The sequence below is a fragment of the Trichodesmium erythraeum IMS101 genome (assembly GCF_000014265.1).
GTDB lineage: Bacteria > Cyanobacteriota > Cyanobacteriia > Cyanobacteriales > Microcoleaceae > Trichodesmium > Trichodesmium erythraeum.
Genome location: NC_008312.1, coordinates 4,600,001 through 4,830,686 on the forward strand (window position 1 = coordinate 4,600,001; position 230,686 = coordinate 4,830,686).

Annotated in this window: 191 protein-coding genes, 3 tRNA genes, 2 rRNA genes, 22 pseudogenes and 1 riboswitch (2 of these 219 cut by a window edge); of the genes and pseudogenes, 101 read left to right on the plus strand and 117 right to left on the minus strand. The window is 34.5% G+C overall.

Annotation, left to right across the window (positions count from 1 at the left end; all coding sequences use genetic code 11):
* The 5 genes from TERY_RS14205 to TERY_RS36990 all read right to left on the minus strand — a co-directional run.
* Positions 1-1,408 (minus strand): 23S ribosomal RNA (locus TERY_RS14205) (it extends 1,473 nt beyond the left edge of the window).
* A 178-nt stretch (positions 1,409-1,586) separates the two neighbouring features.
* A tRNA-Ala gene (locus tag TERY_RS14210) sits at positions 1,587-1,659 on the minus strand.
* Between the two features lie 14 nt (positions 1,660-1,673).
* A tRNA-Ile gene (locus TERY_RS14215) sits at positions 1,674-1,747 on the minus strand.
* Positions 1,748-1,877: 130 nt separating this feature from the next.
* Positions 1,878-3,365 (minus strand): 16S ribosomal RNA (locus tag TERY_RS14220).
* Together the 16S and 23S rRNA genes with 2 tRNA genes alongside form the textbook arrangement of a ribosomal RNA operon.
* Before the next feature lie 1,495 nt (positions 3,366-4,860).
* Positions 4,861-4,986, minus strand: coding sequence for a hypothetical protein (locus TERY_RS36990; RefSeq protein WP_370495503.1), 126 nt, complete (start codon positions 4,984-4,986; stop codon positions 4,861-4,863).
* 1,051 nt (positions 4,987-6,037) lie between these two features.
* Between TERY_RS36990 and TERY_RS36995 the strand changes: the two genes are divergently transcribed.
* A complete protein-coding gene (locus tag TERY_RS36995; protein ID WP_370495504.1) occupies positions 6,038-6,160 on the plus strand; it encodes a hypothetical protein in 123 nt (40 codons plus the stop codon).
* A 381-nt stretch (positions 6,161-6,541) separates the two neighbouring features.
* Here TERY_RS36995 and TERY_RS14230 read toward each other — a convergent pair whose 3' ends face one another.
* Positions 6,542-7,075: a caspase family protein gene (locus TERY_RS14230; RefSeq protein WP_011612478.1), complete on the minus strand. Its 534-nt coding sequence runs from the start codon at positions 7,073-7,075 to the stop codon at positions 6,542-6,544.
* A 272-nt stretch (positions 7,076-7,347) separates the two neighbouring features.
* Here TERY_RS14230 and TERY_RS37000 point away from each other — a divergent pair, with 272 nt between their 5' ends.
* Both TERY_RS37000 and TERY_RS30735 read left to right on the plus strand, forming a co-directional pair.
* On the plus strand, positions 7,348-7,470 hold the full coding sequence (locus TERY_RS37000; protein WP_370495505.1) for a hypothetical protein: 123 nt from the start codon (positions 7,348-7,350) through the stop codon (positions 7,468-7,470).
* A 299-nt stretch (positions 7,471-7,769) separates the two neighbouring features.
* Positions 7,770-8,460: pseudogene (locus TERY_RS30735) on the plus strand (IS1 family transposase).
* A 1-nt stretch (position 8,461) separates the two neighbouring features.
* On the opposite strand, the gene TERY_RS35140 reads toward TERY_RS30735, so the two are convergent.
* The gene (locus tag TERY_RS35140; RefSeq protein ID WP_196797046.1) at positions 8,462-8,620 is read right to left on the minus strand and encodes a hypothetical protein; all 159 of its coding nucleotides are present in this window, start codon (positions 8,618-8,620) and stop codon (positions 8,462-8,464) included.
* A 1,370-nt stretch (positions 8,621-9,990) separates the two neighbouring features.
* Here TERY_RS35140 and TERY_RS14235 point away from each other — a divergent pair.
* The gene (locus TERY_RS14235; protein ID WP_011612479.1) at positions 9,991-10,869 is read left to right on the plus strand and encodes a fructosamine kinase family protein; all 879 of its coding nucleotides are present in this window, start codon (positions 9,991-9,993) and stop codon (positions 10,867-10,869) included.
* 1,377 nt (positions 10,870-12,246) lie between these two features.
* Here TERY_RS14235 and TERY_RS14240 read toward each other — a convergent pair.
* The 13 genes from TERY_RS14240 to TERY_RS14300 all read right to left on the minus strand — a co-directional run bounded on the left by TERY_RS14240 (position 12,247) and on the right by TERY_RS14300 (position 32,689).
* Complete coding sequence (locus tag TERY_RS14240) at positions 12,247-13,284, minus strand: methyltransferase (protein WP_011612480.1); 1,038 nt, start codon at positions 13,282-13,284, stop codon at positions 12,247-12,249.
* Between the two features lie 583 nt (positions 13,285-13,867).
* Positions 13,868-13,999 (minus strand): hypothetical protein, encoded by a 132-nt coding sequence (locus tag TERY_RS37005; RefSeq protein WP_370495506.1) that lies wholly within the window; start codon positions 13,997-13,999, stop codon positions 13,868-13,870.
* Between the two features lie 194 nt (positions 14,000-14,193).
* Entirely contained in the window at positions 14,194-14,649 is a 456-nt protein-coding gene (locus TERY_RS14250; RefSeq protein WP_011612481.1) for a hypothetical protein, read from the minus strand.
* Between the two features lie 316 nt (positions 14,650-14,965).
* Complete coding sequence (locus tag TERY_RS14255; protein ID WP_011612482.1) at positions 14,966-18,961, minus strand: amino acid adenylation domain-containing protein; 3,996 nt, start codon at positions 18,959-18,961, stop codon at positions 14,966-14,968.
* A 107-nt stretch (positions 18,962-19,068) separates the two neighbouring features.
* A complete protein-coding gene (locus TERY_RS14260) occupies positions 19,069-20,037 on the minus strand; it encodes an NAD(P)-dependent oxidoreductase (protein WP_044136829.1) in 969 nt (322 codons plus the stop codon).
* A gap of 527 nt (positions 20,038-20,564) precedes the next feature.
* Positions 20,565-21,650, minus strand: a complete 1,086-nt coding sequence (locus tag TERY_RS14265) for a D-alanine--D-alanine ligase (RefSeq protein WP_011612484.1) — start codon at positions 21,648-21,650, stop codon at positions 20,565-20,567.
* A 60-nt stretch (positions 21,651-21,710) separates the two neighbouring features.
* The gene (locus TERY_RS14270; RefSeq protein ID WP_011612485.1) at positions 21,711-22,796 is read right to left on the minus strand and encodes a D-alanine--D-alanine ligase; all 1,086 of its coding nucleotides are present in this window, start codon (positions 22,794-22,796) and stop codon (positions 21,711-21,713) included.
* 181 nt (positions 22,797-22,977) lie between these two features.
* Complete coding sequence (locus tag TERY_RS14275; RefSeq protein ID WP_011612486.1) at positions 22,978-24,078, minus strand: TauD/TfdA family dioxygenase; 1,101 nt, start codon at positions 24,076-24,078, stop codon at positions 22,978-22,980.
* Positions 24,079-24,226: 148 nt separating this feature from the next.
* Positions 24,227-25,204 (minus strand): EamA family transporter, encoded by a 978-nt coding sequence (locus TERY_RS14280; protein ID WP_011612487.1) that lies wholly within the window; start codon positions 25,202-25,204, stop codon positions 24,227-24,229.
* A 42-nt stretch (positions 25,205-25,246) separates the two neighbouring features.
* Positions 25,247-26,683 (minus strand): sodium:solute symporter family transporter, encoded by a 1,437-nt coding sequence (locus TERY_RS14285; protein WP_011612488.1) that lies wholly within the window; start codon positions 26,681-26,683, stop codon positions 25,247-25,249.
* A 998-nt stretch (positions 26,684-27,681) separates the two neighbouring features.
* Positions 27,682-29,046: an ATP-grasp domain-containing protein gene (locus TERY_RS14290; protein WP_011612489.1), complete on the minus strand. Its 1,365-nt coding sequence runs from the start codon at positions 29,044-29,046 to the stop codon at positions 27,682-27,684.
* A 787-nt stretch (positions 29,047-29,833) separates the two neighbouring features.
* On the minus strand, positions 29,834-30,664 hold the full coding sequence (locus TERY_RS14295; protein WP_011612490.1) for a class I SAM-dependent methyltransferase: 831 nt from the start codon (positions 30,662-30,664) through the stop codon (positions 29,834-29,836).
* A 675-nt stretch (positions 30,665-31,339) separates the two neighbouring features.
* Positions 31,340-32,689 (minus strand): 3-dehydroquinate synthase family protein, encoded by a 1,350-nt coding sequence (locus tag TERY_RS14300; RefSeq protein WP_011612491.1) that lies wholly within the window; start codon positions 32,687-32,689, stop codon positions 31,340-31,342.
* A 3,608-nt stretch (positions 32,690-36,297) separates the two neighbouring features.
* Here TERY_RS14300 and TERY_RS14310 point away from each other — a divergent pair.
* Positions 36,298-37,155, plus strand: coding sequence for a pentapeptide repeat-containing protein (locus tag TERY_RS14310; RefSeq protein ID WP_011612492.1), 858 nt, complete (start codon positions 36,298-36,300; stop codon positions 37,153-37,155).
* A gap of 369 nt (positions 37,156-37,524) precedes the next feature.
* Positions 37,525-37,650, plus strand: a complete 126-nt coding sequence (locus TERY_RS37010; RefSeq protein WP_370495511.1) for a hypothetical protein — start codon at positions 37,525-37,527, stop codon at positions 37,648-37,650.
* Between the two features lie 23 nt (positions 37,651-37,673).
* On the opposite strand, the gene TERY_RS33190 is transcribed toward TERY_RS37010, so the two are convergent.
* From TERY_RS33190 to rplC, 32 genes are all read right to left on the minus strand, one after another.
* Positions 37,674-37,811: a hypothetical protein gene (locus TERY_RS33190; RefSeq protein WP_155994441.1), complete on the minus strand. Its 138-nt coding sequence runs from the start codon at positions 37,809-37,811 to the stop codon at positions 37,674-37,676.
* A gap of 33 nt (positions 37,812-37,844) precedes the next feature.
* Positions 37,845-38,954 (minus strand): peptide chain release factor 1, encoded by a 1,110-nt coding sequence (gene prfA / locus TERY_RS14315; protein WP_011612493.1) that lies wholly within the window; start codon positions 38,952-38,954, stop codon positions 37,845-37,847.
* Between the two features lie 1,244 nt (positions 38,955-40,198).
* Positions 40,199-40,471, minus strand: a complete 273-nt coding sequence (gene rpmE / locus TERY_RS14320) for a 50S ribosomal protein L31 (RefSeq protein WP_011612494.1) — start codon at positions 40,469-40,471, stop codon at positions 40,199-40,201.
* Between the two features lie 315 nt (positions 40,472-40,786).
* Positions 40,787-41,197, minus strand: coding sequence for a 30S ribosomal protein S9 (rpsI, locus tag TERY_RS14325; protein WP_011612495.1), 411 nt, complete (start codon positions 41,195-41,197; stop codon positions 40,787-40,789).
* Positions 41,197-41,652 (minus strand): 50S ribosomal protein L13, encoded by a 456-nt coding sequence (rplM, locus tag TERY_RS14330; RefSeq protein WP_011612496.1) that lies wholly within the window; start codon positions 41,650-41,652, stop codon positions 41,197-41,199. Before rplM ends, rpsI begins: the two co-directional genes overlap by 1 nt.
* A 606-nt stretch (positions 41,653-42,258) precedes the next feature.
* On the minus strand, positions 42,259-43,077 hold the full coding sequence (truA, locus tag TERY_RS14335) for a tRNA pseudouridine(38-40) synthase TruA (protein WP_011612497.1): 819 nt from the start codon (positions 43,075-43,077) through the stop codon (positions 42,259-42,261).
* A gap of 112 nt (positions 43,078-43,189) precedes the next feature.
* Positions 43,190-43,540 (minus strand): 50S ribosomal protein L17, encoded by a 351-nt coding sequence (gene rplQ / locus TERY_RS14340; RefSeq protein ID WP_011612498.1) that lies wholly within the window; start codon positions 43,538-43,540, stop codon positions 43,190-43,192.
* 150 nt (positions 43,541-43,690) lie between these two features.
* Entirely contained in the window at positions 43,691-44,656 is a 966-nt protein-coding gene (locus TERY_RS14345; protein WP_011612499.1) for a DNA-directed RNA polymerase subunit alpha, read from the minus strand.
* 24 nt (positions 44,657-44,680) lie between these two features.
* A complete protein-coding gene (gene rpsK / locus TERY_RS14350; protein WP_011612500.1) occupies positions 44,681-45,076 on the minus strand; it encodes a 30S ribosomal protein S11 in 396 nt (131 codons plus the stop codon).
* A gap of 760 nt (positions 45,077-45,836) precedes the next feature.
* A complete protein-coding gene (gene rpsM / locus TERY_RS14355) occupies positions 45,837-46,220 on the minus strand; it encodes a 30S ribosomal protein S13 (protein ID WP_011612501.1) in 384 nt (127 codons plus the stop codon).
* A gap of 88 nt (positions 46,221-46,308) precedes the next feature.
* Positions 46,309-46,422 carry a 50S ribosomal protein L36 gene (gene rpmJ, locus TERY_RS28095; protein WP_011612502.1) on the minus strand — a complete coding sequence of 38 codons (114 nt, stop codon included), beginning with the start codon at positions 46,420-46,422 and terminating at the stop codon, positions 46,309-46,311.
* Between the two features lie 110 nt (positions 46,423-46,532).
* A complete protein-coding gene (gene infA / locus TERY_RS14360) occupies positions 46,533-46,757 on the minus strand; it encodes a translation initiation factor IF-1 (protein ID WP_006276978.1) in 225 nt (74 codons plus the stop codon).
* A 227-nt stretch (positions 46,758-46,984) separates the two neighbouring features.
* Positions 46,985-47,560: an adenylate kinase gene (locus TERY_RS14365; protein WP_011612503.1), complete on the minus strand. Its 576-nt coding sequence runs from the start codon at positions 47,558-47,560 to the stop codon at positions 46,985-46,987.
* A complete protein-coding gene (gene secY / locus TERY_RS14370; protein ID WP_011612504.1) occupies positions 47,560-48,900 on the minus strand; it encodes a preprotein translocase subunit SecY in 1,341 nt (446 codons plus the stop codon). Before secY ends, TERY_RS14365 begins: the two co-directional genes overlap by 1 nt.
* A gap of 116 nt (positions 48,901-49,016) precedes the next feature.
* Positions 49,017-49,502: a 50S ribosomal protein L15 gene (gene rplO, locus TERY_RS14375; RefSeq protein ID WP_011612505.1), complete on the minus strand. Its 486-nt coding sequence runs from the start codon at positions 49,500-49,502 to the stop codon at positions 49,017-49,019.
* 255 nt (positions 49,503-49,757) lie between these two features.
* The gene (rpsE, locus tag TERY_RS14380) at positions 49,758-50,291 is read right to left on the minus strand and encodes a 30S ribosomal protein S5 (protein WP_011612506.1); all 534 of its coding nucleotides are present in this window, start codon (positions 50,289-50,291) and stop codon (positions 49,758-49,760) included.
* Between the two features lie 150 nt (positions 50,292-50,441).
* Positions 50,442-50,804 carry a 50S ribosomal protein L18 gene (gene rplR / locus TERY_RS14385; protein ID WP_011612507.1) on the minus strand — a complete coding sequence of 121 codons (363 nt, stop codon included), beginning with the start codon at positions 50,802-50,804 and terminating at the stop codon, positions 50,442-50,444.
* 3 nt (positions 50,805-50,807) lie between these two features.
* Complete coding sequence (gene rplF, locus TERY_RS14390) at positions 50,808-51,347, minus strand: 50S ribosomal protein L6 (RefSeq protein ID WP_011612508.1); 540 nt, start codon at positions 51,345-51,347, stop codon at positions 50,808-50,810.
* Between the two features lie 224 nt (positions 51,348-51,571).
* Positions 51,572-51,973, minus strand: a complete 402-nt coding sequence (gene rpsH / locus TERY_RS14395) for a 30S ribosomal protein S8 (RefSeq protein ID WP_011612509.1) — start codon at positions 51,971-51,973, stop codon at positions 51,572-51,574.
* A 28-nt stretch (positions 51,974-52,001) separates the two neighbouring features.
* Positions 52,002-52,547 (minus strand): 50S ribosomal protein L5, encoded by a 546-nt coding sequence (rplE, locus tag TERY_RS14400; RefSeq protein WP_011612510.1) that lies wholly within the window; start codon positions 52,545-52,547, stop codon positions 52,002-52,004.
* 99 nt (positions 52,548-52,646) lie between these two features.
* Entirely contained in the window at positions 52,647-53,015 is a 369-nt protein-coding gene (gene rplX, locus TERY_RS14405) for a 50S ribosomal protein L24 (protein WP_011612511.1), read from the minus strand.
* Positions 53,015-53,383, minus strand: a complete 369-nt coding sequence (rplN, locus tag TERY_RS14410) for a 50S ribosomal protein L14 (protein WP_011612512.1) — start codon at positions 53,381-53,383, stop codon at positions 53,015-53,017. Before rplN ends, rplX begins: the two co-directional genes overlap by 1 nt.
* Positions 53,384-53,503: 120 nt before the next feature.
* On the minus strand, positions 53,504-53,755 hold the full coding sequence (rpsQ, locus tag TERY_RS14415) for a 30S ribosomal protein S17 (RefSeq protein WP_011612513.1): 252 nt from the start codon (positions 53,753-53,755) through the stop codon (positions 53,504-53,506).
* A gap of 140 nt (positions 53,756-53,895) precedes the next feature.
* Positions 53,896-54,144 (minus strand): 50S ribosomal protein L29, encoded by a 249-nt coding sequence (rpmC, locus tag TERY_RS14420; protein WP_011612514.1) that lies wholly within the window; start codon positions 54,142-54,144, stop codon positions 53,896-53,898.
* 3 nt (positions 54,145-54,147) lie between these two features.
* Positions 54,148-54,561 carry a 50S ribosomal protein L16 gene (gene rplP / locus TERY_RS14425; protein WP_011612515.1) on the minus strand — a complete coding sequence of 138 codons (414 nt, stop codon included), beginning with the start codon at positions 54,559-54,561 and terminating at the stop codon, positions 54,148-54,150.
* 173 nt (positions 54,562-54,734) lie between these two features.
* Entirely contained in the window at positions 54,735-55,463 is a 729-nt protein-coding gene (rpsC, locus tag TERY_RS14430; protein WP_011612516.1) for a 30S ribosomal protein S3, read from the minus strand.
* A gap of 56 nt (positions 55,464-55,519) precedes the next feature.
* Complete coding sequence (gene rplV / locus TERY_RS14435) at positions 55,520-55,879, minus strand: 50S ribosomal protein L22 (protein ID WP_011612517.1); 360 nt, start codon at positions 55,877-55,879, stop codon at positions 55,520-55,522.
* Between the two features lie 138 nt (positions 55,880-56,017).
* A complete protein-coding gene (gene rpsS, locus TERY_RS14440; protein ID WP_011612518.1) occupies positions 56,018-56,293 on the minus strand; it encodes a 30S ribosomal protein S19 in 276 nt (91 codons plus the stop codon).
* 173 nt (positions 56,294-56,466) lie between these two features.
* The gene (rplB, locus tag TERY_RS14445; RefSeq protein WP_011612519.1) at positions 56,467-57,330 is read right to left on the minus strand and encodes a 50S ribosomal protein L2; all 864 of its coding nucleotides are present in this window, start codon (positions 57,328-57,330) and stop codon (positions 56,467-56,469) included.
* A gap of 66 nt (positions 57,331-57,396) precedes the next feature.
* Positions 57,397-57,702, minus strand: coding sequence for a 50S ribosomal protein L23 (locus tag TERY_RS14450; protein ID WP_011612520.1), 306 nt, complete (start codon positions 57,700-57,702; stop codon positions 57,397-57,399).
* On the minus strand, positions 57,692-58,330 hold the full coding sequence (gene rplD, locus TERY_RS14455; protein ID WP_011612521.1) for a 50S ribosomal protein L4: 639 nt from the start codon (positions 58,328-58,330) through the stop codon (positions 57,692-57,694). The genes TERY_RS14450 and rplD overlap by 11 nt, the downstream gene beginning before the upstream one ends.
* Before the next feature lie 22 nt (positions 58,331-58,352).
* Complete coding sequence (gene rplC, locus TERY_RS14460; protein ID WP_011612522.1) at positions 58,353-59,036, minus strand: 50S ribosomal protein L3; 684 nt, start codon at positions 59,034-59,036, stop codon at positions 58,353-58,355.
* Positions 59,037-60,868: 1,832 nt separating this feature from the next.
* On the opposite strand from rplC, the gene TERY_RS14465 reads away from it, so the two are divergent.
* From TERY_RS14465 to TERY_RS14475, 3 genes are all read left to right on the plus strand, one after another.
* The gene (locus tag TERY_RS14465; RefSeq protein WP_011612523.1) at positions 60,869-61,345 is read left to right on the plus strand and encodes an NAD(P)H-quinone oxidoreductase subunit N; all 477 of its coding nucleotides are present in this window, start codon (positions 60,869-60,871) and stop codon (positions 61,343-61,345) included.
* A 294-nt stretch (positions 61,346-61,639) separates the two neighbouring features.
* Positions 61,640-62,857: a circadian clock protein LdpA gene (gene ldpA, locus TERY_RS14470; RefSeq protein WP_011612524.1), complete on the plus strand. Its 1,218-nt coding sequence runs from the start codon at positions 61,640-61,642 to the stop codon at positions 62,855-62,857.
* A 196-nt stretch (positions 62,858-63,053) separates the two neighbouring features.
* Complete coding sequence (locus tag TERY_RS14475) at positions 63,054-64,826, plus strand: R3H domain-containing nucleic acid-binding protein (protein ID WP_011612525.1); 1,773 nt, start codon at positions 63,054-63,056, stop codon at positions 64,824-64,826.
* 475 nt (positions 64,827-65,301) lie between these two features.
* On the opposite strand, the gene mrdA is transcribed toward TERY_RS14475, so the two are convergent.
* Complete coding sequence (mrdA, locus tag TERY_RS14480; protein ID WP_011612526.1) at positions 65,302-67,113, minus strand: penicillin-binding protein 2; 1,812 nt, start codon at positions 67,111-67,113, stop codon at positions 65,302-65,304.
* 844 nt (positions 67,114-67,957) lie between these two features.
* Between mrdA and cysE the strand changes: the two genes are divergently transcribed.
* Positions 67,958-68,866, plus strand: coding sequence for a serine O-acetyltransferase (gene cysE, locus TERY_RS14485; protein WP_011612527.1), 909 nt, complete (start codon positions 67,958-67,960; stop codon positions 68,864-68,866).
* 156 nt (positions 68,867-69,022) lie between these two features.
* On the opposite strand, the gene TERY_RS14490 is transcribed toward cysE, so the two are convergent.
* Both TERY_RS14490 and TERY_RS14495 read right to left on the minus strand, forming a co-directional pair.
* The gene (locus TERY_RS14490) at positions 69,023-69,628 is read right to left on the minus strand and encodes an Npun_F5749 family FMN-dependent PPOX-type flavoprotein (RefSeq protein ID WP_011612528.1); all 606 of its coding nucleotides are present in this window, start codon (positions 69,626-69,628) and stop codon (positions 69,023-69,025) included.
* 768 nt (positions 69,629-70,396) lie between these two features.
* A pseudogene (locus TERY_RS14495) lies at positions 70,397-71,666 on the minus strand (IS701 family transposase).
* A gap of 1,057 nt (positions 71,667-72,723) precedes the next feature.
* Here TERY_RS14495 and TERY_RS14500 point away from each other — a divergent pair.
* The 3 genes from TERY_RS14500 (at position 72,724) to TERY_RS33195 (ending at position 74,597) form a co-directional block, all read left to right on the plus strand.
* Positions 72,724-73,209 (plus strand): tetratricopeptide repeat protein, encoded by a 486-nt coding sequence (locus TERY_RS14500; RefSeq protein WP_011612529.1) that lies wholly within the window; start codon positions 72,724-72,726, stop codon positions 73,207-73,209.
* Between the two features lie 307 nt (positions 73,210-73,516).
* Positions 73,517-74,395: an alpha/beta fold hydrolase gene (locus TERY_RS14505; RefSeq protein ID WP_044137571.1), complete on the plus strand. Its 879-nt coding sequence runs from the start codon at positions 73,517-73,519 to the stop codon at positions 74,393-74,395.
* A 55-nt stretch (positions 74,396-74,450) separates the two neighbouring features.
* Positions 74,451-74,597, plus strand: coding sequence for a hypothetical protein (locus TERY_RS33195; RefSeq protein ID WP_196797050.1), 147 nt, complete (start codon positions 74,451-74,453; stop codon positions 74,595-74,597).
* Between the two features lie 134 nt (positions 74,598-74,731).
* Here the strand turns inward: TERY_RS33195 and TERY_RS14510 are convergent.
* A pseudogene (locus TERY_RS14510) lies at positions 74,732-76,001 on the minus strand (IS701 family transposase).
* A gap of 241 nt (positions 76,002-76,242) precedes the next feature.
* Here TERY_RS14510 and TERY_RS14515 point away from each other — a divergent pair.
* The 4 genes from TERY_RS14515 to TERY_RS30750 all read left to right on the plus strand — a co-directional run bounded on the left by TERY_RS14515 (position 76,243) and on the right by TERY_RS30750 (position 77,429).
* Entirely contained in the window at positions 76,243-76,575 is a 333-nt protein-coding gene (locus TERY_RS14515) for a putative glucosesorbosone dehydrogenase (RefSeq protein WP_011612531.1), read from the plus strand.
* 49 nt (positions 76,576-76,624) lie between these two features.
* Positions 76,625-76,780: a helix-turn-helix domain-containing protein gene (locus TERY_RS35150; protein ID WP_196797052.1), complete on the plus strand. Its 156-nt coding sequence runs from the start codon at positions 76,625-76,627 to the stop codon at positions 76,778-76,780.
* 186 nt (positions 76,781-76,966) lie between these two features.
* Positions 76,967-77,326, plus strand: coding sequence for a transposase (locus TERY_RS30745; RefSeq protein ID WP_011612577.1), 360 nt, complete (start codon positions 76,967-76,969; stop codon positions 77,324-77,326).
* On the plus strand, positions 77,319-77,429 hold the full coding sequence (locus TERY_RS30750; protein ID WP_081432459.1) for a transposase: 111 nt from the start codon (positions 77,319-77,321) through the stop codon (positions 77,427-77,429). The genes TERY_RS30745 and TERY_RS30750 overlap by 8 nt, the downstream gene beginning before the upstream one ends.
* 480 nt (positions 77,430-77,909) lie before the next feature.
* On the opposite strand, the gene TERY_RS14530 is transcribed toward TERY_RS30750, so the two are convergent.
* Both TERY_RS14530 and TERY_RS14535 read right to left on the minus strand, forming a co-directional pair.
* Positions 77,910-78,098 carry a hypothetical protein gene (locus tag TERY_RS14530; protein ID WP_044136837.1) on the minus strand — a complete coding sequence of 63 codons (189 nt, stop codon included), beginning with the start codon at positions 78,096-78,098 and terminating at the stop codon, positions 77,910-77,912.
* A gap of 402 nt (positions 78,099-78,500) precedes the next feature.
* Positions 78,501-78,791 (minus strand): DUF4278 domain-containing protein, encoded by a 291-nt coding sequence (locus TERY_RS14535; protein WP_011612533.1) that lies wholly within the window; start codon positions 78,789-78,791, stop codon positions 78,501-78,503.
* 31 nt (positions 78,792-78,822) lie between these two features.
* Positions 78,823-78,876: riboswitch (Glutamine riboswitch) on the minus strand.
* A gap of 441 nt (positions 78,877-79,317) precedes the next feature.
* Here TERY_RS14535 and TERY_RS14540 point away from each other — a divergent pair.
* The 6 genes from TERY_RS14540 (at position 79,318) to TERY_RS33205 (ending at position 85,561) form a co-directional block, all read left to right on the plus strand.
* Entirely contained in the window at positions 79,318-79,872 is a 555-nt protein-coding gene (locus TERY_RS14540; RefSeq protein WP_011612534.1) for a TRAP transporter small permease subunit, read from the plus strand.
* Positions 79,856-81,199, plus strand: coding sequence for a TRAP transporter large permease subunit (locus tag TERY_RS14545; RefSeq protein WP_011612535.1), 1,344 nt, complete (start codon positions 79,856-79,858; stop codon positions 81,197-81,199). Before TERY_RS14540 ends, TERY_RS14545 begins: the two co-directional genes overlap by 17 nt.
* A 527-nt stretch (positions 81,200-81,726) precedes the next feature.
* The gene (locus TERY_RS33200) at positions 81,727-81,894 is read left to right on the plus strand and encodes a hypothetical protein (protein WP_196797054.1); all 168 of its coding nucleotides are present in this window, start codon (positions 81,727-81,729) and stop codon (positions 81,892-81,894) included.
* A gap of 881 nt (positions 81,895-82,775) precedes the next feature.
* Positions 82,776-83,933: a JmjC domain-containing protein gene (locus TERY_RS14550; protein WP_011612536.1), complete on the plus strand. Its 1,158-nt coding sequence runs from the start codon at positions 82,776-82,778 to the stop codon at positions 83,931-83,933.
* Positions 83,934-84,201: 268 nt separating this feature from the next.
* Entirely contained in the window at positions 84,202-85,209 is a 1,008-nt protein-coding gene (locus TERY_RS14555) for a sucrase ferredoxin (RefSeq protein WP_011612537.1), read from the plus strand.
* A 193-nt stretch (positions 85,210-85,402) separates the two neighbouring features.
* Positions 85,403-85,561: a transposase gene (locus tag TERY_RS33205; protein ID WP_011612538.1), complete on the plus strand. Its 159-nt coding sequence runs from the start codon at positions 85,403-85,405 to the stop codon at positions 85,559-85,561.
* A 331-nt stretch (positions 85,562-85,892) separates the two neighbouring features.
* Here the strand turns inward: TERY_RS33205 and TERY_RS14560 are convergent, their stop codons facing one another.
* The 4 genes from TERY_RS14560 to TERY_RS14575 form a co-directional block, all read right to left on the minus strand.
* Positions 85,893-86,351, minus strand: a complete 459-nt coding sequence (locus TERY_RS14560) for a GNAT family N-acetyltransferase (RefSeq protein ID WP_011612539.1) — start codon at positions 86,349-86,351, stop codon at positions 85,893-85,895.
* Positions 86,352-86,644: 293 nt separating this feature from the next.
* Complete coding sequence (locus TERY_RS14565; RefSeq protein ID WP_011612540.1) at positions 86,645-87,367, minus strand: GUN4 N-terminal ARM-like repeat domain-containing protein; 723 nt, start codon at positions 87,365-87,367, stop codon at positions 86,645-86,647.
* A 612-nt stretch (positions 87,368-87,979) separates the two neighbouring features.
* Positions 87,980-88,210: a hypothetical protein gene (locus TERY_RS25405; RefSeq protein WP_011612541.1), complete on the minus strand. Its 231-nt coding sequence runs from the start codon at positions 88,208-88,210 to the stop codon at positions 87,980-87,982.
* A 652-nt stretch (positions 88,211-88,862) separates the two neighbouring features.
* Positions 88,863-89,375 (minus strand): adenylyltransferase/cytidyltransferase family protein, encoded by a 513-nt coding sequence (locus TERY_RS14575; RefSeq protein WP_011612542.1) that lies wholly within the window; start codon positions 89,373-89,375, stop codon positions 88,863-88,865.
* Between the two features lie 1,784 nt (positions 89,376-91,159).
* On the opposite strand from TERY_RS14575, the gene TERY_RS14580 reads away from it, so the two are divergent.
* Together TERY_RS14580 and TERY_RS14585 are read left to right on the plus strand one after the other, a co-directional pair.
* Positions 91,160-92,008, plus strand: a complete 849-nt coding sequence (locus TERY_RS14580; RefSeq protein WP_044136838.1) for a hormogonium polysaccharide biosynthesis protein HpsJ — start codon at positions 91,160-91,162, stop codon at positions 92,006-92,008.
* A gap of 407 nt (positions 92,009-92,415) precedes the next feature.
* Positions 92,416-93,294: a glycosyltransferase gene (locus TERY_RS14585; protein WP_011612544.1), complete on the plus strand. Its 879-nt coding sequence runs from the start codon at positions 92,416-92,418 to the stop codon at positions 93,292-93,294.
* 459 nt (positions 93,295-93,753) lie between these two features.
* Here the strand turns inward: TERY_RS14585 and TERY_RS37015 are convergent, their stop codons facing one another.
* Positions 93,754-93,855, minus strand: coding sequence for a hypothetical protein (locus TERY_RS37015; RefSeq protein ID WP_370495533.1), 102 nt, complete (start codon positions 93,853-93,855; stop codon positions 93,754-93,756).
* A 573-nt stretch (positions 93,856-94,428) separates the two neighbouring features.
* Here TERY_RS37015 and dxs point away from each other — a divergent pair.
* Complete coding sequence (dxs, locus tag TERY_RS14590; RefSeq protein WP_011612545.1) at positions 94,429-96,336, plus strand: 1-deoxy-D-xylulose-5-phosphate synthase; 1,908 nt, start codon at positions 94,429-94,431, stop codon at positions 96,334-96,336.
* Between the two features lie 94 nt (positions 96,337-96,430).
* Here dxs and TERY_RS30760 read toward each other — a convergent pair.
* Positions 96,431-97,094 (minus strand): annotated as a pseudogene (locus tag TERY_RS30760) (IS1 family transposase).
* A gap of 225 nt (positions 97,095-97,319) precedes the next feature.
* Here TERY_RS30760 and TERY_RS37020 point away from each other — a divergent pair.
* The 7 genes from TERY_RS37020 (at position 97,320) to TERY_RS14625 (ending at position 106,996) form a co-directional block, all read left to right on the plus strand.
* Entirely contained in the window at positions 97,320-97,451 is a 132-nt protein-coding gene (locus tag TERY_RS37020) for a hypothetical protein (RefSeq protein ID WP_370495536.1), read from the plus strand.
* A 492-nt stretch (positions 97,452-97,943) separates the two neighbouring features.
* Positions 97,944-98,138 carry a hypothetical protein gene (locus TERY_RS37025; RefSeq protein WP_044136839.1) on the plus strand — a complete coding sequence of 65 codons (195 nt, stop codon included), beginning with the start codon at positions 97,944-97,946 and terminating at the stop codon, positions 98,136-98,138.
* A gap of 238 nt (positions 98,139-98,376) precedes the next feature.
* Positions 98,377-98,835: a helix-turn-helix domain-containing protein gene (locus TERY_RS14600; RefSeq protein ID WP_011612546.1), complete on the plus strand. Its 459-nt coding sequence runs from the start codon at positions 98,377-98,379 to the stop codon at positions 98,833-98,835.
* 283 nt (positions 98,836-99,118) lie between these two features.
* Positions 99,119-99,859, plus strand: coding sequence for a COP23 domain-containing protein (locus tag TERY_RS25410; RefSeq protein WP_052845802.1), 741 nt, complete (start codon positions 99,119-99,121; stop codon positions 99,857-99,859).
* A gap of 6 nt (positions 99,860-99,865) precedes the next feature.
* Positions 99,866-100,720, plus strand: coding sequence for a trypsin-like peptidase domain-containing protein (locus tag TERY_RS14615; protein ID WP_011612548.1), 855 nt, complete (start codon positions 99,866-99,868; stop codon positions 100,718-100,720).
* Between the two features lie 1,711 nt (positions 100,721-102,431).
* The gene (locus tag TERY_RS14620) at positions 102,432-103,958 is read left to right on the plus strand and encodes a tetratricopeptide repeat protein (RefSeq protein WP_011612549.1); all 1,527 of its coding nucleotides are present in this window, start codon (positions 102,432-102,434) and stop codon (positions 103,956-103,958) included.
* Between the two features lie 836 nt (positions 103,959-104,794).
* Entirely contained in the window at positions 104,795-106,996 is a 2,202-nt protein-coding gene (locus tag TERY_RS14625; protein ID WP_011612550.1) for an SdrD B-like domain-containing protein, read from the plus strand.
* Positions 106,997-107,466: 470 nt separating this feature from the next.
* On the opposite strand, the pseudogene TERY_RS30765 reads toward TERY_RS14625, so the two are convergent.
* Positions 107,467-108,288: pseudogene (locus TERY_RS30765) on the minus strand (IS1 family transposase); the annotation flags it as partial.
* Between the two features lie 171 nt (positions 108,289-108,459).
* Here TERY_RS30765 and TERY_RS37030 point away from each other — a divergent pair.
* Positions 108,460-108,621 (plus strand): VOC family protein, encoded by a 162-nt coding sequence (locus TERY_RS37030; protein ID WP_370497220.1) that lies wholly within the window; start codon positions 108,460-108,462, stop codon positions 108,619-108,621.
* A gap of 101 nt (positions 108,622-108,722) precedes the next feature.
* On the opposite strand, the gene plsY is transcribed toward TERY_RS37030, so the two are convergent.
* The 4 genes from plsY to TERY_RS14650 all read right to left on the minus strand — a co-directional run bounded on the left by plsY (position 108,723) and on the right by TERY_RS14650 (position 113,073).
* Positions 108,723-109,409, minus strand: a complete 687-nt coding sequence (gene plsY / locus TERY_RS14635; RefSeq protein ID WP_011612551.1) for a glycerol-3-phosphate 1-O-acyltransferase PlsY — start codon at positions 109,407-109,409, stop codon at positions 108,723-108,725.
* Positions 109,410-109,745: 336 nt separating this feature from the next.
* Positions 109,746-110,918, minus strand: coding sequence for a DUF3086 domain-containing protein (locus tag TERY_RS14640; protein WP_011612552.1), 1,173 nt, complete (start codon positions 110,916-110,918; stop codon positions 109,746-109,748).
* 244 nt (positions 110,919-111,162) lie between these two features.
* On the minus strand, positions 111,163-111,555 hold the full coding sequence (locus tag TERY_RS14645) for a DUF3119 family protein (protein ID WP_011612553.1): 393 nt from the start codon (positions 111,553-111,555) through the stop codon (positions 111,163-111,165).
* Between the two features lie 720 nt (positions 111,556-112,275).
* Positions 112,276-113,073 (minus strand): MlaE family lipid ABC transporter permease subunit, encoded by a 798-nt coding sequence (locus tag TERY_RS14650; protein ID WP_071820691.1) that lies wholly within the window; start codon positions 113,071-113,073, stop codon positions 112,276-112,278.
* 178 nt (positions 113,074-113,251) lie between these two features.
* On the opposite strand from TERY_RS14650, the gene TERY_RS14655 reads away from it, so the two are divergent.
* Entirely contained in the window at positions 113,252-113,545 is a 294-nt protein-coding gene (locus tag TERY_RS14655) for a hypothetical protein (protein WP_011612555.1), read from the plus strand.
* Between the two features lie 2,206 nt (positions 113,546-115,751).
* Here TERY_RS14655 and TERY_RS30775 read toward each other — a convergent pair.
* Positions 115,752-116,598 (minus strand): IS630-like element ISTer1 family transposase gene (locus TERY_RS30775; protein WP_076611779.1). Its coding sequence is split into 2 segments (ribosomal slippage): positions 115,752-116,291 and positions 116,293-116,598, totalling 846 coding nucleotides; the frame shifts between segments, so codons are not numbered across the junction.
* Between the two features lie 796 nt (positions 116,599-117,394).
* Between TERY_RS30775 and TERY_RS14670 the strand changes: the two genes are divergently transcribed.
* The 9 genes from TERY_RS14670 to TERY_RS14705 all read left to right on the plus strand — a co-directional run bounded on the left by TERY_RS14670 (position 117,395) and on the right by TERY_RS14705 (position 123,204).
* The gene (locus TERY_RS14670; protein WP_044136841.1) at positions 117,395-117,772 is read left to right on the plus strand and encodes a hypothetical protein; all 378 of its coding nucleotides are present in this window, start codon (positions 117,395-117,397) and stop codon (positions 117,770-117,772) included.
* A 915-nt stretch (positions 117,773-118,687) separates the two neighbouring features.
* The gene (locus TERY_RS26345; protein ID WP_052845803.1) at positions 118,688-119,035 is read left to right on the plus strand and encodes a hypothetical protein; all 348 of its coding nucleotides are present in this window, start codon (positions 118,688-118,690) and stop codon (positions 119,033-119,035) included.
* A 330-nt stretch (positions 119,036-119,365) separates the two neighbouring features.
* A complete protein-coding gene (locus TERY_RS26350) occupies positions 119,366-119,713 on the plus strand; it encodes a hypothetical protein (protein ID WP_052845804.1) in 348 nt (115 codons plus the stop codon).
* Positions 119,714-120,044: 331 nt separating this feature from the next.
* Positions 120,045-120,392, plus strand: a complete 348-nt coding sequence (locus TERY_RS26355) for a hypothetical protein (protein WP_011612557.1) — start codon at positions 120,045-120,047, stop codon at positions 120,390-120,392.
* A gap of 39 nt (positions 120,393-120,431) precedes the next feature.
* Positions 120,432-120,536 (plus strand): Hsp20 family protein, encoded by a 105-nt coding sequence (locus tag TERY_RS37035; RefSeq protein ID WP_370497222.1) that lies wholly within the window; start codon positions 120,432-120,434, stop codon positions 120,534-120,536.
* Positions 120,537-120,722: 186 nt separating this feature from the next.
* Positions 120,723-121,199, plus strand: a complete 477-nt coding sequence (locus tag TERY_RS14690; RefSeq protein ID WP_011612556.1) for an Hsp20 family protein — start codon at positions 120,723-120,725, stop codon at positions 121,197-121,199.
* Positions 121,200-121,366: 167 nt separating this feature from the next.
* Positions 121,367-121,714 (plus strand): hypothetical protein, encoded by a 348-nt coding sequence (locus TERY_RS26360; RefSeq protein ID WP_011612557.1) that lies wholly within the window; start codon positions 121,367-121,369, stop codon positions 121,712-121,714.
* A gap of 344 nt (positions 121,715-122,058) precedes the next feature.
* On the plus strand, positions 122,059-122,535 hold the full coding sequence (locus tag TERY_RS14700; RefSeq protein WP_011612558.1) for an Hsp20 family protein: 477 nt from the start codon (positions 122,059-122,061) through the stop codon (positions 122,533-122,535).
* A gap of 168 nt (positions 122,536-122,703) precedes the next feature.
* Positions 122,704-123,204 (plus strand): Hsp20 family protein, encoded by a 501-nt coding sequence (locus tag TERY_RS14705; protein ID WP_011612559.1) that lies wholly within the window; start codon positions 122,704-122,706, stop codon positions 123,202-123,204.
* 438 nt (positions 123,205-123,642) lie between these two features.
* On the opposite strand, the gene TERY_RS14710 is transcribed toward TERY_RS14705, so the two are convergent.
* The 6 genes from TERY_RS14710 to TERY_RS33220 all read right to left on the minus strand — a co-directional run bounded on the left by TERY_RS14710 (position 123,643) and on the right by TERY_RS33220 (position 129,072).
* A complete protein-coding gene (locus TERY_RS14710; protein ID WP_011612560.1) occupies positions 123,643-124,131 on the minus strand; it encodes a transposase in 489 nt (162 codons plus the stop codon).
* Positions 124,132-124,658: 527 nt separating this feature from the next.
* Complete coding sequence (locus TERY_RS35155) at positions 124,659-126,017, minus strand: hypothetical protein (RefSeq protein WP_011612561.1); 1,359 nt, start codon at positions 126,015-126,017, stop codon at positions 124,659-124,661.
* A 144-nt stretch (positions 126,018-126,161) separates the two neighbouring features.
* Positions 126,162-126,524 carry a hypothetical protein gene (locus tag TERY_RS14720; RefSeq protein ID WP_011612562.1) on the minus strand — a complete coding sequence of 121 codons (363 nt, stop codon included), beginning with the start codon at positions 126,522-126,524 and terminating at the stop codon, positions 126,162-126,164.
* A 59-nt stretch (positions 126,525-126,583) separates the two neighbouring features.
* Entirely contained in the window at positions 126,584-126,895 is a 312-nt protein-coding gene (locus TERY_RS14725) for a hypothetical protein (RefSeq protein WP_011612563.1), read from the minus strand.
* A gap of 1,714 nt (positions 126,896-128,609) precedes the next feature.
* Positions 128,610-128,720 carry a transposase gene (locus TERY_RS33215; protein WP_081432459.1) on the minus strand — a complete coding sequence of 37 codons (111 nt, stop codon included), beginning with the start codon at positions 128,718-128,720 and terminating at the stop codon, positions 128,610-128,612.
* Positions 128,713-129,072, minus strand: a complete 360-nt coding sequence (locus TERY_RS33220) for a transposase (RefSeq protein WP_052845805.1) — start codon at positions 129,070-129,072, stop codon at positions 128,713-128,715. Before TERY_RS33220 ends, TERY_RS33215 begins: the two co-directional genes overlap by 8 nt.
* A 205-nt stretch (positions 129,073-129,277) precedes the next feature.
* Here TERY_RS33220 and TERY_RS37040 point away from each other — a divergent pair.
* Positions 129,278-129,536, plus strand: a pseudogene (locus TERY_RS37040) (transposase); the annotation flags it as partial.
* 31 nt (positions 129,537-129,567) lie between these two features.
* Here the strand turns inward: TERY_RS37040 and TERY_RS28130 are convergent.
* A pseudogene (locus TERY_RS28130) lies at positions 129,568-129,699 on the minus strand (IS1 family transposase); the annotation flags it as partial.
* A gap of 88 nt (positions 129,700-129,787) precedes the next feature.
* Between TERY_RS28130 and TERY_RS14735 the strand changes: the two are divergent.
* Positions 129,788-131,057: pseudogene (locus TERY_RS14735) on the plus strand (IS701 family transposase).
* Between the two features lie 91 nt (positions 131,058-131,148).
* On the opposite strand, the gene TERY_RS35160 reads toward TERY_RS14735, so the two are convergent.
* Positions 131,149-131,304 (minus strand): hypothetical protein, encoded by a 156-nt coding sequence (locus TERY_RS35160; protein ID WP_196797056.1) that lies wholly within the window; start codon positions 131,302-131,304, stop codon positions 131,149-131,151.
* Positions 131,305-131,691: 387 nt separating this feature from the next.
* Here TERY_RS35160 and TERY_RS14740 point away from each other — a divergent pair, with 387 nt between their 5' ends.
* From TERY_RS14740 to TERY_RS14755, 4 genes and pseudogenes are all read left to right on the plus strand, one after another.
* Positions 131,692-134,034 carry a TIGR03032 family protein gene (locus tag TERY_RS14740; RefSeq protein WP_011612567.1) on the plus strand — a complete coding sequence of 781 codons (2,343 nt, stop codon included), beginning with the start codon at positions 131,692-131,694 and terminating at the stop codon, positions 134,032-134,034.
* A gap of 1,170 nt (positions 134,035-135,204) precedes the next feature.
* Positions 135,205-136,474 (plus strand): annotated as a pseudogene (locus tag TERY_RS14745) (IS701 family transposase).
* 368 nt (positions 136,475-136,842) lie between these two features.
* On the plus strand, positions 136,843-137,214 hold the full coding sequence (locus TERY_RS14750) for a transposase family protein (protein ID WP_011612568.1): 372 nt from the start codon (positions 136,843-136,845) through the stop codon (positions 137,212-137,214).
* Between the two features lie 124 nt (positions 137,215-137,338).
* Positions 137,339-137,740, plus strand: a pseudogene (locus TERY_RS14755) (transposase family protein); the annotation flags it as partial.
* A 127-nt stretch (positions 137,741-137,867) separates the two neighbouring features.
* On the opposite strand, the gene TERY_RS26370 reads toward TERY_RS14755, so the two are convergent.
* The 3 genes and pseudogenes from TERY_RS26370 to TERY_RS14765 form a co-directional block, all read right to left on the minus strand.
* Positions 137,868-138,251, minus strand: a complete 384-nt coding sequence (locus TERY_RS26370) for a transposase (protein WP_063823344.1) — start codon at positions 138,249-138,251, stop codon at positions 137,868-137,870.
* A pseudogene (locus TERY_RS30780) lies at positions 138,244-138,438 on the minus strand (transposase); the annotation flags it as partial. The pseudogene TERY_RS30780 and the gene TERY_RS26370, both read right to left, overlap by 8 nt.
* Before the next feature lie 35 nt (positions 138,439-138,473).
* Positions 138,474-138,668 carry a transposase gene (locus TERY_RS14765; RefSeq protein WP_052845806.1) on the minus strand — a complete coding sequence of 65 codons (195 nt, stop codon included), beginning with the start codon at positions 138,666-138,668 and terminating at the stop codon, positions 138,474-138,476.
* A 237-nt stretch (positions 138,669-138,905) separates the two neighbouring features.
* Between TERY_RS14765 and TERY_RS14770 the strand changes: the two genes are divergently transcribed.
* Positions 138,906-139,259, plus strand: a complete 354-nt coding sequence (locus TERY_RS14770) for a site-specific integrase (protein ID WP_011612570.1) — start codon at positions 138,906-138,908, stop codon at positions 139,257-139,259.
* Between the two features lie 140 nt (positions 139,260-139,399).
* Here the strand turns inward: TERY_RS14770 and TERY_RS30785 are convergent, their stop codons facing one another.
* The 3 genes from TERY_RS30785 to TERY_RS35165 all read right to left on the minus strand — a co-directional run bounded on the left by TERY_RS30785 (position 139,400) and on the right by TERY_RS35165 (position 140,204).
* Positions 139,400-139,510 carry a transposase gene (locus tag TERY_RS30785; RefSeq protein WP_081432459.1) on the minus strand — a complete coding sequence of 37 codons (111 nt, stop codon included), beginning with the start codon at positions 139,508-139,510 and terminating at the stop codon, positions 139,400-139,402.
* Positions 139,503-139,862, minus strand: a complete 360-nt coding sequence (locus TERY_RS30790; protein ID WP_052845807.1) for a transposase — start codon at positions 139,860-139,862, stop codon at positions 139,503-139,505. Before TERY_RS30790 ends, TERY_RS30785 begins: the two co-directional genes overlap by 8 nt.
* A gap of 186 nt (positions 139,863-140,048) precedes the next feature.
* Positions 140,049-140,204, minus strand: coding sequence for a hypothetical protein (locus TERY_RS35165; protein WP_196797058.1), 156 nt, complete (start codon positions 140,202-140,204; stop codon positions 140,049-140,051).
* Positions 140,205-140,244: 40 nt separating this feature from the next.
* On the opposite strand from TERY_RS35165, the gene TERY_RS14780 reads away from it, so the two are divergent.
* From TERY_RS14780 to TERY_RS14790, 3 genes are all read left to right on the plus strand, one after another.
* Positions 140,245-140,814, plus strand: a complete 570-nt coding sequence (locus TERY_RS14780; protein WP_011612571.1) for a tyrosine-type recombinase/integrase — start codon at positions 140,245-140,247, stop codon at positions 140,812-140,814.
* Positions 140,815-140,937: 123 nt separating this feature from the next.
* Positions 140,938-141,162, plus strand: a complete 225-nt coding sequence (locus TERY_RS14785) for a VOC family protein (RefSeq protein ID WP_370497224.1) — start codon at positions 140,938-140,940, stop codon at positions 141,160-141,162.
* A 383-nt stretch (positions 141,163-141,545) separates the two neighbouring features.
* On the plus strand, positions 141,546-141,773 hold the full coding sequence (locus TERY_RS14790; RefSeq protein WP_011612573.1) for a transposase: 228 nt from the start codon (positions 141,546-141,548) through the stop codon (positions 141,771-141,773).
* 511 nt (positions 141,774-142,284) lie between these two features.
* Here TERY_RS14790 and TERY_RS14800 read toward each other — a convergent pair.
* On the minus strand, positions 142,285-142,812 hold the full coding sequence (locus TERY_RS14800; RefSeq protein ID WP_370495548.1) for a glycerol-3-phosphate acyltransferase: 528 nt from the start codon (positions 142,810-142,812) through the stop codon (positions 142,285-142,287).
* A gap of 185 nt (positions 142,813-142,997) precedes the next feature.
* Between TERY_RS14800 and TERY_RS14805 the strand changes: the two are divergent.
* From TERY_RS14805 to TERY_RS28165, 7 genes and pseudogenes are all read left to right on the plus strand, one after another.
* Positions 142,998-143,952: pseudogene (locus TERY_RS14805) on the plus strand (IS5 family transposase).
* Positions 143,953-144,377: 425 nt separating this feature from the next.
* A complete protein-coding gene (locus TERY_RS30795; protein WP_011610837.1) occupies positions 144,378-144,626 on the plus strand; it encodes a transposase family protein in 249 nt (82 codons plus the stop codon).
* Positions 144,613-144,855 carry a transposase family protein gene (locus TERY_RS30800; RefSeq protein ID WP_052845808.1) on the plus strand — a complete coding sequence of 81 codons (243 nt, stop codon included), beginning with the start codon at positions 144,613-144,615 and terminating at the stop codon, positions 144,853-144,855. The genes TERY_RS30795 and TERY_RS30800 overlap by 14 nt, the downstream gene beginning before the upstream one ends.
* A gap of 194 nt (positions 144,856-145,049) precedes the next feature.
* Positions 145,050-145,205 carry a helix-turn-helix domain-containing protein gene (locus TERY_RS35170; RefSeq protein ID WP_196797060.1) on the plus strand — a complete coding sequence of 52 codons (156 nt, stop codon included), beginning with the start codon at positions 145,050-145,052 and terminating at the stop codon, positions 145,203-145,205.
* A 186-nt stretch (positions 145,206-145,391) separates the two neighbouring features.
* Positions 145,392-145,751, plus strand: a complete 360-nt coding sequence (locus tag TERY_RS30805) for a transposase (RefSeq protein WP_011612577.1) — start codon at positions 145,392-145,394, stop codon at positions 145,749-145,751.
* Positions 145,744-145,854: a transposase gene (locus TERY_RS30810; RefSeq protein WP_081432464.1), complete on the plus strand. Its 111-nt coding sequence runs from the start codon at positions 145,744-145,746 to the stop codon at positions 145,852-145,854. The genes TERY_RS30805 and TERY_RS30810 overlap by 8 nt, the downstream gene beginning before the upstream one ends.
* Before the next feature lie 188 nt (positions 145,855-146,042).
* Complete coding sequence (locus TERY_RS28165) at positions 146,043-146,198, plus strand: hypothetical protein (protein WP_196797062.1); 156 nt, start codon at positions 146,043-146,045, stop codon at positions 146,196-146,198.
* Positions 146,199-146,298: 100 nt separating this feature from the next.
* Here TERY_RS28165 and TERY_RS37045 read toward each other — a convergent pair.
* The 3 genes and pseudogenes from TERY_RS37045 to TERY_RS30820 all read right to left on the minus strand — a co-directional run bounded on the left by TERY_RS37045 (position 146,299) and on the right by TERY_RS30820 (position 149,228).
* A pseudogene (locus TERY_RS37045) lies at positions 146,299-147,160 on the minus strand (IS630 family transposase).
* Positions 147,161-147,352: 192 nt separating this feature from the next.
* Positions 147,353-147,733, minus strand: coding sequence for an IS4/Tn5 family transposase DNA-binding protein (locus TERY_RS14830; protein WP_011612580.1), 381 nt, complete (start codon positions 147,731-147,733; stop codon positions 147,353-147,355).
* A gap of 793 nt (positions 147,734-148,526) precedes the next feature.
* Positions 148,527-149,228: pseudogene (locus TERY_RS30820) on the minus strand (IS1 family transposase).
* Between the two features lie 218 nt (positions 149,229-149,446).
* On the opposite strand from TERY_RS30820, the pseudogene TERY_RS37050 reads away from it, so the two are divergent.
* Both TERY_RS37050 and TERY_RS14840 read left to right on the plus strand, forming a co-directional pair.
* Positions 149,447-149,560 (plus strand): annotated as a pseudogene (locus TERY_RS37050) (IS701 family transposase); the annotation flags it as partial.
* A 95-nt stretch (positions 149,561-149,655) separates the two neighbouring features.
* Positions 149,656-150,912, plus strand: coding sequence for a glycosyltransferase 61 family protein (locus TERY_RS14840; RefSeq protein ID WP_011612582.1), 1,257 nt, complete (start codon positions 149,656-149,658; stop codon positions 150,910-150,912).
* A 171-nt stretch (positions 150,913-151,083) separates the two neighbouring features.
* On the opposite strand, the gene TERY_RS35175 is transcribed toward TERY_RS14840, so the two are convergent.
* Complete coding sequence (locus tag TERY_RS35175; RefSeq protein ID WP_370495552.1) at positions 151,084-151,239, minus strand: hypothetical protein; 156 nt, start codon at positions 151,237-151,239, stop codon at positions 151,084-151,086.
* Between the two features lie 98 nt (positions 151,240-151,337).
* On the opposite strand from TERY_RS35175, the gene TERY_RS35180 reads away from it, so the two are divergent.
* From TERY_RS35180 to TERY_RS33240, 3 genes are all read left to right on the plus strand, one after another.
* Entirely contained in the window at positions 151,338-151,493 is a 156-nt protein-coding gene (locus TERY_RS35180; protein WP_196797064.1) for a hypothetical protein, read from the plus strand.
* Positions 151,494-151,766: 273 nt separating this feature from the next.
* Positions 151,767-152,039, plus strand: coding sequence for a transposase (locus TERY_RS33235; RefSeq protein ID WP_370497226.1), 273 nt, complete (start codon positions 151,767-151,769; stop codon positions 152,037-152,039).
* Complete coding sequence (locus tag TERY_RS33240; RefSeq protein WP_081432464.1) at positions 152,032-152,142, plus strand: transposase; 111 nt, start codon at positions 152,032-152,034, stop codon at positions 152,140-152,142. The genes TERY_RS33235 and TERY_RS33240 overlap by 8 nt, the downstream gene beginning before the upstream one ends.
* A 136-nt stretch (positions 152,143-152,278) precedes the next feature.
* Here the strand turns inward: TERY_RS33240 and TERY_RS14855 are convergent, their stop codons facing one another.
* Positions 152,279-152,569: a transposase family protein gene (locus TERY_RS14855; protein ID WP_081432466.1), complete on the minus strand. Its 291-nt coding sequence runs from the start codon at positions 152,567-152,569 to the stop codon at positions 152,279-152,281.
* A 212-nt stretch (positions 152,570-152,781) separates the two neighbouring features.
* Here TERY_RS14855 and TERY_RS14860 point away from each other — a divergent pair, with 212 nt between their 5' ends.
* The 9 genes from TERY_RS14860 (at position 152,782) to TERY_RS14900 (ending at position 162,408) form a co-directional block, all read left to right on the plus strand.
* Positions 152,782-153,627: a phytanoyl-CoA dioxygenase family protein gene (locus TERY_RS14860; RefSeq protein WP_011612583.1), complete on the plus strand. Its 846-nt coding sequence runs from the start codon at positions 152,782-152,784 to the stop codon at positions 153,625-153,627.
* Complete coding sequence (locus tag TERY_RS14865; protein ID WP_044136845.1) at positions 153,628-155,760, plus strand: ABC transporter ATP-binding protein; 2,133 nt, start codon at positions 153,628-153,630, stop codon at positions 155,758-155,760.
* Positions 155,761-155,890: 130 nt separating this feature from the next.
* Positions 155,891-156,787 (plus strand): hypothetical protein, encoded by an 897-nt coding sequence (locus TERY_RS14870; protein ID WP_011612585.1) that lies wholly within the window; start codon positions 155,891-155,893, stop codon positions 156,785-156,787.
* A gap of 29 nt (positions 156,788-156,816) precedes the next feature.
* Entirely contained in the window at positions 156,817-157,791 is a 975-nt protein-coding gene (locus TERY_RS14875; protein WP_011612586.1) for a KpsF/GutQ family sugar-phosphate isomerase, read from the plus strand.
* 192 nt (positions 157,792-157,983) lie between these two features.
* Positions 157,984-159,504 (plus strand): phosphotransferase, encoded by a 1,521-nt coding sequence (locus TERY_RS14880; RefSeq protein WP_011612587.1) that lies wholly within the window; start codon positions 157,984-157,986, stop codon positions 159,502-159,504.
* On the plus strand, positions 159,480-159,875 hold the full coding sequence (locus TERY_RS14885) for a hypothetical protein (RefSeq protein WP_196797067.1): 396 nt from the start codon (positions 159,480-159,482) through the stop codon (positions 159,873-159,875). Before TERY_RS14880 ends, TERY_RS14885 begins: the two co-directional genes overlap by 25 nt.
* Positions 159,876-160,033: 158 nt before the next feature.
* Positions 160,034-160,792, plus strand: a complete 759-nt coding sequence (locus TERY_RS14890; RefSeq protein ID WP_011612589.1) for a TylF/MycF/NovP-related O-methyltransferase — start codon at positions 160,034-160,036, stop codon at positions 160,790-160,792.
* Positions 160,789-161,421 carry a hypothetical protein gene (locus TERY_RS14895; RefSeq protein ID WP_011612590.1) on the plus strand — a complete coding sequence of 211 codons (633 nt, stop codon included), beginning with the start codon at positions 160,789-160,791 and terminating at the stop codon, positions 161,419-161,421. Before TERY_RS14890 ends, TERY_RS14895 begins: the two co-directional genes overlap by 4 nt.
* 36 nt (positions 161,422-161,457) lie before the next feature.
* Positions 161,458-162,408: a TauD/TfdA family dioxygenase gene (locus TERY_RS14900; RefSeq protein ID WP_011612591.1), complete on the plus strand. Its 951-nt coding sequence runs from the start codon at positions 161,458-161,460 to the stop codon at positions 162,406-162,408.
* Positions 162,409-162,998: 590 nt separating this feature from the next.
* Here TERY_RS14900 and TERY_RS30825 read toward each other — a convergent pair.
* Positions 162,999-163,918 (minus strand): annotated as a pseudogene (locus TERY_RS30825) (IS5 family transposase); the annotation flags it as partial.
* Positions 163,919-164,154: 236 nt separating this feature from the next.
* Between TERY_RS30825 and TERY_RS28195 the strand changes: the two are divergent.
* The 5 genes from TERY_RS28195 (at position 164,155) to TERY_RS14935 (ending at position 174,362) form a co-directional block, all read left to right on the plus strand.
* Positions 164,155-164,337 (plus strand): helix-turn-helix domain-containing protein, encoded by a 183-nt coding sequence (locus TERY_RS28195; protein WP_044136846.1) that lies wholly within the window; start codon positions 164,155-164,157, stop codon positions 164,335-164,337.
* Between the two features lie 116 nt (positions 164,338-164,453).
* Positions 164,454-167,726, plus strand: coding sequence for a DUF499 domain-containing protein (locus TERY_RS14920; protein ID WP_011612596.1), 3,273 nt, complete (start codon positions 164,454-164,456; stop codon positions 167,724-167,726).
* Positions 167,726-168,157 carry a DUF7680 family protein gene (locus TERY_RS14925; protein ID WP_011612597.1) on the plus strand — a complete coding sequence of 144 codons (432 nt, stop codon included), beginning with the start codon at positions 167,726-167,728 and terminating at the stop codon, positions 168,155-168,157. The genes TERY_RS14920 and TERY_RS14925 overlap by 1 nt, the downstream gene beginning before the upstream one ends.
* 64 nt (positions 168,158-168,221) lie before the next feature.
* On the plus strand, positions 168,222-171,032 hold the full coding sequence (locus TERY_RS14930) for a DUF1156 domain-containing protein (RefSeq protein ID WP_011612598.1): 2,811 nt from the start codon (positions 168,222-168,224) through the stop codon (positions 171,030-171,032).
* 132 nt (positions 171,033-171,164) lie between these two features.
* Positions 171,165-174,362, plus strand: a complete 3,198-nt coding sequence (locus tag TERY_RS14935) for a helicase-related protein (protein WP_011612599.1) — start codon at positions 171,165-171,167, stop codon at positions 174,360-174,362.
* Between the two features lie 458 nt (positions 174,363-174,820).
* Here TERY_RS14935 and TERY_RS14940 read toward each other — a convergent pair whose 3' ends face one another.
* From TERY_RS14940 to TERY_RS14975, 7 genes are all read right to left on the minus strand, one after another.
* Complete coding sequence (locus tag TERY_RS14940; protein ID WP_011612600.1) at positions 174,821-176,155, minus strand: cytochrome P450; 1,335 nt, start codon at positions 176,153-176,155, stop codon at positions 174,821-174,823.
* Positions 176,156-176,412: 257 nt separating this feature from the next.
* Positions 176,413-176,607 carry a hypothetical protein gene (locus TERY_RS14945; RefSeq protein WP_196797069.1) on the minus strand — a complete coding sequence of 65 codons (195 nt, stop codon included), beginning with the start codon at positions 176,605-176,607 and terminating at the stop codon, positions 176,413-176,415.
* Between the two features lie 670 nt (positions 176,608-177,277).
* The gene (locus tag TERY_RS14955) at positions 177,278-178,384 is read right to left on the minus strand and encodes a methyltransferase (protein WP_011612601.1); all 1,107 of its coding nucleotides are present in this window, start codon (positions 178,382-178,384) and stop codon (positions 177,278-177,280) included.
* 178 nt (positions 178,385-178,562) lie between these two features.
* Positions 178,563-179,531 carry an EamA family transporter gene (locus TERY_RS14960; protein ID WP_011612602.1) on the minus strand — a complete coding sequence of 323 codons (969 nt, stop codon included), beginning with the start codon at positions 179,529-179,531 and terminating at the stop codon, positions 178,563-178,565.
* 40 nt (positions 179,532-179,571) lie between these two features.
* Positions 179,572-180,357 carry an aspartate/glutamate racemase family protein gene (locus tag TERY_RS14965; protein ID WP_011612603.1) on the minus strand — a complete coding sequence of 262 codons (786 nt, stop codon included), beginning with the start codon at positions 180,355-180,357 and terminating at the stop codon, positions 179,572-179,574.
* Between the two features lie 206 nt (positions 180,358-180,563).
* Complete coding sequence (locus TERY_RS25460) at positions 180,564-181,691, minus strand: TauD/TfdA family dioxygenase (RefSeq protein WP_011612604.1); 1,128 nt, start codon at positions 181,689-181,691, stop codon at positions 180,564-180,566.
* Between the two features lie 23 nt (positions 181,692-181,714).
* Positions 181,715-182,821, minus strand: a complete 1,107-nt coding sequence (locus tag TERY_RS14975) for a TauD/TfdA family dioxygenase (RefSeq protein WP_011612605.1) — start codon at positions 182,819-182,821, stop codon at positions 181,715-181,717.
* Positions 182,822-182,898: 77 nt separating this feature from the next.
* Here TERY_RS14975 and TERY_RS14980 point away from each other — a divergent pair, with 77 nt between their 5' ends.
* The 13 genes and pseudogenes from TERY_RS14980 (at position 182,899) to TERY_RS25475 (ending at position 195,070) form a co-directional block, all read left to right on the plus strand.
* Positions 182,899-183,945: an aldo/keto reductase gene (locus tag TERY_RS14980; RefSeq protein WP_011612606.1), complete on the plus strand. Its 1,047-nt coding sequence runs from the start codon at positions 182,899-182,901 to the stop codon at positions 183,943-183,945.
* A 643-nt stretch (positions 183,946-184,588) separates the two neighbouring features.
* Positions 184,589-184,951: pseudogene (locus TERY_RS37055) on the plus strand (IS1 family transposase); the annotation flags it as partial.
* 156 nt (positions 184,952-185,107) lie between these two features.
* Positions 185,108-185,356, plus strand: a complete 249-nt coding sequence (locus TERY_RS25465) for a transposase family protein (protein ID WP_011610837.1) — start codon at positions 185,108-185,110, stop codon at positions 185,354-185,356.
* Positions 185,343-185,585 carry a transposase family protein gene (locus TERY_RS25470; protein WP_052845812.1) on the plus strand — a complete coding sequence of 81 codons (243 nt, stop codon included), beginning with the start codon at positions 185,343-185,345 and terminating at the stop codon, positions 185,583-185,585. The genes TERY_RS25465 and TERY_RS25470 overlap by 14 nt, the downstream gene beginning before the upstream one ends.
* Positions 185,586-185,776: 191 nt before the next feature.
* Positions 185,777-185,935 (plus strand): annotated as a pseudogene (locus TERY_RS37060) (IS1 family transposase); the annotation flags it as partial.
* A gap of 197 nt (positions 185,936-186,132) precedes the next feature.
* The gene (locus TERY_RS14990; protein ID WP_011612608.1) at positions 186,133-187,272 is read left to right on the plus strand and encodes a glycine amidinotransferase; all 1,140 of its coding nucleotides are present in this window, start codon (positions 186,133-186,135) and stop codon (positions 187,270-187,272) included.
* 571 nt (positions 187,273-187,843) lie between these two features.
* The gene (locus TERY_RS14995; protein ID WP_213960331.1) at positions 187,844-188,803 is read left to right on the plus strand and encodes a sulfotransferase family protein; all 960 of its coding nucleotides are present in this window, start codon (positions 187,844-187,846) and stop codon (positions 188,801-188,803) included.
* Between the two features lie 147 nt (positions 188,804-188,950).
* Complete coding sequence (locus tag TERY_RS15000) at positions 188,951-189,370, plus strand: nuclear transport factor 2 family protein (RefSeq protein ID WP_011612610.1); 420 nt, start codon at positions 188,951-188,953, stop codon at positions 189,368-189,370.
* A 19-nt stretch (positions 189,371-189,389) separates the two neighbouring features.
* Positions 189,390-190,532 carry an alkene reductase gene (locus TERY_RS15005; RefSeq protein WP_370495562.1) on the plus strand — a complete coding sequence of 381 codons (1,143 nt, stop codon included), beginning with the start codon at positions 189,390-189,392 and terminating at the stop codon, positions 190,530-190,532.
* A gap of 383 nt (positions 190,533-190,915) precedes the next feature.
* The gene (locus TERY_RS15010) at positions 190,916-191,674 is read left to right on the plus strand and encodes a sterol desaturase family protein (protein WP_011612612.1); all 759 of its coding nucleotides are present in this window, start codon (positions 190,916-190,918) and stop codon (positions 191,672-191,674) included.
* 20 nt (positions 191,675-191,694) lie between these two features.
* Entirely contained in the window at positions 191,695-192,447 is a 753-nt protein-coding gene (locus tag TERY_RS15015; RefSeq protein ID WP_011612613.1) for a sterol desaturase family protein, read from the plus strand.
* Between the two features lie 159 nt (positions 192,448-192,606).
* The gene (locus TERY_RS15020; RefSeq protein WP_011612614.1) at positions 192,607-193,767 is read left to right on the plus strand and encodes a glycosyltransferase 61 family protein; all 1,161 of its coding nucleotides are present in this window, start codon (positions 192,607-192,609) and stop codon (positions 193,765-193,767) included.
* Between the two features lie 330 nt (positions 193,768-194,097).
* Positions 194,098-195,070, plus strand: a pseudogene (locus tag TERY_RS25475) (IS5 family transposase).
* A 133-nt stretch (positions 195,071-195,203) separates the two neighbouring features.
* Here the strand turns inward: TERY_RS25475 and TERY_RS15035 are convergent.
* From TERY_RS15035 to TERY_RS30840, 3 genes and pseudogenes are all read right to left on the minus strand, one after another.
* Positions 195,204-196,496 carry a sulfotransferase gene (locus TERY_RS15035; RefSeq protein ID WP_011612618.1) on the minus strand — a complete coding sequence of 431 codons (1,293 nt, stop codon included), beginning with the start codon at positions 196,494-196,496 and terminating at the stop codon, positions 195,204-195,206.
* Between the two features lie 701 nt (positions 196,497-197,197).
* Positions 197,198-197,906 (minus strand): annotated as a pseudogene (locus TERY_RS30835) (IS1 family transposase).
* Between the two features lie 144 nt (positions 197,907-198,050).
* Positions 198,051-198,776: pseudogene (locus tag TERY_RS30840) on the minus strand (IS1 family transposase).
* Between the two features lie 1,390 nt (positions 198,777-200,166).
* On the opposite strand from TERY_RS30840, the gene TERY_RS15045 reads away from it, so the two are divergent.
* Positions 200,167-200,823, plus strand: a complete 657-nt coding sequence (locus TERY_RS15045) for a methyltransferase family protein (RefSeq protein WP_044137595.1) — start codon at positions 200,167-200,169, stop codon at positions 200,821-200,823.
* 489 nt (positions 200,824-201,312) lie between these two features.
* The gene (locus TERY_RS15050; protein ID WP_011612621.1) at positions 201,313-201,606 is read left to right on the plus strand and encodes a transposase; all 294 of its coding nucleotides are present in this window, start codon (positions 201,313-201,315) and stop codon (positions 201,604-201,606) included.
* Positions 201,607-202,149: 543 nt separating this feature from the next.
* Here TERY_RS15050 and TERY_RS15055 read toward each other — a convergent pair.
* The 9 genes and pseudogenes from TERY_RS15055 to TERY_RS37065 form a co-directional block, all read right to left on the minus strand.
* Positions 202,150-202,965 (minus strand): protein phosphatase 2C domain-containing protein, encoded by an 816-nt coding sequence (locus TERY_RS15055; RefSeq protein WP_011612622.1) that lies wholly within the window; start codon positions 202,963-202,965, stop codon positions 202,150-202,152.
* Positions 202,958-203,362, minus strand: coding sequence for an FHA domain-containing protein (locus TERY_RS15060; RefSeq protein ID WP_011612623.1), 405 nt, complete (start codon positions 203,360-203,362; stop codon positions 202,958-202,960). Before TERY_RS15060 ends, TERY_RS15055 begins: the two co-directional genes overlap by 8 nt.
* Positions 203,363-203,402: 40 nt before the next feature.
* Entirely contained in the window at positions 203,403-204,665 is a 1,263-nt protein-coding gene (locus TERY_RS15065) for a VWA domain-containing protein (RefSeq protein WP_011612624.1), read from the minus strand.
* A 72-nt stretch (positions 204,666-204,737) separates the two neighbouring features.
* On the minus strand, positions 204,738-206,717 hold the full coding sequence (locus TERY_RS25480; protein ID WP_011612625.1) for a tetratricopeptide repeat protein: 1,980 nt from the start codon (positions 206,715-206,717) through the stop codon (positions 204,738-204,740).
* Positions 206,718-206,788: 71 nt separating this feature from the next.
* Positions 206,789-207,334: a hypothetical protein gene (locus TERY_RS15075; protein WP_155994446.1), complete on the minus strand. Its 546-nt coding sequence runs from the start codon at positions 207,332-207,334 to the stop codon at positions 206,789-206,791.
* Between the two features lie 46 nt (positions 207,335-207,380).
* Positions 207,381-208,442, minus strand: a complete 1,062-nt coding sequence (locus TERY_RS15080) for a protein kinase domain-containing protein (protein ID WP_011612627.1) — start codon at positions 208,440-208,442, stop codon at positions 207,381-207,383.
* Positions 208,443-208,486: 44 nt separating this feature from the next.
* Positions 208,487-210,391 carry an AAA family ATPase gene (locus TERY_RS15085; protein WP_011612628.1) on the minus strand — a complete coding sequence of 635 codons (1,905 nt, stop codon included), beginning with the start codon at positions 210,389-210,391 and terminating at the stop codon, positions 208,487-208,489.
* 313 nt (positions 210,392-210,704) lie between these two features.
* On the minus strand, positions 210,705-211,034 hold the full coding sequence (locus tag TERY_RS15090) for a hypothetical protein (protein ID WP_011612629.1): 330 nt from the start codon (positions 211,032-211,034) through the stop codon (positions 210,705-210,707).
* A 977-nt stretch (positions 211,035-212,011) separates the two neighbouring features.
* Positions 212,012-212,185: pseudogene (locus TERY_RS37065) on the minus strand (IS1 family transposase); the annotation flags it as partial.
* A 337-nt stretch (positions 212,186-212,522) separates the two neighbouring features.
* Here TERY_RS37065 and TERY_RS30845 point away from each other — a divergent pair.
* Both TERY_RS30845 and TERY_RS33250 read left to right on the plus strand, forming a co-directional pair.
* The gene (locus tag TERY_RS30845) at positions 212,523-212,735 is read left to right on the plus strand and encodes a helix-turn-helix domain-containing protein (RefSeq protein ID WP_081432468.1); all 213 of its coding nucleotides are present in this window, start codon (positions 212,523-212,525) and stop codon (positions 212,733-212,735) included.
* A gap of 9 nt (positions 212,736-212,744) precedes the next feature.
* Positions 212,745-212,888: a hypothetical protein gene (locus tag TERY_RS33250; RefSeq protein WP_155994447.1), complete on the plus strand. Its 144-nt coding sequence runs from the start codon at positions 212,745-212,747 to the stop codon at positions 212,886-212,888.
* Between the two features lie 74 nt (positions 212,889-212,962).
* On the opposite strand, the gene TERY_RS15110 is transcribed toward TERY_RS33250, so the two are convergent.
* Both TERY_RS15110 and TERY_RS15115 read right to left on the minus strand, forming a co-directional pair.
* Positions 212,963-213,033, minus strand: a tRNA-Gly gene (locus TERY_RS15110).
* A 72-nt stretch (positions 213,034-213,105) separates the two neighbouring features.
* Positions 213,106-216,624 (minus strand): response regulator, encoded by a 3,519-nt coding sequence (locus tag TERY_RS15115; protein WP_011612630.1) that lies wholly within the window; start codon positions 216,622-216,624, stop codon positions 213,106-213,108.
* A gap of 2,111 nt (positions 216,625-218,735) precedes the next feature.
* Between TERY_RS15115 and TERY_RS15125 the strand changes: the two genes are divergently transcribed.
* The gene (locus TERY_RS15125) at positions 218,736-219,386 is read left to right on the plus strand and encodes a GNAT family N-acetyltransferase (RefSeq protein WP_011612631.1); all 651 of its coding nucleotides are present in this window, start codon (positions 218,736-218,738) and stop codon (positions 219,384-219,386) included.
* 914 nt (positions 219,387-220,300) lie between these two features.
* Here the strand turns inward: TERY_RS15125 and TERY_RS15130 are convergent.
* From TERY_RS15130 to pdxA, 5 genes are all read right to left on the minus strand, one after another.
* Positions 220,301-222,412: a prolyl oligopeptidase family serine peptidase gene (locus tag TERY_RS15130; protein WP_011612632.1), complete on the minus strand. Its 2,112-nt coding sequence runs from the start codon at positions 222,410-222,412 to the stop codon at positions 220,301-220,303.
* 685 nt (positions 222,413-223,097) lie between these two features.
* Positions 223,098-224,900, minus strand: coding sequence for a hypothetical protein (locus TERY_RS15135; protein WP_011612633.1), 1,803 nt, complete (start codon positions 224,898-224,900; stop codon positions 223,098-223,100).
* Between the two features lie 3 nt (positions 224,901-224,903).
* Positions 224,904-225,479: a hypothetical protein gene (locus tag TERY_RS15140; RefSeq protein WP_011612634.1), complete on the minus strand. Its 576-nt coding sequence runs from the start codon at positions 225,477-225,479 to the stop codon at positions 224,904-224,906.
* A gap of 577 nt (positions 225,480-226,056) precedes the next feature.
* On the minus strand, positions 226,057-226,836 hold the full coding sequence (locus TERY_RS15145) for a hypothetical protein (protein ID WP_011612635.1): 780 nt from the start codon (positions 226,834-226,836) through the stop codon (positions 226,057-226,059).
* A gap of 1,015 nt (positions 226,837-227,851) precedes the next feature.
* On the minus strand, positions 227,852-228,892 hold the full coding sequence (gene pdxA, locus TERY_RS15150) for a 4-hydroxythreonine-4-phosphate dehydrogenase PdxA (protein WP_011612636.1): 1,041 nt from the start codon (positions 228,890-228,892) through the stop codon (positions 227,852-227,854).
* Between the two features lie 47 nt (positions 228,893-228,939).
* Between pdxA and petM the strand changes: the two genes are divergently transcribed.
* The 3 genes from petM to TERY_RS15160 all read left to right on the plus strand — a co-directional run.
* Positions 228,940-229,041 carry a cytochrome b6-f complex subunit PetM gene (gene petM / locus TERY_RS26390; protein ID WP_063823346.1) on the plus strand — a complete coding sequence of 34 codons (102 nt, stop codon included), beginning with the start codon at positions 228,940-228,942 and terminating at the stop codon, positions 229,039-229,041.
* A 473-nt stretch (positions 229,042-229,514) separates the two neighbouring features.
* Positions 229,515-230,492, plus strand: a complete 978-nt coding sequence (locus TERY_RS15155) for an NAD(P)H-binding protein (protein WP_011612637.1) — start codon at positions 229,515-229,517, stop codon at positions 230,490-230,492.
* 33 nt (positions 230,493-230,525) lie between these two features.
* On the plus strand, positions 230,526-230,686 hold the start of the coding sequence (locus TERY_RS15160; RefSeq protein WP_011612638.1) for an NAD(+) kinase. 757 nt of this gene lie beyond the right edge of the window; the window shows 161 of its 918 coding nt (coding positions 1-161); its start codon is at positions 230,526-230,528; its stop codon lies off the right edge, out of view.

Genomic DNA, 230,686 nt, shown 5'->3' on the forward strand with positions numbered 1-230,686 from the left:
TTTTACCCGTTGTCCATCGACTACGCCTTTTGGCCTCGCCTTAGGTCCTGACTCACCCTCCGCGGACGAGCCGTCCGGAGGAACCCTTAGGGTTTCGGGGTATGTGATTCTCACACATATTTTCGCTACTCAAGCCGACATTCTCACTTCCGTTTCGTCCACAACTGCTTTCGCTACTGCTTCGTACTAATACGGAACGCTCCCCTACCAATACTTTTAGTATTCCACAGCTTCGGTATATCACTTAGCCCCGTTCATTTTCGGCGCCAGAGTCCTTGACCAGTGAGCTATTACGCACTCTTTTAAGGGTGGCTGCTTCTAAGCCAACCTCCTGGTTGTCTATGCACTCCAACCTCCTTTCTCACTTAGTGATAATTTGGGGACCTTAGCTGGTGGTCTGGGCTGTTTCCCTTTCGACGATGAAGCTTATCCCCCACCGTCTCACTGGTAAGATTTCCATCTGGTATTCTGAGTTTGTCTCGATTTGGTACCGCTCTCGCAGCCCGCACCGAAACAGTGCTTTACCCCCAGACTTTTTCTCTTACCGCTGCGCCTCAACACATTTCGGGGAGAACCAGCTAGCTCCGGGTTCGATTGGCATTTCACCCCTAACCACACCTCATCCGCCGATTTTTCAACATCGGTCGGTTCGGACCTTCACTTGGTGTTACCCAAGCTTCATCCTGGACATGGTTAGATCACCCGGGTTCGGGTCTATAAACTGTGACTTTACGCCCTCTTCAGACTCGCTTTCTCTTTGGCTTCAACCTTTCTGGTCTTAACCAGCCACAGCCTATAACTCGCCGGCTCATGCTTCAACAGGCACACGGTCACTCGTTAAATCGAGCTCCCATTGCTTGTAAGCTGACGGTTTCATATTCTATTTCACTCCCCTTCCGGGGTTCTTTTCACCTTTCCCTCGCGGTACTGGTTCACTATCGGTCACACAGGAGTATTTAGCCTTACGAGGTGGTCCTCGCTGATTCACACGGGATTTCACGTGCCCCATGCTACTCGGGATACAACCGGAATCAAATTTAGTTTTTGACTACAGGACTTTCACCTTCTCTGGTACAGTATTCCGCTGTTTCATCTAACTTTATTCTATTCCTAATGGTTGTCCCACTACCCCACATGTAATTACACATGGTTTAGGCTGTTTCCATTTCGCTCACCGCTACATTGGAAATCGCTTTTGCTTTCTCTTCCTCCAGCTACTAAGATGTTTCAGTTGGCTGGGTTCGCTCGTGCAGGCCTATATATTCAGCCTGTCGTTTTTGGGTTGCCCCATTCGGATATTTCCGGCTCAATGCTTGCTTCCAACTCCCCGGAACTTTTCGTAGGTAACCACGTCCTTCTTCGCCTCTGTGTACCTAGGTATCCACCGTCAGCCCTTTATAACTTGACCACTTTTTTCTTTCTACACCTGAACTAGGTTTTTTTTAAGGTTTTACTTAACCTCTGGTTCAGTTACTTTGACTTTTTTTGACTATGCAGTTTTCAAGGTTCTTACTGGTATTTAAGAATACCAGCAGCATGACTTGCTTTATTCAGGTCTTGTTGCTGATTTCTACCTTTTTTATTCCTGGAGGTAAGCGGACTCGAACCGCTGACTTCTGCCTTGCAAAGGCAGCGCTCTACCAACTGAGCTATACCCCCTTACCCTTCTTAGGTGGGCTATCCTGGACTTGAACCAGGGACCTCACCCTTATCAGGGGTGCGCTCTAACCACCTGAGCTAATAGCCCATTTATCGAACCTTAACTCTAGTTTGAAAGTTTACTTTACTACTTTTTTTATTTATCCTTGCTCGACCAGGGTTTGACCTTCACAACACTATTTTTAATCTTACTGTATTGATCCGGTTGGTCTCCCTTTAAAGGAGGTGATCCAGCCACACCTTCCGGTACGGCTACCTTGTTACGACTTCACCCCAGTCATCAGCCCTACCTTCGGCATCCCCCTCCCTTTCGGGTTAGAGTAATGACTTCGGGCGTGGCCAACTTCCATGGTGTGACGGGCGGTGTGTACAAGGCCCGGGAACGGATTCACCGCAGTATGCTGACCTGCGATTACTAGCGATTCCTCCTTCATGCAGGCGAGTTGCAGCCTGCAATCTGAACTGAGACTGGGTTTTGGGGATTGGCTTCCCCTCTCGGGTTCGCTACCCTCTGTCCCAACCATTGTAGTACGTGTGTAGCCCAGGACGTAAGGGGCATGCTGACTTGACGTCATCCCCACCTTCCTCCGGTTTGTCACCGGCAGTCTCTTCAGAGTGCCCAACTTAATGATGGCAACTAAAGACGAGGGTTGCGCTCGTTGCGGGACTTAACCCAACATCTCACGACACGAGCTGACGACAGCCATGCACCACCTGTGTTCGCGCTCCCGAAGGCACTCTCATGTTTCCATTAGATTCGCGACATGTCAAGTCCTGGTAAGGTTCTTCGCGTTGCATCGAATTAAACCACATACTCCACCGCTTGTGCGGGCCCCCGTCAATTCCTTTGAGTTTCACACTTGCGTGCGTACTCCCCAGGCGGGATACTTAACGCGTTAGCTACGGCACTGCCTGGGTCGATACAGGCAACACCTAGTATCCATCGTTTACGGCTAGGACTACTGGGGTATCTAATCCCATTCGCTCCCCTAGCTTTCGTCCCTCAATGTCAGTTTTGGTCTAGCAAAGCGCTTTCGCCACCGATGTTCTTCCCGATATCTACGCATTTCACCGCTACACCGGGAATTCCCTTTGCCCCTACCAAACTCTAGCTTTGTAGTTTCCACTGCCTGACCAGAGTTGAGCCCTGGGTTTTGACAGCAGACTTACATGGCCATCTACGGACGCTTTACGCCCAATCATTCCGGATAACGCTTGCCTCCTCCGTATTACCGCGGCTGCTGGCACGGAGTTAGCCGAGGCTGATTCCTTTGGTACCGTCAGATCTTCTTCCCAAAGAAAAGGGGTTTACAACCCTAGAGCCTTCCTCCCCCACGCGGTCTTGCTCCGTCAGGCTTTCGCCCATTGCGGAAAATTCCCCACTGCTGCCTCCCGTAGGAGTCTGGGCCGTGTCTCAGTCCCAGTGTGGCTGCTCATCCTCTCAGACCAGCTACTGATCGTTGCCTTGGTATGCTTTTACCACACCAACTAGCTAATCAGACGCGAGCTCATCTCCAGGCAATTTATCTTTTACCCTAAGGCTCATCCGGGATTAGCAGAAGTTTCCTTCTGTTGTCCCAGACCTGAAGGCAGATTCTCACGCGTTACTCACCCGTCCGCCACTAACTCCGAAGAGTCCGTTCGACTTGCATGTGTTAAGCAGACCGCCAGCGTTCATCCTGAGCCAGGATCAAACTCTCCATGATGTTTGGTTTGATTCTCTGTTTTTTCTCTTTGTCTATTGACTAAGAGGTTTTTTTGTATCTTTGAATTCAGAATTTTACTTCTAAACTCTGGTTAATTATTTTTATAACAAGGACTATGAATAATAGTGCTTTTCAACTTTCAAACTATGAAGTTTTCTAGGTTCAGGCGTTGGATTGAGGTTTTTGTCTCTCTCACCTGCGCATTTACTAAGGTAGCAACTCTATCAGGAACTGTCAACCCCTTTTCTCATTTTTTTTCGGGAAACAGGATTTAATTGTTGTACTATAAAGTCTAAACACTTTGAATAGTATTGCTTTTAGCGTTTAGAAAATTATAAAAAAAATTGGCGGCAATAAAAATCATTCGACAAAATGTCCATTTTTTATTTCAACTTTTGGATATATATTATTTTTAGATCCTTAATGTTTTGTAGAACTCATTTGAGATTTTCTTACCTAATTATAACCATCACAGTTTCTTGTTTTAATCCTCCATTGGTACAAAAATCTAGTAATTGGCTATTATATTAGGTCAAATTTATTTGATATACTAGGCCATATTTCAGAAGCTAAGGAATAAGAGTTTTATTATGTACACAAGTTAAATGGCCTAAAATCCACTTGCTCAAAGCTCTTTCAACAAAAAATCTGGGCTTTATTCTACTTTGATTCTTATTGGACTTTATTGAATTCTCATTCCTAATTCAAATTTAATAAATCAAAGTAATATTTTATATATTTTTTTATTATCTAAAAAACAAGATGGGATTCTTTAAGATTCACAAATTAGGTTTTCTACTTGATCTACAATATCTATTTATTAAGCATAACCTTTTTCGAGTCTTAATAATTACTCCATAAAGTTGAGCTATCAACCTAGACATTTTAAATAATACATAAATAAAACAAAATGTAATACTTAAGTCCAGAAAATTTGAGTAATTTAGGAATTAAGTATGGCCATTATCTGTATTCTTTATTTTTGATAATTATTTTATATCTGGACAGTAAAACCTACATTTTGTAGTGCATTAATAAAGGGAAACTTGAGTAAGTATTTAGACTCAAGAAAAAAACCTTAAAGTGTAATTATATCAGGACTTATATAAAGATACTATTTATAAAGTATAGAAAATCTAGCAATGGCTTAAAATTATGGCTATTTCACGGATTTGCTGATTTTAAGCAGTCTCATTACTTACACAAATACACATATAGTGTATAGAAAATTTAGTGTTCGCTATAATTTTTTTCAGCTATCGTTCAGGATTTGTCTATTTAGAAAAACTTAAATAGCTGTCATTTTAATTGCAGGATCTTTAAGTTCAGATACTAGATACTTAGATAATAATTGATGTTTGAGCTGATAAATAGTTTTCCCTAGAATGAATGTAAGCTATTTTTTTCAAATGATTCTAGACCAACATAGTCCAAGCAATATAATTTTTTGGAATTTTTGCCAGATGACATTAAGAGACTATTTGTAAAATAAATCTTAAGAACAATCTGTTTTAGTATCAAGCCTTCGTAACATCAGTGTAATCATCGCAGTGTAAATCAGAGCTTCACTTATCTCTGGTAGTTGTAATCCATAGCTAAACATCAGTTTTGAAATAGCCATGCAAAAGTTCTCTTACCACCCATGGTCTAGTTAAGACTTCAAATTATTGACTATTATCGTTGACTATTTCACTCGTGCTGAAATCAGGTCTGCGATCGCCATAGCAAATTTCGGTCCTCTATAACCAGAATCAAACCAAACTAATTTGTCCTTTTGGAATATTTTCAGCCTGTTCCTAGACATGTGCTTTGGCCCCTAACCGTTATCTCATATTGGAATATTTTCAGTCTGTTCCTAGACATGTGCTTTAGCCCCTAACCGTTATCCCATATTTGCTTCAGTTACTACTACTCCTAGTAATAATCCTTAAGTATCAACCAAGATATGATGTTTACGACCTTTTACTTTTTTACCACCATCATAGCCATATACCTCTCCCTTTTTGCTGTTGTTTTTACTGATTGAGAATCAACAACTACTGCTGTAGGTTATGGATGTCGTGTTTCTTGAACTCTTGTCTCTCGTCGTAGAGTATGGTTGATTTCTTCCCAAACACCATGTTGTTGCCATTTACGAAATTTTGTTGACACAGTTTGCCAAGATAGTAGATTGTGAGGAAAAGAAAGCTAATAACAAGCAGAGTAAAGGATATAAAATATACCATTTACTATTTTTCCCTCGTTTAGGATCTGGTTTAGGGCCTCGTTGAGATAGGTTTCAATAACAGAGGGTCGAGTAGTTCCCATTCCCGATCGCGCTTGATCGCTGGCTAAAGATTTTCACCGACATTTATTTAACGGTGAGCATTGTTTTTTTATTTTCTTACCTTGAATTATTAGAAGCTTTTTGTGTCCAACTTAAGTTGGTAGCGATCGCCACAATGCAAAAATAAGGATTACGGACCATAGGAGGAGGACGAAAAGCCGGATTGTTAGAGCCTCAAGACAAGCTATTTTTCATATTGTTCTACTTTAAATGCTACCCTAACTTTGAGGTGGCCGAATTATTGTTTAACCTAGACCGCAATTGAGCCGAAGGCAGGGCCTTACCAGAACGTAAATTAGAAACCATAGAGGAGTTCATAACTAGATTTCTATCTGTTATGGAAGTAATGATTGATCGGACAGAACGACCCATTCAACTTCCTCAAGACCAACAGAAACAGAAAGGTCATTACTCAGGTAAAAAAAAGCGTCTAATCCGTCAACATCTAATCCTCACAGATCGGGAGTGAAGAGTCCTAGTTCTATCGAATTAGAGAGGATAAGGTTCGTGACAAACGGCAACTGGAGGCAGATAAATTGGTAGATTTTGTCAAGTATAAAGTGACAATTCATATAGATTTAGGGTTTCAAGGACTACAGAAGGAATTTATCAACATAAAAATTCCCAAGAAAAAACTGAAACGAAAAGAGCTGAATATAATTTTCGATCTTTTTCATTTTGCAACCTAGATTTTTTCTTCAGCTTCAACTTTATCTATATAGAAATCTGAGGGTTGTTTAAATTTAAAATTTGAGTATTGTTTATCTGTCTGTAAATTTTTATTAATATATTCAAAAATCTGTTTAATATAAATATGCCCGTAATTTGTACCATTTTCATCCAGACTCGTTTAAATAGGATTACAAAAAAGGTCAGTGAATACACTATAAGATCTATATGATAGTTCATGACTCTTTTGAGCTTTTTGAGACGAAGTGATCATAGCAATTACTTTAGGAATTTTGGAATTTTCCATACTTTCTTTTATATTAGAAATACTATCATTTGAGTTCTTAATTCCTGGAATTATTGCACTATTATGCCAAGTATCGAGAACAAGAATAGCACGTTGAAACTCTTCCGCACTTACGTCATTCATTAAATTATTAAAGGGATACCAATGAGAATCTTTTAATCCTATTTTTAGACAATATAAATGATTTTTCCGAATATCTTCATGTCCTGAAAAGTAAAAAACTAATTGATCCTTAATATCCCAGGCATATAGGACATTACGTAATTTTTCTTCAAAATGTGCCCGTCTATTACACTCGTTTATTAGTGCTGGTCTATCAGTTCTACAACTTCCTTGTTCTAAACGTGTCAGGATAAAGTGAACTGTTGAAAGGTCGAGCTTGACTGCTTTGAGTTCTTGATCAGTCAAAGCGTTAACTGGGCTTTTGGAAAAAAGTAAAGTACATTTACCTTTATTCTTCTCTTAGAGAAAGTTATACTATTTCTCAAAAACAATGCTATACTTTAATGTACATGAAAACAGTAAATAATATAGTGTGTCTTGTTAAGCTAGATATTCTGGAATTGGCCCAATAACTTCAATAAATATTATCCTGACAGACAGCAATTGTTTCTCTCTTCAAAAGTACAGACATTATATTGCCTCTTAATAGGAGCAGAAGATATATTGAATAGATATCAATGTTATTAGGATGTAATCGTACAATTGTATCACGATGGTTTGCTACCTACAGAAAATTGGAAATAGAAGGTTTATTGAACAATAAATTGTTGGTAGACCGAGAAAAATATCACCCATATTAGAAAATAAATTTAGAACTAAACTAGAAGAATTAGAGAGTTTTAATAGTTATAATGAAATACAAAAATGGTTAAAAGCAGTATGTGATATTAATCTACCATACTTAATATGTTTATTATCACTTAAAGGCTAAATTTAAGGTACCTCGTCCAGTAAATATTAAACAAAACCTAACAGATATTGAAGAGTAAAAAAAAATGCCAGAACTGCTAGAAAAAGTTATTAAAAAATTTGGCGTTGGTGAATCAAGATATGAATTAATGTATTATTAAAATAAGTTTTGATTCTATAGTCTCAAATCATGGAATGTCGAGAATGTAAATCTGATCATATCCGCAAAAACGGAATATATTGACAAGGGAAACAAAACTACATCTGTGTTAATTGTTATCGCCAATTCATTGATAATTATCAATTAGAGCAGGGTTATTATGATAAATTTTAACATGAATGTTTAACAATGTATGTTAATGGAATGGGGTAAAGAGCGAGTGCTCTTTGTCAAAAAAAATAGCATGCTACCATAATCAATTGGATTAAATAAGTGGGTGAGTTATTATCTAATAGTTATTCTCCACCTTAGGACTCCACAGGTAGGAGAACTAGATGAACTGGAGACTTTTAAAGAAACAAGATTTGGATATGGAGCGCTGTAAATCATTTTAACAGAGATCTTTTAGAGTGGGTAATTGGAGAGCATAGTACAGAAACCTTTGAACCCTTATGGGCACAGGTAGAAAAGTGGAATTGTGATTTCTATGTGAGCTGATGGATGAAAAGTATATCTACAGTTGATCTCAGATGGAGATCAGATTATTAGTAAAACGTATATGACCAGAGTCGAAGGAGAAAATACAAGAGTTAGGCACTATTTAGCTAGGCTACACGGAAAAAGTTTGTGTAAGTCACAAGTCAGTGGAAATGTTTAAGTATTCTGTCGGTTTACTTATTCATTATCTTTAAAAGATATTCCTATTCCTTATCGTTCATAGCTTAACTCACCAACGCCCTAATTCTTTTAACAAGCATTTGATATACTTGTCCTTTCAAGTGAATTTTACCTTGAAGAGTAATTTCTATAATATGGTCAATAAAATTTAGATAGCGTTGTTGCCAAGAAATAGATTCTGTTACTTTAGTTATCAGTTGCAACCTTAATAGTTATCTTAATTTTTAAACTCACAAGAAAGAAGTAAAGAGGCACTTTATTGAGGAAGATTATACTCTTAGTGAAAAACTAACTATTATTAAGAATATATGTTAATATAGGTGTGAATAAATAAATTCTACAGGTTCAGTCCGAAACAAAAAACGGATACTGATGCTATGTAACCTACTTTAAAGCAAGCTGACCGAGCACTGAGCCTGCGCTAAGTGCAAAATGTAAAACAGTGAGAAATCTCAGATTTAGTAGGAATTAATAAGACTTTAGGCATGGGAGAATGTCCATTTATCTGTCCCATTAAAGTATAAGATACCATCAAAGCAACAGAAAACTCTTAAAGTAGGGTCTTATGGTTAAATTTAATAAGAAAAAAACAGGGGATGCCAATCCCCTGTAGCCAACAGATTTACCAACAAAATGCTTTTGATTTTTCAGTAATATTATATTAATTGTATAGATTATGCATAGCTGATAAATAACGAATTTGTGGTACTAGCAACCTTAATAGCTCTAAGATTAAATGAAGTATTTTAAATCAAGACCTATATTTAAATATTATAATTCATCCTTATAAATTAAAATCATTTTTTTTTAATAAGTTTCACTGTTGCTTAGTTAATTTATATATTAATTTGTATATTAATACTCTTATCCAAAAAAAGCAACCCTTGTTTGAGTAATTTATATTTTTTTTATGAAAAAAATTTGGAGTAGGGAGTAGGATTGAGAAACGATATATCTTGGTAGTCCTGTAGATATAGTGATATTTCTAAGTAAATCCCTTTGACTCTCAGGAGTCTAACTGCAAAAATTACTACTTCTACACCACTACTTATATTTTAGCTGTTTGTAAATGAATAGTAAAAAAAATGATTATTCTGTAAGGGATTTTTTATAGAAAGTCTCACTATTTGTAGTCTACTAATCATGAAAGATACTGTAAATATAAAGGTTTTTGCAAAGGTAAACTACAGAAAGAAAATAAGTATGTTTGAAATTTGATAGGTTATTAAAAATATATTTGTGAGTATATTATTATAATATAAATTTTTTTAAGTATAGCTACACATAATACTAAGGTAATGAAATGATATAAACAAATTAAGTAAAGCCGTGTAAGCTAAGTTAATGAAATTGGTATAAGAAACCATGTTTATGGGAGATACATCTTAGTATAGTAGGGTATTTAATACTTTCCCTAAAATAATATACTTTTTTAGTATTCAATTGTTAATAAAAAATCCTGTGATTATCCGAATATGGTATAATTGTAAGATGTTCTCACCTAAAATAATATTAAATAGACATCTGGTAAAAATCAATCAGTTTTTTTTATCAAAGTTAATACTTATATATTATGTGGAAAAAAATCGCTGAACATATCACGCAAGTAACGGTCGAAAATTTTGAAGTTACTGACCATTGTTTAGTTGGAGGAGGTTGCATCAATACTGCTTATAAACTGACTGATGGCACTCGTAGCTATTTTGTCAAAATTAATCAAGCTTCCCTAGTGGAAATGTTTCGAGCAGAAGCATTAGGGTTAGAGGAAATGTGGGAAACTCAGACTATTCGAGTTCCTAAACCTTTTTGTTATGGAACAGAAGGAAATAATTGTTATATAGTATTGGAATGGTTAGAGTTAGGCGATCGCGGTAACGATAAATCTTGGGAAAATATGGGGCAGAACTTAGCTGCTTTGCACCGTCATCAAGGAAAGAGCGAATTTGGTTGGGCTCATAATAATACTATTGGTTCTACACCTCAGATTAATAGCTGGTGTGGAGACTGGGCAGAATTTTGGGTACAACATCGCATTGGTTATCAGCTTAAGTTAGCAAAGGGTAGGGGTGTTAGTTTTAGTGGTGGTGATCGCCTGCTGAAAATTATTCCAGAATTATTAGCAGGTCATCAACCACAACCTTCTCTAGTTCATGGTGACTTGTGGGGTGGAAATGCTTCATTTACAGTGGATGGGGAACCGATAATTTTTGATCCGGCAACTTATTGGGGCGATCGCGAAGTTGATCTGGCGATGACAGAATTGTTTGGTGGTTTTCCTACTGCTTTTTATCGTGGTTATAATGAAGCTTGGCCTTTAGATAACGGTTACAAACACCGCAAAGCCCTTTATAATCTATATCATATATTGAATCATTTTAATTTATTTGGTGGTGGTTATGCTTCTCAAGCAGAAATAATGATTCAGCAACTTTTAGCAAAAAATTGGGTCTAATATCAAATCCGGTTGAATAGTTATTGTATAGTTAGAGGTGGGGCTAACTACTAAAGCCGAATAATTGGACTAAGTTATCCAATTATTAAGAAATTTTACAAATCTACTGATTATATGCTGTCATATATTTTAATCATCTTTAATAATTATCTAAAGACTTTTTTTTCTATGGCTTACCAGTCAAAATGAAATTAATTAAGACCAAGTTAAAAATTAACAATTACCAAAAAACAATACTTGCCAAATACGCAGGAGTGGTTTGCTGATGAACAGCTTCGCTAACGTCATGCTTATAAGTGGGGATTAAATACTTGTATCAAGGGATATAAATTAATGAAAAAATGACCCAGTGCAATTGAATTACCTTGCATAAATGTTTACTTGCGGTAATGATAGAAAACTATGTCAGGACTTATACAAATACACTATATATAGTGCATGACAATTTTGACGATCTTCACACTTAACTTCATGCGACTCTGGCGGTTCGCCATGGGGAGCCAACTCTTAACTATTTTTATTCAAAAACCTTTTCGGTTTCTATATAAATTGAGAAGATAGAGAGCATCCGAAGGTTTTGTTGGATCACTATAAATAATTCTTCAGACGTGATCTTAGTTCTTCTTTAGCCACCCCTCTTGGGGCTTGCTTGGGGTGGGTGCAGTGACCTGCATGGATCTTTGCGCTAACAAAACGTCAACTCACCGAAGAAGCTCACCCTCCTTAGAAGTCTCCCTGAGCTTAACTGTCTGGGAGGATGTCAAGTTAAGTAGTAGCGGGTGCAACATTTAACTTACTCAAAACTATGTACTTTGTTGAATTTGTATAGCATCACTGATAAAAGTGACGGCTGTTGCGGGTATTGTCTTGCTGTTTGACGACAAGATGCTTTTTGGAGGCTCGAAGCCTGCTTGCTCTCAGCACTGTAAAAACAAAGATGTCCATTTTTTAATGTCGCTTAATTTACGACCAGCTCTTTATTTTGATAGCTTTTAGTTCTTTGTTGGGTAGGAGTATTCCCTTGTTCAAAAATTTACTAACTTTAAAAGTAACATTTTACTTTTTAGCTTTTGTCAAGAATTTGTCAAGTTTTATATGTTAAGTAAAAATATTTATAAAGCATAGCTTTCAAAGAGACAGATCCAAGGGAGAGAAGCTCTCCCCTTTTATGGAAGGAGAAGGGTAGTAGAAAATATCTTAAGGAAAGCCAGCACTAAAATTACTCATAATTTTAGTCTAGACACCCTAGTAGGAATTTATAACAGTCGCTATTATTATCAGTAAATTCTCACCGTTCTCAAATTTAGTCCGCGCTGCAAACTTACCATTACTGTCTACTCGTCCCTACTGACTGCAACTATACCACTGAGTGCTACTTTAACAGGGACTAAACTCCATAACCGTAAGACTGGTACCAGTATAAACCACTTGTTCTAGTTTAAAACCGCTAGCTGCAAACAAATTTTTGTATTCCTCCTCTGTGCGCCAGTATCCCCCTGGGTTAGTAATCATCATTTGCACTGCTGCCAAAGCAGGTATTGTGCCATCGGGATATTCTACAGGCGCTCCCAAAGAAGGAACTAAAGTTTGTAAAAGTATTACCCTACCATCTTGAGGGAGAGCTTCCCGACAGTTAGTCAACACTTTAATTGAATCTTCCTGATTAAATACTGATAAAAAATACTTCATTATAATCGCATCAGCACCCTTTGGTAAAGATTCTAAAGCACTACCACCTATGATTTTTACTGAGTCAAGAACTCCATATTTAGAGATATTATTAGGAGCAGTTTCTACCTCATGGGGTAAATCAAATAAAATTCCTTGACAACCAAACTTTTTAACAATATTAGCGATTAATGTTCCTTGATTTCCTCCTATATCCATCACTGTTTTAAAACGACTAAAATTATAAACTTCAAATAATGGATCGACAGCTTCAGCAGTTAAGAAACTCATAGCATTATTAAACAAATTCTTGCTCTGAGGATTTTCTGTCATATAAGAAGTGTAAAAATCCTGTCCTTTAGCTATTTTAAAAGGTACTTCTCCAGTCTTTAAACCACTTTCTAATTCTCGCCAACTATCCCACATATTGGGCTCTGTAATGTGCATTAAAAAATGACCTATAGATGGGGAATCATCTGTCATTAAAAGTTCTGATAATTCTGTAGCAGCAAAAACACGGCCTGGCTTTTCTACAAATATTCCTAAATGAGCTAAAGCACGCAGTACAACATAAAGTTTTTCTGATTTTGTTCCAGTTTTTTCTGCTATTATTTCAACAGTTTGCGGTCCATAATGTAGTAAATTTGGGATACCTAAATTTGTGGCAGTATAAACGCACTGACTTTGCCAGTAACCGTAGATTATTTGGTAAATTTTTTTCTTAGATTCTGATGCTTTTCCTAACATAATTAACCTCTAAATATTTGAATGTTTTAAACAGCAGCTTAGTCTTTTTTTTTGTAATATTAATCACTATTTTTAGATTGCTAATCCCAAGTAAAAAAAATGAGATAATATTCTATTATTGATTTTTTTTTGTTAAATAACATATTTAATTTATATTATTAAAACCTAAATAACAATCTATTAAGCTATTTAAAACTATTCTATAGTAACTGCTTATGCACAACTAACTACCTAGTTTTCATATATAATATATACCTCTGATATGAAAAGTATGTGTAATTAATTATGCATAACTATTTAATATTATTATAGTAAAGTATGTGCAATTAATTCTACTTAATTACTTAAGTCATTGATATGATTGAATGTACTGAAATTTATACTACTAGACACATGAGTTTGTCGCAATGCGGCAACACACCATAAATCTAATGCTAGTTCCGACAAACTTTGACTATCCTCTGGAACATTGGGGAAATCATGCCTATTTTGCTGAAAAAACTAAGCAAAAGTGTCTTCAACATACATGGCTTATTGTTTTCAGCATGTACTCGAAAATCATACAGGAAGAATTCGCGACAGCCTAAAGATATGTGTGCCCGCTTCCCTGCATCACAGATTTTTCCCTATCTGGTATGATATTAACACGACAGGCAAATTTCACTGCTAGCTTTTCAGGTTCAAGAGTTAAGAACTTTCCTGGTACAATACTCATAATTTAGACTCGGTAGGTTGAGTTTGACTAATTGTTTCTAATTTCATAATTACTAACTAACAAAACTGGTCAATATTCCTCAAATTTTTGGTAAGTTTTCAACAGAATATTCCTGTAAATCTAATACTACTGCTTCACCTTCTAACTCTAAAAATTGCCAAACAGTTCCAGTAGTAATAACTCCATAAATTTTTTCATTCCTCGTTATCTTGACGTTGGTTGAAAATTTGAGCAGCAACCATTTCTGCCATGCATTGAGCCAAACCAGATTTGAGATTATTGTTTTTAGCTTCTACTAAGACAATAACTGGCGATTCTATGAAAAATTGTTGGGTTGAATTGCTAATAATAAAATCGCCAAAACTATTTAATCCAAGTTCTATGTCAACATTAAACTCAATGCCAGAAAATAAACTTATCTGTTTGTTTAAATGTTTTTTAATTGCCACTAAGATTGGTGCAACTATTAATTCAGAACGAGCTTTTTCAGAACCAATTGCCACTGCTAAGGGTAAATATTCATCTAAGGCTTCAAGAATAAATTGACTAGGAGCAACTTCTGGTAAGTTGTTAAATTTTCCTTTGTTGCCTGTCAATATTATATTGAATTTTTGTTGAAGTTCATCTAAGGTGAATTTACTGTCAGGCATAATTTCTTATTCAGTTATCAGTTATCAGTTAAAAGAATGGCAAAAAAACTTCTGCCTTATGCCAACATCCACGAAAATCTAATTATTAAACCGGACATAATTTTACTACTTTAATAAGTCTTCAACTTTTGAAGGTAATAAAATAGTAAGGTTAAAGTCGCGACCAATTTCATTCAGATTTCACTTTTTGGAGACTAATTCCTCCTGGAACTGTGATAATGAATTAAGAACTAATCCCGACCTGGAGGAAGTTCCGACCCAGGAGGCTAGCTGATAGCTGACTACTGTTTGCCAGCATTCCGTAGGAAATGCTTGCCTACTTTAAATGCTCACTCAAACATTCTGCTAATACTTTATTATTTGATTCTTTTATAAATGTAAAATGATTACCAGGAACCATAACTACCTCTATATCAGCTACATCTAAAATAGCATACATTTCTACCCAGACTAATTGGGGATCTATGCCATGGGGATGCTTTTCTTGCGCCCGAAAAACCGTTACTTTTCCTGGATAAGGATGACGTTTATAAGTATAAGTTGCCTTCAAAGTGCCAATTATTACATCAATAAAGCGTCGGTTTTGTTCCCGAGTAGCTTCCTTGGGAAATAACTTTAATTTCTCTGCCTTATCAATTATAAACTCTATTTGTTCTTCTGATTTTAAACCTAATAATTCATCTTCGGTAACTAAATCAGTTATACCAAACATACCTCCAAAGTAGCGACTTAATACACCCTTCATATACAAATTATCAATTTTTTTATTAGGGTCTAATAAAATGGGAACCCAAGGGTCTAACAAAGCCAATAAGCTAACTTCTTTACCTTGCTGAAGTAACTGCTGTCCCATCTCAAAAGCAACAACTCCTCCAAAAGACCAACCGCCAATTTGATAAGGACCATCTGGTTGAAATTCTAGTAGAGTTTGGACATAAAATTCAGCCATATCTTCCACATTTGTGAAGATTTTTTCCCCTTCATTAAATCCCTGTGCTTGTATCCCATAAAATGGTTGATTATTCCCCAAATAATGGGATAAATCATGATAATAAAATACATGACCTCCGGCAGGATGTATGCAAAAAAATGGTTGTTTATTTCCCTGAGTTTGCAGGGGAACTATAGAAGAAGAACTAACTTGACTTTCTCCTCGAATTAAACGGCCTAAATCTTCAATTGTCCGGTTGGTGAATAGAGTAGATAAAGGTAGTTGTTGGCCAAAGCTCTCCTGGATTTTGGCCATTAAATTAATTGCTAAGAGAGAATGGCCTCCTAATTCAAAGAAATTACTTTTAACTCCTACTGGATGAATATTTAGAATTTCTGACCACATTTGTGCTAATTGTTGCTCTATGCGATCGCGCGGAGCCACAAAATTATCGCTCTGACTAAAACTAGAAATATCAGGTGCAGGTAGAGCGCGACGGTTAACTTTCCCACTGGGAGTTAAGGGTAGTTTCGACAACACCACAAAAGCTGAAGGCACCATATATTCCGCCAATTTTTCTTTCAGATATTGTTTTAATTGGGGGACAACATTCTGAGCACCTTCAGTTTCAGGCACAATATACGCGACTAAAAGTTTATTACCAGGTTTATCTTCTCTCAATAATACTACCGTTTCTTTGACTATAGGGTGTTGACTGAGAGTAGTTTCAATTTCTCCAATTTCTATGCGGAAACCCCTAATTTTCACTTGGTTATCAATGCGACCTAAAAACTCGATGTTCCCATCAGATAGATAACGAGCTAAATCTCCAGTTTTATACAACCTGTTCCCTATTCCCTGTTCCTTGTTCCCTTCTATAGTAATAAATTTTTCTACAGTTAAGTCTGGGCGGTTAAGATAACCATTGGCCACACCGACTCCACCAATATACAGTTCTCCAGAAACGCCGATGGGAATTGGCTGTAAATCTGTGTTGAAAATATAAAGTTGATTGTTAGCAATAGGACGACCAATAGGAGGTAGTTTTGGCCAATTCGTAGCAGCGCCCTGTAAAGTGTAAGCAGAAACAACATGGCTTTCTGAGGGTCCATATTGATTTTGGACTTTACAGTTAGGAAGTCGGTTCATTAATGCCACTAGGTCTGGAGTAACCTGCAATTGTTCTCCTGCTGTCACAATTTCACAGAATGGGGGTAAAACTTGACATTGAGGAGCAACTGTAGCTAACTGCTGTAAAGCTACAAAAGGAAGAAATATTCTCTCTATCTGACTCTCAACCATGAATGCCATCAAAGCAAAACTATCACGTCTTACTTCTTGAGAAACTAAAACCAGAGTGCCTCCTGAATACCAGGTTGAAAAAATTTCTTGGAAGGATACGTCAAAACTAATAGGAGTAAACTGTAATGTTTTGGCCCCTTGACCTACAGTTGCTTCTTCTTGCTGCCACATAATCAAGTTAACTAAAGCGCGTTGACTCATGGCAACTCCCTTGGGTTTACCTGTGGAACCCGAGGTATAGATGATGTAACCTAGATTTTCTGGGGTGACTCCACTGCTCAAATTTACGGTAGAAAATTCCTTGATCCCTTTCCAGTCTCTATCTAAACAAACAACTTGTGCTTGATGTTTAGGCAAGGATGTCAATAATGATTCCTGGGTGAGTAACACTGACACTTGTGCATCAGAAATCATATAAGCCAAACGTTCTGAGGGGTAGCTAGAATCTAGGGGGACATAAGCTGCTCCTGCTTTGAGAATTCCTAATATACCGATAACCATTGAGAGAGATCGTTCCACACAAATGCCTAAGTGTGCTTTTGGTTTTACTCCCAATTTTTGTAAATAGTGAGCGAGTTGATTTGCTTTATTATTTAACTCGGAGTAAGTCAGCTTTTCTGACTCAAAAACTACTGCTATTGCATCTGGGGTTTTCTCTACTTGACTCTCAAATAACTGATGAATAGATATGTCTTGAGGATAATCTGTTTTTGTTTCATTCCATGCTATTAATATTTTCTGTTTTTCCCTTTCACTCAGCATTGATAATTTACCCACTGGTGTCTCAGGATTTTCGACAACTGCTGTTAGTAAATTCTGGAAATGTTCGGCAATTTGAGCAACAGTTTGAGCCTCTAATACATCACTATTATATTTAAAGTTAGCTAACAGAGATTCAGGTAATTCTATGATTTCTAAATTTAGTTCAAAGTCTACTTTTTGTTGTGGAAGTTCATAATATTCTAATTCTAGTTCTTTTGCCTCAAATAATTTATGAAATTTATGATAACTAAAAGCAACCTGACAGATTGGATAGTGACTCAAATTAGCAGATTTTAATTGTTTTATAAGCAAAGAATAAGGGTAATTTTGATAATTCTCAACTTCAAATATATTTTTGCTAACTTGATTCAAAAAATCTGTAAACTTAATGTTTCCTGAGATTAAATTTCTGAGAACTGTAATATTAGTAAAATTGCCAACTACTTGTTCAAATAATGGTTGATTTTCTCGGCTTTGTAATAAACCAACCAGAATATCTTCTTCTCCTGTGTAGCGGTAAAGTAGAACTTTAAATACTGCTAATATTATCTCTTCCTTTTTGACTTCTAGTGTTTTTGCGAGTTGTTGAATTTTCTGATTTAATTGGAAGTTTATAGTTGACTTTAGAGCAGTACCATTATAAGTTCTAATACTCGGGCGAGAAAAATTTGTTGGTAATTCTAGGATGGGTAATTCACCCCCTAACTTTTCCTGCCAATAATCACCAATTTGTTTTCCTTCTGAACTATTTATAAATTCTAATTCTTCATTGATATAATTAACATAATTCGTATTTATTGGGATTAAATTTGAGTTAGTATTATTAATTTTTGACTCGTAAATAGTTACAAATTCATCCACTAATATTGATATGGAATAGCGATCGCCTGCTATTTGATGCAGAGTCAACAATAAAATATTTTCTGTTGCCGAAATACAAAATAAACAAGCACGAAATACTCCACCAGTTTCCAGATTAAAAGGAAGCCTCATTCGAGCGGACAATTGTTCATTTAATTCGATATTATTCCAGGAATAAGCATCTATTTTTTCCCAGTCAATCTCCACATTTTCCCGAATCTGGGAAATAATATTTCCATCTTTTTCAGAATATACACTACGGAGAATAGAATGACGTTTCATTAATATTTGTAGTGTATTTTTAACAGTTGGAATATCTACAGAATTTACCATCTGAATTGCTATAGATATTTTATCTGCTAGACCCGTTGGGTTGAACTTATACAGAAACCAATTTGCTTGCTGTATGTGAGAGGTAGAAGGAGATATTAAAGTAGAAATACCTTGATAATTCATCGTTTATATAATAGGGAATAGGGGAGTAAATGAAGAAATATAAACTTGAAAGAGAAAAAAAATTTTATTACAGGTAACTAATTAAGACTTTATCTTAGGAGCGATCGCTAAGTAGTTTTAGCCATTACTCTAGCTTGCTCTTCTTGCAAGCATCGAACTTTAGTAGTAGAATAATCAGAAAACCCCCTGCGCACTGCTTCTTCATAATCTTTTACTGTCAAGCTGAACTGGGGAACAGATATATTTTGCTGACTAGCCATCTCTAGAGCTAGTTGCAAATCTTTATGTAGTAACTTAACAGTAAAGTCAGGATGCTGAGACAAGTCATCACAACGTCGGGAAAACCAATAGTGAGGCAAGCCATGAATATCTCCAGCGTTCTGACCAAAAGCACCGAAGCGTAAAGCATCCCAAATAGTTTCTAGGGGAATTCCCTGAGCTAAACCCAATGTAATTCCTTCTGTAACTGCTTGAACAGCAACTGCGTTTACCGCATTATGGATCAGCTTACATCGAGTCCCATTCCCTAAGGTCCCACAATAGATAACGCGATCTGCCATCAGTTGGAGGATAGGTTCAACTCTCTCAAAAGTTTTCCTAGAACCACTTGCCATAACAGCTAAACCCATACCTCCATCGCTTTTTGCACCTTCAGGGCAATCATTAAAAGGAGCGTCTAACATCTCAACCCCCAGTTCTTCCATAGCTTTGCTGAGTTTGAATATTGTTTCTGGAGAATTAGTGGTTATATCTATATAAATACTTCGCGATCGCAACCCTTGACTCAGGTTGCCGTCACCCTCTAGTACAGCCCTAACAACATCAGCAGGAGTAGGTAGAGAAGTAAAAATTACATCTGAATAGGTAGCAAGTTCAGCACAACTATGGGTAATATGAGCGCCTAAAGACTCTAACTCTGTCATTCTATCTAAATTTATATCGTAGACATAAACTGGGTAACCCTGGGCAATAAAATTAGCTGCTTGTCGCCCTCCAATATTTCCACAACCAATGATACCGAGCGTGGGATAATTAAGTGGGGGGTTTGTTTCTGAAGTATTTTTACTTGGTGACATATTTATATTAAGTCCGGTGTACATAGAAGATTTATTAAAAGAGTAAAACACTTATGCTTTCTGGCAGGAGGCAGAAGGGTTAAAAGGTCAGGAAGCTTTAGGCAAAAGAGTCAGAAGGCTTCGGAAAAACGAGCTTTTTATGAATCTAATTTGGTATTAGTAGTTAGTAGGTGCTAGGTTTTATAGCTAAATTCAGGAGTCAGAAGTTAAATTCGCAGCACGGACTATATTTGATAATTTAGGAATCTAACAGTCATGACAACTGTTATAAGAAAATGGGAAAAACCTATCAACTACCGCAACTTTTGAATTATACCATACGGATTAATTTCCAGTTTCTACCGTATGGTCTACACTATTAACCCAACAACAAGGCAGAAGGAATTTCACCTACAAAGATAGATGTTTTATGTTTCATGTATTGACTGAAAAGGTTTTTCTATCTACTTTAGAGAGTTTTTTCCCAGCCAACAAGTCCCATCTACTCAAGCTGTCTCAAAAATTCATAAAATCCTTGGTATGCTTCTTTAATTCCACTTAAACAAAGAACCACAAGCTACGCGAGTTCTTCCTGCTGCTGCACTCCACAACTCTAGAGCTACATCCTCCAGACTTTCTCCATCTGCTTGAAGCATCCGCGAAATCATAGCAATTTTCCCAAAAGTCCAGAATAAGCCTGCTTCCAGGAAATATGGTTCATTGGTGTTAGTATGTACCCGGAAATCATACAAAGAATAATCGCGACACCCCAATGCAATATGAGCACTTTTAGCTGCATTCGCTAGTTTCTCAAATAACTCTGGAGTAACATTCGCCGGACAAATTGGCTTGGCTATAGGTTTCTCAGGTTGCTTTTCAGGAGTTCCGTCAGATTGAAGTACCAACTTATCATTTACAGTTCTGATAGGATGTTCCTCTGTGACTAAATATTCTATCATAGGTAAAACTTGCAACTCACCCTTGCGCTCTACCACAGCTACACGCAATTCCCTTCCAGGAATATAATCCTCAACCAACAATTTATCCTCTAATTCAAACCCCTTATCCAAGGCTGCTTCTATCTGAGATTCATCCCACACCAATGTTACGCCCAAAGAATTGTCTTCCGAAGTTGGTTTCACAACAAAAGGAGGCTTCATTGTTAAAGTTTCTCCCCGCCGTAGTTGCTGCGCTTTAGCTACTTGTACCCCAGATGCCGAAACAACATTCCGCGTCTGAGCTTTGTTAGTTGCTAGTGCCGTACAATAGGATGGTGACCCCACTAAAGGTAGATTAAGCATATCCTCAAAAAATGCTCGGAAACTGGTCATACCAAGAAAGCAGAACATGTGGGGAACTACAACATCAATTTGAGGTAGTTGCAGAATCATGTCCTGAAGTAACATCTTTTCTGATAATGAATCTAAAGAAGCTCCCAACTGCCAAAGACCATCAGGATGTACTACTGCATAATAACTGCTGACTCCAACTGGTTGCACTACTTCTTTGGCATAGAGTATTGATAGGTTGTAGTAGAATTCGGAAACACGGGAACCTGCCAGGTGCAAGACTTGTAATCTATTCATTGTGGCTAAGGATGAGTGTTGATTTTGATTAATTTCTTCTAATTTCATTACTAATTATTTTTATTTTATATTTTTTGACTAATTAAATACTAACAGTTATCCGCTTTTTTAATTCCACTTAAATAAAGAACCACAAGCCACACGAGTTCTTCCTGCTGCTGCACTCCACAACTCTAGGGATACATCCTCCAAACTTTGCCCATCAGCTTGAAGCATCCGCGAAATCATACTAATTTTCCCAAAACCCCAGAATAAGCCTGCTTCCAGAAAATATGGCTCATTAGTTTCAGCATGTACCCGGAAATCATACAAAGAATAGTCGCGACAACCCAATGCAATATGAGCATTTTTAGCTGCGTTTACTAGTTTTTCAAATAACTCTGGAGTAACATTCGCCGGACAAATTGGTTGAGCTATAGGTTTCTCAGGTTGCTTTCCAGGAGTTCCATCAGATTGAAGTACATATTTATCATGTACAGTTCTAATAGGGTGTTCTTCTGTGACTAAATATTCTATCATCGGCAAGACAGACAACTTACTCTCTCGCTCAACTACAGCTACACGCAATTCCCTTCCAGGAATATAATCTTCAACCAACAATTTATTGTCTAATTCAAACCCCTTATCCAAGGCTGCTTCTATCTGAGATTCATCCCACACCAATGTTAACCCCAAAGAATTATCTTCCGAAGTTGGTTTCACAACAAAAGGAGGTTTCATTGTTAAAGTTTCTCCCCGCCCTAGTTGCTGCGCTTTAGCTACTTGTACCCCAGATGCCAAAACAACATTCCGCGTCTGAGCTTTGTTAGTTGCTAGTGCCGTACAATAGGATGGTGACCCCACTAAAGGTAGATTAAGCATATCCTCAAAAAATGCTCGGAAACTGGTCATACCAAGAAAGCAGAACATGTGGGGAACTACAACATCAATTTGAGGCAGTTGCAGAATCATGTCCTGAAGTAACATCTTTTCTGATAATGAATCTAAAGAAGCTCCCAACTGCCAAAGACCATCAGGATGTACTACTGCATAATAACTGCTGACTCCAACTGGTTGCACTACTTCTTTGGCATAGAGTATTGATAGGTTGTAGTAGAATTCGGAAACACGGGAACCTGCCAGGTGCAAGACTTGTAATCTATTCATTGTGGCTAAGGATGAGTGTTGATTTTGATTGATTTTTTCTAACTTCATAATTATTGTTATTTTAGATTGTTCTATACTAACAGTATTTAGGAATTTTGATACTTCAATTATTAAGTAATTAACATAGGTCGAATAACTTTTTTGATAATTATAAGCTATAAGTGTGTTAATTATTCTTATGTTTACTTCTTATGTAGGGATGTTGCATACAACTTACCTACCTACTCCCTTACTTCTTTTTCATATCGCGAATATTACACATATTTCCGAAAGCGGTGAGAATTTTACGCGGTGGTTGAACATTGAGCCTACCGTGGACAACCTGTAGGTTATCTATTACTAAAATGTCTCCTTGTCTCCAGGGAAACACTGTAGCATTTTTCCATTCAGCTTCCCCTAATTCTTTTGCCTCTGCCTCTGTTATTTTCGTATTGTTTCCTTCTTCATTAACCAAGTACATTTTTGGTTGTGCATTGTCTATCCCTTCCAGATTTCTATACAATTTAGAAGGCAAAAAATTGTAGTATATTATTTCTTTGAATGGATAGCGCTGCGCAATGCTGCGATACCATTCTCTGGCAACAAAAGAATCAAAAGTGCTGAGACAAAAGCACAGTTTGCCCGTTCTTGGGTGATGGAACACGGGAATGTAAGAACATTCAAAATAAAGAGAACCATCAGCTTTCCACTCAAAATAAAATTCCCCGTCTTCAAGCATTTTTGTAATTTCCTCTCGCGAGAGTTCCTCGAAAACTATTCCTAATAAATGATTAGGAACATTTCTCACAAATTTCTGAGGTGTATTAGCGAATTTATGCTGCAAATTAGGAGACAATTCGTTAAAGATTTTTTCTGTATTAATAATAGGAGTTTCGCCATATAAAGTGGGTTCAATTTGACAGAAAAAAGCCAGACACATGGGCCTAACTGGCACCATATTCAGTTCATTATGTGGAGGTATTATCAAATTCCCTGGTGCTTCGGAAGAGGTGAAAACTTTATCAGTTATTCGATTTCTTTGAGAGCTGCCAAAATGATACTTTGATGCCAATTTAACATTCAATAGCTCTAGGATATTTTCAAATTGTGCCGCAGTTTCTATTTCAAATCCCCGGAATAATAGAGCGCCGTAGTTGTCTTGCTGTCTATGAAACCAATCTCTATTTTCCCTGACTAATTCAGCGAGAACTGAGAAGGATTTTTTCTGGACTGGTTCTATGACTAAAGGTAGTTTTTTTTCACCGGTAGTAAAACTTTTTTCCTCATCGCGTAAAAACCGCAATTTAATATTTGATGACAGATAATTTGGTAGTTTTTCAATTGTTAGCATAGCTGAAAAATTGTTACTATTATTAGTTTTTGTTTGTATTTTTTTTGATTATTTTTCAACTTTCACACACTGATGTATTTAAACACGGAACTGTCGGCCAAAAAATACATTAAGAGAAAATTGTGGTAGATGCAATAATTAAACTTAATTAATTAGAAGACTCAACTCCTGTATTAACAGATTTACTTGATATAGCCAAATACATTCCCCATAAAATTATTGAGAAGCTTACCGAACTCCAGAGATTAATATTTTCCGAGAAAATTATCCAACCTTCGATCATACTAAGAGCAGGAGCACATAATGCAACTAAGCTAGTAAACCCAGCAGATAATTTTTTGAGAGAATAAGCCCACAGCCCTATACCTATCATTTGACTACAAAGAGCTTGAATAATGACTGCAAGCCAACCAGTTAATGAACTTGGAAAAAGTTGATCCTCAGTAATTAGAACTACAGGTAAGAGCAATAAGGCACTCGTTGTTGAAGACCAAGTCATAATTGTAACTGGGTTGAATTGAGTGCGAAGTTTCTGAACTATAAGTGGGTGTATACCAAAAAATACTGCTGAGAGTAAAGCTGCTAAGTCTCCTAGTAATTGTTCACTAATTCTAAATGAGAAAATATCATTCACTTCTAACAAGGCAGAACCACATATCGCCACAAACATACCAAGTAGAAATTTATGGTCAAAGGTTTGACTTAAAGCTAACCATGCTCCTAACACAGTAAATATAGGCACTAAACTATGGAGCATAGTAGAGTGAGCAATGCTTGTCATGGTTAAAGACCAAGCCCAAAGTATCAGACCAATAGATAAAAGGATCCCATCTGCTATCAGTAGCATTCCTTTTTTAACTAGTTCTGGTTTATTTAATTCAATTTGAGTTTTATTTTTTTGTTTTCGGTAATTTAAAGTTAATAATCCATTTAGTAACCAAAAGGGAATAGCTGCAATCCAAAAACGATTGAATATTGTAGCATTTGGACCAAGATTATACTCGCTTAAACGGATAAAAATTGGTGAAAAAGATATACAGATTAGACTGCCAATTAATGCAGCTAAACAGTCTATAGGTATTGATGAGAAATGGTTTAATGGTAATAATCTAGCTTGATTGTTCATCTTTTTTCTAATTGCTGAAATTGAAAAAGTAGTAGTATGATTTTATTGTTTACTCAAATCTTTAGGCCAAATTTGCAAATTAGCAATTCCATAAACAATAAAGCCTGCTGCCATACCAGGCAAGACTTCATAAATAGCGCTTGATAGGTTAAAGCCTTTATTCCATATAATCGCAACTACTATACCAGTAATCATCATTGTTATTGCGACTGGAACCCTTACAGGTTTTTGCCACACTCGCAATACTAACAACGGACCTAAAGCGCAGGCTAAAACTGACCAAGAGAAAATGACCAAAGCAAATACACTATTGTTTGTTATGAGAGCGATCGCTAATACAAAAGCAGTAACAGCTAAGGTAGCAATTTTAGCTTTTCGATAAGAGTTAGATCCACTGGGAACTAAATCTTGACTTAGTGCAGCAGAACATGATAATATTTGAGAATCTGCTGTAGAAATAGCTGCAGAAAAAAGTCCTGCTAACATCAACCCTACTAAAACTGCTGGCAATAATTCTATAGATAGATTCGGTAATGCTAACTCTGGGTCACCAGATGTCATTAATTCAGGTAACAAAACTCTGGCAGTTAATCCTATACCAAAAGCTGTAGCCGAATTCATTAGACCGCAGACTAATTTTATGTTACGAGCTAACGCTATATTATCTGCAGAGTCAATTGCCATTGCTCTTACTAATACATGAGGTTGACCGACAACACCCAAGCCTGACACCAACCACCCCAAAAAGTAAGGAAAAAACCCCCAAGGTAAATTAGTAGGCATCCAATTTGTTAGAGTGGGGTCAATGGCATTAAGCTTGACCCAAAGTTCTGTCAACCCTCCACAAGCCAGTAAACTTACTATACACAAAATCAACAGAGATAATATCATTAAAATTCCCTGCACAGAGTCAGTCCATATAGAAGCACGGATACCTCCTGAAAAACAGTAGACAACCACAATTACAGCCCCAGCAATAATACCCAGTTCATAGTTCCAACCAAATATAGCATTCAGTCCTTTGCTTGCTGCTACCAGTTGAGCTGCAGCATAAGTACCCAGAATTCCTATGGTAATTAGTGCTGAAATTATTGTAATCGAGCGCCCTTGATTTTTTGGACTTAGATTTTCTTGACCTAAGAATGAGGAGATTGTATCTGAGTCTGTTTCCTGAGAAACTAACCTCAACCTTTTAAATATTAACAACCAAGCAATATAGTCTCCTATTGTCCAAGCAAGGGGTATCCAAATAGCAGCAAATCCAACTTTATAGATAAAACCTATCGAACCAATAAATAGAAACCCACTCTGACCTGTTGCCATTGCGGATAGTGCTGTCAACCAGGGATTAACATTTCTACTGGCAAGTAAGTAATCAGTTGTTGTATTTTGCTTTTGTGTTGCGGAGTAAATGCCTACTACTGTAAATGATAGCAAAAAGGCTATAAATGTTATCCCAATCCAAATTTGTTTTTCCATTTTTCACTATTAAATTGTAGTATTATTTTATTGTTTACTCAAACTTTTAGGCAAAACCGTAAAATTAGCAATTCCAAAAAAATAAAACCTGCGACGATGCCAGGTAAGACTTCATTAATAGCAATTGATTAGGTTAAGTTCTTTATTCCAGATAATGGCAATAATTATACCTGCAATCATTATCAATCATTGTTATTGCTACTGGAACACTTATAGTTTTTTGCCACACTGGCAATACCAATAACCGACCCAAAGCACAGGCTAAAATTTACCAGGAGAAAATCACCAAAGCAAATATACTATTATTTATTATCAGAGCTATCCCTAACACAACAGCAAAACATAATATAATAATATATCTTATTTTATTCTGCTGTATCTAATGATTTCTCAAGTTGGAGGGAGGCGAGGTTCTACTTCTTTAGAGCTGACAAACTATTTATTAGCTTTTCTGCTAAAAGTTACAAACTTGGGATTAAAATCATGTGGCAATATTTCATAAGTTTTCAGCCATCAAATTTGAGGTAACTTTAAACGACCTACCCCCCTGACTCCCCTACCACTAAGTTGATAGATGTAGGTATGGAACCATTAAGGGTAAAACTATCATTTCTGCCTTTTTTTCTTGAGTTTAGGTTGACCATACACTTTGGTAAATTTTCGTTTCCAAGCAACTGAAACAATACCTCAAAGCATATCAAGGAGGTGTTAAGTGAAACTGCTTAGTACGAATAGTTTTTTTTCGGTTTAACTATTGCTACTAAAAGTTTATGCAGATAAATTGCAGTCGGAAATTTGATGTTACCACCTTGATTACCCATGTTATGATTTAATATATTTTGGGTTATGATATCCAGCTTACTTGCATGAATTGTTATAAACTTACAAGATTATAGCTAACAGCTTATGTAGCCTTGAGTTTTTAGCTGACTTGTAAACGCTGCTTGCAAATAAATAAGTATCTTGTCTAGAAAAGACAAATAGCTAAATAGTGACCTTTAATCCCCTCCCAACTCTACCAGTTTTCCAATATTAAAGTCAATTCTTACCCAACCTTTAAATTTGCGTAAATTATTGAGTAGTAATAAGAAAATTTGCCAGTGGTGAACCATCAAAAATGGTAAGGGGTCATTCACTTGAAAAATAGCATCTTTTCCTTGATTAATTCTTCTAATCCAAGCTTTCAATTGCTCTAATGACCTAACTCCTGTTAGCCTCCATAATTCATGGTAAGTCCAATAAGTAGGTTGACTATTTAGTCCCGGTAATATTGGGTTTTCATTATCATTTTGACTATCTTTTAAATAAGCATCTGCTACCCCTGGATGGTCATGAAAAGTTGTAATTGCTGAATGAGTTCTGGGATTACATTCTATGGGAAAAACTCGACCATCCTCTGTCTGAATAAAATCAAATGAAATTTGACCAGTAATATTTAATTCTCTAACAAATTTTTCTACCCAATCGTAAATTTGTGGATTATCAACATGAGCATAATTGACTTGAAATTCTGATGATTCGCAACAGCAATACAGTCTGATTTTCCCTTTTCTAACAGTGCTATGAGTACAATATTCTTTGCCTTTAACAAACTCTTGCATAATCCATGGTTTCTCTTCACTAATAGGCAAATTTCCAACAAATTGTTCCATTTCTGCCCTTGAATTCATGGGCAATTTTGTCAAGTCTAAACGACGTACTGAATCGTAAGGAATACTTTTAAGAATATATCTACTCCCATCAGCAGCAAAGTCAAAATTGAGAATTTGTTTTGGGTCTGTAATTAAAAAAGATTTTGGTACAGATAAACCAAAACTTTTAGCTTTTTCCATAAATGTGAACTTGTTATCTAACATTTGAGTTACTTCTACGTCAAAGTGCAAAACTTCACAATATTCAGATAAAAGTGGTTTTGCTAAAGATTCATAGTAACTTCCTACTGGGCTAGATACTGGAATAAATACATCTATGTTTTCTTTTTTTACAATCTCTAATAATCCCTGACAATAACCATCCCAATCTTTATTTGGAGCAGGTATTGTATAGAAACCTGTAACGGCATTAGAAAATCTATTTCCTGATAACCAATATTTATTTGTTTCTAATATAAAAGCTTTATGACCTGCTGCATGAAATGAACGGGCAAGTTGCAAGCATTTTGTCATTTTTGCGCCCGTGATTAAGATATTTTTGGGATTATCTGCCACTAATTTTTTGGTAAATGGTAGACTGATTAAATTCCAGAGTAGTAAAGGTATTACCCTTAATAAATTAAATGGTAAAAAAATCAATAATAATGCAATAGTTCCGATATTTTGGAACAATGCATAAGCACGTACTTGAATAAATAATATTAGTCCCATCTTTAGTAGTTTTGTAGAGATAACAATATTTTATGAGTCTTCATTTATGCTTTGGTGAAAAGAAGGTGATCATTAGCCTGAAAGCTTTCCAAGTTCAACTCTAAACTTTGGAGAGTTTCAAGAGACTTTTTCTTTTCTATAGTATTTATTTATGAGACAAGTCGGGTATTCAAACCAATCTTAATTATAGAAATTCCCCGATAGGCGGGCGAAGTTTTCAAAATAATTGTTCAGTAAAAGTACTTTTTATGGGGTTATTTGAGCATAAGCAATAACTATTATCTTGTCATAAATAGCATTAATTTTGGCAACAAAGCCATTGAGACACACAATATAACAAATCAATTCCTCAGGAATAGTGTAGATTTCTAAGGGTTAACCATTGTTAATATTGACTACTGATAATTGAATATTAGCAGTTTTTAGTAGTTCTTCTTCAATAGTAATTAAAATTTCGTAGTATAACTGTGCTTTATTTCCTGTGAGTTGATGTAGTTTATTATTAAAAATAGTTGGAAATGAGAACAAGCCAGAAGCCGGAGAAAGTTAATTACGCTCAATAAATTTCCCAGGCACAAGCTACAAATTTCCAGTATTATTTAATTTACTTCCCTCAGTCGCACTTAATGATAGTTCTGGTATATTCGGTAACATTATAAATGCTACCAAATCTTGAGGAACTTATGCTTCTACGGATCAGGCAAAAGGTAAAAAGTTAAAATGAGCTGACAAAAGGTTGTAAACTTTTACTAATTCCTCATGTCATAATATTTTCCTCAAATCATAACTACTTTCGCCTAATAATAGTTAACCCATCTCGTAAAGGTAGTAAAACTTGTTCTACTCTAGGATCTTCTGCAACAAAGCGATTAAATTGAGCGATCGCTTCTCCATTAAGATTACGTTTTTCTTTCGGTAGATAGGGTTCCCCTTGAAGTAAAGTATTATCGACACAAATAAATCCATTTGTTGCTAACAAACTTGTATCCAAAAGTATTTTGAAGTACTCTATATACTCTTTTTTATCAGCATCAATAAAGACTAAATCAAAAGTTTCTCCTGCATCTGCCAACTTCTTAATGGTTTCTAGAGCAGGTGCAACTTCCACCGAGATTTTGCTTCCATGTGGAGACCCATCAAAACAAGATTTAGCAAAGTTAGATACATATTCATCCACTTCACAAGCAACCATCCGCCCATTTTGTGGTAAAGCTTCCGCCATTGCCAATGCTGAATACCCAGTAAACATCCCTATTTCCAGGATACTTTTAGCCCCAATCATATGAACAAACATTTTTAAGGTTTGTCCCTCAATATGCCCAGATAACATTTCCTGCTCTAATTGACGCACAGTCTCGCTATTGGAAAATCTTGAACTCCATGGTTCTTGACGAGTCTTTTCTGCTAATGCTGTCAAAGCAGGAGATTCTTGAGTGGTATTTTCTTCTAAATAGGGGTCAAGACCTGCCCCTAATTGATACGCTTGCTTAATAGCATTAGATAATTCTGGTGGTATTTCTGCAGTTTCTGCCATCTTGACAATTCTTTCAAGTTGCTCTACCAAAATACCTAATGGTGTAACTGGTCTGGCAGTTTCTGTTTTCACAACGGTTGTCATATTTTTATCCCTTACTACTTAATAACAGCAGAGCAGTAGAGCATCTAGACAAAAATTATAGGTAAAATCTAAGCCTCAAATCACTAAAATTTTCCCTGATAACAGATAGACTCGAAGTGGAAAAATGTTTCTCCCTTCTACTTATAGGAGAGGGTTCAGGGAAGGAACAGTATATTCTCCAACTTACCTACATTTTCAATCTAGACACACTAGTAAGGTGGGCTAATATTGAGTTATCTGTACTCAACTAATCGAAAATTTTCTCATATTTGCCCACTTTAAACGTTTCTCCCAAAAAGGAGAAGAAAAAAAATCTATCGTCAGGACTGAGGCATAAGCTAATAGATATCTCAAGAAAAGATTTTTTAAGCTCTTACCCTGCCGTTCCCAAATCGGCATTTTTGGAGAGGTATAACATATCTAATAGGGATAAACAACCGTTCACCCCTACAGATAGTGCATAATTTTATACGCCCGGAATTTTTCCTAATTATTTTCAGAAATCAGAAAATTGATATAAATGTCACTAATTATGACATTTTAATATTTACTTTCAGCTTCAATTTTTACCTGTCAGCAGCACAACTATGACAATGATAAACATTTAAGCTAACCGCATTTCTCTATCTTGAGAATTGCATATCATAAGGGGTTATTAGCAGACTCCCTATTTTTTTACTCCAAACCTAGGTCGCTTAAATACATTTCTTCACCTTTTCCTTGACTACCAAAAGAAGTAAAAGAAGCACAAAATTTCTTATGTTCCTCAACAGCAGATGTTAATAAATCTGGAGATATTTCCTTCGCAAAACTACAAGAACCAATACCTGTAGGTAGGGGTGCCCACAACCTACGACCGCGCTTACGAGTTATATTTTTCTGAGCTTGAAGCATTAACTCTGTATCTTCGATAATTTCATGGTAAACAGACAAACCCATAGAATGACACAAGTTAACTATTCGATCACGTTCATTTGTTGTTATCCAACCCATCTCTAACGCTAAAGTAGCTCCAAGAGACATACCAATAGTTACAGCATGACCGTGCATTAGTTTGACCACTGGCTCAAAACGGGGACTCCATGTATGACCGTAAGCATGAGGTCGGTCTTGATAGGTTTCAAACATATTTGTTCCTTCATGCTTCATATAAGAATACAAAGCACGATAAATCACCTCATCAGATATTTTTACCAGTTCCTCATCTGCATCAAAATTAGCAAAATGAGTTTCAACTAAACGTCGACCATATTTTTCCAGCAATTCAAATAATGTTTGATCATCAGTAACTGCCATTTTAATAATTTCTGCCATTCCGTTGCGAATATGACCTTTTGCCAAAGTACGGAACAAAGTACGGTCTACTATAGTCATCACAGGGGGATGATATGCTCCAATACCATTTTTAAATAGCTTACTATTTGTGCAGGTACGAGGAGATGGTCCAGCATCAATAGCAGCAACAACTGATGTTCCAATCATTACATAAGGTGTCCGCCGATGTTGTAAACTACAGGCTAAACCAGCAACATCACTGAGTACACCACCTCCAATTATCAAAACAGGTTCGTTACGAGATACATCACAACCATCTTTGCCCAAGAATTGCAATATTTTATGGACCGTATCAGTATTTTTGTCTGACTCCCAAGCACGACAGACAAGAGTTTTCAGAGGAATATCATTCTGCTCAAAATAATTTGTCAATGATTTTCCATAAAGTTCATCTACCATGTGATCGACAACTGCTACGCATCGATTACGACTTTTATAGATATTAGCTAAAATAGGGTTAGATGGATCTAAAACTCCATTTACTAATTTGACTTCTGATTTGAGGGTAAATGTTGCAGAAATCTCGAATGAGCGACCATCATCCACTGCCTTTATTTCTCCACGACCATCATACCACTCTGAAGTACGATATTGTTCTGCATGATCGCGCCGAATACTTGGATCAAATACGAAGTCTGGCTTGTTGACTTTTTCAATTACTGGTACAGAGGTTGATATTGCGTTGCTCATGATTTGTATTTAGGTAATTGTTTGCTTTAGAGGTATTGTCTGATGTTATTGCACAACAAACCAGTCTGCCTACACCTGAAGTCAGTGTAAGAGCTTAAATTAACACCTTATTATTGAGATGAACATAACCCAAAGGATATACCATTTTTTTGAGTGGTTTCTAAGTATTGAATGATAGAGTAATTATTTTGGTAATTCTCTAAATGCAGTAATACTTATAAGTAAACTTCTTTGACTGTAAAGATAAATTAACTACAAGAATCACTACCTATAAACGAATACCATTATTTTTATCTCTATTTTACGCCTAAGTATCGGCATATTAAAGTTTACCATCTCACCTTTTTGTTTGCTTTTATCAAAAAGCATTTTGATTTCTGGAATCTTGGTGGTATGAATCCTGCACAGACTTATGTTACCTCAATTTTATCCACAGTAAACTAGACAATCTTCCTAACATAGAAGATAGTATAATGTAATAACTTTTCCTTGAGAGTATTTGGTTCAGCTTCCTTATTATTGATAGCAAAACTAAACTAATACTTATTAGTCTTCCCTTATTCTTCTAGTTCTCCACAGTTCTATAGTACAAATTTTCTCTTCTTCCTTCTCCTCTAGCTTCCAATTTAGATTATAACGGTGATTCATGTTTTGACCTTGATTTAACAGTTGCCTAATAATTATGGGGTTTAGCATAGTTGTCAAATTCTTGATTCATGACTAATGGAACTTACCACGAGTTTTAATTGTACCAACATCAATTTATTGAATTATTACTTTAGTTAGCTTCTAGATATCTTAAAATCACTTATGCTTGAGGGCATACTACATAAGCATTTTCACATTCTAATACCTAACACTAATAGAGGGGGTCAAAATTTGTCTATTGTTTATAGGAGATAAACTGTTGATTAGACACAGGTTTATCAAGTACCCAATAGAAAAGTTCATCCTGAGCTTACCCGCTAGCAAAGTTTCATTATCTTAATATATTGGCATTGAGGTAAATCGTACCTGTTATGATTAATAAGACCATACTATTAGTGCTAACACTTTTTAACAATAAGCAACAAGACTAACTTACTTTAGGGGATATCTAAGGAATAGGGTAGAAAGCTTTTCTACCAAGCTTTTTATAAAAATCCCACAATCACCATTCTAGTAACGATCAAGGCGAAAATCATCTTGATCAGCAATCACTTTTTTATAACCTAAATTATTTGAGGCTTCTCGAGTCTAACTAACAGTTTTATTAGTATACACTTCTGAAACATCTAAGACAACCTTACTATACTTAGTAGCTTTATGCTTTAAAAAAAGTTCAAATCTATAATGTACCCAGCTCAACATTTGTCTAACTGACTTGCTTATGAGTTTACTATTAGATTTGATTCTAGTTCAAGAAAGTTCAAAAATTAACAGTAAAATTACATCAAAGTTATGAACCAATAACAAAGCTGTCCTTTGATGCAGCTCAGTCATAGGAGAATCCTAATCTTTAACCTCATTCGGTTAGCTGCTTTTTTAATCCTTTACTTTATTAAGTAAAGTATTCTTATTGCTTCTGACTATGGGACCTGATTTGTATCATTGTCTTAACATTATATAACTTATTGTAAACAAATATTAGCAAATCAGCAATGGTTAGTCAATCGTCAAAACAGCTTTATAAATTTCTCCCATTGATTTCTAAAGTTTATCTTTAGTGTCGATTTTTAGTTTAACCCTAATTCCGAATCATTTTACTTAACATCTAGTTTGTATTTGTTAATATTTCTTAATTATATATTAATTTAATAAATGATTAAAATTAAAACAAGCTTAATATGATATAATATTTAGCCTATTGATTTTCAGAACTATCAGCTTAAGTCAAAATTATTAACTGTAAAGGATTTCAATTCTATTAAGTGGTCTTGCAAAATTAATTACACATTTATAGAAGGTGAACTCTTGGCCTTCTAAAAGCACAGATAATTAAAATAGGTAAATAATTTTGAAGAGGTACTTAATGCCCTAATACTAAAGGTTAAAAAAGAATAGGGATTAAATAATACAGCAGATTCTACTTTAGTGAGGTACACCCATAAGAGCGAGATACTGGCATTGCAAAGATTTAATTGTTAATATTTGTACTTCATGTACTTGGAATATACTGTAAGTATGATTAAAAGACTTTATGAATCTATCCCACTAATAGTCAAATGATAATACTATGATAAGCGTTACTCAGTTATGGTAAATTGAAAGAGGATGCCAGGTAAATTTGAAGGACTAAGTGACATAGAATAGAAGTTATTTGAAGATATTTTTCCTATTTCACCACAAAAAAGAGGTAAACGTATGCCTCATACTCCCCGTACGATATGTACAATCATACTCTTCTCTACATATTAATAACAGGTTGTCATTGTTGTGATGTAACAGCTCGAGAGATTTGGGCCTCCAAGAGTTCAGTACACAGATGGCTGAAGCGTTAGGAAGAAGATAGAACTCTCAAATACCTACAAGGACGAATTTTAGGAATTCCAGAAAACTAAGGACTAATCAATTGAAGCTACACAGCCGTGGACGGCTCTTTTTCCCCCGGTCAGGGTAGAGGAGAGGATGGAGCTTATGGCCATAAAAGGAAGGGGATTTTAATTCATACCTTGAGAGAAGGAAATGGATGACCAGTAGCTAACTGTACTACCCCCTCTAATGGCAATGAAAGAGAACAGCTAATTCCCTTAATTGATAGTACTAAGTGTGAAAACTTAAAAACGGGGCCCTCCACGTAAGCAATTCCAAGTTATTACCACTGATAAAGGATATGATTGTCAACGACAAAGACAAGCAAGGTATCAAAGAGGGATTAGACCTCAACTGCCCAAACGACTTTGGAAAGACAAAAAGAAACCAGGACGAGGGATCAAAATTTCTGTACCTCGTTTTCAACAAGAGGGTTGTTTTGCCTGGTATCAAGGTAAATATCGTCGCCTAGTTGTAAGATGGGGGCCTATTTATGCTTGTTTTGGTGCTTTTGTAGCGCTCGCCACTATACTTATGTAGATTAATCCCATTTTATTAGTGGCATAGGTTCATAGAAAATGTCCTTTTGACAAAAAAGATAATTTCCGAACTAAAAAATTATATTGAAGTCATTCCTTCTGACTCCTGATTTCTCATTTTTAGGGGAGTAAGGAGGAGTCTTGATCAATAGTTTATAATTTGTAGCAAATATTGATCACGCTTTGTATAACACTTTTTCGTAGTGCAATTTTTAGTGCTTTTCAGATTTATAAACTACATCTTCACAACAAAAACATCTTAGGGACATTTAATTTAACCTCCCTACTATGGTCTACTAATTATGAAAACTACTGTAAGTCAACAAAGGCTGAAGTTGATCAGAATTTACCAAGGTTAACCTAGAAACTGCATTTTTTGTAGATACATGTTCTTAAAGATAACAATTGCTCCTAAAAGTCAGGTGCGCAAGTGTGTAAGTCCTATTGATATTTTTCTAGAGAATTGAAACTGATTATGGTATTATAAATATTTGTAAGTTATAGCTCTAATTTAATAATAGCCATTGTTATATATTGCCAATAGCTATTAATGAAAATATGGCGAATCAAGAATATCTAGCCTTACTGAATCGTGGTGTAGTGACATGGAATGAATGGAGATATAAAAATCTACATTTACAACCAGACTTTTCTAATGCTAACTTGAGAGGCTTTAATCTAGAAGGTTTTAATTTAAAAGGATTGAATTTAACAGGAGCTAATCTGTCTTTAGCTCGGTTAATTAATGCTAATTGTAGAGATACTATTTTTACTTCAGCTCAACTAATTAATGCCAATCTAACTGCTATTAATTTTCAGGGCGCAAATTTAAAAAATACTAATTTTATTTCTGCTAATCTAAGGCTTGCTAATTTAATCGAAGCTAATTTAGTAGATGCTAATTTAATTGGAACTGATTTACAAAATTCTAACTGTAGGTATGTTGATGGTACTTCAGCAGATCTCAGTAGAAGTAACTTAGCCAAAGCAGATTTAATGGAAGCAAACTTCAGTTATGCTAATTTTAGTTATGCTAATCTTCATCAAGCTGAATTAATTGGAGGTTATTTTTATCAAGCTAATTTTCACCAAGCTAATCTTATTAAAGCTCATCTAACTGGGATTTATTTATTAAATTCTTCTTTGATAGAAGCTAACCTGTCTGGAGCAGATTTGAGATTTGCTAAACTCAAAAAAGTTAACTTTCAAGATGCAAATTTACAGGAAACTTATTGCCGAGGTACTAACCTAAGTGAAGCTATTTTAATCAGAGCAGATTTAAGAGGAGCAAATTTCAGGGGAGCTAACCTAAATAAAGCTAATCTTACTGACGCTTTAATTGACAATATTAACCTAGTAGACGCTAATCTTCAGGAAACAATTATGCCGAATGGCAAAATTAATTACAATTATTAACTTTATATTTATAAGTTTTTCCTCTTTATCTTTCACCAACTCATTCCTAGTTTTCTCTTAATTTTGATACTCTTTATGTCCATGCTTGGCTGCTAGGCTGAAAAGCTAAAAAAAGCGAAGAACTGGGATAATCGAGAATAAAGGAAAGTCAACATGCCCAAAAAGAATGGTAAAATTATAACCCTAGAAGTCCTAACTATAGTAGATAAAGAATGGTAATTTATTGTTAAATAAGCCTTATAAATTTTCTATAAAGGAACCTGTTAACCCTAAAGCTCAGGATTTAGAGCACTCAGAGCTACTAAGAATAAATAAAAGTACGTTTTATTCAAACTTTTTGGCCATAAAGGAAGTCAAAATAAAGAAGTAATGGAACTAGACGTTGAAAAATATTTCTACAGAATTAGCCACAGCTTGATGATGTCAAATATAATTTTCTCCCAACAAATCAAAAAGGGGCTGTGGAAATTTTTAATTCTAGGTTGGTTTGCTTAATTTATAGAACAAGGAACACCCCATTAGGGTGTAGTATTACCACTAGCCAACATAGCATTAAACAGTATGGAGGACATAGACCCTTCGGTAAACTGCCGATCTATTGGTGTTTTTCCTAAATCCAAAACACAACCCTGAGAAGATTTGAGAAAAAGTGCCACAATTCCTCTCATAAAGGGGAATGAACATATTAGCTATACTGAAATAGGAGTAGAACTAGATGCTGCTAACTCTTGTAAACGCTCCTGTTGATCTTGGGTAATACAAGCTTGAATAACATTTTCTATATCTCCCTCCAAAAGAGGTACAAGAGAAAAGTTCTGATTTAAGCGATGATCTGTCACCCGATTATCTTTATAATTATAAGTACGAATTTTTTCAGAACGGGAACCAGTACCTACTTGCGATCGCCTTATAGAACTCACTTCTGCTTGTTGCTCTTGTAACTTAATCTCATAAAGTTTAGCCCGCAAAATCTGCATTGCTCGCTCCCTGTTTTGTAGCTGGCTCCGCTCCTGGGTACAAAAAATTCTAATTCCCGTAGGCTTGTGAAACAAATCTACAGCAGTTTCAACCTTGTTGACATTTTGTCCACCAGCTCCACCAGAACGAGCAGTTGACAATTCAATATCCTTTTGGTCTATTTCAACTTCCACATCATCCACCTCTGGCATTATCGCCACTGTAGCAGTAGAAGTATGTACTCTTCCACCTGCTTCTGTAACTGGCACTCTTTGAACCCGATGAACTCCTGCTTCAAATTTGAGCTTACTATAAACGTGATCCCCTTTAATTTCTAAAATTGCTTCTTTAAAACCGCCCATATCTGCTAAAGATTCACTCAGCAAGCTCACCTTCCAGCTTTGGTTCTCTGAGTAGCGGGAGTACATTCTAACGAGATCTCCTGCCCAAATACTAGCTTCATCTCCTCCTGTACCAGCTCTAATCTCCAACATAATATTCTTATCATCGTTGGGGTCTCGTGGCAGTAGAGCAATTTTCATTTGATTTTCTAGAGATTCTAGTTTGGCTTCCAAATCTTCTACTTCAACTTTGGCCATCTCTTGCATTTCCAAATCGCCAACAGCTTCTTTCAATATTTCCTTAGCATCAGCTAATTCTTCTTGAGCATTTTTCCACTCTACATAACAATTTACAACTTCTTCCAGGGAAGAACGTGCTTTAGCTAATTTTTGGAACTCACTGGGGTCTTTAGCAACATCTGGATCGGCCAAACGCAGAGTTAATTCATTATATGTTTGCTCTACAGATTTTAACTTATCTAATAAATATGTTTCAGCCATTATAAGTTGTCCTTTAAATATGTTTCAGCCATTGTCCGTTGTCCTTTGCAGTAGTGCTAAACAAGTAATGATTGATTATAGCGATGGATAAAATGCAAAATGATACCAATGTTATTTTCAAGCTAATTTGGAGATAGACTGAGTTTTTTTACACCCATACCTAGATACCATTTCTCAAATGATATTATTGAATAGTTCAATTTAATAAATCCCCCCCTATTTCTTTTCAGAGTGCTTTATGTCGTTTACTAATCTCTAATTGCATAAGTTAATATACTCATTGAGCTCCTAAAAAAGCTTTGAACCAAGAGACCAAAAAGAGGCCATACAAAAAATAATATTACTAATTTTTGCGAATAAACATTAAGTAGAGCACAACGTTCTTACACTCCACAAATTAGTTCATGGGATTATGCTACCCATTCTTAAAACAATCACACATTAACGATAAATTTAAGACCAATACTGCTACAAATTTATAGCTACTTCTTAATCCTACAGGCTTATAGTAACAAACAAAATTTCACAACCCTCTACTTCCATTGCTTATTAGCTTTGTTACCCATACTCTTAACATAATTCATCACATTGAATTGGGAGTTTCCTCTCTTTCTTTAGGCTGAACCTTATCGCTTTTAGGTATTTTTGCTTATGTCTGGTTAATATCCTGCTTGTAGCCATTGATCCGTAACTTGGACTACACGAGTAATGCCAGCCATCGAAATCCTGATCTTAAACAGTCGTTCAATCAGCGATGGGAATAGCTTGTTTAATCCAGTTCTAGGTAAAGTTTTTTAGCAATTGTCGTCCACATTCATGACACAAAAACTCATACTTATCTTAATATATAATATGGCCATTTTTGACAGTTTAGTTTTTGAATATTCACACCTGGGAAAAGTAGCCATAGATAGAAAACAATAACTTTTACATCTCTATCATTACATATTGAGCACTACTTCTTTTGCTTTGTTTTAGCCATAGCATTTCCCATGCTAGTGAGGTCCATATTTAAAGCTGAAAAGCTGTGAATTAAAGCTTTTAGTATTCCTCATTTAAGTGGGAACCGCCATTTTCATTATTTAACAACTTTATTTGGGATTTTAATTTTAATTGTTGCCTGTAATGTTTAACCAATAAATAAGTTTTCAAGGGTTTTTATCTTTCCTCCTAATTCAGTAGGAGATACTAATAAATAATAACTGAAATGATATACAACTAATTAAGGACAATTTACGTTGTCACTATTTTTTGCCTTTACCCTTTTTAGATTTAGTAGATTTAGATTTATTAGATTTAGATCCACTACCCTCTTGTTTACTATATTTACGCATAAACCTTTCAACCCTTCCTTCAGTATCAATAATTTTCTGAGTACCGGTAAAATAGGGATGATTTCCCGACCAAACATCAACATGAATTTCAGGTTGTGTAGAACCAACTGTCATTACAACTTCACCATTGCAATAAACTTTAGCTTCTGGATACCATTCAGGATGAATATCAGCTTTAGGCATTTTCTTGACTTTACTTAATTACAAATATTTTCTTTACTCTTAACTGTTTTAACATAATCATATTTAGTAGTTCTTTGAGATAATTTAATTCACCAATAAACTAGATTTTAATGATTAACAGTTAATTTTATTGTATCAAATTATTTGCCAATTTTTACAGGATGAATAGTAAAAATTGGCAAATTAACTTTGTTGTCTCAAATGTATAGAAGTCGCCATTACTGAGGAGGACATTGTCCATCTGCTCAAATATAGTCCATGCTACGAATTTGATTTCTGACTTCTAAAGAACGAACTTCTGATTTCAGCTACATATTATCGTTTGGAATATTGAGATGCTTTACGTGCTTTGCGTAAACCATACTTTTTCCGTTCCTTAGCACGAGGGTCGCGAGTCAAATATCCTTCTATCTTTAGAGGTTTACGATTTTCTGGGTCTAATTGGCACAAGGCTCTAGCTACACCTAATCTAATTGACTCAGCTTGTCCTGTTAACCCGCCTCCTGTTGCTTTAACTAGAATGTCATATTCATTTTCAAAACCTAAAGTGTCTAGTGGAGCTTTTACAGATGATAAATAATTATGATTATATTGCAGGTATATTTCACCTTCTTTGCCATTAATAATCAATTTACCTGTACCTGGAACTAAGCGTACTGATGCGACAGAAGATTTACGACGACCAGTACCCCAGTACATAGCACGGCCACTTTCTTTGTCTTGCATTATCTTTCTCCTCCTGGAATAGTTTGAATAGTTAATTTTTCAGGTTTTTGAGCTTCGTGAGGGTGATTAGAACCAGGATAAACTTTTAATTTGTTGTGAAGCTTTCTGCCTAAAGAATTTTTAGGCAGCATTCCAAAAACTGCCTCCTCAATAATTCTTTGAGGCAAACGAGCTTGTAATTTAGAAAAAACTTCTGTTTTCATACCACCTGGTCTTCCCGAATGGCGACGATAAAGTTTCTGACTACTTTTTTTACCAGTTACAGTTACTTTTTCAGCATTAACTACAATTACAAAGTCTCCTGTATCCATATGAGGAGTATAAGTCGGCTTATTTTTACCCCTAATAATCATGGCTATAGCAGTTGCCAATCTCCCTAGACGCTGACCTTCAGCATCAATAACATACCATTTTTTGCCTTCAATATCCTGTGGTGGCAAGTAAGTTTTGTTCATTATTTTCTGAGTTAGTTATTGTTTTGAATTATTTATATTTGTCTTAATTTTAAAGACTGAAAAACAGTGCTGCAACTGATAATTTTCCTATTGACTAGTTATAAGAATTTATACAACATATTTCGAGCAAATAATGTACAGTGTAAATGGTGAAAATTCTGTAGTAAATACATTTTGAGCGGGTGAGTGTAGCTTACCGGAAACTAAAAGGGCTGTATAAGTTTTGGTGAAAAGCTAGGCTGCTTTTGAAAAAAAAGCATATAGCAAACACTTAAAAAAGTTTACCTGACTTTTTACTCTCCCTTGTTTTATATCTCATTTAAAAACACCACATCAGTTTTTAGCATTTCCTTGCTGGAATGCTTATACCATGTCCGGTTATAGTTATAGTTAAACCTTATAGTAGTGCAAAAGCTCTATGGTAAATATTTCAAAAGCGAAAGCAATACCACAAAGCATAATGCTTTTTTCTCACTAAATTATCCGGACATAATATTACAAAAGATGTATAATTTTTTATAATTATCTTTATCTTGAAATACCCTTCTGCCAAATAAAAAAATGATCGATCTGACTAAATTGTAGAGTACTGACTACTTATTTAAATTAACCAAGGATAAATCTAGGCATATTGTCATACCAAACTTCTTGAGGAAAAGGAAATTCTGGATAACCAACCCGCAATAAACAAAGACCACTAGCTGGAGCTGAGTGCTTCACAATGTCCCTCCTTTGATTAACCCAAATATCCGTAAAACTTTCCAGAGATAGCTCTTCAGTACCCACTTGAATAAGCAACCCTACCAATAATCGCATCATTCCATACAGAAACCCACTTGCTTGAACCTCTATATAGATAAATGGACCTTTCCTTTCACACATTACCTCTTGTACATCTACCCAAGAATGGGGACGACAGGATCCAGCTCTTTGAAAAGCAGCCAAATGATGATGACCAATTAAAGGATTCAAAGCTGCTTGAATCAATTGTGGGTCTAAAGAAGCTTGATAATAATGCCAAACAAAAGGCATCACAAACAAATTTGGTTGTTTATCTGTATAAATAGTATAGCGATAACGTCGCCAAATTGCGGTAAACCGGGAGTGCCAAGCATAATCTATTCTAGCCGAACCTCTAATCAATATATCATTAGCCAGTCGTGAGTTTAGAATAGTAGCCCATTTATGAGCAGGGATAGGACCTGAAACATCAAAGTGAGCAACTTGAGCTGCTGCATGAACTCCAGCATCTGTTCTACCCGCCCCATGTAACGTCACAGGTTCGTTAATGAAAGAAGCAATAGTCTTCTCAATCTCTTCTTGGACAGTTCGTTGATTTGGCTGTCTTTGCCACCCATGAAAATGAGTACCTTGATATTGAATCACAAGGGCAACGCGCTGAACTAAAGTTTGGTTATTAGCCATGAGAATTGTTAGTCTCTAAAGCTTAAAAGTCAATATCTATTAACATTAAGCTCTTACTTTTAAATGGTCAAATTAACCTTTTCTATCTTCCCACTGCCTTTTAGCATCAACCTTAAATCAGTTCAATAATTGCCATTTCTGCATTATCTCCACGACGACGAATAGTTCTCAAAACACGGGTATAACCTCCATTGCGAGAACCATATCTTTCTTGTGCCTCGTTGAATAAAGAATGAACTAGTTTTTTGTCATAGAGATAACCTAAAGCCCGACGACGAGCTGCTAAGGAACCATCCTTTGCCAAAGTAATCATTCTTTCTACTTCTGACTGTACGGCTTTAGCACGAGGTTTTGTTGTTTTAATTTGACCATGACGAATTAACTGAGTTGCCAGAGATCGCAGCAGAGCGCGACGCTGGTCTGTTGGCTTACCTAACTTTGGAACACGACAACTATGACGCATGACTACCTTAAATACTTAGAATATTTGAACTAATGTTTAGGAAATGTTTATAATTAGTTTCTAGTCTACTTTTACTAGCAGTTAAAAGAACTTAATTCTACAAATTTGAATGTAATAACATTTCCGGTTGTTAACCTTTTTTCCTCATTTCTAAGTAGCTTTAGCTACTTTTTCTTGAGGTAAAGTTATTCCCAAGCGCTTTTGTAAAGCTTCTATGACTTCTTCTGCAGACTTTTGACCAAAGTTTTTGATTTCTAACAAATCTTCTTGACTATAATCTAGCAGGTCTGCAACTGAGTTTATTTGAGCCCTTTTTAGACAATTATAAGCCCTAACTGATAACTGTAATTCCTCTATTGGGATCTGACTTGTTGGGTCTGTCGTTTCTCCTGATGGAATATCTGCCATATTGGTAATATCTTTGAGTGGTTCAAACAAACTCATTAAAATACCAGCGGCATTACTCAAGGCATCTTGAGGCGTATAACTGCCATTAGTCCAAATATCCATAATTAGTCGGTCTTGTTCTAAAGAACTACCTATATGGGCATCTTCAATCGTATAGTTAACCTTACGAACTGGCATAAAAATAGCATCTATTTGCAGAAAATCAAGAGTCGCCACATCATCACGAGTACGATCTACTGCTTTATAACCAGTTCCTTTCTCAATTCTAAATTCCATCTCCAGAATGGAGCCTGGGGATAGAGTAGCAATATATTGACTGCGATCTATTACTTCAACCTCTGAAGGCACATCAAATCGATCAGCAGTTACTGTCGCTGGTCCTTCTACCCGCAGCCTGCCAATTTGTGGTTGCTCAGAATAGCTTTTGAGAACAACCTCTTTCATATTCAGTAGGATTTCTAGGACATCTTCTCTTACCCCCTTAATTGTGGCAAACTCATGATTAACACCAGCTATCCTTACTGATGTAATAGCTGTTCCTTCTAAGTTAGATAGCAGAACCCGCCTTAGTGCATTTCCTACTGTTGTACCTTGACCACGAGCTAGTGGTTCTATAATAAATTTTCCGTACTGACTTCGATCTTTGTCAGTTTTAGACTCTACACACTCGTAATGAAATTGCGCCACGGAGTAACCTCCCTTTTCCATTGAACCCCAGAGTTAATAATTTGATTAGACTCTACGCCGTTTTGGTGGACGGCAACCATTATGAGGAATTGGGGTAATATCTCGAATCAAAGTTATTTCTAGACCAGCCCCCTGTAAAGCTCTAATTGCAGTTTCTCTTCCTGCCCCTGGCCCACTTACCATCACTTGAACCTGACGCATTCCTTGATCGTTGGCTCGGCGTGCTGCACTTTCTGCTGCTGTCTGTGCTGCAAAGGGAGTTCCTTTTTTGGCCCCCTTGAAACCACTTGAACCTGCCGAAGCCCAAGAAATTACTTCACCATTTAGGTCAGCAATAGTTACAATCGTATTATTAAAGGTAGACTGGATGTAAGCTACCCCATTGGGCACATTCTTTTTTTGTTTTTTCGGGCCTGTTTTTTTTGTTGGTTGTCGTGCCATATTTCTTTCTATGAGTAGGATATAAGATTAATAATGCATTTTTCTAACAACAAGTATACTTACTTCTAATCTCAGAAGAAGTTTTTTGAGTATTCTAATAACTATACTTCTTAAATCCTTACTGAGTAGAAATAATTTTATTGGTTTTAGATTACATAATCTGTTAGCTATTACCTTGCTTGCCTAGCTATTAAATTTTTAAGACATTAAATCATCTATTATAGTTTTAATACTAGCAGCAGTCCAAAACAGATATACCTAACTTGTTGATTTGATGATTTTTGGATCAGATATAGATTTTTTCTCCCTTCAGTGTAGAAGTATGAGTCTACAATTCCTACAAAAGTAAAAATAGCTAATCTTTAAGTTTTCTCCTTTGGAAATTTTCTTTCCTAAATTCTATAAAATATATCGGAAATATTTTTTTTCTCCTAAATATATAGCCATAACTAGACCAGAATAATTGACTTTTAAAATTTGCAATTTAATCCAATTAATATTTTTAATTAGACTTGTTTATATTACCATAATTAATATCAATTATTCATAATCTCAGCTAGTTTACATGAATTGACAGTCAAATTATCTGTATTTAAGTTAGCTAAATACAATTTATAAATAAGCAAACGATCTCATAAAATAATGCTTATTATTCAAGTTTTAAGTCAATCTAACTCAGATTTTTTTAATTAGAACATTATTAGTGATACTAATCTTTCTTGCCTTAATAGCTGCTCAAAATATATTTACAAGCAGGCTTCTACTTCTTAGCGCTAGCTTTCTTCTTACCAGCTACAGTTCGGCGTACACCTCTGCGAGTTCTGGCATTAGTGCGAGTCCGTTGTCCTCTAACGGGTAAGCCCATTCTATGTCGGCGACCTCTATAAGTACCAATATCCATCAATCGCTTGATACTCATGGCTTCTAGCCTTCTGAGATCTCCTTCTACCTCATAATTATTTTGGACTTCAGAACGAATAGCTGCTACATCCGCATCACTTAAATCCTTCACACGGGTATCAGGATTTACATCTGTTTCAGCTAAAATTTCTTGGGACCGAGATAGTCCTATTCCATATATGTATGTCAGACCAATTTCTATACGCTTATCGCGTGGGAGGTCTACTCCAGCAATTCGTGCCACTTTACTTGTTCTCCCTAAGCTTTAAATAGAACTTACATAAGCTTGATGAGTATGCAACAGATACTCTAATTTACGTGTCTAAGTATGTTTAACCTTGACGTTGTTTGTGTTTGGGGTTAACACATATCACCATTACTCGTCCTCTACGACGAATGACACGACACTTTTCACAAATTTTTTTGACGGATGCTCTAACTTTCATGCCCTTTTTGGCAACACCATAAATTTAATATTATATCATTTAGATATATTTTTAGCAACTAAGCTAAACCTTTAAGAATATGACAAAATCTCTAGTAAGTTTTATAAATCCTACTTTTTCCGAAGTCGATAAGTAATTCGGCCTTTTGTCAAATCATAGGGTGTTAACTCTACCTTGACTCGATCGCCTGGTAGAATTTTGATGTAATTGCGACGGATTTTACCGGAAATATGAGCTAATACATTAAACCCATTATCCAAATCTACCCTGAACATTGCATTAGGTAGGGACTCCGTCACTGTTCCCTCCATTTCTATGAGATCTTGTTTAGACAATTTTTAATAACCTCAACCCTGCAAATAACCGATTTAGTTTAGGAACAGCCTATTATTTTATGCTAATTCTATTAACATATCTTATCAAAAATTTTTGATTTTTAGAGGTTAAGCAGGAGGAATAATATCTCTACAAATATTTATCTGAAATAAGTAGCTTCAATAATTCTAGTTGGAGGTATAAAAAGTTTAATTTTTCCACCTTCAAAATTTTATTCCAAGTTACTTCAGGTAATTTTATCAACCTCTTGTTTTATAGCATTAGTCACAGTTTCAATAGGATTATTTCCATCTATAATAATTAACTGTTCACGTGCTTGATAAAACTCAATCAAAGGTTGCGTTTGTTGATAATAAACTTGTAAACGATTTCTAATAGTTTCTTCCTGATCATCTTCACGTTTTCTTGATAACAAACGAGCTACTAAAACATCATCCGGTACTTGTAAATTAATTACGTGAAAAGAACTACTACTCTTAGCTTCTTCTCCTTCACTCTCATATTTTTTGAAAAACTCTTCTGCCTGAGTTACAGTCCGGGGAAAGCCATCTAGAATCCAACCATTTTGAGCATTAGGGTTTTCCAGTCTTTCCTTAACCATATCAAGAATGAGTTGGTCAGGGACTAAATCTCCCTTATCCATATAGTCTTTGGCTTTAATACCCAAAGGAGATCTTTCTGCTACGTTACTGCGCAGAATATCACCAGTAGAAATATGGGGAACTTTATAAAAATCTGCTATGAGAGATGCTTGTGTTCCTTTCCCCGCTCCTGGTGGACCTAAAAATACCAGTTTTACCACTATTGCTTAACCATTCCTTCGTATCTTTGAGAGATAACATAAGTTTGAATTTGTTTGGCTGTATCTATTGCTACACCTACTAGAATTAATAGAGAAGTAGCTCCTAATCCTCTAAATGTAGGTACACGAGTAGCACTTTCTACTATAGTAGGAACTATAGCTACTAAACCCAGAAAAATAGCTCCTAGGAAAGTCAACCTATTCAAAACTTTCTCTATATAGTCACTGGTCGTTTTACCTGGACGAATACCTGGAATACTTGCCCCCATTTTCTTCAGATTTTGGGACATATCCACTGGGTTCATAATTAGAGAAGCGTAGAAGTAACTGAAGAAAAGGATCAAAACGAAATAAAATAAAGCATATAGCCAGGGTGTAGGACCACTAGGACTTATAGCAGTAGCAATCTGAGATATAATAGGGCTATTCGCAAACTGAGCTAAGGATACAGGTAATATCAGAACTGCTGAGGCAAAAATAATTGGCATTACCCCTCCTTGGTTCAACCGTAAAGGTAGATAGCTTTTTGTTTCCCTATATAATTTTCTACCCACTTGACGACGAGCTGAAAGTATAGGTATCCTGCGACTGCCCTCTTGTACAAATACAATACCTACTATCATTACGAGGAATACCAGCAGCAAAATAATTGCCCGACCAACTATTGCTCGGTCTCCTCCTTCAAAAAGTTTAATAGTGTCACCTAATGACTGAGGCAGTACAGCAACAATATTTACAAAAATAAGTAAGGATGCACCATTTCCAATACCTCTTTCTGTAATTAGTTCTGATATCCACATCACAAACATTGAACCTGCTGTAATTGCCAAAATAGTTTTAGCAATAAATAGAGATCCTGGATTAATTGATACAGTTACCAGTTCTCCATTAATATCTACAGATGAGCTATTAAGATATATAGCTAAACCAAAGCTTTGTAAAACCGACCAACCCAGTGCTACATAGCGAGTAATTTGAGAAATCTTTCGACGTCCTGCCTCACCCTCATTTTTTTGCAAGTTTTCTAAACTTGGTAGCGCTGCCGTCATCAATTGAATAATAATTGATGCGTTAATGTAAGGTATAATCCCTAATGCAAAAATACCTAATGCTGAAAAACCACCACCAGAAAAAAGGTCTAGGAAGCCTGTTAAAGCCTGGTCTCCAATTCTAGCTTGAAAAGCTTCTCTATTTATTCCTGGTACTGGTAGATAAACACCTAAACGCACTAATAGAAGTAAACCTATTGTTACTAGCAGTCGCCCTCGCAATCCTGCTGCTTGGGCCATCTGCAAGAATGTCTCTTGAGCAGTTGGTGCCTTATCTCTACTAATGTCCATATCTATTTGAGATTTGATTTTTTATATTTTTGATTTTAGCAGAGTTGGGCATAATCCTCCGCTTCCAGATATATTGGTTGTTTTATTACTTTGTTGAATTTTTAGCTGAAGTTATCTTACTCCTTTGTTGAATCCTCATTAGAGACAGCTTGAGCAGGGCCAATTTCTTCACAACTACCACCTGCTGCTTCTATTTTGCTCCGAGCTGAAGCTGTAAAAGCTGCTGCATAAACCTTAAGTGGAATGTTTAAGTCTCCATCTCCTAAGATTTTAAGTGGACCATCATCCGTAGTAATAATTCCAACTTTAATCAGGGAAGCAAGAGTTACCTCAGTGTTAGCTGGTAATGATGATAACTTACTAACATTTATAATCGTGTATTTTTTCCGATTTACCATCGGAAAACCTTTTAATTTTGGCAAGCGACGATATAGGGGATTTTGGCCTCCTTCAAAACCTGGTCTAGTACTGCCACCAGAACGAGATTTTTGACCGCGCATCCCTTTACCACAACTTGCACCTTGACCTGCTGAGATTCCCCGGCCAACTCTACGACCGCGCTGTTGGGAACCTTTTTTTGGAATTGCATCTTTTAATCGCATATTTATTTGTCTTGTTACCTATTAATTTACCTGGATTTTATTTTTCTCCCAAAGCTGCGATAAACCAAAACTTTTGATCTCCAACTAACGTTGAGGTCATAAAATTTAGGTTAAGTTGTAGGCATAAACCAGGTTAACCGCAGGAAATTTCGTGATTTTAAAAATAATACTGGGGTAATAAAGCCAGCTTTTTGTTTGAGTATGTAAATTGCTATAGGTGTTAATTCTCGAATTTACAACTAGTCTAATTAGACACTAAACATATAAATTTTCTATGGGTACCTCTCGCTCTTGAGCTACATCTGCTAATGTTCTCAAAGCATCTAAAGCGTTAACAGCAGCTCTCGCATTGTTTAATGGATTATTAGAACCTAACTGTTTTGCTAGTATATTTTGCACACCTGCCAGTTCAAGAACAGTTCTTACAGCTCCTCCCGCAATAACTCCTGTACCTGGTGCCGCAGGTCGCATCATTACTTTAGCTCCACCACCAAAACCATTTACAGGGTGAGGAATAGAGTTAGATTTAGTCAGTGGGACTTCTATGATATGTTTTTTACCATCAGCAACTCCTTTCCTTACAGCTCCTATAACATCTGCTGCCTTACCCACTCCTACACCCACTTGACCCCGCTCATTGCCTATTACGACAATAGCGCGAAAACTGAGGTTTTTACCACCTTTTACAACTTTGGTGACTCGGCGAATTTGGACAACTCTTTCTTGCCATTCAATTTCTTTTTCTTTGGTACGGCTACTTTTTTTCCTACGTTGTTGCTGTTCTGCCATAGTTCTTACCTTTTGTCAACTTCATTATTTTTTTGTGTAATACCATTTCTCAATAGTAATGCTATATTTTATTTTTACCTTTATTACTCTCCATATTTCCAAATTAGGATAAATAGCAAACTTTTTGATATTTGGTATAACTTTTGATAGCTAGAAGTCTAACCCAGCTTCACGAGCTGCCTCAGCTAAGGCTTTGACTCGACCATGATAAAGGTTGCCACCACGGTCAAAAACTACTTTTTCTATTCCTTTTTCTAGCGATCGCTGAGCAATTAATTTACCTATTTGTATAGAAGCATCGCAGTTAGCACCTGATTTAATGGTTGACTTTACTTCTGCTTCTAAAGTTGACGCTGCAACCAAGGTATGCTGTTTAGTATCATCAATCACTTGTGCATAGATATGCATATTTGAGCGAAATACTGATAACCTTGGACGTTCTGACGTCCCAAATACCTTTTTTCGCACTCGGCGATGTCGCTTGATAATTGAGTCTTTACGAGTGTACTTCATTGTTTATTTTTTACCTGACTTACCCGCTTTAAGTTTAATTACTTCTCCAGCATAACGAACACCTTTTCCTTTATATACTTCTGGTGGACGAACGGCGCGGATTTTAGCGGCAGTATTTCCCACCAGTTCTTTATTAATACCATTAACAATTACGTTGGTATTATTTTCTACAGCTATATTTATACCTTCAGGAGCTGGCATTTCCACTGGTTTACTGTAACCCACATTTAATACCAAAGTCTTACCTTGAACTTGGGCACGATAACCTACCCCTTGAATCACCAGTCGTTTTTCATATCCCTTAGATACACCTTCGACCATATTCGCAACAAGAGTGCGACATAAACCATATCGCTGACGTGCCCTACGAGATTGTTCTTGTGGTTTAACAATAATAGTATTTTCTTGTTCTTTCACTGCTATCTCAGGTGGCAAGACCCTAGACAGCTCACCTAATGGGCCTTTTACTGTTACTTTTTGACCCTCAATAGTAATAGTTACTTTTTTAGGTATTGGGATTGGAAGTTTACCAATTCGTGACATAACTTTTTCTTATATTTAGGTTGGTAGCTGTTTTTTTGCTTGATCAATGGCTATTTATTCATTTTGGTTATATAGAACTATGTATTTAGGGCAGGGAAATTATTAAGTCCCGTTTGAGGAACATTTTGGTATCTACAACTCAGTCATTTCAGTTGGTCAGTTATCAGTACCTAATTTTTTTTGTTACAGACTACTTTCAACTTTTGACCTGTGCTTATCGCTATCTACCAAACATAGCAAAGAACTTCCCCTCCAATACCTCTTTTTCTAGCTTCTCGATCAGTCATAATTCCACTAGATGTAGAAATAATAGCTATTCCTATTCCACCTAAAACTCGTGGCAATTCTTTACGATTTTTATAAACCCGGAGCCCTGGTTTACTAACTCGCTTCAAATATCTAATGATGGGTTGGCGATTTTTACCTTTGTATTTTAAAAAAATTACTAAGTATTTTTTAATACCCTCCCCTTCCTGTTCAAACTCACCAATAAAACCTTCATCTTTCAGAACTTTGGCAATACTGCGAGTCATCTTTGTTGCTGGAACTTTTGTTGTTGTATGCTGCGCCATGCAGGAGTTGCGAATTCGCGTCAACATATCTGATATTGTGTCGTTAGCCGCCATTTTTTCCCCTTTTCTTTAACTACTTTAGTTAATTACTCCGGAAGGGCATTCCCATTTCTTTAAGTAGGGCACGGCCTTCTTCATCAGTTTTAGCTGTGGTAATAATTGAAATGTCCATTCCTCGAATTTGATCGATCTTGTCATATTCTATCTCTGGAAAAATTAGTTGTTCTTTGACACCTAGACTATAATTGCCTCGACCGTCAAAGCTTTTAGGATTTATGCCTCGAAAATCTCGAATTCTAGGTAATGCTAAGTTAATTAGTCGCTCTATAAACTCATACATTCTCTGAGAACGAAGAGTCACCATTACTCCTACTGGCATTCCTTGACGGATTTTAAATCCAGCGATCGCTTTTTTTGCTCTAGTTACTACTGGTTTTTGACCTGTAATTGTAGCTATTTCCTTTATAGATGAATCTAAAGCTTTAGCATTTTGAGATGCTTCCCCTAAACCACGATTAATTGTTACTTTTACCAGCTTAGGTACTTGGTGAATATTTTTATACTTAAATTGGTCAATTAGTTTAGGAACAATTTTTTTGTAATAGTATTTCTTGAGTGTATCTGACATATTTTCGGTTATTTATTGAAAAATTTACTGAGAAAATAAATGCACTTTTTTAGTCTTTACTTGAAAATATCGACTATTCTTGATTCATTTTCCCTCTGTTTAATCTATAACCTCTCCTGTTTTTTTTAGCATTCGCACTTTACGTCCATCATCTGTAAATGTATAACAAATGCGACTAGCTACTTTTTGTTTAGTAGAATAAAGCATCACGTTAGAGCTGTGAATAGGAGCTTCTGTAGTAACAATTTTACCTGATTCTCCTTCTTGCTGAGGCTTAACATGCTTTGTTATAATATTAACATCTTTAACTATAACTTTGCTAACCTTCGGTAATACCTTAAGCACTTCACCTACTTTACCTTTATCTTTTCCAGCAATTATTTGAACTGTGTCACCTTTCTTAACGTGAACTTTATAGCGTATAGGTTTTCCTCTGGCACTCATTAAGGGTTTTTTCTTTCTAGACATTACAGTACCTCCGGTGCTAAGGATACAATTTTAGTAAAATTTTTGTCTCGTAATTCACGAGCAACTGGGCCAAAAACACGAGTACCACGTGGGTTTCCATCCTGGTTAATGATCACTGCTGCGTTATCGTCAAATCTAATACTCATACCGCTATCTCGACGTAAACCTTTTTTAGTGCGAACCACAACAGCTCTTACTACATCTGATTTTTTCACAGCCATATTAGGAGATGCATCTTTGACTACAGCTATAATTACATCACCTATGTGAGCATATCGACGATTTCCACCACCCACTACTCGGATACACATTAGTTTTCGGGCACCGCTATTATCAGCTACATTTAGTAAAGATTGTTGTTGAATCATGGTGGTTTTTATTATGTTTATGCAAAACCAAATTTACTTTTGACTAGAGAATAAGATTACAGTACATTAAAAGTACATTCAGTTGTTATATTAAAGTTTTACTCAAACCTTTAAAACCAACTATAAAGTAGCCTTAGAACCGATAATTTCAGAAAGTTCCCAACGTTTAGTACGACTCAGAGGGCGAGTCTCTCTAATCCGAACCCGATCACCTTCATTACATTTATTTTCTTCATCGTGAACTTTATATTTTTTAGTTTTAACTACTATTTTACCATATCTAGGATGAGCAGAGCGGTTTTCTATTGCCACTACTATTGTTTTGTGCATTTTGTTGCTGACAACTACACCTACTCTTTCTTTAGCTGCCATAATCATACCTCCTATTTTATAAGTTAAAAGTGTTCTTTCCTGTTACCCGAAGGATAATTTTTTTATATAGTGTTAGCAATTAATATTTTACTAAAATACTAAAATTCTAGTAACTGAAACACCATCTTAAATTTTAATGCTTACTGAGTATTCTCTACTGTGGAAACAGTAGTAGAAGCTTCTGCATTTTTAGCTAATTCCCGTTCTTTTTCTATTGTTAATAACTGAGCCAGTCGATGGCGGTTATGCTTGAATAGGTGTGTTTTTTCTATTCTTCCTGTAGCTTTAAGGATGCGTAAATCAAACAATTCCCGCTTAACCTTAGCTATTTCATTAGCAATTTCTTCATCACTCAATTCCCTAACTTCTGCTATTTTTGGGAAAGGCATAGACTAATCCTCCTCACGTACAATGAACCTTGTCTTTATTGGCAACTTAAATGATGCCAAACGCATAGCTTCACGAGCTATTTCTTCTACCACTCCGCCCAACTCAAACATAATACGACCTGGCTTGACCACTGCAACCCAGTATTCAGGGGCACCTTTACCAGAACCCATACGAGTTTCTGCGGCTCTCATTGTAACTGGTTTGTCTGGAAAGACGCGAATCCAAATTTTTCCACCCCTACGGATGTAACGAGTCATAGCACGACGAGCAGCTTCTATTTGACGGGAAGTAATCCAAGATGGTTCTAATGCTTGGAGTGCATATTGACCAAAGCTAATTTTATTGCCACTATTTGCATTACCTCTCATCCGTCCACGCTGCTGTTTCCGGAATTTTGTTCTTTTAGGACTTAACATAGTCTAATGTTCTCTTCTTGATTTGCTATTTGGTTATGGCAGTAATCACAAAGGTTAATAATTGAGAAAAATGTTAAGATGTTATACCCTATACATTTTATTTGATTGTCAACCTATTTTTTAAATGAAGTGCTGATCAAGAATTGCTTTTAACTTTATTATTTATGTAAAATTCACCCTTCGTTAGACCTATCATCATATTGTTGACGACGTTTTTGTTGTCTACGTTTTGGTTGATTTACTTTTGCATTGGCAATTTCTTCTTGACCAGGAATTATTTCTCCCTTAAAAACCCAAATTTTAATACCAAGGATACCGTAAATTGTTTTAGCGGTACAGTAGGCATAATCAATATTAGCTCTTAATGTATGCAAAGGTACACTACCTTCTCTGGTAACCTCAGTACGAGCAATTTCTGCTCCATTGACCCTGCCACTAACTTGTATCTTAATGCCTTCTACACCAGCTTTTTGTGCTCTAGTTATAGCTTGACGTACAACCCGACGAAAAGAAACCCTTTTTTCTAGTTGTTGAGCAATATATTCACCAATGAGCATAGCATCAGTATCTACTTTTGTGACTTCAACAACATTGATTCTGATCTGACGGTTACTACCCAAAAGTTTTTGTAACCCTACCCTCAAAGAATCAATTCCTGCACCGCCCCGACCAACTACTACACCTGGTCTAGCTGTTCTAACTTCTAAATCAATCTGCTCTGCTTTTCTCTCAACTCTGATTTGAGAAATTCCTGCATTAGCAAGAGTCGCCTTCACATATTGACGAATTTTGTGATCTTCTTGCAAGGTATCTGGATAGTTCTTAGGGTCAGCATACCAACGAGAACGATGCTCTTGGGTAATACCCAGTCTAAAACCAGTTGGATGTATTTTTTGTCCCATTACTCTTCATATAGTGTTTTAATTTAATCTAGGGAATTTATAACCAAAAAATTTAGTTAATCATCAACTAAAGAAGCAACTGCCACTGTAATGTGACAAGTAGGCTTACGGATTTTGTAAGCACGGCCTTGAGCACGGGGTCGATAACGTGGCAAGCAAGGTCCTTGATCTGCAAAAGCTTTGGATATAACTAAAGTGTCTGGATCTATTCCTTTGTTATTCTCCGCATTTGCTACTGCTGAGCACAGTACTTTTCGGATCGGAACACAAGATCGGTATGGCATAAATTCCAGGATAATTAATGCTTCCCTATAAGAAATGCCACGGATTTGATCAAGCACCCGTCGTACTTTAAACGGAGACATTCGGATATAACGCGCTATTGCTTTGACTTCTGTATTGGTATCTATGGGCATACCCCTCTCCAATTATCAATTTTTTTGTTATTGAGGACTTACGCAGAAATTGGTTCAAAAAATTCCCCATTACTTGGGAACAACAATAAATTGGGTCAATAAACCTGGTTTATTGTTTGGGTGCGTAAGTCCTGTTGTTTATCTTTTTGACTTTTTATCTGAACCGTGACCCCGATATGTTCTAGTCGGTGCAAATTCACCTAATTTATGACCTACCATCTGATCTGATATAAATACAGGAACGTGCTGACGCCCGTTATGTACTGCTATAGTGTGACCGACCATATCAGGAATAATAGTTGAAGATCTTGACCAAGTTTTAATTACCTGTTTTTCATTTTTAGCATTTAAAGCTTCTATTTTTTTTAATAAATGATCTGCAATAAATGGTCCTTTTTTTAATGAACGAGACATAATTGAACTTATGATTGATTTAATTAATACAATATTCGAGAACTTAAGTGGCCATCGTATCTATAGCTTGGGATTCAAAGACCCTATTTAGTAAGATGGGTTGATATACTCTTTTCCTTAGGAAAAAAATTATCTTACTGAATTCTAAGCACTTCTTTAAGCATAAGTAAGTTTTAGCTTTGACGACCACCTTTACCTCTTTTCGAGGATTTACGTCGACGTTGTACAATTAAAGCATCACTCTGTTTTTTCTTCTTGCGAGTTTTCATGCCCAATGCTGGTTTACCCCAAGGAGTAACAGGCCCACTTCTACCAACTGGTGCCCGACCTTCACCACCACCATGAGGGTGATCAACTGGGTTCATTACACTACCTCTAACAGTTGGTCTCTTACCTTTCCAGCGATTACGGCCTGCTTTACCTAGACTAATATTCCTATGCTCTATATTACCTATTTGGCCTAAAGTTGCATAGCAGCTTGCTCTAACTTTACGTCGTTCACCAGAGGGAAGTTTGATTGTTACATACTGATCTTCTTTTGCTACTACTTGAGCTACAGCACCAGCAGAACGCACCATTTGTCCTCCTTTACCAGGAACAAGTTCTACGTTATGAACATCTGTACCCAAAGGAATTTTACTTAGAGGTAAAGCATTACCAATCTCTAGTGGAGCGTTGACCCCAGAGGTGATTAATTGACCAACTTTTAATCCTAAGGGATGGAGGATATAGCGCTTTTCTCCATCTTGATAATGTAGGAGTGCTATTCTGGCATTCCGGTAGGGGTCGTATTCTATTGCTGCTACTTTCGCTGGAATATTATGTTTATTGCGATGGAAGTCTACAACACGATATAGTTTCTTAGTACCTCCGCCTCGATGACGACAGGTAACTACACCCCGGTTGTTGCGACCCTTTTTTCTATGTCTAAATTTTACCAGAGTTTTTTCTGGTCTTGATTTTGTTACCTCCGCAAAGTCTGAAACACTATGTTCTCGGGTACTTGGAGTATAGGGTCGGTAGGAACGAATACCCATAATTTCTTCTCTATCTCAGTTGAATATTTTACAGATTAATTGAAATTGAGTTGAGATATATTTTTTTTAGAGGTCTGGGAATAGAACTTTCCGAATTGGTTCCCCATCTTCTAGAGTAACAATAGCTCTCTTATATCTAGGTTTGAAACCTATATATTTACCCACTCTACGTTTTTTTCTAGGTAAATTTAGGGTATTAATACCTATTACTTTGACCTCAAATATTTGCTCAATTACTTGTTTTATCATTGGCTTTGTTGCCCTTGGATCTACATCAAATGTATATTGATTTAGCTCCATTAACCTAGTAGCTTTTTCTGTAACAACTGGGTTTTTAATGATATCTACTAAGTCTCGTGAATCAAGTTTCATTCCCGTAGACCTCCTGAATTTTAGCAATTGCTGTTACAGTTGCTATGATTTTGTCTGCTGCTAGAATATCGTAAATATTCAAATTGTTGGCTAGGATAATTTTTAGCTTGGCAATGTTACGACCTGATAAATAAACGTTCTCCTGTTTTTCTGGCAAAACTAACACAATTTTAGCTTGTATATCTATTCCCCAGCGAGTGATCGCTTGCACCAATTCTTTAGTTTTTGGTTTAGTAAATTGTTCGCTTAAGTCCTCTATAACTATTAAGTCTTCTGAGCGACTTTGGAAAGCAGTACTAAGTGCTAGACGTTTTTCCTTTCGGTTCATTTTATGGGAATAGTCTCTTGGTTTAGGACCAAAAATTACACCACCACCACGCCATAGGGGAGAACGAATTGAACCTGCTCTTGCTCTACCTGTTCCTTTTTGCCGCCAAGGTTTACGACCACCACCTCTTACTTCGGATCTAGTTTTGGTACTAGCTGTTCCCTGGCGATTATTTGCCATTTGTAGTCTTAGGGATCTGTGAACAATATGTGCGGCACTTTCTTCCTTAGCTACACGTAAGTTGAGAGTTGCTTGCCCAACTTCTTCACCTTGCCAGTTTTTTACTACACAATCAACCATCTTTATTTCTCAAAAATTTTCTCTATTTTTGACCTACTATGTTTGCTGGTGCAATACTTATTAATGTGCCTGATTTTCCAGGAATACTACCTTTGATTAGTAATAGGTTTCGTTCGGGATCTATTCTTACTATTTTCAGTTTTCTAGTAGTGACTCGCACATTTCCTAGATGCCCTGCCATTTTCTTTCCTGGATAAACGCGCCCTGGAGTTGTTCCCGGACCTGTGGAACCTGGTAGACGATGGTTTTTAGAACCATGTGCCATTGGTCCACGTCTAAAGTTATGACGTTTTTGATAGCCAGCAAAGCCTTTTCCAATACTTTTTCCTGTGACATCAACCAGTTGACCTGCTTCAAATAAATCAACTTTTATTTGTTGACCTAATTCAAAGTTACCTGTATTATCTACTCTGTATTCTCGTAGATAACGTAAAGGAGTACCGCCAGATTTAACTAAATGCCCTTCTTGAGCATTAGTCAAATACCTATTAACTTCTTTTGGCTCTTTTGTATTTAGTTGACGAGTCTTATTTTTGGCTTCACCATATCCAATTTGAACTGCAGTGTAACCATCTGTTTGTTCTGTTTTTATCTGGGTAACTACACATGGACCAGCTTCAACTACTGTTACAGGAATTGCTTTTCCAGTTTCAGCTTCAAATACTTGTGTCATGCCTAGTTTTGTGCCAAGGATACCAACTACCACTGTCGCTCTCCTCTATTTATTTATGCACTACAACAACATTTGTTAATTCAATTAACATACTCCCGAAGCTGCTCTACAAAACAGAGCGGGATTTCCTAATATTTAGCTATCTTTAATAAGTTTTCTTGTTCTGCAGTAGAGTAAAAATTAGGTTTTATCCTTTCTCAAGCATCTACTACCTATTTATTATTTTTTTTACAGTTGAGTTATAAATATTACCTTATAGCAATCAAACGAAAGATTAAGACCCTTAACTATTCCTGATTTCTGTAGAAACCTAAATTGATGTCTTAACCTATGCTTAGAATGCTATATGTTTGACATTTTCCATAGCTGTTAGACACTGGGGAGAACTCTTACCTAGGGAAAGCCTAAGAGCAGGTTTACTTTTCACAGGCTAATATATCCATCCTATAAGAGAGGTTAGTTCTACCTACCTGTTGCGTCCATTTTTTATTTCAGACTGCCTAACTATAACTAACTCAATAAAATAACAACATAAAGTATATTAAAAAAATAACTAAAAAGTTCTTTGCCTATAGGCAGAGGCTATAAACCTAATTTTTCTGTAAAAACCGCAATATTGGTTGCCATTCTTATAGGATGCTCGCTTGCTCAGACAGAAGCGCGAGTATTCTTGTCAGATAGTTATCTAGTTTAAATACTCCCCGGCTTTTAGGTATGAAAAGAGCTTTACTGAGCCATAGATAAAATCTGGATTACTTTGGCACTTAGTATGCACTCAGTTATCAATAAACTCTTACTAGCTTGACACTAGTACTATGCTTACCTTAACTTCCGTTTTTTTCTCACACCACACTATAGGTGACTAATGAACCAAAAAGAATAATAACATATATATTCAAAAAAAACTAAGAATTTTACAATGGTACCTAATTTAAACCAATTTTTTTTCAGTCAAACAAGGACAGGTATTATTCTTATTTTAGTAATGTCTTGATTTTTATTACTCCGATCTTCAATTATTTTGCCTATTTTTAATTTAGATAGGTAAAATTTTTAGGCTAAATCTATTAATTGTTATTTTTCAATAGGGAACAGAATCATTAATAACTACAAAAAAATACAGTCAGGATAAGACATTGTATTTTTCCTAGATTGAAGATGTGAGGTATTATCTAAAAATTTTCTCCTAAATATTATATAAAAAAATATTATATCAAAAAAATTATGGAGTTAATACTCAAAAGTCTAGATAGTTATCGTCTGTTAAAAACGATAACTCCTTACTTGCTACACTATTTACTTGAATTTTTGGCTTTTATTTATCTAATTATGACTGTATATTTGCCAAGACTTGAGTAGCTTGCTACTCAGTATCTTTTCCTATTATTTGTTAACTACTAACCTATCAGCTTTTAGCATTTAGCTAATTGCCCCAGTTACTTTAGGATGGGTTTAAATTCCATTCTAAATTTCAAAAACAATGATCTAATTAGCTGAGAGCTGAAAGTTTATTTAACAACTGCTAACAAATAATTCCTATCTCATCCTAATTAAGTATGAAGCTTTTTTAGTCTATAGACTATTGATATTAAACTAGTGGCTCAATATAAATTAACTTTCAAACAAAAAAAATTAATTCTTTCTTCACTTTTTAGAGTATGATAGGTAGCCAATGGCTTTTTGGCTATATTATTAACCTTGTTTTAGGCAATAATATGTCATTGTATAGTATTTACTAGCATTTGTCTATAGATTTGAATAATTTTTTTTGAAGTTGCTAAGAGAGCAAGCATATTTGCTATATGGAACTATAATATATACCAAGTATAATCATCTAGGATCAAAGAATTAGGAATAAAATAAATATGGCACTGATTACAACTGGTCGAGGAATGATTCGGGATTTAGAGAAATCTGGATCTTTGGCGGTTTATCCTCCTTTGGAAGGAGGATTTGAAGGGCGTTATCAACGTCGTTTAAGAGCATCTGGGTATGTAAGTGAGAGTATTACTGCTAGGGGACTAGGGGATTTGGCCATGTATCTCACGGGGGTACATGGGGTTAGACCTCCTCACTTAGGTAAAAAAACTGTGGGTAATGGTCCAGCAGTTGGGTATGTCTACTATGTACCACCTATTGTGAACTATAAGTTGGAACATCTACCACCCAAAGCTAAGGGTTTGGTTCTTTGGATTATGGAGGGTCAAATTCTATCTAGTCAAGAAATTGAGTATTTGACTGTCCTACCTAAGTCAGAACCACGAGTAAAGGTGATAGTGGAAATGGGTGGCGATCGCTTTTTTCGGTGGACACCACTCCAAAATACTTTGGTTCCTGCCTAAGATTTTTTCCAGCTCAAACTTTTGGAGAAGAGAGTTAAAATTAGCCTGCTAATTTTAATATGCACATGCAAAAGAATATTCATATGCCTTGGGAAGCAAGGTTGTTGAATAGGCTGCAATACTATGGATAAAAAAGTTGGAAATTACTACTTAGATTAGATTAAGTCCAATATATAATTTATGTAGTGAGGAATTAGTGGGTGAAACAATAAAATTCAATTATAACACAGCTTTATTGGAGTATCTCACCTTTGTACCTCGAATTTTATAGAGCTAAAAATTACCATATTAAGCTTGAGAGAACGCTACTATCCTTTAAATTCCTTAAAAGAAGGCCACTGGTTTAAATTAATCTGTGGGGCAAGCTTTCAACACCTGCCAACGGTGAGAAATTTAACATTAGCTTATACTTTGGCGGGTGCAGATTGTATTGATGTGGCTGCAGACCCTGCGGCAATTGCTGCGACGAAAGAGGCTGTAGAGGTCGCATCTCAGCTTAAGTCTTGGGCTAAAAATCATAAATTTGGCTACCAAGCAAGGCCATTAATAATGGCCAGCATAAATGATGGAGAAGATCCTCATTTTCGGAAAGCTGAATTTGACTCTACCATTTGTCCTATAGAATGTTGGCGGCCTTGTGAGAAGGTATGTCCTGCAGAAGCTATAGTTTTCTTTGAAAAAGATAATGCTATAAATCTTGGTAATTCAGGAGTTATAGATGAACTTTGCTATGGTTGTGGTAGGTGTTTATCTGTATGTCCGAATCAACTAATACAAGCTCGCTCTTATGTCTCTACTCCTAGTTCTATTGCATCATTAATATTGCAGACTGGTGTAGATGCAATAGAAATTCACACTCAAGTGGGAAGAGAAACTGATTTTCAGCGACTCTGGAAAAGTATAAAGCCTTGGGTCAATCAATTAAAACTAATTGCTATTAGTTGTCAAGACGACGAGGGGTTAATAGAATATTTACAGAGTCTATATAAAATTATTTCTCCTCTTCCTTGTAGCCTAATTTGGCAAACTGATGGTAAGCCCATGAGTGGGGATATTGGTGTAGGTACTACCGCAGCTACAATTAAATTGAGTCAAAAAGTGCTAGACGCAGGATTACCGGGGTATGTACAACTAGCAGGTGGTACAAATAATTCTACCGTAGTCAAATTAATTGCTCTGGGTTTGCTAGCGAATAAGAGTCTGAAACAAGATAAAGATTACATCAATAATTTCAATATTCCCATTTCAGAAAATAAATTTGTTGCTGGTGTAGCTTATGGTAGCTATGCCCGTATTCTATTATCACCAATCTTGGAAAAATTAGAAAAAATGCATAAATCACAACTAGAGGCAATTGAATTTGCTTACGATACAGCTAGTGTCAATACAAAAGATGTTAATCAAAACCAGAGTAAAAAGTCTCAATTAACAAAGCTAGAAACTATACCAGAAATTCTTTGGGAAGCTGTTAGTTTAGCTAATTCTTTGGTTTCCCAAATTAAAAGATTGTAGATAGGCAAGAGTCTAAATTAATTAGCTATCAGCTATTTAAAATTAAGTTAAAATCTCCTTGTCATCCTAAACCAAATGATATTAGGTGATTGCTGATCGCTTCCTTAATGTGAGCTTTAATCAACTGAGGTTTCAGTTTTTGCCTTTCATTGATCTTTTTTATCGCCCATGTAGATAAAGTCACTTTAAATAAAGAATGCACATTACAGACGACCTTTATAGACTATTAGAAATTGTGCCTGATAAAATCAGACGGCCTTTACAGGAGCATCAAGAGCGAAATCATCTGATTGAAATTGTGATGGATTTGGGTCGTCTCCCAGAGGCTCGTTTTCCATCCCATGTAGAATATTTGGCGGAAATTCCTGTCTCAAGAAAAGACTTGAGTTATTCTATGGAACGAATTGGTACTTTTAGCAGCGATAATCGGGCAGGTATTGAACAGACGCTACATCGGATTAGTGCTATGCGCAATCGCACTGGAGAAGTTATTGGTTTAACTTGCCGAGTGGGGCGGGCGGTTTTTGGCACAATTGCTATGATTCGTGAATTAGTGGAAACGGGAAGATCAATTTTAATGCTTGGTCGCCCCGGTGTAGGAAAAACAACGGCGCTACGAGAAATTGCAAGGGTGCTTGCTGATGAATTAGAAAAACGGGTCGTAATTATTGATACTTCTAATGAAATTGCTGGAGATGGAGATGTTCCTCACTCTGCTATTGGTCGAGCCCGTCGGATGCAGGTTGCTAGTCCAGAACAACAGCATCGCGTAATGATTGAGGCGGTGGAAAATCATACACCAGAGGTGATTGTGATTGATGAAATTGGCACAGAATTGGAAGCTCTGGCAGCAAGAACAATTGCAGAACGTGGTGTGCAGTTGGTGGGTACTGCTCATGGAAATCAGATTGAAAATTTGGTAAAAAATCCCACTTTATCTGATTTAATCGGGGGTATTCAAGCTGTAACTTTGGGAGATGATGAGGCTCGACGGCGGAGTTCTCAAAAGACTGTTTTGGAACGTAAAGCACCGCCAACTTTTGAAATTGCTGTGGAGATGTTAGAAAGGCATCGTTGGGTGGTTCACGAGCAGGTAGCTGATACTGTTGATGCTTTGCTGCGTGGGAAAAAACCTAATCCAGAGGTGAGAACTATGGATGATAATGGTGAGGTAAAAATTAAGCGAGAGTTTAATAGTTCCCCTGGATTTGGCTCGGGAGTTAATCGCAATGCAGGGAGATTACTCGAACAGTCGGGTGAGATGTTGATTTCGGGTGGTAGTTTTCGGGACTCTGGTTATATGATGCCGTTATCAAATACGGGTAAAATTAGTCAGCCTTTGGAGTTTTCTGAGGCCAAATCTTTTGAACAGTTGTTGGATGAGTCTTTGTCTGGTAATGGGATGTTTTCTCATGATACTGGAGATCGTTGGGATAATAAAGATGCAGGGCCGAATGGTGAGGATTTACCTTTGCATATCTATCCTTATGCTATTCCACGGCATCAAATGGAGCAGGTGATTACTACTTTAGGTTTACCTGTGGTTTTGACTAAGGATATTGATAGTGCGGATGTGGTTTTGGCTTTGCGATCACATACCCGGAAACAATCTAAGTTACGTCATGCAGCTAAAACTCGTCATGTGCCTATTCATGTGATTAAAAATAGCGGTTTGCCTCAAATTGCTAAGGCGTTGCGACGTTTATTAGATATGGAAGATCCTGCTACTCCTGAGTTTGCTGATTTAAATTTGTTTGCTGCTTCAGCTTCAGAAGATGAGATGGAGGCGTTGGAGGAAACACGATTAGCGGTAGAGCAAATTGTGATTCCTAATGGGCAACCTGTTGAACTTTTGCCTCGGTCTCCGAAAGTGCGTAAAATGCAGCATGAGTTGGTTGAGCATTATCGTTTGAAGTCTGCTAGTTTTGGAGATGAACCTAACCGGCGTTTGCGTATTTATCCAGCTTGAGCAGTCTGGTTGAATGGTTACGCTTTAGTGGAAGGAAAGCAGAGAGCATTAAGGAACTTATGCAGATTTGCCTAGAGCACTTTTCATGATTAGTAGACTATAAAGAGCGGGACGTTGCATGCAATGTCCCAGAAAGGGTTATATCAAGTCTAATTAATTAGATAAATATAAAAGTATTTATAGGTAAAGGTTTTAGCCTTTACATATCTAAAAAAAAATGACTAAAACCCTTCTTAGTTGAGGTTTATAGTGCTTTTTAGGTCTTAAATAATGAAAACCTTATATAGTAAGTTTTTGTTTGATAATTTTAAATTTTCCTACACTAAACAACTGTATTATTAATTCATCATAATATTATTATGTTTAGTTCGCGTAAAAAAATAACTATCTGGAGGAGCGCTTGCTGGCTCCAGTAAAGATAGTTATAGTAAGGGAAGTGAGAGTTTTTGGAGATGTTTATTGCTTTCCCATGAAACTAATTCAGTTTAGCTTGGCTATATTTACTGAAATAAGTTTGAAAAACCTTTTTCGCAACTGGAGCAGCGGAAAAAGAACCATAACCACCATTTTCAACAATCACAGCGATCGCAATTTTTGATTCTTCGGCAGGCCCAAATCCCACATACAATGAATGAGACTTTTGTCCCATTACTTCTGATGTACCTGTTTTTCCTCCTGTGAGTGGAATTGTGCCATCATTAAGTAATTGTGCTGTACCGTATTCAACAACATCAATCATTCCTTTTTTAATCGTATTGACATATTCTGGTTTCAACCCTATGGGAATAGGTTTCATTTCTGGAGAGTTAGTTTCATGTGCAAACAAGTGAGGTGTAACCTGTTTACCACTATTAGCGATCGTTGCTGTTGCTGTTGCTAACTCTAAAGGCGTCACCAAAACCAAACCCTGACCAATTGCCATTGTAATTGTATCACCCAAATACCAGGCATCATTATAAATTCTCCGTTTATCTTCTTCAGTAGGAATGAGACCATTATATGCAGAAGGTATGCCCAGAAGGTTTAATTTTTTGCCCCCTAAACCAAGTTTATATGCCCATTGAGCTATCTGTTCGTGACCAATAGTCATACCAGCATGATAAAAGAAAGTATTACTACTATAAGCTAATGCAGTTCTAAAACCAATAGCACCATATCCCCCACTATGTTCATTGAAAAGAATACCTCCAACATAAATAGAATCAGAAGTTTGAATAATTGAGTAGGGAGAAAACTTGCCAGACCCTAAAGCAGCAGCAGCAGTAACTATTTTAAATGTACTACCTGGAGGGTAACCTTGGAGAGACCGATTTAAAAATGATTGTTCTTCACTGTGAAGACTTCGCCATTTTTCTTCAGGCATAGGCTTTGTAAAGACATTGGGGTTGAATCTGGGATAACTTGCCATTGCTAAAACTTCCCCTGTATTCACATCTAACACAACTACTGCTCCCTTGCGAAAACCCAGAGCTGTTTCTGCTGCTTTTTGAAGGTTTATATCAAGGGTTAACTTGACCGTTTTTCCACTTTTAGCCTCTTTTTCTTCTTCTTCAAAAATTCTTACTTCGCGGTTTTGGGCATTGACTTCTATCAAGTCCTGACCCCATTTTCCTGCTAGTACATCATTAGCACTAGCTTCAACTCCTATTCTACCAACCATCATTCTTAGTTGGTATTCTGGGTTAGCTTCTAGTTCTGCTGGTGTAACTTCACCAAGATATCCTATCACATGGGATGCTAATTGTCCATAAGGATAATAACGAGTTGACTCTGGTCTAACTTCTACACCAGGAAACTCCCCAGTCTTTTCTTGTAAAGTGATAAAAGTATTACGGCTAACTTGATCGCTAAGATGTATATTCCTTTCTCCTGAAGTAATTGCCTGTTCTACTTTTTTAATAATTTTGTCGGCTGGTATATCAATAATGGGGCTGAGTTTAGCTGCAGTAATTTTCCATTGCTGTAATGGTTGTTCTTTTGGCCATAAATATATGGCATGCTTAAGACGGTTAGATGCAAAGGCTTTGCCATTACGGTCTAGAATTAGTCCTCTATTAGAAGGGACTGGAATGGGTCGAATTCGGTTGTTTTCTGCTCGTTCCCTATTTTGTTGACCTTGAATTAATTGTATTTGAGCCAGACGAGTCACTTGTAGACCTATGGTAGTTGTGGTCAATAAAACTATGACTATTGTTCGGAATATTAAAGGTGACTGGCGTTCCTGATCTGGGAGGTTATTCTCTTCTGTTTTCCGAAACCAAGAAGAAAAAGAAAATTCACGTACCATAGGTTTTTAATTTATAAAGTAGGATTTTAAGGTTAATCATTTAATTTTTTTGACCTGAAAAATATCATAGTGATAAGCTACAATTTTTTTGAGGGAGTAGCTGGGGGAGGGTAGATTATTGAGAATAAAATAATATGGATAATAGGGTAAAACAAGGGATAAAAGGGGTAAACTAAATAAGGAAGCATAAAAAAGGCAAATTAAAACTATAGTAATTAAATAAAATAAATATTGAGTTTTAATCTCCTAAACACCAAAAAATAACTACTAAGACTATTGACATACAAAACCATAGGGGAATATGTAGCCATTGTATTAAGTCCATTGGTCTTAAAATCAAGACATTCGTCATTAACCAACTCAATATTAATACTATAGTGATTAGGAATAAAGACATAATAATAGTATTTTTTGGCAAATGTAAATAACTAATTTTATTTCAATTAGAGTATAGTATAAAATAACATTTTCTAAAATAACATTTTCAAGTAGAAAGGGTGAATTTCTCTGCTCAATACCTTATTAGCAAACGGAATCAAAAGATGTTAAGCTTTGTATTTCAAGGAGATCAAAAATTTAACTTTTAACTTCAAGGCCTCTACTTAAGTAGGAGGTACGAATAATTGATAACTGAAATGACTTCCGAATCATCTTTAACATATAGATAATCTTAGTAAAACTAGGTTAAATTAAGATAAATACTATAGCTATCAAGGATAATATACTATAGTAATTATGAATAAAAACACAATATATAGTATTTTTTAAAAAATTTAAATAATTAATTTGATTTAGATTTTAGTATAATGTGAAGTGACTATTCTAACTAAGAAGGTAAATTTCTGTGTTTAATACTCTGTTGGCTGATTTCCGAATTATTTTTGAGAGAGACCCTGCTGCTCGAAACTGGTTGGAGGTTCTCACTTGCTACCCTGGTTTTCAGGCTTTAGTATTTCATCGCATAGCTCATAGTTTGTATTTTCACAAAGTTCCTTTCCTACCTCGTTTAATTTCTCATATAGCCCGGTTTTTAACTGGAATTGAAATTCATCCAGGGGCTGTTATTGGTCAAGGTGTGTTTATTGATCACGGTATGGGTGTTGTAATTGGAGAGACTGCTATTATAGGAGACTCTTGCTTGATTTATCAAGGAGTAACTCTTGGTGGCACTGGTAAAGAAACTGGTAAACGACATCCTACTTTGGGAGAAAATGTAGTTGTTGGCGGAGGAGCAAAGATTCTTGGTAATATTAACATTGGTAGTAATGTTCGTATTGGTGCTAGTTCTGTAGTTTTGAAAGATGTTCCTCCTAATTGTACAGTGGTGGGAATACCAGGTAGAGTTGTAGATCGTTCTGGAGTTAAAGTAAATCCTTTAGAACATGGTAGTTTGCCTGATTCTGAAGCTAAAGTCATGCGTGCATTATTTAATCGAATTAATTCTCTTGAGGAACAAGTGCAGTTGATCAAAATTCTACAATTTCAAGAGCCAGAATTAGAGTCTGTTGTGGCAAAGCCTCACCTCAAATCTTTTGCTAATCATTCTAATTATCGTCTCACAGATTTAGCATTGTTTAATCGAATTAATTATCTTGAGGAACAAGTGAAGTTGATCAAAAGTTTACAGTCTCAATTACTAGAGTTAGACTCTACTGTAGCGAAGCCTCCCCTCAAATCTTCTGCTAATAATTATTCTAATTATGATTTCCAAGATTTAGAAATTCAGGATTTTTTCGATGGCTCAGGAATCTAACCTTATCACCACAATTGTAACCCTCTTTAAGGTAAAGGTAAATGAAAAAAATTGGATATGACATATAGGGATTTTTTATGGGTAAACCTAAGAATTTCCCTACTGTGTTTTTAGTTGTGATGTAAGGCCATGTATCTAAAAAACGCTATGAGGATGTTAAGGATTAATCTCTTGAATAGACCAAGTTCCATGGACATCACTTTGATAGAGGCAGCGATTTTGTGGTTCTTTTCTTAGTTCTAAATGCTCAACTTTTGTTGGCTCGAGCAATAATATATAAAAGTTGAATAAGGGCTTGGTTCTGTCTGGTGGAAGTAATTTAAAAGCACTTGCTTGTACTTTATTTTTTCCTGGATGAGGCCAGGTAAATTGCTGTCTAGCATTGTCTGAAATTTCTTGCCATATAGTAAGTCTTGCTTTAGTAAGTTTGGGGTGGGGGTTATCCGCTTTAACTAGAGTTAGTTTTCCTTTAAGCCGAAATTGTTCTCTGGTTTTGGGAAAGTACCAGCAGGCTTCACCCCAGGCATTTTTATCTATTTCCTCTACTTTTTGACTACGACTATCGGTGATAAATTTTAGCTGATTAGTTTGTTGTAAAAAGCCCCGAAATACGATGGTACGATTAGCAGGTTGACCTTCTGGGGTTACTGTTGCTAGCTGGAGATAACGAGCATAGACAAGGCTTTGGTTTTTATGTATGGCTCTCGCTAGGGGCGATCGCCAAGGTGCTAGTTCTTTTTCCTCTAATGAGTTGAGTTCCATTTTTGAGTTACTTTTGGAAATTTTTTATCTGAAAACAAAAAACACTTTTTATATTTATGCCCGGTAGCATCCCTTGTGTATAAAATTAAGTCACAGTTAGAAGAAACCTTTCTGCTTTCTCTTCTGGCGCCTTTTTTACACTAAAGTCTAACTATTTAGGAGCACACGATATTATACTTCAAAATATTTAGTAAGGTTAGTGTATTTATTGATGCTAGACTTTACTTTTTATTTAATAAATGAAGTATTGAGCAAGTTTTGGCACTATTGTCAGCTATTAGCTAGCTCCCTGGATCTGAACTTCCCTATTAAACTATCAATTTATTGCAGGTCTAGGAGGACTTAGTCTCTAGAAAGTGAAGTCTAAGTAAAATTGGTTACGACCTTAGACTTAGTAGTTAATTGAATATGTTCAAAAGCTGAAGCCTGAATGGTTAATTTTTGGGGCTTGATATAATCTGGTGTTAGATTTAGTAATATCAAGTCTGGTAGTGTACTGAAAAGTATATTCTGTTGGCAAAACTCTTAAATATCCTACTATACTTATTTACCTCTCATAAACTTTGTCTATTATAACACTCAAATCCTCTACTATTTCATTTAATCTGATATTAGCTTTTTCAATTAATATCTTGATTTGAACTTTTCAGAAAAGTAGGTGAGATATCAAAACTCAAAAAAAAAATAATAAATAGATAGCTCAAACTTGCTTCCCAAATTTCCTACTTAGCTACAGAGCGATCGCTAGTATCGGGACTTTAGCAAATTTCAAGCCCAAACAAACCCTAAACTCTCTTTATGAGCGGTAAATACGTCGATGTTTTCATCTAACCACTCAACAAAACGATAAGATATTGCGGTACGAAATGCTTCTAAAGTATCAGTAAACGTATTTAATGGTTTGTTAGCCCAACGCCTTCTTATACCTCCTGTTAACTGATGCCAGATAATAAATGTATAAGCACAAAATACTAAAATAAAATGCCTTTTAAGGCTGATTTTATCTCTGACTTGATATTCTCTTAATCCTAACCATCCTTTGGCTTCCCTGTAGAAAACTTCCACCCAATTTCTTTGAGAATAAGTAGAATATATCCACTCAGGAGTTACATATTTGTCTTCTCTATTAGTGATATAATAGTTAATATCAGTGGCCTCAGAAAAACTTTTAGCATTCATAACGATAGCTATAGTTTTTTGACCTGACATCCTAGATATTTCTACTTCTAATGTAGCTACCCAAACTTCTCTAGCATTTTTTGTACTTAGTTGAACTAAGTTGAAAGCTTTCTGAGGTATACTTTCTGCCAGCTTGTCTAATCTAATTTCCTCTTTAATGTCATCTTGTTTTTTAATGATGACTTTTCGATTTTTAGCTAATCCTCCTATATAAGTTAAACTTCTTTTCTCTAGTTGATTTAAGAATGATGTATTGTTACCATAGCCAAATTTCAATTAACACAATTTCTGGTTGGTGTCCTCTGGACAAACATTGATCTACTAGAGACATTGCACTCGTCTGGTTTCTTGACAAATTCTGGGTCTTTTTTTCCTTTTGGAAAAGAATCAGCTTTCTGATACAAAGCTATGTCTAAAGGTAGACTTTTAACTCCATCATAAAGATGAGTTGTCACCACGACTACACCATTATCTGTTTTTCCTATTTCTCCTATATATTGCCGCCCTACTCCTGCAGTAAAATTACCACTTTTTCTGTGGCCTGAATCGTCTATAATTAAAGCAATAGGATCGAGAAGGTTTTGTTTGGCGACGTTCCCACATTACTTGAAGACGACGCTCATTCACAGCATCTACAGACCAATTTGCTCGAACTAGAAAATGCCGTAATTTGTGGTACGTGTGACCTACAGTGTTGTTGGCAATTTGAGACAAGTTTTTTCGATCGCTTTCTCAAGAGTAATCCTCCTATATATTCCCTAAACCCTGTTTTTTGGGCTTTTGTTTTAAAGACATTGTTAAAGCGATCGCACCATCGATGGAAACAAGAGGGCATGGCCACTGAAGTTGTTTCTTTCATCAAACTTTTCCCAGGCCAGTAATTAACGTAAAATACATATCAGGTATACATTATACCCTTTTTTTTACTATTTTTTCACTAAAGTCCCGGTATGTACGAGCTTATTTACTCAATAAGTTCGTCTATATTTGATTAACTTCAAACATCAGTCAGTATGCTCCATAATAGGTAAATTTTTATCAAGAATTCCTATTCCCAAAAAGTTTGGATGACGACAGAAAATGACTTAGCCTGGAAATAAAATCCGCAAACCTTTAAAGAATAAATTGAGATGAAAAATTAGAGAGCATAAATTTTTTTTGAGATAATTATGTAGGAAAATATTCCAGGGAGTAGCTTCGGAATTAGCCATAGTTAAAATCAATTCACAATAAACAATATTTTGATTTGCTTCGGTTATGAGTTTGAGTTACTATTTATCAGTAATTACCGCTTCAAATAGAGGCTTGAACCATAATTTTTTTTGTAATTAAAAACTTTAATATCCACAACAAATTAACGAACTATAAAAATTGATATTATATATAATTTTTACTTTAAATTGTATAAAAAATATATGAGCAAAAAGAAACATATATAATAATTTCTGTTTTTTTTATAAAACCTAATTTTTTTATAAGCTTTTAGTCTTCTTGTATATAAGACCATTTATAAAAAAACTTTTCTATTTTTCTTAATAGTATGGGATCGAGGATTGATTAGGGAGATTTGAGATAAGTGTGAAGAATGAGGTAGGTGTGTTTTATATAAGATTCCTATAAAAGAAAAATCATTAAGGAGCTAATTGCTAATAATTATCAAAAAAAAATGTTGCATATATTTTCATTAATCAATAATTGAAGTATTACTTAAATATAGTATTAATACATGATAAAATATAATTATATAAGTAAATTTTAGAAAGTTATGTTATAATGTTAAATTAAATTTGTATAGGTACTTATGACAAAAGAATGAGGGTTCAAGTCTCCCCCTTTTAATGAGATGAAAAAAATATTCGATTCAGTATTTTAAGCCAGATTATAAATGTGGTTGGTACTGATAGCTGACAATTGACATGACAACTAAGATAATGAATGAATCATTAATTAAAGCATTACTCAAAGATTTACAAAAATCTGATGAGTTGACTAGAAATCAAGCTACAAGTGAACTGTGGAGAATTTGGTTTGAGGAAAAAGGTGTTGCTGGTTTAGAAGCAATTAGACGCTCAGAATATTGGCTGCAGGTTGGAGAAGTTCAGCAGGGAAAAGAAATTTTAAATCAATTAATTGAGGATATACCAGATTTTGGAGAAGCTTGGAATCGAAGAGCGGTTCTTTATTATACTTTAGGACACTATAGGCAGGCAGTCAAGGATTGTGAAATGGTAGTTAAGTTGAATCCTTTCCATTTTGGTGCTTGGCATGGTTTAGGATTATGTTATTTAGCATTGGAAGAATATCGAGAGGCTATTTTGGCTTTTAAAAAAGCTTTAGAAATTCAGCCTTATTCTATTCAAAATCAGAGGTTTATTTTGGAATGTACGGCGAGGTTGAGCTAGATATATTGAAGGAAGATAAAAGCAAGATAAAGCAATAAAAAAATTAGATGAGGATACGGATAAATACAGTTCAGTTAAGGTTTTTTTGCCTGTTCTGTAGTCTGAAAAACTCATCTAATATTTCGATACAGACTTGAGTTTTGGTATGATCTAAATCTTATTACTGTCTAAGGGGGATTTGGTATCAATACTTATGAAAATAAATTATTTAGAATATGATTATTTAAGTTTTATGGATGGTTTTGTGGATGAGAGATTTTGGGTTAAACTATGATTCAGAATTAATCCAAAATTTTTATTGATGCCAATGTTTCCTGATTTTTTGCCAAAATTAACTGCAAGTCTGACTGAATCTATATCTATTGATTTTGCTCAAAATATTCAGTCTGAATCAATTTTTACTCCTTTGATTTCTCAACCAATTAATACTACTTTTTTATCGAAAGGTCAGGGTGGTACTCCAATTTTATTACTACATGGTTTTGATAGTTCTATTTTGGAATTTCGTCGTATTTTGCCATTACTTGCTATTCAAAATAAAACTTTGGCAGTGGATTTATTAGGGTTTGGTTTTACGGATAGATTGCCTAATTTAAAAGTTAATCCACGAGCGATCGGTACTCATCTTTATTATTTCTGGAAAAGTTTGATTAATCAACCTATAATTTTGGTGGGTGCTTCTATGGGCGGTGCTGTTGCTATTGATTTTACTCTGAATTATCCAGAGGTTGTACAAAAGTTGGTATTAATTGATAGTGCTGGATTAAAAAATAATCCTATTATTAGTAAGTTTATATTTCCTCCACTTGACTATTTAGCTACGGAATTTTTGCGCCGTCCCCAAGTGCGAGATAATATTAGTCGTAGTGCTTATTTTGATAAAAGTTTTGCTAGTTCAGATGCTAATATTTGTGCGAGATTACATCTAGAAATGCCTGGTTGGAATAAAGCTTTAATTTCTTTTACTAAAAGTGGTGGGTATGGTAGTTTTAAACAAAAATTGCATTTAATTCAGCAGCAAACTTTGATTTTGTGGGGAGAAAATGATAATATTTTGGGGGTTGGTGATGCTGATAAATTTGTGAAAGCGATCGCTAATTCTGAACTAATTTGGATTCCTAGTTGTGGTCATGTTCCTCACTTAGAAAAATCAGAAGTTACTGCTAATTATATTCTTGATTTTTAAGCTATCAATACTCAGTTTCATGATCTTTGGCCGACAAGTAAAACTGATCATTTTTTTGCCCCAATATATTTCTCCAGCTCAGGATATTTTGTTTGCTAGTTCTCACTCCCTGCACAGCAAAAAGATATTTCAGTTTGCGATCGCTACTTCCCAACATCCTGAGAGGTTCTTGTCTCCCTCCTTAAAAAAGCCAAAATCTTGATATACTAAGCTTTTCCCCTTTTCAAAGGGGGGAGTGGGGCGATCCAAAACCGTACCTCATAAATTATAGAAAATTAAGAAAATTAGAGAGCTATTTCAAAATATAGCAAAGTTATAGCGGGACTTTAGCAAATTTCAAGCCCAAACAAACCCTAAACTCTCTTTATGAGCGGTAAATACGTCGATGTTTTCATCTAACCACTCAACAAAACGATAAGATATTGCGGTACGAAATGCTTCTAAAGTATCAGTAAACGTATTTAATGGTTTGTTAGCCCAACGCCTTCTTATACCTCCTGTTAACTGATGCCAGATAATAAATGTATAAGCACAAAATACTAAAATAAAATGCCTTTTAAGGCTGATTTTATCTCTGACTTGATATTCTCTTAATCCTAACCATCCTTTGGCTTCCCTGTAGAAAACTTCCACCCAATTTCTTTGAGAATAAGTAGAATATATCCACTCAGGAGTTACATATTTGTCTTCTCTATTAGTGATATAATAGTTAATATCAGTGGCCTCAGAAAAACTTTTAGCATTCATAACGATAGCTATAGTTTTTTGACCTGACATCCTAGATATTTCTACTTCTAATGTAGCTACCCAAACTTCTCTAGCATTTTTTGTACTTAGTTGAACTAAGTTGAAAGCTTTCTGAGGTATACTTTCTGCCAGCTTGTCTAATCTAATTTCCTCTTTAATGTCATCTTGTTTTTTAATGATGACTTTTCGATTTTTAGCTAATCCTCCTATATAAGTTAAACTTCTTTTCTCTAGTTGATTTAAGAATGATGTATTGTTACCATAGCCAAATTTCAATTAACACAATTTCTGGTTGGTGTCCTCTGGACAAACATTGATCTACTAGAGACATTGCACTCGTCTGGTTTCTTGACAAATTCTGGGTCTTTTTTTCCTTTTGGAAAAGAATCAGCTTTCTGATACAAAGCTATGTCTAAAGGTAGACTTTTAACTCCATCATAAAGATGAGTTGTCACCACGACTACACCATTATCTGTTTTTCCTATTTCTCCTATATATTGCCGCCCTACTCCTGCAGTAAAATTACCACTTTTTCTGTGGCCTGAATCGTCTATAATTAAAGCAATAGGATCGAGAAGGTTTTGTTTGGCGACGTTCCCACATTACTTGAAGACGACGCTCATTCACAGCATCTACAGACCAATTTGCTCGAACTAGAAAATGCCGTAATTTGTGGTACGTGTGACCTACAGTGTTGTTGGCAATTTGAGACAAGTTTTTTCGATCGCTTTCTCAAGAGTAATCCTCCTATATATTCCCTAAACCCTGTTTTTTGGGCTTTTGTTTTAAAGACATTGTTAAAGCGATCGCACCATCGATGGAAACAAGAGGGCATGGCCACTGAAGTTGTTTCTTTCATCAAACTTTTCCCAGGCCAGTAATTAACGTAAAATACATATCAGGTATACATTATACCCTTTTTTTTACTATTTTTTCACTAAAGTCCCGATAGTAAGGATAGTTAGAAACAGAAAAGTTAGAGGTAAGTTTTCATTTTGTTACATAGCCACAAGTTCTAACGGCTGTCTACTTAGTTGTCATCAAAAATTTGGCATCAACCTCCAACTTTTGAAAAGCTTTTCATTATTATAGAGGAATTTATGGTTAAGCTAAGTTCTAAAAATTTATCCCAGTTTACTTTTAACGGAGGAGCAAATAGAGTAGGTAAAACTTTATCGTTTGATCCTGACGAAAAACGCGGTAGTGCTTTTTACTTCAAAAAAATTAAGCTTGGTAAAGATACTTCTTTTCAAACTAATTTTCGATATCAACCAGAATGGTCTCCTTCACTAACATTTATGCTACAGAATGACCCAAGGCAAGATAATGCTTTATCAAGTACCGTAGCTAGTGGCAGCTATGGTATTGCATCAAGCATAGGTATAGAATTAGATGGCTACTCCGGCAGGGATGTTACAGCACTTTTCAGGTAATTGAACCACAAAGTGCGGTAAAATGGGTTTGATGTAATTGTTAAATTTAATGCCAGTATCGTATTCGAGTGATTTGCGTCGTCGCGTGATTATAGCTTGGGAAGCAAAAGAAGGCTCTCAACGTCAGTTGGCTGAAAGATTTAAGGTCAGCTTGTCTATGGTACAAAATTTGTTGCGTCATTATCGTCACTCTTGGACAAATTGAGGCCAAACGACGTGGAGGATATCAGCAGCCAATAATTTCCTATGATAATCTCAACATCATCAAATCTCTGGTAGAGGAGAAAAATGACTTATTGCTGAGAGAATTATGCGCTCGCTATCAAGAAACAACAGGAATTAGGGTGAGTATCTCCACAATGCATCGCGCCGTAGAAAAATTAGGCTTACGGTGCAAAAAAAAAGTCTTTATGCCAGTGAGCAAGATACCCCAAGAGTCCAAGAGTTAAGACATGACTATCGACGTTGGTTAGATAAAATTGATGTCAGAAATTTAGTATTTGTTGATGAAGCCCGAATAAATTTGTCAATGTCTCGTTTATTCGCCAGAGCCGTAGATGGGGAACGAGCTGTTGGTAGTATCCCAGGTAGCAAGGGTGGAAATGTTTCTTTGATTGGTGCTTTGAACCTGGATGGACTGATTGCGTCGATGACTGTACCAGGAAGTACAAATACTGAGGTATTTATCACTTTATTAAACCCAGGTCTTACTACCTCAGTTGTGGCAAGGGGCAATCGTGGTAATGGATAATCTCAAGGTTCATCATGCTGAACGTGTCAGAGTTGCCATTGAGTCCGTCGGTGCTCAAGTCAAGTTTTTGCCCCCTTACTCTCCTGATTTATCACAAGTGTGAGCTTTGTTGGTCGAAACTGAAGCAATTTCTCCGTTCTTGTGAGGCACGTACCCATGAATCACTGGAGCAAGCAATGGCTGAAGTTGTAAATTTCATTACTGAAGATGATGCCTTCGGTTGGTTCAACCACTGTGCTCTATTTACCTGAAAATTGCTGTAAACAAAAAACAGGGCTTGAATTTTGCCAATGTCGTCAGGCAAAAATTAAAAAAAATTATATTGCTTGTGCTATGGAGCCTGTGGAATAATTTGAAAAAAATAGCAAATTTTCTAGGAAAAACCATTTATCAACTGAAATATCAATTGTCATCTAAATATCTAGTCTCTGAACTAAAATATCCGACAATTAAAATGACAGTTATTGAAATTTTTATAGACTTTTTAAAACCAGCAAAACTAGGGAATGGCTATAATCTTTTAAGCGATCGCTCTATGAATAGCATACACTATATATAGTGTCCTTGTGTAAGTCATTTATGTTTACCAAGCTGCCCCTAAATAAATTCGGTAATTACTCAAAACCCATTTTTGCAAGCAGTTCATGATCGCAATCACAGCTTGGACAAATTCCCTAGTATCTATGTCAAAGTCGCGGAGAAACCTTTGTAGGCGTTTGTAATTATAACTTACTTGGGCATTAGATGAAAATGCAGCCGCTATTTGTACCAAGTTGATATTTCTCTAAATACAGCCTAGATAAATAAAACGATAAATTTAATTCTGGCTCCATGGCAAGAAAAGTCCTTGTTTAAAGTTTTTTGTAGTCAACTAATATCTCAAATATTCAGGTTTCATAGACATTATGGCTTAACTTCTAAGAAACCTTTTCCTATTCTATAAGTCAAGCTTTTTGTCTGGTACCTAATAAAACCAATCTCATTAGTCATTCCATAAAACAAACATAGGATTTTTTTTTGATAGACTCAGATATAATCTGCTTCTGATAAAATACAGAAGTAATTTTCTTTCACTTTTTTTTACAGTCCAGATACCTCCCATTCCTCAAAAAAAACTAGGAAAATAGGAGGTAATATTTAATCTACAACAGCAGTAACTATAAGCCTAACCTAGCTATTCCAACGCTTTACCAAAAATGAATTGACTAGGTTTCATATCTGTACGTTCATTTTCCATTCCTAATAAACGAGTTTTTTCAGACTCTGAAACATTATCAGTATTGGGTTGAGTATTATATTTGACAACCCGATAGGTAAAATTATAATTTTTTTCCATTACTGATGCCTTTTTCGCATACCGAAATCGAATATCTAGACCAAGATACTTGCCTACAGTTACACTAGTTACTGTTTCTACAACAGGGGAATTATATTCATAACTAATCCCACGATATTTAAGTTTCATAGATCTTACCTCTTAATTGCAGAGTATTTGAGGTAAATTCCTTCAGGATGTTTCCTTACTTCCGTCTTCTGAGAAGATGAACGCTTAAATTTTTTCTATCCAATTATCACTGAGAACTTTTCCAAGCTTTAAAAAATTCTATATTTATTTATCTTTTCTGCTAAAAGCTTTTTGGTCTGGACTTTTACTCCACATTCTGATAAAAGATAAAATTAATCAAAGCTTAAAATGCTTAATCAAATACACATAACTGATTTTAGGCACCCTGTATCTGAAACCCTTGATATTTGGTTCTCAGCTAATCGTTGAAACTATTCAAAGATTCTTTAGCTGCCTAACATCAGATACATAAATAATAGAGTTATTGGAAATTAAGCCCCTAAAATAGCTAACACCCAAAACAAGTCCAAGAGGGCGTACTTTTGAGGATTAAAATTCTGAAAATTTTACAGAGTAATCTTTTGAGCATTTTATTTTTTTTCCAAACAACTCTAATATTAATCTTCAAGCTCTAGGAGGAAGACTATTGCAAATACTTCTACGCCTGTCCCGAATAATTGATGATTTGAATGAGCGAATTGGACGCCTAACTTATGGCTTAGTCATACTAATGGTCTTAGTTGGTTTTTGGAATGTGATTGGACGCTATCTAGGTAGGACTATTGGTCAAAACTTAACTTCTAATGCTTTTATTGAAATCCAGTGGTATATTTTTGACCTGGTTTTTCTTCTGGGTAGTGCTTATTCACTAAAACACAATGAACACGTTCGTGTAGACATTTTTTATACTAAGTGGAGTCCCAAAAGAAAAGCTCTAGCTAACTTAATTGGTACAATATTTTTCTTAATTCCCTTTAGCATTATTATAGTCGTAGTTTCCTGGGGTGCTGTTTTAAATTCCTGGGCTATCTTTGAAACTTCCCCTGACCCTGGTGGGTTACCCCGTTACCCAATTAAAACAATGATTATAGTTAGCTTTATATTATTATTTCTTCAAGGAATTTCTGAAGCAATTAAAAATTTTGCAGTTTTGACAGGTAAATTAGCCCCCCATCAGGAGTCTCATGAGTCTGAGTTTTGAATCTGAATTACTAGGTCCATCAATGTTTGTCGGAGCATTGATTTTGCTTTCCCTCGGTTATCCGGTAGCTTTTTCCCTAGGAGGAGTAGCAATAATCTTTGGTTTAATAGGTATTGGTTTAGGAGTTTTTGACCCTATATTTCTTACCGCAATGCCCCAAAGAATTTTTGGCATTATGGCTAACTATACTTTGTTAGCTATTCCCTACTTTATTTTTATGGGGGGAATGTTAGAAAAATCTGGCATTGCAGAACAACTACTGGAAACAATAGGAATATTGTTTGGTCGAGTTAGAGGTGGTTTAGCTCTGGCAGTTGTTCTTGTCGGCGCTCTTCTAGCTGCTACTACTGGTGTTGTTGCTGCTACGGTAGTCGCAATGGGGTTAATTTCTTTACCTATTATGTTGCGCTATGGGTATAATAAAGAGTTAGCTACAGGTGTAATTGTAGCATCGGGAACTTTAGGCCAGATTATTCCCCCTAGTGTGGTTTTAGTAGTTTTGGCAGACCAACTGGGAATTTCTGTTGGTGATCTATTTATTGGTTCTATTTTGCCTGGTCTAATAATGGCAGGAACTTTTGCTCTTCATGTTTTGATTGTTTCTTTTATACGACCAGATTTAGCACCTGCTTTACCAGCAGAGGTACGAAATATTGGAGGGAAAAATCTCTGGATGAGGGTGCTAACCGTAATGTTTCCACCATTAATCTTAATTTTATTAGTTTTAGGTAGTATATTTTTTGGTATTGCTACACCTACAGAAGCTGGTGCTGTGGGATGTGTGGGAGCGATCGCTCTTGCTATAGCTAAAGGTAAGTTTAGTTGGACCTCTTTAAGAAAAGTATGTGATGTTACCCTCCGCACAACTACTATGGTAATGTTTATACTTTTGGGTTCCACTGCGTTTAGTTTAGTTTTTCGAGGAGTCGAAGGCGATCGCTTTATGTTTGATTTGCTTTTTAATCTTCCTGGTGGTACGACTGGTTTTTTGATTGTCAGTATGGCAATTGTTTTTTTTCTTGGTTTTTTTATTGACTTTTTTGAGATTGCTTTTATTGTTGTACCTTTATTTGTACCTGTTGCACAACAACTTGGTATTGACCTAGTTTGGTATGGTGTGATCTTAGGGGCTAATCTTCAAGCATCTTTTTTAACGCCTCCCTTTGGCTTTGCCCTATTTTACTTACGAGGTGTAGCACCTTCAGAAGTTACTACTGGTCAAATATATAGAGGTGCTATTCAGTTCATCTTACTTCAGTTATTGGTTTTAGTACTGATTATTACTTTTCCTAGTATTGTTAATTTTCTACCCTCATTGAGTGGATAAAGATTTGATACCAAAATTCTCATGGATAATGTATTTAATAAATACATTTTTTTACCAGATTTAATATAAATTTAAGTATAAAGATAAGAAGAATAAATATTTATAACCTTTGGTCATAATTGCTAAATAATGATTACTGCTAAACTTAGTATAAAAAATAAGTAAAACTTTACCTCGTGTATTTTGACTAACTTAAGACTTGAAGCTATTGCTCCCAAATAAATAATTAAAAATTTTTCTTCACTATTGCTTATATCAAGAAGTTTAATATATACTGAACTCTCAGTTTTAATTTTAGTCTTGAGGGTTTACTTCTGATTACTATAAAAGTTAGTATTAAAAATGATTGAAAATTAATTGGGTATTTTTACTAACTCAAGACTTAAAGCTATTGGTAACCCAATAATTAAAAAAATTTCTCAACTATTGCATAGATGAAGAAATTTAATATATACTAACTATCAACTTCAATTAATAGGAAGTTATTAAAAATAAGTCTAGTTCAACTTGGAGATATTAGTATGAGTATGTCAAAAAAAATTGATGTTCAGCCAGTTCGGTCTAGTAAAATTCAGGTAGAGGTAAAAGATATTCTACAAAATTCACTAGGAAAAAACTCACAAACAGGATTAAATTTTGACGCAGATGGTGGCGATCGTCACTTTGACTCAGATGGTGGTGATCGTCATCACTAAGAGTTCAATATTTAAGTATTTGAATGTTTGTTTTAGATGCTTAGGGGGTTAAGAGTTACCTATCATTAGTATCTCTAGCCATGTTAGTCTGAACATGACAAATAAAAAAAATATTATGGTAAAAACTTTCCCCTTTTATATCTAAATATGTATATATCAAATATTTTTGAGCGTTTTTTACATGCAATAATAGATAATTTTATATAATTCAGAGAATAAGCGTTGAAAAAAAACTATTTAACATTTAACTTAAGAGATTAATTAAGATATGTAAATGTAATAGATTGTAAGGAATTTTATTTAAGCACCTAAATAAAAAAAGTAACCTTCCCTAATTTTATGTAAGCCTTACATGAGAAGGAATTCATCTAAAAAAGTGTATGATTAATCTTGTATTCTTACTTGATTTTACCTGTTCCTAATAAAGCTTTGAAATATAAGTGTTTATTCTTTTTAGATAGTATTTATCAAATATATAAAGTGCATAAATATTCTATTTTAGGTAATAGATAACAGGACAAGTAGAGAAGAGTAAAATAATATTATACAGGGGATTCTATCTTTGTGAGGTAAACTCTAGGGCAAGAAATATTTAATTATTAATATATATACTTCATATACTTAGAATATACTGTATCATTAATATCAGAATATCTATATACAAGAAAACTATTATTTAAGATAAGTAAATATTAAGTTTAAAAAATTAAGAATTCCTAAATAAACCCATATATCAATGAATTAAGATTTAGTTGAGTTCAAATGATATGATAGACAAAGTAAAAATCAGCTTTGACTAATCTATGATGTGCTAGTAAAAATCCTTAACTAAACTTAATAAGACCATAAACTTCAAAAATTAATAGAAAAAATTCTTAATTATGTCGTATCTAACACATCTAATACAACCATTAAAGCAAGAAGAATTTTTAGAAAACAACTGGACTAAGAAAGCGATCGCTATCTCCAATAAAGGAGAGAAAGATTTTACAGACCTATTTTCATGGGAAAAACTTAACTACCTACTAAACTTTCATCAAATAAAATATCCCGATGTGCGACTTGCATTTGATGGAAAAGTTCTGGAGGAAAAAGAAAATAGAAATTTTACTCAATGGTGCGAAAAAGGAGCAACCTTAATTCTAGATCAAATTCATAGAAGGATTCCAGAAGTTGCTATATTTACTTCAAAACTCAGCTACGAATTAGGATACCCAACTCAAGTCAATGCTTATTGTTCTTGGTCTAGTAAAAAAGGATTTTCTCCTCACTACGACACTCACGATGTATTTATTTTGCAGGTAGAAGGAAATAAACAATGGTATGTGTATAATGACACCTTCAAATATCCATTGCCAAACCAAAAATCATCTTCTTTTACACCACCTGAAAAAGAAGCATATTTGAGTTGTATTTTACATCCAGGAGATGTACTTTATATACCTCGTGGACACTGGCATTATGCAGTGACAAAAGAGGAACCATCTATTCATCTTACTTTAGGTATTCACTCTTCAACAGGTGTGGATTTATTGGAATGGTTAATTGGTCAATTACAATACAGAGAAGAATGGAGAACAAGTCTAGCGTTAAGAATAGATGATACTTCTTTTAATGTTAGTGTAGAAAATTTAATTAAAGACTTAAAAGAGTATATAAATAATCACAATATTAGCGAAGAATATAATAATTACTTGGATGGTTTAGCAAAACCTTTTGAGCAGTATAATTTACCTTATCAAGCTGGATTTCATATTTTTCATAGGGATATCGATACTAAATTCAAAGTGTCTCAGTTTCAACGTTTAAAAATTTCCAAAATGGCTGATGATGATGGATATAAAATTTTAGTTTCTGGTAAAGAGGTATCTATTCGAGGAGTACCAGAATATTTAGTGAAAAATTTATTTAGCCGAGAAACATTTACTGGAAAAGATATCATAAATTTATTACCTGACTATGACTGGGAAATAGATATTATGCCCATGTTATCAAAGCTAGTTAATGAAAGAGTTATTTTTGTAGAATCAGGGCTGTAAATATGAATATATTTTTTTATTGATGTTGATTAAGGAGTTAAATGTTATGAAAATCAAATTGTAATTAATACTCAATTAGTATGTATCTGAATAGTAAGATAATATATCGTTTAAAACTCATTTATTAGAGAAAAATTGAGAGGTAAATTACTTATGAATTTATTACTTAAACATAACTGATAAATAGATACTATGGCTATATTATCAAAGCCAGTAACTGAAATTAGTGAAAAAGTTATTTTTATATAATTAAAATAGGAGTTTAAAGATGAATAAGTTTTTTTGTTCTAGCGCTTGCCGAGAAGCAGATGAAGACATTATTGGAAGTGGTACGAATTATTCAGTTTATGTATTGATAGAATGTCCTTACCCTTGGAAACATAATGCTTTCGAGTCTCGTTTTTTACCAAAAAACTTAGAGATGTTGATGGCAAAAGTGAAAAGGGATAAATTGTCTCTCAGATTTTTACTGATTACTCAAAATCAAAATTATAGGCAAAATAACAGAAAGATTTTAATTTATGAAAAAAATAAATCTTCATTTATCAATAGTTATAAAAAATATGAGTTTGACGTAGATCATCCTGAAAAAATAGCTCCAATTATTCAAAAATACTTAGCAGGAGATAATTTAGATACTAACACTCAAAATCCTCAAATAAGAGATCTATTAGTTTGTACTCATGGTAGTCACGATAAGTGTTGTGCTAAATATGGTAATCCGTTTTATGCGGAAGCTAAAAAAACTATTTCTGAATTGGGTTTAAAAAATACAAGAATTTGGAAAACAAGTCACTTTGGTGGTCATAGGTTTGCACCTACTATGATTAGCTTTCCTGATGGTAGATATTATGGATTACTTAATCGAGAATCTTTTCAAACAATTTTGCTACAAGCCGGGAATATAAAATTATTAAGCCAAGTTTATCGAGGTTGGAGTATTTTACCAACTTCTATTCAAGTGTTGGAAAGAGAACTTATCTTCCGCCACGGTTGGGAATGGTTTGAGTATAAAATTAATCTTTTACATCTGGATATTAATTTCGATAAAACATTAGTTCAAACTCAATTAGCTGTGCTTAAACCAGATGGTTATCAATATATTTGTCAAGCTAAATTAGTTAAAGATGAAAGTAAAACTATCTATATTAAAGGATCTTGTGATGCATCTCACGAGTCCGAATTTATAAAGTATGCTGTCAGTAATCTTAGCTTCATAATTGAGAAGAAAACTTCTGAAAAAGTGTTAATAAGTTCTCATACAAAGGTTAGTTGAAAACATGAATTGATTTGGTATTTCTCAAAACTAAAATTGCTGACTAGTATCTTTAATACCTATTATTTGATAAATTTATAATCATTCACAAAAGAGACTATTATCAAAAATTTTAGTTACTAATTTTCTCAAGTTTTTTTTGAATAAAAAGCTTTACCTATAAATTCTTAGGATAAAGTAAGTTAAGGAGTATATGATTGAACCTTTAGGAGCTAAAGTCCTCAATCTATCTAAATGCTCTCCTGATTTTAACCCTATTGAATTATGGTGGTTACAACTAAAGTCTTTTATAAGCAGTTTTTATCCCACTACAACAGAAATGGTTGATACGGTCATTTCTGTTGCATTTTAGTTAAGGGTACCTTGTCAAAAAATATGTCAAAAACATCATCAAACTCTTATTTAGTAAAGGTTTTACATGTAATCAACTTGTTCCATGACACATGACATATTCAGCTTTAATCCTTTTTTAGCTATAGCTTTGTATTTCCCTCGCTCCTACTAGCAACTACAGGTATTTTCTCGGTAAAAAATGTCAAAGTACCATTAATATTCTGCATTTAAAAAACTTGTTTATTAAGTGCTGTTATTGTAACTCATAACAATAAGAAGTGGTGTATAAATTTAAAATATATTAGTTGTTTGATTAGGCAAATTGAAGATTTTTTTTATTAAAGATAAATCTATAAATTCTGAACATCAGGTAAATTAAAGAGCATAAATTGGTGCGGTATTCCTAAAAAATTAAGTTGTTGACCAGTGCTTATAAAACCTATTTTTTCATAAAACTTAGATGCACTCAAACGAGACATTACTCTCAAAGATTTTAATTGTTTTTCTTTGGCAATTTCAATGATTTTTTGAATTAAAGCTGTGCCTACTCCCTGAGATTGAAATTTAGGTAAAACAGCAACATATGAAATACTTCCTAGTTCTGTAGATAATTGTCGCAGTCTAGCCGAACCAATAATTTGTTCCTCATAAACAGCAATAAAATGTAGAGAAGAATCATCATCGTCAGACTCATCTTTTTCTGTTCCTCTTTCCATATCTATCGGTTTTCTTAAAACTACCCAACGTTGATAATACATATTTTCTTTTTCTTGTTTGTTTTGAATTCGGCTAATCTTAAACTTTAACATTTTTCAATTTTAATTAATTCAAGGATCTCTATTTGATTTAATCTAGATTTTTATTTATGGGTTGCTAAATACAATTTGATAACTAATAAAGCAATCACTGAAAATACCCATAATGAAATACAATTCAGAATAATGAATCATTAATATCTTATTAATAAAAATAGACCACTTTTATACAATTAAATATAATGTCTATAAATTATAGATGGAATAAAAAGCAGTAAAGTAATATAATTAAATAATTCCATAACTATTAGCTACAATTAACCCCATCTCTGAGTTTTAAGTAGAAACTACTTAGACCAAGCTGGATGAGATAATATAGACGCAAACATTCGTACTCCACGGAGTAAATTAGAAAGAGGTAGATGACCTTTTGGAGCACTTAAATTCCAAGTAAATTCATTAGGGTATCTACTCCAAGTATTGCCATTTTTCCAGCCAATTTTTGGTAGAAACTTATCCCAATTTTTCCCTGATCCCAACCAAATTTCTCTCTGTACGGAATAGCCAAATTTACCTTCTGAATAAATTAACCACATGTTATTAATAGTTTTCATATCTGGAATTGGAATACTATCTACTTCTGAAAAATAAAGCCACTTTCTTTGTATCGCTGCTTCTCCTACTAACTCACACAATTTTTGCATTGTTAATTTATCAGCTTCTAAAAAATCTTGATGGGCTAATTTGACTTGTAAATGACTGTAGTCGATATTAGATGCTGAATTGATTGGTACAACTCCTAAGGGAAAGTTTTTTTGTATAAATTCATCAACTTTAGATGACTTAATTTGACGTAAAACTTGATATATTTTTCCCTTAACTATAGTTGGCGAATCTAATTTTTTCTTCTGCAAAAACTCCATGAGAATTTCTACACCTTCATCTCCTATTTTTGCTAAATTAGGAATTACCTGCAACTGTTTTTTTTCAGAACCAGATTCTAGTTGATACTCTAGTTCAGATATATTAAATGAAGGGTATTTTGTAAAGTTAGTTTGTGATTCTGTCATTTCATTTATTAGTTATTAGTTATTAGTTATTAGTTATTAGTTATCAGTTATTAGTATATCTAGGAGTCATAATTATATTCATAATTCTGTAGAACCTGTCAGTCAATTAATGGGTTTCAGAATTCTACAAAATTTGATTATTTACTAGTATTGAATTAGTAGTCATTCCCCTATCTCCTACTAAGATTAATTCTGACGACTCCTTGTTCAATAATATTTTGACATCCTCCCCGGCTATTAGGCATGGGGTAGGGGGTTATTGTAAACCGAAACTCCAATACAGTTTGACTTTTAATTGACTTCTGCAATTTTTGGTCGTGAGGACGAAACTTGCACTTGCCTTAGACTTACCTCCACGTCCGTTTTTTTCTGGTGACTGCCTGCCTGCGACTAATATATCTACTGCTGCATTTTGATCACGTTCGTGTTTAGCACCACAGTTGAGAGACTCCCATTCACGAATTAATAAATCTAATTTTCCTCCTTTAACATCAAATACAGCTAGAGTAAATTTGAAATGTTAGTTCTCAACGTCGAATTACTCTATGACTGCGGCTATATTTTTTTGCCTTTCCTTCTAACAAGGTTTCGGCATTACTTCATAACCATTCATTAGAGACCCAAACCTCTTGGGGACGGGTTACGCTTTTGACCACTAAAGAAACATATAATACCTCTACAAAAATCAATTGTTTGGTTTTCACTAATTATTTTAGTAGATAATTTATCCATAAAATCTGTTTTTATGTTCTTTTGTTTCCCATGAAATTTAGCAATTTTAACTTGTGCATTTTTATATTGTTTAAAACCCCCTACTTTTTTAGATAAATACTTACCTAACACGTTACACAGATCCTATGAAAGAGGGCACTTACTGATTAATCTTTTTCTTTAAGAGTTTTTGTGCATGAATTTTATTACTTTTACTCAAAGTAGCAAAAGTTTTAATACCTAAATAATTATCTACTTAATCATCAGTTTTAGGAATGTTTTCTAGATTAATTTATCTTACAAAACTTAATAAATATCTATTAGTAGAGTATTTAATAATACTTACTGATGATACTTAATCCTTACAACTTTCTCAACCAAACTACTCTTAATTTCCAAACTTTAAGCTATATTAGGAAATTTATGCTGAATAACTTTCAACCCTGACCGGACCTAACAGTTTGCATATAACTTCAAAGTTTTAAATTTAGGAGATTTAACAGGTTGACTTTTAGTTGATCTAAAAAAGTTTTGATAGACTTGGTTTAAATCATTTACACATTACTGCAATGGTATAGTAGAAACTTATGATAACTATTTTCTATCTTGAGTCTTTTTAGCTTGAGTAATAAACTGTTTTTCTAGTGTAGCGGGGGAGTTAACAGGCTTCTTCTCTCCTAATAATTACTTTTTATAATCATAAAGCTAGACTATCATTCAACACAAAATGGACACAGCTATTATGAGCTTTGCACTATCAGTATTTTCGCTTATGGCCGATGTTTTAAACCGAATTTTTTGGTAAAATACTATTAATAATTCCAGTAGTAGAAGTTGGCACTTCTATTTGAATTATAGATACTTTACCACCATAATTTTTTACTTTTTGAGCTTCTGGTAATGTTTCAACAGAATAATCGCCACCTTTAACATAAATATCAGGTTTAAGTCGTTCTATTATTTTAGTAGCAGTAGTTTCATTAAAAATTACTACTCCATCAACCGGTTTGAGAGCTGCTAAAACTTCAGCCCGTTGGGTTTGTGGTATAATTGGTCGCATTGGGTATCCCTCTTTTTGGGGTTTAAGATTTTGCACTGACCAATCACTATTTAATCCTACTATAAGCGATCGCCCTAGAGACTTAGTTGCCCACAAATAACGAACATGTCCAGCATGAATTAAGTCGAAGCACCCATTTGTAAATACTAAAGGTCGCCAAAAAGTTGCTTGAGAATTAATTAGTTGTTCTAGTTCAGTTAAATTGTATAGGCCAGAAATTAGTTTTTGGGAGTCCATTTTTTCTTATGTCCCTTGATACTTCACCTTAATTTATATCTTCTTCAGTAGGTGTTTGATATTTATGTTCAAAAGCATAATGAACTAAACTGGGAGAGAAAATATTTCAATGAGGGCTTTCTCATGATTTTACTCAAATGAGTTTATACATTTCGAGGACCAAGGATCAAGCGATCGCTAATCTGCTTATTTGTCAAATGTAGAAATAGAGAATACAAGTATAGCAAAGTTGTTGATAATTGGTATAATTCGATAGCAATGGCCTGGAAGTTTAGGAATATATAATCAAAGAGAAAGAAGCATAAAGCTACAATTAAACTCATCCAAAACAAAACAAGTCTAATAATGAGTTAAATTAGAAATAAAAATACTAAATATAATTTAAAGTAAAATGCCAAAAATTTGGTAAATTAATGTTAGTAAATATCCCATAAAAAAGTAATGCATGATGTAAAAAATGATTAAGTAAGGGGATGATAAAAAGCCCTAGTCAATGGTACTATCTGTCCAATATCCGAGAATATAAGCACTCAAAATTCAAGATAAAAAGGATGAATTGATTTAATTTATTTAGATAAAAGTTAGTTTTTTTGAAACATTATTCCTCTTAATAACTACTAGAGATAAGTAGAAGAATAACTTGTAAAAGTTTTAAGATAAAGCAATAAATTTTATGAGATTAATGAATTGCAAATAAGGAATTATCGCACTTCCATAGTCAAGGGAAATCTTAATAGTAAAGTATTGATTAAGCTTTGGAAAAATTTATTCATAAATTTTCTAAAGAAATTTATTTGTTATTAAATAAGGGTCAATTAATACTAATGATAGTATACTGAACAAATTACAATAATGGAAGTAAAAAAACTAAAAATATTTGGGTTGCTTACCTAGTAACAGAAACCAAATATAATATAAATAGGAGATTAATTAAAAATGAATAGGTTAAAGTAGAAGCTTCAACTGGAAAAGCTTACTTAAATCTATTAAAAGAGTTCTTAATAAAAAACAGAATAGAATAAGCATGCAATGAATCTTGCTTATGCACTTACTAAAAAATAGCAGATGAAATTTCTCATTTTTATTCAAAATTTTACTTAATTTATTGAAATATTATTATAAAAAAGTGAGTGATTTAAATTAAAATAAGAAACAATATTAAATAGTATATATACCAAACCCATAAAATCTAAGTTTTAAAGAAAAAGTCTAACTTTGTTCATTAATAATCAATTAAAATTATATAACTGAATAATTATAGTTTACACACAAAAGCTGAATATTGAGATAAGGTTTGGGAAAAATAGACAATTAGTAATAGTTGCAGAATATTAATTTTTATATATTTTTCAGGTAAGGGAAAATTTCAAGTGAGGGAATATGAATTGAAATACCAGTACAATATAATTTACCTATTCTATACCTATTCTAATTATATGGGGTCTTTAGAAGGTAAATAATTCAGCTTGTATAAATGTGTAATTAATTGTGTGTAACTGCTTAGTAATATAGGCACTTTTTTATGGGTAATACCACTTAAACTGATTGATCATCATAATTCTGTATTTATTCAACCAACTATAATTAGGACTTAAAAAAAATCTAGTAAAAATTAGAGATGGAAAAATCTGATGGGCTGTGCTTAAACCCTGTCATAATTGTAAAAACAGAATGCTATTTTGAAATGGGGAAAATATATTTCCACCATCAGTAATAGATTGTATCTTCAACATTCTTGATCTACTATTTCCAGTAAACTATAACTAAGAACTCAGTAAAATCCCATGAAAGCAACAAGTATCCGTCAATATTCCTCAATAGCTGCTAGGACTCTGATAATAGTAGGAGTAATTATGATTTTGTCCTCTATACTTGACTTTATAGTCCTATCAGTTCCTTCTAACATAGAGAACATATACAGCAAAACATGGCAAATAAATTTAGCAACTCAAATAGTCGATCGGGGGATCATTCCTATGATAGGAATGGCCTTATTATTCACAGGTTACTGGGTAAGAAGTAATTCCGGCCTTCAAAATAACTCTACATCTTCAATATTAGATTTAAGATTTTGGGCACTTTTACTAGCTAGCTTATTAGCATTGATATATCTACTACTATTTCCTTTACACTTAAATAATACTCGTTTAGACAAGGCTGAGTTGATTCAACGCATCGAGCAACAAGCAAGCCAAGCTGAAACACAATTAAAAGCTCGTCTAAGTAGTAATGAATTTAAAAATCAGATCCAGGAAAGACGAACTCAATTGAAAAATCAACTGACTACCTTGCTAGAAGATGAAACTAGGTTAAATGAAGCATTAGAAAATGAAGAATTACCAGACCAATTAAAAACTTTATTAAAAACATCAAAAACAAACAACAATTCTCAAGCTATCAATGAATTTATCAATGATCAATTCAAACAATTACCAAATCAACTTACAATGAGAATTCGTGATCGTAAGCAAGAATTAGAAAAACAAGCTAATAGAAATTCTTTTAAATCTAGTCTCAGAACAGGTATAAGCAGTTTACTTTTAGCAGTCGGTTATATTATGATTGGTTGGACAGGATTAAAAAATATGGGAATTATTAAAGGTAAGGGAAGTCGCCAAAATCCCGCTAGGTAATTACAAAGCAGTACATCACAATTACAATAGAAATCAGCAAAAGTAAATTAATAGTACTGAAAGAGAAAGTGTTAACTTAAACTTAATGCCCAATACCTTACCAATTGGATATTTATTTATAGCAGATTTCATCTGAGTAAGCTATAGCTGTTGCGGTCAAGATGCCGATGATAAAAAGGTTTGATTTAAACTCCACCGACCATGGGATGTCTTCTTTAATACTTGTACTTCATACACTTAGAATCTGCTGTAATTTAATTACCTAATTTAATATTTAAGTAAGTACACAAAATTAGTTACACATCTATACAAACTAATTATTTGCGTTTTAAAGATTGCAAAGAACTAGAATAAGTAAATAATTTTGTTTAAGTACTTATAAAAGAGCAATTGCTAAAATTAATAAAATGTTCTCAATTTATATACTGACTTACAATGAGGAAATAGATATTGCTGCTTGTATTAAGTCAGCAATGCTGTCAGATGACATTATAATAGTTGACTCCTTTAGTAGTGATCGGACAATAGAAATAGCTCAATCTTATCCTGTAAGAATAGTCCAAAACAAATTTAAAAGCCATGGACAACAAAGAACATGGATGTTACAGGAAATTAGTGCCAAATATGAGTGGGTCTATATCCTAGAAGCAGATGAACGGATAACCCCAGATCTATTTAATGAATGCCTAAAAGCAGTCCAAAGTGAAAAATATATTGGGTATTACGTCGCAGAACGAGTGATATTTATGGGAACTTGGATTCGCCATAGCACACAATATCCCCGCTATCAGATGCGCCTATTTCGTAAGGATAAAGTCTGGTTTAGTGACTATGGTCACACAGAACGAGAAGTTTGCGACGGTCCCACAAGTTTTTTGCAAGAAACTTACCCCCATTATACCTGTAGTAAAGGTATGTATCGTTGGATAGAAAAGCACAATCGCTATTCTACAGATGAAGCTTCTGAAACAGTTAAACAACTAGAAAAAGGAAGCATATCTTGGAAAAGCCTATTTTTGGGCGGGTCTGAAGTAGAGAGAAGACGTGCTCTAAAAGATTTTTCCCTACGCTTGCCTTTGAGACCAATAGTTCGTTTTATATATATGTATATTTTTCTCAGGGGATTTCTTGATGGCCAAGCTGGATTAGCTTGGTGTACCTTGCAAGCTTTCTATGAATATCTCATAATAATTAAAGTCTGGGAAATGAAAAATATGCCTGCACCATCATTAACTTCAGCTGTCGATACCAATTCGCCAAAATTAGAAATAGAGGCACAAAGGTGAAAGTTAAACTAAGGAATCCCATTTTCAGTTTCCCTTTATAGGGTCTGCTTGTTTTCAGAACTGGAAGTCAAGCTTTTACTTCATCTGGCTTTCTCTGCTAAATGTCCCTTTCCACGGGTATACTCAAAGACCTCCTACCTCAGACCTAATAGGCTTTTCCAAAAATGCCGATTTTGGAACGGCGGAGCAAGGAGTTGATAACCTTGTCTGGAGATGTCTAATAATTCCTAACGGTTAACTGCTTGTATATCCTTGGCAGTTTTCGAGTCATGGGAGTATTGTTGGAGTAACTACTTATTTTTGATTGCGTTACTACCCCACCCTCCGAACTTAGAGTAACGTGGTCAACCTCAATACTTAACCAGGACTTGTAACGCTCTGTCATACATCCCTAGGATGCCTAACGGGCGCTTTTCGTCTTTACCTTAGTTTGATATTGGTGACTCTTTCAGCTCGCCTTTAGGTTTTATATAGATTTACTAATTTTAGTCGCTGCTTAGGTGGGAGACTTTTAATTCCATCTATCCCGGCGGTTTTCTTATCTTGGTTTTCCTGACACACAAGTCTAACAGCTAGGAACAAGGGGTAATAACTTTTGGTCAGAAGTCTTTAGTATTTAGAGTGTAAAGCGGATTTCACTACGGTTGGACGCTCTGTAAATTAACTTTTGCAACTTAAATACCTTCTTCAATAGCCTTTTTCCAGTCTATGTCCTTCCATTTAAGACTAGGATTGACACTTGCCTAAGACGGTAAAATGTTCCGTGTCCCATCATACCCTTAAAAAGGATTTTGATTTTTTCTCTGATATTTAAGGTGAAAAAATCAGAGACTCTGTGAGAAAGTTTAGTAAATTATGGGGAGATATTTTAAGAGCTGTTTAATCTTACTGGGGGGACTCCTCTTAAATATTTCTTTAGAAAAATTACCACTACTTTGACAGAGCAACAATTATACTAAAAAATCTAATGCACTATTTTTAGCTGTTTCAGTCTACTACTGTGCATTATTAACAAATACTTATAGCGGCTGATTCATAGCTGGAAAAAAAGTAAATGTTAAGTTCAAAGTTTATCATTAAAAATACATCCAGTTACAGTCGCAAATCTACACCAGAATCTGAGTAAATTAAACTATGCATCTAAGCGAAATTACTCATCCTAAACAGTTACACAATCTTTCAATTCATCAACTAGAAGAAATTGCTAGACAAATACGAGAGAAACATCTAGAAACAGTTGCCACAAGTGGAGGCCATCTAGGTCCAGGGTTAGGAGTTGTAGAGCTGACATTAGGTCTCTACCAAACTCTCAATCTAGATCGGGACAAAGTTATTTGGGATGTAGGCCATCAAGCTTATCCTCATAAAATTATCACAGGTCGATATCACAATTTCCATACTTTGCGACAAAAAGATGGTATTGCAGGTTATTTAAAACGATGTGAAAGTAAATTCGACCATTTTGGTGCTGGTCATGCCTCTACAAGTATCTCTGCTGGTTTGGGGATGGCCTTAGCCAGAGATATGAAAGGAGATAACTTTAAAGTAGTTTCCATTATTGGGGATGGTGCTTTAACTGGTGGTATGGCTTTAGAAGCCATTAACCATGCAGGTCACTTACCCAAAACTAACATACTAGTTGTGTTAAACGATAACGAGATGTCCATTTCTCCTAACGTAGGTGCAATTTCTCGCTATCTCAACAAAATGCGCTTATCCCCACCGATACAGTTTCTTCAGGATAACTTAGAAGAACAATTCAAACAGATTCCTTTTGTTGGTGAAACCTTTACACCAGAAATGGAAGGCCTCAAAGGAGGAATGAAGCGTTTAGCAGTGTCAAAAGTGGGGGCTGTAATTGAAGAATTGGGCTTTACCTATATGGGTCCTGTTGATGGGCATAATTTAGAAGAATTAATTACAACTTTCAACCAAGCTCATCAAATTCCCGGACCAGTATTAGTTCATGTTGCCACAACTAAGGGTAAAGGATACCCAGTTGCTGAAGAGGATAAAGTTAGTTATCATGCTCAAAATCCCTTTAATTTGGCCACGGGTAAAGCTTTACCAGCAAGTAAGCCAAAGCCTCCTAAATACTCTAAAGTTTTTGCCCATACTTTGGTGAAACTTGCGGAAAATAACCCCAAAATTATTGGTATTACTGCTGCTATGGCAACTGGCACAGGTTTAGATAAACTTCATGGGAAACTGCCAAAACAATATATAGATGTTGGTATTGCAGAACAACATGCTGTGACTTTGGCAGCAGGTTTAGCTTCTGAAGGAATGCGACCAGTGGTTTGTATTTATTCAACTTTCTTGCAACGAGCTTATGACCAAATTATCCATGATGTCTGTATTCAAAAGTTACCTGTATTCTTCTGTTTAGACCGTGCTGGTATTGTAGGTGCAGATGGTCCGACTCACCAGGGAATGTATGATATTGCTTATTTACGTTGTATCCCAAATATGGTAGTTATGGCGCCTAAGGATGAGGGTGAGTTACAACGGATGGTGTTGACTGGTATTAAACATACGGATGGGGCGATCGCTATGCGTTATCCTCGTGGTAATGGTTATGGTGTGCCTCTGATGGAAGAGGGTTGGGAAGCTATTACTATTGGTAAGGGTGAGATTCTGCGGAATGGTGATGATGTGCTGATATTAGGTTATGGGTCTATGGTCTATTCGGCTATGCAAACAGCAGAAATTCTCAGCGAGCATGGTGTTGCTGCTACTGTCGTAAATGCTCGTTTTGTCAAGCCTTTGGATACAGAATTAATTCTACCTTTGGCACAACGCATTGGTCAGGTTGTGACTATGGAGGAAGGTTGTTTGATGGGTGGTTTTGGTTCGGCAGTTACGGAAGCATTGATGGATAATAATGTACTTGTACCTGTTTTACGTTTGGGTGTACCTGATAAGTTGGTGGATCATGCTAAACCTGATGAGTCGAAGGCTGATTTGGGTTTGACTCCTTCTCAAATGGCAGAACGTATTTTGCAGAGTTTTAAGCCTAGGTTATCGACTATTAATGTTTAATAGAGTTGTTGGAAGTCTTAAATAGACTTCTGGTAAAAAGTTAATCTAGGGAGGTTCCATGTTTATTTGGGTATTGGTAAAATGAAGGAATGAATTAAGCTTGAATGGGCACTTCTCCAAATTTGAGAAGCGTGATATCAATAGACCAATAGAATATTTGAGTATATCAATGCATTTTGAATAACACAAGGTTTTGCGATGGAAGCGACCTTGGGGTCGTGTAAGTGGGTGTTTTCCCCTTAGAAGTTGCTCATAGAGGTCCTACTTACAATCTTTTCTCCATTAGGTATCAAGCCTGGATAAACATGAGTGCCATAAGTAACCCAAAAGCAACACTGCCAACAAACGTTAGCAAAGCTTAACCTCATCAATAGCCTGCCATAGCGGTTGAAAAGTATCAGCACTGTGGTGTCCCATTATCCAACTCAGAATTCCTGGACGGAAATGGTTTAGCAAGGTCTAGAACCACACCTTGTTTTTCTTACAACCAACAAAGGTTGCGAGTTCATTAAGTTTTTCCACTTGGGTTAGTTTATCTGGGTCATAGCTATCAGATAAGCGTTCCCCAGTGTGTTTTATCTAATTGATCAGGCGTTAAATTTGTCGTCCCTCTCACTCTGGCAATTTCTCTAATACCCATACCGTTGACATACATTCTCAGATATAGCCACTTGATATCATCGCTGTATCTTCGTGGTTGAACTGGCTTGATGAACTGACGAGTACAAGCGACGCACATAAGGTTCTAGTTGCCCCATTGATAGCCCTTGTTTTCGGATGTGCTGGCTGCTATATTTAGCATATTTATGGGCTTATCTCTCATAATGGTTAGTGACGTTAACTATCATGAAGCAACAATAGATTCATTCTGCTATCTACCAACCTCTCTTATCTGTATTAACTAGTTAAGTAGGAAAAACTAAATTTATGTAAAAGGAGAAATAATGGACAATTAGATACACCGCAACTATCGCTAAATTAAAGTGTATCAGATCACAGGTTCAATTGACGCTGAGAGCCAAGAAGTGAATCTTGCAAAAATTTGGGAAACTGAAGTTGTTGAGGATATTCGCCCTACCTTTCTGGAACACTTAGCAATCTTTTCTATTAATTAATAACTCACACCTCACCAATAGCTTGCCTTTGCCAAGCAGGTTGTTGATATAATGGAATACCAACTGCTTGAATAATTGCCTGAATGTTCGCAGATCACACCGGTGCTAAAGTTGGAGCATGAGCGGGCAAACTTTGGATATCTGGGGTATTCTGATACCATATATCTAGAGTATCCGCCAATGGGGAGTATCCTCTAGGCTGTTAATCAGGGTTAAGATAAAGACACGATATATAGTGCATGGTAATTTAGTAACCTTCACGCTCTGGGAGTCATTAGGCCCGGCGCTCCTATACACTCCATGCGATCGCTGAACTATTTTTATGAGAGTCATCGCGAAATAGAGGAAAAAAATCGCTCCAACCTAGACAAAACAATAATTTAAAGTTTTTTTTGCTTGCCAATAGCCACAATCTTTACACAACAAAGTTTTTGGTAATTTTTTAAGTTATCAAGGGACAAGTATATTATATAAAATCCGGTTATATAGTTAATGTATATAGATTTCGGAACTTCTGGTGGAGATGATTTGATTTATGTTAATGATGATTATTATTGGAAGAATAAAACTAAAAAAACAGATTTAAAAAACAGGATTTGGATATTATTTGGGAGACTTGTTAGAGGTAGGGGAAAGACTAAAGAAAAAACCTATTATATAAGGCCAATACTAAATTTATTGAAGTAACTTACAATATATTATATCACTTTATCACTGATTATCCAAGGGAAGCAAGTAAAATTAATGAACGCTTTATAGAAAATATCCATCAACCCTCTAAAACCAAATTCATAAGAGGATTTAGCTTAATTTTAGATGATACTGGTCATTGCAAAATTTTAAATTCATATCTGAGATTCTATCCGGAAAATAGCACCAATAGCTTGAGACATTAGGAAACTTCCATGATTTCCTAGTAGGAGCTATGCCACCAAAAGCTTATTTGAAACAGTACCTAACTATAGAAGAACTGAAAATTCGCTACCGACAAGCTCCAGACACCATTGAATCCCGTCGGTGGCATCTCCTGCTTCTAATTGCCCAAAAATGGTCTATTAAAAAGGCAGCTCAAGTTGTTGGACTTAATTATGATTATGCTAAAGAAATTTTTGGTCGGTACAACCGAGAAGGACCAGAGTCTGTAAAGAATCGTAGCAAAAATCGTCAACCACCACCTGCTAAATCTTTATTGACTCCTGAGCAACAACAGGAACTATTAGTAGCCTTACAAGGGCCAGCTCCTGATGGCGGGCTATGGTCTGGTCCAAAAGTAGCTCATTGGATAGCAAAGAAAACTGGTCGATCTCACGTTTGGCCTCAACGAGGTTGGGATTATCTTAAAAAGTTGGGTATTGACTGGAAAAAAAAATATCACAATGATTGATAATTCTTGATTAGATTTGGTCTTTAGTCTTTGGGAAACTTATTTTGTACGGAGCCTTCAGATTTCTGTCTGATACCAACTTTTTTTTATATAGACCTGGCCACAGTTATTGGGAAGCAGATCAGGAAGTGTAAGAAAGAAAAAAGGGAAAAAAGATTTAATTGTACTTTGACCAGATATCTGCAATGTTCTAAATACTTTTCCGGAGTCATCGTAAAAATCTTGATAAATTTGAATGAAGGTTGTCAAAACTATCAGTAATGAATAATTATCAATTATTTGTTTGGCAAAATCTGACATAGAAATATACCAAGATTTAGTGGTTATGAAAATTAATACTTCTACAAAAATAATTGTATTATTTGCATTATGTTTGGGAATTAACTTAAGTATCAATAATACCGCTGATGCTAGACCAAAAAATAGGTTAATTTGTCAAATAAGAGCAGAATTATGCTCAAAAAAAGAAAGTAATCTTTTATGTACAAAAGATGACAGTTGTTCTCAGAAAAAAGTAGAAAGTTGTGAGCAAGATAATCAGATATCCTGCGATAAAACACAGTCTACAATTCAGGAATTTAAACCTGTAATTCGACCTAATAAATTTTCTTGTGATGAAGGTGAAAGTGGTATTCCAACTACTTTTGTCAAAACACCACAAGGTGCTTATCCTGTGATTCGCTGGGTTTCTAATTATTTCTTATCTGCTGGATATAGTCCCATGACTCGTTGTCGTCAAGTATCAAACAAATTTCAATTATTTTATGATGATGGCAGACTAGATTATATTACTACTGGCATTGTTAACCGTCAACCTGTTGTCTGTATTTCTAGTCACAAGGGTGGTCCCTGTCAAGGGGTTTTATTTACTCTCAAACCTAATCAAAATGCTAGCAAAACAATTCAAAAATTATTTGATATTCGGGTTGGTGCTACCACAGGTCCACTATATGAAAGTAGTTCCCGTTTCTATTTAAACTTTAATGATTATTTAGAAAGTTTAGCAAACAAGGGTATGGAGTAATATTTTGTGAGTTTGCGATGGTTGATATTAGCAGTTTGTATTGGTAGTGAGTTATTTTATTTTTCAATACAAACGTTACCTAAAAAATTGCCTGACTTGGAAAGTTCAGCAACTCAAATACAAAGTAAAAATTGTACTAACTGTAATAATTTTTGTACCATTAAAGAGCTTAAAAGTTTAGCTAAATCAATCACCGTTAAAATTATTTCGGAAAATGGTTGGGGTTCAGGAATTATATTGAAACGAGAGAAAAAAGTTTATACAATTGTTACTAATCAGCACGTTTTAGATACTAACTATAAATCTTATCTGATTCAGACTCCAGATGGTCTTTTTTATCAAGCAAATCAAATAGAAAATGAAGGCTTTCAAGGAAATGATTTAGCTCTATTAAAGTTTCGTAGTACTAACTCCAACTATACTGTTGCATCTCTCGAAAATTCTGCTACCCTTTCTCCAGGAGATAAAACTTTTGCTGCCGGGTTTTCTGCTTTAGAAAAAACTCAATACATAGAACTTTTATTCACTAGAGGAAAAATTTCAATTTTGTCTGACCGCCCCTTAGAAAAGGGTTATCAAATTGGCTACACTAATTTGATAAAAAAGGGCATGAGTGGGGGTCCTTTACTGAATATTTACGGGCAAGTAGTTGGTATTAATGGAATGCACGCTTATCCTTTATGGGGAGATCCTTATGTATATCGTGATGGTTCCCAACCAACTGAAAGTTTACGTCAACAAATGAGTCATTTAGCATTTGCTATTCCTATTGAAACTGTAGCTAAATTAGCTCCAAATTTGCATCTATACAAATTATTAAGCTCCAGAAAATTTTTACTAGCAAGAAAAAGGCAAAAATAAAGAAGGGAAATAGATAACTCTATATAGTAATTGGCTTATAGTTTGTAATATTTTATAATTACGGAGTTTGTTCCCTTAACCTAAACAAATATAGTATAAAAAGACTAAACCCCTACAGTTTTTTTTATAAATTATTTAATGCTACTTATAGATTAATAAAGTTCACTTAAAGATTTTTTTTTAGGAATTAGTGTCGAAAGAGAATTAAAAAGTTATGTTTGCACATCATGACCTTTGCTCCCCATTCCATATGTTAGGAATGTTTTTGTTAAGAGAGGAAAATGTTAGGAATGTTATGTAATTGCTCATGAGGTAACTTTAGTATTTTATAGATTCAAAAGCTAAGAGCTAACTGCTAATAACTGAATGCTTACACATAATCGTTTCATAAATTATGAGCTTAGGTATTATATCGACCGTATTAATTTGCAGTTTTTTTATATTTATGCTCAAAATTTATCTCTTGTAAAAATATTAAAACACTAGAAATATTTAAGTAATTTTGCAAAATTAATTAAGTATATTTAATAATTAATTTTTAGTATAAAAAAACAAGAAATGTTTATATAATTATGATATTTATTAGAGACTTAATACTATGGAATAGAAAGCTTTTATAAAGTATGATTATCATAGTAATTTTAGTTAATTTAGGGATACAGCTAAATGTATAATATTCAGCAGTTAATAATTTACTATTAAATAATTTAGACAATGTTTAAGTCAGTAATAAATCGTTCTTATTTAATCTTTTCATGTCAATATCTAGCAATATTAGGACTATATCATCAAAGATTAAGATACAAAAAATAAAAATAAAAATCATAAAAAAAATTAAATGTTAGTTTTTTTTTTAATTAAAAGCACTAAATAAAATTAAAATTCAAACAAAAAAAATGGGGATTTAATATTAAAAAATATTCAATAAAATTAATTATAAAAAGTTAATCATGAGATTGAATGTATCAAAATTTAAATAAGTAAAAGCTCTAATAAATCATAGCTATAAGTAAAAAAAATGAGGCTATAAGCACTCCAAATTAAAGATAAAAAAGATAAATTGATTCAATTTAATTTTTTATAGGAAATTAGATTTGCTTTACTATATTTTTCTTATTTATTGCGTAAAAATGTATAAAAAAACTAGTAAAAACCGTAAAATTAAAGTAGTAATTTTTATTGGCAAATTAATTTACAGCTAATTATTTGATGTCTATATTAAATGTCAATATGAAGATTAAAGTAGTGTTATTTATTGAAAAAAACATTCATAAATTGTCTCATTAAGCCGTAGTTATTTTTGAGCAAGCGTCGATTCATACTAATAAAAATTTACTAAATAAATTTGAATAATAAAACTAAAAAAAATATAGAAATATGTGGGTTAACTGCCTATTCACTAAAAGCAAACAGAAGAGAAATATAATATAGAAATATTATGCAAATTTACTAAATCTAAATGGATTAAAGTAGAGTTAATTGATAACTGAAATAGCTTACTTTATAGTCCTGATAGAAGGTATACAAAGAATAAAACACACAGGATAAAAATACTCCCAGTGCTCTTAAGAGCAAATATTAGCGGACAATTCACGACAATTATAATGCACCACTAACCTTACTTCAATATTTCAAAAAAGTGCTTAGTAAAGCACGGAACAAAATATGTAATTAATTTAGCTTATACATTTATATTTATTCAAATAAAAATATGAGATTTCAAAAAAAATTATGGGATTTAATATTTTTTTTATTCCCAATTAAACAATTACTTATTAGTTTTTCCTTATTACTTATTTCTCCTACATTAATATTTTTCAAACAACCTGCTGCTATAGCCTTAATGGCGGATAAAATTAACCAAATCTCTACAGAATTTACAGTATTAATTGATGCTATAAATCCTGCTTCTGGAGTAATTATTTCTAGAAAAAAAGACACTTATTATGTTTTAACTGCGAACCACGTCGTCGAAACTCAAGATGAATATGCAATTTTTACCAAGGATGGAGAAAGATATGAAGTTGATTATCAAAAAATAATTAAATTGCCAGGAGTTGATTTAGCAGTTGTAGAGTTTCGGAGTAGTAAAAATTATCAAGTTGCTACTTTAGCTGATTATAATTATCAAGCAGAATTTCGTCATGTTTTTGTGTCTGGTTGGCCTGATTCAAGATTACCTTTTGATGAAAAAGAACATTTATTTAGTCCGGGATTATTAATTAATAAAGATTATGAATTAGCCTTTATTAAGGATCCTATTTCTAATGGTTATGAACTGTTTTATAATAATATTACTAAGGTAGGTTTGAGTGGTGCACCTGTTTTAGATACTCAAGGAAGAGTGATTGGAATTCATGGTGCCTCTGAAGGTACAAAAATTTATGATGAAGAGTCTAATTCAGTGGAAAGGGTGAGTATTGGTTTTAGCTATGGTATTCCTATTAATATTTTTTTGAAATTGGCAGATAAGTTAAATATGGGATTAAATTTTCAATTGGAATATTCATCGCCACCACCACTAACTCAAAAAGAAGCTTTTTCTATAGAAGCTTATTTAAAAGTTCCAGAAACAAGAGATATTTCTAGTGCAGTAGCATGGGCAAATCATGGGAATTATTTATATCGTTTAGATAAATTTGAAGAAGCATTAGTAGCTTTTGAACGCTCAATAAAAATCAGGAAAAATTTCTATCCAGCTTGGTATGGGAAGGCAAATGTATTGTCTGCTTTAGGTAGGTATGATACAGCAATAGATTGTTATAAAAAGACAGTAAAAATCAAACCAGACTTTTATTTAGCTTGGCGAGATAAAGGAGCTTTATTTGCTTATTTAAATCGACATTATGAGGCATTAATATCTTTTAATCAAGTAATTAGATATAAGCCAAATGATTTTGCTGTTTGGTATCTGAGAGGTAATATTTTAACAACACATTTTCAGGAATATAAAGAAGCGATCGCTGCCTATAACAGGGCAATTGAATTAAAGCCTAATTTTGCTTATGCTTGGATAGGAAAAGGGGAAGCTTTTTATCGTTTAGGAAACTATGAAAAAGCTAGAGAGGTTGCTCAAAAAGCAGTAAAACTTAAGCCTAATGATCCAGAATTTTTGACTTTTTTAAATATTCTGGAGAAACATAGTTTACCATCGGCTCCTATTAAGCCGATACCAAATAAAGGAAAGGTTGAAATAATAAATTATCCTTCTCGTAAACAACCTAACTTATTGTGGTAATTAACATATAAATGAATAGGAAATAGGAAATCACAAATGGTAAGTATTCAATTATTAACATTTTAGTAATGGAGTGACACGTCTAAAAATATAAGGCCTATAAGAAGGAAATAAAATCCAACAATGATAAAAGTAGGTTGGATTTTGTTCTAAGACTCAACAAAGCCTTATTTTACTATTTTAGTTTGTCGCTCCAGTCGTTATATTATTGAACATAAAAAAACATTATACTGTATTTTTTATTAGTTAAAATTAACGGGAACATCTAGACCATAAATGTCGGCATATTCTACAGATTAACCCCACAAAAATCGGGAATGTTATGACAAGTTTTTTGGAGCTCATTTGATTGTTGAATTAAGCATTCAGCTATTGATAGTCAGCTTTCGGCTGTTTAATTAATGGCATTAGTCGTAAAACTGAGTTATCTATCCGGATTTATTAAAATAGTTCAGAATATTAAAGTATAACTAGTAAACAAAATTTTTCTTAACTTGACACAACAAACAAAAATGTTTTCCTCAATATTAAAGATTGTTAACTACACAGCAGAATCAGAGCAGAGAATATTTTTTAACAAAATATTAACCTAGGAATTAATAGGATTAATTTATCTCAATTGCTAAGAGCAAAGGTAAGGTATTTATATCTGTACTTATAAATAAAATAATAGCTATACTTTAGTTAATATTTTAGGGGTATTTTCTGCTAATTAATAATTGTGTTTTCTTGCCATATCTTACTTATTATTTCCCATCTTATTTTTGATATTTTGTAATACATTTAATATCGACAATTCAAAAATATTAGTTTTTATATAGCAAAAGGAGTAATATATGACGATATCCAGATCATCTCAGTTGAATTCTACAAGTAATATTCATAATCTAAGTAACCCTGGTCAAATTAGTGGTGCTAAATTTAATGATATTAATTTCAATGCAATATTAGACCCTGGAGAATTAGGTTTACGAGATATTACTTTATACTTAGACCTGAATCAAAATAAATTTTTAGATGAGGGAGAACCTGCCACTATTACTGGTGTTAATGGTGAATATTCTTTCCGAAATTTACCTCCTAATACTTATATATTGCGAGAAATTTCTCCAATAGGTTTTGCTTCAACTACTCCCGACCCAATTTTAAATGTAATTCCAGGAAGTAATCTAATAGTAAATGTTGGGAATGTAAGCAACCGTGGTCAAATTAGCGGTGCTAAATTTAATGATATTAATTCCAATGGAAAATTTGACTCTGGAGAATTTGGTTTACAAGATATTACTTTATATTTAGACCTAAATCAAAATCAATTCTTAGACAACGGAGAACCTGTCACTATTACTGATGTTAATGGTGAATATTCTTTCCAAAATTTACCTCCTAATACTTATATATTGCGAGAAATTTCTCCAACAGGTTTTACCCCAACTACTCCCGACCCAATTTTAAATTTAACCCCTAACAGTAATCTAATAGCTAATATTGGGAGTGTAAGTAACCGTGGTCAAATTAGTGGTACTAAATTTAATGATATTAATTCCAATGGAAAATTTGACCCTGGAGAATTTGGTTTACAAGATATTACTTTATATTTAGACCTAAATCAAAATGGATTTTTGGATGAGAGAGAACCTGCCACTATTACTGGTGTTAATGGTGAATATTCTTTTCAAGATCTACCGCCTAATACTTATATATTACGAGACATTTCTCCAACAAATTTTATTTCAACTACTCCCAAATCAATTTTAAATGTAACTCCGGGAAGTAATTTAATAGCTAATATTGGGAGTGTAAATAACCAAGGTAGCATTAGTGGCATTAAATTTAATGATACGAATACTAATGGAATATTTGACCCTGGAGAATTAGGTTTACAAAATATTACTCTATATTTAGATCTGAATAAAAATGGATTATTAGATGGGGAAGAACCTTCCACTATGACTAATGTTAATGGTGAATATTCTTTCCAAAATTTACCTGTTAATACCTATATAATTAGGGAAAATCAAGTATCAGATTTTATCCAAACTACTCCCGACCCTATTATTAATGTTACTCCAGGAAGTAACATTAGAAATATCAATATTGGTAATGTAAATAATCGAGGTAAAATTAGTGGTACGAAATTTAATGACACAAATACTAATGGAATGTTTGACCCTGGAGAATTAGGTTTAGCAGATATTGCTTTATATTTAGACCTAAATCAAAATGGATTCTTGGATGAGGAAGAACCTTCTACTATTACTGATGTTAATGGTGAATATTCTTTCCAAGATTTACCTTCTAATACTTATATTTTGAGAGAAATTTCTCCTCCAGGTTTTGCTAAAACTACTCCCGAACCTGTCGTGAATGTCACTCCAGGTAGTAACATTACAAATATTAATATTGGTAATGTAAATAATCGAGGTGAAATTAGTGGTACGAAATTTAATGATACGAATACTAATGGAATATTGGACCCTGGAGAATCAGGTTTAGCCAATATTACTTTATATTTAGACCTGAATAAAAATGAATTATTGGATGAGGGAGAACCTCAGACTATTACTGATGTTAATGGTGAATATTCTTTCCAAGATTTACCGCCAAATACTTATATAATTAGGGACGATCAAGTGATAGATCTTGACCAAACTACTCCCGACCCAATTGTTAATATTACTCCAGGAAGTAACATTAGAAATATCAATATTGGGAATGTAAGTAATCGAGGTGAAATTAATGGCATTAAATTTAATGATAAAAATACAGATGGGATATTAAACCCTGGAGAAAATGGTTTAGGTAACTTTACCTTATATCTAGATTTGAATGACAATAGTCTCTTAGATTTTGGGGAACCTGCAACTATAACTGATGAATTTGGCTTCTATTCATTTAAAGATTTACCTCCCAATGTTTATATAATACGAGAAGTGCAAAAAATTGGTTTCTCTCAAACTACTACTGATCCAGTTGTTAATGTAACTCCTGGCAGTAATATTAATGATATTAATATTGGCAACTTTAATGAATTTATTTAAAATAGTTTGACAACATAAAGTTCGATATAAATCCTAAATAATTTTAGATAAAGTTCTATGATACTGCATTTATATTTAAAATTATTTAGTACTAGTATATGTTATAATAATACCATAGTATTTCTAAAGATTAACTATGGTATTATTGTATTATAATAGTACTATAAAATGAATTAGTATTAGTACTATTCTTTATCTATTTGACGAAATAATATTACTATGAAAGCTTATGTTAATCTAGAGATAGATTTTACAGGAAAAGATTATTTTTTATTTGAAATAACTCGCTAATCTCATAAAAAAAATGTGGTTTATCTGTAGAAATTGAAAAAAACATAGCCTCAATTTAGGGTAAAAGATAGTGGTTTAGTGATAGGTTAAAATATTGTTTCATTAGCTCTAACTGCTATGCAAATTTTTTTGTCTACTTTACAGTTTGGGGAATAAAGTAAAGACAACAAGGTAGTGCCTCAGTAAAGTGTGGGATAAGTAATTAAGTCGTTCCCACTCCAAGGAGCGATCGCGTTCCTCAGCTCTTTGCCTAGCAGTATTTTCTTTGGGACTATGAACCCAAATCAAATAAAGTAGGCCCTCGCCAACCTTACTGTTACCTCAGTTTGTTGCCAGAGCTTGCCAAATTTATTCTCTCGGCGATGCCATCGACCGAGCTGCTGTCTGATAATTCCATTTGTGCCTTCCAATTACAGGGCAATGGTTTTTACCAATAATGTGTTCTATTACAGGGCAATACTCGTTCATACCCTCCAATCATCAGTTAGCCATTTTTTACAGCTAGTTTTCCCTTCTGTGTTGACGACCAATTCCTCAATGAACTGGTCAGTATGTTTACTTACTCTAGCACTCAGAATTAATCTACTGGATGAAGCCTAGGGGCTTGCCAACCCAAGAATTCCCTTCTCTCAATTCCTGATACTGGCACTGTTTTTGTTTTTTTGGATGAGTGACCAAAACTCATCACTGTTGATTTGTGAGGTATTGATATTCTGGAGATGAGCATTATGAATCTATTTGTTCTTTTTCAGAGGGAGCTCTCACCAAACTAACTATCGTATTATCGGCCAAATTCACTGTTCGACTAATCCCTCTTAAACTACTGCCCTCAACGTGAGCCTCTAGAACCATTCGTATTTGTTCAGGTTGAATTGTTCTACAATAGTAGAGAGTGTCAAAAGTATCGGTAAAAGTTTGTAGGCATTCAGGACAATAATATTGTTGACAACATTACTGGTCTTTCCATTTTTATGAGTTTTCTGATGGGGACATAGAGTACATTATAGAAAGTATTTAAGGACAACGATTATATTACCATTCCCAAAATTTCTTGATGCACTAACCGTAATTCTTATAAATTAGATTTGTGTATGGGTAATGGCAATCAGATAGAGTTATTTTCATTTCCTAACTAACCAAGAAGATTGACTCAGCCATAAGCTTGTGGTCTAATAAATTTAGATTTAGAAGTAGATAATATTGATGAGTCTGTTGATTATTTTAAATATCACGGTATAGAAGTAGAAAATATTAGAACTGACGAAATAACTGGCAAATGTTTTACTTTCTTTCTAGATCCAGATAAATTACCCTTAGCAATTTATAAAATTTAATATTTTAATTAGTAGTTTGATGATTATTATTTAAAGTAAAGGTAGTAAATAGGAAGTAGCTAAGACTAAAATTGAGATAGTTTTTTGAGTAGTTTTATTTCCTACTTATTCATCTTTTGTTCTGTCGATAATTTTTGCCCAATTCGAGGTTCTTTACAAGCTAAAAGTCGTTCAATATTGCTAATGTGACGCCAAATCACATATATACCACCAGTAATAGCAAATATCTGATAAGGAAGTGGTTGACCTGTGAAAAACATCAAACCAGAAACAGAAATAGCAGCTATAATAGAACTCAAAGAAACAATACGACTAATAGTAAGAACAACAATAAATACAGAAAGTGTTCCTAAACCAACAACCCAAGAGATTGCTAATAAAATACCCAGACTAGAAGCAACAGACTTGCCTCCTTTAAAACCAATCCAAATAGATTTAGTATGACCTACTATAGCAATTAATCCGGCTATTATAACCATCCATTCTTTTGCTGTATCAATATCAGTTACTCCAGCAATAATAGTTAGGTTTTGAGCAAACACCAGAGAGTAAATATAGCGAACCAAAGCGATCGCTAATGCACCCTTAAAAATATCAATAACCAATACAACTAAAGCAGGCACATTTCCCAAAGTTCTTAATACATTAGTTGCGCCTGTGGAACCAGAACCCTGTTCACGAATGTCAACACCATAAAACCAAGAACCTATCCAATAACCACTAGGAGTAGCACCCAATAGATAGGCAACAATTAATATTACTGCATTTAGTACTAACCAATTAATCATTAACTTATTCCTTTAAAAAATTAGCATGGCGCTACGCACCAGTCAAAAGTCATGTATTCAAAAATAATTAATGAAGTGAGTTTTTCGGACTTTAAATGATCCGGAAATATGATTTATCAATGTCCCTACTCTACATAGGTAGTGCTATAATAGAAGCAATCAATGTTAGATATTTTTGGATAAATCTTTCCTCAATTAATGACATAGTTAAAAAATAAATTATAATTTTTCAATATGCAACACTTTTTGGTGTTAGTAATTTCAAAAATTAACCAGGCATTGGTAATAAAGAGAATAATTTATTTCATGTCTGCCCACTTTTTCCTTTTTTCTTCTTCAATAAAATTTATCGGTTGAGTTTTGAGAATTAAGCTCAGGAGCAAAGGCCAACCATAGAGGAAACTGTAACATAGAAAGACTAATTTTATCTTCCGTATCATCAATCACAATTATTGGTAACTTGCCCTGCCTCACCAACCGATCTGCTTTTTGGGCCAATACTTCCGATTCCTCAAACAAAGCCACACCTCTCTCTGGGCTAAAATCACGGCGGTCAATTCCCAGACAATCTTGTAAACCACGACGCCATTCTCCCAAACGCTCAGGAGAATTAGCAAGTATCAGAGGACGTAGCCTTGTATCATACAAATCTCTGAGTATAGAAACAATTGCCGAAGCCACCAAAATATTTTGTAAGCGACTACCCATAGTTCGGAGGGAACCACGACCACCTTGAGAGAAAAACCAATTTGAGACTCTTTCTGCATGAATAGGCTCAAATGTACGCCGTAATTTCCAAGGGAGACCATAATAATCAGGCATCTTCCTATATTCCTCCATAATCTGGCGAATCTGTCTAGTTTGTTCCTCAAAACCCATTTCAGCAAATTTAGGATTTTCATAATTGTTGACAGATATAGGAACATCTTCCACTATAGGAGTAGGATACTCCTCTTTTTGTGGAGTTAACTCTAACTGTTCGGCAGCAGCAGCCAAATCTTGCAAGCTTCCCACCAAATAATCTTTAAAACCCTTAATTCTAATTGCCAAATCCTGAGAAGTGCCAGCAAAAGTAGTCCGCATCTCCTTTTCAATACGTTCTTTGCGATGCTCTAGTTTTTCTACCTCTATTTGCAAGGTTTGTTTATGTTGCTCCAACTGACTTAAAGCTTCTGGGACTAAACTCCCTATAGCCTTAGTTTGGGCTATCACTTCTTGTTGTAATTTAGCCTTAATTTCTTGTAAAGTAGCTATTTCTTCTTTCAAGTTTTGTTGTTGCTGTAGTCGATCAATAACTACTGTTGTTAATTCTTTTTCATTTTTATCAACTGGCGCGGTTGTAGAGTCCTCAGTCAAACTAGAAGAATCTGTAGAAAGAGTTTCAATCTTGATTTTTTCATCTAAGTCGGTAGCTTCAGGAATTATTTGATTTAAGTTATCTGAATTCACTGAAGTTTTTGTTAATGGTTCTTTTGGTTCTTTTGGTTGTATTTTGTCTGGGTACATCATGAAAAAAAATATAAAAAATTTATACTATTGAAAAAGAAAAAATTCCCATAGCTAGACTAAAAAAGCTGTAGTAATTTATGAAGTGGAAATAACACAGAAAAACTTTTGTTTTTCCAATCTCAAACTTTACATATTCTAGCTAGTGCAGTTTGTGACAAATAAAATAACTGATAAATTACAAAATTATTAAAGTAATACTCATCAACAATACTTTTTAATTTTGATTTCTGGGTAGCGGCATCAGTTAATCCTGATTTAAAGGAAAGTTATTTTCTAGGCAAGTTCGCAACATTTTAGGATCAAAAATAATTGGTAGAAAATGGATACTTTTAATTTCCCTAAAATAGAATAGAATGGGAATAGGAGACCAGAATATTTCCCAGTTGAGCCAATCTTGATAAGGAAAGTTTCGTAAGAGTTTCTCTGAACGGTATACTTCTAAGGCTGTCTCAGTAAATTTCAGACGGATAGTTATTGTTTGAATTAATAGAAAAAGTCCCAATATAGCGATCGCTATACTCACCCATTTTTGTATAAATGCCAAAGGTAATGCAGCAATTATTAGGACTAAAGGAATTTTATAACTAGGGGCAAGTTCAATAGCTTGTTTTGCTTGTGAGGTAGAAATAGTAGTCATAGTTTTATGTTAATTAATTCAATATAATTATCTATTTTTATTTTCTGTTTCTTGTTATCTACAAAAATCAGTCAAACATAATATTTGAGTGATTAGTTATTTCTATTCGGTGCTTCAACTGGAAGTATATGCAATCTTTATTCTACAAGCATACGAGGTCGAACTGAGGTGACATTGCTAAGTTGTTGACTGCATTCAAACCTCATTTCACAACTAAAACTACACTAAAAGTATTTCAGCTAACATAACTTTTTGCTCTTTATTTGGGTGCAATTTATTTTTTAATCCAAGTATTATAAAGCAGATAATTGGTTATTGTTATATTATAGATAATATCAGATTACAGCAAATACTTACAAAGCCTAATTTTTAAAACTTCAAAAACTACAATTGCAATTACTTTTTTGGTAATGAATCTTACCACCCTCTTAAAAAAAGTTTTTTTATCTATGTTTTATCTATTTTTATCTCTTTATTATGCTTTATTTTACCCAAAAACTGTTTCGGCGGTTGGTTTTATTAGTTGAATCTATGCTTTAGCTAATAAATGATAATAAAAAAATGATTATAATTTTTTTTATTCAATCAAAAGTCAATTATGGTCCAATTTTTTTTTTCAGAAGCCCGTAGCAAAAGCACAGAGTATTATATAGTATATTCCAGATTAATATAGTTCAATTGACAGAATAAAATTTTTTTCCTATTCTACCCAACCCTAGTTCAAAGGCCCTGCTTCATGGCCCCACCCATACCTTGGAACATTGCCCAAGATAAAAAGAAATTAAAAATAAAGATAGATATTAAGGATGTCACAACGGCCGTAGTTGTAGATTTTCCCACACCTTTTGCCCCACCAGTAGTAGTTAAACCCCAGCTTGTACCAATTACAGCAATTAAAACACCAAAGACAACTGATTTAGTTAATCCACTGCACAGATCCCAAAGAGTTAAAAAACTCCGGACAGAATCAATATACATGCTTTGGGGAATATCGTATAGATTTACTGCAATTATTAGTCCACCAAATATAGCAGCCACCAAACACAATAAAGTTAAGATTGGCATCATTACACCACAAGCAATAACTCTGGGAATAACTAAATAATCTACTGGATCTGTTTTCAGTATATATAGAGCATCTATTTGCTCTGTCACTTTCATCGTGCCTATTTCTGCCGCAAATGCTGAACCTACTCGCCCCGCAACAACAACTGCTGTTAAAACAGGACCAAGTTCCCTAGATAAAGTTAGAGCCAACATACCTCCAACCATATTAGCTGTACCAAAAGCTACAAGTTCCCTGGCAACCTGAATAGTAAATACCATACCGACAAAACTAGCTGTCAGCAAGACAATTAGTAAAGATTCTGGACCGACGATCGCCATTTGCTCAATGGTATTACGACGATAAATTTTGCCATGGAATAAATGGACAAATACTTGGCCAGCTAAATATGTAGCTGCCAACATTCGTTGTCCCCACAACCCTAAACTAAAGTTAAAAAAAATTTTACTCAATATAAACTAGAATATTTACGAGAAATTTACTAATCTTCAACAAGATTTTTAGATCAAAATTTAAGTTTTCTTACAGATTTACTGATTTTAAGTGATATTTATCTATAATAAGCGAATTAGCTTATGTAGTTAACTTGCTACTGAAGTTGAATTACATCTGAACTTGTGGTTAATTATTATGACTATTTTAACTAATTTCCTACGTTCTTTACTATTAACAACTATTTTTAGCTTTATCACTCCCATTATTTTAATTGGGGTTAGCTGGGTTAGCTTTACTTTAATTAGTCGTCTTCCTAGTTTACAGGGAATTGGTCAATCTGGTATTGACCAAATGTGGGAATTATTAGCAACTTTCGGCAGTGGCCATCCTTGGCAAGGATGTTTAGTAATTGCTATTACCTGTAGTTTAGTAGGAGCTATGTTTGATACTTATGTGTTTTATCAAAATTCACCGAAAAAATGGGTCTAAAGTCTCTATCTTTTAGTTTGACCTTTTATGGATTAAAGTAGTAATGAATATATTATCATATGATTAATTTAGATAATAATTATGAAAGCTTAATTTAAGTTTAGTATTTATCCGAATCTTGTACAAAGACATCGACGTTGCAAAGCTATTTGTTGGTGTACTTGTTATTTGGAATGATACTCTGGCTTGCTGCCAATAAAATTATCAAATAGGAGCAAATAAACCATTATTATCTAAGCTACTCAACTATTTTCTTTAAGTGCCTAAATAAAGTTAATTACATATTTTAGGTTGAAATTATTAAGCACTTTTTTGAAATAATTAAGTAAACTTAGCTGATTCTCACTCATTTAAGCATCAAACTAAATCAATGCATATTTAATAAATTTCCTGAGAATCTCAATTAAGTTTTGTTTAAGTTAAGTAAGTAGATAACCCAAAAATATAGAAATTTATTGACTCCCATTACTATAGCTTTTTAATTAAATTATCATACTTTAGAATTGAGCCTTAAAACATAATTGCTACTGTAGGTTTAGACAAATTGTCACTAAATTAATCTCAAAATTTCCTGACTATTTTACTGTTGATAATTCCGTAGTTAATTTCATAATATAATTTATTTGTAGGATTCATTAACCCCAAACAAGATATTAATTCTTTGAATTTGACAGCTTTTCGTTGTTATTTTTACCTTTTTTTTCGGCAAAGCGAACATAAGGTCTAAAATCAAATCCACTATTTTCTAAATATCTCAAGTCAATTTCTCCCTTTTCTTTGGTAGGGAATTTTTTTTATTTCTAATAATTTAGGTTTTTTTACTTCTACTTCCCAGGAATCAGGAGTTTTATTAATTTATATTTTTTGATAATTTTTTTGATCGTTTCTTTCCTAACATCTATTCCCCATCATTGAGAAATTTTTATTCCAACCTATCTTAAGTTTTTTAAGCTTTCTTTGACCCACTGTTTGACTATATCTTTTTTGTTCCTTACTATATTTAACTTCCTATTTTTGCTTCTTCCTTTGTGATTATATAATTTTAATTCGCTATTTGTTTGCTATTAGTTTGTGATATGTTCGCTATTAATTCATTATTAATTCGCTATTAGTTCACTATATTTAGAAATTATGAATAATCTTTGGGCTATAAGAGACGATTACTAAAAGGCTAATAGTTGAAATTATCCCACTTTATTTTAAGATTTTATTCTATCTGAAGCTTTCTCGCTTCTCGTATAATGCTTAGATAATTCCAATAATTAGGAATATTTTTCTTTCACGGAGCCTTGCAGAGTTTGCTTTAGTCGCGATCGCTATTCCTTTCTTGAACAAATATGTGGGAAAATAGAAAAAACTTGACAACTTCTCCAACAAAAACCTACAGGAACTTTAATAAGCTCAAAAACTATTTTGAACTGAAATAACATGACAGAACAAAAGATGCACGGTAATTACGATCACATTTAAGGGAGGAACCGAATTCGATAATTCTTTCTCCTAAGTTACAATTAAGATAATTTGAAAAAAATTTAATTTAGTTCCTAAGACTTATAGTGTGTTTCATCATCAGTGATGTATGTCTGTGACTGGCAAGAGGCTCGCACTGTAAATACTTGATCATTAATGTTTATAGCTTATATACTCAATGTGATCCAAAATACTTTTTGGTGTACAAACTGGGAATTTTTTGAATATTATCCTAATCACAAAAACTTGAGTACGGCAACTGCGATCATATCTTTACCATTTTCCTCACTTACTGAAGACAAAATCTACTATAAAATAGAAATAGAAACAAAGAATTAAATGACACATAAAATATAAATTGAGGAGGTAATAAATATAGCTATTGTTGATTTTTATATTGCCCATGAAATTGATTCCTAACAAAAATAAATAAATGATTTAATTTGCTAAATTATAGCCTTGTATAAAGATGTGATTACATTAAAAAAAAAGAGTACGGCAACTGCGATCGCATCTTTAACGTTTTCCTCACTTACTGAAAACAAAATCTACTATAAAATAGAAATAGAAACAACAAATTAAATTATACATAAAACAGACATTGAGGAGGTAATAACTATAGATATTGTTAATTTTTTTATGTTGCTCATGATTTCGATTCCTTTAATTAGCTAAATATTAGATGTGATTATATAGCAATCGAAGCAAAGGTTAGGACGTTAACTTAACAGCATAATCAACTCTCAATGCGAAAATTTTCTATTGTTCCTTCTGACTTTCTGACTCGATTTTTAATTGGAAACCAATAATGTTCTATTTCATTTAAGTCAGGAGAATATGGTGGTAAATATTCAAGCTCACAATTCACTGATTCTATTAATTCTCTAACTTTTTGGGATTTATGAAAACTTGCATTGTCTAATATTACTAATTGTCCTGTTTTTAATTGTGGCAACAATTTTTCTCTCAACCATTTTTCAAAAACTACACGGTTACAAGAGCCTTCAAATGTTAATGGAGCAACTAATTTTCCTTCACACAAACCACTTACAATACTTACCCTTAGACTTCTTTTTCCTGACTTTAAATCGTAATATCTTTTTCCCAATTCATTCCATCCATAACCATAATCTTCTCTATTATCCATACCTGATTCATCTATATACACTAGCTGTTCCGGCCTTTTATCGCGAATTTTGGCCAGAAATTTCTTTCTTTTGTCTTCATCTCTTTCTCTGTAACCGTAAGTTTTTTTTTCTTGTATAACCAATTTTTTTTAAGGCTTTACTTATAGTGCGATCGCTTACCTTATCTGGCCATTCATCAGCCATTTCTTTTTGAGTTTTACTGCCATTAATCTGGGCAAATTTTCTGAATTGTTCTAAGTCTGGTATTTTGGGATTATATCCTTTTTGATAACCTGTTTTTGCTTTTATATCCCCAGTTTCTCTTCTTCTATGTAACCAAGTATTGATGGTATTACGACTAATCTTAAATATAGAACTTACTTGAGTTTTACTCATCCCACCATCAATGGCCTTAATAACTTTTTGTCTTAAGTCATAGCTATAAGGAGAAGGCATAATCTTTCCTAGATAATTTTTCGAGCATTATGTCCTAATCTTTGCTTCGACTGCTATACTCAAGAAATAATACGGCAGTTATGATCGCATCTTTTCTTTTTTTATTACTTGTTGAAGAAAAAAAGTCTACTAACTTAAGTAGAAACATCAAAAATAAATAAAATCACATCTAAAACATAAATTTAGGAGATTATAAATATGACTCTTGTTAATATTTATATTGCACCTAAAATAAATTCCTAGCCGAAAGAAATAAATAATTTATTTGAGTTTTTTGCTCCTAGTATAAATCGTGAATTCAAAGGAATAGCATTTACACCAGAAGTTGAAATTTATGAAAAAAACAATGGAATTAATTTAAAACTGGAAATAACCGGTTTGGATAGTAAAGATTTAGATATACAAGCTACTGCTAAAGCAGTTAATTGAAATAAGAGTCAAATCAGACAACCGATAGGGTCACCTGATCAGAGTGAAAGTAGTGACCACTAGGATTAAAACTATAGGCATGAGAGTTATTAGCATTATCAGAAAATAAATAGGGCTAGTAACTTTATAGCAAATGAATCTATTGAACAAAATAAAAGGAATGACTACTTCTGTAACATTATAAGATTGCCTATCAAAATTTTACTGCAAGTATATGCTGCAATGATCTAGTAATTATAATCTTGCGCTGGGAAGGGAGTAATTATTTATTATGGCAGAAAACAGGATTAATTTTGCTAATGTTTTTCTCTGGACTTCTGTTCAGAAAAATCTTCTAAATATTCACAAAATAACTAATTGATTAATTATGCACCAAAATATCTCTTCACTAAGCCATAAAAATTTACCAAGACCTAAGGGTATACCTGGCAACAATTCTGATGCACATATGTATTTATCAATGTATCAAACTATTGCAAAAAAAGAGCATGTAGAAAAGGAACTACGAGATCTAGAGAGGCGAACTAAAAAGGCTAAACAAAAATTGGCTATGCTTGAGGAACAAATAAGCAAATATCCTGCACTATCGCCCGAACTAAAAAATCCAACTCAGTCACAAACGAAACAACACACTAGTATGTTAAAAAAACACAAAACCTTGAACGTATTCGATAAAACCAGCACAACTGGGAGGGGTAGTACTCAGAATGAAACGAAATTTACAACAATTACTATGGGATATTAGTAATTCGTAATTATCTCTCGTTTTGTTGCTCCTTTATGTTTGGAAGTACAGGTTAAGTTTTGGATGAGGTTTATCTCATTGAGTATTGATCCCTCACGGGCTGATAATTAGTGAAAGTTATTGTTAAATAAGGGTTTTAAGGATACATTAAAGGGTTCAAATTGGCGATGACAACACAAAAATATAATTATTATTAGCAAGGGTGTCGGTGAGGGAAGTTCGCCGACACCCGCAGCTAAATTGGATGTATTTTTCAAGTTTGAGACGACAAACACATATTGTGAATAAACTAGGGGTAATTTAATTTTAAAGACATTATATATAGAGATCAGTAAATTAGATGTATTTGCCCTAATGGCTGCCCGAAAAGTTGAAATAAAAATCAACTAAAATTGGGGGGAGAAGGGGTTGGTTCTCGAAGCTAACTAACTTCTTTTCTAGAAATGACGATGATTATTACTAACCGAAAAATCAATATTTTCTAAAAAAGTAGAATTATTTAAATCTTTGTCCGACAATAGTTTGGAGTATATTGTTGCCCTGTTATGAATTGAGCATATCATAGCATTTCAAAAAAGAATTTTATAAATAAGTTAAGTATTATAATCATGTCATAGTAGGCATTTTGAAAGTTAGTATTAGCAGGTAGTAAATAGCTACTGTGAATTTTTATGTTGTGCGTGAAGTTGATCCCGGCAAAAAAATCAATCAATTATTGGCTGGATATTTGCGCTGCTAATTAGCTAAATATTAGTCATTGAGAAAGATGGAATGAACTGAAAAAAAAAAGAGTAGGGAAAGTACCTGAGTTTGTTTCTCGTTTCCCTCACTTACTCAACACATAATTTACTCTAAAGTAGAAAAAGAAATAAGAAATTAATCGTACATAAAACATAAATTTCGGAGGTAATAAAGATGGCTATTGCAAATTTTTCTGTTCTCGGCAATATAGGTTCTTGGATGGGTTTTCCCGTTGTGGATCAAGTTGTGGATCAAATCAATTCCTTGAAAAAAGAAGTAAATTGTTTATCTGAGGTTTCCACTTCTACTATCAATGGTAAAGTTACTTCTACTATAAATGGTAAAGTACAAGAAATAGAGTTTACACCAGAGGTTGAAATCCACGAAAACAATAATGGTATTGATTTAAGACTGGAAATACCAGGTTTAGAATTTCAAGGTTTAGGTCTACAAGTGAATGCTGAAAGAGTAGAAATTAAAGGAAAAAATCGCCAAGACACTGAAGTAGAAGAACAAGATTAAGTTCGTTATGAATTTCATTATGGTGCTTTCCAACGCAGAATTTCTCTACCAGTTAGGGTTCAAAATAACCTGGTAAAGGCTGACTATAAAGATAGTTTTTGCACATACATTTACCTAAAAGTGAAGCTGATAAAAATCAAGTTGTGAAGGTAAATGTTGGCTAAATATTAGTCATTGAGAATGATGGAATGAACTGAAAAAAAAGAGTAGGGAAAGTACCTGAGTTTGTTTCTCGTTTCCCTCACTTACTCAACACATAATTTACTCTAAAGTAGAAAAAGAAATAAGAAATTAATCGTACATAAAACATAAATTTCGGAGGTAATAAAGATGGCTATTGCAAATTTTTCTGTTCTCGGCAATATAGGTTCTTTGATGGGTTTTCCTATTGTGGATCAAGTTGTGGATCAAATCAATTCCTTGAAAAAAGAAGTAAATTGTTTATCTGAGGTTTCCACTTCTACTATCAATGGTAAAGTTACTTCTACTATAAATGGTAAAGTACAAGAAATAGAGTTTACACCAGAGGTTGAAATCCACGAAAACAATAATGGTATTGATTTAAGACTGGAAATACCAGGTTTAGAATTTCAAGGTTTAGGTCTACAAGTGAATGCTGAAAGAGTAGAAATTAAAGGAAAAAATCGCCAAGACACTGAAGTAGAAGAACAAGATTAAGTTCGTTATGAATTTCATTATGGTGCTTTCTAACAAAGAATTTCTCTACCAGTTAGAGCTCAAAATGACCAGATAAAGGCTGACTATAAAGATGGTTTTTGCACATACATTTACCTAAAAGTGAAGCTGATAAAAATCAAGTTGTGAAGGTAAATGTTGGCTAAATATTAGTCATTGAGAATGATGGAATGAACTGAAAAAAAAGAGTAGGGAAAGTACCTGAGTTTGTTTCTCGTTTCCCTCACTTACTCAACACATAATTTACTCTAAAGTAGAAAAAGAAATAAGAAATTAATCGTACATAAAACATAAATTTCGGAGGTAATTAAAGATGGCTATTGCAAATTTATCTGTTCTCGGCAATATAGGTTCTTGGATGGGTTTTCCTATTGTGGATCAAGTTGTGGATCAAATCAATTCCTTGAAAAAAGAAGTAAATTGTTTATCTGAGGTTTCCACTTCTACTATCAATGGTAAAGTTACTTCTACTATAAATGGTAAAGTACAAGAAATAGAGTTTACACCAGAGGTTGAAATCCACGAAAACAATAATGGTATTGATTTAAGACTGGAAATACCAGGTTTAGACTTTCAAGGTTTAGGTCTACAAGTGAATGCTGAAAGAGTAGAAATTAAAGGAAAAAATCGCCAAGACACTGAAGTAGAAGAACAAGATTAAGTTCGTTATGAATTTCATTATGGTGCTTTCTAACAAAGAATTTCTCTACCAGTTAGAGCTCAAAATGACCAGGTAAAGGCTGACTATAAAGATGGTATTTTGCATATATATTTACCTAAAAGTAAAGCTGATAAAATCAAGTGATGAAAGTCAATGTTGGCTAAATATTAGTCATTGAGAAAGATGGAATGAACTGAAAAAAAAGAGTAGGGAAACTACCTGAGTTTGTTTCTCGTTTCCCTCACTTACTCAACACATAATTTACTCTAAAGTAAAAAGAGAAAGAAGAAATTAATCATACATAGAACAAAATTTTCGGAGGTAATAAATATGGCTATTGTTAGTTTTCCTATGGTGGGGGATATAGATTCTTTTATGACTTTTCCTCTTGTGCGTAGAAACAATTCCTTGAAAAAAGAAATGAATTGTTTATCTGAGGTTTTCACTTCTGCTATAAATGGTAAAGCTAAAGAAATAGTATTTACACCAGCGGTGGAAATCTACGAAAATAATGATGCTATTGATTTAAGGCTGGAAATACCAGGTTTAGAAGTTAAAGATTTAGATGTACAAGTGACTGCTGAAGCAGTAGAAATTAAAGGAAAACGTCGTCAAGAAACTGAAACGGAAGAACAAGACTTGGTTCGTTCTGAATTTCATTATGGTGCTTTCCAACGCAGAATTTCTCTACCAGTTAGAGTTCAAAATAACCTGGTAAAGGCTGACTATAAAGATGGTATTTTGCATATACATTTACCTAAAAGTGAAGCTGATAAAAATCAAGTTGTGAAGGTCAATGTTGGCTAAATATTAGTCATTGAGAATGATGGAATGAACTGAAAAAAAAGAGTAGGGAAACTACCTGAGTTTGTTTCTCGTTTCCCTCACTTACTCAACACATAATCTACTCTAAAGTAGAAAAAGAAATAAGAAATTAATCGTACATAAAACATAAATTTCGGAGGTAATTAAAAATGGCTATTGCAAATTTGTCTGTTCTCGGCAATATAGGTTCTTGGATGGGTTTTCCTATTGTGGATCAAGTTGTGGATCAAATCAATTCCTTGAAAAAAGAAGTAAATTGTTTATCTGAGGTTTCCACTTCTACTATCAATGGTAAAGTTACTTCTACTATAAATGGTAAAGTACAAGAAATAGAGTTTACACCAGAGGTTGAAATCCACGAAAACAATAATGGTATTGATTTAAGACTGGAAATACCAGGTTTAGACTTTCAAGGTTTAGGTCTACAAGTGAATGCTGAAAGAGTAGAAATTAAAGGAAAAAATCGCCAAGATACTGAAGTAGAAGAACAAGATTAAGTTCGTTATGAATTTCATTATGGTGTTTTCTAACAAAGAATTTCTCTACCAGTTAGAGCTCAAAATGACCAGGTAAAAGCTGACTATAAAGATGGTATTTAAAGATGGTATTTTGCATATATATTTACCTAAAAGTGAAGCTGATAAAATCAAGTGATGAAAGTCAATGTTGGCTAAATATTAGTCATTGAGAATGATGGAATGAACTGAAAAAAAAAGAGTAGGGAAACTACCTGAGTTTGTTTCTCGTTTCCCTCACTTACTCAACACATAATTTACTCTAAAGTAAAAAGAGAAAGAAGAAATTAATCATACATATAACAAAATTTTCGGAGGTAATAAATATGGCTATTGTTAGTTTTCCTATGGTGGGCGATATAGACTCTTTTATGACTTTTCCTCTTGTGCGTAGAAACAATTCCTTGAAAAAAGAAATGAATTGTTTATCTGAGGTTTTCACTTCTGCTATAAATGGTAAAGCTAAAGAAATAGTATTTACACCAGCGGTGGAAATCTACGAAAATAATGATGCTATTGATTTAAGGCTGGAAATACCAGGTTTAGAAGTTAAAGATTTAGATGTACAAGTGACTGCTGAAGCATTAGAAATTAAAGGAAAACGTCGTCAAGAAACTGAAACACAAGAACAAAATTTGGTTCGTTCTGAATTTCATTATGGTGCTTTCCAACGCAGAATTTCTCTACCAGTTAGAGTTCAAAATAACCTGGTAAAGGCTGACTATAAAGATGGTATTTTGCATATACATTTACCTAAAAGTGAAGCTGATAAAAATCAAGTTGTGAAGGTCAATGTTGGCTAAATATTAGTCATTGAGAATGATGGAATGAACTGAAAAAAAAAGAGTAGGGAAACTACCTGAGTTTGTTTCTCGTTTCCCTCACTTACTCAACACATAATCTACTCTAAAGTAGAAAAAGAAATAAGAAATTAATCGTACATAAAACATAAATTTCGGAGGTAATTAAAAATGGCTATTGCAAATTTGTCTGTTCTCGGCGATCTAGATTCTTGGATGGGTTTTCCTACTGTGGAGCAAATCAATTCCTTGAAAAAAGAAATCAACTATTTATCTGAGGTTTCCACTTCTACTGTAAATGGTAAAGTTACTTCTATTATAAATGGTAAAGTCAAAGAAATAATGTTTACTCCAGCAGTCGAAATCCACGAAAATAATGATGCTATTGATTTAAGGCTAGAAATACCAGGTTTAGAAGTTAAAGATTTAGATGTACAAGTGACTGCTGAAGCAGTAGAAATTAAAGGAAAACGTCGTCAAGAAACTGAAACACAAGAACAAAATTTGGTTCGTTCTGAATTTCATTATGGTGCTTTCCAACGCAGAATTTCTCTACCAGTTAGAGTTCAAAATAACCTGGTAAAGGCTGACTATAAAGATGGTATTTTGCATATACATTTACCTAAAAGTGAAGCTGATAAAAATCAAGTTGTGAAGGTCAATGTTGGCTAAATATTAGTCATTGAGAATGATGGAATGAACTGAAAAAAAAAGAGTAGGGAAACTACCTGAGTTTGTTTCTCGTTTCCCTCTCTTACTCAATACTAAATCTAGTCTAAAGTAGAAGGAGAAAACTCATCTGGGGTTTTCACTTCTACTATTTTTGGTAAAATCAAAGAAATAGCTTTGATACCAGGAAGTGTTGATACCACTAAAGGTGAATTAAGATCTTTTTATGATTATTTTCTAGAGCACCGGAACTCTCGCCTATTCGGTTAAAATAAAATCTGATGGGTTAATTTCCGGGGCATCTTCTAAGGTAGCTATTTTGCCACCACCGCCAAAACCCGGTAGCCGACCTTGGCATTGTAATATAAGTCTCCGGTGGCGCGATCGTAAACGATGTCTGCTACAGATCTCGAAACGGCTTTTTTGTTTTTACAGCAATTTTCAGGTAAATAGACCACAGTGGTTGAACCAACCGAAGGCATCATCTTCAGTAATGAAATTTACAACTTCAGCCATTGCTTGCTCCAGTGATTCATGGGTACGTGCCTCACAAGAACGGAGAAATTGCTTCAGTTTCGACCAACAAAGCTCAATAGGTGATAAATCAGTAGTAAGACCTGGGTTTAATAAAGTGATAAATACCTCAGTATTTGTACTTCCTGGTACAGTCATCGACGCAATCAGTCCATCCAGGTTCAAAGCACCAATCAAAGAAACATTTCCACCCTTGCTACCTGGGATACTACCAACAGCTCGTTCCCCATCTACGGCTCTGGCGAATAAACGAGACATTGACAAATTTATTCGGGCTTCATCAACAAATACTAAATTTCTGACATCAATTTTATCTAACCAACGTCGATAGTCATGTCTTAACTCTTGGACTCTTGGGGTATCTTGCTCACTGGCATAAAGACTTTTTTTTTGCACCGTAAGCCTAATTTTTCTACGGCGCGATGCATTGTGGAGATACTCACCCTAATTCCTGTTGTTTCTTGATAGCGAGCGCATAATTCTCTCAGCAATAAGTCATTTTTCTCCTCTACCAGAGATTTGATGATGTTGAGATTATCATAGGAAATTATTGGCTGCTGATATCCTCCACGTCGTTTGGCCTCAATTTGTCCAAGAGTGACGATAATGACGCAACAAATTTTCGTACCATAGACAAGCTGACCTTAAATCTTTCAGCCAACTGACGTTGAGAGCCTTCTTTTGCTTCCCAAGCTATAATCACGCGACGACGCAAATCACTCGAATACGATACTGGCATTAAATTTAACAATTACATCAAACCCATTTTACCGCACTTTGTGGTTCAATTACCTGAAAAGTGCTGTAATGTCGCTTGTTCCAGATGCTTTACAAATTACAATGATTATTTTTGGAATTAATATTTTAGACATTTTTGCCCAAGGTCAAATAACCTTAAACAGTCAATTGCAAGATAAAGAATTTTAAGAAATAATAGACTTTGTGCTGCTTACCTTTCTGTCTGTATTTTTTTGATAATCCCAAATCTGTTTCCCAATAAGACCAATACCTGCAATAGCAACAACTGCACCACCTGTAGAAATAGCAGAAACAATAGCAGCTCCAGCAACTACTCCACCACCACCTGCAGCTAATGTGCCACCTCCTAACCAAGCTAACGCAGCATTTGTAGCTGCTGCTCCACTTAAAGAACCAATCGCCGTCCCTGTGGAAGCTGCTGCCCCTAAAGTAGATGCAACAGTAACTACTGTACCTGCTGAAGCTCCTGCACAAACCATTGCACCTCCGGTAACCATTGCTGCTGTTGGTATTGCTTTTTGAATAATAAATTTTTGCCATTCTGGGGAAATTTCCACCCAAACTGCTTGAATAACTGAAGCACTTAATAAAACTGCTCCTAATGGTGGATATATAATTACAACAGTTGTGATTATACCTGAAGTGAATGCTTTTAGTCCTACCTGATTAATCGCTTCTTCAAGAGTCATTTTATCCTGTAAAACTTGAATCAGAACAGGAATAACTGATTCTGCCAACGTAAAGCCCAAAGCTGCAAAAGCATTTCCTCCCATTAACCTTTGAATAACTTTGATAGCAGTACCTCGAATAAAACCACTTTTTAAACCATTTATAGCTACTTCAAGGAATTTTTCCAGTTCAGCTTTATCAAGCGCTTGCTCTCCTCTACAATAAGCTGCAATAGTTTTGATAGACCGGAGCAAAATATTAATAGTAGTGTTAATTGACGCACCTGTAATGCCAGCTCCTCCTACTTCTCCTACTAGTGCAGCACCTTCCATTAAGTTAGCAGCTAAATATGGATTTTCAGCAACCCAAACAGCAAAGCCTTTACTAATAGGAAAACTTTTTATCCCATCTACGTTAATTATAGTTTTTGTTCCATATAAACTAGGATTTTCTGAATTAGTAAGTATATCACTTTTGTAGTGTCCAGAATTAACTTGTTTTTCTACATATTCAGAGGTACCTACTTTAGCTTGAATTTCTTCTATAACCTTTCCTACTTTTTCAACATAAATATCAGGGGCATACTTAGTTCCATCTGCGGGGATTTGATAAGCACGAGTTTCAAAGCCTTGTAGTGAAGCTCTAATATTGAAACCAATTGTTTGTAAATGTTCAAAGGCAAAACCAAATGCTTGTGGATTTTCAGTAACTTGATGATTATAGCTGTTAATTAGGCCTGAACCTGGTTCTAGTATTTTTGCAGCTCCGTCTTGAACAGCTTCTACTACTGCTGATATGTTTCTAGTTGTTTCAGGAATTAGACCATTGATAATAGAATCAATTTTATCTTTCATTATAATTTTAGAAAATAGAGAGCTTTTCTTGTTATTATAAAACACATAATTGTTTGCAAACAACAGAATATTTACTGAATTCCGATATTTTTTTTATATTCAGATTGCTTTCATTGTTCGCCGACTAAGAAGCGAGTACAATCTCTATAATAACATTATAATTGCCCACTCGACACAATATTCTACTGCTTTGTACAAAAGTTCTTTAAGAGCTACTTCAGCTATAATTTTTGAGTATTTAAGCCAAAATGAGTCTGAAGAATATTGAGAAAGCGCCCAATCAATACAATAGTCTACTGTTTTGTATAAAAAGTCTTTCGTATTTTTTTTAAATGAAGTTTCTAACAGCATAGGCCATAAATCCTTAGATTTATTTGCAGCAAATCTTGACAGAGAAACAGCAGATTTTGATAGAGACTCGGTAGACTTTGATAGAGATTTGGCAGATTCTAATGAATACCTAAAAGTTTTTCCACTAAAAGATTCTAAGCCTTTCCAGAATGACATTTTTCAATATTAAAATTTTTTAATGATATTTATTTAACAAGATTTATTATTTCTCAATATTAATTAGAAGAATCTTCTAAGTTTATTTTTTCTGTTACTTCTTGTGTTGTTTTATTATATTCTTCTTCTACTTCTTCTAATATATCTTCAAAATTTTTGTCACTTGTAGGTTTGTAATAAGCAATATCTGCTAAGGCTTGCCCCAATTTGCCTTCACGAATTTTTTGCATCATTATTTTTTTGTTTTCTTCCTTTGACAGGTTAGGATTAAAATAACCTTTTAGAGCGTCAAGAAACTTTTCTGGACTTAAGGAAGGTACTACAGTATTTAGTATTTCAAATGCTATTGTAGTTGGATTATTAAGATTCATAGATTTGACTCCTATTTAATATGTAGACATACATGGACTGGAATGACTTTTTTTTGGACATTATTTCTGACTTTTTTTTTGGTATTTTTGACTTTTTTTTTGGTAATTGGTTTGGGAGATGGACGTTTTTTATCATTTTTATAATAGTTTTGGTAGTTATTGCTTTTTGAAACTTACAGATACATACACAAACTTATCCAATCTTAGATTACAAGGATGTGTATTATTATATAGTTTTTTTTTGTTCTAAATTTCCCTTATAAAATCTAATTTTATCTTAATTTTAATACTTAGATTTTCCGTTAATTTCTTAGTAGTTATTTTTTTCTTCTCCAATTCCACGGGTTAATTTGTTGATTTGTTGGCAATCCCCAAAATCCTACTTGTTTATTTTGTGCTTTTTGTTGTGCCACTGCCTGCTGTCTCCAGGTGGGTGGTCTGGTATTTTAAAAGTGTTACAGCATATAAAAACCCAGACTAAATAAAATAATACACTTGTCTATTATTTTTGACAAGTGTTTTTTTTTATTATTTATTTATGTTTTGAATTTTTGATATAGCTTGCTGTGGGTGTTGTACCCGAGGGGGTGATCTGGTATTTTAAGAATTGACAAAAAGACTAAAAATAACAGATCAATTGAATATTACACCGAGTACTTATTTTTTACAAGTGTTTTCACATAGGAACTCTCCTATTAGAAAAACCGACGGATGGTTCACTTGTAAAAATTATCTAACCGACGATTTACTAATATCCCTCTGGAATTCCCCGACAGACATTATCGGCGTTAGATTTGGCCCTAAAACCAAATACTGTCTGTTAGACATTGACATAGACTCCCCCCATCATCCCCGAAACTCAAATAATCTAAGAAATATCCTCGGTTGTCTTGAAGATGTTGGCCTAATAGACCCCGTTCCGATCCAATCCTCCGACTCCGGCTGCCTATATATTTATTACTTCTTACCTGAATTAGTTCCAACCTTTGGGCTAGCCAGTCTATTATCTAATACCTTAATCTCTGCCGGGTTCGACATAAAAAAAGGCCATTTAGAGATATTTCCAAACCCTAAAACATATATTGATACTGAAAATCATAGGGAATATTCCAAATATAATGGCCATCAGAGATATTGTTATCAGAAACATCAGAAGAAGCTAATGAGTACTTGTTTGATTTAAAAGAGAGGCAAGGAAAAAGTAAATATGGGAAATTAACACTATGATCGGCAACAGATTCCACAACTGACCATTACAAAAGGTTTGGCTTCGCTGGAATATATGAAATATAGGTGCAACAGTAAAACTTAGTTGGGTTTTGAGTTGCTTCCGCAGGAATTGAAAATACTTTTCACTTGGTTGATAGGGCAACTTATCAACCTTATTTTTTTTAGGAGGAAATATGTCAACTTGTATTGTTTACTCTGACGGGATAAACCCAAGGACAAACGCTTGGGAAGTAATAGAGAATTTGTTAGTTGAACTCATGAAAAACAACGAGCAAATAATTTTATTTAACAGAAATTCATTAGATCAGTTCACTCAATTTTATCTTACAGCAATTTTCAGGTAAATAGACCACAGTGGTTGAACCAACCGAAGGCATCATCTTCAGTAATGAAATTTACAACTTCAGCCATTGCTTGCTCCAGTGATTCATGGGTACGTGCCTCACAAGAACGGAGAAATTGCTTCAGTTTCGACCAACAAAGCTCACACTTGTGATAAATCAGGAGAGTAAGGGGGCAAAAACTTGACTTGAGCACCGACGGACTCAATGGCAACTCTGACACGTTCAGCATGATGAACCTTGAGATTATCCATTACCACGATTGCCCCTTGCCACAACTGAGGTAGTAAGACCTGGGTTTAATAAAGTGATAAATACCTCAGTATTTGTACTTCCTGGTACATTCATCGACGCAATCAGTCCATCCAGGTTCAAAGCACCAATCAAAGAAACATTTCCACCCTTGCTACCTGGGATACTACCAACAGCTCGTTCCCCATCTACGGCTCTGGCGAATAAACAAGACATTGACAAATTTATTCGGGCTTCATCAACAAATACTAAATTTCTGACATCAATTTTATCTAACCAACGTCGATAGTCATGTCTTAACTCTTGGACTCTTGGGGTATCTTGCTCACTGGCATAAAGACTTTTTTTTTGCACCGTAAGCCTAATTTTTCTACGGCGCGATGCATGGTGGAGATACTCACCCTAATTCCTGTTGTTTCTTGATAGCGAGCGCATAATTCTCTCAGCAATAAGTCATTTTTCTCCTCTACCGGGACTTTAGTGAAAAAATAGTAAAAAAAAGGGTATAATGTATACCTGATATGTATTTTACGTTAATTACTGGCCTGGGAAAAGTTTGATGAAAGAAACAACTTCAGTGGCCATGCCCTCTTGTTTCCATCGATGGTGCGATCGCTTTAACAATGTCTTTAAAACAAAAGCCCAAAAAACAGGGTTTAGGGAATATATAGGAGGATTACTCTTGAGAAAGCGATCGAAAAAACTTGTCTCAAATTGCCAACAACACTGTAGGTCACACGTACCACAAATTACGGCATTTTCTAGTTCGAGCAAATTGGTCTGTAGATGCTGTGAATGAGCGTCGTCTTCAAGTAATGTGGGGGTAGTCCTGTATATGTAGTGATAAAATTACAGTGAAGCGATCGCTTCATTATAATGATTAATGAAATACCAAATAGCTCCTAGATGGTTTTCTAGCTTTTTAGAAAAGGATAAAGTCTTTCTGACCAACCGAGAAATTCTTTGACGCAAAGTATTATCGGGACTTTAGTGAAAAAATAGTAAAAAAAAGGGTATAATGTATACCTGATATGTATTTTACGTTAATTACTGGCCTGGGAAAAGTTTGATGAAAGAAACAACTTCAGTGGCCATGCCCTCTTGTTTCCATCGATGGTGCGATCGCTTTAACAATGTCTTTAAAACAAAAGCCCAAAAAACAGGGTTTAGGGAATATATAGGAGGATTACTCTTGAGAAAGCGATCGAAAAAACTTGTCTCAAATTGCCAACAACACTGTAGGTCACACGTACCACAAATTACGGCATTTTCTAGTTCGAGCAAATTGGTCTGTAGATGCTGTGAATGAGCGTCGTCTTCAAGTAATGTGGGAACGTCGCCAAACAAAACCTTCTCGATCCTATTGCTTTAATTATAGACGATTCAGGCCACAGAAAAAGTGGTAATTTTACTGCAGGAGTAGGGCGGCAATATATAGGAGAAATAGGAAAAACAGATAATGGTGTAGTCGTGGTGACAACTCATCTTTATGATGGAGTTAAAAGTCTACCTTTAGACATAGCTTTGTATCAGAAAGCTGATTCTTTTCCAAAAGGAAAAAAAGACCCAGAATTTGTCAAGAAACCAGACGAGTGCAATGTCTCTAGTAGATCAATGTTTGTCCAGAGGACACCAACCAGAAATTGTGTTAATTGAAATTTGGCTATGGTAACAATACATCATTCTTAAATCAACTAGAGAAAAGAAGTTTAACTTATATAGGAGGATTAGCTAAAAATCGAAAAGTCATCATTAAAAAACAAGATGACATTAAAGAGGAAATTAGATTAGACAAGCTGGCAGAAAGTATACCTCAGAAAGCTTTCAACTTAGTTCAACTAAGTACAAAAAATGCTAGAGAAGTTTGGGTAGCTACATTAGAAGTAGAAATATCTAGGATGTCAGGTCAAAAAACTATAGCTATCGTTATGAATGCTAAAAGTTTTTCTGAGGCCACTGATATTAACTATTATATCACTAATAGAGAAGACAAATATGTAACTCCTGAGTGGATATATTCTACTTATTCTCAAAGAAATTGGGTGGAAGTTTTCTACAGGGAAGCCAAAGGATGGTTAGGATTAAGAGAATATCAAGTCAGAGATAAAATCAGCCTTAAAAGGCATTTTATTTTAGTATTTTGTGCTTATACATTTATTATCTGGCATCAGTTAACAGGAGGTATAAGAAGGCGTTGGGCTAACAAACCATTAAATACGTTTACTGATACTTTAGAAGCATTTCGTACCGCAATATCTTATCGTTTTGTTGAGTGGTTAGATGAAAACATCGACGTATTTACCGCTCATAAAGAGAGTTTAGGGTTTGTTTGGGCTTGAAATTTGCTAAAGTCCCGCTACCAGAGATTTGATGATGTTGAGATTATCATAGGAAATTATTGGCTGCTGATATCCTCCACGTCGTTTGGCCTCAATTTGTCCAAGAGTAACGATAATGACGCAACAAATTTCGTACCATAGACAAGCTGACCTTAAATCTTTCAGCCAACTGACGTTGAGAGCCTTCTTTTGCTTCCCAAGCTATAATCACGCGACGACGCAAATCACTCGAATACGATACTGGCATTAAATTTAACAATTACATCAAACCCATTTTACCGCACTTTGTGGTTCAATTACCTGAAAAGTGCTGTAAAACCTAAGATGCAGGAGTTAAATTGAAACATCTTTATGCAATTTTTGAAACTATGGCATACTCAAAACTCTAAACACTTATTCCCCTCTGCGAATTTTTAGTGCTCCCCTGATGGTCTGTGGTCATAACTTTTTGTCTTTAAGGCTAATACACTATTTTAAAATTGACACGCTACTACAAATTTCTAATAATTAATGCTAGTATAAAGTAAAATATTATCACTAAAAATACAGATTTTTAGCTTAATTTATTGTTTAATAAACTTATACCTACTTTTACTAATAAATGAGGTACTGATAACTGATAATTGAAAATACTATGAATAATGAAACTGATACTCCTGTTAATACCGACAATTATTTATTAAGAAGCGTACATACAAACAATTTCCCTAAAATTTTAGATCAGCTAGGCATATCTTTAGTTGTTTCTACTTATCAAGCAGGTAAATTAATTGTATTGCGTGCCGATAATGGAGTAATTAATACTCACTTTCGAGCCTTTAAGAAACCTATGGGATTAGCAGTAACTAACGAAAAAATTGCTCTGGGAACTGCTTATAAAATTTGGGATTTTCGTAACGTTCCAGCAGTAGCAGAGAAAATAGAACCCCAAGGGAAATATGATGCTTGTTATTTACCAAGAAATATTCATATAACTGGAGATATTGATATCCACGAAATGGCTTGGGTGAAAGATGAATTATGGTTTATTAATACTCGTTTTTCTTGCCTTTGTACTCTCGGTCATCCTAATAGTTTTGTGCCCAGATGGCGACCTCCTTTTGTCACTGGATATGACTTAACAGACCGGTGTCATTTAAATGGATTTTGTTTAAAAAATGACCTACCAAAATATGTCACAGCTTTAGGAGAAACTGATACTGCTGCTGGTTGGAGAAAGAATAAAGCTAATGGGGGAATATTAATAGATATAGAAACAAATGAAGTATTAATTCGGAACTTATCTATGCCTCATTCTCCTAGATGGTATCAAGAACAATTATGGTTATTAGAGTCTGGTAATGGTAGTCTGGCAAAAGTTGATTTAAACCAGAGAAAATTACGAACAATTGCTAAATTACCAGGGTTTACTCGCGGTATAGATTTTTGGGGAAATTTAGCATTTATTGGTTTGTCTCAAGTTCGAGAAACTGCTGTTTTTACGGGTATGCCTATTACTGAACTTCAAGAAAGAATTTGTGGGGTTTGGGTGGTAAATATTTTAACTGGAGAAACTATCGCTTTTTTAAGATTTGAAGCTGGAGTTCAAGAAATTTTTTCTGTGGCAGTTTTGCCTAATATTCGCTTCCCAGAAATTATTGAATGGGATGAAAATTTATTAGCAAATTCCTATGTTTTACCTGATGAAGCTTTAGCAGAAACAATCAAAACAACTGTAGAAATAGCTATGGCAGAAACTCATTTACTTAAAGGAAATAAATTATATCAAAAAGGTGAATTAGTAGAAGCGATCGCTGCATATCAAGAATGTTTGAAGTTACAACCAGATTTGACAATAGCGAAATATAATTTGGGAGTTGCTTTAGGAGATAATCAACAATATGAAGCAGCAATTAATGTTTTAGAACAGGTAATTAATACAGAACCAGATAATGCCGATGTTCAAAATAGTATTGCTTATGCTTATAGTCAAAAAGGTGAATTACACAAAGCAATTAAACATTACGAAAAAGCAATTTATCTCAACGGTAATTTTGCCAAAGCACATTTTAATTTAGGCATAACTTTGTTAAAAAATGGAGATTTAAAACGAGGATTTGCAGAATGTGAATGGCGCTGGCAAACAGGACAATTTACACCCTTTCAATGTCCTCATCCACGATGGAAAGGGGAAGATATTAGCAATAAAATTTTATTAATTCATACTGAGCAAGGAGCAGGAGATGCTATTCAATTTATCCGTTATGTTCCTTTAGCAGCAAAACTTTGTCAAGGTATTATATTGGTCTGTCTACCAGAGTTAATTCCTCTATTTAAAAATATCCCAGAGATTGATAAATTAATGCCACCAGGAGAACTAAAATTATCAGAGTTTGATATCTATGTACCCTTAATGAGTTTACCCTATATTTTCGGCACAACTTTAGAAACAATTCCTGCCAATATTCCCTATCTTCAATCTACAAATAGCAACCCCATAAATCTTACTAATACTCAATATAAAGTAGGCATTGTTTGGAGTGGTAGTTCTACTCATAAAAATGATGGTAATCGTTCTTGCAAAATCACAGACTTTTTACCTATTTTACAGGTACCAGGAGTCAAATTTTATAGTCTACAAAAAGGAGAAAATAGGCAAGAATTAACTCAAGTTCCCAGTAATATTCAGATAGAAGATTTAAGTTATCAGTTAAACAATTATGCTGATACAGCAGCAGTAATAGAGCAACTAGATTTAGTAATTACTGTTGATACTTCTGTGGCACATTTAGCAGGAGCATTAGGTAAAAATGTATGGAATTTATTATGTTTTAATCCGGACTGGCGTTGGTTACAAGAAGTTGAAGATACTCTTTGGTATCCAACCATGAAATTATTCCGTCAGTCTCAGTCAAGAAAGTGGCAAGAAGTTATTGAAAAAGTTCAGGAACATTTGTGGAAAATTATCACAGGAAACATGATTATTAGTAATAAGTAAAACTTTGACTAAGCTATAAATTTAAGTCTTATGCACTCAAATAAGAAACCGGGTTTATTACTCTAATTATTATTTTTCACTATCACAAAATTTTGTCTATCAACCTAGTTTTTGCTTAAGCCCTAATATTATAAGTTTATAAGTGAAGTATGAAGTATTTTACAAATATAATATTTATTAATGATTTAATTTTAATTTATTAATATTTAATATTAATTTTATTTATAATTAATAATAATAAATAGTATTAAAAACCCTAAGTTTTTATAAGGTTATATCTATTTTGGCAAAAACTATAGATATTTATTAGCATTATTATATTTAAGTAAATTTAACTGCTAATATAAAGTCAAGTTTACTGCTGATAAAAAAATAAACTTTGCTAATTTTTTCTATGAATTTTATTTAATTTTGATTGTCTAACTATTAACTGAAAAACATATAATCTTTTGTTAGGTCTAAGTTTTATAGCAAGGTTTGAAAAATGAAAAATGTCAAAAAATAATGCTTGATATTTGAGTAAAAATACTTACGAAAAAATATTACTTCTAACATTTTTATTCTCAGTAATTGTTGATAAGTATTTTGTATTTTGGTTACTCAAATAGCTACCCAAGAGTTATTGTCTTGATCCAGGCTTAGACGAAGTCCGTGGAATTTCGATAATGCATCGTGGTAGAAAACTTTTATACCACATTGGGAGATATCCCCAAAGCTGGTTAAACCTTGCTATATGTTTTTAACAAATGTCAGTATTCACAGTATTGGGAAAAATTTATTCTTATTGGATATAGTGGCATTGAATTAGTAGTAACCTGATTAAAATTAACAGATGAATTAGTCTAAGTAAGAATTCACTCTATTTGCCTAGCCGTAATTTTTAATCGCTTCGGTAGAGGGTAGTAGTGAGTAGGTAAGGATGTTGAATAGAATTTTTGTAACCAGTAAGAAATAAATTTACTCCACCTACTTTTATTTGGGTTTTATTTATAGGTAAAAAAGTGGAAATTACTCAAGCGATCGCCCTAACTCCTGAGCTCCTTCCTCAACCCCGACTTATTTATACTGAGTCTAGTATTAACGGGACTTTAGTGAAAAAATAGTAAAAAAAAGGGTATAATGTATACCTGATATGTATTTTACGTTAATTACTGGCCTGGGAAAAGTTTGATGAAAGAAACAACTTCAGTGGCCATGCCCTCTTGTTTCCATCGATGGTGCGATCGCTTTAACAATGTCTTTAAAACAAAAGCCCAAAAAACAGGGTTTAGGGAATATATAGGAGGATTACTCTTGAGAAAGCGATCGAAAAAACTTGTCTCAAATTGCCAACAACACTGTAGGTCACACGTACCACAAATTACGGCATTTTCTAGTTCGAGCAAATTGGTCTGTAGATGCTGTGAATGAGCGTCGTCTTCAAGTAATGTGGGAACGTCGCCAAACAAAACCTTCTCGATCCTATTGCTTTAATTATAGACGATTCAGGCCACAGAAAAAGTGGTAATTTTACTGCAGGAGTAGGGCGGCAATATATAGGAGAAATAGGAAAAACAGATAATGGTGTAGTCGTGGTGACAACTCATCTTTATGATGGAGTTAAAAGTCTACCTTTAGACATAGCTTTGTATCAGAAAGCTGATTCTTTTCCAAAAGGAAAAAAAGACCCAGAATTTGTCAAGAAACCAGACGAGTGCAATGTCTCTAGTAGATCAATGTTTGTCCAGAGGACACCAACCAGAAATTGTGTTAATTGAAATTTGGCTATGGTAACAATACATCATTCTTAAATCAACTAGAGAAAAGAAGTTTAACTTATATAGGAGGATTAGCTAAAAATCGAAAAGTCATCATTAAAAAACAAGATGACATTAAAGAGGAAATTAGATTAGACAAGCTGGCAGAAAGTATACCTCAGAAAGCTTTCAACTTAGTTCAACTAAGTACAAAAAATGCTAGAGAAGTTTGGGTAGCTACATTAGAAGTAGAAATATCTAGGATGTCAGGTCAAAAAACTATAGCTATCGTTATGAATGCTAAAAGTTTTTCTGAGGCCACTGATATTAACTATTATATCACTAATAGAGAAGACAAATATGTAACTCCTGAGTGGATATATTCTACTTATTCTCAAAGAAATTGGGTGGAAGTTTTCTACAGGGAAGCCAAAGGATGGTTAGGATTAAGAGAATATCAAGTCAGAGATAAAATCAGCCTTAAAAGGCATTTTATTTTAGTATTTTGTGCTTATACATTTATTATCTGGCATCAGTTAACAGGAGGTATAAGAAGGCGTTGGGCTAACAAACCATTAAATACGTTTACTGATACTTTAGAAGCATTTCGTACCGCAATATCTTATCGTTTTGTTGAGTGGTTAGATGAAAACATCGACGTATTTACCGCTCATAAAGAGAGTTTAGGGTTTGTTTGGGCTTGAAATTTGCTAAAGTCCCGTTAATTAAGGATCTAAATTTCAGCATTTTTGATTTTTGGGAATGCTTAGCAAACAGAGATCGGCGAGAAATTTAAGGGGACTTAACGGCTTTGTTGCATGAATGTTGCGATCGCAGATGACTCCCTGGAGAGATGCAGTTCTAGATGTGTACTTGATAACTTTCGGGTTTACCATTCTGTATCATGGGGTTCAGGATAGCGCATTGAATGAATAACTCCACTGCTTGATTATCAAATTATCGTCTTCGTAACTTCCCACCAAATAAAACTTTGAACCTAAACATAGTAGACATCTCCAAAATAAAAAATAAGGTAAAATTATCAAAACCATTTATTTATAAAGTCTCCCAAATGAATCCAACTTTAGAATATATTTATAACCATCCAAAAGAAACAAAAAGAATTATTGGCATTACTTATGAACAGCTAATAAAATTAATCGCAAAGGCCCAAATAATAGAATCAGAGAAAAAGAAGGCGATCGCTAAAACAGAAAAAAGATTAATTAAAGCAGGTGGAGTCAGAAAAAAGAATTTAACAAAGGAGGAAGAAATAATTTTAACGTTATTTTATTTACATCAAATACCGACTTTTCAAACATTAGGAATTAACTTTGGTATAAGTGAATCAAGTGCTAATAATATTTTTCATTACTGGATAGATATTCTCAGAGAATTACTGCCAGCAAGTTTATTAGAACAAGTAAAAAAAAAAAGAAAATGAATTGGAATGGTTAAAGGAGATATTAACAGAATTAGAATTAATTGTAGATAGTACAGAACAAAGTAGAGAAAGACCAAGTGAATATAAAGACCAAGAAAAATATAAAATATGAAAAAATAAAAATCATACTTTTAAAAATCAAATAATAACGACACCAAAAGGAACAGAAATAGTAGATGTAATAGTAGGAGAAAAAGGTCCAGTAAATGATGTAAAAATATTAAGAAAACAACAGGATAAATTTGATAAAAAACAAAAATTTCAAGGAGATAAAGCTTATGAAGGAGTAGAAAGAACTACTACACCAAAAAAGAAACCAAGAAAAAAAGAAATGCCGCTAGAAATCAAAGAAGAAAATCAAGAAAAAGCCAGAAAGAGAATATTTGTAGAACATGTAATAAGATTAATTAAAATATTTGGAATTGCTAGAGAAAGATTCAGATTAAAAGATAATAATTATCAAAAAGTAATCTTAACAATATGTGGTTTAGTGCGACTAAGAATTGGATCTTTTATATTAGCATAAACCATCAAAAGCTGAGATAAAAATAATAAATTAAAGTACAATAAATATTTGAATTAGTAACACAAAGTATCTCTGATGCCCATAAAACTGTACAAATTAACTATCTTCATAAGTAGCGATCGCACCACTAAAGATAGTTAGGATAAGCGTTTGAGTATTTTTGGAGATGTCTAGTGGTTTCAGATAGAGAGCGTCTATGGTATCCACTTTCATGCTTCCATTTTTGCCGTCCTATTTGACGAATTCCTCTGAGGTTCTCATCTCTGGGAGCGGGTAGGGCTTTACAGTTGCCATGCTGCCTAATCACAGCATTTTTACGCGGTGGAATGGTCGTTTTTATGCCTCCTTGGTGAGCTGTTTCATAGCACTTGTATTTGTCATCAGCCCCATCACCTGAAACTTGGGCTATTTCACCTTCTACTCCATCTAATAGGTCAGAAAATACTTGGTCGTCACTCACATCATTGGTTGTGACAACTGCTGTGACAATCTCTCCGGTGGCCTCATTCACACTCTAGTAATTTACGCCATGTCCTACGTTTACCTACACCATGAATCCTGGTTTTCCATTCCCCTTCACCGTAGACTTTGACCCCTGTAGAATCAACTACCAAATGCATCCCTTCTGTCCTTGGTTTCACTGGTATCCCGATATTTAGTTTTCTGACCCTACGGCATACAGTGCTATGGTCTGGTACAGGTAAATCTAATCTCTAAAAATCAAATATAGATTCTACAAATCCTTCTGTCTGTCGCCCCGCCCTGCAAACAAACTACTGAGAGTGACCATTAGTTCAATAGCTACATCGCTATAGGTATTCGATGCTCCCTGACGTCCAGTTTGATGTTGATTTACCAACTGTTCTATCACTTCATAACTTAGCCAAAATGTCAGGCTCCCTCTCTGCTTTAAGGAGGCATCATCCATACGACCAGTTGCTAACCCGGTACTTGGACTTGGACTTAGACTTGGACTTAGACTTAGACTTGGACTTACTCATAAGGAGAGTTAATGCAGGATTTTGTGCTACCCACTGTTATTTTTACCATCTTTCCTTGCTTTGTGCAACAAAGCATAATTATATTATAAACAATCTTAACTGAATGGAACCAAAGGCCTAACTTATTTAGACTAAATCAACCAACAGATATTCTTAAAGATTTATTGCAAGATAAACGGTCTCCTGCTACTAGACATGGTTATGAAAGGGATTTAAAGGAATTTTTCAATTATGCAGTAGGTCAGTTACCCACACCAGAAATAGTCCAACAGTTCTTAAACCTAGACGAATTTACAGCCAAACAAATAGTCTTGAGTTATCGACGTTGGTTGTATTCTAAAGACCTCAAACCAGCAACAGTAAATAGAAAACTAGCAGCCATAAAAGCTTTAGTTAAGTATGCAAAAAGAATAGGCAAGAGTTGTTATGACCTAACTGACATACAAAGTGATAAAGTAATTCCCTACAGAGATACAACTGGACTACCAGTGTCACAGATTACAGCAATTTTCAGGTAAATAGACCACAGTGGTTGAACCAACCGAAGGCATCATCTTCAGTAATGAAATTTACAACTTCAGCCATTGCTTGCTCCAGTGATTCATGGGTACGTGCCTCACAAGAACGGAGAAATTGCTTCAGTTTCGACCAACAAAGCTCACACTTGTGATAAATCAGGAGAGTAAGGGGGCAAAAACTTGACTTGAGCACCGACGGACTCAATGGCAACTCTGACACGTTCAGCATGATGAACCTTGAGATTATCCATTACCACGATTGCCCCTTGCCACAACTGAGGTAGTAAGACCTGGGTTTAATAAAGTGATAAATACCTCAGTATTTGTACTTCCTGGTACAGTCATCGACGCAATCAGTCCATCCAGGTTCAAAGCACCAATCAAAGAAACATTTCCACCCTTGCTACCTGGGATACTACCAACAGCTCGTTCCCCATCTACGGCTCTGGCGAATAAACGAGACATTGACAAATTTATTCGGGCTTCATCAACAAATACTAAATTTCTGACATCAATTTTATCTAACCAACGTCGATAGTCATGTCTTAACTCTTGGACTATTGGGGTATCTTGCTCACTGGCATAAAGACTTTTTTTTTGCACCGTAAGCCTAATTTTTCTACGGCGCGATGCATGGTGGAGATACTCACCCTAATTCCTGTTGTTTCTTGATAGCGAGCGCATAATTCTCTCAGCAATAAGTCATTTTTCTCCTCTACCAGAGATTTGATGATGTTGAGATTATCATAGGAAATTATTGGCTGCTGATATCCTCCACGTCGTTTGGCCTCAATTTGTCCAAGAGTAACGATAATGACACAACAAATTTCGTACCATAGACAAGCTGACCTTAAATCTTTCAGCCAACTGACGTTGAGAGCCTTCTTTTGCTTCCCAAGCTATAATCACGCGACGACGCAAATCACTCGAATACGATACTGGCATTAAATTTAACAATTACATCAAACCCATTTTACCGCACTTTGTGGTTCAATTACCTGAAAAGTGCTGTAAACAAATACTCCAGTCGCCAAATACTAATCATTTTCAGGGAAAAAGGGACTACGCAATATTAAGACTACTTTGGGATAACGCCTTACGCCGGAGTGAAGTAGTAGCCATTGATATAGGAGATATAAGCTTAAGCGATCGTACTATTTGGATAAAAGGTAAAGGTACACAGGATAAAGAACGTATCACCATTAACCATAGAACAGTTGCAGCATTAAAAGATTATTTATCAATTAGAAAAGGTGGCATAAACGACCTATTATTTATCAGTCTTAGTTCTGCTAATTGGGGTAACAGATTGGCTGATGATACTGTGTACAACTTAGTAAAACGCACTTGTTCCGAACTAGGAATAGACAAACCCATGTCGCCACATAAAATCAGACATTCTGCCATTACTCATTTTCTAGACAAATCTGATGGAGACATTAGAAAAGTACAACAATATTCTCGTCATAAAAATGTGCAGACAGTTTTAGTCTATGACGACAATAGAAAAGACTATCAAGAACAAATGACTGATCTTATGGGAGAAGATTTTTAGGACTAAAAGTCGTGACAATTTAAAAACTAGAAATAAATTCCGAAACTCTTATCTATTTACTATTACAACCAAACCTATTCTCAAAAAGTGGTAGGATTTTGACATAAATAAAATAGGATTGCTATAGAGTTATTTTCATTTTCTGACTCACCAAAAAGATTAACTCGACCAGAAGCTTGTGGTTTAAGGCATTTAGCATTAGAAGTAGATAATATTGATGAGTCTGTTGATTATTTGAAATCTCACGGTATAGAAGTAGAAAATATTAGAATTGACGAGATAACTGGTAAGCGTTTTACTTTTTTTCCAGATCCAGATAAATTACCTTTAGAAATTTATGAAAGTTAATACAGCCCTTGACCTTGTTATTTAGATACACCTAGGCTGGCAAGATGCATGCACGACATGATTTTGATCATAAAGGCTTTAGCCTGATTTTGGTGGTTTAAGCTAAAAAAGTTAGGATTTCGGGCTGACTATGACAGAAAAGTTAAGGGACAATTCTTATTCAGATCAAAGAAAAATTTGCATAGTTTTTTTTTGGTAGTTGTACTTTCTACTCACGAATCTCTAGTTTTGTTGATAGATTTGGCCCAATTTGAGGTTCTTTGCCAGCTAAGAGTCGCTCAATATTGCTACTGTGACGCCAAATCACATATATACCACCTGCAATAGCAAATATCTTATAGAAGCCATTTTGGATCTTTCTGAAAGACTATAATGGATAGAAAATGCCATATTCTAGTAGCTTGACAGATGAGGAGTGGGTTATAATTGAACCCCTGTTACCCAAAAAGAAAAGAACTTTTCCCCCCAAATGGACTAAAAGAGAAATATTGGATGGTGTTCTCTACCAACTTAAGAATGGTTGTAACTGGTGTGATTTACCCAAGGATTTACCTCCTTATTCGACGGTATTTTGGCACTACAAACAATGGCGTATTGGAAGGAGTAATTGAGAAGATTAGAGATGTTTTACATTGGGATTTCTGCGTCAAAAGGTAAAAAAAAAGCGCTCCGGGACAACTTTAATCATCATTGACTCACTAATCATCAAAAATACTTGTAATGCAAGTACAGAGTCGAAAGGATTTTTATTACAGAGTACTAATGGAATCAAGTGGCATCTAGCAGTAGATAGCCTCGGTTTTCTTTTTTTTACTCATTTAAGCAATATCAGTCTCTGATGATGTGGGATTAATTGAAATGTTGTCTGACAATATTGATTACTTCAAATCTAAACCTGTCAATATTCCTAAAATCACTATTCTTCTCCACAGGACGGATATCACCCGGAAAAATTAACGATTGAGTTGAAAAAAATTTATCCAGCGATTATGACCAAGATTCGGTTTAAGCTCTCACCTAAGCCCTCGAAAGCCCTCGAAGAAGAAGCAGGGACAAAGGGGGGTTTAATCAGATGGGTCATTGAAAGAACTAATTCTTGGATGGAAAGATGTAAGAGTTTAGTCAAAAAAATTGATGGGAACTCTTGAGAATGCCACCACCAAGATTAATCTTTGTTTTGTTAGACTTATGCTTAAGAGATTGGCGATCGCCTGAACGGCAAAAAAAGATACACTCAGGGGTTCTATAAGGAAGTGATTGACCTGTCAAAAACATTAAACCAGAAACAGTAATAGCAGCGATAATAGAACTCAAAGAAACAATACGACTAATCATCAGAACAACAATAAATACAGAAAGTGTTCCTAAACCAACAACCCAAGACATTGCTAACAAAATACCCAGACTAGAAGCAACAGGCTTGCCACCCTTAAAACCAATCCAAATAGATTTAGTATGACCTACTATAGCAATTAATCCTGTTAAAATAACCATCCATTCTTTTGCTATATTAATGTCAGTTACTCCAGCAACAATAGTTAGGTTTTGGTCAAACACTAGAGAGTAAATATAGCGAACCAAAGCGATCGCTAATACCCCCTTGAAAATATCAATATAGCAATGAGCGCTGGCATCTTTACATACTACCAATGTCTTTATGTGTAGTATACATCCTGCTACATGACTGACATTTTTTCTATGCGATCGTGACAACGGAACGGAGGCGCAATCGCACTACCTTAAAGTTTTATGCCATGCCTGGGCTTTGTTGTATAAAGATAGAAAATATGGTAACAATAAGCGTGTGGCACAAGAAACCTATAGTAAGGGTAGAGATGAGTAAGTCCAAGTCCAAGTCTAAGTACCTCTTCAGCAACTGGTCGTAGGTCTGATGCGTCCCTAAGACAGAGAGGGAGCCTCACATTTTGGTTGAATGATGAAGTCATAGAGCAGTGAGTAAATCAACAAAAAACTGGACGTAGGGGAGCATCAAATACCTATAGCAATACGGCCATTGAATTTATGGTCACTATACAATCATTGTTTGGTCTGGCCGGACGACAGACTGAAGGTTTTGTCGAATCTATATTTCAATTGATGGACTTAGATTTACCAGTACCAGACCATAGCACTGTATCCCGTCGCTTGCTCAAACTGAATATCCAACTGCCAGTTATACCAACTAATGAAACTATTCCGTACAGTAGTAGACTCTACAGGGGTGAAAGTTTACGGAGAAGGTGAATGGAAAACAAAAGTTCATGGTGTCAGTAAACGGCGTACATGGGGTAAATTACACCTAGGAGTAAATGAGGCTACAGGAGAGATTGTCAGTGGAGTAGTGACTACCAATGATGTCAGTGATTCACAAGCATTTTCTGAACTTGAGAAATGGAGTAGATGGGGAAATAGCCCAAGTATCAGGAGATGGAGCAGAGCACAAGTATAAATGTTACCAGAAAGCTAACCAACTAGGAGCAAAAGTAACAATTCCACCCAGGAAAAATGCAGTAATAGGTCAACACGGCAACTGCAAATGCCCACCTCATCCCAGAGATGAAAACCTCAGAAGAATCAGAAAGGTAGGACGCCAAAAATGGAAGCATGAAAGTGGTTACCATCGGCGTTCTCTATCAGAAACCACAATGTTTAGACTCAAAGTGAGCTTTGGAGGTCAGTTACGACGAGGAAAATTCGAAAGCCCAAGCAGTAGAGTTGTTCATACAATGTGCCATGCTGAACCGTATGATTCAAACAGGTAAACCCAAAAGTCACAAAGTGAAAATCTAGTTAACTTCCTGATGGAAGTTTTTGGCGATTACTACTTTCATGCAACAAAGCCCCATGCCTGAAAAAATAATGTGACATAAGGATGTCAGAAAATCCTTGCCAGGCAATAATTATAGCATGGCAGCTCGGATTAAAATTTGGTATTATAGACTCCCGCGTTGCACTTTGATTTAACTGACAACAAAAGAATCACAGTGTTATGGGAGTGTATTCGCGAAGCCTCTCGAGTGAGAGAATCGCCTCAAAGAGCAACTATATTCTATATTAGAGTTGTTTGGAAATAAGGTAAAATAATTTCAGAAAAAATTTGCTATAAAAATGCTAAATATTGAACGAGCCTTAAAACAAGACAGATTACTCAGAGCATTAACACCCATTAAACCGTAAAGCATTTGAATCTTTCTTGGAGTCCTTTGGGCAAATGTATGAGCAAACATTGCACTCGCTCACCTCGTCAACGCTCTGTTGGAGGAGGTCTTTTGGCTCGTTTACGCACTCTACAAGACAAATTGTTTGACATTCTCTTCTACTTTAAATGTTACCCGACTTTTGACTTAGCTGGTATCTTGTTTGATATCGACCGTAGTCAAGCACATTATTGGGTTCATCGCTTACAAACTATGTTAGAAGCAGCCTTGGGAGAAAAAAAGGCGCGATGCATTGCGTCAAATTAACAGTGTCCAAGGATTCATAGAGCGTTTCCCTCGAGTAGAACGAGTGATAATGGATGGCACAGAACGGCCAGTACAAAGACCAACTCACTCTGAAAAACCAAAACTGAATTATTCAGGAAAAAAAAAGCGTCACACTCGCAAACATCTAGTAGCAGTTAATCAAAACAAGAAAGTGCTGGTATTGAGTCAGGCACGAGAAGGAAAGCTGCATGAAGTCGAAGTTCCATGACCAGGAAAAATTGATAGGAAATATACCTCTAGAGATTCCGATAGAAGTAGACAGTGGTTTCCAAGGTCTCCACGCATCAGTATGAAAATATCCGAATCCCCCATAAAAAACCAAAAGGGGGAGAGTTACAGCACTTTTCAGGTAATTGAACCACAAAGTGCGGTAAAATGGGTTTGATGTAATTGTTAAATTTAATGCCAGTATCGTATTCGAGTGATTTGCGTCGTCGCGTGATTATAGCTTGGGAAGCAAAAGAAGGCTCTCAACGTCAGTTGGCTGAAAGATTTAAGGTCAGCTTGTCTATGGTACGAAATTTGTTGCGTCATTATCGTCACTCTTGGACAAATTGAGGCCAAACGACGTGGAGGATATCAGCAGCCAATAATTTCCTATGATAATCTCAACATCATCAAATCTCTGGTAGAGGAGAAAAATGACTTATTGCTGAGAGAATTATGCGCTCGCTATCAAGAAACAACAGGAATTAGGGTGAGTATCTCCACCATGCATCGCGCCGTAGAAAAATTAGGCTTACGGTGCAAAAAAAAAGTCTTTATGCCAGTGAGCAAGATACCCCAAGAGTCCAAGAGTTAAGACATGACTATCGACGTTGGTTAGATAAAATTGATGTCAGAAATTTAGTATTTGTTGATGAAGCCCGAATAAATTTGTCAATGTCTCGTTTATTCGCCAGAGCCGTAGATGGGGAACGAGCTGTTGGTAGTATCCCAGGTAGCAAGGGTGGAAATGTTTCTTTGATTGGTGCTTTGAACCTGGATGGACTGATTGCGTCGATGACTGTACCAGGAAGTACAAATACTGAGGTATTTATCACTTTATTAAACCCAGGTCTTACTACCTCAGTTGTGGCAAGGGGCAATCGTGGTAATGGATAATCTCAAGGTTCATCATGCTGAACGTGTCAGAGTTGCCATTGAGTCCGTCGGTGCTCAAGTCAAGTTTTGGCCCCCTTACTCTCCTGATTTATCACAAGTGTGAGCTTTGTTGGTCGAAACTGAAGCAATTTCTCCGTTCTTGTGAGGCACGTACCCATGAATCACTGGAGCAAGCAATGGCTGAAGTTGTAAATTTCATTACTGAAGATGATGCCTTCGGTTGGTTCAACCACTGTGGTCTATTTACCTGAAAATTGCTGTAAGTGAGCAACAAAAACAGATTTTCGGAAATTGAGTCAATCAAGGGTAGTCTGTGAAAACGCCTTGGCGGGCGTCAAGCGTTATGGAGCTGTCAGTCAGATTTATCGTAATCACAAGTATGATTTTGATGACAAATTAATGCTAACAGCAACTGGTGAGTGGAACTTATATCTGATGACAGCATAAGTAGTCAAATTACTAGGGAAATATGTCAAGTTTTCGTTTGAGTTTTTTCTCTCCTAAGTTATTTCCCAACAACTCTATTAATAATTGATATCTTTCACCACTACGGAAAAACTTGAGGATTTTCTATAAAAGCTGCATCCACACAGTCTCTAAAATGATCAAATTTCTTCAGTATTTGTTTGCAGATCGTTTTTTAACACAAACCACCAACGTTCTATCTTATTAAAATCTGGTGAGTATGGTGGTAAATACCAGATTTCACACCTTTGCTTGGCCACTAATTCTTCAATATAAACTGATTTATGAAACGTTGCGTTATCCAATATAATCACTTGCCCTGGTTGTAATTTTGGTATGGGAACAATTTTCCAACCAGTTCTCAAACAAGTCACGATTACAACTTCCTGTAAATGTTAAAGGAGCAAACATTTTTGATTGATTTATAGCTGCAATCCAACTAACTCTCTCAGTTCTTTTTTCGGACTTCATGCCTGGTACTATGAATGCCTTTAAATCCATAACCATAAGGATAATCTTCTCTATTATCTATTCCGGCTTCATCTACATAAACAATATCTTTTTTGTCTATTTGATTCAGTTTTCAGGCCAACTTTTCTCTTTCTATTTCGTCTCTTTCTTGATAACCATATGTTTTTTTTTACGAGTAAACCCAAGTTTTTTTAAACTTCTACTAATAGTAAAACGACTACAATTTCCCCATTTTGCAGCCATTTGTTTTTGAGTTTGCTCACTTAGTGTCCTCAACAAACTTTTCAAATTCTTCCCAGTTTTTAATTTTAGATGTCTGAGGGGGAGGTATATTGGCTGATTGAGTTGTTGAACCTGTGGTTAAATATATCTCTCGCCATTGATGAAGAGTAGGCCGACTTATATTAATAAACGACTCATAAGACTGATAGACATACCATTTAAGGTGGAGGTCAAGAGCTCGCATGTCGCAAATCTTGACTGTAAGGATATACCTAAGCACTCAAACAATAGATTGAAGATAGAAATATCTTAAAGCTATCAACTCACTCATTGTCAATACCATTACACGCATCCTTAAAACTTTAACGTTTAGCGATCGCCTAATTTATGAAAAATGCAGGTCATACTGCAAGTCATACTGCAAGTCATATATTACATTGTAGCTATTTATGTAGTATGTAAAGATGCCAGCGCTCATTGCTATATTTTTGAGAACAGGTTTGTCCAAAGCCTTTGTCCCAAGTCTTGCCCTTGTGATGAGTAAAATTAAAGTCACTGGTGTCTTGTATCCCTAGGATTACATCCTCCTGTGAAGCTCTTTGTGCTGTTGAGCGTCGATGACCATCAATTATATCCTCACTGCTAAACCTTTCTGAATTCCAGAAATAATAAGTGGCTTTGGTATTCGCCCAATCACCACTTGCTTGAGGGACACTTGCCTCAGGTTGCGCACTTGCTTGTTCCACAATTTTTATCAATCTTTGGTTTAATCGTTTGTCCGGTAAATTAGTGTATTTTAGTTCTTCTGCTGCCCATGATTGCATGATTTTTCTCGTTTAAATTCACTTTTATAGAATACAATCATAGTAGGTATTTCAGCACTTATGGGTAAGGCATAGATTTAATACTAACCAATTAATCATTAACTTATTCCTTTAAAAATTAGTATAGCGCTACACGTAAGTCAAAAGTCATCTATTCAAAAGTAATTTCTGAGTGAGTTTTTCCTCAGGAAATGCTCTACAGACTGGAAAAAGCGAAAAATTGGGTTTAAAGCTTCGCCCTTCTAGGGCGACTTTTTAGCTGATTTTTTTTCACAGGCTATGTTATCATGCTTTTTAGTTCACAAGAAATATATTAGTCGCGGGTGGGCAATCCGAGACAAAAAAACGGACATTGAGGCCAGCATAAGACTACTCAGGACTTACGCAGGTACGCTATATATAGCATACTGTCAACATGAAATTGTCCATACTATAATTAGTTTTTTTTTGATAGATATTACTTTATAATATACCTTTAAATAAAGTTACGAAATGTTAAATTGACTTGCTAAAAATCTTTAATAATTAGATGATAATGACATGATTATATTAGTTAAAAATATGAATTTTAATTTTGTTGTAACTCATCAATATTTACTTAAATCTCACACAAATTTTACAATAACGCTACGCCACAAATCATCTGGAGAATATTAGCCATGATACAATAAATAGCTATTTAAGATATTAGTCTTTAAACTCAGAAGATTTATGGCGAAATGTTAAAGAAGAATTTGTTTCAGATACAGAAGCTTATTTAATTTTTGGTATTCCTGTATATGTAGTGATAAAATTACAGTGAAGCGATCGCTTCACTGTAATGATTAATGAAATACCAAATATCTCCTAGATGGGGCCGAAGCTTTTTAGAAAAGGATAAAGTCTTTCTGACCAACCGAGAAATTCTTTGACGCAAAGTATTATTTAATCTTTCTATATAAGCTGTTAAACCTGAATATTCCCCACTGATTTATGTCTCTCTTCAGGAAAGACAAGCTCGTAAGCTGACCAAAAATCTGTATAACAAACTGCACACGGCCTTAAGACACCGTGGGTTAGAATTCCATAATCTATGCTGCCCCTTTTTCTCCTCTTTCCCCTAAGTAAAAACCCACAATTTCTTGAGTTTCTATATCAATCGCTAACCACAGCCATTGTTTATTATTTTTATTGCCTACAAATGACCACATTTCATCACATTGAATGGTGAGTTTACCGGTTTTTTTTAGTACATTTAATAGAGCGTAAAACCTCAGCATACTTATTATTGACGTAATTCTGGAGCCATTTTTATGACACACCTGTTGCACGGATTATACCAGCTAAACTAATTTTTTCTCTATTTTAATTTATCAATAAGTTCTTTGGTTTCATTACTAATATAATCTCTCTGACAATTTTGACATTGATATTTTTGTTTTTTGTTGTGAATAGTCCCATTTTTGACAATATGATTACTGCCACAACTAGGACAGATTAATGTATGAATGGACATCTGAATTATATAGATTTTTTCTTATTACTGTTATAGATAATAGCATACTTTTTTCATGATAGTTGAGCTTCATCCCTGATAGTTTGATGACTGATTATTATGTAGCAATCGCCCAGATAAAAATTTTGAATTATTAAGCATAAAAAACTTAATGTTTTCAAGATTAATGTCAATAAATAATCATTTATATTGGCTTATCACTACATATACAGGACCACCTAATTTTTGATGACACAGTAATTAATAAAAAGTATGGATATAATATTGAACTTACACGACGACAATATAGTGGTAATGAACATCAAGTTGTTCGTGGTATAGAAATAGTTAATTATCACAACCTATTTAGGATTGCTATAGGTCATGAAAAATAAGAAAAAATAATTTGTTCCCTAGTTTCTAGCATTGCTATACACCAATACTTAATATGTTCAAACCTCAATTTAATCGTGATTTACTTAATGAAGAAAGACAAAAAGAATTAAAAGAATTAAAAACTTATTTAATTAATCATCCTGATCTACTTTCAATACCTGATAATAATGATCACAATAATTTCTTAATTTTTTTATCTAAAATATTAAATACTATTCCCTTATTTCGACTATTAAAACTTAGTCAAACTATTCACCCAACAAAAATATTAGGTAATGGTGTAGAAAATTATCAAGTATTATTTCCTGCTGAAAAAATAGAATTTGGTGTTAATGATATAGATCGAGAATTTCTCCAAAAATGTCTATATTATAACAATGATTATTTTGAGCGATCACCTATATTTATTTGTGAGATAATTCCGGCTTATATTCACATTGGTTTAGGCACTATTTGTACTAAAGATTTTCAAGTAATAGTTGATTCTGGAATGCAATATAGATTAACCATAGCCAGATGGAGACTTAACTATCTTAACCGTCTTAAACTTTTATTTGCTAAACAGTTATCAGTAAAATCCGCTTATATCGTTTCTTTATCTGCGGATAATTTTTGGCATTTTTTATTTGATTGTTTACCTCGAATTTATTCTTTAATTTTAGCTAAATATACAGATAAATTAACTATATTAATACCTGATTCTTTACGCAGTTCATTTCGAGAGTTATTAAAGTATCTACTTCCTGAAAATTTTGAAATTATGTATATCGAAAATGGAACATGGGTAAGAGTTGAACATTTAGTAATGCCCTCTTATGTTAGCCGTTGTGAAAATGGATTTTTACCTCCAGAATACTACGAATATATTAAAAATTGTGTCTTTGATAAACTTAATCTTACACCAGTGGAAAAACTTACTGAAAGAATTTATATCTCCCGTAGAAATGCCAAACATCGTCGCGTATTAAATGAAGAAAAACTAATTCAATATTTAGAAAAATATAATTTTAAAACAGTTTTTCTAGAAGATATGTCATTTCCAGAACAAGTAGAACTATTTACTAAAGTAGAAATGATTGTAGCTCCTCATGGTGCAGGTTTAGGTATAACTTTGTTCTCAGGAAAAATTAAAATATTAGTTCTTTATCCAGAAACTTCACCTACTCCTTTTTTCTTTACTCAATTTAAAGGACTTGGACAAAAACATTATTTTATTACCCACGATCAATTTGATGAAAATGCTGATTTTGAAGTTGATATGGAGGAATTTCAGGAAATATTTGATAAAATGATCTATGAGGCTGTTTGAAAAGGGGTATCGGTGTAGCTAATTATACTAAATACCGAACTATGAGACGTGAGACGAATCATCGTGATATAAATCATGGTCTCGGAGTTCTGTAGGGGTTAACGGCCATTAACCCCTACTAGATATAGTGGTTATGCGTAAGTCCTGATATTTTCTTAGTAATGTGATTACTTATGCTACCATCAGATATAAGTTCCACTCACCACTTGCTGTTAGCATTAATTTGTCATCAAAATCATACTTGTGATTACGATAAATCTGACTAACAACTCCATAACGTTTGACACCCGCAAAGGCGTTTTCACATGCTACCCTTGATAGGCTCAATTTCCGATTGTCTGATTTTTGTTGCTCACTTACAGCACTTTTCAGGTAATTGAACCACAAAGTGCGGTAAAATGGGTTTGATGTAATTGTTAAATTTAATGCCAGTATCGTATTCGAGTGATTTGCGTCGTCGCGTGATTATAGCTTGGGAAGCAAAAGAAGGCTCTCAACATCAGTTGGCTGAAAGATTTAAGGTCAGCTTGTCTATGGTACGAAATTTCTTGCGTCATTATCGTTACTCTTGGACAAATTGAGGCCAAACGACGTGGAGGATATCAGCAGCCAATAATTTCCTATGATAATCTCAACATCATCAAATCTCTGGTAGAGGAGAAAAATGACTTATTGCTGAGAGAATTATGCGCTCGCTATCAAGAAACAACAGGAATTAGGGTGAGTATCTCCACAATGCATCGCGCCGTAGAAAAATTAGGCTTACGGTGCAAAAAAAAAGTCTTTATGCCAGTGAGTAAGATACCCCAAGAGTCCAAGAGTTAAGACATGACTATCGACGTTGGTTAGATAAAATTGATGTCAGAAATTTAGTATTTGTTGATGAAGCGCGAATAAATTTGTCAATGTCTCGTTTATTCGCCAGAGCCGTAGATGGGGAACGAGCTGTTGGTAGTATCCCAGGTAGCAAGGGTGGAAATGTTTCTTTGATTGGTGCTTTGAACCTGGATGGACTGATTGCGTCGATGACTGTACCAGGAAGTACAAATACTGAGGTATTTATCACTTTATTAAACCCAGGTCTTACTACCTCAGTTGTGGCAAGGGGCAATCGTGGTAATGGATAATCTCAAGGTTCATCATGCTGAACGTGTCAGAGTTGCCATTGAGTCCGTCGGTGCTCAAGTCAAGTTTTGGCCCCCTTACTCTCCTGATTTATCACAAGTGTGAGCTTTGTTGGTCGAAACTGAAGCAATTTCTCCGTTCTTGTGAGGCACGTACCCATGAATCACTGGAGCAAGCAATGGCTGAAGTTGTAAATTTCATTACTGAAGATGATGCCTTCGGTTGGTTCAACCACTGTGGTCTATTTACCTGAAAATTGCTGTAACTCTCCCCCTTTTTGTTTTTTATGGGGTATGCGGATATTTTCATACTGGTGTTGAATACCTTGAAAGCCAGTATCTACTTCAATTGGCATTTCCGCAGGTATATTTCCTATCAACTTTTCTTCGTCTAGGAATTTCTTGTCATGTAACTTTCCAACTCTATCTTGGCTTAATACCAGCACTTGTTTGTCTTGGTTTACTACTGCTAGATGTTTACGGGTATGACGCTTTTTTTTCCCGAATAATTCAGTTAAAGAATTGTAACTAATTTCTCATAAAAAATTAGTTATTGATAAATTTTATTGATATTGAGTTCTATTTTGCGTATAAGTCTCTTTGAAAATGTAAATATACATAAAGATATATGAAGATCTCCGGAATGTCGGTATTATATTAGTAATATTTTGTGAGATGTAAACATACCAGCACACTTTGCTATAATTACAATGCACAATAACGTTCATAAAGGAAGGATTTGATCATGCAGACCGTTGGATATTCTGAGCAGCATAGCACTAGCCACACTCAATTTAATCAAGTTGAGGAGAAGGTCGCTTTCTTCGAGAAAGAAGGTTTTGTTGGCCCATTTGATCTAGGTCAAACTGCTAGTTTAGTTGCTGTACGTGATGCCATGAGTAAAGAGATAGAAGCATCTCAAGGCCAACATATTTCTAGTCAGCCTACTCAAAGTCCGATTATGGATCGCCGGATCGCTCATACGACTTCTAAGTTAATTTATAGCCTCTCTACAGAATCCCCAATTTTGGATGATGTTGCCGATTTTATTGGCTCAAATATTCTGTTTTGGATGGCAGAAACAATTGTTAGAGAGCCAGGTCATGATGGTCATATTGTGGAAAAGACTGGTCAAATTTGGCATATAGATGTGATTAATGGGTGGATTAAAGGGGTTCATACTTCTATTGCTGTCACTGATATGACGATGAAAACTGGTTGTCTCCTTGTTATCCCCGGAACTCACAAATATGATGCTGATCTTCGTGCTTTGGAAAAAGCAGGAGAGTGTAATCTCACTGATGCTGAGAGTCTTCTCAGGTTAGCTGATAAGATGCACCCAGAAAACGCACCTCATCAAATTAAAGCTATCGAAATGAAAGCCGGTCAATACTGCTTTACAAGAGGCGGTATTTGGCATGGTGTTAGTCAAAATAATGACTCTCGAACCCGCTTTGGTGTTGTGGCTCGGTTTGCCAGACCCGATGTTGAAATAAAAAATTTCGCAGGCAATCCTATTCCTTGCATTATAGTACGGGGTGAAGACTCTCACCAACTCAATCTCCTGAAAAACATACCAGAACAACACTAGATGATGATGGATGAACGCAGTTTAATCTCCCTTTCCCCAACGATGTTAGCTGTAGCTATTGCAATTGTTTGTTGTTGTGGCTTTGTATACTACTTTCCCAGACAATATTCAAGGGAATCAATTGATGATCATGAAAAAGACATTCCATCTGTCAGCAACTCCACTCAATTAAATTCAGTTTCTCCATTTCTGCAAATAATCACACGCTTTACTCAACTTTTCTCTGTAGATCTTTGGGTACCCATATCTAATAAATTTCAAGAGATTCCTTCTCAACTAAAAGATTATTCGCCTTGGCAAGGGCATAAACTTTCCCAGAACTCGCAGAAGATCAATCTCAGTAATTGGAATTCATTAGTAAAAGAGTTCACGAGTCGTTTTTACTTATTCTTCAGATACGTCTGGATGTACTGGTCTCCTTATGTCGTTATTGCTATAGTTAGTGCGATTTGTTTAATGGGGATGCCTGCATACCAACTCGTTGCAGCTCAAAAGCTAGGTAGGGTTATCGATCAAGGAGCCACTGTTCTGATCGGTTCTGCAATCCAACTCGCTATCCTATTACCGTTCGCTTTTGGCTTATACGTATTAGGTAGTCGTTTATCAGCTCGCGTTTCTAGCCGTGTTGCCAATGATATTCGATACGACTTGTTTGTCAAACTGCAAAGCCTTTCACAAAACTTCTATAAACAGGCTCGACTCGGAAATTTGTTAACTCACTTTTCTGTAGATATTTATAAAATAGAGCCGATTTTAGGTCAAGAAATGGTTCGTAGTGTAGGTGAAATGCTCATAATACTTGTCAACGTGAGCATGATGATTAGCGTTAGTGGCACTTTAACCTTATTAGGTATTTTACCTATGATTTTAATGCTACCCTTCACTCTATATTTGACAGTGAATATGAGTAGGCGAGGGCTAGATGCCATTAACCAGAATGCTTTAATGGTAAACGCCGTACAAGAGGGAATTCGTGCTAGACTCACGATCTCAGGATATGGCTTGCAAGCTTTATTTACAGGTTATTTTAGTGATGAGTTGAGAAAACTAGAGGATAAGAAAACCGAGTCTGTATTCAGCTTTCTTGTATTTAAGTATGCAGTCACATTTTCCGCTTACTTGCTTGATGTTTGGGTTATGGGAATTGGAGCAATGTACGTTCTCTCTAACAAAATTACCTTGGGAAGCTGGATCACTTTCTTTACAATATCTCATAATATGTATGACCTCTTAGGTCAATTGATTAATCAGCGGATTGGTCGTTGGTTTGAAGCGAGTATTGGGATGGAAAGAATCGACGAGGTATTTAAGCAACAGATTGAAATTCTGGATGCTGTGGATGCTCATACTTTGACTTCGTTTGAGAATATCATTTGCTTTGAGCATTTATCTTTTAGCTACAATAATATACAGCTTCAATTGCACGACATTAATTTGTCGATAAAAGCGGGACAATTTGTGGCATTTGTCGGTTCCAGTGGTGCGGGTAAGAGTACGATCTTCAACCTGCTTATGCGTTTATACGATGCTAGCGAGGGAAGGATAACAATTGATGGACAGAACTTACGTGACCTAACGCAGAAATCTTTGCGATCGCAGATGGGGATTGTATTGCAAGAAACCTTTCTGTTCAACACCACCATTATGAATAATATCCGTATCACCAAACCAGAGGCTACAGAAGAAGAAGTTACTACTGCTGCTCGAACCGCTGAAATACACGACTTTATTTTGAGTTTACCAGAGGGTTACCAAACTATAGTTGGTGAAGAGGGAGGACAATTATCTGGAGGCCAACGTCAGCGAATTGCGATCGCCCAAGCTCTGCTTCATAGTCCACGCATTTTCTTATTAGATGAACCCACCAGTAGTCTTTCGGCTGAAATGGCTGATGCTATTAATCAAACGATTAGCTCTCTAGCTGGTAAACATACTGTAATTATGATTACGCATCAACTCAAAGCAGCAATAGAAGCAGACTGTATTTTTGTCTTGGATCGAGGCCAATTAGTTGAGCAGGGAACTCATAAAGATTTACTCAGGGATAGAAGGCATTATCGTTACCTCTGGGATATTCAACAGACTATTGGGACTCAAACAAACCATTCATCCCAAATAAATGCTAACAGATGAAACTAAAATAATATAGATATTAGTATTTTTCAAAAGCTTATGAATCAAAAAAATTAGCTTTTGAATTTATCTATAGCATCTTTTTTTTTGTAATAGTAAGTCCTGTAAAAAAAATAATTTAAAAATAATAATGAATGAAACGATCTCGAACAAAAATGTAACAACAGTTAGACAAGAACCTCCACTTGTTTGTTTTATTGGTACTTTAAGAGCCCTTGATTTAACCTATTCTCATTTAATTGAAAAAGTAATTCAACCCTTGAATGCAGATTTACTTTTCTGCGTCTCTCGAATAGATGCAAACGATGAAACTCTTATTAATAGGTTTAAAGATTGTAATATAGTTGATGTCTATCTTTATGAAGAAGCAAAAGATAACTATCAAGATTTTTTAGACAATTTTTTCAATAAATTGAGTTCAAAAGAACAAAATAAATGGCATGAATATTTTAAGATTGAAGGGAATTGGTTAGGAGGAATTAAAGAACGTAGAGGTTCAGGTTTTCACTTAAATTTTAACTACTTTAAGCTACTTAAAAGACTACAAAATATAAAAAAGAATGGCTTTGAATACCAAAGATATATAATCACAAGAACAGATTTTTTCTGGATGCTAGAACATCCCTCATTAAACTTACTAGACCCTAAGTTAATATGGATACCTACAGGAGAAAATTACAATGGTTACAATGATCGCCATGCAGTTTGTAGTGAGCAAAATATTTCTCATTACTTAAATTTACTTGAATTTATGCTCAACTTTCAAGCTTTCGAATATATTTATAATAATGTTGATGAAAATAACTTAAGTCATGAAAGGCATCTGAAAAGTCATTTAGACTACTGTGGAGTAGAAGTTTCAACCTTCAACAATATAGCTTATCTCACTGGAAATCAACAAACTTTTACTAACTGGGCTAGTGTAAAATTAAAATGTATTGACGGAGTAGAATACGCCTATAAATATGAAAATGAACTATTGAGTTGTCTTGAAAATGTGAAAAAATTTAATATTGATGGCAATTAGAACATGATGATCAAAAATGGTAGCGAAAAATGTTAACTCATAAGTCTATTAAACAACAGCTAAAAAGTGTGATTGAACAAGAAATAAGTGCAATCTCAAAGCTTTGTGAAAGCATTGACGATTCTTGGTTAAAAGCTGTACTAAGACTTCGAGACTGCAAAGGAAAACTTGTAGTTTCTGGAATTGGTAAAAGTGGGAGCATTTCCCAAAAGATAGCCGCTTCCTTTACATCTACGGGAATACCAGCTATTTTTATTCATCCAACTGAAGCCAGTCATGGAGATTTAGGTTTATTAGATAGTAGCGATATACTTCTTGTTCTTTCTGCTTCAGGACAGACCTCTGAACTGCTAGACATTATGCAATATGCTTCAAGGCTAAAGAGCTCAATTATTCTCATTACTAAAAACCCTAACAGTTCCTTAGCTCATTTTGCTGATATTATCTTGCAAATTCCTGATCTTCCTGAAGCTTGTATTAACGGTTTAGCCCCTACTATTTCAACAACCTGTCAACTCGTCTTAGGTGATGCCTTAGTTGTAACTCTAATGTCATTACGAGGTTTTACTTCTGAAGATTTTAAACAATTTCACCCAGGGGGTAATTTAGGAGCCCTACTTGTACCTGTAAAAAATTTAATGTATAAAGAGCATCAAATACCTCTAATTGATTTAGGAGCTTCTATCAAAGAAGCCATAATTGAAATGAACTTTAAAAGTCTAGGATGTGTTGGTGTTATCAATCATCGCAATCAATATGTGGGTATTTTCACAGACGGAGATCTACGTCGAAGTTTAGAGGCTAAAGTTTCTTTAGAAGAACCTGTCAGTCAACATATGACACCTTCACCTCTATCTATCCAATCCGACCTAATTATATCTGAACTAATTGATTTCTTTCAAAAAAATCAAATTCCTAATGTTTTTGTAGTAGAAAACAATGAGCCTATTGGCATTGTTCATGTACATCAACTGACTTCAATTTTAGGTAGAGATGTAATATAGTAATGCTCACACTACTTAATAACAATAAATACGTCTAATGTGCAATAGAAGCTAAAAGTCTTGTTACTTTGGTTTTTTTAATTAATTTGTAATTTTTTCCAATGACTGAAACTACTATCAAATAAAGGTTAATTTTAATTCACATCAGACGTAATAAATATAACTAGGTATTCCAATAAGGGATCACAACTCATGAAACTACAAGAAATTCCTTGGGTTATTGCTCAAGCTGGTGGAAAAGGAACACGCTTAAAACACTATACGTGGAATAAGCCCAAGTGTCTACTCTCAATTGCTTCTCAGCCACTTTTATATCATTTGTTTTCTCATTTTCCAGACTCTAACTTTCTCGTTATAGGGGATTACAGTTACGAAGTCTTAGACAAATATCTGCAAGTTTTTCCACCTAAAGTTTCTGTCCAGTTAATACAAGCAAAAACTAAAGGAACAATATCTGGAATTGATCAAGCCTTAAGCTATATTCCAGAAAATAATCCATTCTTATTAGTCTGGTGTGACTTACTGTTTGAAGATATTCCTGATTGTAAAATTGAAGGAAAAAACTGGATTGGTTTGAGTCGTTCTTTCCCATGTCGCTGGTCTTATGATGATACTGGAAATTGTTTGGAGGAAGCCTCAAGCGAGCGAGGAATTGCAGGATTCTTTGTCTTCCATAATAAAACCGTTCTGAAAGATATTCCTTCATCAGGGGAATGTGTCCGTTGGTTCGCTCAAAAATCTATACAGTTTAATGAGCTTTTTCTAGATCATACCTATGAGTTCGGGACTCAGGAGCATATTGCAGAATATCAAAAACAAAGGCCTGTTAATCGCTTTTTTAACTCTGTTGAGATCGTAGGAGATCAAGTAATCAAAAAAGCACGAATCCCAGAATTTGAGACATTAATTGAAAGGGAAATTAATTGGTATCGTAATGCTCACTCATTAGGGTTTAATCATTTGCCCACCCTAATTTCTGACCAGCCAATGACTATTTCTAGAATTACAGGAGTACATCCTTTTGAATTAGAAGTCAGCTATCAACAAAAAAGAGAAATTCTGAGTGATATTTTTCAAACTTTAAATAAGCTTCATAGTTGTGATCGAAAACAGGCTAATGCTAAAACTTTGATCGAAGTTTACCTTCAAAAAACTTATAACCGTGTTAATAGTGTTGCTCAACTAATTCCTCATTTTGAAAAACCAACGATTCAAGTGAATGGTTGTCTATGTCGCAATCCCTTTCATTCTCAGTATGAAAATTTAATTTCTCAATTAGTTGCCGAAATTCAAGTTGATAACTTTATGCTAATTCATGGTGATCCAACCTTTTCTAATATACTTGTTGACAATCAAGACAAAGTTTGGCTAATTGATCCAAGGGGTTATTTTGGCTCAAGTTGGCTCTATGGTGATCCTCTGTATGACTGGGCAAAATTATACTATTCAGTTGTAGGAGACTATGATTCTTTTAATCGTCGGCGTTTCCAGCTTAAGATTATTGACCAGCAAGTTGATATTAGTATCGAAAGCAATGGTTGGCAAGATTTGGAGTCAATGTTTGTAGAAAAATTTGCCAATCAAATCTTTGTTATTAGGCTATTGCATTCCCTAATTTGGCTATCACTATCAGGCTATGTTAAAGACGATTATGATTCAATTTTAGCGAGTTTTTATAATGGATTATTTTGGTTGGAGGATGTGCTAAAATGACAGAATTAGTATTAAGTTGTTTACCGAAAACTTGGTTGATTGACATTGATGGAGTTATTCTTAAGCATAATGGCCATCAACAAAATGACGAAGTTTTGCTCCCTGGAGTTGAAGAATTTTGGCAACAGATTTCAAAACAAGATTTTGTAATTTTACTAACTGCTCGTACAGAAGATCTGCGTGATACTACCCTGTTCTTATTAGATCAACATAATCTTCGTTACAACATTGCAATTTTTGGTGTACCAACTGGAGAAAGAATTTGTATCAATGACAAAAAACCGTCAGGCCTTCTTACTAGTTATGCTATAAATTTATTAAGAGATGGAGGATTAAATTCTCTTAGAATAATAAATAATCCTAATATGTAAATTTTCAAAGCATATAGTCTAAAGTTTTTAGTTACTAGGCTTTTAAATGTGTTACTCAATAGTAACAAAAGAACAGACAGAAGGTATTTCTATTTCTCACGACATGATGATAAAATAACTTATTGAGTCACCCATTCATACACAAAGAAAACAGTTTTATGGAAAACCAAAATCAAACTGAACAAACATCAGAAGCAAATAGTCCAATTCCTTTAGAGAGAAGAACCAAAGCACAAAGTGAAATTTATGATGCTTTTGAGAAATTTATTTTTAGTAACGAAACGAAAATATTAGCCAAGCTAATAGCTAGAACCTTAATTTTTGAACAAATTATTAATGTACCTGGTGATATTGTGGAAGCTGGAGTTTACAGAGGAAGTGGGATGTTGACTTGGCTGAAACTTAAAAAAATTCTCGCACCTAACGCATTAAAGAAAGTTATTGGTTTTGACTATTTTGACACAGAATCTTTGCTTAATTCATTATCTGGACAGGATCAAATTTCCATGAAGGATTTATTTGAGACAAGGGGTTATAAACATGAAGAAGGAGCAGAACAATTTGTTCACGATTTAATTGCTAATGCAGCATTTGATAAGAATAGCTACGAGCTTGTTCAAGGTGATATTTCAAAAGTTGCTCCAGATTTTGTAGCGAAAAGACCTGGCTTCAAGATATCTTGCCTATATCTGGATTTAGACTTACATTATCCAACCTACCATGCGTTGACGGCATTTTGGGATCGAGTATCTGTTGGAGGTATTGTTGTATTTGATGAGTATGCCTATCATCAATGGTCAGAAGCGCAAGGTGCAGATCAGTTTTTTGAAAAGAAGAATATTCAAATTAAAGCTCTACATTATCCTTGTCCCACAGCTTATGTTATTAAGTCATCTAGTACAAAAAACTACACATGAATCAGAACCAACAACTTGTAAATTATTTTAAGGAACTAACTGCCCAAAGCTATCAGTTACTAAATTCTTTAGGGTTATCTTCAACTCCTATTCCTCTAAAAATATTGCTGACAGATTTGTCAGCTAGGCTTGTTGAGTTGAAGGAAAGTATGATTATTAACTACCAAAAATTAAATCGCCCTCAATATAATTGGTGTAAAACAGATACCAACTTAGGGGTTGGGCTCAATTCTATTGGTATGTTATCAGATCGACTTTCCATCTTAATCATTAAGGAATGGTGTTTACTCAATAAAACTAATTCAAATCTGAAGAAGGCTAATGATTTGTATCAAACTCAGACAATGGACATTATTTATGCTTTGGCAAGTGCCAAGCCTGGTAGTTCATCAATGAATACAAAAATAACAAGCCGTAAATCTAGGGTAATTGCAACTTCATGGGAAGAGGCTTTTTACGGTTTGTTTTCAACCAATATTGTGAATTGGGAATCTCAAGAAATTTTATATATTAAGGACATTCAAAGTTTGCCCTGTGAAGAACTAAGAAATTACATTGACTGGTTTTCATTTGGGAACATTCAAAGAAATGAATATATTCAATACTGTGAAGAACTTTATTGGTATTAAGTTTTATTTAAATAGAGTAATTTAGAAGTAATTTAGATGAGTAAAATACCTCAAACTCAGGAAAATAAACATTTAGAGTCAAATGTATATAATAACTTTAATGTTTATCCCCTCGCTGGACGTATCGGAGCAGAAATAGTTGGACTTGATCTTAAGCAGACTCTTAGCGATGAAACAATTCATGATATTCGCCAAGTATTAATCAAGTATAAGGTAATTTTCTTTAGACAGCAAGAGCTTACTGAAATAAGTCAGGTTGCCTTTGCCCGTCAATTTGGGATTCTTACCACTGCACATCCACTACTTTCATCTTTACCTGGTCATCCAGAGATCTTTGACTTCGATTATGGACGTATGGACAACCGAACTAATCAATGGCATACGGATGTGACATTTATTGATCGTCCTCCTTTTGCCTCAATTTTGCGTGCAGTTGAAATACCTGCCGTTGGAGGAGATACAATCTGGGCAAATACTGTGACAGCTTATCAAGATATGCCTATACCACTGCGTAACTTTGCTAACCAGCTTTGGGCGGTTCATAGCAATACATATAATGACTATCTAGGGGCAACTGCAAATATATCGAAAAAACGACAAGAACTAGGTAAAATTTTCACTTCAATTGAATACCAGACATTACATCCAGTAGTTCAGGTTGTTCCTGATTCGGGTGAAAGAGGGCTGTTTATTGGTGCTTTTGTCCGCCAACTTCAAGGTTTTTCGATAAATGAATCAATGCAGATACTGAAGATATTGCAATCCTATATAATACGTCCGGAAAATACTGTACGTTGGCATTGGGAACAAGGCGATATTGCTTTCTGGGATAATCGAGTAACGCAACATTATGGGATCAATGATTTTGGTTCCCAGCCTCGTCGTGTTCAACGGGTAACAATTGCGGGAAACTTACCTATTAGCCTTGAAGGTATAGAAAGCAAGTCAGTTAAGGGGGATGCCTCTGCCTATAACAGACTGAAATAGGTATGAATTGCGAGCACCCCATATTGCCAGAAATACAAGTTAACAACTGTTTGAAGTATTTAAGTTACTTCTACTCAGAGAATATAGTCATTTCACGTTAGATTGAGACAAGTGTTTCTTGCTATGAAAAGATTTCAGGTGAAAAAGTGTTTCGTTCTTAAATTAAATGACTATATATAATAATCGCCAGATCTATTAGGACAAAAAATGCCATAATATTTATCTAAATAATTAACAAGGCTATCGCGCAACGTCAAAATAGTATGTTCCCTACCCTAAAAGAAAAACTATACTATTTTGGCACTGTATGAGGCAATTATTATCAGGAAGATTTCAGGGCAAACCCATCTAAATCATGGTAATTTCTACCGTTCAGGCTTGTAGAAGTAATGAGTATAAATGCTCAAAAGCCTGGTTCCTTACCCTGTCAAAACTTTAAAACCCACATTCCGCACTTCATTATGTAGCACAAAAGGATACATGAATTATCATCAGAATTTGAGCTAACAAATTAAACAAATTAATTCTATAGAACGGCTTTGTTGCATGAATGTTGCGATCGCAGATGACTCCCTGGAGAGATGCAGGTGTACTTGATAACTTTCGGGTTTACCATTCTGTATCATGGGGTTCAGGATAGCGCATTGAATGAATAACTCCACTGCTTGATATCAAATGATCGTCTTCGTAACTTCCCACTAAATAAAACTTTGAACCTAAACATAGTGGTTTCAGATAGAGAGCGTCTATGGTATCCACTTTCATGCTTCCATTTTTGCCGTCCTATTTGACGAACTCCTCTGAGGTTCTCATCTCTGGGGGCGGGTAGGGCTTTACAGTTGCCATGCTGCCTAATCACAGCATTTTTACGCCTCTTTGGTGAGCTGTTTCATAGCACTTGTATTTGTCATCAGCCCCATCACCTGAAACTTGGGCTATTTCACCTTCTACTCCATCTAATAGGTTAGAAAATACTTGGTCGTCACTCACATCATTTGTGACAACTGCTGTGACAATCTCTCCGGTGGCCTCATTCACACTCTAGTAATTTACGTCATGTCCTACGTTTACCTACACCATGAATCCTGGTTTTCCATTCCCCTTCACCGTAGACTTTGACCCCTGTAGAATCAACTACCAAATGCATCCCTTCTGTCCTTGGTCTCACTGGTCTCCCGATACTTAGTTTTCTGACCCTACGGCATACAGTGCTATGGTCTGGTACAGGTAAATCTAATCTCTAAAAATCAAATATAGATTCTACAAATCCTTCTGTCTGTCGCCGCGCCCTGCAAACAAACTACTGAGAGTGACCATTAGTTCAATAGCTACATCGCTATAGGTATTCGGTGCTCCCTGACGCCCAGTTTGATGTTGGTTTACCCACTGTTCTATCACTTCATAACTTAGCCAAAATGTCAGCCTCCCTCTCTGCTTTAAGGAGGCATCATCCATACGACCAGTTGCTAACCCGGTACTTGGACTTGGACTTAGACTTGGACTTACTCATAAGGAGAGTTAATGCAGGATTTTGTGCTACCCACTGTTATTTTTACCATCTTTCCTTGCTTTGTGCAACAAAGTATTTGTCTATTTTTAAATCTCTAAATTTATCGAACTTTCAAACGTTATTTAAAGTAAAATTTTTGGCACAAGTATTTATAAATTAATTAATAACAGTAAAATTACCCTTGCTTATCTAACTTTTGATAGGTAAGATAATACTACTCTTTTGTAATAATTTCCATGACACACAATACCTCAGTAAATACTCCACATCTAGTCAAAACCCTGAGACAGCGTTTAGGACTATCTCAGACAAAATTTGCTAAACACTTAGGTATATCATTCCAGACGGCAAATAATAGGGAAAATGGACATAGTCGCTCATCTCCAATAGTGATAAAATCAATCTACTCACTAAATTAAGGTATTAGGAAAAGATAAAACAGATTTATTAAAGAGGTTTTTGTCTAGAAAAAAATCTGACATTTTGTTCTGTAAAAAATCAAATTAACTACTTATAAATTAAAATATTTGTAATCATGCTATCCTCAATATTTCAAGCTTGCATTCCTAAAGCCGAAATTCAATCAGGTAATTTATCAGCAGAAATATTTGCAGCTAAACTAATATCAGTTGTAGAAGGAAAAGCTCCTTATGTTTATCAAAATGCTGATGCTTTTTTTGCCAATACTTATCCCACTGACGGGCTAAAAAGTCTGATTAAAGAAGTATTTTCTCGTCTCAATAAGTCAGCAGCAGGGGCACCTGTGATTAGATTAGAAACAAGTTTTGGTGGTGGTAAAACTCACGATGAAATAGCTATTTGGCATATTTGTCAAGCAGGTAGAAAAATACAAGGTTTAGAACGTTTTACTGATTTAAATTTAATTCCTAATTCTCCTATTCAAGTAGCAGCAGTAGATGGTCGTGACTTAGACCCAGAGAATGGTGTTTTTCATCAAGATACAGGAATTACAACTTATACTTTATGGGGAGAAATTGCCTATCAAATAGGAGGAATTGCCGGTTATGAACTTTTGTCTGGTAGTGATAAAAAAGGGGGTAGTCCGGGTACTTCTGTTCTTGAAAATTTGATTAATGGCAACCCCACAGTAATTATATTAGATGAAATTGCCCATTGTTTACGAACTGCTAAAGCAAAGATTGTTGGTGATACTAATTTAGCAGAACAAGTGGTGGCTTTTGTATTTACTTTAATGAACTTAGCAGGTGCTAGTGATAATATTGTATTTGTTTACTCTTTAGCTTCTACATCCGACACTTTTTCTCAGGAAACTACAGAATTCAAAGAAGAAATATCCAAAGAATTAAAAGAAGTAAGATCTGCTTCGGCACGACAAGAATTAATTATTAGTCCTTCTACAGATGTGGAAGTTTATAATATTGTCAAACAACGATTATTTGATAGTGTAAGTGCTGAAGTTGCTGAAAAAATCTCCAAACAATATCTTGAATCATATCGCGCTTGTAAACTCAATTTACCAGATGGATGTAAAGATGCTGACTATGCAAGTGCAATTACTCAAAGTTACCCATTCCATCCAGAGTTATTTAACCTATTGACGAAAAAAATTGCCTCTATCCCAGAGTTTCAAAAAACTAGAGGTGCGTTACGTTTATTTGCTCAGGTTGTCAAATATCTATGGCAAAACCCCCCAGAACATACTCTCATGATACATACTCACCACATACCAGTGGGAATGGATGACAAGGTAACTAATGACTTGACCTCCAAACTACAACGTTCTCAGATGATGCCTCCTATTAGGGCAGATATTTACAATACCGATGGCAGAAAAGCTTATGCTCAGGTTCAAGATGAAAACTGGATAGCAGCAGGTAAACCAACTTTTACAACTTGGACTGCTAGAACAATTTTTCTTCATTCTTTGACTCGAGGTACTTCTTCTGGTATAAATAAATCGGAATTAAATTTATCTCTCTTAACACCAGGAATTGAAATTGGATTTGTGGAACGTGCTTTGGAAAAGTTAACTTCAGTTGCTTGGTATTTAGACTATGACCCTATAACATCTAGAAGTAGATTTAAAGAAGAGCCTTCAATTAATAAAATTGTGACTGAGGAAAAAGATATGGTAGGGATAATTGAAGCTAAAGACTATTTACGAGAGCGACGGGATAGTATTTTTGCTAAAAATATATTTAACAATTTAATTTTAGCTCCAGCTAGTCCTTCTGATATTGATGATAAACCGGATGAAATTGCTCTATGTTTAATTGATTTTGATGAAGCAACGGTAAAATCTACTACAGATAATCCGCCGGAAATTGTGGATAAAATGTTTAATAATACGGGTGAATCAGGAAAATTCAGAGTTTATCGTAACCGTTTATTATTCTTACTTGCTAATGAAATTGAATTACAAAAAACTGTCGATAATGCTAGGGAATATAAGGCTATTCAAAACATTTTAAAAAGTCAAAATCGTCTGCAAGACTTATCAGAAACTCAGAAGAAACAACTGAAGGAAAGAAGCGGAGCAAAAGACTTAGATGTGAGAGTTTCTTTAACTAATACTTACCGTCATTTATTCTATCCGAGTAATGACCCGAAAAAAGCTCCTAATGGTTTAATGCACTATACTTTACCTACTCAAGATTCTAGTACAATTAAAGGTAAAAGTAATCAACAAGATATAATTGTTAAGGCTCTCAAAGACTGTCAAAAATTTCGTTCGGAAGAGGAAGCTAAACCTTATGCACCTGCTTTTATTTTACAGAAAGTTTGGTCTAGTGGGTTAGACTCAATATCTACAAAAGGTATTAAGGACACATTTGCTAAAGACTTAAGCTTAAAATTTCTGATGGGTGGAGAAATTTCATTGTTACGAGATACTATTCTCAAGGGGGTACAAGAGGGGCAGTGGGATATGAAAGTAGGGGAGCAGTTGTTTATCAAAACAGAGCTTGGTTTACCCAGTTTAACTAATATCAAAATCGAATTTTCTGACAATATTGTATTGTACCGTCGGGGAATATTGGAACCTCCTGCACCAAAAATAATTGAACTTAATGCTCAGGTGATGCAGAGTCGGGAAGCTGCTAAACCTGTAGGAGTCAGATGGAAAGCTAAGGGTGCTTTGACTGTTACTCTCTACCAAGATAATGATGTCATTCCTGGTAATTTTAAGCCAAGTGATGAGTATAAAACTACTATTACTGAGAATACTGTTTTCAAGGTTATAGCTGACTATGGTAATGATGAAACTGAGTCAAAAGAATATGCTGTTACTCTTGCTCCGGCGAGAAGTGTTAAGTCTCCCACGGGTACTTATCGAGTTCCTGGTAAGAGTGATAGTGAGGGTACTCAAGGAAATGTCTTTGACTTTCAACCCCCCAATATTAACCTAGAGGGAACGGTTAATGCTGTGTTCACTAAATTTGTTGATGAATGTAGCGATCGCAAAGTCGCAACTATTGAGTCTTTAGAATTAACGGTAGATAAAACAGTAGACTATCGTAAAATAGGTACAGCTTTACCATTACTTAGCAGGTTTAACATTTCCATAGACCAAACAGTAACTATTCAAGCACCAGACCAGTTTGTGCGGCTTGAATATCAAGGGAAAATACGGGGGTTTCAAAGTTTTTTCACTACTATTAGTGGTTTACTGAATGTACCAAACGCTCAAGCAGATGTTAGTATCAAAATTACTATTGAGTTTACTACACCTATTACACCAGGAGGTCACGAACTCAATGCTATCAAACAAGCCTTAACCCGTAACCCGGTTGAGCACATTAGCTTAAATGCAAAGGTGACATATTAATGCAAGAGTTTCAGTTAAGAGTTGTGCCATTAGATAATAATAATTTGGCATTGGAATTATATCAATGTTCTTATAAAAAAGCAGGGGAGAAAAAACGACCTTCTGCTAAGAGAATTGCGAAGATAAAAGGTAATGCTTTAATATTAGCAAGACAGGCAATTTATCAAACTCTTAAAGTTAATAAATATGACCCAAAAACTCTTTCTTATAAACGGCAATCTCCTTATATTTTGTCTGAAGAGTCTGGAGTAAGTTTAGCAATTTTATTTCAGGCGTTACAACCTTTATCAAAACTAGAAAGAATGTCTAATATTACTGAGGGAGTAATGGAAATGAGTGATGAAGAAGCTCATTATTGGTTTGGTAAAATTAATAATGGTAAACGCAGTCCAGCTTTGAAAGCGATGAGAGTTTTATTAGGAGACCTGTAAATAAATATATATATCGCGGCCATATTTTCACTAATATCTATCCATTATTTATAGGAAAAAATAAATGAATAATTCCCAACGTCCGACTGTTTTTATTGAAAAAATTATGCCTGTGAAATTATTAAATCAACAGGTTTATTATGAACATGGAGGTAATCCTTTTAAGGGGTTGCATCGCTGGTATTCTCGTAAACCTTTATCGTTTTCAAGAGCTTCGGTTTTAGCTTCTTTATTGCCTGATGATATTTCTGTAGAAGAGTTTGAGTATTTATTAGGGTTGAAAAAGCGGAGCAATTCTATTCAAAAAAGTGAACAGTATAAGGATGATACTAAGCTTTATAAAACTCCTCCTGATGAAACAAGAATTAAGCAGGTACATGACTACTGTGAGAAAACCTGGGGGACCAGAACACCTACTATTTTGGATGCGTTCGGTGGTGGTGGGAGTATTCCTTTTGAAGCAGCGCGGTATGGGTTGAATGTTTTGGCATCAGATTTGAATCCGGTGGCAGTGGTGACAATGAAAGCAGCGATGGAATATCCTTTGAAATTCGGACCTGACTTGCAGCAGGATATTGATAAGTGGGTGCAGTGGGTAGGGGATGAGGCAGAGAAACGGTTGGCTGAGTTTTTCCCGTCGTTGCCAGGGGAAAGGGTGCAGAATTATTTGTGGGCCCATACGGTGGTTTGTCCCAGTTGTCAGTCGGTTGTGCCTTTGAGTCCGAATTGGTGGTTATATAAACGCCCGGAAAAGCAGAATTTACATAAATGGTGTGCGGTGAAACCTATTCCTAATCCTGAAGGGAAGCGGGTTGATTTTGAGTTGATAAAAGGAAGTAAGGGAAAAGGTACGACTATTAAGACTGATGAGGGTGAGTTCGATCCGAGTGACTACAATACTATTAGTAGGGGTGTGGGTAAATGTTTGAATTGTGGTAATGTGATTGAGGATGGTGTAATTAAATCTCAGGCACGGTCAGGAAAGCTTGGGCATCAAATGTATGCAGTGGCATTTAAAAAAGGTAAGGGAAGTTTAGAGTTTAGATTACCTCAAAATGTTGACTTTGATGGATTGGGTAAAACTGATTATTATTTGAATAGTAGTTTTGAGGAATTTCAATTAAGTGGTTTATTACCAGAAATCGAAATTAACTCTGGTGAGAAAACAGACGAACTTATTAGATATGGAATTAACCAATGGTCAAAATTATTTAATCCCCGTCAACTTCTAACCCTTGTCACTTATGTCGAAATTATTAACGATGTTAAGTTACAATTACAAGCAGAATATGAACCCGATAAAGTAGAGGCGATCGCTACTTATTTGGCATTGATATTGGATAGATGCGTTGACATAAACAGCAGACTTACTCACCTAAACCCAGCAGGAAGTTGGGGAATTCAAATGTCATCTGCCCAACATTCTCTTAATTTAATGTGGAACTACGTTGAAGCATCTGGTAGTGCAAAGCTTTGGTCAGTATATTCTCAAACTGTTCAAAGCGGATATCCTAAAATTTGCCAACTCCTCAACGCCAAACCTCTACCCATTGACACCCAACAACACAACAAAACCATCCAAATAGACTCCACATCAGCAGACACCCTCTACCACATCCCCAATAACTCAGTAGATGCCATCATCACCGACCCGCCCTACTACGCCACCATTCAATACGCCGAACTATCGGACTTTTTCTACGTCTGGCAGCGCCGAGTCTTAGGCGATATCTTCCCCGACCTCTACTTAACCGAACTCACCGACAAAGACAGAGAAGCAGTTGCCAACCCCTCCCGCTTCCGCAACATGGGAACATCCCCCGATGAACTTGCAAACCAAGACTACGAAGCAAAAATGGCACTCGCCTTTGCCGAACATTACCGAGTCTTGCGCGACGACGGCGTAATGACGGTACAATTTAACCACAAAGAGTCCGGCGCGTGGGATGTCTTAGCAAAATCTCTCATTGACGCTGGTTTTGAAATCACCGCATCTTGGGCAGTCAGTACTGAAAACCCCCAAAACCTCCATCAAGCTAAGAAAAATTCTGTTTCCAGCACCGTCTTACTTGTCTGTCGCAAACGTGACCCCAACGCCCCTCAAGCATGGTGGGATGACCTGCAACCAGAAGTTGCCAACCAAGTAGAGGAACGCGCCCCCGACTTTGAAAAAAATGACATCACGGGAATTGACCTATATCTCAGCGCATTCGGCCCAGCATTAAACGTATTCAGTCGTTCCTATCCCATATTAGACAACAGTGGAGTAGAAGTCCGCCCCGAAGTCGCCTTTGCTGAAGCTAGAAAAGCGATCGCTAACTACCGCTTCCAGAAACTTGTACAAACAGACACAGCGGGCTTTGATATTTTGACCCAATGGTATTTATTAGCTTGGGATGCTTTCAGTGCCAGGGAGTTCCCCTTTGATGAAGCCAGACAACTTGCCCTAGCCATAGGAGGTTTCAACGTCAACGACCTGGTTAAAGTTCACAAATTATTAGACTCAACGAGTGGCACTTGCAAATTATTAACACCCCGACAACGACTGAAAAAACGAGCATTTTCGGTCACTCCACAAGATTTTTCTAGTCAATATTTAGTAGATGACATTCATGCTATTATTGCTATTTATCAAGAAGAGGAAAATGTAGAAGTAGTCCGTCGGTTTATGGAAAAAACAGGATTATTAAGCAATGAAATGTTTATGCAAACTATTGAAGTAGCATTAAAAGTAATTCCCGATAAAATAGAAGAGGAACAAACCTTGATGAATTTGTGTTTAATGATGGATGAAATTAAAGATAATGTCAGTACCCAAGGGAAACAATTAGAATTATTTGAACAGCAGTTAAGCTTAGATTTTGGAGATGTTTAAATAGCAATTTATAGTTAAAACTTCTACATTCAAAACTAATAGAAGTTTTATCAGTAAAATTGCAGACATAAAAGCCAACATAGACATTAAATTAATTCCCATAACTGATAATTGATAACTAATAACTGAAAAATGCCTAACTTCCGTTCCCATTATTGGTCTATTAGCTACTCCAGCAATGAAAATAATCCTATTGCTGACTTCTATATCCCTGCCTTAGAATGTGCTATTCAATATGATAGAAAATCTGGTTTTTTTAGTAGTGCTATTCTCAGTAAAGTAACCAGAGGATTAGGAGCAATGCTTCAAAATGAAGGTAAAATACGTCTGATTATGGGATGTCAATTTAACCCTCAAGATTTAGAAACCATTCAAAAAGGTTATGAGTTGAGAAAAGCTCTAACCCTTCGTCTTGATGCTGACTTAAAACCACCAGAAAATTTTGCCCAGCTCAAACATTTTGAAATTCTTAGTTGGTTAATTTCTACAGGTTATTTAGATATTAAAATTGCCATTCCTCTTAAAAATAACGGACTGCCAGAAGCAAGCGATCAACAATTAGACCCCCAACATATTTTCCATGAAAAAGTTGGAATTTTTACGGATAAAAATGGCGACCAAATAGCCTTTAGTGGTTCTAATAATGAATCATTAGGAGGATGGGAACAAAACGTAGAATCGTTTCATGTTTATTGTGCTTGGGAAGGAGAAAGAGACTTTGATAGAGTACAAGAAGAAGTATATAGATTTGAGAAACTTTGGCATAATTTAGCTCCTAATGTGAAAGTATTTAATATTCCAGAAGCCGTTGCAGAAAAACTTTTACGTTATACTCCCTCTACTAAACCCACTTGGAATGAAAAAGTTGAATTTGACACAAGACCATTACCATCAAAACTATCATATTTTTCTGACAACAAATCCGAGGAAAAAGAGGAAAGTAAAAACATATTTTCTACAGATAATATTGTCGAGAAAACCATCACAAATATCTCAGAAGCAGACAAAGAAAAAGAACTTCAAGCTTTTAATATTATCATAAATTCTCATCAACATCCTGGTTGCCTAGACTATTGCTTACAATCCATCACAATCGACCCTTGGCCTCATCAAATAAAAATTCTTAAACAAGTTGCTAAAAAATTCCCCTGTAACTTTCTCATAGCAGATGAAGTTGGATTAGGAAAAACAATTGAAACAGGTTTAATCTTACGTTATTTACTCCTCACAAAAGCCATCCAACGAGTTTTAGTATTAGCACCAGCTAGCGTTCAACCACAATGGCAAGAAGAACTCAGAGAAAAATTTAATCTGCACTTTTGGAGTTACAACAAAGGAGAATTTAAAGACCCCTACGATAACACTTCAACTATTAACAAAACTAACCCTTGGAACAGTCATAAACTAATATTAGCATCCTCCCATTTAGTCAGACGTGCTGAGAGAATGACAGAAATATTAGCAGCAGAAAAATGGGATTTAATTATTTTAGATGAAGCTCATCATGCTCGTCGCCAAGCCCCCCAAAATAGGAAAGAAACCCCTAACTCTCTCTTGAAATTAATGCAGCAGTTACGAGAAAAAACTAAATCTTTAATCCTATTATCTGCCACTCCTATGCAAATAGATCCTATCGAAGTATTTGACTTATTAGAACTTTTAGGATTAAAAGGACATTGGAGTTATGGGGATAATTTTTGTAACTATTTTGCCTCTTTATCAGGTAAACCAGACGAGCATACTTTCAATTTTTGGCAGGTAATGACTACAGATTATTTTAGACTAGGAGGAGTACCTTCCTCTCAGTTTGCATCCTATCTAAATAAAAGCGATCGCTTAATGTCCTACCGCCTCCGAGATATTTGGCAACAAGGGAAAAAAATAGTTAATCATAAAAAACTAGCACAGGATAAACCCTTTGTGAATACTTCCCGCCAATACCTAACTATTAATACTCCCCTCAAAGACTTGATGTTTCGTCACACCCGGGACACCTTACGTCAATATTATCGCCGTGGAATTCTCAATAGAGATATTCCCAAACGAGTTGTACAGGATAAAGCCATTATATTAGAACCCAACAGAGAAGTACAATTATATGTAGAAGTTAGTGACTATGTACGTCATTTCTATAAATTAGCTCAAAAAGAAAATCGTCAGGCGCTAGGTTTTCTAATGACTCTTTACCGCAAACGTCTCACCAGCTCGTTTTTTGCAATTCGGGAGTCATTGCAACGTCGTTTGGATGGTATTAGTATTACCGCTGACGACTTGGGAGACTTAGATGATGCTGACGATGCTATTATTACAGGATTAGAAAGTTATTGCCAAACTGAAACTGTAGACCCCCAGGAAATTGAATATTTAGAAAGTCTATTGTTGCAGTTTGAAAATACTGGTGAAGATACTAAACTATCTCACTTCATCACAACTTTAAGAACAGAATTAATAGATAGAGACAGTGTAATTATATTTACCCAATATACCGACACAATGGATTATTTACGACGGACTTTAAAAGATTTATATGGTAGTCAAATTGCCTGTTATTCTGGACGCGGTGGAGAAGTTTATCAAGATCAAAAATGGTGTCTAGTTCCTAAAGAGAAAATCAAACAAAAATTTCGAGCTGGAAGTATAAAAATATTATTATGTACTGAGTCAGCATCCGAAGGTTTAAACTTACAAACCTGTGGAGTAATTATTAATTATGATATGCCTTGGAACCCAATGCGAGTTGAACAGAGAATTGGTAGATTAGATAGAATAGGTCAATTTTATCCCACTGTGAGAATTTATAACTTTTATTATGATGGAACAGTAGAAGCTAAAGTTTATAAAAAACTGCGCGATCGTATTGATACTTTTCAAAATATAGTAGGCAACCTTCAACCTATTTTAGCCAAAGTTCCTACTTTTATAGAGAAAGCAGTTATGAGTGCCGACCCTGAAGAAGAAAATGTATTAATGTCTGATTTTGATAAAAATGTGTTAAATACTCCTCCATTAAGACCTGCTTTAGATGAGATGGTAGCCATGGATGTAGAGACAGACTTGACGGAAATTAGACAACCGCTAATTCCTACAAATTTATCTGCTGAACTAATAGAAAACTTATTTACTGATTCGTTACTATTAAAATTATCAGGGATAAAATTTACATTTTTAGAGGATAAATTGTGGCAGTTAAACTATCAAAATAGTAATTATCAAGTAACATTTGATGTGAATGTTTTTGAGGGTAAACCATCTGTAAGATTTATGAGCTTTGGAGAACCTTTATTTGAAGAATTGTTAGGGTTAATAATGAATAATAGCAGCAACCTTTAACCAATCATCAATTAAATCTCCTAATAAATCACTTATATCCCCTATGCTTTTATGACTACACCCATAAAAGTTTGGTTAGAAACTTCAACTAAGTAGAATGGAGAGGGGCTAGGTAATCCTTGAAAATATTAAGTGCTTTAGTCTTTTTGGAGATGTCTACTAGCTAATATTTTAGTTGCAGCTTTAAAAGGACAGAAAAGATACCAAATGAGTTATATAAGTCCGGTAGATGCTAACCATTGATAAACGAAATTGACTTCAATTATGTTGTGTAGACATAAACTTTTTCTTCCTACAATTTTTGCTTTTGAATCTTAGAGGCTGTTTGAAAAGGGGTAGGAGTGTAGCTTTATCAGCCAAAGCAATGAGAACTTAAGCGCGCTCATACTCATACTGAATCTGTCCAAAAGGAATTAAAAATGCCTTAAATTCAAAAGGTGTAAGTTTTTTGAATTTATTCAGCAAGCCTTAATTATTCTTAACTTAATTGGAGTTAAAATTGTATTACGACGTTTAGGAAAAATTTGACCATAATTAGTTAATTCTAATCGATGATGAGAAATAATTGTTGCTAAAGTTAATTTCATTTGATATAAAGCTATGTCTGCACCAATACAACCACGCATTCCTCTTCCAAAAGGTAAAAATTCAAAAGAGGAAAAACGATGTTCAATAAAACGCTCCGGTTTAAACTCCTCTGGTTGATCATAAATATCTTCGCGATGATGTAAAATATAAGTACCAACTGTTACTAACATTCCCTTATCAAGTTGATAGCCATTAATTTCTGTTGTATTTTTAACTATTCTAGGAATCATAAACATGGTCACAGGATATTTACGCAAAGTTTCATTACAAACTGCACTTAAATAAGGAAGATTAAACAGACTCAGAGGTTCTGGAGAATCCCCTAAGTTATTGATTTCTTCTAATAGTTTTTCTTTGATTTTACTGTTACGGTAAACTTCATACCATGACCAAGCTATAGATGCTGCTGTTGATTCATTTCCTGTAAATAATAATGATAATAATTGACCTAATAATTCTTCATCATTGAGAAAATTTCCTTTCTCATCTTGAGCAGTCATTAAAAGACTTAAAATATCTGTTCTTTCTTGGTTAGGATGATTCCGGCGCTCGGCAATTTCCTGATAAATTAGCTGTTGTATTTTTCGCCTTTGTTGCAAAAAATTTCCCCAAGGACTTACCAATCCTAAATCTTGTTGTAGAAATTTAAAAAATAAAGGAAAACCAAAAACATTAGCAGCAAATAAGCTTACCATGTTAATCATCAGTTGTTTGATTTTTTGATAGCGCTCTTGTTGATAGTTACCAAACAATAATTTAATCATTACTTGCATAGAAATTTCTTGAGCTATTTCTAATGCTGAAAACGATTGATTGAATGGTAAATTTTCAATTAAATTATTAACTAAATTACAAATTAATTCCCCATAAGTTTTTATATGTTTTCCATGTAAAGCAGGAATTAATAATTTGCGCATTTTTTTATGATTAGTTCCTTCTAAGATAAAAAAAGAACTATCGCCAAAAATAGCAGTTAATTCACTATCAAAAGAAGTAGTTGTCAGATCTCCTTGACAATTTTCAATAATTTGTTTAGCGGCTGAAGGAGTATAAAATACCATTAATGGTTTACCAAAATTTATCCCTTGGGCATAAAAAGCATCTTTATAACTCGAGTAAGCCTTTTGCCAATAACTAACTGGATTAGTAATATAATTAAATCTTTGTAGCCACAAGGGAGTTTTTAATGCACAAACTTGTTTCATCCTAGACCTCCTGAAAAGTTTAAATTCAATCAACAGGACTTACATAGTGTCGCTATATGTAGTTTCTTTTTAGTAATTATCTTAAATATTTACACTACATTTATTTCCTTTGCATAAGCCCTGATTAATTCAAGATATAGTATTAATAATTTCATCCTCCTATTACCTATTCCCTATTCCCTGACTTCTGCAAGAAGTCTAAGAAAGTGTCTATAAAATAAATCTTAATATTTGTTTTATAGACACCCTCTAAGCATTCAGTAGTCAGCTATCAGCTTTGTTACCTTCGTGGTATAGTTGACTTCTCGAACACGAGCTCCTGTTTGGTCAAAGTGCTCCCAGGGACTACTCAATAGTCCTGCTTCATAGATTTCGCTTTTTTCTCTCTCAAAAAAAGTCTGGTTTTTGATTAATAAATTAGACAAATGCCCGGCTGACATGGAGACGCCCATATTCTCTAAAAACTCTAACAGTTTGCCTTAGGTCATATTTCCCCTATAGTACAAACTAATGATTAAGGTTTTGATTGCCGGAGCAAATTCTCCTTCGTAACCTAGTGGTAATTCTGCCAAAAAAGTTTTTCGGTTTTGAGGTAAGTAGTATTTTTCCTTGCGAAACAATACGTTATCTGTTTTTAGTAAAATATCTTGAACAATTACTTCTTCGTAACCTTTAAACTCTGCATATGCTGGTAGCTCTTCCTTTGAATAGAATACTATCTCTTCTCGGTCTACTTTTATTGTCTCCTTTTTACTGGTTTTACTATGTTCTCTTGGAGTTTTTCGTTTTTTCTCTGACGAGTGGTCTTTCTGAAATTCTCTCTTTTTGCTAGCTTTGATGTCTGGTTTGCCTTATTCACCTATGAGACGGTTGTTTCCGTCCCGTAGCTTTTGGTTTTCTTCTTCTAATTGTGTAACTTTTGAGTTAAGTTGTTCTACCAGATTCAGTAATAGTTCTACTGTTTGATGCACTCAGACCTCTGCAATCTTTCCTGGGTCAATTGATTACAGTAATGTGGTGACTAATTTCTCTGATGATAGTTTTTGCCTCATGAGTCATATTTTACAACACTAGGTGTACTTTTTCTCTTCTTTCCCCAATTTATTGAGCGGATACTAGTATTTATTTAGTAGCTACAATAATTCCACTAGGAGCCCAAAAATTACAGGGAATACGTTTTATTTTTGTAAATCCTGCATCTTTTAAACATTGCTCATGATCTTTCCAAGAGTAAATCATACCACCCTCATGAGGAATAGAAACAAAGTAAGATGAATCTAAGGCTCCCATCAAGGGTCCATCTTCATAATCATTACTCATCATGTTAAAAATAACAACAGAGCCACCGGGGTTAAGTGCTTCATAAGCTCGTCGTAATAAAATGGTATTTTTATCTAATGACCAAATTACTAAGACATGAATAAAGAGAAAACAATCTTGATTTTGAAGAAATTCATCTACAAAAATATTAGATTTAAATACTGTTATTCTGTCACTTAATTGGTTTTGTTCAATATTTTTTTGAGCAATTTTACAACTATCAGGAATATCCATCAATGTAATATTTACATCGGGAAAAGCTTTGGCTAAAGCTATTGAATTTGTTGCGTCTCCACCACCAACATCTACAATATTTTTGAAGTTAGAAAAGTCAACATTTTCAAATAGTAAAGGATTAACTAATTTTGACCATGAACCCATAAAGTTATAAAATACTTGGTCTAGTCCTGTATTTTGATGTAAACGATTATATAAATCTTCTCCTTTGCCTTCAAACCGACGTAAACCAACGTTTGTATTTTGACGTAAAGATTCTACATAATCTATACAACCACGATATACAATTTTTGCTTCAAAAAGAACTACATCATAAAATTCTTGCCAAGTTTTTTCCAGGAATAACATCTGAATTACTAGACTATTATGATATTTATTTTCAACTTTTATTAGTAATTTTAATCCTGTTAAAGCTAACAATAAAGCTTTAGTAGGATAATCTTCAAGTTTTAATTTTGTACTAATTTCTAGAGCTGATAAATCTCCTTGATTGAATAGTAATTCAAATACACCAAGTTCACAACCAGCATAAAGATTTTGAAATGCTAAGTGGCCATGTAATAGCAAGACTAAATCATCCATTTTTAAGGAGTCTTGATTACTATTAATTAACTGCAACGTTTGTAAATCTGTATGAACATTATGAGAAGAAATTTCTATCTTTTTCATCATCAAATTATCCTTGTTGATTTTGTTATTGGTAAATTAATTTTTTGTAAGCAATCAGCTATTAGCTGTCAGATATGAACAATAATAACCCTTTCTTTTATGCGACGCTTACGCAGTTACGACCCAGGAGGCTAGGTGATTAATTAATGCTTACGATTTTTTTAATCACTAAAATTTATAATTAGGAAACAAGTTCCTTTTTTAGTGCATATTGACTTGACAGTGATAAATATATACCAAATAGAACTATACTACAAAAGATACTATTTGCAATACTTAATTGTTCACTCAAGATACTCCAAGCTAAGATAGTACTTAGGACAGGATCAATTAACATGATTATAGCTACTAATCCTGATGATAAATAGTTTAAAGAATATGTTATCAATCCTTGACCAATAACTTGAGAACATAAAGCTAAAGCAATAACAGCTAACCATCCCTTCAATGAAATAGGAAAAAAATGATTATCTGTAACAATAAGAATAATTACTGTGACTAAAGTAGCAACTAAACAACACCAAAACATTAAAATTTTTGTAGTAAACTTGGTTAAAAGATGTTCCATAATTAGTAATTCTAATGCTGATAAAACTGCTGATATTACTGATAATAAATCTCCTTCTAGTTTAATCATTGAGTCTGAAAAATCGTTGAACCCTATTAAAATTGCTCCGGCGATCGCAATAATCATACCTGTTAAAAATTTAAGATCGAAAAACTTTTTGAAAAAAAGCCATCCTCCTAAAACAGTTAATAATGGGCGTAAACCATGAAGAATAGTAATAGAATTAGCTACACTGGTTTGAGATAGTGACCAAGCCCATAATAGATGAATACCAGCAAATAAACTTCCCATTAAAAGCAATAAACCAATCACTTTATAAGTATAAACATGATTGTCATCCGAGGAAGTATGAGCTGATGATTTTTGACTAATAGTATCGATAAAATTCCAGAGTCCAAATATAACAGTAGCTATCCAAAAACGATTAAATACAGTAGCTTTTGCACCAATTTCAGTAATACTTAATTTCACAAAAATAGGTCCAAAACTAATAGCAGTAATAGCAATTAAAAGTAAACTAAAACCAAAAATAACTGTCTTTTTTGACGATAAATAATTAATATCTTGTAATTTATTGTTCATTATTATTTACTTAGACAACATTATTTACTTAGACAACAGGCTAAATATGTCCATAATAATCACGATGAACAACAATAGAATAAGCATAATCTAATAAAGTACCCCAACTAAAAACGGGAAGATTAATTGCTTCTTGAATAGCTCTGGCAAAAGGTTGCATTCCCGAACATTCTAATAGCAAAACTCCTATCTGGGGATGTTTTTGTTTAAAATCAAGTGCAAATTGGGTTAATTGTTGCTCAATTTTTTCATAATCAGCATTTCTTTCTAGAGGATTAGAATTCATATAGAGTTCAGTCAATTCTGAACAATTATTATTTTCAAATATTCCTTCAATAATATAATTACTATTAGAAGTAATTCCTACTCCTTGTAAATGAGCATTAGTTATAATGGTTTTAGAAAAGACGATAATACCTACTACTTGATCTTGTCTAATTAATTGTTGTGCTAAAGGTACTTGTAATAAACTAGACATAAATACCGGAATCTGAACACAATTAGCTATTTCTGTCTGAAAATAAGCAAAATAACCACATTCTCCAGCGATCGCCCGACAACCAATTTTCTCCAGTTTTTGAGCTGCTATCTTAATAGGTAACAAGAAAGAAGATTTATCTTCTTGAAAAAGTAATTTTTTCCCATCTAAACCTTCAGCAATTTCATATTGAATAGGAAAAGGGTAAGCACTAGCATTGCGTGTATCACCAGGAAAACCAGGATATATTTCATCCAGAATAATAATACCTAAACCCATGCCATAACAGTGACGCGAAGGAGAACTTTTAATATTATTAATTCTGAGATTACGATTTTGATAAATCATATATAAACCTAAAATTATTGTAAGTTAAGGATTTAGATAGAATGAAATAGCCCTGCCTCTTTTAAGGGGATGAAAAAAATATTCAACTCAGTATTTCAAACCTTCAACTTTAGTTCGGAGGTACTGATAACTGATAACTAAAATTACCCCTATTCCCTCTTTTCTAAAGATGTCTAATAGCACCTATCTTTACTAATTTTTCTTTGTCATGTCAATTGTTCATTGTTTATATTATCAGCACCTCTCCATCTACCCTTCATAAACTGAGCTAACCAATAAGACTCAGTTGGTGATAGAGGTTGAGTAATAGGTCTATCGGGTGATGTGTGATAATGGTTAGGCAAAAATCCTCCTCTAGGTTTACCTGCTCCGACATTGCCCCACATAGTTTTAAAGGTAGAAGTATCAGGTAATTTTCGGCTATTAGAAGGAGAAAGCCAAACCCTTAATAAGAGACGATCGTAATCTCCTGACTCTATTTCCCAAGTAGATCGAGCATGATAAATAATATGATTATTAGCAATGAACCAGTCACCAGGTTCAAGTTTCATTGTAATGCCCACTTTTAACCCTATTTCTTCTAATAAATCTAAACCTTGCTTTTGTTTTTGAGTTAATCGTGGACAATCTGGAATTAATTGACTTAAAGCTACATAACCACTGGAATATTGAGTGGTAAATTTTCCTTCATAAATACACCATAGCGGGTAAGTTATCCAATTATTTTCTCCCTCGAAAAAAAAGGGAATTTCTTTAAATAATTCTTGGGCAATATCAGGATAATATTTAAGCATTTCATTGTAAATGGTAATAGCACTAGCTAAACGGTTTTCACCACCAATTCTTGCTTGTCGAACACATAATAAACTATTAAGATCGCAGCGATCTGTATGAAATTTAAAAGCATCATTAGACTGTTTATTCTCTTGAGAAGAATTCTTTGCTTCGGCTTTTATCTCAGTAATAAATTGATTTCTTTCTCTAATAGGTGAATCAAAATCTGAATTTGACTCTCTTATAGGTACTCCAATCTTTCTAGATAAGGCCAGATAAAGATCACTCAAATCTGTTTCTAAATATTTATGTACTGGTATTCCTTTTAAAAGGACAATTCCACTTCCAAATTCAAGTTCTTCGGAAATATCTTTAAAAGTTTTGAGGAGGCTATTACTTAAGTTGATATCCTTGTTTTTAGAAATTTGTGATTTTTTAAAAGCTGTTTCAATTTCTGCAATTTCTTGATTGGTAAATCTGTAATTCCAATATGTAGAATTAAATAATTCTTCACCCTTCCAAGCTGAAGGAATATTGAGTATTTCTATTGTTTTATTCATTATTTTTATATTTAATATTTCTTTTATTTCTCAGACAATTCACTGATTTTATCTACACCTAACCATCTTACTTGAAGATAACGATCTAACCAGTAAGACTCAGTTTTAGATAAAGGTTCACAAATAGCCTGATTTGGAGGTAGTTTATGATTAGGTAAAAAACCACCTCTAGGTTTACCGCCTTGGACATTTCCCCACATTTTTCTAAAAGTTGGCGTATCAGGCAATTCTCGACTATTAGAAGGAGAACAACAAACTCGGAACAAAAGACGATCGTAATCTCCTGACTCTATTTCCCAAGTAGATCGAGCATGATAAACAATGTGATTATTAACTATTAACCAATCACCAGGCTCTAATTTTATATTTATTTTAGATTTATTACCAATTATTTGTAATAAATCAAGACCTTTTTTATGTGTTTCAGTTAAAGGTAAAGCTCCAGATACTAATTGACTAAGAATTGGATAAGTGCTAGACAGTTGAGTAGTAAATTTATCTAAATGAATAAACCATATTGGATAATTAATCCAACCATCTTCCCCATCAAATAACCAAGGAACACCCTTACATAACTCCTGTGCAATTTCAGGATGAGATTGGATCATTTCATTATAGATATTAACAGCACTGGCAAAACTATTTTCTCCACCCACTTTTGCTTGTCTAACACAAAGTAAATTCAACAAGTCATAACGATCGGTATGAAGTTGATAATTGTCGTTTGACTGTTTACCATCTGAAGATGATTTTGACTCAGCTCTAATATAAGTAATAAATTGTGTTTTTTCTCTAAGAGGCGAATTAAAATTAGAATTTGATTGTCTAATCGGTAGTCCTATTTGTTGACATAAGAATAGGTAAAAATCAGCTACAGTTTCCTCGGAATATTTATGGACAGGAAAACCTTTTAACAGAACAATCCCCCGTCCATTTTCTAATTCTTCAGAAATACTTGCAAAAGTTTGTTTAAGTCGCTTAAAATTAAATTTTTGATTTTCAGAAAATTGGTAAATATTAATGCCGACTTCTATTTCTGCCACTTCTTCTTGAGTAAAACTATAATTCCAATATGGAGAATTAAGTAACTCTTGGGCTGTCCACGCTGCCGGAATGTTTAGTAATTTCATATTATTGACAAATGTAGTAGTTTTGTTTTTTGTTATATTAACTAAAATTACATTATCACATTTAGAGTGCAACAGTAATGAGATATAAACAACTAGGTGATAGTCAATTACAGGTATCAGAAATTTGTTTAGGTACCATGAATTATGGTAAACAAAATACCTTAGACGAAGCACAAAAATTACTAGATTATGCTTTTTCTCAAGGAATAAATTTTATTGATACTGCAGAAATGTATCCTGCTCCTACCTGTGCCAAAACTCTAGGTAAAACAGAAGAATATATTGGTAAATGGTTAAGTAAAAAACAACGAGACAAAGTTACTATCGCAACTAAGGTTTGTGGTAGACCAAATGAAACTTTATCTCTAAATTGGATTCGAGAAGGAAAAAGTTGTATCAATGATGTTAATGTTCAAAAAGCTATTGATGGTAGTCTTTCAAGATTACAAACTGACTACGTTGATTTGTACCAAATTCACTGGCCAGATCGTTATGTTCCTTTATTTGGTGCATCTGATTACAATCCTCGTTATGAAAGGGAAACAATACCAATTATTGAACAATTAGAAGTTTTTGCCGATCTAGTTAAAGCTGGAAAAATTCGTTATTTAGGTATAAGCAATGAAACTCCTTGGGGAGTATCTGAATTTTCTCATTTAGCACAACAATTAGGATTACCAAAAATTGTTTCGATTCAAAATGCTTATAATTTAACAAATCGAGTTTTTGAAATAAATCTAGCAGAAACTTGTCACTTTCATCGAGTTGGATTAATGGCTTATAGTACCTTAGCTTTTGGCTACTTATCAGGTAAATATTTGTCTAAAATTCCCAAAAACTCAAGATTAGATTTATTTCCTGGGTTTGATAGACGTTATCATAAACCTAATTTTGCCGAAGCAGTAAAAGCTTATGTAGATATTGCTCATCAATATGAGCTTACACCTGTTCAGTTAGCACTAGCTTTTGTTCGTTCTCGTTGGTTTGTTACTACTACTATTATTGGAGCATCAACAATAGAACAACTTCAGGAAAATATTTCCAGTATAGAAATAGAATTAGACTCAGATATATTAGCACAAATAGATCAAATTCATGCCCGTTATCCTAATCCAACTTCCTAATAATTCTCAGAGGGTGTCTATAAAATAAATCTTAAGAACTGCAGTAAGATTGATTATTGCTGGGTTACGGCAAATCACACCAAAATATTAAGTTTAACTATTACAGGACTTACGTAGAACCACTATATATGGTGCGAAAAATTATCATTCTCAAGATATTGCCACTACAATTAGTGCCGTTGCGTAAGTCCTGTATTAATCTGTGCCTAATTAACCATACACAAAGATTTAATATTTTATTTACACACTATTTCTCCATGAAATTGTACTTAGAGATAATAAAGATAAGAATATTTAGTTTATAGTCCTTTCACTCTAGATTGAGACAAGTGTTTCTTGTTATTAGAAAGTGTCTATAAAATAAACCTTAAGAACTACAGTAAAATTGATTATTGCTGAGTTACGGCAAATCATACCAAAATATGGTGGTCCTGTATATGTAGTGATAAGCCAATATAAATGATTATTTATTGACATTAATCTTGAAAACATTAAGTTTTTTATGCTTAATAATTCAAAATTTTTATCTAGGCTATCGCTACATAATAATCAGTTATCAAACTATCAAGAATTAAACTCAACTATCATGAAAAAAGTATGCTATTATCTATGACAGTAATAAGAAAAAATCTATATAATTCAGATGTCCATTCATAAATTAATCTGTCCTAGTTGTGGCAGTAATCATATTGTCAAAAATGGGAATATTCACAACAAAAAACAAAAATATCAATGTCAAAATTGTCTCTGACAATTTGTCGAAAATAGTCAAAGAGATTATATTAGTAATGAAACCAAAGAACTTATTGATAAATTAAAATAGAGAAAAAATTAGTTTAGCTGGTATAACCCGTGTAACAGGTGTGTCAGAAAAATGGCTCCAGAATTACGTCAATAATAAGTATGCTGAGGTTTCACACTCTATTAAATGTACTAAAAAAAAACAGGTAAACTCACCATTCAATGTGATGAAATGTGGTCATTTGTAGGCAATAAAAATAATAGAGTTGTTGGGAAATAAGGTAAAATAATTTCAGAAAAAATTTGCCATAAAAATGCTAAATATTGAACGAGCCTTAAAACAAGACAGATTACTCAGAGCATTAACACCCATTAAACCGTAAAGCATTTGAATCTTTGTTGGAGTCCTTTGGGCAAATGTATGAGCAAACATTGCACTCGCTCACCTCGTCAACGCTCTGTTGGAGGAGGTCTTTTGGCTCGTTTACGCACTCTACAAGACAAATTGTTTGACATTCTCTTCTACTTTAAATGTTACCCGACTTTTGACTTAGCTGGTATCTTGTTTGATATCGACCGTAGTCAAGCACATTATTGGGTTCATCGCTTACAAACTATGTTAGAAGCAGCCTTGGGAGAAAAAAAGGCGCGATGCATTGCGTCAAATTAACAGTGTCCAAGGATTCATAGAGCGTTTCCCTGGAGTAGAACGAGTGATAATGGATGGCACAGAACGGCCAGTACAAAGACCAACTCACTCTGAAAAACCAAAACTGAATTATTCAGGAAAAAAAAAGCGTCACACTCGCAAACATCTAGTAGCAGTTAATCAAAACAAGAAAGTGCTGGTATTGAGTCAGGCACGAGAAGGAAAGCTGCATGAAGTCGAAGTTCCATGACCAGGAAAAATTGATGGGAAATATACCTCTAGAGATTCCGATAGAAGTAGACAGTGGTTTCCAAGGTCTCCACGCATCAGTATGAAAATATCCGATGTCTTAAGGCCGTGTGCAGTTTGTTATACAGATTTTTGGTCAGCTTACGAGCTTGTCTTTCCTGAAGAGAGACATAAATCAGTGGGGAATATTCAGGTTTAACAGCTTATACAGAAAGATTGAATAATACTTTGCGTCAAAGAATTTCTCGGTTGGTCAGAAAGACTTTATCCTTTTCTAAAAAGCTTCGGTCTCATCTAGGAGATATTTGGTATTTCATTAATCATTATAATGAAGCGATCGCTTCACTGTAATTTTATCACTACATATACAGGACTACCCCAAAATATTAAGTTTAACTATTAATCTGTGCAAAACCCCAAGCCTAGACAAGAATTTAATATTTTATTTACAAAATACTCTCTTAAAGTATTTCTAGGCAAGCGAAAATATGTTAAGGTTACGAAGATATTATATCATATACAAGAAATTATCCTAAACAGTAGAAAAAATGGTCAATAGTTTTAATGAATGGTCTCCTTTAAAGGAAGTTATTGTGGGCTCTCCAGTTCATTATGATATTCAAGATTTAGAATTATCTTTCAAACTCTTTTTTCATGATGTTGTTTATTCCTCTTTTTATTATCCTTCATATTCAAGTAGTAGTACTCAAGAAAATCAAGATTCATCAAAATCTATAACTAAAAAATTAAATAAAAGATATTTGGAAGAATTAAATGAAGATGTTGAAGAATTGGTGACAACTTTACAACAATTAGGAGTTAAAGTACATCGTCCAATACCTTTAAATCAAACAATTCAATTTCAAACTCCCTATTGGAAAGCCGACTGTATTCCCGCTTTAAATGTTAGAGATCAGGCAATTATTTTTGGTAATGAAATATTAGAAACCCCTCCTCAAGTTAGAGCCAGATATTTTGAAAATGACTTGTTAAAACCAATTTTTTACCAATATTTTCATCAAGGGGCAAAATGGACAAATATGCCTAAGCCCATTATGACCGATAAGTCCTTTGATATTTCTTATGTCTCAGGAGATACGGATCCAGCCATACAAAAAGTTTATCATCAAAATGAGTCAAAATTTGATATTGGCTATGAGATGATGTTTGATGCGGCTCAATGTATCCGTTTTGGTAAAGATATTTTGATTAATGTATCTACTAAAAACCATTATTTAGCTTATGAATGGTTAAAACGTCATTTGGAAGGTAAATTTAACTTTCATCTGCTCTATCGCTTTGCTGATAATCATATTGATAGTATTATTCTACCTCTAAAACCTGGTACTCTTTTACTACGAAAACCAGAGTTTCTTGATAAATTACCCGATCCTTTACAAAAATGGGATATTATTTATCCTCCAGAGCCTAAAGAAAATATGTTTCCTCAATATGAAGACGAAGATTTAATCTTGACCACTAAATATATTGACTTAAATGTTTTATCGATTGATGAAAATACAATTATTGTTAATTCTCTATTTCCAGAATTAATTAAAACTTTAGAGCAACATGGTTTTACTGCTATTCCAGTGCGTCACCGTCATCGCCGTATTTTTGGCGGGGGTTTTCATTGTTTTACTCTTGATACAGTTAGAGAAGGTACTTTAGAGGATTATTTTAGTTAATTTTCTGAGTAATTGGAATTGCACGGTATTCCAGGTGAGATATAGCCAGAGGAGCAAGATGATTCCACTGGGTAGATTTAATTATTAATATCTGCACTTCTTATGCTTTGAATATGCTGTGCTTCAATATTGGGGAGCAAAATATTAACAATTAGGGTTTGATATTTTAGCTAGTTATGGGCAAGATACCTATACTTTTCTTTACTAAATATCAATAGTTTCAGTTTAGTTTTAGCTGTTAAAAGCTACAATAAATATAAAATCAATAGATTACTTTTATCAGTTTTTTATCTAAAATCATCAATTGTCGAATTTAATTATGTTACTTGGAATTTATTTTACTATAGCGTGCGCTTTTATAATTATTATATTAGCAGTATTGTTAACTCCTTTTCCACATTGGCCTACTTATTATACTATTTGGAAACATATCTTCTTCGATCCAGAGCCATCTATCAAATTTAGACATAGAAAAAGACAAGTTTTTTATTTACTTAACTATGCTTTAAAACTTCCTTTTGTCTCATTATGTTGGTGTCTTGATGAAATTTTATTCTCTCAATATCGGGAAATGAAATTGTCTACACCTATTTTTATAGTTGCTCAACCTCGTAGTGCCACAACATTTTTACATCGTACTTTAGCTTCAGATGAAAAAAAATTTTTCTCTATTTGTTTATTAGAATGGCGTTATCCTTCTATATTAATACAAAAATTTTTTCAAGCTACAGGCTATTTAGAAAAAATGAGTAAAGTCAGCTATTGGGGTAATAACAATGAAGCTAAATTAACTGAAAAAATGCACTATAGTTATCTTAATGATTATGAAGATGATGGTTTTTTGTATGAAGAATGTTTTTTCCATCAGTTTTATGTGATTAACCGTTTTCCTTATCCTAAATTAGTAGATAAACTCAATAATTTTCAGGAATTACCGAACAAAACTAAAGAAAAAATGCTAAAAGCACATTATCAAGTTATTCAAAAAATTCTTTATTTACGAGGTGGTAATTTAGTCTATGTTTCTAAAGATAATGAATGTTTGCAACGTTCGGAATTAATGAAAAAGCTTTATCCTGATGCTTTATTTATAACTATTACCAGAGAATCAGAAAAATTTATGAACTCTTATATTACTTTAATACATCAATCAGCTTATTCTAAATCTAGAGTAGATGTTAATAATATTTCTGAATGGATATCGATGCAAAGAAAAGTAAGGGTAGAAGCAGCAAGTCAAACAATTAATTTTTTTGAAAGCTTATCTGAAGAACAAAAACTGTGTTTTTCTTTTAATAATTTAACTGAAAATATTAAAGATTCTATTGAATTAGTTTATCGTAAATTAAATATTGATTTAACTGAAGCTCAAAGTGAATATTTGAAAAACTTAGATACTAAACAAAATTTAAGAGATTCTGCTTATAAAACAGGTTCAGATAAATTTGAGGAGTTTGCATTTTTCGATAAATTTGCAACTGAAACTGCTAGGAATCATAAAACATTACTTGAAAAATCAAAAAGAATTTAGCTATTAAGGATCTAAGAGCAATTATAAGAGCAATTAATAAATTGATAGAGAATTAAAAGTTACTATCAAAGTAAGCATCTTTAAATTTAAAATAAATTATTTATTATTTGCGCTCTAGGTGACTTCTTACAAATTAAATCTAGAGATATGAAAACGGAAACAACCAGACAAATTTTACAAAATTGGTGTGACAGTTGGGCAAAAGATGACATTGACGCAGTAATGAATAATCTTTCTGAAAATATTGTTTTTTATGCTCCTCAAAATGAGTATAACAAAGCAATTCCTTATTTGGGTGTCAAAGTTGGTCGTCAAGCTGTTATTGAAACCTTTAAAATTAGAGCTAAAACTACTCAATTATTAAACTATGAAATACTTGAGTTTATTGTAGAGGCAAATAAAGCTTGTATTATTTCTCGGACTAAAGAAATTTGTAAATCTACTCAAGCAATTTTTGAACTTGAAGATGCTCAATTTATTATCTTAGATGAAGAAGGTAAAATTTCTAGATGGAGTTTTTACTTCGACCCAAATCCAGAAATAGCTGCTTTTAAAGCTAATAATTAGTGTTTAATTATAAATTGATTTGTTTGAATTAATAGTGAATCAACTAAAAATACTTGAACCATTTACACTAGGAGATTTACAATTACCTAATCGAATTGTAATGGCACCTTTAACCAGAAGACGTGCTGATATTAATAATGCTCCTACCCCATTAAATGCCTTATATTATAGTCAAAGATCTTCTGCTGGTTTAATTATTAGTGAAGCTAGTCAAATTTCTCCCCAAGGTACAAGTTTACCAAAAACTCCCGGAATTTATAGCCAAAAGCAAATTGAAGGGTGGCAACTGGTCACAAAAGCCGTACACAATTCTGGTGGTAGAATTTTTATACAATTATGGCATGGTGGACGATGTTCCCATCCTTCTTTACAACCTAATGGAGAATTACCTGTTGCACCTAGCGCGAGGGCCCCGATAGAGGAAAAAGCCTTAACAGCACAGGAAAAAGAAGTCCCTTTTGTTAATCCAAGAAGTCTTTTAACCACAGAAATACCTGAAATTATTGCTCAATATCGTCAAGGAGCGATAAATGCTTTAGAAGCAGGTGCTGATGGTGTAGAAATTCATGGTGCAAATGGTTATTTACTAGATCAGTTTTTACAAGATAATAGTAATCAACGCACTGATAAATATGGTGGAAGTATCGAAAACCGTAGTCGTTTACTCTTAGAAGTAACTCAAGCAGTAACAGAAGTTTGGGGCTCGCAGCGTGTAGGAATACGTCTTTCTCCTAGTAGTACCTATCAAGATATGTATGATTCTAACCCAGAGGCTTTATTTAATTATATAGTAAGCAAAATCGATCAGTTTAATTTAGCTTATCTTCATATTGTTGAGCCTCGAATAAAAGGCAGTCACGATGATTTAACTGAAAAGAAATTACAACTTGGAGTTAAACATTTCCGCCCTTTATATAGTGGAAATTTAATGACAGCTGGAGGTTATACCCGCGATCTAGGAGAAGAGATAATTAGTCAAGGTTATACTGATTTAGTAGCTTATGGAAGGCTATTTATTGCTAATCCCGATCTACCTAAACGTTTTGCCTTAAATGCACCATTAAATCCTTATTATCGTCCTACTTTTACGGGAGGAAATGAGATAGGATATACTGATTATCCTTTTCTATCAATTGATACACTTGCCAAGAATATAATTTGATGTTGTGTGACAACAAAGTTATATCAAATCCGGTGTGCAATTCATTTCGGCTAAGTAAACTAAGGAGTTTACGTTCCTTCCCATGCTGATACTCCGTGACTCCATAGTCTCAGGATTCGGACACTAGCAATGTCAGTCTCTGGTGTGCATAGCCTAAAAGCAGAGTAATGGTAATGAGGTCCCAATCCTCTTTAGACTGAGGACTCAGGACTCAGAACGAGAGAAGATTACAAAGATTTAGTAATTATAAAAATTGGATAGTTTTTTATGCCCAATCAAGGGGATATGATATTAAATAATATATATATTAAAAGAGAGAAAAAATTCTCCTTGCCCCATAACTAAAAATCTATTACAATTACATAAATAAAGAGAATATCCTAATGATTTGGCAAACTTTGACTGGAGTGTTAGTCCTGTTTACATCAGGAATGCTATTTTGGATTTGGGAATTTAAAGATCCCTTACGTTCAATTACTTATCGGACTCAATTTCTTAAAGAATTTCTGGCAGCGATGATTTCAGCTGTTTATAGTATTATTCTAACTTACTTTTTTGTAGCTTTAGTAAAACTAACTATTTCTGCATCTCTGATGGATTTTATGGGATGGACAGGTTTATTATCTTTACCTTTATGGTTGAGACTATTAATTGCTTATTTATTAAAAGATTTTAGTTTTTATGTAACCCATTTGGTTAAACATAAAAATAATATACTCTGGTTAACTCATAACTGGCATCATTCTATAGATAGACTTTGGTGGTTAGCAGCACAAAGAGAAAGTTTAACTGATGTACTTCTTTTTAAAATAGGGTTTCTGAGTTTTCCTTTATTGGGTATTCCTCCAGAAATTATGATTTTTGTAGGTATTCATTACCTTATTCATGATAATTGGATTCATTTAAACGTAAAATGGCATTCGTGGATGAAATATATTGAGTGGTTTTATGTAACACCTCGTTTTCATGCTGTGCATCATACTGAAACAGGCTCTAACACTAAAAATTTAGGAGCATTATTTACTATTTTTGATCGAATTTTTGGTACTTATGTTAATCCTGAACAACTAACGGACAATCAAGTTCAATTTGCATCAGGAGAAAATGCCGTTGTAACAGTACGAAAAATTGTTGGAGTATAAATTAATTTTGAGAAAAAAAAATGATTACGCAAGTTATGATTGGCTGGTTGGCATTATTTATTACAGGTATTATTCTCTGGCTATTTTGGGAAAAGCAAGATCCTTTACGAGATATTAAATATGTCAATCGATTTATTCCTGAATTTGGGGCTGCATTAGTATCAATTTTCTTCACTATTATTATTGCTTATGCTTATTTTTATATTATCAAACTTGTGGTTCCGACATCAGTGACACAATGGTTAGGAGAAATAAAAATACTTTCTCTTCCCGTTTGGCTAAGATTAGTTCTTGCTTATTTAATCAAAGATTTTTGTTATTATGTCGCTCATTGGTGGATGCACCATAACAAATATTTATGGCAAACCCATCAATGGCATCATTCTATTCAACAACTATGGTGGTTGGCTGCTCAAAGAACAAGTTTTACCAGTCGTTTTTTATTTCAAATTGGATTTATTGCTTATCCACTTCTATCAATACCCCCTGAAGTAATGTTTTATGTTGGTTTATTTGGAGCTTTTCATGATAATTTGGTACATCTTAATATTAAATGGCATTCATGGATGGGAAAACTAGAGTGGCTATTTGTTACACCCCGCTATCATAGTTTACATCATACTGATATTGGTGCTAAAAATTTAGGAAGTTATTTTACTATCTTTGATCATATTTTTGGTACTTATATTGATCCAGAAACTCTTAATCCTGATGAACAGAAATTTGGTAGTGTAGATGAACCCATGACATGGCAAAAGTTTGTCGGTATTTAATATTATTCAGGACTTACGCAGAACCACTATATCTAGTAGGGGTTAAACCCTACATATGGTGTATATTTTCATATTTTGCGTAAGTCCTGTTATTATTATTTACTAAAAATTTAGAGTAGGTAAGATTTTTATGCACAAATAAAATAGGGTTGCTATAAAATGCTTTATTGGTCAGATGAAAAAAATACAGACTTAATAATTAATGATAACTTAAAAGATTTAGCTCGCCAAAATGGATGGCTTTTTGAAGTAGTTGAAAAATCTATGAGTCAAATTTTTCAACCTTCAAAAACTATTGAGGAGGATATTATTTATGCTATTCAAGATTGGGGTAAAATTCTCAATAATAAGAATGATAAAGAATTAAAAGATATTATAATTCCTAGAGAAAATAACTTTTATCATCTTTATTGTGTCACATCCTCTGAAATAGGAGAAACATTTAGGTGTACAATCCCAAATGCAACTATTTTAGAGCCTAATGGATTAGTTTTAACTTCTGATTTTGAAATAATCACTCAATCTGTAATGAGTGAAAAGTTAAAACTTGATTTTAATTTAGAAAAAATCAAAGAAGCTATTAATAATTCGGAGAAATTATTGGGAACTTATGTATCTCTTTTATCTGATTATAGTTTAAATTATGCACATTGGTTAATGGATGGTTTACCCAAACTTGCTTTACTAGAATCATTAAAACAAGAGCTAAAATTTATTATTCCTAAAAATTCACCTAGCTATATAATTGATTCTCTAAAATTATTAGGAATTAAAGAACAACAACTTATTAAGATTCAACATCCCTGTCTTGTAGTTGAAAAACTAATTCTTATTCATGGGGCACAAAAAAATGGTAGAGTATGTAAAAAATATATTTTAAAGATTAGAAATAAATTACTTCAGGCAATTAATGATAATAATAAACCAAATAAACTAATTTATATTTCTCGTTCTAATTATACTCGTAAAATTATTAATGAATCAGAAATATTACCAATTATAAAAAAATATAATTTTGAGATATTACGATGTGAAGAACTGAGTTTTAGAGAACAAATAAATATATTTTCACAAGCTCAAGTTCTTCTTGGTCCTCACGGTGCTGGAATTTATAATCAAATTTTTTGTAATAGAGGAGCAATTATTATTGAAATTTATAATAAACAGTATTGGAATCATTCATCACGAATAATCAGTAGTTTTTTAAACCATAATCATTGGCATATTTTTGGTGAAAATGTTGCTCAAGATTATCAAACTTATGTTGAACCATTAAAATTAGACAAAGTATTGTCTTATGCAATTAATGACTATATTTAATAGACTTCTTGTAGAAGTCAGGGAATAGAGAATAGGGAATGAAATTGTTATTTCATATCTTTAAATTAATTTAATGTAAGGATTCAGGTGAGATCGATTGTTTCGGTGGCTATAAGTCCCTAACTTCTAAAAATATTCACTCACTTGACTAATATAGCTTTCAACTAGCTTGTCACCCCGTGAGGTCATCGCGACATCCAGCATACAATACGTTATACAAAGTTAGCCTCTACACGATTTCTATGACTTTGGAATTGCTTTGTTGCACAAAGCAAGGAAAGATGGTAAAAATAACAGTGGGTAGCACAAAATCCTGCATTAACTCTCCTTATGAGTAAGTCCAAGTCTAAGTCTAAGTCCAAGTCTAAGTCCAAGTCCAAGTACCGGGTTAGCAACTGGTCGTATGGATGATGCCTCCTTAAAGCAGAGAGGGAGCCTGACATTTTGGCTAAGTTATGAAGTGATAGAACAGTGGGTAAATCAACATCAAACTGGGCGTCAGGGAGCATCGAATACCTATAGCGATGTAGCTATTGAACTAATGGTCACTCTCAGTAGTTTGTTTGCAGGGCGGGGCGACAGACAGAAGAATTTGTAGAATCTATATTTGATTTTTAGGGATTAGATTTACCTGTACCAGACCATAGCACTGTATGCCGTAGGGTCAGAAAACTAAATATCGGGATACCAGTGAGACCAAGGACAGAAGGGATGCATTTGGTAGTTGATTCTACAGGGGTCAAAGTCTACGGTGAAGGGGAATGGAAAACCAGGATTCATGGTGTAGGTAAACGTAGGACATGGCGTAAATTACTAGAGTGTGAATGAGGCCACCGGAGAGATTGTCACAGCAGTTGTCACAACCAATAATGTGAGTGACGACCAAGTATTTTCTGACCTATTAGATGGAGTAGAAGGTGAAATAGCCCAAGTTTCAGGTGATGGGGCTGATGACAAATACAAGTGCTATGAAACAGCTCACCAAAGAGGCATAAAAACGACCATTCCACCGCGTAAAAATGCTGTGATTAGGCAGCATGGCAACTGTAAAGCCCTAACCGCTCCCAGAGATGAGAACCTCAGAGGAATTCGTCAAATAGGACGGCAAAAATGGAAGCATGAAAGTGGATACCATAGACGCTCTCTATCTGAAACCACTATGTTTAGGTTCAAAGTTTTATTTGGTGGGAAGTTACGAAGACGATAATTTGATAATCAAGCAGTGGAGTTATTCATTCAATGCGCTATCCTGAACCCCATGATACAGAATGGTAAACCCGAAAGTTATCAAGTACACATCTAGAACTGCATCTCTCCAGGGAGTCATCTGCGATCGCAACATTCATGCAACAAAGCCCTTTGGAATGATTAATAATCTTTTCTTTACCATCCAGAAACGTAACACAGAATCAATCTTCCTTGATTTTTTTTCGCTCTCAAATATTTGTTATTGTTTTGATTAAATTAGCGATCTCCTGATGATTTGGATTAACTTGAGCGACTTCTTTAAGAGCCATTATTGTAGATTCTATCTTATCATAATTTTTGACAAATCTAAAGTCTAAATCAATAGTTTTTTGATAATAAATAATAGCTTGATCTAATTCACCTAAACCTAAAAGATTTTCTCCTATTAAAAAATGAATTTCTGGTATATAAGGAGCTAATTTTAAAGCTATTTGTAGATAATTAAGAGCTTTTTTAAAATCTTTTTTTTCTAATAATGCTTTGCCAAGATCTAGATAAGGGTGGAATATTTGGGGGTTTAATTCCACTGCTTCTAAATAAGGTTGTAAAGCTTTATTTTTAAAAAGATTTGCACTAGTAAAAAAATCCTTCAGAGCAGGAGGTAAAACTATGTTAGTTTGATAACTATAATCAGAAAGAATATTTTTAACTTCTTCATAAGAATAACCTAAACTATTAAGAAGATCATTTCCTAAAAACTCTAAATAATTAGATACACATTGCCAAATAATCGGGTTATCTAAATCTTTTTTCCAACGATCTCTATGTTGAGAATTAGGAGTTTTTTCTTGATAAATTTGAGATTGATCTCCAAATTCCCATTTCTGTGAGGAACTCTCACCATAATTTAATATTTTCTCATCAAAAGGAATATTAAGAAATTTACAAACTTTTTTGATTTCCTGATTAGGATTAACGAGTAAATGTTCATAGCTGAGCACAATACTCTTGTTTTGTAATTCAACCATTCCTTGAGCAATTAAAATAGGTGCTTTTAAAAGATCACCTTGATAATATTGGATTCTCCACCAATGTTCTTGAATAAAAGTATTAAAAATAGAACATAAAACAGCTAAGGGATTTCTTAATAAAAAAATATATTTAGCAGAAGGAAAAGTTCTGTACAACTCAGGCAAAATATAATAGTATCTTGGCGTTTTATCTAAGAAATATTTTTTGCCAGATTCCTTGATAACTCCCTCATATAAATTAAGACACATTTTATTTACTGACTGAAAATATGCTTCTTCCCCTTGAGGATGTAACCATAGAAAGTTATTAAGTCCTTTTTTACTATTAACTGCACTATACTCCATTTGACACCCCTTATCACGCAGTGCATAGAAAGGATGTAACATAATCCAAGGTTCAGATATAGTATGAATATCTTGATGACTACCCAAAATACGTTGAGTAAGAGTTGATCCTGCTCTGGGTTGTGAAATAAGAAATATTAAATTCTTTTGGGAAAAATCACTCATTTTTTTCAAACTTAAATATACCAATCACTTTATATTATAGTGCTGCGAGCTATAATATTTACAACCTGGTCAAGTTTTAATAATCGATCATGCAACATTTCACAAGAGAGGAAATATTGATAATTTATTAGCACAAGTGGAATGTAGTGTACTTTATTACTCACGGGGTGACAAGCTAGTTGAAAGCTATTAAAATTAAGTAGTATTATGGTCTGTGATAGTGCCTTATATAGCCAAGAAAATATCCAATTAATCTCAAATTTAAAATGGATAACTCAAGTCCCAATGACTTTAAAAAAGGAAAAAAAAATAAGTAGAAACAATACTGTTTATTATGTCACTGTGTTTATTAGTGTATAATCTAGGCCAAAGGGAACTGAGAAAAACTTTAAAAAGAACCAATAGTTAGTGTGTGCTTTGTGCAACAAAGCAGGACTTAACAGTTAAATACAAATTAACTATGTTCATTTAAAATTACACATACATAGCGATATTGTAGCAGTATGAGTAAGGAGCGAAAACTATGTGAATAAGTAGTTTGAGTTCTAAGCAATTTGAAGCCTGTTCTTGAAAATAAGTTACAGACTGCGGTCAGTGGCATAAGGGTAAAACACTGAAGCTAGCTTCAAAGCTTGTGTAATCAAATATATGTAAGTTTGGGTAGGTTTAGTAGAATAGTTGGTAGTCCTGCATAGTAATGGTCAAGTACAAATTGTGTTATTATAGTGATGAACGAAGTTCCATATAGCTCCAATGTGATTACTTAATTTTTTAGAAAATGATAATGTTTTTCTTACTAACCGTCCGATGCGTTGTCGCATTGTATTGTTAAACCTTTCTATATAGCTAGTTTGAGCAGTTTCCTTCCCTACAGCCTTGTGTCCCATTGATGGTAATACTATCTCGTAAGCTTCCCAAAAATCAGTGTAGCAAATTGCACATTGACGATATACTCCAGGTAAAGATTGCCAGAGACCTTGAGCTGACTTTTGAGAGCGCTCGCCAATATATACTCCTAGATTGAGCGCTCGCTAACATCTATAGCGAGCCAAATCCATTTCTTATTTGTTTTAGAGCCAACATAAGACCACATTTCGTATCCGTTGAATTGTCAATTTACCCGTTTTTTTTTGAGTAACATCAACTTTTTGTTGAATTTGCTCATACTTATTATTAACGTAAATCTGTAGCCATCTTTCTGAAACACCAGTAATTCTTGCGATCGCAGCCAATGCTAATCGCTCTAACAACATTTTATCAATCATCACTCTTGTTGCCTCATCACTCTTGTTGTCTGCTAGGATTCTCGACAAATTGTCGTCCAAACACTAGGCAACGAAACCGAGGCTTACCGTAGTGAGTATGTCCATATTTGATGATTTTAGTAGATTGGCATTTAGGACAGTGCATAGCTATAAAATTAAATTTTAATTTATATTTTACCATTACTATGCAGGACTACCGAATAGTTTAATCAGAATAAACTCTTTTTAGTCCTGTGATTTTTGTTTTTCGCAAAGCTCTCTTGGTAGTCCTGTATATGTAGTGATAAAATTACAGTGAAGCGATCGCTTCATTATAATGATTAATGAAATACCAAATATCTCCTAGATGGGACCGAAGCTTTTTAGAAAAGGATAAAGTCTTTCTGACCAACCGAGAAATTCTTTGACGCAAAGTATTATTCAATCTTTCTATATAAGCTGTTAAACCTGAATATTCCCCACTGATTTATGTCTCTCTTCAGGAAAGACAAGCTCGTAAGCTGACCAAAAATCTGTATAACAAACTGCACACGGCCTTAAGACACCCGGTAATGAATTCCATAATCTATGCTGCCCCTTTTTCTCCTCTTTCCCCTAAGTAAAAACCCACAATTTCTTTAGTTTCTATATCAATCGCTAACCACAGCCATTATTTATTATTTTTATTGCCTACAAATGACCACATTTCATCACATTGAATGGTGAGTTTACCGGTTTTTTTTTAGTACATTTAATAGAGCGTGAAACCTCAGCATACTTATTATTGACGTAATTCTGGAGCCATTTTTCTGACACACCTGTTACACGGGTTATACCAGCTAAACTAATTTTTTCTCTATTTTAATTTATCAATAAGTTCTTTGGTTTCATTACTAATATAATCTCTTTGACTATTTTCGACAAATTGTCAGAGACAATTTTGACATTGATATTTTTGTTTTTTGTTGTGAATATTCCCATTTTTGACAATATGATTACTGCCACAACTAGGACAGATTAATTTATGAATGGACATCTGAATTATATAGATTTTTTCTTATTACTGTCATAGATAATAGCATACTTTTTTCATGATAGTTGAGTTTAATTCTTGATAGTTTGATGACTGATTATTATGTAGCGATAGCCTAGATAAAAATTTTGAATTATTAAGCATAAAAAACTTAATGTTTTCAAGATTAATGTCAATAAATAATCATTTATATTGGCTTATCACTACATATACAGGACCACCGCTCTCTTATAGTCTGGTGTGCATTGAAGTCGGCAATCACTTTTTTGGTAACCTGGGAGCACAACTGCTAGGGTTCTATATAATACGAACAAATATAGACCAACAAAGGCTTTTACTTCAATTTGGGGGGAGCAGGGGTTATAGCAATTTTTAGCGCATCGACGTCATGCTCTGATATGGAGAGACTTTGACTTATTTTTTCAACCAGAAAATGTTTAAGTACCAATATAAACTGTTGCGTAAAATAAAAAGTTGCAGGCTATAAAATTTGTTGCAGGAATTGATATAGTCCTACCCATTTAGAATGTCGATATTTTCAAATATAGTCCGTGCTGTGTTAAGGAACTTCAGCTATATTCATCTACTTGTACTACTACTGCTGATAGTGGAATTATAAGGACTGTTTACTTATATCTACTTCAAAAATTATAACTGTTATTTAACAAAACAAATATCAGAAAAAAATATACGGATCTACTATTAATTTTAATATTATAAACTACTCTGTGGATGATTTTTATTCAACCTTTTATGCTTTTCTTAAAAGATCCAAATTCTATATACTTAATTATCAATTATCAGATTTCAAAAAATAAGTTTGTATCTTAAAACAAATATGTTAGTATTGACCAGCAAAAAAATATTATCAGATTTAAAATATATAGGTAATTTGCATAATATCAGTCTTAGTAATGGGTATATTTCAAGATATAATTTATAATATTGGTATGTTCACACTTAAATTACTTCTTTGGCAAAATAATAGTAATTAGACATGATATCTACATAATTCAAGAAATAAGTTATCGAAATTGTTAAATTTGATTATTATAATTATTGTAATTTTAATAATTTGATTTCTGTTTTTTATGAATGGTATTATTGGTAGATACAACAATTCTATCTGAAGAGTTAAAGAGATGGACCACTAGAAGGCAGGAGGCAGAAGGCACTGATGCTTAAAGAACAAGAGTTTGAGTAATTTTTTAAGAAGTCTAGTGATTTTACAAATGATTTAGGATAGCTGATTATTAATCAAGACTTACCCAGAAACCGGGTTGATGAACTACAATTTACAATCATTTTGCGTTAAATTAGGGTAATAAATCTGGTTTCTTGGTTAGGGTTATAATAGAAGCCCAGTTTAATGAAAAAATAACTATCACTTATGATTAAAATCAAACATTCAATTAATCTCCATAAGGGTACCACCTTGATTTTCATATTGGTACTAATGATAGCCTACCAAAACTTTACTTTAGGTCCTTGGATTTATCTAGCTCTACATGGTACCTATGGAATTTTATGGCTACTAAAAGACCGTATCTATCCAGACAAACAATGGGAGGAAGAAATACCTGTTATACAAAGTATTATGATGTTTGTAATTATAGGTTTATATTGGGTAGCTCCTTATATTTTAATTAGCAGTGGAACTGAACCTCCAATACCTTTAGTAGCTGCTGCTATTTGTCTTAATATTTTTGGAGTTTTCCTCCACTATAGTAGCGACGCTCAAAAATATTATACCCTCAAATATAAGCCAGGATTAATCACAGAAGGATTCTTTGCTCGTTGCCGAAATACAAACTATTTAGGGGAAATGTTTATTTATATTTCCTTTGCAATGTTAGCCCAACATTGGCTACCTTTTTTAATTTTAGGAGGTTTTTTTGCCTTAATATTTATTCCTAATATTCTGAAAAAAGATAAATCTTTGTCTCGTTACCTAGAATTTACAGAATATAAGACTAATTCAGGTTTAATTATTCCTCAACTATGGGGTGATAATTTTATTAACCAAGAAGCTAAAAAAGTTAGTAAATAAAATAGTTAAAACATTTATTAAAAAATAAGTAGGAATAGCTTAGATCATGTCCGGATAATTATAAAAAAGCCTATGGTTTGTAGTAGGGCTTTCCAATTTTAAATATTTACCCTAGATATCTTGCCCTACTACAAGCTTTAATTATAACTATAAATGCGGACATAATATTAATTGAAGATTTACTTTATAAAGCTTTCAAAAACTAAAAATAATTAAATTATTTATTTGGCTTTAAAACTAAACAAAATTCCCCAAATATATCAGACAATACCAATAAATTTAAAACCTTCTCTTTGAAATATATGATATCTAATGGTATGGTAAACTTTCCTAATATTTAAGCAAGGAGGCATGAAAAAAACTTGGCTATATTAAAATTTGTATACTAACTCTAAGAGGGTATCTGTAAAAAAAAAGATTAAAATAAAACAAGGGGTAAGTAAAACAGAGAAAATGGAAGTGATCAACTAGAAGTGAAACATTGAGAACATGACTTGCTCTTCCCTATTCCACAGACCTAAGAAAGTGATAGCCCCCATACTACCTGTGGCTAATTCCGAAACATCCAGAGGTAGGAAACAAACAGTGGAGTTATCAGAAGTTGTTAAAAGTATTCTCTACAGTCGTAGTAGTAGTTGTGCCTGGGAACTTTTACCCCATGACTTCCCAGCAGCCTTGACTGTGTATGGTGATTTGCCGAAAATGGCAGGAGTATTGGAATCTGACAACAGATTCACCCTCGCCCACGAGCTCATGTATGCTAATAAGAGGGACAAAACCTAAAATCCATAGGGGGGATAATTGATAGCAAATTAGTGAAAAAAACTTAGATACGATGAGTAGAGCGTGGCTTTTATTGAGGCTAAAAAGTCAAAGGTCGGAAACGCCACACCCTAGTAGAAACATTGGGGCTGGTATTAGTGGTGCTAGTTCATGCTGCAAATATATCATATTTGATAGCTGGGAGGATATTGCTAGCAGAATCTAGCCTTTCAGTTCCAAGGCTATAAAAGGTTTGGGCTGAACGAGGTGTTCGAGGTGAGGGGTTACAGCAAGTCGCGGATGAATGGGAGCTTCACCAGGAGGAGGTTGAACGTTATTAAAAGAATTTTGAGTTTGAACTTTGAGGTTAGGTGGTGGATAAAACTTTAGGTAGGCTGGGACGCCAAAGACAACTCAGTAAAGATTAGGAGGGTTTACTGGAAGTAAGTAAATTCGTTGTTCATATAGCTATGATTTCACTGATTTTAAATCGCCTTGTCCCTTAAGGTTTTATTTACAGATATCCTCTCAAGTTATTGCCTCAAATTTTTATTAAATCTACCATTAAGCTTGCTTTTCACCCCGTGAGTTCTTCTTCACTCTAATCGCAATTACGGTAATATTATCCTTGCCCCCATTCTCTAAAGCTGCTTTTACACAAGCCTTTGTTAGCTTTTCTGACGAATCTCTAAACTGTTCGACCAAACTTTCTAATACTTCCTGACTTACTTCTCCATGTAACCCGTCGCTGCACAACAACAATAAATCTCCAGAATGCAATTTTCTTACTGGTGAAGGGGGAGAATCCCATTTTGGGTCAATAGATAATTGTGCTTTTCCCCTGCCTCCCAAACAAGAGTTAACGACGGAACGCATCGGATGACTCGACACTTCTTCAGGGGTAATTTTTCCTAACTCCAGGAGTACCCCTACTACTGAATGATCGGCGGTGATGTAGGGGGGAGAGTTACAACTAAAGTGGTATAAGCGACAGTCTCCGGCATAGAGATGGATTAATTCTGTGGGGGTGACGATCGCTGCTATTATCGTTGTCCCCATATTCATCAATTTGAAGTCTTGAGAAGCTTGCTCTCGAATGGCGCGATCAGCTTCGTAAAATCCTTTGAGCAGTAATTCATATCGTCCAAAAGCTTCTGGGGGAAAGGGTTGTTCCAGCAATCCCCGAAAGGTATCCACAGCAATTTTTGAGGCTACCTCTCCTCCTTTATTTCCTCCCATACCATCAGCTACTACGGCTAATATGGCAGTTTCGTCTTCCCAGAGTTCCAGCAAATAATTATCTTGATTGATTTCCCGCTTGTTGCCCCGATGGGTTTTGACTTCACGAGTTAGGGACCCTACCACTAATGGTTTATTCATTAATTATCACCTCAAATTTTAAATTACCTAGTTTGACCTGACTTCCTGGTTTTAAACTGACAGGAGATGAGGGCTGGTTGGGGATAACGGGAGAGAGCTTTTCTCCATCTACAAAAGTGCCGTTACTACTGCCTAAATCTACAATTTGCAGGTTGCATCCTACCCACTCAATCTCTGCATGACGGCGGGATATAGCTGGCGGACTACCGATTTCGCAATCAGTTAAATTGATGTCTACTTTGATATTGGGTGGGTCGTTGCGACCAATAACTATTCGCATCTGGTTGAGGGGAAATATCCTGTGGGCTCCAGGTCCATTGAGTACCTGCAGTTGTGCGGTATCGGGAGTAAACCGATTTAAACCTGGAGGGGTGTCGATGCCGAAGCTGTTACTCATGTTGGTTTTGAAGATAATATTTAAACTGGAAAACTGGGGATTAGTCTGTCTTTCCAAGATTGCGCGAATCCCTCAATATTCCCGTGGCTTTGTCTGGATTCAAATTTCCTGTCTTTTGCAAATCGTCTAGTTGTTGGGCGGCTTGGCTGGCAAGATCTAGTTCCCCGGCTTTGGCTGCTGTAACTTGAATTTCTGTTAGCAACTCTCCAGTGCGCTTAGGATTACTATTACCAATGTCTATCATCTCTTTGCTGTAAAGGTTGATTTCCCAACATTGCCGATCACGATTTACTTCTGTATTAACTTTTTGTGCTTCGCTGTAGGCAGTGGTGTAGGTAATAGCGGCTGTTTTTTTTATGGGGGTTTCTAATCCCCTAGCTGTTAGTTCTACTGAAATTATGTCGCGACTTCCTAGGGGTTCGCCAAAACTGATGGAGGGAAGATCCAAACTAATTAAAATATCTGTAGGGTAATCCCTACGGAGTGTTCCCAGGCTTAATTCATTGGGGCGGGTTTCTTCTAGGGGTAAATATTCTGGACGGAAGCGACAGTAGCTTGTCGCTTTAACTCCGGAAGCTAATAGTGTTAAGTGAAGTTTGGCATCTACAATGGCAATTTCCTGATCCGCTTTTAATCTGTTTTGTAGATCGCTCAATAGCTTGTCTGGAGTATCAGCATAGATAAATGCTCCTCCACCTTGATCGCTTAAGTCTGTCAAAAAGGATGTGTTGAAGTTAGCAGCATCACCTAGTCCTACAGCACACAGGATAATGCCACAACTTTTCATGTTCCTGGCTTTGACAATAAAGGGTTTCATATCATCTAAAGGCGTTCCTCCAGCATTTGTAGCATGACCATCGGTAATTAAAACCCCCACGAGTGGTGGGCTTTTTTCTGGAAGGAGACTTTCTTCAATCCAATCTAATGCTAAGTCGATGCGAGTAACACCCCTTGCTTGTAAATCAGCGATCGCCCCTTCGGCGAATCCCGCAGCAGCACCCCCACCTGCTAGAGATTCCAGCAAAGGTGTGACTCTGGTAGAGTAACCTGCTAGAGATAAGTAGTCTGGGTCCCGTAAATGAGAAACGACGGCAAGACAAGCTTCTTTAGCGCGTTGCAGTTTTTCCCCTTTCATTGATTGACTGGTATCAAGAGCGATCGCCATCCGTATTGGTAAACTGGGCAAATTGGCATCTGTTTTAGGCTGAATGCGGACTCGTAGGACGTGACTGCCGTCTCGGTAATTTGCCTGTTGGGAGTTAAGTTTTGCTGGTCTATCCCAGGTTAGTTCTAGGTCAAACATAGTTGGTTATTTTGCGGTAATTGATTTGATTTTACTCTTTACTGGTCTTTAAAAATATCGATCTCTAGATCGTTAGTCGCGTTTAATCAACTGACTTGCAATCCATCCCTGTCTCTGATACTGTGGACTATAAATTTTGTACCAAAGATAATTATCTGAGTTATACCTCTCGTCGAGGACTCTAACAGGACTCCCAATAGTTAATTCAAAAAGAACCTCTGTCTCAGTAGAGCTTCCAGAGCGAACATTCTTGGTCTCCCAAGAAGTGCCTGTAACAGTTGCATTTGTCAGTTTTTTATTTATTTTTTTGCAAGCTGCAAAAGCGTCTGGAAATTTTTCTAAGTCAAGGTAAATAGAACATTTTTTGTCCCAAACATGGGTTATACTATATTCTCCAAATTCCCCATTACCTTCTATCGCCTTCTCAAAAGCATCTAAAGCCTTATCTCGCCATCCTCTGTCCTGGTAAATCACTCCTATTTTATACCAGACTTCTGAATCGTCTGATTTAAATTGAACAGCTCTCCAGTAGGAATTTAATGCTTGACGTTTACCCTTTAACTTCGACAAAGCATTCCCTCGCTCCTTCCAAGCTCGATAATCATAATCAACCAGCTCGACTCTTTGATTGCAGGCATAATAAGTTTCTTGAGTGTCTTCTCCCTGTTCAGCTAAAAGATAGCATTTTTTCTGCCAAACATCCGCTATACTGAATTCTCCAAATTCTCCATTACCCTTTATAGCTTTGTTAAAAGCATTTAAAGCTTCATTTATCTCTCCTTTGTTTTCCCAAATCAAACCTATCTTGTACCAAACTTCTGAATCATCTGATTGAATTTCTACAACTTTTTGATAGGATTCTAATGCTTCTTCTTTTTGATCCAATTTCCATAAAGCATCTCCCTTTTCTTTCCATAGAAAGTGATTATAGCGATTAAAACTAATAGCTGCTTTACAGACAGAAATAGTTGTTTCTGGCTCAGAGTTTTTTACAAGATTGAGTATCAAACAAGCTCGTATCGGAGCATCCGCTGATTCAGGTAGAAGTTCAAAAACTTCAAGGTATTTTTCTAGCGCACTTTCATAATTCCCTATTTCTTCTAGGCTATTAGCTTCTTCAAGTAAAATTTTAGCTTTTTTTTCTTTTAACTGAGGAATCAGAATATTAGTGACAGCAAAAAATCCTCCTATTCCCATTGTAACTATTAAACCTGTGATTATTTTAGGTTTAATATTAGACCTCTCCAAAAACACCAATTTACGAACGGTAGCATAAAGGCTTGAGAACCTTTTCTGGAGAGGCCTGTTTTCAGGAGCATCAACTGATGGTAATGACGATAAGGGTAACGGAGTTAATTCAGGGATTTCACTTCTGGATACCAAGTCTGGTAAAGGATATTTTTCAACTGTATTAAGTCGTTCTTCTCTGCTGATAATAAATTGACGGTAAAGAGCATTTGCCCTTGTTAGTAATTTATGATCGGTAAAAATGTAAAGCAAGCGATTTGTGTACCAATACACATTGTCTCCATAAGGAGCGAGAACAAAATTTCCTTCTCTAATGGGTAATACAAGCCCGCACTTAAAAATTAGATAGTATATTTTTCCGGAAAATGGCAGGATGATTAATGCCAAAACCAGAGCAAAAATTATCCCTGCAATCGAACTAAGAGTGTAAGTTATTGCTGCTATTACAGCTCCTATATGAATATACAAAGCTAATTTACTCGGTTTGTAAACAAAACCACTATTTATGTGCTCTAAATAACCATCTTCATAATTCAGTTCCCCAAAATAACCTACACTAATATGTGCTATCCGACGCTCAGTCACACAAGCAAATTGACGATTTCCCAAACAAAAAAAACCTTGAATACCTAAATATCTCGCATCATAAATCTCCTCATCTTCAGGAATAAATTGTTGAAACATGGTTTTAATAGCATCAAAATCACCTTCACAACCTAGCTTAAGCAGACTTTTCTGAAGTTTAATATCGCCCTTTTTAGGCTCTATTTGAGTGGAATAAATATTAGAAAATGGATTGCTCATTTTTTACCCAACCAGTTTATTTTTACTTGATTGACAATAATTTAAAGTTACTTTACTAAAGATGTCTATTATTAAACAACACCTCTTAACTTAATGCGATTTTCTCTAGCGATCGTAAGATCGCGAAGAAGTTCATTTGCCCGTGTTAACAAACCACGATTTGTAAAAATATACACAGGCAGTCCCCCTCTAACTGCTATAACTATTCCACATTTGTTGAATCTGTAATATGTTTGAACGACAAAAGGTAATAACAACAAACCTATTACGGTAATTCCTACTACTGCAACTATTAAGTACAACCATAACTTAGAAGGTTGATAAATAAAAGTGCTGTTGATATGTTCTAAATAACCATCTTGATAAGTAACTTGACCAAATCGGCCTACGGTAATATCGGCGACACGACGATCTGTTAGACACACAAACTCTCGATTTCCAAAACCCCATAGTCCTTGCAATCCCAAATACCGAACCAAACAAATTTCTTCTGCTTCTGGAATGAACTGTTGAAACATGGTACGAATTGCGTCTTGATTGTCTTTCGATGCTCTTTTAAGCAAACTAGAAGAAATTCTAATCTCCTGTTTTGAACCTTTATCTGGATTTTTTGTCATAATTATTTCTCCATTACAGTATTTTGTGAATAAAAACTTACTACCTTTAGAAAGAGTTATCGTCAAATAAAGAACTAAACCATCCCCAAAATCCCTTGGCTCTTCCCCATCGATCAGGATGAATTTCTTGATTTTGGGGACTTGATTCTGTAGGTTTTGGATGGTTAGATGAAGTATCTTCCCCTTCATTTACTGGGTTAATCGGTAGTTCTACTAGGGTGCTAGAATCTACAATTCTTGTAAAAATTTGAGTTTGGGGACTTAACTTTGTAGTTTTTGAATCATTAGAAAAAGTATATTCCACTTCTGTTAAAATTTGCTTTACTGACCAACGTTTTTGCCGATTTTTTTGCAAACATCCCCGAACCATCTGCTCAAAACTTTTTGGCAAGCCTGATAAATCTGGTTCTCCATTGCACACCTGTTTTTGTAACTGTTGTGGCGTATCTCCTTCAAATGGCATTTTTCCTGTCAACACTTGCACAATAATTACCCCCAAAGACCAAACATCCCATGATGTCGCTACTTTACCTTCATAAGCCTCTGGTGGGGAGTAGCCTGGAGTTCCTGTAAGATTAACAGTATCCATCACACTATTTTTTCCGATCGCCCTTACCAACCCAAAATCTGATAATTTCCATTTATCTCCCACCCTAAGTATATTTCCAGGCTTTAAATCTCTATGGGCAATGGAATTTTGTTCATTGTGGAGATAGTCTAAAGCTCCTGCAATATAGTTTACTAACTGCAGCGTTTCTGTTTCCGATAAAACCCCCTCATTTAACTGCTTTTCCAAACTAAACTCAGCTACCTCCATTACTAAATAAAGAAAATCGGCAGCATTAAGATGACATTCGTTGACATCAAAGCAACTGATGAGATTGGGATGTTTTAAAGACATAGATGCCTGGAGTTCGTTTAATTGAGCCTGGTTATTATCATCGGCAACAATCAGTTTTATCGCCACCTGACGCATCAGCTTATTTCTAACAACATCATCAGCAAGAAAAACTCCTCCAAAACCACCCGCACCTAAAAGTTCTCGGAGATAATATTTTTTTTCAATAACTTGCCCTTCTAGCATTTTCCAAAGTAAAGTATTGTTCATAGTAGATTCTTTTACTAATTAGTTGAACTCTATTAATTAATCCCTCAAACTCGATCTACCTCTAACTCTCCATTGCTTTTTATCCCCACTTTCAGCGTATGTCCTGCTAATTCGCTGGTGTCAGAAAAATTCTTAAAAATCCAACTATTAAGCGGACGTTCAACCAAACTTTCCAATACAGTTTTAATTCGTCGTCCTCCAAACAGCAAATTATCTCCTTCTCCCATCCTTTTCCTCAAAACACCATAAACTGAAGGCTGAAATTTGAGTATTAACTGATACTTTTCTGCTGCTACTTCTGCCAATTTTAGTAATAACTTTTTTCCAATCATACTGACAAATTGCGATCGCAACAAATCAAACACCACAATATTGTCCCCCAAACGACTCAGCAACTCGGCCCGACCAATGAGACTCGTAAAATACCAATACACCTCAGCCTCAAAATGAGTTTTTACCTCTTCATAACCAAAAACATCCCCATCTTTAACGCGATTCATAATTCCCTCTCGGATAATATTACCAGTTTGGGGGTCAGTTTTGTCAGATGCTCCAATATTGCTAGTAAAAATAATCGCCGTTTGGCTAAAATAAGCAGTTTGTCCCTTACCATCGGTCAGTCTGCCATCCTCCAAAATTTGCAGAAATTTATCTAAAATTTTAGGATGTGCTTTCTCAATTTCATCAAACAGTAAAATGCTGTAAGGGTAGTCAATAACTCGATTAGTTAGCTGTCCCCCTTCCTCATAACCCGTATAGCCAGGAGGGGCACCAATTAGCTTTTGGTCCGCGTTTTCTTCCCTATACTCACTCATATCAAAGCGGGCAAAAGCCTCCTCATTACCAAAAACCAGCTTAGTCATCGCCTTTGCCAGTTCGGTTTTGCCCACACCCGTCGGCCCCACAAAAAAGAAAACCCCTTTCGGTTTACCGCTGGGACCCTTGTTGCTGCTCATGCTCAACCCCACCCTAGCGGAACTCAACATCGTAGTGACAGCAGAAATCGCCCTCTCTTGTCCCAAGACCATCTCAGACAGTTCTTTCCCGGCATTTGCGACTTTATCCGCGCTCAACTTTTCCCAGGGGTCTTCCCGTTGGCCAAACTTATAAAAGTTAACCAACCGCCATATTTTATTAGTTTCCAGGGGAATTTTTTCCTGCCAGGAAGTATGACGCAAAGCCTCCAGATCCCAGATTTGAAATTCCTCCGTCAGGTCCGCAAACTCCTCTGCCAAGACTTCTAGTTCCGAGGGCTGTTCTGGAGAAGGGGGATGGACTTCGATACGATCGCCCTCATAAAATCCCCCCATCCCGTTAGCCATAGGAGCAAAAAAGCGCAATGCAAACTCGCGGCGTTCGTCCTTACTGGGAAGCGAAACTTGTATTCTCCGCAAAAAAGGGTTTTTATGGTAAAACCATTGGGGTACAGTTTCAAGTTCGTTAACTAAAATTACCAGAGTATTGCGAAATCCTTTTAAAGCACCATTGGCGATTAAAGATGCTTCTAAAGTAGATTTTTTCAACATCATGAGAGGATGTCGCCCGCTGCCTTGACTAATACTCTTCGACGCCAACATATCCCCCAGTTCCACCGTCACCGCCACGGATGTTTTTGGTTGGGATAATAACCCAAATATTTGCCGAAACGATTCTTCTATAGGTAGATAAGTTTCCAAAGCACCACGACGCAATGCCAAGTTATCAAAAAGTTCCGTCATATCAGGTTTAGCAAACTTGAACTTTTCTATATCGTCGTAACTAACAACCAGATCGAACTGGTTATCTAAGAAATAAGATTTTAGGAAATGGTGGATACTCTGATAAGCGCCGCGCCACAAAAAATGGTCGTAAATGTTTCCGTATAAAATAATATGTTGGCGACGGTGAATCAGCTTTTCAAATTCCTGAATCCATCGTATTTTGAAACTATCGTCAACCACTTTTTTCATCAAATCTCATGCTTTTTTGATAAATTAGCCTTGTATTTTGTGAGAAGCAGGAGTGCTGTTTTAGATAACAAAAAGCAATTATATTCAGCAACTCCGGCGACCAAGTCAACTTTTAGAGTAGATTACTAAACAATAGCCTAGTAACCTTTGCGATACTGAGCTATTAACCACTCTACACAATAATCTACTGCCTTGCGTAGAAGCTCTTTAGCAACTTCTTTAGCGACAGTCTTTAAGAATTCAGTCCAAACCGACATTTTTTCTCCTCACTATCAAGTTGTTTTGCTTAAGTTAACATTAATTTTGAGAAACTTCAAGACTGGAATTTCTGTGTCTTTTGCTCGTTTTCTTCCCCTACCTCTACAACGGAAGTAGGCTGTTTTTTTAGCTGTGAAGACTCAACTTCCGCTAATACCTCTTCAAAATTTCTATCGGTTCCTGGTTCGTAAGAAGCCACCTCCGCTAAACCTGTTCCCAATTTACCTCCACGGATTTTTTGCATCATTATTTTCTTGTTTTCTTCATCTGATAAATTGGGGTCAAAATCATCTCTCATGCCATCAAGGAACCTTTGTGGAGTCAAAGACGGAGCCACGGTATTGATAATTCCAAAAGCTGCTTTAACTAAATAGTCGAGAATCATGTATTTTTAACTCCTGTTAGTGTGTTTAGTCGATAAAAGCACTGCTGTCCTCTCCTTTACTTGGCGTACTAGCAGTTTGACTAGCTTTACCCTTAAATTTTATTCTAACTTTTGGGGCAGGGGGCGTCAACTTCAACTTCAAGCATTCATTTTTCCAATGAGTTAACCGGTTTTTGGGCCATGTAGAGAAACCCGGTTTTTCCAAATGTTTACCTATCATCAACCCCATCATTTATTTGAGATAAAATTTTCTCCATCTCAATAATAGTGATAAAAATTTCATCTATCAATAAGTATCTCAAACAATTAGAGAAATCTGTAAGCCTTGCACAGATCAATGCAAGCATCAAAATTGTTAAAGTTGCTCTACTTCCTAAGCACCCATATCTGGCCACGCAACTGAATAACCAGGCTTTCTTATATTATTCTCAAAGGAAATACGAACCAGTGGAAGTATTGCTCAAACAAGCACTGGATATTTTTGAGCAAATATATAGGTGGGGAACATCCTCCTAAGATTATGTGCAAAAACTGTGAAGCTTGTCACCAACAACAACAAAGCTAGACATAAATTAGGTCACAGATAAGCTTTTGATATTATGTCTCTTTCCTAGAAATATGCAAAAATCTCATAAAATCTATAATAAAGACCGGATTTAACTTTTGTGAGGCACACTTACGCAGATAATATTTAAGTAATACAGTGTTTTTATGGTTTATCTTGTACCTCATTTATCTGAAATATGCTGTATCTGATTTTTGATCTAGGTGGGTTGAGGTAGGAAACCTCATAAAAATTAAGGGGGTGTTGGGTTTCACCGTGTTTCTACCCAAACTACTCCTATCCCACATTCCGCACTTCTTAAGATGAAACTGATAATTTTATCAGGACTTACGCAAAGACACTATATATAGCGCATAGTCAGTAAAGCGATGGCTATAATTTTTAGAGAGCGATCGCTTACTATTGGTGGTGTAATCCCTTTCACCCGCGCAATTCCTCTAATACCCATACCGTTAACGTACATTCTCAAGCACAGCCTTTTAAGATCATCGCCGTATTCTCGTGGTTGAGAAGGTTCGATGAACTGACTGCTACAAGGGACACCAATATAATTCTGCTTGCCTCATTGATGGCCATTTTTGCGGATATGCTAGCAGCCACAGCCAGGATATTGCATAGGTTGAACTCTCACAGGTGTTAATGACGTCAACTATTATAAACCAACAAGCTATTTAAAAAAAATAGATTCATCCCGCTATCTACCAACGCCCAAAAAAGACCTTGCTCTACCTGAAGCAGTTGATTATCTTGATAGAACGGATAGAGTTATAATTTACGGGCAAGCATTTTATCTGTTCTTTTGAAAGAGCATCAATATCCCCTAGTTATACATACTTATTTTTGATACATGGAATGTGCTTCAACATAAACTTCTGAAATAGCTGTATCCCGACAATAAGTTTATCTATCAAGGTTATTTTTTTATGGGCGCTCGTTTCAGGATTTTTCTCACTAGTGAGCAAGACCAAAAACTACTGAAGCTTAAAACTGAGGATGTACCACAGAAAGTCAAACACCGAGCAGAAGTAATTAGGCTCAATGTCTATGGTTGGTATGTCGAAAAAATAGCAGCTCACTTCAACTGGAGTTCACAAACAGTCACAACAGTATTGCATAAATGGCAAAAACTTAGCTAAGAAAGACTTTTGGACTCACCAGGGCGAGAGGAAAAACTAAAGTGGTCTGAAGAAGATATGGTCTTTCTAGAACAATGCCTAACAAAAGAGCAACGTACATATAACTCTGGCCAATTAGGGAAAAAATTAGCTAGCGATCGCCAAACAAAATAAAAACTTAGCCCCGAATTTTCTACTTTACAGGACTAAAAAATTAAGATAAGAAATTTTCATTATGTTTAAGTAAAAGCGGGTGGGGGGAATCGAACCCCCATCATTAGCTTGGAAGGCTAAGGTTTTACCACTAAACTACACCCGCAGTAGTCATTTAATAAATATAGCACAGTTTCTCAAAATTGCAAGTAAATCAGAAAAAAATATTTTGGCTCTATCAATTTTCACTTATGGGACTTCTACTCACCAGAAAGCCCAAAATATCTTCATCTATGCCTTTTAGCTTTAAAAATCCATACTTCTTCACCATCCGACTATCTAAATACTGGGCCACTGTTGCTGATACCAAAATTGTATTTGGCTCTGCGGCCTCTTCTAAACGAGCTGCAATATTTACTGATGGGCCAATCGCTGTATAATCAGAACGCTTTGGACCACCAAACATCCCTACTACAGCATTCCCCTGATGAATTCCACAACGAAACCTCACAGGAGGCACCCCATTACTTCCAATCAATTGCAGATTTTGCCAGCGCTCATTCAACTTATCTAAAGCTTTCAACATTGCCTGAGCCGAAGCTACTGCCCGTCGCGCCTGCTCCTGTGGAGTCAACTCTTCAGGTGAACCATAAATTGCCATCACAGCATCTCCCACAAACTTATCTACAGTACCACCATTAGCAAAAATAGCTCTTGTCATTTCTGCCAAATATTCATTCAATAAGTCTGCAATACGAGACGACTGCAAAATATTCGACATCCGAGTAAAACCGACAATATCACTAAATAAAACAGTTACCAACCTTGTTTCTGGTGTAAAATCCAAAACCAACTCTCCTGCTGCTGCCCGTTGCACCATTTCCGATGGTAAAAACCGCTGTAAAACTGACTCCGTCAAATAATAATTCAACTCCTGCATATGTCGCTCATTCTCTTTCAAAACCAATAAATTTCTAACTTCTGCTAACAATTCTCTATCATTAAACGGTTTTGACAAATAAGCATCTGCTCCTCTTTCTACCCCTTCAATTCTAGTATCTTCATCTGCTTTAGCAGTTAACAAAATAATAGGCGTACCTCGCAATTGTTTTTCTTCTCTAATCATCTTAATTAAATCCAAACCAGACACAACTGGCATCATCAAATCAGTTATAATTACATGAGGATGATGAATTTCTGCAAACTCAAATCCCTCAGCTCCATCCCTAGCTAACACTACATTAAAGTTAGACTTTCGCAGAATTCTTGAGACATAGTTTCTCAAATCTGGATTATCATCTACAACCAAAATAGTAGTTACTGCCATATCATCATAATTAACTGTAGCAATACTTTCTTGTTGGTCTACAGTTTGTAAATCCTCTACTTCTTGTAACTCTGCTTCTACATCCGCCAACTCAACAGCCAACTTAGTAGCATCAAATTCAGCTGGTGTTTCTAATACTTGGGCTACAGGTAAATGACTCTTTCCTGTTCGCATCCAAACTTTAAAAGTAGTACCTTGACCATAAACTGACTCTACACTTATTTGAGCACCGTGAAGTTCCACTAATTCTTTGACTAAAGCTAAACCCAAACCACTTCCTTCGTAAGAACGATTTGCTGAACCTTCTGCCTGCCGAAATCTTTGAAACAAAAAGGGAATTTGTTCTTGACGAATTCCAATACCAGTGTCTTCTACCTTCAACAGACAATATTCCTGACTAGATTCAATTGAGATCCTAATACTACCTCCAGCAGGAGTAAATTTCATAGCATTTGAGAGCAAATTATAGATAACTTTATCAAATTTTTCTACATCTAAATAAACTAGTAAACAAGTATCACTAAAGTCTGTAACTAAACTTAGTTCTTTTTTCTGGCAGTAGGGGGTAAATGATTCAACAATATTACGACACAGATCCACAAGACTACAAGGGCGAAAAGAAGGCTGCATTCGTCCCGCATCAAGTCTTTGTAAATCTAGTAATTGATTAACTAATCTTAAGAGACGACGAGAATTACGCAGAGCGATCGCAGAAGATTCTAAAGGTAAATCTTGTTGATAGTTGACTGCTTCCTCTAATAATCCAATCATCAGAGTCAGAGGAGTACGAAACTCATGGGATATATTCTGGAAAAATTCTGTTTTGAGGCGATCTGCTTCCAGTAGTCTTTCTGCTTGTTTTCTAGTAGTTTGATAAAGACGGGATTGTTGAACAGCGATCGCCGCTTGGGAAGCTAGTGCTTCAGCCAGTTCAATTTCTGAAGCCTGCCATTGGCGCTCATAAGAATTATTGCGTAGAGAAATACTACCAATAATTTCACCATCAACAATGAGAGGTACCACCATCAAAGCACGAGAATTAGATCGTAACGGGAGATCAGATTTATCAAGTTTTTGATGTTTATTCAGATCGCTAATTGCCACCGTTTTTTTTGTTTTTAGCAATTCTCCTAAAACAGGATTACTACTAATAGGAACCACTGACTGAGGTAAGTTCATTGAAATCAAGAAGTTTTCATCATTAGAAACTTGTGTTTCCATCACAGATTGATCTGAAAGAGCTTCGACTTCAGTGGTACTTACAGAAGATTTAGCTTGAGCATCATATAACCCCACAGTCTGAACATATTCATCTGCTTCTGTCCACAAAGAAAGAGCACAACCATCTACTTCCAAGGCTTGGCCTAACTCTTGAGTGATAGCAGTAAAAATCTCTTGAGGGTTAAGACTAGAGCGAATAGCAGTTGTGATCGTATTCACCAGAGTTTCTCGTTGAGCTAGACTTCTCAGTTGTTCATAAGCACGAGCTTGAGATAGAGCTAGAGCAGCTTGATCAGTAACTGTAATTAACAATTGAACTTCATAGTCTAACCAATTACGGTATTCTCCACACTGGTGTAGTGCTAAAACTGCAATTAATTCTGATCGGGAAAATAGAGGCACAATTAAACTAGAATAGACATTTGCTTCTAGATAAGCTTGTTGGCGTTTTTGAGCTTCTACAGTTTCTCCTTTGAGCTTTTCGTGATTTTTTGTATCTGAAATTATTTCTACAGTATCTGTTTTCCAGATTAATGAAGCCAAAATTTCTTGTGGTATTTTAGGAAGATTATTATTGGTTGATTGTTTAGAGTTATGTTCTTGATCCTGATAAATAGCAAACCATTCATCTTCTCCATGGTTATCTTGGAAAGGACAGCAGATCGCCAAGTTCACTTCCAACATTTGACCAATACTTTCCACTATCCTCTGAAGCATCTCCCGATAATTTGGGGCAGAGCGAATAGTATTAGTAACTGCGTATAGAAGAGATTCTTGCTGAAGAGCACGACGTAGTTCCTCAGTATGGGATTTTAGGACATTGTGGGTGTCAACTCCCTGCTTTACTAATGCTTTAAGCTCATGATCATCCCAAGGTTTAGTTACATATTTAAAGACCTTACCAGAGTTTATTGCTTCTACTAAGTCTTCTACATCTGTATACCCAGTCAAAATAATCCTAATAGTATTAGGATATTTTTCAGCAGTAAGACTTAAAAATTCTGTACCACTCATTTTGGGCATTCGTTGGTCTGAAATAATTACAGCTACTTCCCCAGATTTTTCCAGAACTTCGAGGGCTTCTGAACCACCTTCGGCTCGTAGCACCTTGTAGTTTTGGAAAAAGGTGCGGTACAGAAGATCTAAATTATATGGTTCGTCATCGACAACCAAAATTTTCGTTTTAGGTTTTTCTTGTCTGAAACTCATGCACCGCTCTCCGTGCTTTCAGGTCAGTTATAATAAATTATTATTTCGCAGGTACAGTATAGATATAACTCCATTCCGCTTCCCTACTGATTGATAGATGGCCAATCATATCTATTTAATCAACCAAGAAGCCTTATTTCTTCACTTTGGTATTTGTTTAAGTGAAAAAGGCTACTTCCATAGTAATATTGCGGTTCAAAATTAAATAAGATACAATAAAAGCTTGAATTAACAAGCTTTTCAGCTTTAAATATGTACCTCATTCTTCAGAGAAATGCTATAGTTGTGATTAAAGGTTCACTCCATTAAATTTGTAATATTTATAAATGAGTGTTTGTTTGTAAGATTCAATTCTTGAACATTTTATAATAGTTTTTTATTCAGAACAAAAACTGTTTCTTTTTAGAACAAAATCAACTAAATTTGATATATTTTATCATTTTTTAACCTTTCTCCACACATTACTTTTTTCCCATATAGTAAATTTTATTTGGCCTTTTTTTATCAATTACCCCCTTGCTATCCCTTTAATTTAGTATACTCAAGCCTGTGAAAAAATTTATTAGAATCATCTATTAATTGTAACCAGTTTTCATATTTTCATACAAAAATTACGATTTATCTTTAAATCTATTTAAAACTTTAATCTGAATTTAAGCAGAATACCTGTGTTCTTAGGTAAGTTTTCTACCCGATGCCAAGGTGAAAGATAACACAATATAAGAGAACTATTATAACAATACCAAGGGATTATTATCATGAATGAAGAATTTCATCAATGTATTCCTTGAATTTTTCAACACTAACACCAAATCTACTGAGTATGAGAAGGTATTTTTTTTCACTTTCAGCCATTACTAAATCAGGGGTTTGGCGATAAAAAAATCCGGCTTTTATACCATAATTTCGTATTATACTATCTCTTGAAAATAATACTACCAACTGAAGGTATTCAACTAGGACTGGATAAATCACAGAAATTAGTTAACAATGAAATTACCTCAATAAATAGTATTTAGAAATATAAAACTTTAATATACTTAATTTTTTTGACAATTGCTCTTAGAATATAACAGTTAAGTAGTTGTTCCAAATTAATTACACATCTATACAAGCTAAATTATTCACCTTATTGTGTTTTAAAATAATTAGGCTTAGCTAAAAAAACTGAAAGAATTTACTTAAATATTACTAAATATTTTTTTTTAATGTAAAATAATTTGGTATTAGTTAGTTCAAAATGAATAATTTTGAGTGATTAAGGGTAGAAAAATTGAAAATAGCAATTCTGACTACATCTTCTCTAATCCCCATATATTCATTACTCTGTGCCTCAATCCAATCCTGTCTGCCTGCCTCTTACCCTCCCCATAAATATATTCAGCAAGTCCTAACTAATTAGAATAAGTAAATAAGAATATAACGCCACTTATACACATAATAAATTCCATGAAAAAACACTTTTTTTTCTAATAAACTTTGGTAAATTTATCATAAAAATTGTTAGAAAATATTATCTTGGTTTCTGTACTAATTTAGTTAAATAATTTACTAAAATGTTGTTGTAGTTACAGCCAATAGTATACCTATATGCTCAGATACACTATTAATTTATATAAATTCACAATTGTTCTTTTCTAGGGCATTAAAATTGTTTATTCAATAAAAGCTAAAATTTCATTTGCAAATAGTCATATTGATATATAAATACTTATAGCAATACACTATTACTCCATATTAAGTAGGTAGATGTGAAAAAACTAGCTATATTAAGATTTATATATTAACTTCAAGCTCTTCTACAGATTTGATTTGAGTTTAATTTACATTTTATTACATAGCAACCAATTTCAACACCGACTTACTTAGACGAAAAACACATGATGATGTATATTAGTAAACTATATCTTAAATAAGATAAATCTTCGTATTTTTCAAAGTGAGATTATACACCAATAAATATAGAAGAGTCCATCGAATCAGTAAAAAAGTTTGGCTATTCAAGATTTGTATATAAGCATTTTTTCAATCTATGTCTCTCAAAATGAATAGCTCGTGGTAGTTAATTATAGACATTTTTAATTTATATAGATATAGTTTTTAAGTATATTGTGAATCCTTTATTTTTTTTCTCAAAGTCTGTTAAACCTCAAGTCAGAAAATATCATCAATTTGACTTTTCAATCCGCATTGCTAAACCACAGGACCTCAAGAGTATTTCCGAAATATTAACTAATAGTTTTCATTCCCGTAAAGGAATTATGGGTTATATTTATCCTTTTTTACAAGTAAGTATTTACGAAGATTTACGTAATCGTATCGGCTCTAAAAGTGATCATTATTTATGTATTATTGCTATGCTTCTCAAAGAGACTAAGTCTACTGAGAATTTATCTGCTCTTGAGGGCCATGATTTGGTGGGAACTGTAGAAATTAGTATACGGTCACTTCAGCAGAATAGACTTTTGTTGATAAATCCTTGGCAGTTAGATAATCTTGAGTATGCTTACTTGTCAAATTTAGCTGTTGATCCTGATTATAGAAGACTAGGAATTGCCCAACAGTTGTTAAATTTTTGTGAACATAAGGTGTTAGAATGGGGGTTTTCTGAACTATACCTTCATGTATTAGAAAATAATCATAGTGCCCAGAGACTTTATTATAAAGCTGGTTACAGATTAGAAGAAGCTGAGTGGACTTTTGGCTCTCTACTATTTGGGCAACCCCGAAAGTTACTTTTGCGTAAATCTTTTTCAGGTTAAGATTTAATCTGCATCCATTAGTCAAAACTTAAGTATAAATAAAAAATCAGGAATTAGGAGAAAATAATATTGATTAAAGCTCATAGTAATAGCATATTCCAATGAAGCAGGTATCCAAATACATGAGCTAAAAATTACTAGACCCAAAAAAGATTTCTTAGATAGCAACAATTTTGGGCTTGAGCAAAACGTCAATGTAAAAAGGATAGCAACCCCCAAAAAGACTGGAAAGAAATTGAAGTAAAAATATAGATCTTTGCTACACATGATGGACTAAAACTAGCTGAACAATATGAGCCTCAGATAAAAAGATATATTATGTTCTTATGCTAGATATAGGACATAATATTTTGGAGATTGTGAAACAATAACAGATGCATTAAAAAATATAAAAAAATAACCTAAATAAATCAGTAAGATAAAATTTTATACCTAATCTTTATGACTACTCAAGTACCACAAATAGCTGTGAAATAAGAAATAAAATTTTAATGGTTTATTATCATCAGTGCCATAAAAGCGATTAATACTAATAATAATAATGCCTTAAAAACTATTATTAGTAATGTCGGCGGTGTAATTATATTTATAGTAGCAATTATATTTAATCAAGAAAAAAATTAATCCTAAATTTGATGTATTTTGGTAGGTTAGAGCATCAAAATAAAAAATTTAGGCGTAGTAAGGTAGCAAATTATTAGGGAAAGTAATGGAGCTACCTATATTTCAAAATCCAGCAGAATGAATTACTAGAATAATTGACATCTACTAAGCTCCTTATTGATATAGATTTTGATGAGCCATAACGAGAGCTAGTTTAATATTTTGTTTATGAATTAGCTCTTTATTTTTAGCAGTTAGAACCCAAGTAAAATTCAATAAAACACTCCTAATTCAACTATATTTTACTTAAATTAATTACCAAAATTTTCAGGTAATTCTATCTTAAGGTTTCTCAGCAAAAAAGCAAATTCATCTGTAATTTCTGCAATTATTTTCGTAGTAGGTTTTCCGGCTCCATGACCTGCTTTAGTTTCAATTCTAATTAACACTGGATGATCTCCTATATGAACTTCTTGTAAGGTAGAAATAAACTTAAAACTATGAGCTGGAACAACCCGATCATCATGGTCAGCAGTAGTAATAAAAGTTGGAGGATAAGATGTTTTTGGCTTTAAATTATGTAGAGGAGAATAAGCATATAAAGCTTTAAATTCTTCGGGATCATCTGGGGAACCATACTCAGCAGTCCATGCCCAACCAATAGTAAATTTATGGAAACGTAACATATCCATTACTCCTACTGCGGGTAAAGCAGCACCAAATAATTCTGGTCTTTGAGTTATACAAGCACCTACTAATAAACCACCATTACTAGCACCAGTAATAGCTAACTTTGGAGAAGAAGACCAATTATTTTCTATCAACCATTCAGCAGCACTAATAAAATCATCAAATACATTTTGTTTTTGTTGTTTTATTCCTGCTTGATGCCACCCTTCACCATATTCTCCACCTCCACGAATATTGGGCACTGCGTAGACTCCCCCCATCTCTAACCAAATTAATCTACTAATAGAAAAGTTAGGAGTCAGAGAAATATTAAATCCTCCATATCCATAAAGAATAGTTGGGTTATTGCCATCTAGTTTTACACCTTTTTTATGAGTAATAAACATGGGGATGCTTGTACCATCCTTACTACTATAAAAAACTTGCTTTGTTTCAAATTGATTAGGATTAAAATCTACATTTGACTGACGATAAATTTTACTTTCACCACTCACCATATCGTAATGATAAATAGTTGAGGGAGTTGTGAAACTAACATAACTATAAAATGTGCTTGTGTCGTGACGTCTACCATAAAAACCAACTACTGAACCAATGCCAGGTAATTCTACATTTCTGACTGGGGAACCATCAAGATTAAATATTTTTATCTGAGTATGAGCATCTTTTAAATAGAAAGTAACAAACTGATTATTAAGTGTTCCTATCCCTTGCAATGCATCTGTAGCTTCAGGAATAATTTCTTGCCATTTATTTTGATTTTCTCCTCTCACTAAAGAAGGAGATGGAGGGTTGTTAATATCAATGGCAATAACTCGTCTTTTTGGAGCATTTAAATCTGTGAAAAACCAAAAAATATTCTGATAATTATCTATCAAAAGGTATTCAGCTTCAAATTCGCTAATAAGTTCCACTATTGGCGCATTTGGTATACTTAAATCCTGATAAAAAACTAGATTTTTGCGTTCTGTACTTTGCCAAACTGTAATAATTAAATACTTATTATCTTCTGTGACATGACAATTAAAACTCCATTCTTTTTGTTCAGGTTTTTCATAAATTAGTACATCATTATCTTGAGAAGTTCCTAAACTATGATAGTAAACCTTATGTAAATAGTTAGTATCTTTTAACTTCCCTTCTTTTGGTTGTTCGTAACGACTATAAAACAGACCCTGATTATCATTTTTCCAAGTTGGTATATAGAATTTAATCCATTGCAAAACATCCGGGAAATGTTCTCCAGTATCAATATTTTTGATGCGCCATTCTTGCCAGTCTGAACCAGACTTGGAAATACCATAGGCGATATATTTGCCATCTTTACTAATAGCAATTCCTGAAAGAGCGACTGTTCCATCTTCTGAGAATTGGTTAGGATCTATCAAAACTTTTGGTTCTGCATCTAGAGTAGGCAATGTATATAATATACTTTGATTTTGTAAACCATCATTTTTATAATAGAAGTAGCGATCGCCTTCTTTAAATGGGACACTATATTTTTCATAATCCCAGATTTTAGTTAGTCGTTTTTTGATAGTTTCTCCTTCGGAAATTTCTGCCAAATAGTTAAAAGTAATTTCATTTTGAGATTTTACCCACTCTTTAGTTTTTTCTAAGTTAGGGTCTTCTAACCATCGATAAGGATCTGCAACTTCAACACCGTGATAATTTTCTACTGTATCTGTTTTCTCAGTGATAGGATATGTTAAAGGTTGTTTTTTCTCTTTCATATTATTGAATAGTGAATGATTAGTTTAATCTTAGAAGTAAATTTACCTTTGATCAAGTTTTTTATAAATTTAGCTTTGACATTCTCGCTAAAATGCTAAAATTCAGATCATATACAAGATAAATTAAACCTTTAGAAGAGCTACTTTTTCTATTATTTAGGAGCTTTTTAATACTTTTTTTATCTGCCATTATTGCCAAGATAAACCAGCTTTATAAATACCATAAACGATATATTTAGCATCTTAAATAATAGCAATTCTTCAAAGATAAACTGTTCTATCTTCTGAGAATTTATTGGGGTTTATCAAAGTTTTGGTTTCTGGGTATAGAGTAGGTAAAGTCTATAAAAGAATTTGATTTTGTCAACCATCATTTTTGTAATAGAAGTAGCGATCGCCTTATTTAAAAGGAATACTATATTTTTCATATTCCCAAATTTAAGTTAGTCATTTTTTTATAGTTTTAACTTAGGAATTTTCTGCCAGACAATTAAAAATAGTTTTATTTTTAGACTTAACCCAACCTTGATTTTTTTTCTGATTTAGGGTCTTCTAATCATTGATAAGGATAGAAAATTTGAATGCCATAACAATTTTCTACTGATCCTGCTTTATCAGTAGCAATATATGCTAAAAATTATTTTTATTATTTTATATTTTTGATTTGTTAATCAGTAATTTAACCTCAGAAACAAATTTCACCTTTATCAAGTTTTTGTTGCAGTTTTGCTTCTATACTATTGTTAAACTTCAGGTCAAATACTAGATCAGCTAAATCTCTATAGGGATCATTTTTTCTATTATTTATCAGCTTTTTTCTTTTGTCAGCCCTAATACGCAAACCTTTGAAAGCAATTTCTAACTCAGCTTCACTTGCTGTATTGATATTAATAGTAGTTGATACCTTTGAATCTAATGATGAAGTTGGTTTTGTTTCAATACCTTTATTTCTAGTTGAACTTGTTAAATTTGGTAATTTAGTTGATACTTTATCAATAACTTTATCTGCTTGAATAAATTCTATATTTTTCAAATCTAGCTTTCTTTTCAGAAGTTCTGAACATGAAGGAGCAATAATAAAAGCTAAGTCTGGAGGAACATCTTCTGAAGGGTATGGCCTAAAGTCTAAATCATCTAACCAGGAACTAAAATCATCCAAGTGGCCAAGAATCAATTTATAATTTTTCGCTTCACCAAAAGCTCTAGCTATTATTCTATCATTATGCAGCAATTCTACATAACAATCTAAAGCGTGTTTTTGTCTAGTTTTTTTGCCTTGAAGTACTTTTGTAGTTTCAACTGCTGATAGTGTATATGCTTTCTTAATTAAATATTTTTCCCATCTTTTTTGACATTCTGCTTTGACTAATTCACGAGCATCACCTTCAAATTTTTGCTCTTCTGCTTCGGAAAAATACTTTTCATGTATTTCTAGAACTTTTCCTGAATAATAGTTACAAAATTCTCGGAAATGTTTATCAAATTTCAAGGGTATATTTTGAATTTCTTGCCAGGCTTTATGAAATTTTTTATATCCTTTATATGCTCCTTTTAACCTTTCATCAATCTCTTGTTTAATCATCATAAATTCTTTCTTAGAACCTTTACTAAGATTAATTACAGACTCTTTTACCAAGCTTTTTAATACAAAGTCTCCTTCAATTAAAGAACTTACATTAACTGATGTACCTACCAAATAAATTAGTAGAGGAATATTTCCTCCAAATTTCTGAACAGTATGCTTTAGTAATGCTCTAAAAATAACTCTAGTTTCTTCTAGATCTTGAGGAAATTTTGCTAATGAATCTAATTCATCTATTAGATATACAAAAGTAAAGCTAGGGTCTACTCTTGTGACTTGGGATATCACATCAAAAAATAACTCTACCAAATTTACTTCAATTTGGTTGAAAAGTTTATTAAATTTTGAGAGGAAAGGATTTAATTTTACCTCCTTTTTAATTCCTGTATTTAATAACGACTCTGCATCATATTCTGCAAGGATATTTTTAGCAACTTCTTTTACAGATGGTAATAGCTTTTGATTATGTATTAACGTCCAAAAAGTATACCCTAAAACATAATGGTAAAATTTAACGCTAAAATTATGATTACTACGAACTGTCCGCAAACTATAAAGTGGAAACTTAACTACTACAGAATGGTTTTCATAATTTGCCTGAGTTTGTATTAACTTATGCAAATAATTTAATAGGGAAGTTTTACCACTGCCAAGAGGTGCCGCCACGAATCTAAATGTAAAATATCTATCATCAAAAGTATGTTCAAGATCGTCTTGAAGTAGTTCTGTTATATTTGATATTGAGGACTTGCGAGATATACTTTGAGCTGTAATATAACCTTCACCGTCTTTCCCTGGTAATCTTACATCACGTTCAATCCAAATATCTTCTACATAACCTTCTCCTGGTTTAATTTCGTTTAAAAAATTTCTAATATATCTTTTTTTTCCTGCATCTTCCGGCATAATTTATTCCACCCATTGAATTAATTCTTTATTGTTTTCTTGTACTGCAAATACTAGACCATTAGACTTCAATTTGTCAAAATATTTTTCTAGTAGCAATTCAGAAATATGATTATTTTGCCTAAACTTATAGCACATTTCTTGACTACAAATAGCCACAACACCTTCCAATTCTTGACGCTTTCTTTCTTCAAGGTAAAGCTCTTTAAACTTATCTACAAAAGTCTCAAAATCCATATCTTCATTTTGAGAACTTGTCTGATTATATTTTGTTGCTAACTTTAAACAAGCTATCAAAGCATTTAAAATTTTAGCTCCTTTGTTAGACCTGAACTTATATTCTGTTGTTTGAAGACTAATAACCAGAGCCTTCATCCCAATCTCAGTAATTTGAATTCTGCCTCGTTTAGGAGATTCCAATAACTTCAACTCACATAAAGTCTCAGCCACTGATTTTGCCCATACGCGGTCTTTTTCAGATAAATTGTTCCTTACTGTACTCTTAGTTACCGTTCCCTCTATTGAGTAAGCAAAAGTGTAAAGCAAATAAAGCATTTGTTCAGTCGAAATTTCTCTCATTAGTTCCTCTTATTAATTTTATTAATGAATATATTTAAGACTTCCAATAATCCTGAAGTATAAATTTATAGAATAGTCATTTTACTAGATAAAACGAAATAGATTTGTAACTGTGACATAGACTATCTCCACAGCTTATAAACTGAGAATAAATATAAAATTAAATTTAAATTTAATTTAATACGAATAATTCTGATAATTTTTTTTTAATCAGATCAATTCTCATTTAACCATAAGGTAATTTAGTTGACTCAAAATCCCTAATTTAAAAGTAATTATTACAGTTATTTTTATTTATATCAACATAAATATGTTTCAAATACAGACAATAATTACTTTAGCATTTTTTTGTTAGTATTAAGTTATATTGAATAAAAAAAATCTCTTTTACTACTATAAAGATGCAAAACAATATTAGGAAATTGACAAAATTAAAATACTTTAAAAACAATAATTTTGAATTGATCTGATAACGTATTTATCTACAATTAGCTATTATATAGCTAATAGCTTAAATCTAAGCTATAAACATTGAATTATGACCTAAGTCAAGCCGATGATAACTACAGAATAATATTCATTTCATATCTCCACGAAATACAGTTGATTTTTTACTAAAAGATTCTCCAATTAGTTTGTAAACTTCTCTTAAATCTTCAGTTGTAAATGACTTAATTAACTTTTCGGCTGCCTTCTTAGGATTCTTAGCAACTACTATCCATAATTCTTTATTTAATTGACCTTCTGGTTGTTGTTCCAACCAATTTTTTACTGCAGTTTTTCCTGATTCAGTAATTTGATAAAAACCTCTTCCGCCACTTTTTGATTGTTCCAACCATCCCAAATGTTCCCATCGTTTTCTCCATAGTTGAGCAGTACTATGAGCATAATCTAATATTTCTCCTATTTTAGATGCGTTTAAAACTTGATTTTCTGGACAAGCTTCCACAAGTTTAGAAAACTTATGAAAATAATTTGATGGATTTCCTAAATCTTTAAGTGGATCTTCTAAAATGTCAACTTTTTTGATTTCAGTTGATTCTAGTTCAGTAATTAATTCCTCAATTTCTTTTGGTTCACAACCTAATCCATATGGCGGTTGAGCATGACATAATTCTTCATAATTATTAAATGGCTTTCCTTCCTCATCAAGTAATTGCTGATAAGCTGCTGGTTGTTTTATTAATTCACGCCATGCTTTTAATTGTTCTGCATTAGCAACGATACTTTTTTTGAGAACAGATTGTAATTTTAACTTAATTGCAAGTGCCCATTGTGGTGTTCCAGGAGTTGTGGTAATTCCTCCTGTTTTCCCTAAAGTTTCATAATCCATTTTTCCCTGCATAGCAAAGGACATTTTATTCTAGGTTATCTAAGATAATTTTTGAGTTTCCAAGGATTTTATTTTTTGCTAGCTCATACTTTAATAGGTATATTTTTAGCTATTAATTTTTTCCTATATTTCCTAATTTTTTCCTAGAATATGAGCTGAAACAAAATTTTTACTAGCAAGTATTTTACCTAACAATAGAATTTGTTGGCTTCTTTATACTAACTATTTGTATATTTTCTATTTTAACTAAAGCTTCAAGAAGCTTAATACTATAGCCTATGAGAATTGCATAAGATAAATCTAACGTCAATTAGTGGGGCATTGAATCCTATTAATTTATAAATATTGCTTTTTGCATTCTTGGCAAAAGTTGATGTTATCATAACTGTAATCAAGCAAATATTTCCCAAAATGCACTCTTATTACTTCCCTAGGGTATTGTATTCTTAAAGCTCGTGGAGTCCGACAGGATAAGGAAGCTATCTGAGCAGAAGTCCACACCATAAGTGTAAAGTTTGTTCGGTGTGGATTTAAAATTCATGATTAACAAAGTTAAATACTGGTCTGTCAAGATTGATTTTATCCCCCTTATCTACTTTTTCTCCTTGTCTTCTCCATTTAGTTTTAACCCATCATTTGAAAATTTACAAACCACTATCTGTATGTTAAAGAAAAAATTACAGGTTGATAAAATTAGAAAAGCCAGTAAATTAGTACTTTGATAGTTGATTAGGCCCTAAATTAAAGATTGACAGACCAAAACTCCGGGGACAAATATATTATCTTTGCCACCAGAAAAGCTAATTAAAAAAAGGCAGATTCAATACTTGGCTTACCCATCTTGTCAATAAACTGAGAAAATTATTAATAAACAAGGTTTTATGGCGTTTGTTAATAATAGACTTTCCACTTCTAGTATTTCTAAAAGCTTGAAAAACACTATATATATGAATCAGTAAATCAAAGATGGGTTGGGCCTGATAGCCCTGGGAAGTGAGCTTTTCTTGATTAATACACTCCTATAATCATATCTACCTACCTAAATTCTTTGTAAAATTAACTCTTTTCCTAACTTTATCGCTGCTTTCATACTCGTAGCATCAGCAATACCTCGACCCGCTATATCAAATGCTGTACCATGATCAGGAGAAGTCCTAACAAATGGTAAACCAATAGTAGTATTAACAGCTAAATCAAATGCCATTAGTTTTATTGGAATTAAACCTTGATCATGATAAAGTGCCAAATAAGCATCGCAAGTCAATGCTTCTAAACCTCGCCAAGCAAGACCCGGTTTAACCCAAATGGTATCCGGTGGCACAGGTCCATACAATTGTATATCTGGTTGGCGATCGCTTTCTTTCTCTAACCAAGGAATTAACCAATCTTCTTCTTCTGTTCCTAATTGTCCATTTTCTCCACTGTGAGGATTTAAACCGGCAACAGCAATTTTTGGTTTAGAAATACCAAAATCCTTTTGTAAACTTTCCACCAATAATTCTAATTTCCAACTCATTAACTCTGGTGTTAGAGCTGCTGGTACTTGACTTAATGGTATATGTGTGGTAGCTAAAAGAGAACGAAGTACAAAATTACTGTGGGGTGAGTGGGCAACAAATAACATTCCAAAATTTTTTACTCCTGCAATTTCGGCTAAAAGTTCTGTTTGACCAGGATATTTATGACCAGCCATCTGCCAGCAGGTTTTGGAAATAGGAGCAGTGACAATACCTTGAAACTCTCCAGCTAAAGTTTGGGCGATCGCGGTTTCTATGTAACAAAAACTAGCTTCCCCACTCACAGCATTACCTTTCCCCAGAGAAATATCTTCTAAATTTCCATCAAACTCTACATCTAAAATTTTCAAATTTTCCCAATAGACAAGTTTTTCCAGAGATAGTTGTTGGTAAGTTTCTTGCAAAATTTGACGACTCCCAACTATTGTCAAATCACAATTTTCTCTCACCTTCGGATCTGCTAAAGCTTTCAGAACTATTTCTGGTCCTATACCTGTAGGATCTCCAATAGTTATTGCTAAACGAGGAATTGGACTTTTTATTTCACTCACGGCTGTCTTCATAATGGCTTAAAATACATATACACTTTGTATAGGAGTATTTTAAGAATATGAGTGGTGAGATTTTCAATGCAGCAATTTTGTCTTTTTCTGTAATCTTAATTGGTTTAGCAGGAGGCTTCCTCTTACTTAAATTACAAGGAGGCGAATAGTTATAGCAGTCTAAGCAAAGATAAGCAACATTACTAAATACTAAAACCAAGTCATATATAACTCCTGACTTATTGTGGGGAGTTATGAGTTATGACTTATGACTTATAACTTGCGCGTAGAGCTATAACTTTCTGCTTTAAGATATAGCACTACGCATTTAAGGCGTAGATATTGCTAAATGCTGTTTTGCTACACAATAAATATACTTGCAGAGCATTCCATGGAGAAAAACTCATTTCAATATTACTCCCAACTTGGGCATGGGCATAGCTCTATACTTAGCAATATTTTCTTTTTTTATCCTGTGTATAAGCCTAACTATAGTATCATAGTATCCTTAATAATAAGAAATAAAGTGATCAATTGATCAATCCAAATATTACTATTACTGCAAAATATTAAGTTTTGTAAAAAAATGAGATAAACTTGCTAAAGTGATGAATGAATATTTAATATAATTAACACAACTTTTATGAAACTATTAATTTTAGGTTCTACTGGTACTCTGGGTAGACAAATAGTACGTCATGCCCTCGATGAAGGTTATGAAGTACGCTGTGTAATCAGAAGTTATAGTAAAGCATCCTTCTTAAAAGAGTGGGGAGCCGAACTAGTAGGGGGAAATCTCTGTAAACCTAAAACTCTAATACCCGCTTTAGAAGGAATTGATGCAGTTATAGATGCTGCAACGGCAAGAGCAACAGACGCTCTAAGTATCAAACAGGTAGACTGGGAAGGAAAAGTATCACTAATTCAAACTCTAGTAGCTCAAGGTATAGAACGTTTCATATTTTTCTCCTTTTTAAATGCAGAAAAATACTCCCAAGTTCCTCTTTTAGAAATTAAGCGGTGTACAGAACTTTTTATTGCTGAATCTGGGTTAAAGTACACAATATTGAAACCCTGTGGCTTTTTACAAGGATTAATAGGTCAATATGCAGTACCAATTTTAGATAAGCAAGCAGTATGGGTACCTGGTCTTGGGTCAGCCATTGCATATATGGATACTCAAGATATAGCAAAATTTGCTGTGGGCGCTCTTTCAGTTCCTGAAACAGAAAATAAGAGCTTTCCAGTAGTAGGTCCTCGTGCTTGGGATGCCAATGAAATTATTCGGATGTGTGAACGACTTTCCGGTGAAAAGGCCAAAGTAACTCGCACTAATATTAACCTATTGCGCATATTCCGTCAGTTTACTAGGTCATTTCAATGGGGTTGGAATGTGGCAGATAGGCTAGCTTTTGCAGAAGTATTAGCCAGCGGTCAGCCAATAATTGCTCCTATGGATGATGTATATTCTTTATTTGGTATTAATCCTCAAGAAATAACCACCCTAGAGTCTTATTTGCAAGAGTATTATAGTCGAATTATGAAAAAACTGAAGGAAATAGAATACGAACAAGCAAAACTAGGAAAAACAACTTCTAAAAATAAACCTTTCTTTTTCTAGAGCTTCTAACTACCCTGAACTAGATTTTTGCGAGTGTCTAAAATAGGAATTATTTATAACGATGCTAAACCTATAGCTTGTCGCATAACTAATGAATTGAAAGACAAGCTGAAGGCTTATGGCTATGATGTTCATCTCGTCATTGGGGCCGAGGGAATTTTAGGTTATCCTAATCTAGAACGCCCTGTATGCCA

Bases quoted from the DNA above. Each gene is read 5' to 3' on its own strand.
- TERY_RS36990 (WP_370495503.1), bottom strand. From the start codon at position 4,986: ATGGCTATTTCAAAACTGATGTTTAGCTATGGATTACAACTACCAGAG.
- TERY_RS36995 (WP_370495504.1), top strand. From the start codon at position 6,038: ATGATTGATCGGACAGAACGACCCATTCAACTTCCTCAAGACCAACAG.
- TERY_RS37000 (WP_370495505.1), top strand. From the start codon at position 7,348: ATGTTATTAGGATGTAATCGTACAATTGTATCACGATGGTTTGCTACC.
- TERY_RS14235 (WP_011612479.1), top strand. From the start codon at position 9,991: ATGTGGAAAAAAATCGCTGAACATATCACGCAAGTAACGGTCGAAAAT.
- TERY_RS14240 (WP_011612480.1), bottom strand. From the start codon at position 13,284: ATGTTAGGAAAAGCATCAGAATCTAAGAAAAAAATTTACCAAATAATC.
- TERY_RS37005 (WP_370495506.1), bottom strand. From the start codon at position 13,999: ATGAGTATTGTACCAGGAAAGTTCTTAACTCTTGAACCTGAAAAGCTA.
- TERY_RS14250 (WP_011612481.1), bottom strand. From the start codon at position 14,649: ATGCCTGACAGTAAATTCACCTTAGATGAACTTCAACAAAAATTCAAT.
- TERY_RS14255 (WP_011612482.1), bottom strand. From the start codon at position 18,961: ATGAATTATCAAGGTATTTCTACTTTAATATCTCCTTCTACCTCTCAC.
- TERY_RS14260 (WP_044136829.1), bottom strand. From the start codon at position 20,037: ATGTCACCAAGTAAAAATACTTCAGAAACAAACCCCCCACTTAATTAT.
- TERY_RS14265 (WP_011612484.1), bottom strand. From the start codon at position 21,650: ATGAAATTAGAAGAAATTAATCAAAATCAACACTCATCCTTAGCCACA.
- TERY_RS14270 (WP_011612485.1), bottom strand. From the start codon at position 22,796: ATGAAGTTAGAAAAAATCAATCAAAATCAACACTCATCCTTAGCCACA.
- TERY_RS14275 (WP_011612486.1), bottom strand. From the start codon at position 24,078: ATGCTAACAATTGAAAAACTACCAAATTATCTGTCATCAAATATTAAA.
- TERY_RS14280 (WP_011612487.1), bottom strand. From the start codon at position 25,204: ATGAACAATCAAGCTAGATTATTACCATTAAACCATTTCTCATCAATA.
- TERY_RS14285 (WP_011612488.1), bottom strand. From the start codon at position 26,683: ATGGAAAAACAAATTTGGATTGGGATAACATTTATAGCCTTTTTGCTA.
- TERY_RS14290 (WP_011612489.1), bottom strand. From the start codon at position 29,046: ATGGGACTAATATTATTTATTCAAGTACGTGCTTATGCATTGTTCCAA.
- TERY_RS14295 (WP_011612490.1), bottom strand. From the start codon at position 30,664: ATGACAACCGTTGTGAAAACAGAAACTGCCAGACCAGTTACACCATTA.
- TERY_RS14300 (WP_011612491.1), bottom strand. From the start codon at position 32,689: ATGAGCAACGCAATATCAACCTCTGTACCAGTAATTGAAAAAGTCAAC.
- TERY_RS14310 (WP_011612492.1), top strand. From the start codon at position 36,298: ATGGCGAATCAAGAATATCTAGCCTTACTGAATCGTGGTGTAGTGACA.
- TERY_RS37010 (WP_370495511.1), top strand. From the start codon at position 37,525: ATGGAACTAGACGTTGAAAAATATTTCTACAGAATTAGCCACAGCTTG.
- prfA (WP_011612493.1), bottom strand. From the start codon at position 38,954: ATGGCTGAAACATATTTATTAGATAAGTTAAAATCTGTAGAGCAAACA.
- rpmE (WP_011612494.1), bottom strand. From the start codon at position 40,471: ATGCCTAAAGCTGATATTCATCCTGAATGGTATCCAGAAGCTAAAGTT.
- rpsI (WP_011612495.1), bottom strand. From the start codon at position 41,197: ATGCAAGACAAAGAAAGTGGCCGTGCTATGTACTGGGGTACTGGTCGT.
- rplM (WP_011612496.1), bottom strand. From the start codon at position 41,652: ATGAACAAAACTTACTTGCCACCACAGGATATTGAAGGCAAAAAATGG.
- truA (WP_011612497.1), bottom strand. From the start codon at position 43,077: ATGGCTAATAACCAAACTTTAGTTCAGCGCGTTGCCCTTGTGATTCAA.
- rplQ (WP_011612498.1), bottom strand. From the start codon at position 43,540: ATGCGTCATAGTTGTCGTGTTCCAAAGTTAGGTAAGCCAACAGACCAG.
- TERY_RS14345 (WP_011612499.1), bottom strand. From the start codon at position 44,656: ATGGAAAAGGGAGGTTACTCCGTGGCGCAATTTCATTACGAGTGTGTA.
- rpsK (WP_011612500.1), bottom strand. From the start codon at position 45,076: ATGGCACGACAACCAACAAAAAAAACAGGCCCGAAAAAACAAAAAAAG.
- rpmJ (WP_011612502.1), bottom strand. From the start codon at position 46,422: ATGAAAGTTAGAGCATCCGTCAAAAAAATTTGTGAAAAGTGTCGTGTC.
- secY (WP_011612504.1), bottom strand. From the start codon at position 48,900: ATGGACATTAGTAGAGATAAGGCACCAACTGCTCAAGAGACATTCTTG.
- rplO (WP_011612505.1), bottom strand. From the start codon at position 49,502: ATGCGATTAAAAGATGCAATTCCAAAAAAAGGTTCCCAACAGCGCGGT.
- rpsE (WP_011612506.1), bottom strand. From the start codon at position 50,291: ATGGCAGAACAGCAACAACGTAGGAAAAAAAGTAGCCGTACCAAAGAA.
- rplR (WP_011612507.1), bottom strand. From the start codon at position 50,804: ATGAAGTACACTCGTAAAGACTCAATTATCAAGCGACATCGCCGAGTG.
- rplF (WP_011612508.1), bottom strand. From the start codon at position 51,347: ATGTCACGAATTGGTAAACTTCCAATCCCAATACCTAAAAAAGTAACT.
- rpsH (WP_011612509.1), bottom strand. From the start codon at position 51,973: ATGGCGGCTAACGACACAATATCAGATATGTTGACGCGAATTCGCAAC.
- rplE (WP_011612510.1), bottom strand. From the start codon at position 52,547: ATGTCAGATACACTCAAGAAATACTATTACAAAAAAATTGTTCCTAAA.
- rplX (WP_011612511.1), bottom strand. From the start codon at position 53,015: ATGTCTAGAAAGAAAAAACCCTTAATGAGTGCCAGAGGAAAACCTATA.
- rplN (WP_011612512.1), bottom strand. From the start codon at position 53,383: ATGATTCAACAACAATCTTTACTAAATGTAGCTGATAATAGCGGTGCC.
- rpsQ (WP_011612513.1), bottom strand. From the start codon at position 53,755: ATGGCAGCTAAAGAAAGAGTAGGTGTAGTTGTCAGCAACAAAATGCAC.
- rpmC (WP_011612514.1), bottom strand. From the start codon at position 54,144: ATGCCTTTCCCAAAAATAGCAGAAGTTAGGGAATTGAGTGATGAAGAA.
- rplP (WP_011612515.1), bottom strand. From the start codon at position 54,561: ATGTTAAGTCCTAAAAGAACAAAATTCCGGAAACAGCAGCGTGGACGG.
- rpsC (WP_011612516.1), bottom strand. From the start codon at position 55,463: ATGGGACAAAAAATACATCCAACTGGTTTTAGACTGGGTATTACCCAA.
- rplV (WP_011612517.1), bottom strand. From the start codon at position 55,879: ATGCCCATAGATACCAATACAGAAGTCAAAGCAATAGCGCGTTATATC.
- rpsS (WP_011612518.1), bottom strand. From the start codon at position 56,293: ATGTCTCGTTCATTAAAAAAAGGACCATTTATTGCAGATCATTTATTA.
- rplB (WP_011612519.1), bottom strand. From the start codon at position 57,330: ATGGGTATTCGTTCCTACCGACCCTATACTCCAAGTACCCGAGAACAT.
- TERY_RS14450 (WP_011612520.1), bottom strand. From the start codon at position 57,702: ATGAAACTTGATTCACGAGACTTAGTAGATATCATTAAAAACCCAGTT.
- rplD (WP_011612521.1), bottom strand. From the start codon at position 58,330: ATGGTTGATTGTGTAGTAAAAAACTGGCAAGGTGAAGAAGTTGGGCAA.
- TERY_RS14465 (WP_011612523.1), top strand. From the start codon at position 60,869: ATGGCACTGATTACAACTGGTCGAGGAATGATTCGGGATTTAGAGAAA.
- TERY_RS14475 (WP_011612525.1), top strand. From the start codon at position 63,054: ATGCACATTACAGACGACCTTTATAGACTATTAGAAATTGTGCCTGAT.
- mrdA (WP_011612526.1), bottom strand. From the start codon at position 67,113: ATGGTACGTGAATTTTCTTTTTCTTCTTGGTTTCGGAAAACAGAAGAG.
- TERY_RS14490 (WP_011612528.1), bottom strand. From the start codon at position 69,628: ATGGAACTCAACTCATTAGAGGAAAAAGAACTAGCACCTTGGCGATCG.
- TERY_RS14500 (WP_011612529.1), top strand. From the start codon at position 72,724: ATGACAACTAAGATAATGAATGAATCATTAATTAAAGCATTACTCAAA.
- TERY_RS14505 (WP_044137571.1), top strand. From the start codon at position 73,517: ATGTTTCCTGATTTTTTGCCAAAATTAACTGCAAGTCTGACTGAATCT.
- TERY_RS14515 (WP_011612531.1), top strand. From the start codon at position 76,243: ATGGTTAAGCTAAGTTCTAAAAATTTATCCCAGTTTACTTTTAACGGA.
- TERY_RS35150 (WP_196797052.1), top strand. From the start codon at position 76,625: ATGCCAGTATCGTATTCGAGTGATTTGCGTCGTCGCGTGATTATAGCT.
- TERY_RS30750 (WP_081432459.1), top strand. From the start codon at position 77,319: ATGGATAATCTCAAGGTTCATCATGCTGAACGTGTCAGAGTTGCCATT.
- TERY_RS14535 (WP_011612533.1), bottom strand. From the start codon at position 78,791: ATGAAACTTAAATATCGTGGGATTAGTTATGAATATAATTCCCCTGTT.
- TERY_RS14545 (WP_011612535.1), top strand. From the start codon at position 79,856: ATGAGTCTGAGTTTTGAATCTGAATTACTAGGTCCATCAATGTTTGTC.
- TERY_RS33200 (WP_196797054.1), top strand. From the start codon at position 81,727: ATGTCAAAAAAAATTGATGTTCAGCCAGTTCGGTCTAGTAAAATTCAG.
- TERY_RS14550 (WP_011612536.1), top strand. From the start codon at position 82,776: ATGTCGTATCTAACACATCTAATACAACCATTAAAGCAAGAAGAATTT.
- TERY_RS14555 (WP_011612537.1), top strand. From the start codon at position 84,202: ATGAATAAGTTTTTTTGTTCTAGCGCTTGCCGAGAAGCAGATGAAGAC.
- TERY_RS33205 (WP_011612538.1), top strand. From the start codon at position 85,403: ATGATTGAACCTTTAGGAGCTAAAGTCCTCAATCTATCTAAATGCTCT.
- TERY_RS14560 (WP_011612539.1), bottom strand. From the start codon at position 86,351: ATGTTAAAGTTTAAGATTAGCCGAATTCAAAACAAACAAGAAAAAGAA.
- TERY_RS14565 (WP_011612540.1), bottom strand. From the start codon at position 87,367: ATGACAGAATCACAAACTAACTTTACAAAATACCCTTCATTTAATATA.
- TERY_RS14575 (WP_011612542.1), bottom strand. From the start codon at position 89,375: ATGGACTCCCAAAAACTAATTTCTGGCCTATACAATTTAACTGAACTA.
- TERY_RS14580 (WP_044136838.1), top strand. From the start codon at position 91,160: ATGAAAGCAACAAGTATCCGTCAATATTCCTCAATAGCTGCTAGGACT.
- TERY_RS14585 (WP_011612544.1), top strand. From the start codon at position 92,416: ATGTTCTCAATTTATATACTGACTTACAATGAGGAAATAGATATTGCT.
- dxs (WP_011612545.1), top strand. From the start codon at position 94,429: ATGCATCTAAGCGAAATTACTCATCCTAAACAGTTACACAATCTTTCA.
- TERY_RS37025 (WP_044136839.1), top strand. From the start codon at position 97,944: ATGTATATAGATTTCGGAACTTCTGGTGGAGATGATTTGATTTATGTT.
- TERY_RS14600 (WP_011612546.1), top strand. From the start codon at position 98,377: ATGCCACCAAAAGCTTATTTGAAACAGTACCTAACTATAGAAGAACTG.
- TERY_RS14620 (WP_011612549.1), top strand. From the start codon at position 102,432: ATGAGATTTCAAAAAAAATTATGGGATTTAATATTTTTTTTATTCCCA.
- TERY_RS14625 (WP_011612550.1), top strand. From the start codon at position 104,795: ATGACGATATCCAGATCATCTCAGTTGAATTCTACAAGTAATATTCAT.
- plsY (WP_011612551.1), bottom strand. From the start codon at position 109,409: ATGATTAATTGGTTAGTACTAAATGCAGTAATATTAATTGTTGCCTAT.
- TERY_RS14640 (WP_011612552.1), bottom strand. From the start codon at position 110,918: ATGATGTACCCAGACAAAATACAACCAAAAGAACCAAAAGAACCATTA.
- TERY_RS14645 (WP_011612553.1), bottom strand. From the start codon at position 111,555: ATGACTACTATTTCTACCTCACAAGCAAAACAAGCTATTGAACTTGCC.
- TERY_RS14655 (WP_011612555.1), top strand. From the start codon at position 113,252: ATGACTATTTTAACTAATTTCCTACGTTCTTTACTATTAACAACTATT.
- TERY_RS14670 (WP_044136841.1), top strand. From the start codon at position 117,395: ATGCACCAAAATATCTCTTCACTAAGCCATAAAAATTTACCAAGACCT.
- TERY_RS26345 (WP_052845803.1), top strand. From the start codon at position 118,688: ATGGCTATTGCAAATTTTTCTGTTCTCGGCAATATAGGTTCTTGGATG.
- TERY_RS26350 (WP_052845804.1), top strand. From the start codon at position 119,366: ATGGCTATTGCAAATTTTTCTGTTCTCGGCAATATAGGTTCTTTGATG.
- TERY_RS26355 (WP_011612557.1), top strand. From the start codon at position 120,045: ATGGCTATTGCAAATTTATCTGTTCTCGGCAATATAGGTTCTTGGATG.
- TERY_RS14690 (WP_011612556.1), top strand. From the start codon at position 120,723: ATGGCTATTGTTAGTTTTCCTATGGTGGGGGATATAGATTCTTTTATG.
- TERY_RS26360 (WP_011612557.1), top strand. From the start codon at position 121,367: ATGGCTATTGCAAATTTGTCTGTTCTCGGCAATATAGGTTCTTGGATG.
- TERY_RS14700 (WP_011612558.1), top strand. From the start codon at position 122,059: ATGGCTATTGTTAGTTTTCCTATGGTGGGCGATATAGACTCTTTTATG.
- TERY_RS14705 (WP_011612559.1), top strand. From the start codon at position 122,704: ATGGCTATTGCAAATTTGTCTGTTCTCGGCGATCTAGATTCTTGGATG.
- TERY_RS35155 (WP_011612561.1), bottom strand. From the start codon at position 126,017: ATGAAAGATAAAATTGATTCTATTATCAATGGTCTAATTCCTGAAACA.
- TERY_RS14720 (WP_011612562.1), bottom strand. From the start codon at position 126,524: ATGTCATTCTGGAAAGGCTTAGAATCTTTTAGTGGAAAAACTTTTAGG.
- TERY_RS14725 (WP_011612563.1), bottom strand. From the start codon at position 126,895: ATGAATCTTAATAATCCAACTACAATAGCATTTGAAATACTAAATACT.
- TERY_RS33215 (WP_081432459.1), bottom strand. From the start codon at position 128,720: ATGGATAATCTCAAGGTTCATCATGCTGAACGTGTCAGAGTTGCCATT.
- TERY_RS35160 (WP_196797056.1), bottom strand. From the start codon at position 131,304: ATGCCAGTATCGTATTCGAGTGATTTGCGTCGTCGCGTGATTATAGCT.
- TERY_RS14740 (WP_011612567.1), top strand. From the start codon at position 131,692: ATGAATAATGAAACTGATACTCCTGTTAATACCGACAATTATTTATTA.
- TERY_RS14750 (WP_011612568.1), top strand. From the start codon at position 136,843: ATGAATCCAACTTTAGAATATATTTATAACCATCCAAAAGAAACAAAA.
- TERY_RS14765 (WP_052845806.1), bottom strand. From the start codon at position 138,668: ATGGATGATGCCTCCTTAAAGCAGAGAGGGAGCCTGACATTTTGGCTA.
- TERY_RS30785 (WP_081432459.1), bottom strand. From the start codon at position 139,510: ATGGATAATCTCAAGGTTCATCATGCTGAACGTGTCAGAGTTGCCATT.
- TERY_RS35165 (WP_196797058.1), bottom strand. From the start codon at position 140,204: ATGCCAGTATCGTATTCGAGTGATTTGCGTCGTCGCGTGATTATAGCT.
- TERY_RS14790 (WP_011612573.1), top strand. From the start codon at position 141,546: ATGCCATATTCTAGTAGCTTGACAGATGAGGAGTGGGTTATAATTGAA.
- TERY_RS30795 (WP_011610837.1), top strand. From the start codon at position 144,378: ATGAGCAAACATTGCACTCGCTCACCTCGTCAACGCTCTGTTGGAGGA.
- TERY_RS35170 (WP_196797060.1), top strand. From the start codon at position 145,050: ATGCCAGTATCGTATTCGAGTGATTTGCGTCGTCGCGTGATTATAGCT.
- TERY_RS30810 (WP_081432464.1), top strand. From the start codon at position 145,744: ATGGATAATCTCAAGGTTCATCATGCTGAACGTGTCAGAGTTGCCATT.
- TERY_RS14830 (WP_011612580.1), bottom strand. From the start codon at position 147,733: ATGCAATCATGGGCAGCAGAAGAACTAAAATACACTAATTTACCGGAC.
- TERY_RS14840 (WP_011612582.1), top strand. From the start codon at position 149,656: ATGTTCAAACCTCAATTTAATCGTGATTTACTTAATGAAGAAAGACAA.
- TERY_RS35180 (WP_196797064.1), top strand. From the start codon at position 151,338: ATGCCAGTATCGTATTCGAGTGATTTGCGTCGTCGCGTGATTATAGCT.
- TERY_RS33240 (WP_081432464.1), top strand. From the start codon at position 152,032: ATGGATAATCTCAAGGTTCATCATGCTGAACGTGTCAGAGTTGCCATT.
- TERY_RS14860 (WP_011612583.1), top strand. From the start codon at position 152,782: ATGCAGACCGTTGGATATTCTGAGCAGCATAGCACTAGCCACACTCAA.
- TERY_RS14865 (WP_044136845.1), top strand. From the start codon at position 153,628: ATGATGATGGATGAACGCAGTTTAATCTCCCTTTCCCCAACGATGTTA.
- TERY_RS14870 (WP_011612585.1), top strand. From the start codon at position 155,891: ATGAATGAAACGATCTCGAACAAAAATGTAACAACAGTTAGACAAGAA.
- TERY_RS14875 (WP_011612586.1), top strand. From the start codon at position 156,817: ATGTTAACTCATAAGTCTATTAAACAACAGCTAAAAAGTGTGATTGAA.
- TERY_RS14880 (WP_011612587.1), top strand. From the start codon at position 157,984: ATGAAACTACAAGAAATTCCTTGGGTTATTGCTCAAGCTGGTGGAAAA.
- TERY_RS14890 (WP_011612589.1), top strand. From the start codon at position 160,034: ATGGAAAACCAAAATCAAACTGAACAAACATCAGAAGCAAATAGTCCA.
- TERY_RS14895 (WP_011612590.1), top strand. From the start codon at position 160,789: ATGAATCAGAACCAACAACTTGTAAATTATTTTAAGGAACTAACTGCC.
- TERY_RS14900 (WP_011612591.1), top strand. From the start codon at position 161,458: ATGAGTAAAATACCTCAAACTCAGGAAAATAAACATTTAGAGTCAAAT.
- TERY_RS28195 (WP_044136846.1), top strand. From the start codon at position 164,155: ATGACACACAATACCTCAGTAAATACTCCACATCTAGTCAAAACCCTG.
- TERY_RS14920 (WP_011612596.1), top strand. From the start codon at position 164,454: ATGCTATCCTCAATATTTCAAGCTTGCATTCCTAAAGCCGAAATTCAA.
- TERY_RS14925 (WP_011612597.1), top strand. From the start codon at position 167,726: ATGCAAGAGTTTCAGTTAAGAGTTGTGCCATTAGATAATAATAATTTG.
- TERY_RS14930 (WP_011612598.1), top strand. From the start codon at position 168,222: ATGAATAATTCCCAACGTCCGACTGTTTTTATTGAAAAAATTATGCCT.
- TERY_RS14935 (WP_011612599.1), top strand. From the start codon at position 171,165: ATGCCTAACTTCCGTTCCCATTATTGGTCTATTAGCTACTCCAGCAAT.
- TERY_RS14940 (WP_011612600.1), bottom strand. From the start codon at position 176,155: ATGAAACAAGTTTGTGCATTAAAAACTCCCTTGTGGCTACAAAGATTT.
- TERY_RS14945 (WP_196797069.1), bottom strand. From the start codon at position 176,607: ATGGGCGTCTCCATGTCAGCCGGGCATTTGTCTAATTTATTAATCAAA.
- TERY_RS14955 (WP_011612601.1), bottom strand. From the start codon at position 178,384: ATGATGAAAAAGATAGAAATTTCTTCTCATAATGTTCATACAGATTTA.
- TERY_RS14960 (WP_011612602.1), bottom strand. From the start codon at position 179,531: ATGAACAATAAATTACAAGATATTAATTATTTATCGTCAAAAAAGACA.
- TERY_RS14965 (WP_011612603.1), bottom strand. From the start codon at position 180,357: ATGATTTATCAAAATCGTAATCTCAGAATTAATAATATTAAAAGTTCT.
- TERY_RS25460 (WP_011612604.1), bottom strand. From the start codon at position 181,691: ATGAATAAAACAATAGAAATACTCAATATTCCTTCAGCTTGGAAGGGT.
- TERY_RS14975 (WP_011612605.1), bottom strand. From the start codon at position 182,821: ATGAAATTACTAAACATTCCGGCAGCGTGGACAGCCCAAGAGTTACTT.
- TERY_RS14980 (WP_011612606.1), top strand. From the start codon at position 182,899: ATGAGATATAAACAACTAGGTGATAGTCAATTACAGGTATCAGAAATT.
- TERY_RS25465 (WP_011610837.1), top strand. From the start codon at position 185,108: ATGAGCAAACATTGCACTCGCTCACCTCGTCAACGCTCTGTTGGAGGA.
- TERY_RS14990 (WP_011612608.1), top strand. From the start codon at position 186,133: ATGGTCAATAGTTTTAATGAATGGTCTCCTTTAAAGGAAGTTATTGTG.
- TERY_RS14995 (WP_213960331.1), top strand. From the start codon at position 187,844: ATGAAATTGTCTACACCTATTTTTATAGTTGCTCAACCTCGTAGTGCC.
- TERY_RS15000 (WP_011612610.1), top strand. From the start codon at position 188,951: ATGAAAACGGAAACAACCAGACAAATTTTACAAAATTGGTGTGACAGT.
- TERY_RS15010 (WP_011612612.1), top strand. From the start codon at position 190,916: ATGATTTGGCAAACTTTGACTGGAGTGTTAGTCCTGTTTACATCAGGA.
- TERY_RS15015 (WP_011612613.1), top strand. From the start codon at position 191,695: ATGATTACGCAAGTTATGATTGGCTGGTTGGCATTATTTATTACAGGT.
- TERY_RS15020 (WP_011612614.1), top strand. From the start codon at position 192,607: ATGCTTTATTGGTCAGATGAAAAAAATACAGACTTAATAATTAATGAT.
- TERY_RS15035 (WP_011612618.1), bottom strand. From the start codon at position 196,496: ATGAGTGATTTTTCCCAAAAGAATTTAATATTTCTTATTTCACAACCC.
- TERY_RS15050 (WP_011612621.1), top strand. From the start codon at position 201,313: ATGACTTGCTCTTCCCTATTCCACAGACCTAAGAAAGTGATAGCCCCC.
- TERY_RS15055 (WP_011612622.1), bottom strand. From the start codon at position 202,965: ATGAATAAACCATTAGTGGTAGGGTCCCTAACTCGTGAAGTCAAAACC.
- TERY_RS15060 (WP_011612623.1), bottom strand. From the start codon at position 203,362: ATGAGTAACAGCTTCGGCATCGACACCCCTCCAGGTTTAAATCGGTTT.
- TERY_RS15065 (WP_011612624.1), bottom strand. From the start codon at position 204,665: ATGTTTGACCTAGAACTAACCTGGGATAGACCAGCAAAACTTAACTCC.
- TERY_RS25480 (WP_011612625.1), bottom strand. From the start codon at position 206,717: ATGAGCAATCCATTTTCTAATATTTATTCCACTCAAATAGAGCCTAAA.
- TERY_RS15075 (WP_155994446.1), bottom strand. From the start codon at position 207,334: ATGACAAAAAATCCAGATAAAGGTTCAAAACAGGAGATTAGAATTTCT.
- TERY_RS15080 (WP_011612627.1), bottom strand. From the start codon at position 208,442: ATGAACAATACTTTACTTTGGAAAATGCTAGAAGGGCAAGTTATTGAA.
- TERY_RS15085 (WP_011612628.1), bottom strand. From the start codon at position 210,391: ATGAAAAAAGTGGTTGACGATAGTTTCAAAATACGATGGATTCAGGAA.
- TERY_RS15090 (WP_011612629.1), bottom strand. From the start codon at position 211,034: ATGATTCTCGACTATTTAGTTAAAGCAGCTTTTGGAATTATCAATACC.
- TERY_RS30845 (WP_081432468.1), top strand. From the start codon at position 212,523: ATGGGCGCTCGTTTCAGGATTTTTCTCACTAGTGAGCAAGACCAAAAA.
- TERY_RS15115 (WP_011612630.1), bottom strand. From the start codon at position 216,624: ATGAGTTTCAGACAAGAAAAACCTAAAACGAAAATTTTGGTTGTCGAT.
- TERY_RS15130 (WP_011612632.1), bottom strand. From the start codon at position 222,412: ATGAAAGAGAAAAAACAACCTTTAACATATCCTATCACTGAGAAAACA.
- TERY_RS15135 (WP_011612633.1), bottom strand. From the start codon at position 224,900: ATGCCGGAAGATGCAGGAAAAAAAAGATATATTAGAAATTTTTTAAAC.
- TERY_RS15140 (WP_011612634.1), bottom strand. From the start codon at position 225,479: ATGAGAGAAATTTCGACTGAACAAATGCTTTATTTGCTTTACACTTTT.
- TERY_RS15145 (WP_011612635.1), bottom strand. From the start codon at position 226,836: ATGTCCTTTGCTATGCAGGGAAAAATGGATTATGAAACTTTAGGGAAA.
- pdxA (WP_011612636.1), bottom strand. From the start codon at position 228,892: ATGAAGACAGCCGTGAGTGAAATAAAAAGTCCAATTCCTCGTTTAGCA.
- petM (WP_063823346.1), top strand. From the start codon at position 228,940: ATGAGTGGTGAGATTTTCAATGCAGCAATTTTGTCTTTTTCTGTAATC.
- TERY_RS15155 (WP_011612637.1), top strand. From the start codon at position 229,515: ATGAAACTATTAATTTTAGGTTCTACTGGTACTCTGGGTAGACAAATA.